Source organism: Bradyrhizobium barranii subsp. apii, from assembly GCF_011516635.5.
Lineage (GTDB): Bacteria > Pseudomonadota > Alphaproteobacteria > Rhizobiales > Xanthobacteraceae > Bradyrhizobium > Bradyrhizobium barranii.
Genome location: NZ_CP096255.1, coordinates 4633466 through 4864151 on the forward strand (window position 1 = coordinate 4633466; position 230686 = coordinate 4864151).

Consider the following 230686-nt stretch of genomic DNA (forward strand, 5'->3'; position numbering starts at 1 on the left):
ATTTCCCGGGAACGAAATCCGCCTGGCTGAATTGGCCCTCGCAGGGTTCCACAACGGGGACAGCCAAAAATGTTGATCAAGGGATTCGCCGTGTCGGCGGCGTTGCTTGCGTTCGCGCCTGACGCCGTGGCTGGCGAGCCGCAACCGGGTGTCTTTCGCCGGGCATCCTGCACCGTGATCCGGTATTACGTGGCGAAATATTCCGCTGCGGCCGCAGAGAGTTGGGCGCGGTCCAAGGGGGCAACGGAGGCCGAAATCGAGGTCGCCCGGCGTTGCCTGACGAATGCGCCGGTCACCGCGCAAGCCAAGACCCAGCAGCCAGTGACCGCCGGCTGGGCAGGGCAATAGCCGCCCACAGGGAACCAATCGATCCTTGCCCGATTCGCTTCCACGGTTTAACCGGGCGGCATGGGAAAACGATTGATTCCGCCGGAGGAACCGGCCGAAATTCACGAGGTGCCGCTGCGTGAGGCGCTGGAAGAGCGCTATCTCGCCTATGCGCTCTCCACCATCATGCACCGCGCGCTGCCGGATGCGCGCGACGGCCTGAAGCCGGTGCACCGGCGCATTCTCTACGGCATGCGCCTGCTCAGGCTCGACCCCGGCACGGCGTTCAAGAAATCCGCCAAGATCGTCGGCGACGTGATGGGCTCGTTCCATCCGCATGGCGACCAGGCGATCTACGACGCCATGGTGCGCCTCGCGCAGGACTTTTCCTCGCGCTACCCGCTGGTCGACGGCCAGGGCAATTTTGGCAATATCGACGGCGATAACCCGGCTGCCTACCGCTACACCGAAGCGCGCATGACCGACGTCGCGCGGCTTCTGCTCGAGGGCATCGACGAGGACGGCGTCGAGTTCCGGCCCAATTACGACGGCCAGTCGAAAGAGCCGGTCGTGCTGCCCGGCGGCTTTCCGAACCTGCTTGCCAACGGCGCGCAAGGCATCGCGGTCGGCATGGCGACCTCGATCCCGCCGCACAACGCGGCCGAGCTCTGCGACGCCGCGCTGCACCTGATCGAGAAGCCCGACGCGAAATCAAAGGCGCTGCTGAAGTGGGTGAAGGGACCGGATTTCCCGACCGGCGGCATCTGCGTCGATTCCAAGCAGGCGATCGCTGAAGCCTATACGACGGGTCGCGGCTCGTTCCGTGTTCGCGCTCGATGGGAGCAGGAAGAGGGTACGCGCGGCACCTGGGTCGTTGTCGTCACCGAGATCCCCTTCCTGGTGCAGAAGTCGCGCCTGATCGAGAAGGTCGCCGAGCTGCTGGACCAGAAGAAGCTGCCGCTGGTCGGCGACATCAGGGACGAGTCGGCCGAAGACGTTCGCATCGTGATCGAGCCGAAGTCGAAGAACGTCGATCCCGCCCTGATGATGGAATCGTTGTTCCGGCTGACCGAGCTCGAAAACAAGATTCCGCTGAACCTCAACGTGCTGATCAAGGGCCGCATCCCCAAGGTCGTGGGGCTCGCGGAGTGCCTGCGCGAATGGCTCGACCATCTGCGCGACGTGCTGATCCGCCGCAGCAATTACCGCAAGGCGCAGATCGAGCACCGGCTGGAAGTCCTCGGCGGCCTGCTGATCGCCTATCTGAACATCGACGAGGTGATCAGGATCATCCGCACCCAGGATGAGCCGAAGCCGGCGTTGATGAAAGCGTTCAAGCTCACCGAGGTGCAGGCCGAAGCCATCCTCAACATGCGCCTGCGCTCCTTGCGCAAGCTCGAGGAAATGGAGATCCGCACCGAGGACAAGAACCTCCGCGCCGAGCTCAAGGGCATCAACGCGGTGCTCGCGTCCGAGCCCGAGCAGTGGAAGAAAGTCGGCGAGCAGGTCGGCAAGGTCCGCGACATGTTCGGACCGAAGACGCCGCTCGGCAAGCGCCGCACCACCTTTGCGGATGCGCCCGAGCACGACCTCGCCGCGATGGAAGAAGCCCTCGTCGAGCGCGAGCCGGTGACGGTCGTGGTCTCCGACAAGGGCTGGATCCGCACCATGAAGGGCCATGTCGAGGATCTCTCGGGGCTCGCCTTCAAGCAAGACGACAAGCTCGGTTTTGCCTTCTTCGCGGAGACGACCTCGAAGCTCTTGCTGTTCGCCACCAACGGCAAATTCTACTCGCTCGATGTTGCGAAGCTTCCGGGCGGTCGCGGCCATGGCGAGCCGATCCGTCTGTTCATCGACCTCGAGCAGGAGGCCGCTCCCGTCGCGCTGTTCGTCAACAAGGGCGGGCGCAAATTCCTGGTCGCGAGCCACGAGGGCCAGGGCTTCGTCGTCAACGAGGACGATTGCGTCGGCACGACCAAGAAGGGCAAGCAGGTCCTCAACGTCGACATGCCGAACGAGGCGCGCACGGTCACCGAGGTGATCGGCGACACCGTCGCGGTCATCGGCGAGAACCGCAAGATGCTGATCTTCCCGCTCGACCAGGTGCCGGAGATGGCCCGCGGTCGCGGCGTGCGGCTGCAGAAGTACAAGGACGGCGGCCTGTCCGACGTCGCCGTGTTCGAGGCCAAGGCGGGCCTGACCTGGAAGGACTCCGCCGGCCGCGAATTCTCCGCGACCATGAAGGAGCTCGCCGAGTGGCAAGGCACCCGTGCGGATGCCGGCCGCATGCCGCCGAAGGGTTTCCCGAAGTCGAACAAGTTCGGCAAGGTGATCGGGTAAGCAGGCTCGTGTCCCGGATGCGCTGCAGCGTGAAACGCTGCTGCGCAGAGCCGGGACGCCACAACACAGGTGTCATGCCCCGGCTTGACCGGGGCATCCAGTACGCCGCGGCTTCTCGGTTTCATCACGTCCCTCTCCGGAATACTGGATCGCCCGCCTCTGTGCGCAATTGCGCACTAGAGCATTTTCCGACCGGAAAGAATCGGGTGGGGATTCCCAAAACGGCGCGAGTCAGATTCAAGCTGCATGCTGGCGAGGGAGGCCAGCATGTATGGCCAGGGCGCTTTCGGTTGATCTTCGCCAAAGGGTGGTAGCCGCGATTGACGGTGGCATGTCCTGTCGACAGGCTGCTGAGCGCTTTGGTGTCAGCGCGGCCAGTGCGATCCGCTGGCGCGCTCGCCTCAAGAAAGTTGGCGACATCGTTCCTAAACGCCAGGGCGGTGACCGCAAATCGCAGCGCATCGAAGCGCATTCGCAATTGATTCTGGAGGCGGTGACAGCGAGGCCGGATATCACGCTTGCCGAGTTGCGAGAACTGTTGAAACGTCATGGAATATCGACTGGCATCGCGTCGCTCTGGCGTTTTTTCCAGCGCAGAAAGATCACACTTAAAAAAAGACAGCGCACGCCGCCGAGCAACGGCGCGGCGATATAAATGCCGCACGTGAGGAGTGGTTCGAAGGGCAAATCGACCTTGACCCTGAGCGTCTCGTCTTCATCGACGAAACCAGCGCCAACACCAAAATGGCGCGGCGTTACGGGCGCTCGCCACGCGGCGAGCGATGTCGTGCAGCTATCCCACACGGACATTGGAAGACGACGACGTTCACCGCTGGATTGCGCTCCGACGGTCTGATCGCGCCGCTTGTTCTGGACGGTCCAATGGATGGCGACGCTTTCCTGGCCTACGTCGAGCAATTGCTCGCCCCATCGCTGCGGCCGGGCGATACCGTTATCATGGACAACTTGCCCGCTCACAAGGTCCATGGCGTTCGAGAGGCCATCCAGGCGGTCGGAGCTAGCCTGCTCTATCTTCCGCCCTACAGTCCAGACTTCAACCCGATTGAAATGGCCTTCTCCAAACTGAAAGCGCTGTTGCGGACCGCCGCAGCCCGCACCATGCCCGATCTCTGGCAAGCAATCGCCAACGCTCTCAAACGCTTCTCACCCGAGGAATGTCAAAATTATCTCGTCGCGGCTGGTTACGACGCAACGTGATCGGAAAACGCTCTAGGCGGGCGATGACAGCGAGTGTGGCGCAAACGCTTGGCAGATAGGCGTGAGCGCATAAGTGCCTGCGTCGATCGGGCACGAACATTGCTTTTTCTTTGCCTGCAAATGAACTCTCAAGAAGAAGCAAAAGGCACAATGTTCAAACTGAAGGCTTTTATTCCGGCGCTGTTCGGCCTCGCGCTGGTCGCGGCGCCCGTGCATGCGGCGGGCAATCTCGTTGCAGTGCTCGAGGCGGAGATCGTCACGCTCGATCCGCATTTTTCCACGGCCTACATTTCGCGCACGTTTGGCTACATGGTGTTCGACACGCTCTTTGCGAAAGACTCCAAGGGCGACATCAAGCCGCAGATGGTACAGGACTGGAAAGTCTCATCCGACGGATTGACCTATACGTTCACGCTGCGCGACGGCCTGAAATGGCATGACGGCCAGCCGGTCACGGCGGCCGATTGCGTGGCGTCGCTGCGCCGCTGGGGCACCCGCAGCGCGCTCGGCCGTCGCATCTTCGCGATCACGGCCTCGCTCGAGCCGACGGATGCGAAAACCTTCGTGCTGACGCTGAAGGAGCCGTCCGGCCTCGTGATCGATGCGCTCGGCAATCCCGTCAGCCCGGTCGCTTTCATGATGCCCGAGCGCATCGCGAAAACACCCGGCGACCAGCGCATCACGGAGATCATCGGTTCCGGCCCGTTCGTCTACAGCAAGGCCGATCACCGCACCGGCGATCGCATGATCCTGAAGAAATTCGCCGACTATGTGCCGCGCCCCGAGCCCGCCGATTTCCTCGCCGGCGGCAAGCGCGTCGGCATCGACACGCTCGAGATCCGCGTTATCCCTGATGGTGCGACCGCCGCGTCCGCGCTGCAGGCCGGGGAGGTCGACTTCATGCAATATGCGCCGTTCGATCTGTTGCCGCAGCTGGAAAAGAATTCCCGCGTCAAGCTGGTCAATTTCACCGGCGGCAACATGTTCGCCGGCGCCTATCGTCTCAACGCCGCATCGAAGCCGTTTGATGATCCGGAAATTCGCCGCGTGCTGTGGAAGCTGGTCGACCAGCGCGAGGTGCTGGATGCGCTCGGGCTCGATGCCAAATACGCGGCTCCCTGCGCGACGTTCTTCACCTGCGGCACCACCTATGAGAGCAAGGCGGGCACGGAAGCCGCCGCGAAGACGTCGATTGAAGCCGCGAAAGCTGCGCTGAAGGCGACCAAATATGCCGGCGAGCCCGTGGTCGTCATGGAAGCCAACGACCTCGAAGCCCCGCGTGTCTCGGCGCAGGTGCTGGCCGAGCGGCTGAAGCAGGCCGGGTTCAACGTCGATCTCCAGGTGATGGACTGGGCGAGTGTGCTGGCGCGCCGCGCCAAGAAGGAGGGCTGGAGCGTCTATGGCGTCCACGCCGGCGGTTTTGACCTGGGCTCGCCGCTGACCAACGTCATGGTCGCCTTCAACTGCGCCGACTTCACCGGCTGGCAATGCGATGCGCGCATCACGCCGCTGATGGAAGCCTTCGCCAAGGCACCTGCCGAGGAAGATCGCAAGAAAATCGCCGGCGAGATTCAGAGCGTCATGTACGATCAGGCGCCCGCGATCCCGTGGGGCCAGTTTGCGCAGCCGGCGGCCTATCGCGCCACCCTGCGTGGTCTGATACCGTCCGCGATCCCGGTGTTCTGGAACGTTGAGAAGTAACGCGATGTACGATGTCATTGTTGTCGGCGGCGGCTCCGCCGGCGCCGCTGTTGCGGCGCGGTTGTCCGAAGATCCCGCAAGGCGCGTCCTGTTGCTCGAAGCGGGGCTGGACTGGCGCGCGGACGAGGCGCCCTGGGAGGTGATGACGCCAAATCCGATCCCGATCATCCACAAGCGTGAGTACCAGGAGAAATGGCAATGGCCCGATCTCCTGACGCGCCGGGTGGCCGGGCAGGAGCCGCGCTTCTACTGGCGCGGCAAGGGGCTTGGCGGCTCATCGATGATGAACGGCCAGATCGCCATCCGCGGCGTCGCTGACGCGTTCGACGAATGGGCGGCCAATGGCTGCACCGGCTGGTCGGCCAAGGACGTGATGCCGCTGTTCTCGGTGATCGAGGATGATTTGGAATTTGGTGACGCCCCGGGCCATGGAAGCGGCGGACCGCTGCCGGTCTATCGCGCTCCGCCCGAGAAGTGGGGCCCGATCGATCGCGGCCTGCGCGATGCGGCGCTGGCGAGCGGCTATCCCTGGTGCGCCGACCTCAACGGTCCTGATGGCGAGGGCGTCGCCTGCTATCCCATCAACAGCCGGGACAGCCGCCGCATCACGACCAACGAGGGCTATCTCGAGCCGGCGCGCGGCCGTGCCAATCTCGAGATTCGCGGGCACGCGCTGGTCGATCGCGTGCTGATCAGCGACGGCCGGGCGACCGGCCTTCGTGTTCACATCGAAGGGCAGTGCACCCACGAGATCAGCGCGCGCCAGATCGTGCTCTGCGCCGGCGCCATCCACAGTCCGGCGATCCTGCTGCGTTCGGGCATCGGACCGGCGGATGAGCTGAAGGCGATGGGGATCGCGATCGAGCGCGATCTGCCGGTCGGCCGCCACTTCTTCGACCACCCGCTGTTTCGCGCCACGATCCAGCTCCACGAAAACCTGCGGCCGACCGATCCGGACACCCGCCACACCAATTGCTGCGTGACCTATTCCTCCGGCCTCGCCGATGGCGGCAAGCGCGACATGATCCTGATCGCGTTCAACCACCGCGGCATCGGCGTGCCCGGAGCGATCGGCGCCGGCCTGTTCAACGCCTATTCGCGCGGCACGCTCAAGCTGGCCTCGACCGATCCGGCGATCGATCCCATCGTCGAGGAGAACATGCTTGCCGATCCCCGCGACATGCTGCGCATGATGGACGCGGTGAAACGGCTGGCCGTGATCACCTCGCACCCGGCGCTTTCAGGCATTGCCGATTGGATCAGGCTGACCGACACCGATCTGACGCTGCCGCAAGCTGCGGCCTTGCCGGATCACGAGCTCGATGCGCTGCTGCGCCGCGAGACCGGAGACATCCAGCATGCCGCCGGCAGTTGCCGCATGAGCGGCGTTAACGACGCTGACGGCGTGGTCAACCCTGATGGCACGGTGAAAGGCATAAGCGGCCTGCGCGTGGCCGACGCCTCGATCATGCCGTCCGACTGCCGCGCCAACACCCACTTCACGACGGTGGTGATCGGCGAGGCGATTGCGCGGATGATGATGCGTTAGCGCTAGAAGTGATAGTTCACGCCTGCCGTCACGGCGTGAATGCGATCCTTCAGGCTGAAGATGTTGACGGTCGTGCCGGCCCCATTGCTGAGCAACGCGCTGTGGTCGCCGAAGTCGTAATAGTCGTACTCGAAAACCGCGGACCAATGCGGCGCGAACGCCCAGTCGACGCCGGTGCCGGCGGTCCAGCCGGTTCGGGTGCTGGCTCCGCTGGGATTGACGGGGACGCCACCAGCGGGCGTGAAGGCATCGTCAAGCTTTTCACGCGTCCAGGCGCCGCCGCCCCGGACGAACACCAGCCAGCGATCAGCGAACGCGTAGCCGAGCCGCGCGGTGGCCGAGGCCAGGAAGTCGTTGCTCATCGTGAACTGGCTGGGGACGACGACGCCGGTCACGAGGTTTCTGACGGTGCCGGCGTGCGAGTTGCGGAGGCTGCTCCAGGCCGCACGGCCTTCGGCACCCACGACCCATCTGGTCGCAAATTGATAGTCGCAGCCGACCTGTCCGCCCCCAACGAAGCCTGTTGAACTGAAGGAGACAGAGTTTCCAAGCGAGTTGGTGGTCCGGTCGTCGCTGACGACACCGCCGACGTGTGCGCCGACATAGCAACCGGTCCAGGTGAAGGGGATAGGCGCGAGGGGAGGTGCCTTCACCGCCAGATCAGCCGCCAAGGCCGCGCTGGAAAATCCCACTGTCAAAAGCATACCGGCGCAAAGATTGATGCAACGCGTCATTTCTGAAATGTCCCCACATGCCCAAAACGTGCATGCATCTTTGCCAGATATGGTGGGCGTGGCGGAAGGTCGCATCGATGCGATCCATACAAGTTTTGGTAGAGCGTGGCGCAAATGTCACGCAATGAGGTTGCGGCCTGAGGATGACAGCTCGATGAAGCTGCTGCTCAGATCACCCCCACCAGCCGGAGTGCCACGCCCGCGGCGCAGCTGCCGGCGAGCACGGTGAGCATGCCGAGCTTGAAGCGGAAGATCGCGGTTGCGGCCGCGATTGACAGCAGCAGCGCCGGGATGTCGATGCTGGTCAGCACCGGCCTGTCGAATGCGAACGGGAAAGCGTGCACCGGAACGGTCTCGCGAAACAGCGTGTGCAGCGCGAACCAGATCGAGAGGTTGAGGATCACGCCGACGACAGCGGCGGTGATCGCGCTGAGTGCGCCGGCGAGGCCCGTGTTGCCGCGCAGGCGCTCGATGTAGGGGGCTCCGACGAAGATCCAGAGGAAGCAGGGGGTGAACGTGACCCAGGTCGCAAGCAGTCCGCCGAGCGTCGCTGCAAGCATCGGCGACAGGCCGCCTGGATCGCGATAGGCGGCCATGAAGCCAACGAACTGAAGCACCATGATCAGCGGACCCGGCGTGGTCTCGGCCATGCCGAGACCGTCGAGCATCTCGTGCGGCTTCAGCCAGTGATAATGCTCGACCGCCTGCTGCGCAACATACGCCAGCACCGCATAAGCGCCGCCGAACGTGACCAGCGCCATCTTGGAGAAGAACAGCGCGATCTGGCTGAACACGCTGGCTTGACCAAGAATCAAAAGCAGCGCGATCACCGGCACCAGCCAGAGCGCGAGCCATAGCGCACCGACGCGGATCGCGCGCGCGGTGTTGGGGCGCACATGTTCGGGAACGGCTTCGCCGAGCATGCTGTCGATCACGGCGGTGCTGCCGCCGGGGCCGTGGGCCGCCGGGGCAAACTCCGGACGGCCGGTTCGCGCGCCGACATATCCGATCACGCCGGCGGCGACGATGATGATCGGGAAGGGGACCGCGAAGAAGAAGATCGCGACGAAGGCGATTGCGGCGAGTGCAATCATGATGCGGTTCTTCAGCGCGCGCTTGCCGACGCGCACCACGGCTTCGAGGACGATGGTCAGCACGGCCGCCTTCAGCCCGAAGAACAGCGCCTCGACGAAGCTGACATTGCCGAAAGCCGCGTAGATGTAGCTGAGGCCCATGATGGCGATGATGCCGGGCAGGATGAAGAGCCCGCCCGCCATCAGCCCGCCGGCGGTGCGATGCATCAGCCAGCCGACATAGGTAGCCAGCTGCTGCGCCTCCGGTCCGGGCAGGAGCATGCAGTAGTTCAGCGCATGCAGGAATCGGCCTTCGGAGATCCAGTTCTTCTCCTCGACCAGGATGCGATGCATCACCGCGATCTGGCCCGCGGGGCCGCCAAAGCTCAGGCAGGCGACGCGGAGCCAGACGCGGAAGGCTTCACCGAAGCTGATGCCGTGACCGGCATCAGCCCCCGTTTGATTGGCGCGGATGTCCATCACGCCTTCACCTTGTTGGTCGGCCAGTTGTGGGTCTCGGCCGAAGCGTCGCGGCACCAGCGGTAGAAGGCGTCGTAGAGCGTCATGCCGGCTTCGAGCTGCTCGAGATCGTCGTCGTACATCCGCGACAGCCCGAGCGAGGCCGCGAGCAGGCCGGGGGCTTCCGGCGCGAGGTCGGGCCGCGCGGTGTCGGCGCCACGGACTAGCGTGGCAAGCCGCAGCAGCGGGGGCGTGGCAATCCCGAATTCCTCGATCATCACGTCGAAGGTGCAGAGCTCGCCGCGGTGGCTCCAGAACACGTTCTCGATGTCGAACGGCGCCGCGTTGAAACGCTCGCCCACGGCGACCACTTCAGAGGGCGCGACGAACAGGAACACCGCGTTGGGATCGACGAAGCGGCGGATCAACCAGGGGCAGGCGATGCGGTCGACCTTCGGCCGGGCCCGCGTCACCCAGACGGTGCGTCCCTTGGCGTCGCGCGGCGGCAGTTTTGCAGCATCGACCAGCGGCAGCTTTGCGTTCTTCCAGCCCTCGAAACCGCCTTCCAGCGTCTCGGCCTGCACGCCGAGCTGGCGCAGCCAGGCGGCCGTGCCCTGTGCGAGCTTTTCGCCGCGGAGGCAGGCGACGATGGCGGAACGGCCGGAGAATTCGCCGCCCCAATCCGGAACGTTGTCGTGGCTGAGCTTGATCGAGCCGGGAATCAGTCGCCGGTCGGCGGCAAAATCCTCGTCCGTGCGCACGTCGATCAGGACAGGTGCGTTCGCCGTGCCAATCAGCCGTGCCAATTTGTCAGATGATATCGTTGTGTAGGAAGACATGATGCGCCCTCGTAGAAACAAGCGGGACGCGATACTTGGGCTTGTCGCCTCGTGGGGAGATCGCTCAGTCCCCATGAGCGTCATTACAACGAAACCGCCCCGGGCTGTCAATCGGCTCGTTGACTTGATTTTGCCCGGACATTCCGCAGGTCTATATTGCGGGTCAACGGACCGGACCTTTCGGAGACTTTTCGATGCATTCCCATTCGATCGAACAATGGACCCATGACCACGCCTTCCTCGGCGAGAAGCACGACGAGAACGAGCGGCGCACCTGGCTCGTGGTCGTCCTGACCCTGGTCATGATGGTCGGCGAGATCGTTGCCGGCTCGCTGTTCGGCTCGATGGCGCTTTTGGCCGACGGCTGGCACATGGGCACGCATGCGGCGGCGCTTGGCATTGCCGCTTTCGCCTACCGTTTCGCGCGCCGGCACTTGGGGAATGCGCATTTCACCTTCGGCACGGGCAAGTTCGGCGATCTCGCCGCCTTCTCCAGCGCGATCATCCTGGGCCTGATCGCGGTCGAGATCGCCTATGAGAGCGTGCTGCGGCTGTTCACGCCGGTGCCGATCGTCTATGGCGAGGCCATCGCGGTCGCCGCCCTCGGCCTCTGCGTCAACCTCGTTAGCGCGTGGCTGCTGCGCGACAGCCATGATCACCATCATCACGGCCATGACTACGGCCTTGGGCATGCGCATGATGATCACGACGATCACGGTCATCACCACCATCATCACGACAACAATCTTCGTGCGGCCTACGTCCACGTCATGGCCGATGCGGCGACCTCGGTGCTGGCGATCGCAGCGCTGGTGGTCGCGATGTATTCGGGATGGGTCTGGGCCGATCCGGCCGTCGGCCTGATCGGTAGCGCCGTGATCGCGAGCTGGGCGTTCGGCCTGGTCAAGTCATCAGGCGCGGTGCTGCTCGACGTGCGCGCCGACGAGAAGCTCGAACGCACCATCCGCGCGCGGATGGAAGTCGGCGAGGACCGCGTCACCGACCTGCATCTCTGGCAGGTCGGGCCCGGCCATTGCGCCGTGCTGGTCTCCGTGGTGTCGGACAAGCCGAAGCAGCCGGCCGTCTACAAGAAGCGGGTCGCTGGGCTGAAGGGCCTGAGCCACGTCACGGTCGAGGTCGAGACCTGCCCGCATTGATGTGATCTGCCGAAACGGAATTCGGCGGCGCGGCCGGGGTTGATCCTCGGTCGCAGCCATACACGGCTCTGCAAGAGGGACCAAGGATGATGCCCAGGATCAAGTTTGCTCTCGCCGTCGCCGCGCTGGCTCTGTCCGGCCACGCGGCCGTTGCGCAGTCCGAGAAATCGGGCGTCGAAAAGCTCTACGTCCTCAATTGCGGGGAGGGCACCGCGGGCGATATCTCGCGCTGGACGCCCGGCCTGAACGAGGGCAAGGCGATGGATTTCGTCGACAGCTGCTATCTCATCAAGCACAGCAGCAAGGGCTGGTTCCTGTGGGACACCGGCATCGCCGATGCCGTCGCCGCCATGCCGAATGGCCTTGTCCCCGCCGATCCCAAGGCCGTCACCTGGCGCCGGCCGAAGACGTTGGCCGCCCAGCTCGAACAGCTCGGCCTTAAGCCGGATGACGTCAAGGCGATGGCGGTGTCGCACACGCACCCTGATCACACCGGCAATGTCGAGCTGTTCCCGCAGGCCACGCTCTACGTGCAGAAGGCCGAATATGACTGGCCCGGCGCCAACAACGAACCGCGCTTCAAGCCCGCGCATCCGGTCGAGTTGCTCGCGGGTGACAAGGACGTATTCGGCGACGGCAGCGTGACCATCCTGTCGACGCCCGGCCACACGCCGGGACACCAGTCTTTGCTGGTGAAACTGCCGAAAACCGGCGCGGTGGTGCTGTCGGGCGACGCCGTCCACTTCAAGGACAATTGGGACAACCGCCGCGTCCCCAGCATGAACGCCAACAAGGACCAGAGCGCGGCGTCAATGCAGAAGATCGCCGACACGCTCGGTAAGGAGAAGGCGCAGCTCTGGATCAACCACGACAAGGCCCAGCGCGACAGCCAGAAGATGGCACCTGAGTTTTACGACTAACGTTTGCGCCGAGGCTGCTGCCATGACGCTGGCAGCAGCAGCGTGTTACGGCCCCAGAGAGCTCCGCGACAGGAGATGATCGTGGGAGAGTGGGCCGGGGTTGCGATCGCGCTGGCGTCGAGCAGCCTCGGCGGCACCGCCGCGGCGATCACCCGCTATCTCGTCGGCGGCGCGGATCCGGTTCTGCTGGCGATCCTGCGCTGGGGGATCGGCTTTCTCTGCCTCCTGCCGTGTGCGCTCCTGCTTCGCGTGCGCTGGCCGCAGCGGCCCGACTGGCCGGCGGTGGCGCTGCTCGGCATCTGCTTCTTCGGCCTGTTCATCATCCTCTACAATATCGCGGTGTCCTACACGACCGCCGCGCGCGCCAGTCTCGCGCTGGCGACGCTGCCGCTCCACACCATGGTGGTCGGTGCGATCCTCGGCGTCGAGCGGCTGACGGCGCGCAAGATGATTGGCGTTGGCATCGCCGTGCTCGGCGTGGCGGCGGCGCTGGGCCCGCCGGGCGCCTGGCGCGGCGAGTTGATCATGACCTGCGCCGTGTTCTGCATGGCGTTCTACAACGTGCTGTCGCGCCCGCTGATGCAGCGCTCCAGCGCATTGGGTTTTCTCACCGTCGGCATGGGCGCGGGCGCAGCCGTGCTGGTGCTGGCGGGGTTCGTGAAGGGCAGATTTGCGGCGCTCGATCATTTCACGACGGCGCAGTGGATCGCCGGCATCTATCTCGGCATCGGCGGCGGCGCGCTCGCCTTCATCCTCTGGGTGATGGCGCTGGCGCGGCGACGCCGACCCGCGTTGCCAATACCATGACGGTCAATCCGATTGCTGCGACCTTGCTTGCGGCGCTGCTCATGGGCGAGCCGATCACGGCAAACCTTCTGATCGGGCTGGTTGCTGTGTTCGCCGGCATCTGGATCGCGACCAGCCAGGCGAAGCCGGCCTAGCTGCGCGGTGCCGTGACCGGGGGCGGGCTGGCGTCTGGTGTCTTCTTCGGCTTAAGCGTGCCGGCGTAGAACGAGAGCAGCCAGACCAGGATGATGGCGAGGAGATAGACGCCCCAGGCTTGCGGCGGCGTGGTTGCCCAGCGCAGCAGGCCTTTGAAGGTGCGGGGCGGGCTGTTGTCTTCGCTCATGGCCCGCTTGTGCGCGAAAGCCTTGGCCCGGTCAATCCGGCCGCCGCTCGGCGCGGATCAGGAACAGCGCCGCCAGCGCCGAGAGGCTGAGTGCGGAGGAGACCATCAGCACCTTGGCGCCCATGACGTCGATGAGCAGGCCGAAGGCCAGCGGCGCCACGGCCTGCGCCATCCGTGCCGGCGCGCCGATGATGCCGAGGCGGTAGCCGAAATCTTTCGGGCCGAAGATTGACAGCGGCAGCGTGCCGCGCGCGATCGTGAGAATGCCGTTGCCCGAGCCGTGGAGCAGCGCAAACGCGGTTGCGGCGGGCGCGCCGAAGATGGCGACGACGGCGGCGCCGAGCGGGTGGGTGACGCAGGCAAGGCGCGTCGACCACAGCGGATGGAAGCGGCTCAGGAAGCCCGCTTCGAGAATGCGCGCGGCCACCTGTGCCGGGCCGATCAGCGCGCCGGCCGCGATGGCCTCGACATGCGTCGCACCTGTGGCCTCCAGCAGGCGCGGGAAATGGACGGCCATTGCGCCGGTGACGGTCCAGACCGCCGCGAACACGAAGGCGAGCAGTACCATGGTGCGGTCGAGCGGCAGATGCGGCTTCTCGGCCGTCGCCGCGGCCTGCCTGGCGCCCTTGATGGCCGGCAGCATGAAGAAGTTCAGGGGCAGGCCGATCAGGAGATTGGCGGCCGCCCAGGCAAAACAGGTCTCGCGCCAGCCGATATGGGACAGGCCCCAGGCGGTGAGGGGCCAGCCGACGGTGGAGGCGAAGCCTGCCATCAGCGTGATGCCGGTGATTGGCCTGCGCGCCTCGGTGCCGTAGATGCGGCTCAGCGCGGCGAAGGCGGCGTCATAGAGCCCCATCGCCATGCCGATGCCGAGCACGAGCCAGGCGAACGCCATCACCGCCAATGAGTGCGAGAGGCCGAGCAGGACGAGACCCGCGGCCATCGTCAGGTTCGAGACCGACAGCACCTGCCGGCCCCCGAACAGATCGATCTGCCGCCCGATGCGCGGGCCGAGCATCGCCGAGATCACCAGTGAGGCCGAGAACGCGCCAAAGATCCAGTTGGAGGAGACGCCGAGGTCGCGCGCCATGGGATCGGCGAGAAGCGCCGGCAGATAGTAGCTGGAAGCCCAGGCCAGGGTCTGCGTGGTGCCGAGCGCCAGGATGATCGGAAGCTGGCGCTGGCTCATCTCGGTGCGATTCTGGTCTCGGTTTGCGGCGGTGCCATCGGCTGCATTTGCGGCCCGTGGCGAGAGCGCGTCAACAGCGTCCGCGGCATATTCGATCTGCTGCGGACGGGAGCCTTGGTTGCGCACGGTTCGCGCGTGGCCTTTCGCTCGTCACGAATGCACGCCATAATGGCGCATGCAATGGACCTCGCGCCTCGCGCTGATGAACTGGCTGACGGGCCAAGGGCTGACGGGCCTGCCCGAAAACGAGCTGCTCCGCGGCTTCTGCGAGCGCTGCCGCGCCGAAGGGCTGGAACTCTCGCGCGGGCTCGTCGTGATCGACACGCTGCATCCGATCTATGAGGGCCGCGGCTTCCGGTGGAGCGACCGGCAGAGCAACGAGAGCGATGTGTTCGAATATGGTTCGACCGCCGAAGGCGATGCCGCCAAGAGCTGGCGCCGCTCGGTGTTCTTCCACATGCTCGAGCACGGCGAGGACGAGAGGGTGATCGACCTTGCCGACGCGCCGTCGATGGATTTCTCACAGATCGGCGAGCTCGCGGAAAAAGGCCACAAGCACTATCTCGCCTTCGTGCATCGCTTCGGCGAGAACGGCGCGCTCGGCCTGATGGATTGCCTCTATTCCTGCTGGACCACGCGCCGCGACAGCGGCTTCTCCGAACCCGAGCTCGAAGCTCTGCGCGATCTCGTGCCGGTGCTGGGGCTCGCGATCAAGTCGGCGCAGCAGGTCGACATCGCGCGAACCCTCGGCCGCGTCTATCTCGGCCGCGATGCCTCCGCTCAGGTGCTGGGCGGGCGCATCACACGCGGCGTCACCGAGCGCATCAATGCCGTGCTGTGGTATTCGGATTTGCGCGGCTCGACCGGGATCAGCGAGAGCATCGGCCCCGACGAGATCATCCCGTTCCTCAACGACTATGCCCAGGCCGTGATCGACACGATCCACGATGCCGGCGGCGACGTCCTGAAGCTGATCGGCGATGGCGTGCTCGCGATGTTCTGGGGGGAAGACATGTCGGACGCGCGGCGCGCTGCGCTACGCGCCGAGCATCTGTTCCGCAAGAACGTCGCTGCGCTGAACAAGCGGCGGGAGGCCGATGGCCGTCCCACGACGTCGGCCTATATCGGCCTGCATGTCGGCGAGGTCTTTTACGGCAATATCGGCAGCGCGGACCGGCTCGACTTCACCGTCGTCGGCCCCACCGTCAACGAGGTTAGTCGCATCGCCTCGATGAGCCGCTCGGTCGACCGCGAGCTGCTGGCCTCGGCCGAGTTCTACAAGGGCCTGGACGCCACCGGCCGTCGCTACCTCGTCTCCACCGGGCGCTACGCGCTGCGCGGCATCGGCCGCGCGCAGGACCTCTACACGCTCGATCCTGAGGTCGATACGAGCGAGCCGGTGACCGGGAGCTACGAGCGATATCTGGCGAATTAGCGGCGGATCGCAGGGGCCGAGACATTGGGCGTTTTCGTTCGATCCTTGGCGGGCCATTGTTCGGAAAGCGGCGGCATCGAAGTCTCCTTGCCGGTCATGCGCTCAATGGCGACGGCGTAGACGGTGATGATGTCGAGCCGCGGGAAGAACCCCTTCGGTCGCGTCGTATCCGGCTTGCCGTATTTGGCCATCAACGTTTCGCAGAACCGCTGCTTGATGCCCGTGTCGCCCACGACCCTGATGCGGCCGAACAGGCATATGCTTCGATAGGCGAGACCGGAATCGCATTCGAACCGGCCATAGTCGAAGACACCTTCGTGCTCATCGATCTCGATGCAGACGCGGGGATCTCGCTCGATGTTTGCGCGCAGATGTCCCCGGGCGGCTGTCGTGTGCAGATACACCTCACCGTCGAGCCAGAGATAGAGGAGCGGGATACAGTAGGGAAAGCCGTCCTCGCTGACTGTCGCAAGATGGCCAGCATATCCGCGTGCCAGCATCTCCAGGATCCGCTCCTGCGACATGGCGCGGTCCTCGCGACGGATTTGCGGTGAACTCATGGTGCAAGACGCTCCGCGCCGCCATCCGAATGAGCGGACATTTCAGGTTTCCTTGTTATCCGAAACAGGATAGAAAAATAGTGGTCTTGAGCAAAGGTCCACTTGGCCCTATTGCAGCATACCACTTCCCGACGTGCGCTCACCTGTCGGACGAGGACCCGTGAAGAGCAGGCAGAGCTGGGCAGAACTCTATTCCTTCAGCGTCGACCGCACGGCGGAGGCGCCGGTATTCCGCCAAATCTACCTCGAGCTACGATCGGCAATTCTGTCCGGAGCGCTTCGTCCGGCGGCCAAGTTGCCCTCGACGCGCGACCTTGCGGCGCAGCTCGGCGTCTCGCGTACCGCAGTTGTTTCGGCTTTCGAGCAGCTGCTGGCCGAAGGTTATGCCTTCGGCAGGAAGGGGGCGGGGACTTATGTTGCGTCCGATCTGCCTGAACCGTTTGCCGCGCCTCATGGCCGCAAGACGCGGGCGGCACCGGCCGCGGCAGGCGCGGCCTCCTTTCACGGCCTCGGCGATTTCGTCGATGTGACGACGCAGAATGACGAGCGTCCCTTCAACCTGGGTCGCACGCTGTTGGATGCACGTAGCGCCGAATTGTGGCGCAAACTCACGGCGCGCACGCTGCGATCGTTTGAGCGACATCATCTCGGCTACGGCGATCCGCGTGGCTTGCTGGAGCTGCGCAAGTCGGTTTGCGACTATCTTCGGGCCGCACGCGGCGTGCGCTGCGAGGTCGATCAGATCGTGATCACCGCCGGCACGCAGCAAGCCGTGGACATCGCCGCACGTGTCATGCCCGGGCCGGACAAGGAGGTCTGGATCGAAGACCCCGGCTATACCCTGACCCGTCTTACGCTCGCTGCGTCAGGCGCGAAGGTTTGCGCCATCCCGGTTGACCAGCACGGCGTCAACGTCACGGAAGGGATCCGCCGCGCCCCGAAGGCGCGCGCAGTTTTCATAACGGCCTCGCACCAGTTTCCGACAGGCGTTCCCCTGTCGATGGCGCGCCGCCTCGAACTTCTCGCCTGGGCCCGCGAGTCCGGCGCCTGGATCATCGAGGACGATTACGCCAGCGAATTCCGCTACGGCGGCCGTCCCCTCGCTTCGCTTCAGGGCCTGGATGAGGCCGGCCGTGTCATTTACGTCGGAACTCTCAACAAGGCGCTCTTCCCCGGACTGCGGCTTGGCTACGCCGTGCTGCCACACCCGCTGGTGCGGAATTTCGTTGCCGCGCGCTATCTGATCGACCGTCAACCGTCGAGCCTCTGCCAGTCCGTTGCTGCGGCCTTCATGGAGGAGGGGCATTTCGCAGCCCACATCCGCAGAATGCGGGAAGTGTATCGCCGCCAGCGCGATACCCTCGTTGCGGCACTGAGGCGGCGCCTGGGCGACCATTTGTCGGTCGAGCCGCCGGACCAGGGCATGCACCTGGTTGCCTACACGCGACGGGGACTGTCCGACGTGAAGATCGAACGGGCCGCTCGCGACCACGGCGTCACCGTTCGCGCGATGAGCCGCCACTATATCGAGGCCCCGGCGCAGTCGGCGCTGATGCTGGGCTTCAGCGGCTACCCGCAGCAGACCATTGCGCCGGCGGTTGCCCGACTGGCGCGGGCCATCGCCACTGATTGCGTACCGGACTAGCACCGCGCCGGCACTTCGTCCCCCACCATGGCGGGCTGCCGATCCAGCGCCACGGCGGGAGAGAGCCAGATTACCAGCGCCTGCACGCCGAACACGGCGGCTGCGAGATACAGGCAGGCTTCCGCGCTCCAGAGGCCGCCGACGATCGCGCCCAGCGCCGAGCCGAGCGGGCGGGCGCCGTAGCTCATGATGTTGATGGCGGAGACGCGTCCGAGCAGGCGCGGCGGCGTCACGGACTGCCGCAGGGTCGTGGTCGAAATCACCCACAGGATCGGCCCGACCCCGAGCAGGAAGAAGCTCAAGGCTGCGAGCCAGGGGGAGGGGACCAGCACCGTCAGCGCCATCACCACCGCAGCGACGAAACCTGTGACCGGGCCAAGGCCGACCACCGTGCCGAAGGCGATGCGCTTCATCACGCGCGTGGCGAACAGCGCGCCGATCACCATGCCGACGCCGTACATCGTCAGCACGGTGCCGACGCCTGCGGCGGTCAGGCCGAGATGGCGTACCGCATAGGGCACGAACACGGCGATCTGGAGGAACCAGCCGGTGTTGAAGATGAACTGGGTGATGAACACCGGCCGCAGCAGCGGATGGTGGAACACGAAGGCCGCGCCCTCCCGGATGTCCTGGAACGGATGGCGCCGCGGCGAGGGCGTCCGGGTGGGCTCGTAGATGCCGGAGAGCAGCACGACGGCGATGGCCGAAAGCGCTGCGGCGAAGCCGAAGGCCGGGCTCGCGCCCCACCAGCCGACCAGTGCGCCGCCGAGCGCAGGCCCGCTTGCAAAGGCGATGGTGCGGGCGAGCTCGATGCGGGCATTTGCCGACGGCAACAGCTCCGCGCTCACCAGCGAGGGCACCAGGGCCGGCGCCGCCACGCTGTAGACGACCGTGCCGCATACGGCGGCAAAGCCGAGCAGAGCGAGCAGCGGCAAATTGAGCGCGCCAAGTGTGAGCAGCAGCACGATGGCCGCCAGCGCGACCGCGCGCAGCGCTTCGGCACCCGCCATCAGCGAGCGGCGGGAGATGCGGTCGGCGAGTAGGCCGGCCGGAATGGCGAACAGGACAAAGGGCAGGGTGAGGGCGGTCTGGAGCAGGCCGGTCTGGCCTTCCGCAACACCCAGCGTGAGCACGGCGACGATGGGGGCCGCGGCCAGCGCGATCTGCTCGGCCGATTGCGCCGCCAGGTTGGACCAGGCGAGGCGGTTGAAGGTGTCTGGGAGGCGAAGCGGGTTTGACATGGCGCATTTCCTGCAAAGTCGTGTTGCCGCCAGTATCCGCCCCCGAGGACGGCCAAACCCACCCGCTTCCCGACAGGGCGGCCAATAACCGCCGCGCCGGGAACTCATGCGGCTAGATGCAGTTGCAAATGAGTTGCAATAAGCTTCGACTTCGGTATTCTGCTGATATGGATGCCCGCTCCCCCGATTTGACCCAAGATGCCGCCGGCTGGCGCACTGATGCGCCTGCTACCAAGAGCCTCGCCGAGGTGAACGCCACGATTGCCATCCCCACGGCGGGGGTGTGGTGGCGGCGATTCCTCGCCTTTGTCGGCCCCGGCTATCTGGTCTCGGTCGGCTACATGGACCCCGGCAACTGGGCGACCGACCTCGCCGGAGGGTCGAAGTTCGGCTACACGCTGCTTTCGGTCATCCTGCTCTCGAATTTGATGGCGATCCTGCTCCAGTCGCTGGCGGCGCGGCTCGGCATCGTCACCGACCGCGACCTCGCGCAGGCCTGCCGCGCGACCTATTCGCCGGCGGTGAACTTCCTGCTCTGGCTCGCCTGCGAGGCGGCGATCATCGCCTGCGATCTCGCCGAGGTCATCGGCACAGCGATCGCGCTCAAACTGCTGTTCGGCATTCCCCTGATCGGCGGCGCGCTGCTTGCCGCGCTCGATGCGTTCCTGCTGCTGCTCCTGATGAACCGCGGCTTTCGCTTCCTCGAAGCGTTCGTCATCGCGATGCTTGTCGTGATCGCGGTCTGCTTCGTGGTCCAGATCGTGGCCGCGGCGCCGCCGATGGCGGAAGTCCTGCACGGCTTCATGCCGAAGACCGAGATCTTCACCAATCCGGAAATGCTCTACATCGCGATCGGCATCATCGGCGCGACCGTGATGCCGCATAATCTCTATCTGCACTCCTCGATCGTGCAGACGCGCGCCTATGAGCGCAACGACACCGGCCGGCGCGAGGCGATCAAATGGGCGACGACGGACTCGACCATCGCCCTGATGCTGGCACTGTTCATCAATGCAGCGATCCTTGTCGTGGCAGCCGCGACCTTCCACAAGAGCGGCCATTCCGACGTCGCCGAGATCGGCCAGGCCTTCGAGCTGTTGTCGCCGCTGCTCGGCCTCGGTATCGCCTCGACGCTGTTCGCCATTGCGCTGCTCGCCTCGGGCCTGAACTCGACGGTGACGGCGACGCTCGCCGGCCAGATCGTGATGGAGGGCTTTCTCGACCTGCGCCTGCCGAGCTGGGCGCGGCGATTGCTGACGCGCGGCATCGCTATCGTGCCGGTGATCGTCGTCACCGCGATCTATGGCGAGCGCGGCACGGCGGATCTCCTGGTGTTCAGCCAGGTCGTGCTGTCGATGCAGTTGCCCTTCGCCGTGATCCCGCTGGTCCGCTTCGTATCGGATCGGCGCAAGATGGGCAAGTTCGCGATACCGCCATACGTCGCCGCGATCGCGTGGATCGTCGCGGGCATCATCGTGATTTTGAACGTGAAGTTGCTGGTGGATACGCTGTTCGGGTGAGTGCGCTTGCGGTTATGGCCGCTAGCAGAGTCCACTCATATGCTTGAACTTCCAGAGCGAGGGCAGTCCTTGCGGGCTGGTCTTCGGGACGTAACCCCGCAGCATCTTCGGTCCCTTCTGCTTGAACTCCTCGATCCCGCATGATGTCGGGCCTTCGTACACGCTCACTGTCACGACATAGAAGTCGGGAAGAACGTCCTCGATCCGGGCTTCGGATTCGACGTTGGCGTTCGGGCGCCGCCACGTGTGAATGATTTTGCGGCCAGGCTCGGGCTTGTCGAACAAGGGAAGGTCTGGCGCGAAGAGATCAGCGACCTCGCCAGCCTTGCCGATCGGCTGGCCGTAGTCCTTGAGGAACGCGCGAAGCTTCGGGGGCAGAGGTGTCACCGCGATACAGCGGCCAAAATAGTCCTTGTGGCCGGCGTCACAGGCATGGGCGTCGATGCTCGACGGGATGATCAACGACAGTGCGAACAGGACGGAAATTGCAGACCGCAAGCACGGGCCTATTCTCGCCGCGGGACGTCGAACCACCGCTCCCTTAATCCTGCGGCTCTGACGTCGCGTCACCTTGCGCATCGATGCGCAGCCAGCCTGACGGCGCGAGGCGCTGCTGCGGCAGGAAGCGGGCCTTGTAGTCCATCTTCTTGGAGCCTTCGATCCAGTAGCCGAGGTAGACGTAGGGCAGGCCCTGACGTCGCGCCCGTGCGATATGGTCGAGGATCATGAAGGTGCCCATCGACCGGCTGACCTGGCTCGGCTCGAAGAACGAATAGACCATCGACAGGCCGTCGCTGAGCACATCGGTCAGCGCCACCGCGATCAGCTCCTCACCGCGGCCGGTGATGCCGCTGTCGGGGCCGCGCTTGCGGTACTCGATGATGCGGGTCTCGACATGGCTGTCCTCGACCATCATGGCGTAGTCGAGCACGGTCATGTCGGCCATGCCGCCATGGCGGTGGCGGGAGTCGAGATAGGCGCGGAACACCGAATATTGCTCGGAGGTCGGCACCGCACTGCGCTGCTCGCCGATGATGTCGGCGTTGCGCGCGATCACCTTGCGGAAGTTCCGGGAGGGGCGGAATTCGTTGGCGACCACCCGGACGGAGACGCAGGCGCGGCACTGGTCACAGGCCGGCCGGTAGGCGATCGACTGGCTGCGGCGGAACCCGCCATGGGTCAGGAGGTCGTTGAGGTCACCTGCGCGCTCCCCCACGAGGTGCGTAAACACCTTGCGCTCATGCCGGCCCGGCAGATACGGGCAGGGAGAGGGCGCCGTGAGGTAAAATTGGGGGGTGTCGCGCGAGTGCTGGGTCAAGGGACGTCGTGGGCCTCCAAAGTGGGCATTAACATCGCGCTACGAAGGCCCCCGGTCAATCGGTCTACTCGGCAGGTCAGATCAGTCAGTTTAGTCGGTCCTGGTTGATAGGTTCTTGATCATCAGGCTCTCAGTAGGTCCTTGCCGCCTGCGGCACGGGCGCGCGGACGGAATTGTTGATCACGACCGTTCCCAGCACGACATCATGCAGCAGGCGCCGGCGGCCGTTGAACAGCCCAACCAGCACCACGAAAGGTGTCAGGAACGAGACCGTCACCCAGAACAGCACGGCATGGGTGGCGCCGAGCACGAAATAGCCGGGCGCGCCGTACCAGGTGCGCAACTCCAGATCCATCAGGCGCATGCCGATCGTCGCGGACGACGGACCGCCGATGCAGGCACCGTAATAGACGATCGCCCAAACAACGGAGGCCGGCCAGGCCAGCCAGAACAGCGCCCAGCCGATGCCGAGCGTGACGATGCCGAACAGCGCGATGAAGATGTAGCCGAGGATCACGGGAACGGAGATCACGACCATGTCGATCAGGAACGCGAACGCCCGCCGCGTTGCCACGCCACGGAACAATTCCGGGTGCAGATAGGGATCGAAGGCGTGCGGTTGCATGGCGCCGTCATTGCGCCAGGCATTGCGCGAGTCCGAATACGACATAGTCCGTTCTCCCAAGGGAAACTCCCGTGGCAGGACATGGGAGCAAGTCATCCCCGTGCCAAGGGCGTGCGGGCGTCAACAAGCCGAAATATTCCGGCAATTCGGGGGCGGGGCTGTTACCGCTGTCGTTCAGGGAAGGCGTCGTAGGGTGGGCAAAGGCGCGTTAGCGCCGTGCCCACCATCGTTCCGCGATCGCTAGCTGGCATGGTGGGCACGCTTCCGCCTTCGCTCTTCGAGCTACGGCGGACAAGCCGCTTGGCCCACCCCGCGATACCTTACGTTTGGCTCCGCAGCTTCTCCGCCACCTTCGGCGCAAAATAGCTGAGCACGCCGTCGGCGCCGGCACGCTTGAACGCCAACAGGCTCTCCATCATTGCGCGCTCGCCGTCGAGCCAGCCATTGTTGGCGGCGGCTGCGATCATCGCGTATTCGCCGGAGACCTGGTAGGCGAAGGTCGGCATCGCAAAGGTGTCCTTCACGCGCCGGACCACGTCGAGATAGGGCATGCCGGGCTTCACCATCACCATGTCGGCGCCCTCGGAGATGTCGAGATCGACCTCGCGCAGCGCCTCGTCGGTGTTGGCGCTGTCCATCTGGTAGGTGCGCTTGTCGCCGGTCAGCGTCTTGGCCGAACCGATGGCGTCGCGGAACGGGCCGTAGAAGGCGGAGGCGTATTTGGCCGCATAGGCCATGATCTGCACGTCGAGCAGGCCAGAGCGGTCCAGCCCCTCGCGGATCGCGGCGACGCGGCCGTCCATCATGTCGGAGGGCGCGATGATGTCGCAGCCGGCTTCGGCCTGGACCAGCGCCTGACGCACCAGCACCGCGACCGTCTCGTCGTTCAAAATCTTGCCGTCGGAGATCAGGCCGTCATGGCCGTGGCTGGTGAAGGGATCGAGCGCGACGTCGCAGAGGATGCCGATGTCAGGAAACTCCTTCTTGATCGCGCGCACCGCCTGGCAGACCAGGTTGTTCGGATTGGTCGCCTCGGAGCCTTCCTCGTCGCGCAGGGACGGGTCGGTGTAGGGAAACAGCGCGAGGCAGGGGATGGTGAGCTTCATGGCGCGCTCGGCCTCGCGCACGGCCTGGTCGACGCTGAGGCGGTCGACGCCCGGCATCGAGGCGATCTGCTCGCGCTTGTTGTTGCCGTCGATCAGGAACAGCGGCCAGATCAGATCGTCGGTGGTCAGCACGTTCTCGCGCACCATGCGCCGGGCCCATTCGGCCTTGCGGTTGCGGCGCGGGCGGACGGCCAGATCGAGGGCAGGGGAGGCACTGGCGCCATCCCGGCGCGAAACCTCGCGCAATTCGATCGGGCGTCCGTATTTGATCGCCATCATTCTTCCTCCGGCTGGAATTATTCTTATACCAGCTCGCATGGTTCCCGTCACCGCGGCTTGACCTGCCGCAAGGCAAAATTGAGGTCAATCGGGCAGCCGATTGATTTTGCGGGGCGAAGCAGCCAGAAGGGGACCATGTCCGAAATCTCCACCCGCGATGCGGCCCGCGACGGCGCCAGTGCCAGGGACGCCGCCAGAGACAACGCCAGAGACAACGCGATGTCGGTGGCGGCGATCTCGTCGGAGCGCCCCGAGTCCGACGACAATGTCTGGACGCGCCGGCTCGTGCTGTTCCTGCGCGTGATGGCGCTGCTGTCGATTCTGAAGGGCCTCTATCACTGGGCCCAGGTCACCGGCTTCGTCGGCGGTGAGGACGAGGCGTTCGAGAACCAGTCGATGGCCTGGCAGGCCGCCACGGTCTATTTCGCCGTGATCGAGCTCGTTGCCGCGGTCGGCCTCTGGCTTGCGACGCCCTGGGGCGCGGTGGTGTGGCTGACGACCGTGGTGTCGATGGCGGTGATCGAACTGATGTTCCCGGGCATCTACGGCGGCAGCCTGATCGTCGTCGGTGTCGAAGCCTTCATGCTCGCCGCCTATCTCGCGCTCGCCTGGATGGCCGCGCGCGAGCGGCCGCCGTAGCGCGCTTGCGATTTCAACGCACACTCACACTCTCTCGTGCCCCGGACGCAGCGCAGCACGCAGTGATGCGCTGCTGAGCCGGGGCCCAGCTCTCCACGATCTCGTTTGCGGCTTCTGGGTCCCGGCTCTGCGCTCCGCTTCGCTGCGCTTGTCCGGGACACGAGAGCGGCATTTCCGAAGTCGTGGCTTGGTTGACCGTTGGTTGCCTAAAATTCGAGGTAACTTTTCATTGACTCCGTGCGTTCCGCCACAGCTCTTACGCGCCCGTTTCGAAACGGGGCGGCCCTGTACTGGAATGCGACAGAGGTGGCGGACGGAGGGTGAACAGGACCTTGCGAGGGTCAACAGACGGTTGCGAAAAGCCCTTGTGACACAGGCTTAATCCGCAATTCACTGTCTTAAATTCATGATCTCTTTATTCTCTTATTTAAGCCGATCTTCAAACGCCCCCCTTAAGTTGCACCTATCAGACGGAGCAAAAGTTTCGTCGAATGAGTGTCGATAAAAACGACAACAGGGGAAGTGTCATGATGAAAGCCGTCGCAACTGCGGCAGATACCGCAGAGCGCGTCTCCGGCCAGCAGGGTTCGGTGCAGTCGCTCTATCTGGAAGCTTTGACTCTGGTGGAGCGGCTGCATCGCCGGCTCCTCGACGTCATCAAGGATGAATTCGATCGCCGCGGCCGTGCGGACATCAACTCGGTCCAGGCGCTCCTGCTCTACAACATCGGCGACAAGGAGCTGACCGCGGGCGAGCTGCGCACGCGCGGTTACTATCTCGGCTCCAACGTCTCCTACAATCTGAAGAAGCTCGTCGAGCTCGGCTTCCTCGATCATCAGCGCTCGCGCGTCGATCGCCGCTCGGTGCGCATCCGCCTGACCCCGCAGGGCCAGGAAGTCCGCCGCATCGTCGACTCCCTCTACCAGAAGCACGTCAAGACGGTGGAGCAGGTCGGCGGCATCTCGGGCGAGGAGTTCTCGACCCTCAACAAGTCGCTGCACCGCCTCGAGCGGTTCTGGACCGACCAGATCCTGTATCGTCTCTGAGTTCTTTGCGACGGGACTTGGCCAAGCCGGCCCATAACAAGACCGGCAAGCCTCCCGAACGTGCCTGACCTCCCCAAGCGCGCCGGCCCGGCTCTGCCCCGGACCGGTGCGTTTTGTCGTTTCGCGACTGCGAAATAATTGCCGGCCAGGCGGAACCAGTTCCCCGCACCGCAGTTGTTACTGCGGATCGGAGGATGCGATGCTGGTCGAGCGCGGGCTTCAGGCAATGAACGTCGAACTCGTGAGCGACGCCTATGCCATCGCAGCCAACTACCTCCGCCGCTCCGGCGCGATTCCCGACACGCTGGTCACCAACGAAAGCCTGCTCGAGATCATCATCAAGCTGCTCCAGCACGGCGAATTGAACAAGATCAGGCTCGCCAACAAGGCCATTGGCCGGTTCGAGGCCCAGTCCGGGGCCCGCGCGGTTGCCTGATCAAAACTCCCAAAATTCGACAGAACCAGAGGGTGATATGGAAGCTGCCATCGACCGGATCATGCAGACTTATGACCTGCTCGCGAACCGCACGTCCGCGGCGAGCGCGGAGGCACGGGCCAAGGTCACGAACTACCTCAATACGTTGATGGAAGCCGGCGAGAAGGACACCCACAGGTTGACGGTGTGCGGACTGACCTATCTGCGCCAGCTCGACGGCAGCGTCGATCCCGTGAAGGCGGGGTATACCGGGCTGTAGGGGCAGGTCCGGCCCGCATCGGCACGGATTTTAAGGTCCAAATCGGACCCTTCAGGACTGACCGGGGCGGACGGTTCAAGCAGCCGTCCTCTCGCCCGGATCCTTCAATCCCCACCATATCTGGCATAATTCTCGCTCTCGACCCGCAAATACTTGGCCGGGGGCGGGTGATGTGGTAGATCGCGCTCGCCGCTTCCGATCGCCACACCAGACCGCCCGTAGCCCGCCAAAAGGCTGCGGCGGTGGAGATATTCGCAAGATGACCTCAGCCAGAACCGCCTCCGCGCCCGACTCGTTTTTCACCGCCTCGCTCGACCAGGCCGACCCGGAAATCGCCGCCGCCATCAAGGGCGAGCTCGGCCGGCAGCGCCATGAGGTCGAGCTGATCGCCTCCGAGAACATCGTCAGCCGTGCCGTGCTGGAAGCGCAGGGTTCGGTGATGACCAACAAGTACGCAGAGGGTTATCCGGGCGCGCGCTACTATGGCGGTTGTGAGTGGGTCGACGTCGCCGAGAACCTCGCGATTGATCGCGCCAAGAAGCTGTTCGGCGCCAACTTCGCCAATGTGCAGCCGAACTCCGGCAGCCAGATGAACCAGGCGGTGTTTCTGGCGCTGCTGCAGCCCGGCGATACCTTCATGGGCCTCGACCTCGCGGCCGGTGGCCATCTCACACACGGCTCGCCCGTCAACATGAGCGGCAAGTGGTTCAAAGCGGCGCACTACACCGTGCGCCGCGAGGACCAGATCATCGACATGGACGCGGTCGCCAAGCAGGCCGAAGAGGTCAAGCCCAAGCTGATCGTCGCCGGCGGCTCGGCCTATTCGCGCGCCTGGGACTTCAAGCGTTTTCGCGAGATCGCGGACAGCGTCGGCGCGTACCTCCTGGTCGACATGGCGCACTTCGCCGGTCTCGTCGCCGGCGGCGTGCATGCCTCGCCCGTGCCGTATGCCCACGTCACCACCACCACCACGCACAAGTCGCTGCGCGGTCCGCGCGGCGGCCTGATCCTCTCGAACGACGAGGCGCTCGCCAAGAAGCTCAACTCGGCGATCTTCCCGGGCCTGCAGGGTGGCCCCCTGATGCATGTGATCGCGGCGAAGGCGGTCGCCTTCGGCGAGGCGCTGCGTCCGGACTTCAAGATCTATGCGAAGAACGTCGTCGAGAACGCCAAGGCGCTGGCCGAGGCGATGAAGAGCCACGGGTTCGATATTGTCTCCGGCGGCACCGATAACCATCTGATGCTGGTCGACCTCAGGCCGAAGGGCCTGAAGGGCAACGTCTCGGAGAAGGCGCTGGTCCGCGCCGCCATCACCTGCAACAAGAACGGCATTCCGTTCGACCCCGAAAAGCCCTTCGTCACCTCGGGCCTGCGTCTCGGCACCCCGGCGGCGACGACCCGTGGTTTCGGCGTCGCCGAGTTCCAGCAGGTCGGCGGCATGATCGCCGAGGTCCTCAACGCGATCGCGCAGTCCGACGACGGCAAGGCGCCGCTGGTCGAAGCCGCGATCAAGGAACGGGTCAAGGCGCTCACCGATCGGTTCCCGATCTATCAGTAAGGTCTAGGGTAAACGGATGCGCTGCCCGAACTGCAACAGTCTCGATACGCAGGTAAAGGACTCGCGTCCGACCGAGGATTCTTCCGTGATCCGCAGGCGGCGCGTGTGTGTCGCCTGCAATTTCCGCTTCACCACCTTCGAGCGCGTGCAGTTGCGCGAGCTCACGGTGATCAAGCGCAACGGCCGCCGCGTGCCGTTCGACCGCGACAAGCTGATGCGCTCGGTGTCGATCTCCTTGCGCAAGCGGCAGGTCGAGCCGGAGCGGGTCGAGAAGATGGTCTCCACCATCGTCCGCGAGCTCGAGACCGGCGGCGAGGCCGAGATCTCCTCCGAGGTGATCGGTGAGACCGTGATGGAGCATCTGCGCACGCTCGACGACGTCGCCTATGTGCGCTTTGCCTCGGTCTATCGCAATTTCCGCGAGGCCAAGGATTTCGCCGACGTGCTCGGCGAGCTCTCCGGTGAGGAGGAAGCGCGGCTCGCCGCGATCCGCAAATGATCTTCCGGATCCTGGAGGATCAGTTCGCGCAGAACGCCCGCGAGTCCAAGGACGCTGATCGTCGCTTCATGCAGCTGGCGCTGGCGCTCGGCAAGCGCGGGCAGGGGCGCACCTGGCCCAATCCTGCCGTGGGCGCTGTCATCGTGAAAGACGGGGTCATCATCGGCCGCGGCTGGACGCAGCCAGGCGGGCGACCGCATGGCGAGCCCGAAGCGCTGCTGCGGGCCGGCGAGGCCGCGCGAGGCGCCACCCTCTATGTCACGCTGGAGCCGTGCTCGCATTTCGGCAAGTCGCCGCCTTGCGCAGACGCGGTGATCGCCGCCGGCATCACGCGGGTGGTCGCGGCGATCGAGGATCCCAATCCGGAAGTCGCGGGCCAGGGTCATGCGCGCTTGCGCGCGGCCGGCATCGCGGTGGAGGTGGGTCTGTGCGCGGCAGAGGCCGCGTTCGACCACGCCGGGCATTTTCGCCGAATCCGTGACAAGCGCCCGCATGTGATCCTGAAGCTCGCGGTCTCGCCTGACGGCAAGATCGGTGCGGCTGGCGGCAAGCCGCTTGCGATCACGGGCGAGGCCGTGCGCAATCGCGTGCATCTGCTCCGCGCACAGAGCGACGCCATCCTGGTCGGCATCGGCACGGTGCTGGCGGATGATCCGCAGCTCAACTGTCGCCTGCCGGGCATGGAAGCGCGTTCTCCCATACGCGTCGTGCTCGACCAGAATCTGCGCATTTCGGCCGCGAGCCAGCTTGGTCGTTCCGCGCGGGAGACGCCGCTCTGGGTGATCGGCTCCGAGCTTGCGGAAGCCGCCGCCGCCACGCGGCTCGGAGCGGCCGGCGCTCAGATCATCCGCGTACCACCAGGAAACGCTTCCGGGTTTGATCTTTCGGCCGTGCTGCATGTGCTGGCGGAGAAAGGCATCACGCGGCTGATGGTCGAGGGCGGCAGCCGTGTCGCGGCGTCCTTCGTCGCGGCCGACCTCTCCGACGAGATCTGGCTGTTCCGCGGAGCGGAAGGGGTCGGCCCGGGCGGCGTCGATGCGCTCGATGCATTGCCCCTGTCGAAAATCACGCAGTCGCAGGCCTATAAGGTTCATGCTAGCGAGACATTCGGCAAGGATACTCTCACCATCTACGAGCGCGCGTAATGTTCACTGGCATTGTCACCGATATCGGCGAGATCGTCGGCTTTACGCCGACAGCGCAGGGCCAGTTGCACAGGCTGCGCATCGCTTGCCGCTACGATCAGACCACCATCGCCGACGGCGCCTCGATCGCCTGCAACGGCGTCTGCCTGACGGTGGTTGCTTCCGGCGTCGAAGGCGGCCGAACCTGGTTCGACGTCGATGCCGCCGCCGAGACGCTGGCGCTGACGACTGCAAAGCACTGGAAGGTCGGCACGAGGCTCAATCTCGAGCGCGCGCTCAAGATCGGCGACGAGCTCGGCGGCCATATCGTCGCCGGCCATGCCGACGGTGTCGCCACCCTCGTCAGTCGCGAGGACCTGCCTGATATGGCGCGGTTCGAGCTCTCGACCACGCGGGAGCTCGCGCGCTTCATCGCCACCAAGGGCTCGATCACGCTCGACGGCGTTTCGCTGACGGTCAATACGGTGAGAGACGTGACCTTTTCGGTGCTGATCATCCCGCATACGCTGACGGTCACGACGATCGGCGGCTGGAAAGCGGGCGCCGAGGTCAATATCGAGGTCGACCTGATGGCCCGCTATGCCGCGCGGCTGACGGAAATGAAGTGACGGCGGAGCCGTTATTCCGGGATGGTCCGAAGGACCAGACCACAGGTGCGCAATTGCGCACCGGGGAATCTCGAGATTCCGGGCTCGATGCTTTGCATCGCCCCGGAATGACAGTGTCTTTGAACTTGGCTTACATGCGTCCGGCGACTACATAGCGCCGACCTCTGTAGAACGGATTTAGACGATGGCAGACGCGCGACGCGCACCCCTGAAGGACCAGACCGACATTTCCGGCGCACGCGCGCTGATTGTCGAGGCGCGGTTCTATGACGATCTCCAGGATGCGCTTTTGGACGGCGCGGTGACCGAGCTGAAGGCAGCTGGTCTGACGCATGACGTCATCACGGTTCCCGGCGCACTGGAAATCCCGGCGGCGGTCGCCATCGCGGTCGATGCCGCGGCGGCGAACGGCAAGCCCTATGACGCGGTGATCGCGCTCGGCTGCGTGATCCGTGGTGACACCATCCATTTCGAGATCGTCTCGCAGGAATCCTCGCGCGCGCTGATGGATCTTGCGGTTTCGCGAAAGCTGCCGCTCGGCAACGGCATCCTCACCGTCAACACCGAGGCGCAGGCTTGGGCGCGGGCGCGCGCCAGCGAGCTCAACAAGGGCGGCGATGCCGCGCGCGCCGCGCTTGCGATGCTGCGCATCAAGCACCGGCTGGCGCGGGCTTGATCATGGCCGATCACAGCAAAAAGCCGCCGGCTGGCACCGAGAAGAAAGCGAACCGGCGCGGTGCGGCGCGGCTCGCGGCCGTCCAGGCCCTATATCAGATGGACATCGCCGGCGCCGGCATCAACGACATCTTTGCGGAGTTCGAGAGCCACTGGCTCGGCAACGAGGTCGAGGGCGATACCTATCTGCCGGCGGAAGCCGCCTTCTTTCGCGACGTGGTCTCCGGCGTCGTGCGCGACCAGAAGATGCTCGATCCCCTGATCGACGAGGCGCTGTCGAAGGGCTGGCCGCTGAAGCGGATCGAGGCCATCCTGCGCGCGGTGCTGCGGGCAGGGGCCTATGAGCTCCAGCATCGCAAGGACGTGCCGGGCCGCGTCGTCGTGTCAGAATATGTCGACGTTGCGAATGCATTCGTCGACCGCGAGGAGACCGGCATGGTCAACGCCGTGCTCGACCAGATCGGCCGCCAGTTCCGCGGCGACGAGTTCGGGCGGGGGTAGGATTAGTCGATGGCCCTCGCAGTAGCCGTCACCCTGAGGTGCCGTAGCGAAGCGGAGGCCTCGAAGGGCGGCGGCGTGCCGCTGAAGGTGCATCTCGGCCGTGCATCCTTCGAGGCTCGCAAGGGCTCGCACCTCAGGATGACGGGGCAGCTATCGTGAGTCAGGACAAGCACCAAGTCTCCGCCGAAGACTCCCTCATCGCGCGCTATTTCAAGCCGCTGGCGACCGATCCCGGCGCGTTCGGGCTGGTCGATGATGCCGCGGTCCTGTCCTCGTCCGGCGACGACATCGTCGTCACCACCGACGCCGTCGTCGAAGGCGTGCATTATCTCGCCACCGATCCGCCCGACACCATCGCGCGCAAGGCGCTGCGGGTGAACCTGTCGGATCTCGCCGCCAAGGGCGCGGCGCCCGCCGGCTTCGTGCTGACGCTGGCGCTGCGCAGCAAGGAGGATGGCTGGCTCAGGCCGTTCGCCGATGCACTCGGCGAGGACAGCAGGACTTTCGCGTGCCCGCTGCTTGGCGGCGACACGGTGTCGACTCCGGGGCCGCAGATGATCTCGATCACCGCCTTCGGCCGCGTGCCGAAGGGACGGATGGTCGGCCGTACCGGCGCGCGGCCGGGCGACCTCATCCTGGTAACGGGAACGATCGGCGACGCCGCGCTCGGCCTCGACGTGCTCACAGGCGGCGCCGCGGCCGGGGCGCTCGCGTCCGAACAGCAAGCGAAGGAGATGCTGGTCTCACGCTATCGCGTGCCGCAGCCGCGCAATGTGCTGGCGCAGGCCGTGCGCGACCACGCGACGGCCGCGATGGATGTCTCCGACGGGCTCGCCGGCGATCTGGCGAAACTCTGTGCAGCGTCGGGCGTCTCGGCCACGGTTGACGTCGCGAACGTGCCGCTCTCGGCTGCTGCGGCCGGCCTGATCGCGCGCAACGCTATTTGCGTTGAGACGCTGCTCGCCGGGGGCGACGATTACGAGGTGCTGTGTACGGTGCCGCCGGCGCAAACCGATGCGCTGATTGCTGCGGGGCAGGCGGCGGGTGTGGCCGTCACGGCGATCGGTACGATCGTCGCGGGCCATGAGCGGCCGCGCTTTTTGGACGGGCAAGGCCAGGAACTGACCTTGAGGCGCCTGTCTTACAGCCACTTCTGAATTCAAGTCCGCCCCGAACCCTGATCTGTCCTGGCTTTTCCCGGTCGCGGGTTGGCGCAACCCTGGCGACAGCAAGCGGCTGTATCAGCGCCATAGCTACCAAAGCAGCCAATGGACATGATTCGATGACGGCGGCCGTTTCGAGTTTGAGCGAGGCGCGGACTGTTTCCGGGAAGGAGTGCGGAAGCTGCACGCTCTGCTGCAAGGTTTACAACGTGGTCGAGCTCGGCAAGGCCGCCGGCAAGTGGTGCTCGCATTGCAAGCCCGGCCGAGGCTGCACGATCCACGACAAACTGCCGAGCGAGTGCGCGGCGTTCAATTGTCTCTGGAAAACCGAGCCGACGATGTCCATGCAATGGAAGCCCGATCAGTCGAAGATGGTGCTCACTTTGCACCCCGAGACCAACAACATCCAGGTCGTGGTCGATCCCGGCCTGCCATCGGCCTGGACGCGGCAGCCTTATCACGGCCAGTTGCGCTTGTTGTCGAAGAGCAACATGCCGAAAGGCCATCTCGTGGTGGTGTTCGTCAATGAGCTGGCGACGCTCATCCTGCCCGACCAGGATGTGCAGCTCGGCAGCCTCACACGCGAGCAGGTCGTTTCAGTGACGCACGAGGTCGGCCCGAATGGCGGCGTCTACGAGGTCAAGATCTTCAACCGGCGTACAACAGCCGACGGGCAGACCCTGGAAATGGCGTCAGCCTCTCGCCATCCCGTGAGGGCGATGGCCTAGGCGTGGCCCAGGCCAAGCCTCGCCCGGTTCTGAGGTCGCCTCCCGGTGCTGCGCCAGGCCGGCGGCCAAGCGCTCGGGATTAGGTCTAAATACTTGCCGAGATCGGCTTTTTCGACCTTATCCGGCGTTGCACCCTCAATTTGATTTTGGCAAGCTTGTGACCGACCAGGGCCACACCTTCGTGCGAGGGGCGGCCCTGTTCAACATAAGGGCGCCCACCGCATGACGGAAAAACAAAAGGCGCCGGGGGTACGTACATCAAGGATCTGAGGCAAAAATCACATGACAGCATTATGGTTGATAGTGCTCTGCGGAGTGCTTTCCATCGTCTACGCGATCTGGGCGACGTCTTCGGTGTTGAGTGCGGATGCGGGGTCACCGCGCATGCAGGAAATTGCAGGCGCAGTCGCTGAAGGCGCACAGGCGTATCTGCGGCGCCAGTATACGACGATCGGTATTGTCGGCGTCGTCATCTTCGTCCTGCTTGTCTATTTCCTTGGTCTCTACGTCGGCATCGGCTTCTTGATCGGCGCCGTCCTGTCGGGGGCGGCCGGCTTCATCGGCATGAACGTCTCGGTTCGCGCCAATGTGCGCACCGCCCAGGCAGCGACCACGTCGCTTGCCGGCGGCCTCGAGCTCGCCTTCAAGGCAGGCGCCATCACGGGCATGCTGGTGGCGGGTCTCGCGCTGCTCGGCGTGACCCTCTATTTCGGCTTCCTGGTGCACTCGCTGAAACTCGCGCCCGATAGCCGTCTCGTGGTCGACGCCCTGGTGGCGCTCGGCTTCGGTGCCTCGCTGATCTCGATCTTCGCCCGTCTCGGCGGCGGCATCTTCACCAAGGGTGCGGACGTCGGCGGCGACCTCGTCGGCAAGGTCGAGGCCGGCATCCCCGAGGACGATCCGCGCAACCCGGCCACCATTGCCGACAATGTCGGTGACAACGTGGGCGACTGCGCCGGCATGGCTGCCGACCTGTTCGAGACCTATGCGGTGACTGCGGTCGCCACCATGGTGCTCGCGGCGATCTTCTTCGCCAAGACGCCGATCCTCATGAACATGATGACGCTGCCGCTCGCCATCGGCGGCATCTGCATCATCACCTCGATCATCGGCACCTTCTTCGTGAAGCTCGGGCCGAGCCAGTCGATCATGGGCGCGCTCTACAAGGGCCTGATCGCAACCGGCATCCTGTCGCTGATCGGAATCGCTGGCGTGATCTACTATCTGATCGGCTTCGGCAAGCTCGACGGCGTCGACTACACCGGCATGTCGCTGTTCCAATGCGGCATCGTCGGCCTCGTCGTCACCGCGCTGATCATTTGGATCACCGAATACTACACCGGCACCGACTATCGGCCGGTGAAGTCGATCGCCCAGGCGTCGGTGACCGGTCACGGCACCAACGTGATCCAGGGTCTCGCCGTCTCGATGGAAGCGACCGCGCTGCCCGCGATCGTCATCATCGCCGGCATCCTGGTCACCTACAGCCTGGCCGGCCTGTTCGGCATCGCGATCGCGACGGCCACCATGCTGGCGCTGGCCGGCATGGTCGTCGCGCTCGACGCCTTCGGCCCGGTCACCGACAACGCCGGCGGCATCGCCGAGATGGCGGGCCTGCCGAAGGAGGTGCGCAAATCGACCGACGCGCTCGATGCGGTCGGCAACACCACCAAGGCGGTGACGAAGGGCTACGCGATCGGTTCCGCCGGTCTCGGTGCCCTCGTGCTGTTCGCGGCCTACAACCAGGACCTCAAGTTCTTCGTTGCGGACTCCGCGCACCATCCGTACTTCGCCGGCGTCAATCCGGACTTCTCGCTCAACAACCCCTACGTGGTTGTCGGCCTGCTGTTCGGCGGCCTCTTGCCGTATCTGTTCGGCGCGATGGGCATGACTGCGGTCGGTCGCGCGGCAAGCGCGATCGTCGAGGAGGTGCGCCGGCAGTTCCGCGAAAAGCCGGGCATCATGCAGGGCACCGACAAGCCGGATTACGGCAAGGCGGTCGACCTGCTGACCAAGGCGGCGATCAAGGAGATGATCATCCCCTCGCTGCTGCCGGTGCTGTCGCCGATCTTCGTCTACTTCGTGATCTATGCGATCGCGGGTGGCGGCCCGGCCGGCAAGTCGGCTGCGTTCTCCGCGGTGGGCGCGATGTTGCTCGGCGTGATCGTGACGGGCCTGTTCGTCGCGATCTCCATGACCTCGGGCGGCGGCGCCTGGGACAACGCCAAGAAGTACATCGAGGACGGTCACTTCGGCGGCAAGGGCAGTGATGCCCACAAGTCGGCCGTCACCGGCGACACCGTCGGCGATCCCTACAAGGATACGGCGGGACCGGCGGTGAACCCGATGATCAAGATCACGAACATCGTGGCCTTGCTGCTGCTGGCGATCCTCGCGCACTGAACGGCGCAAGCGACACACGACAAAACCCCGCGGCGCGAGCCGCGGGGTTTTTGTTTGATGGGCTGGAGGCTCTCACCACGTCATTGCGAGCGTAGCGAAGCAATCCAGAATCTTCCCGCGGCGAAAGTCTGGATTGCTTCGCTGCGCTCGCAATGACGGATGTGGTGCCTACTGCACGTCCATCTGCAGCCCTTCCTTCTGGATGATGCCGGCGAACTTCTTCGTCTCGGCGTCCACGAAGTCGGCGAACTGCTGCGGCGAGCCGTAATCGGCGCGGGCGCCCATGGCGGAGATGTTTTTCTTGATGTCGTCGCGCTCCAGCATCGCCTTGACCTGAAGATTGAGCGCTTCCAGCACGGCGGGCTGCACACCCTTCGGCAGGAACACCGAGAACCACGACGACACGTCGAAATTGGCCAGCTCCGGCGCGCTCTCGCGCATGGTCGGCAGGTTCGGCGCGAGGTCGCTGCGGTCGGTCGTGGTGACGCAGAGGCCGGTGAGGGTGCCGTTCTGCACCTGCGGAAGGCTCGGATAGAGATTGTCGAACAGGATCTGGATGTCGCCGGCCAGCGCGGCCTGGAGCGCGGGGCCCGCACCGCGGAACGGGATGTGCGTCATCTTCAGTCCGGTGAGCTGGAGAAACCAGGCGCCGGTGAGGTGAGGGCTCTGGCCGACGCCGGACGAGGCGTAGCTGAGTTTGTCCGGGTTGGTCTTCAGATACGCGATCAGCTCGGCGACCGACTTGATGCCGGTCTTCGGATGCGCCGAGACGATGTTCGGGATCCGGATCATGTTGGAGACCGGCTGGAGCTGGTCCGGCTTGTAGGTGAGGTTCTTGAAGATGCTGTAGGCGATCGCGTTCGGCCCGGGGTTGCCGATCAGGATGGTGTGGCCGTCAGGCTTGGCGCGGACGGCCTCGGCCGTGCCGATCGTACCACCGCCGCCGGAGCGGTTCTCCACGACCGCCGACTGGCCCCAGGCGGTCTGCAGATGCGCAGCCAGGAGCCGGCCCATGACGTCGGTCGAGCCGCCGGCCGCAGCCGGCACGATGATGCGGACGTTTTCGGTGGGCTTCCAGTCCGCCAGGCTCGATCGCGGCAGGATCGCTGCGGCCGAGAGGCCGGCAGCACCGGCGAGCACGCGACGGCGGGACAACAAAGTCTTGGGCACGAATCCACTCCCTGCTTCTTGTTTTGCAGGGAGCGTATGGAACCGGGCGCACAACGGCAAGCCGCACGCGACGGCAAGTGCCGCGCGGAGGGCGGCACGACGCCGCAGGCTGAAGACTCAGTTAAAGCTGAGCAGCTTGAACAGCGGCGTGAGGTAGTTCATCTCCTGACCCGACGTCGCCGTGGTCCGGCTGATGAAGTCGAAGATCTTGCCGTCCTGAAGGCCGTAATTCGCCAGCCGGCGCACGCGCCGATTCTTGTCGAAATAGACCGCGATGACGCGCTGGTCGACCACCTTCTGGTTCATGAAGGCGACCATCCGCTCCGAGCGCTGCGAGATGTAGTAAAACACCTCGCCGTCGAGGGTTGCGACCGTGGAGGGGGTGCCCATCACGATCAGCACCTGATCCTGGCTCGCGCCGATCGGAATCTGCTCCAGCGCGCCGGGCGGCAGGATGTAACCCTTCTGGAACTGCTCGCCGGTGCAGCCGGCAAGGGCGGCGCCGACCAGGGCGACGGCCGCAAGCATGCGCAAACCGCGCCAGCGTGCATGAAGGCCGCGCGGCTTGTTGGCGCGCAGGCTGGTCTGGTTCGTTATCGTCATCGTGGAACTGATTCCGTCCCCTTGCGTCGCGCGAGGCGCTGAAGTACCGGGCGGAGACTGCAATTGCAACACGCGCACGCCCGCTTGCGGAACCCACAATGGTTTGGCCGTTCAATCACTTCAGGAAACCCCGGCAAGCCCCGCGCGGCACCATTGAAGCCATCTATGGCATGATCGTGACGCAGGCGCGAGAACCCATATTTTACCGCGACTTGGGCGTGCCCGATACGGTTAACGGGCGTTTCGACCTGTTGCTGCTGCATCTCTGGCTGCTGCTGCGACGCCTGCGCACGGTCCAGAGCGTCAACCAAGGCGCCAACCAGGGCCAAGGCGCCACGGAGCTGTCGCAGGCGCTGTTCGACCGTTTCTGCGAGGACATGGACGACAATCTGCGCGAGATGGGGATAGGCGACCAGACCGTGCCGAAGCGGATGCGGGCCTTCGGCGAGGCGTTTTACGGCCGCGTCCAGGCCTATGACCAGGCCATCGAAGGCGGCGGCGAGGCGCTGGCAGCCGCCATCTGCAAGAATATCCTGAATGGGACCGGCATGGACCAGGCGCGGCGGCTCGCGGCCTACGCCCGGGCCACCGAAGCCGATCTCGGCCGGGCAGACGAGGCCACGTTGCAGTGCGCATCCTTCAAGTATCCCCCAGCGCTCACTGAGGACATCACGCGATGAGCCGACCGAACGCCGAATCCCGACCCGATCCCTGGCGGTCCCCCGTCATCGTCGCGCAGATCCCCGATACCGGCCTACACCGCAAGCTCGAGGCTTCAGTCGCCGAGCTGCAGGCCATCGCCGAGGTCGGCGGCTTGCGGGAGGTGCTCTCCGCCCAGGCTGCTTTCGAGGTCGTCCCCAAGAGCGGCGGCCGGATCCAGGTTACGGGGCACGTCCGCGCCCGGATCGGCCAGACCTGCGTCGTCACCCTCGATCCGATCGAGAGCGAGATCGAGGAAGCCGTCGACCTGGTGTTTGCCCCGGAAGCCGAGGTTCGGAAGATGGCCGACCTGATCGAGGAGGGGCAGGACGACGCGGAGCCCCCGGAGGTGATCGATCCGCCGGAGGCAATCGTGAACGGCATCATCGATCTCGGCCGGATTGCCACCGATGCCCTGTTCCTGGCGGTCGATCCCTATCCGCGCAAGCCGGGCGTCAAGTTCGAGGCCGAGGTCACCGCGCTGGACCCCGAGGACCATCCGTTCGCGGCGCTGAAGGCGCTCCAGGACAAGAAGAAAGGCAAATAGCTGGGCATTCCCGGTGGGGATCGCTTTGCGGGGTGCGTGAGATGCCTGTCCGGATGCTTTGAAAGGAGCTTATATCTGTTTGATTTCAATGCGCTTATTGTGAATTTTCGCCGCCGCCCGCGGGTCGCCCCGAATGCAAAAGGCTGGGGGCAAGAGGTTGTTTCGGGATAACAAAACGCTATTGTCGCGCCCCGGTCCGGGCGCCGCGTGGCGCCTGACCGGTCGCCATGTCCATGGCGGACCCATTTTGCGGCACCGCTCGTTCAAGACCGCACCAGACCAGGTTTCCAGGACTTTTATGCCAAGCAAGGTTCGCATCGCGCTTGACGCCATGGGGGGCGACGTCGGCGCCGCCGTGGTCATTCCAGGCGCCGCCATCTCGCTTCACAGGCATCGCGAGATCGAATTCCTGCTGGTCGGGGACCGCGCCAAGATCGAGCCCGAGCTCGAGAAGCATCCCGCCCTCAAGGCCGCTTCGAAGATCATCCATACCGACGTCGCCGTCGCCATGCATGATAAGCCGAGCCAGGCGCTGCGGCGCGGCCGCAAGACCTCCTCGATGTGGCTCGCCATCGACGCGGTGAAGAAGGGCGAGGCGGATGTCGTGATCTCCGCCGGGAATACCGGGGCGCTGATGGCGATGTCGCGCTTCCACCTGCGCACGCTGCCGGGCATCGACCGCCCGGCGATTGCCGGGGTATGGCCGACCAAGCGCGGCGAATCGGTCGTGCTCGACCTCGGTGCCGCCATCGGTGGCGACGCACACCATCTGGTGTCGCTCGCCGTCATGGGCGCCGCGATGGCGAGCGTCCTGTTCGACAAGCCACGGCCCACGGTCGGCCTGCTCAATATCGGGACCGAGGAGATCAAGGGGCACGAGGAGATCCGCGAGGCCGGGGACAGGCTGCGTGCGGTGAACCTGCCGGAGCTCGATTATCTCGGCTTCGTCGAGGGGGATGGTATCGGCAAGGGACTGGCCGACGTCATCGTCACCGAAGGCTTCAGCGGCAATATCGCGCTCAAGGCCGCCGAGGGAACCGCACGGCAGATGGCGGAATTACTCCGCAACGAGATGCAGCGGAGCTGGCTGTCCAAGCTCGGCTACCTCTTGGCGCGCAGCGCCTTCAAGGCCCTGCGGGACAAGATGGACCCGAACAAGTCCAACGGCGGCGTGTTCCTTGGATTGAACGGGATCGTGGTCAAGAGCCATGGTGGAATCAGCTCCGAAGGCTTTGCCTATGCGATCGATGTTGGCTATGAGATGGCTCACTACGATCTCCTGAACAAGATCAATCAGATGCTCAACCGCGAGGGTGGTGCACTTAGTTCCGTGCAGACCGCGCAGGAGGCTGTTTCGTGACTCAAATTCGTTCGGTCGTGCTGGGCTGCGGCTCTTATTTGCCGGAGCAGGTGGTGACCAACGCCCAGCTGGCGGCGCGCATCGACACGTCCGACGAATGGATCGTGCAGCGTACCGGCATTCGCGAGCGGCATATCGCGGCCGAGGGCGAGTTCACCTCGCATCTGGCGATCAAGGCGGCGCAGGCTGCGCTCAGCGACGCCGGCGTGGACGCGCAGTCGATCGAGCTGATCGTGCTGGCGACCTCGACGCCTGACAACACCTTCCCCGCAACCGCGGTCGCGGTGCAGCACGCGCTCGGCATCAACCATGGCGCGGCGTTCGATCTCCAGGCGGTGTGCTCGGGCTTCGTGTTCGCGCTCGCTACCGCCGACAATTTCCTGCGCACCGGCGCCTTCAAGCGCGCGCTGGTGATCGGCGCCGAGACCTTCTCGCGCATCCTCGACTGGAACGACCGCGGCACCTGCGTGCTGTTCGGCGACGGTGCCGGCGCGGTGGTGCTGGAGGCACAGGAGCAGCCGGGCAAGGCCGCGACCGACCGGGGCGTCGTGACCACTCACCTGCGCTCCGACGGCCGCCACAAGGCAAAGCTGTTCGTCGACGGCGGTCCGTCCTCGACCCAGACCGTCGGCCATCTGCGCATGGAGGGCCGCGAGGTCTTCAAGCACGCGGTCGGCATGATCACCGACGTGATCGTCGACGCCTTCCAGACCACCGGGCTCAATGCCGACAGCATCGACTGGTTCGTGCCGCACCAGGCCAACAAGCGAATCATCGACGCCTCCGCCCACAAGCTCCACATCGCGCCGGAGAAGGTGGTGCTGACGGTGGACCGCCACGGCAACACCTCGGCGGCCTCGATCCCGCTGGCGCTGTCGGTGGCGCGCAAGGACGGCCGCATCAAGCGCGGCGACATGGTTTTGCTGGAGGCGATGGGCGGCGGCTTCACCTGGGGCTCCGCGCTGGTGCGCTGGTAGGGCCACAATCGATAAAATTTTGCCGGAATTAGCCGCGATTATCGATGCGCCTGCATTGATGAGCGCTGTTGACCGGCGTATCGTAACCTCATAATTTCAGACAACAATTGTTCGCCGTGATGTGGGGCAGGGCGATGACCGACCAAAGCAAAACCGTAACGCGTGTTGATCTCTGCGAGGCCGTCTACCAGAAGGTGGGCCTGTCGCGCACGGAATCGTCTGCGTTCGTGGAACTCGTCCTGAAGGAGATCACCGACTGCCTGGAGAAGGGCGAGACGGTGAAATTATCCTCTTTCGGCTCCTTCATGGTCCGCAAGAAGGGTCAGCGTATCGGCCGCAACCCGAAGACCGGCACCGAGGTGCCGATCTCGCCGCGCCGCGTCATGGTGTTCAAGCCGTCGGCGATCCTGAAGCAGCGGATCAACACCCAGCATCGCGGCAATGGCGACGCCAGCAAGGCTCAACCCGAGGCGTAACCGCCTGCGCGAAGGATTTGGCATTTGGACAAGGCGCCGGATGCGTTCCGAACCATCAGCGAAGTAGCGCAGGAACTCGACATTCCGCAGCACGTGCTGCGGTTCTGGGAGACCCGATTCTCCCAGATCAAGCCGATGAAGCGCAGCGGCGGCCGCCGCTATTACCGCCCCGACGACGTCGATCTGCTCAAGGGTATCCGCCGCCTGCTCTACGGGGAGGGCTACACCATCCGCGGGGTGCAGCGGATCCTCAAGGAGCACGGCGTCAAGTCGGTGCAAGGCCTCGCCGACGGCGCGGCCGCGGTCTCGTTCGGGGCCATTGAGGATGCCATCGGCGCCAGCCTGATGGAGCCCGACGACGACGACGAGGCGCCCATCAAGGGTGTCACGGATGCCGACGAAGACGACTACCAGGGCGACGAGGAGGAAGGCATCGACTTCCGCTTCACGGAGGTCGACGACGAGGACATCCTCACCACCTTCCGCAAGGGCGGCACTCCCGCCGCACCTGCCGGGCCCAGCGCCATCGACCGGGAGCGGCTCGGACGGGTGCTCGCTGACCTTGTCGCGTGCCGGGAAATGCTGGATCAAGCGCTGAAGGACGGCTAGGGGCGCTTTTCGCGAGCTTGGCCGGCAGTTCCGGGGCTGTGGGCACGGACGCCAAAATCTCGCCTTGCGCAAAGCGGCGATCCTAGCTAATGGAACGACGTTCGGAGCGTGGCGCAGCCCGGTTAGCGCACTAGTCTGGGAGACTAGGGGTCGGAGGTTCAAATCCTCTCGCTCCGACCATTAACTTCCTGAAATAGAACAAGAAAAATGTAGGGGGTTATTTCAAATTTTCTGATAGTTCATGGGGTGGGTTCACGGTGGGTCCAAACTTAAGCCGGTGGCTTTCCTGTTGGTCCAAACCCAAATAACGATTCACCTCCGAGCGCGCACCGATTCCAACGCGGCAGCGCTATCGATTTTCCGAATATTTGCCTTGCACGTTATTTACTGAGCAGCGTCCCGGTCGGTTCGGCCCGTGGCGATTTCATGTTCAGGGGATATATCCGTAAGTCCCACGCCACCTCGCTTCCCCATGTCCGAAATTTCCTCTACCGTTGATTGTACAAGCTTTTTTCGACTTGCACATCTCGGCTGGTCCGCAAATCGGACTAGCAAAAAGATCCCACCGCGGTTCCGCAATGAGACTTGAAGATCTGGTATCTGGGCAAAGTCTCTCAGGCATAGAGCCTGCCGAGATTGTATCGGTGGTAGCCCTAGTGCCGCTCGCCGAGGGCTCCGTGCAGCTCATTTATCGCACGCCTGATGGCGCGATGAAGGAGAGGTTACTCGGTCGAGCGGATGAAGTCTCCATCGCGATTGCGAGCACGGAGCGCCCGTTTTCGTTTGATGGTGATGGCGGTGCTTTTCAGCTCGCGTGCGAAGCCAAACGCATCGATCTCGCATTCCTTTTCGATCCAATGATGGCGGTGCACAGCTCGGCCGTCGAACCGTTGCCGCATCAGATCACCGCCGTTTACGAGTCCCTGTTGCCGCGCCAGCCGCTGCGATACGTGCTCGCGGACGACCCTGGTGCCGGCAAGACCATCATGGCCGGCCTTTATATCCGCGAGCTGATCATGCGCGCGGACTCGCGCCGCGTTCTCATCGTCGCGCCGGGCAGCCTTGTCGAGCAGTGGCGCGACGAACTGTTCGAGAAGTTCGGGTTGGAGTTTCACGTCTATTCCTCGCTGCTTGAGCAAACCTCCCCTAGCGGCAATCCGTTCGACGATTATCCGCGCCTGATCGTCCGGTTGGACCAGCTTTCCCGTAACGAAGAGCTGCAGGACAAGCTGTGCGCGCCCGGCTGGGACCTGGCCGTGTTTGACGAAGCACACAAGCTCTCGGCCCACTATTTCGGTTCCAAGTTGGAGAAGACCGGACGCTTCCGCTTCGCCGAGAAGCTGGGTACGCATGTCCGCCATCTGTTGTTGATGACTGCAACGCCGCACAACGGGAAAGAAGAGGACTTCCAGCTTTTCTTGTCGTTGCTTGACTCCGATCGCTTTTACGGAAAGTTCCGCGACGGGGTGCACAAGGTCGATCCCTCGGATCTCATGCGCCGCATGGTGAAAGAGGAGTTGGTCAAATTTGACGGCACGCCGCTCTTTCCCGAGCGCAAGGCGTACACCGTCAATTACGAGCTGTCGCAGATTGAAGCGGCGCTTTACGAGGCCGTCACCAACTATGTCCAGACCGAAATGGGCAAGGCGGACCAGCTAGAGGGTGCGCGCAAGGGATCGGTTGGCTTCGCTCTTACCGCCTTGCAACGGCGGCTTGCCTCAAGCCCCGAAGCAATCTTCCAGTCGCTCAAGCGCCGCCGCGAGCGGCTGGAGAACCGGCTACGTGAGGAAAAGCTGGGGATCAAGGGACGCCAGCCACTCAACGAAACTTATCCCGGCGTTCCCGAGGACGACGACGACCTTAGCGCCGAAGAGCAGGAAACGCTTGAAGAGGATTTGATCGACGATGCGACCGCCGCCAAGACCGTTGCCGAGGTTGAGGTGGAGATCGTCATCCTCAAGGGACTGGAAGCGCAGGCCAAATCCGTTGTCGCGTCGGGCCAGGATCGCAAATGGGATGAGCTGTCCAAGATTTTGCAGAATAATCCTGAAATGCACGATGCCGCCGGCCGGCAGCGCAAGATCATCATCTTCTCCGAGCATCGCGACACGCTGAACTATCTTCATGTGAAGATTGCCGGCGTGCTTGGCAATCCCGATGCGATCGTGACGATTCACGGCGGCACGCATCGTGACGAGCGCCGCCGTGCTCAGGCGCTCTTCCGCTCCGATCCCGACGTTCGCGTGCTGATCGCAACTGACGCCGCCGGAGAAGGCGTGAACCTTCAGAACGCGAGCCTCATGGTCAATTATGATCTGCCGTGGAATCCGAATCGGCTGGAACAGCGTTTTGGGCGCATTCACAGAATCGGGCAAACCGAGGTCTGCCACTTGTGGAATCTGGTCGCCAAGGAAACGCGCGAGGGCGACGTCTACCATCGCCTTCTGAAAAAGCTCGAAGTCGAGAGCGACGCTCTTAAGGGGCGTGTCTTCGACATTCTCGGCGAGGTGTTCGAGGAAACCAGCCTCAAGGATCTTTTGATCCAGGCCATCCGCTATGGCGACCGACCTGATGTGCGCGCGCGCCTGACTCAAAAGATCGACCGGGTGCTTGACCGCGACCACCTGAAATCCCTACTGGATCGCAACGCGCTTGCTCAAGAAACTATGAGTCCAGAGCGGCTATTTTCCGTCAAGGAAGAAATGGAGAAAGCCGAGGCGAGACGGCTTCAGCCCTTCTTCGTGCGTGCCTTTTTCACTAAGGCGCTCGATGCGCTTGGCGGCACCGCGCATCCGCGCGAGGCCGGACGCTACGAGATCACTCATATCCCCGCTGCGATCCGCGAACGCGACCGTCGCCTAACCGGGCGAAACCGCCGTGAGAACGAGCCGGTATTGCGGCGCTATAGCCGTATTTGTTTCGAGCGCGAGGCCGTCCAGCCACTCGACAAGCCGGGGCTGGAGCGCGCGGTGCTGATGCACCCCGGCCATCCGCTCATGCTCTCCATGTCGGACATGATTTTGGAACAGCACGCCAACCTGCTCCGGGAGGGCGCCGTTCTCTTGGATCCGGCGGATGAAGGACTTGATCCGGCGCTGCTGTTCCTGCTCACTCATGAAATCAAGTCGGGCGACGGCACGGTGCTGTCCAAGCGTCTGCAATTCGTCCGCGTCGGACCGGATGGCAAACCCGAGTTTGCCGGGTGGGCGCCGCATCTCGATCTTGAGCCTTTGCGCGAAAGCGAACGTGCCCTGCTCAAAGAGACGCTCAAAGCGCCGTGGCTCGCGTCGGGCCAGGAGTCGCGGGCATTGTCGCTCGCCGCGACGACGCTTGTGCCCGAGCACTATGGCGAAGTCGCGCAGCGGCGTATTGCTCACGTGGAAAAAACGCTGAATGCCGTCCACGAGCGGCTGAGCAAGGAAATCGCCTTCTGGCAGGATCGCTGGCTCAAGCTCAAGGCAGATGCCGAGGCCGGCAAAGATGTCCGCCTCAACCTTCAGAATGTCGAACGCACGCTTGCCGATCTTCAAAGCCGCCTGGAGAACCGCAAGAAAGTGCTTCAAGCGATGCGCCATGTCGTCAACGGCACGCCCGTTGTACTCGGCGTGGCACTGATTGTTCCAGCAGGGCTCATGAAAATGCTGCGCAGCGATAAATCGGTCGACCCGGCAGCCGCAATCTTTACCGCCGACTCAGCGGCTCGCTCGCGCATCGAGCGGCTTGCCATGCAAGCTGTGCAGAAGGCCGAGGAAGCACGCGGCTGCCGCGTGGTGGATGTGTCCGCCGCCAAGTGCGGGTGGGATCTGAGTTCATATCCGCCTGCGGTTCACGGCAAGCAGGCCGATCCTCGCCATATCGAGGTGAAGGGTCGCGTGAAAGGCGCAAGCACCGTCACTATCACCCGCAACGAAATGCTCTACGCCTTTAATCAGGGCGACAAATTCGTACTCGCCATCGCTCTGGTCGGCGAGGATAACGACATCGACGGCCCGCACTACATCCGCAATCCGTTCGACCGCGAACCCGGTTGGGGTGTCGCGTCGATCAACTTTAGCTTGGGCGATCTGCTCGCGAAGGCAAAGGTCGAATGACCGTACTTCAGCTCGACAAGCTTTCGCTGACAAACTTTCGTTGTTTCGCCGACTGCGACGTAAGCTTCCATCCTAAACTAACGGTTCTCGTTGCAGAAAACGGCAGCGGCAAGACTGCGCTGCTCGATGCAGCTGCTGCCGCCCTCTCAGTTGTTGTTAACGTTCTCTATCCTCCAGAGTGGATTAGACGGATACAGAGCAGCGACGTTCGCCTCAGCCCCGATAGTTCATTCAAAATGGTGCCACAGCTTCCTACCGCATATCAGGCGCAGGGCATCGTTGATAATACGTCGGTAGTCTGGGGAAGCACGGCCAGGACCTATAGTTCTAAATTGAGGCCAAGCCGTAACTTCAAACAGATATGGGCGATCGCAAAGGAATTCCGTTCAAGCACAGCGATCCTGCCGTTGGTAGCCTATTACGGAACGGCACGTCTTTGGCGCGAATCCCGTCTGACCGAAAGCCGGCGCTCGTCCCTTAGGAACATAGATGAGAGGGTGGCTGCTTACGCTGATTGCTTGACGTCCTCTTCTTCATTCAGAGGAGTGTCTGCCTGGTATGAATCCCGCGTCAGTCAGACAGCTTCTCCGATTTATCGAGAAAGTTTGGCAACGAACCTCGCAATGATTCAGGGGGTGAAGCAAGCGACCGACACGATTCTCGCGCCCACGGGGTGGTCAGACCTCCATTGGGATTCCGACCTTCACGCCCTGACCGCCCAGCACGCGGTGAAAGGACGCCTGCCGTTGTTGATGTTAAGCGACGGCGTTCGCACCATGCTCGCGCTCGTTGCCGACGTGGCTCGGCGATGTGTAAGCCTCAATCCACATCTCAGCGATCAGGCGCCTGTCGCGACCCCTGGTGTCCTTATCGTCGATGAAGTAGATATGCACTTGCATCCTCGCTGGCAGCAGCAGGTTCTCGGACTGTTGCAAAGCGCATTCCCTGCGCTTCAGATTATCGTCAGCACGCACAGCCCGCACGTGCTCTCCACTGTCGACAGAGAGTCCATTCGGGTTGTCCACCTACGAAACGGGCAAGTTGAGATAGAAACGCCGGGTCTCCAAACGCGCGGCGTAGAGAGCGCCGACGTTTTGGCTTCCGTTATGGGCGTTGATCCCATCCCCCAGGTCAAGGAGGCGATGGATCTAAGCGATTATAAGGCAATGATCGAGGACGGCAAAGCAGACACACAGCCGGCGCAGGAATTGCGCGCCAAACTTATTGCGCATTTCGGTTCGAGCCATCCCGTGCTGGTTGACTGCGACCGTTTGATCCGCTTTCAGCAATTTAGGCTCCGGCGTGAAAAGCCCGAGGGAGCCTGACATGCGCAATCTTGACCGCAAAGCGACGCCGACTCCCGCTTGCCTGGATTCCTACAATCACGGTGCAAACACTTGGGATGACGTAACACACGACCACAAGGAACAGATTCGCGCTTGCCTTGAGCAAATGCAGGGGCGGCGTTGCGCATATTGTGAAGGTGGCATTGATGCGCTCGGAGAGCACATCGAGCACTTCCGGCGAAAGTCACAGTTTCATACCCTGACCTTTGAATGGAGCAATCTCTATTGGTCATGCAACGAGAAAGACTCGTGCGGCCATTATAAAGATCATGGGGCCGGGAAATACGATGTCACCGATCTCATCGACCCCTGTGCGGAAAACCCTGACACGTTCTTTCGTTTTCGAGCAGACGGCACAATTACAATCCGCACCGGCTTGACGGTACAAGAGCAGCACCGTGCGGCTGAAACCCTTCGCGTGTTCGGCCTCAACGAGAAATGGGGACGCCTTCGTAACATGCGAAAGGGTGCAGTTGCGGGGTACATTAGAGACGTCGAGGAGGCTATTAAGGAAGGGTTTGGGCCTGAGGATTTGGAAGAGTATTTTAAGGAGGCTCTGACGGCCGTCGTAGCCGAGCCATTTCCAACCGTTATCAGGCATGTCCTGACGGAGGGGCCATAAGAACATGTATCACCAGGTGAAGGCCCCCAAGAGGCTGATAGAAGTCGCGCTGCCGCTCGATGCGATCAACAAGGCGGCCGCCCGCGAGAAGTCGATCCGGCACGGTCATCCGAGCACGCTGCATCTCTGGTGGGCGCGGCGTCCGCTCGCGGTGGCACGCGCCGTCATCTTCGCGCAAATGGTCAACGACCCGTCATGGAAGTGGGAGCTCGATCATCCCGGCGAGATTCCGCCGAATAATATCAAGGCGAGCTGGGCGGCGAGCCGCAGTCGGCTCTTTGCCATCATCAAAGACCTGGTGAAGTGGGAGAACACCAACAACGATGCTGTGCTGGAAAAGGCCCGAGCGGAAATTCGCAAGTCGTGGCGTGAAACTTGCGAGCTCAACAAGGATCATCCGCGTGCAGCGGAGTTATTCAATCCCAACAAACTTCCCGCATTCCACGACCCGTTTGCCGGCGGCGGAGCGCTGCCGCTCGAAGCGCAACGGCTCGGGCTTGAAGCTTATGCGTCTGACCTTAATCCGGTCGCCGTTTTGATCAATAAAGCAATGATTGAGTTTCCGCCTAAATTTGCGGGGCGCCCGCCGGTGAATCCGGAATCCCGCAGCAGCCATGACTCATGGAGCAAGCAATGGAGCGGCGCGCAGGGCCTTGCCGAGGACGTGCGCCAGTACGGCCAATGGATGCGCGAAGAGGCCCAAAAGCGCATCGGTCGTCTCTATCCGCCTGTCGAGATCACTGCCGACATGGCGGAGGAGAGGCCTGATCTGAAACCGCTCGTCAGTCAAAGGCTCACGGTCATAGCGTGGATATGGGCGCGGACGGTCAAGAGCCCAAACCCTGCTTTCCGACATGTTGATGTGCCGCTTGCTTCAACATTCGTACTTTCCAGCAAGGAGGGCAAGCAAGCCTACGTGGAGCCGATCGTCGACCGTGACAGCTACCGATTCATTGTGAAGATTGGAAAGCCTCCGGCGCGAGCAAAGGAGGGGACTAAGCTCGGGCGCGGCAGCTTTCAGTGCGTCCTCTCGCAAGCACCTATCAGCGGAGATTACATCAAGATCGAGGCGAAGGCTGGCCGTATTGGTACCCGCCTTATGGCGGTGGTTGCAGAGGGGGATCGGCGTCGCATCTATGTACCAGCTTCACAGGAGCAGGAGGCTATTGCGACCACAGCCAAACCAGATTGGCGTCCCGACCTTCCGTTCGCGCACAATTCGAGGCATCTGACACCCTGGGCATATGGCCTAGATAACTTTGGCGATCTCTTCACTCCGCGCCAGCTTGTCGCGCTCACTACCTTCAGTGATCTCATCGCCGAAGTCAGGAAGAAGATTAGTCGGGACGCCGTCGCGTCAAATTTGGACGATAACGATGTTGGACTTAGCGCTGGTGGTGTCGGCGCACGGGCCTATTCCGAGGCGGTAGCGGTCTATCTAGCTTTCGCACTCGACAAAGTAGCAGACAGAGGCTCGACTCTTGGGCGTTGGGATCCAACGCCGACTCAAAGTGGAATCATCAACACCTTTAGCCGTCCGGCGTTGCCCATGACGTGGGACTTCGCCGAGTCAAATCCCCTTGGGGACGCCTCGGGCAATTTCCTAGGCGGAATTGACTTAGTTGCCAAGGCCATGCTGGTGAGCAAAACGGACGCTGCTGGTCTTGCTTGTCAAGATGATGCTGCCCGTCAGACGCTGGGCACGGATAAGATAATTTCTACCGACCCACCCTATTACGACAACGTCCCGTATGCCGACCTTTCAGACTTCTTCTATGTTTGGCTTCGCAAGAGTATGCGCTCAATTGAGCCTGAACTCTTCGCAACCATTGCTGTGCCGAAGGGCGAGGAACTCGTAGCTGATCCCCTTCGTCATGAAGGGAAGATCGCCGCTGAAAACTTCTTCCTCGACGGCATGACGAACGCAATGCACCGTCTCTGCGAGCAGGCGCATCCTTCGTCACCGGTCACCATCTATTATGCCTTCAAGCAATCCGAAACCGAGACTACCGAAGGCACTTCCAGTACGGGTTGGGAAACATTTCTTGGTGCCGTGGTCCGCTCCGGGTTTGCTCTAACCGGCACCTGGCCAATGCGCACCGAGCTAGGAAGTCGCATGCGCGGACAGGAGTCCAATGCCCTTGCTTCCAGCATCGTTCTTGTCTGCCGCCCACGTCCAGCGACTGCGGAATCAATCTCCCGCCGCGAGTTCCTGCGCGAATTAAATCAGGTTCTGCCCGAGGCGCTTGACGAAATGACACGCGGCTCGGGCGATGATCGTTCGCCGGTCGCACCCGTCGATCTTTCGCAAGCGATGATTGGCCCCGGCATTGCGGTGTTCTCAAAATACGCCGCCGTGCTTGAGGCGGACGGTACACCAATGAGCGTTCAAACCGCCTTGCGGCTTATCAATCGCTTCCTAGCCGAGGATGATTTCGACCACGATACGCAGTTCTGCCTGCATTGGTTCGAGCAGTACGGATGGAAGGAAGGCCGGTTCGGCGAGGCCGATACGCTCGCACGCGCCAAGGGCACAAGCGTTGACGGCGTGAAGCAAGCGGGTGTGCTCTTTGCTTCGGGCGGCATCGTCCGCCTCTTCAAGTGGGGCGAGTACTCGGCAGATTGGAGTCCAGCCGAAGACGAACGGCTTCCTGTGTGGGAGGCCCTGCATCAGCTGATCCGCATCTTCAGGACGGACGGCGAGAGCGAAGCGGGCAAGGCGCTTGCCGCCGTCGCGGCAAAGGTCGAGCCAACGCGGCAGCTTGCGTATCGACTCTATACGTTGTGCGAGCGCGCGGGTTGGGCTGAGGATGCTCGCGCCTACAACGAAATCATCACGAGCTGGAGCGCCATCGAGTCCGCCGCCGCGGCGGCACCAAAGGCGCAACAGACTGATTTGTTCCGCTGAGGGCGTCAATATGAAACCTTGGAGAGAATTGGCTGTTCCCCATCAGGACGTTCTTGAGGGAACGTTCCAGCAGTCCGAGTTCGCAGCCGACATAACGGCGGTCAACACCGGCAAGGCGAGCAGCGAATATCAGGACGCCGTTGCCTTCTTCGACCGGACCTTCATTACAGAGGGCATGGCGCTTCTGTTGACGCAGGTGGCGCAACGTCTCGCCGGCAAGGGAGGCGAGCCGGTCGTTCAGCTTCAGACCGCATTCGGCGGCGGCAAGACCCACACCATGCTTGCCGTGTATCATCTCGCCACCCGGAAATGCACCTTGTCGGAGCTTGCTGGCGTTTCGGCGTTAGTCGATAAGGCCGGATTGATGGCTGTGCCACAGGCACGTGTTGCGGTGCTCGACGGCACGGCGCACGCGCCGGGGCAGTCGTGGAAACGCGGCGGCCAGACCATAAAGACGATCTGGGGCGAGCTTGCCTGGCAGCTTGGCGGCACCGAAGCCTTCACGCTTGTCGCCGAAGCCGATGCCACCGGCACATCGCCTGGCAAAGATGTGCTGCGCGCGCTCTTGGAGAAATATGCGCCCTGCGTCGTGCTCATCGACGAGCTGGTCGCCTATGTCCGGCAGTTCCCAGAATCGCAGGCTATAAGCGGCGGCAGCTATGACAGCAATCTTTCGTTCGTGCAGGCCCTCACCGAAGCAGTGAAGCTGGTGCCGCGCGCCATCGTGCTTGCATCGCTGCCCGAGTCTGATCTCGAAGCCGGCAGCCAGCGAGGCGTGGCCACGCTGCGCGCTCTCGAAAAAACCTTCGGCCGGGTGCAAGCGCTTTGGAAGCCGGTCGCCACCGAGGAGGCCTTCGAGATCGTGCGCCGCCGTCTGTTCGAGCCGGTACGTGACGAAAGGACTCGCGAGAATGTGTGCCGCGCCTTCGCCAACATCTACCTCGTCGAGGGCGTGAAGCTCCCTGCCGAAACCCAGGAGCGACGCTACTACGACCGACTGTTGCAGGCCTATCCCATCCACCCGGAAGTGTTCGACCGACTGTATGAGGATTGGACGACCATCGACGGGTTTCAGCGAACACGTGGGGTCCTTAAACTCATGGCGAAGGTCATCTATCGCCTGTGGAAGGACGACAATAAGGACCTGTTGATTATGCCCGGCAGCTTGCCGTTGCATGATGGCAGCAGCCGCAACGAACTCACTTACTATCTGCCTGCCGGATGGGACGCGGTGATCGAACGCGACATCGACGGCGAGCGGGCCGAAACCACCGCATTGGAAAGCCGGGAGCCGCGGTTCGGCCAGGTGGGCGCGGCGCGGCGCATCTCACGAACGATCTTTCTTGGCAGCGCGCCGTCTTCCGTGGTGTCCAAGGCCGCCGTGCGCGGACTTGACCGCGCGCACATTATTCTTGGCTGCTTGCAGCCGGGGCAAACCTCATCGATCTATACAGATGCGCTCAGTCGTCTTGCCGACCGACTGCATTACCTCAACGCTTCCGGCGACAAGAGCCAGGATGCAACGCGTTTTTGGTTCGACACCCGTGCCAATCTGCGGCGGGAAATGGAAGATCGCAAACGCCGATTCGACGACAAGACGGAAGTGCGCGGCAGGATCGCTGACGCGGTCAAAAAGGTTCTTGGCGGCGCGTCGTTCTTCGAAGGCATGCACATCTTCACGCCTCATGCCGACGTGCCGGATGACAGCGCCCTGCGGCTTGTCGTCCTGCCGCCGGAGGCTTGGTACACCAAGGACGAAACCCGCCCCGCCTTCGATGCCGTGCTCGACACGATCGCCAAGAACGGCACCAAGCCGCGCTATCGCAGCAATCGGCTGATCTTCCTTGCCGCCGATCACAGCGCGCTTTCGCGCCTCGCCGACGTGGCCCGCATCGTTTTGGCGTGGGCATCGATTGTCGATGACGTAAAAGAAGGTCGGCTCAACATCGACCTTTTGCAGAAGAATCAGGCCGAAAAAGAACTAAAGAGCGCTGAGGAGGTTCTGCCGCGCGCCGTGCGCGAATGTTATAAATGGCTGCTTTGCCCGATGCAGGATGCGCCGACCGATCCCAAGCTCGGCGTCGAAGCGTTCGCCCTGAACGTAGCTGGTAGCGCGGTCGGCGCTGAGATTGAGCGCGTATGTACATACAATGAGCTGGTTATTGTGACCTGGTCGCCCATCCATCTGCGGGCAAAGCTTAGGGAATTTTACTGGAAGGGCGGGCTAAGTGTTGCCAACGCCGCCGCCTTCTTCGAGGACACGCTACGTTATCTCTATATGCCGCGCCTGAAATCACGCGAGGTTCTGGCACAGGCGATCCATACCGGTGCCACCAGCAAGGATTTTTTTGGCACGGCCTACGGTCAGACTGACGACAAGTTCGAGGGTTTCGCGCTCGGCAGCGGTAGCGTAGTCTTTGACGACACGCTGCTTTTGATCGAACCGGAAGCGGCGGGCGCCTATCAGAAAGCGAATCACCCCAGGTCGGGCGAGGCCGGTGCCGACCAACGCGCGACAACGCGCCCCGGGGAACGGTCCGACTATCCCATTCCTGGCAATACGCCCGTGGGGGGAGCGTCGGAGCCTATCGGCAAACTGGTCACTGCGGCGCCTGCGAAGGCCAAATCCTTCTTTGGAGCGGCAGATATTCCAACCGCTACGGCAAAGATGCGGCTCGTGCAGCTTGCTGACGAAATCGTCTCTGTCCTCGCTTCCGATCCCAACGCAAACATCCGCTTAACCGTGGAAATCTCGGCAGACTTTCCTGATGGGGTAAGTGATGGGGTGAAGCGTGCAGTTTCTGAGAATGCGCGCAGTCTCGGACTGAAGACGGCGGATTGGGAGTGACGGTATATCCTTGCTAATGTACAATAAAGCGCTGTCTGGCCAACGTTATTTCTAGGTACGCGAGGAGGGATCTTGGCATGTTCGATGAAGTCTGCACATCGAAGGCGACCTGCGGAGTCGTTTGAAACCGGACAGCTACGGGGGGCTGGGTGGAAAGTGGCGCATCGAGCAAGATAACATGGCGCGTCCGGACCTACTTGAAATTGGAATCTACAGTATCCCGGAAGCGGCAGAACTTGTCGGCGCGCCGCTAGCGTCCGTGCGTGTATGGGTAGAGGGGCATACAGGCAAACAAGCCCCCGTTATCGTCAACCAGCTTGGTCGAGTTGGTGACAAGACCGCTGTCAGCTTCGCAAACTTGATGGAGTTACGCTTCATCGCACGATTTGTTAAAGCTGGCGTACATTTGCGCGAAGTTAGACGCATCATGGCGGAGGCGAGGGAAACGCTAAGTCACCCGCATCCGTTCGCAACCAAGACTGTGTTCAAAACGGATGGGCGCAAGATCGTTGCCGAAATCGCGCGGCGAAATGGGTTGATGCTTGTTTATGATCTACGATCCAAAAACTATGAGATTCCTTCTGTCGTGATGAAATCTCTCCGCGAGGACGTAGTCTTTGATCCGCAGGGCGAGGCAATTGAATGGAGACCTAGACCCAAGATCGCGCCAAATGTAATTGTTCATCCACGCATCGAGTTTGGTCACCCCGTACTGAAGCGCATCAATATTCCGACGGATACGATTGCGAAGGCAGTCAAGGTCGAGGGAAGCGCCCAGTTCGTTGCCGATATTTTTGAGATTTCAGTCCGGCACGTTCGCGAGGCTGTCAAATTCGAGGAGAGCCTTGTGATAGCTGCTTGAAGGTCGCGTTTGACCAGAACGTTCCGATTGGACTGGTGAGGGTCTTGCAGAACTTCGCCAGCGAGCACCAATTTCGCAAAATATCTGGAAGCTTTTCGATAAAGTCGGCGGCCGATTATACGCCAAAGCCAGGAGATGATGATTACCAGCCTAAGAACGATGTGCCTTGGCTGAAGCGGTTTGCTGATGACGGAGGAAAGGTCGTCATATCCGGCGACGTTCGGATGAAAAGTAGACCGCATGAACGGTTAGCGCTGATCGAGCATGGTTTCATAGTCATCTTTTTTGAGGCGCAGTGGTCGGATTGGAAATTTTGGCGCAAGTGCGCGCTTTTGATTCATTGGTGGCCAGTTATTGCCGCCAAGATTAAAAGAACAAGAGGGGCTTCATTTTATCATGTGCCCTGCAACTGGGTTGAGAATGGCAAGCTTCGTTGGGTTTCGAACAAGGACCCGAAGCTTCTGAAAATTGAACAACGAACCCGGGCTGCCAAACGGCAAAAAAAGAAGACGAAGGACATGCCTACAAAGCCGAGCGACGGGCCCTTGTTTGACTATGCGGAGGCAGACGCCGGAAAGGGTCGGTGAATAGATCACCTGGGGAAACCGGATTGGGCAGATAAGGAAAATTCGACGATAGTGAGTACCTAGACCGAATATTTGCGGCTGTCCAAAATGGACCATCACAATGTAATTCTCGAAATCTGTCAGTACGAGGTGTGGGAGAGGCGGAGTATGACGACGAAGGGAAAATGATCTTGCCCTCCGACATCAACCCCAACCATGTTGCCAGCGTCGAGGATGGCGTGATCGTCGGCGGCATTCTCATGTGCACCGATCATTCGTTCGAGTTTTCACGCGAATTGTGATCTACGCGGTTGCGGCGTTCAACAAGTGTCGGTGTTGGTCAATATGCCTGGCCATCATTCAGCGCGAAAGCATGCTTTCTTGTCGAATTTTTCCTCCCCCGGTCCTTGGCCGAGATTCCCATCGAAGTCCTGCGTCTGACGGAGGGGCCGCTGTGGCGAGATGCGCGAAGGGCGCGTCCGTCCAGTACCTCGGTAACGAGAGGTAACGTCCACGGCCTTCAGGCCCGCCAGAAACTTTTGAAGCGGGTTGGAGACAGCTCAGTGTAGCGTACTGTGTGCTGGATGTTCTTGTGGCCGAGATACGCTTGGAGGGCTCGCGTGTCGTGCCCCTTGGAGGCCAGCGCGAAACCACAGGCATGTCGGAGCATGTGGGCGTGCGCTTTGAAGCTGAGCTTCGCCTCCGCGCCCGCCCGCTCGACCATGCGTGCAAACCCTGCGGTGGTGAACGGTGCGCCGCGCTCCGACGTGAACACGAATGGCGACTTGGGATCCTGCTCGCGCTGTAGTCGTCTGAGCCACCGCAATTCGTCTCCAAGGATCGGATGTGTGCTCGGGCTGCCCTGCTTGACCCTGCGGACGTGCAAGGTGGCCGTGGCGAAATCGATCTGGTCCCAGCGCAGGTCCGTTAGTTCGCTCGCCCTTAGGCCGTGCCGGTAGGCCACAAGGATCATCGCGGCGTTGCGGTGCCCCCATCGGTTGCCTTTGGTCGCCTTGAGCAGTCGTCCTATCTCGGCTTCCGTCAGGTATTCGCGTGTGCGTAGGTCCGCATTAGGGGGCGCTTCGGTGGGACTGTTCGATTTACGGTGCCCGGTGCCACTAGCCTGAGATGTGATTTCGCCATGTGTTTTTGCCCCTGCGATGAGATACTGTTCGTATAATGGTCGTTCTTCGAATAGTCGTAACGAACTGGACCGAACTGATTCCTACCGGCGCCGACGGGCTCCTCAAGGGCAAGACTTCGCCGGCCCCGTCGGGATGCTTGCGCAAGCATTTCGGCATTGAAAGCCCAGTACATTTGCCGCAACCTCTATGGGCATCGCGACGTTCTGGGCTTTGATCTGGAGGGCATGATGGCCGAGTATCCAAGAATCCTTGGGTCCCGAGAGCAATCATCCATGGTTAGCACTTGGACCGAATACTTGCGGCTAAGCAAGCCGGACACTGACAGCGCACTACTTGAAATTTGTCAGTATGAAGCTTTGGGTGAGCGCACGTGGGACGGGGAAGGAGAGCCAGTTGATGCTCCCGATGAAATTGATGGAAAAAATGTGGTCGGAGTTGAGGACGGAATGGTAATAGGTGGTGAACTCCAGTGCGGGAATGGCTCGTTTCATTTCACCAAGCAGACTTTGCCAGATGCGATTGAGTGGTTGGGCGACAACTGGAACATCAGCGATGATGTGTGCCATGAGCTGGCTGAAGCCGTCGGAGCAACGACTGGCAGTACAACTACCGAGTCTTTGCCTAAATCGTGACATTTAATTGCGCCGAATTTTGGCGCTTACTCGCCAAAACACAGCGATGCGTAGGATCTCGTGTGTGGTTATAAATCCGCCGTGACCGAGCCACATGATTATCGAGGGACGCGACTGCGGTGCCTCTCTAACGGGTGACTGGAAAATCCCTCGGATCGAGGAAATGATGAAATGGCTAGCCCATATCTTTTGCTAGAGATGTCCGATGAGGCCGATTGTTGCTTCGTTGCGGCGTGGCTATTTCGAACCGACCAAGCGCAGCGACTCTGGTTGCAGGCCTTAGACGAGCCTGAGTTTGCGGATCATGTAATGCTGCTCCATGCTGATGGCATTCCGGACATTGCGGCGGTCGCGCTTGAGATCTTCGGGGAACTTGAGCGCCAGCACCATTTCGCGGTCATGAATTTGCACGAGGACAGTTTTCTCGGCAGGGAGTTCGGCCTGATGGAGCGGCTAGGATTCTTTGTTCATGGTCGAGAGAGCTATCGGATGACCTTGCCCAAAGCAATCACGCTCGCCGCGGTAAGGCCGGGCGGCCTTGGAGGTGGTGTCAACGACAGAGCTCGAGGACGGCCTTGAGATAATCCACCCCGAGACGCTGCTGCAGACATTGCCGAAAGGCGATGCGGAGGCAACCCGAGCCAGACTGATCGCGCTGCGGCGCTTCAATGCTATGACTCCAAGCCAAGCTGGATCATGCAGGATGAAACATTGGTAGTCATCGAGGACGGCATGATCTAGTCGAGCCCGAGCGCCGGAAGCTGAAGCCTATTGATCAAGCTCTTCGCGCTGCGACCTTCGACTTCGATAATCACCGAGTTCGGCGACCGCAGTGACCTGATACAATACACCTGTAGTTTTGACGCCAGTTTCGGCCTAAAATCAGCCAGATACCGAAAAGGAAATTGGTCGGATTATCCTATGGGAAGGCCGCTTGGAAGTCTGAACCGCGAAAAGCCATTTAACGACGCGCTCCGGATTGCGCTGCGCAACCGTCCGTTGGCGCTTCGCAGGGTCGCGGACCAACTGCTCGACAAGGCAGAGCAGGGCAATCTCGCCTACATTCACGAGCTTATTGATCGGCTGGACGGCAAGCCTGCCCAGGTCATTGATCGGCAGGACGTTCCGCTCGAACAGCTCAGCGATGAGGAGCTTTATCGCATTGCGGCTGGTGGGCGGCCGAGAGAAGAGCACCAGTTGCTCCTGCTCTCGCCTGCGAGAGGCAGGTCAGACGATCCGGAATAGGGTGCTTCCCTAGACGATTCAGTAATCTGATCACTTGGGTCGCCTGCCAAGTACCGCCTCGGGCTGTGAGGATCTTCTGGTTATTCAGGATCGCCGAGATGCGCTTAGCGGGAAGGCCGCGAAGGGGTGCAATGATCGAGCGGAATTGCTCGGCGGTTACATCCGCTTCCTCTTGTCGCGCTCTCCCGATCTCTGAGTTGCCGAGCTTTCGACCGCGCGCCTTGGCAGCTGCGAGGGCTTCCCTGGTTCGCTGGGCGATCCTCTCGCGCTCTTTCTCGGCCACCGCCGCGTGAATATGGAGCATGAATGGGTCCACGTCAGGCCCGAGCTCGGTAACGATGAATGGAATCCGCTGCACCATAAGGCCGCTGATGAAGTGAACGTCACGGCTCAGTCTGTCCAGCTTGGCGATGATGATCGGAGCCGCGCCTGACTTGCCGCCTCGGCCAAGCTTACGGGCGAGCTTCATGGCGGCTGCGAGCTCGGGCCTACGCTCCAACGCATCCGCGCCTTTCCCTGTCTCGATCTCGCGATACTCGCCTTGGATGCTGTAGCCGTGCTGCGCGCAGAACGATCTGATGGCGGCTTGCTGAGCTTCCAGGCCCAAGCCGCTACGGCCTTGCTTGGGTTTTGAAACGCGGATGTAGGAAACGGCTGCGCGCATAGAATATTTGTCCCCCCGGAAGTTACACGTGATCGACCGTTCATATGTAAATGCTTGCGATGGGTCGCAGCGAGAAAGTTACGATTATCTTTTGTAGGGGTATGCAGCGGAATAGTAGCCAGCTGTGTTCTCGCAGACAACTAAATCGGCGTTCTCCTGCGAGACGATCAAGCTGATGAAAGGTCGCCCACCCACCCGGGGAGGGAAAAATTCGCCGAAAGCATGCTTAGTTTTTGTGATTAGGCTTCCACAAAGGAGCACGTCGGCGGCGAGAGCAAGCGTCTGGAGACAGCCAAAAGTCTGGAGACTGCATGACCGTCAATCAGTTCAACCGGGCGCTGGATCAACTGGGCTTCACGCAGGTTGGCTTCGCTCGCAAACTCGAACCGGGCGAGCGCAGCGTGCGGCGCTGGGGCATCCGGCCAGTGGCCGGTACCGACGCCGGTCGCGATGCTGTTGAACCTGATGATCAAGACCGGCTCGACCGTGAATGATTTGAAGGCGTGATCCGTTTTACTAGAGCCCTCGCATCGCGGGAGGGGGTGGAGGTTCTCGGGGGCGGATATGTCGGGATTCGAAACGGTAGGTACTGGTACCGGTGATTCCCGGTGAATTTCCCGACGCCTTAGCCAGCATGAGACATTCACTGACAACTCGACGATAGTCCGTCAGATCTGAGACCAGATTCCAAGAAGAGAAAAAGATCATAATTGCAAGCGAGAATTGCGGCGAACAACTTCTTCGCAGATCCTCTCCGATCGCCTATGGAGAATTTACTCGTCCGTTAGAAACATCCACGCTCGAATTTGCCGGCACCGCACTCGAAGGCGAGTTGTTGCTACCGTCGGCAGTAACCGCGATTTCAGCCACTAGATTAGAAGCATCTCTTACGCAGAAGCCATCGATTTGCTTGGCGTCGGATGCGGCGAAATGGCCGCTGAACATGCTCTTGCTGCAGACATTGTCAGTGATCTGCAGGTTTTGTATTTCGCCGCCCGAGTTCGTGAAGAATAACGTTATTGTAGTTTCGGCCCACGCCGCCGATATCGAAACTGCAAAACTTGCTAAGACAACGATGGCTTTGAGCATCTCACTCCCCTAGCTTGCGTTCCGTCATTCGACAACCATAAGGAGATCATGTCAAGGGGATGAGTGGAGTGACTAAGAGCGTTCGCAACCTAATCGCCCCTCGACGGTTCAGGTCGCGGGCTTATAAGCTCTCTGCCCGCAAGGCTCAATTTGGCCGGGCACTTTTTGGGTAGTCTGTCTCGCAATCTAGGAAGTCGGCTGAATTTCGCCCGCAAACAAAACCGAAATAAGTCAACCCGACCCTTTGTCGGCTTGGCTAATGCGGGGGACATCGCTACAAGTCGATCCGCACCGCAAATCGGGGGCCGGAGTCGCGCCAGTAATCCAGATCATCCCGGTCCGTGGGAGGGGGCTCCTGCTTGACTGGCTCCTGATCGAAGGTTGCGCGCCGCATGCGGTAGCATTCCTCTATGAAGATCGCGTAGCTCACCGTATCGTTGCTGTCGTCCTTGCTTGGAAGATCGAACGCACCCTGCCAGATAAGTTCGTCGCTCGGTGCATTGGCATAACTCACCTGCTCAATCGGTTCTCCGAGCTTACCATCGATGACGGTTCGCGCCGGCCATTCGTAGGCGACGCCATATTCGCTCACCCGTCGCTCTATCAACGAGGCGCGGACGATCGTCAGCGGCGCCTCCGACGTGTTTTTGGCGAGCACGGGTCCCTTGACCGCCACAGTCACGGTCTCGTCGTCGCGTTCAAGCGTCACGTCGCGGCAGTAGCCGACCACCTGGATCCATTCCGAAACCGGATAGGAAACCTGTATGCGACGGTTGGCATGAGGTTGGTAACGCACCAGACCCAGGCGCAGGAAGGGATCCGGCGCGGTGCCGGGATCGATCTCGACGTCAACGTACCACGTTTCGCTCTCGACATCGAACCGCGGCGCGTAAGTCAACAGCGACACAAGCATGAAGTCGGGTTCTTTGAGATTTTCGTCCTTTTGACCGTTACCTGTCTCGGTGTTCGACTTGCTTGGGTCGTCGCCCGGAATAGGCATAAGGACATTTTCGACTAGCCGCGGCGTATACCGCTTCTCCTCCGGCCACAATATGCCACTGTCATTGCTTTCCTCCGCGATCGAATCGAGCGCTGTTTCGGTCCAGTCAAGCACGTCGCGGAACGCACGAGGGTGTATGAGCCAAGTCATCTCGCCGGCGTCGTGAATCGGATCGGCGCCCCAGCGGCTGATATACGCGCCGCCCGGTCCGAGGTCCTCGTCGCTGAAATACCCGGGCCGCCAGTCAGCCGTCCCCTGGCCCTGCGGCGCAGTCTCCCCCAAGGCTTGCAGGTCAAGCAGTTTGTTCTGCGGCTCGCCAGTTTCCAATGGCTCGGCTCGACGAATCTTGCCGAGGGTAAGGTCGGTTTCGGTCCATATCGGCAGTGAACCGTTCGTCGTTCCGGGTTTGGTTGAGGCGCCGAGGATGTTGGGCGGCCACACCACAATTCCGATGCGTTCGTCTTCACCCGAGGTCATGGCGGGCCGGTCGAATGGAATGCGGATGCGGGTGCGACGACTTATCGATCGCGCGCCAGTGGCGGTGTCCGACCGATTTGTCCAGACAAACGCGGGCAGGATGTGTTTGGGTGGAATTGCCAGCGGCCGGACGATGGATCGGATGATCGTCGACATCATCACCGGTTTGCCTTGAGCATCTTGCTCATATGCGAATAGCCGCTCCTTGTCGCGCTTCTGTTGCTCTGCGTCAGGGTAGGTCGAGCGTTCGGGAATCAGGCGGGCGGTGCGCGATGTCGCGGCAAAATAGGCCTTCACCCGCCGTGCCGTTCCATCGGAAAAATAACGCTGAGCGGACCGTCTGCCGTGGCCGGCATTTTTTTGCGCCGTTTGGCCGTCGGCCGGCGCCGGGTTCGCTGGAGCTGCGCACTGCTGCTGTGACGCCGGCGGCGAAGGCTGTTCACTTTCAGTGGTGAGCTCCAAGAGGCTGATGGTTTCCTGCGCCAAGTGGCAGTTTGGCTGCAACGACCATGTGTTGAAGACAATATCCTCAGGGGAGAAGGTGACGCGACCTTGCTCGTCCACGTCGAAGCCGTAGAGCAGGCGGGTAAAGGAGTTGTTCCGACGCGGAAAGCTGCTGCCGTCCGGCTTCTGAGGCCACACGGGCTTCGAAGGCCATATCCCGCGCGAACGATCCTCGGGCGTCCGACCGAGCAGAGGATTGTCGATGGGGCGCCCGTTCGGTGCCACGGCTCGCACCCGCAGTTCGATACTCTCGTGGACCGCCCGGTCGATGGAAAGATCACCGCCCGCCAACACATCGGTGGCTGACGGAGAATCAGCCGTGCGCTGCCAAGTGTGCCAGTCTTGTGCGGGCGGTCCCACAATCTCGCTACGTGTCGCCTCGTCCACGCGCCGAAAGCGGATTTCAGGAACCTGGGCACCCACCAGTTTTGGTACGGCGGGCGGTTGCTCGACGGCATGAACCGCCCGCAGGCTGCGTACCGCCGACAATTCGGGAATCGGCTTGAGACACAGCGCCGTGTGTAACCTGGCAGCCGCGCGGGCCACCGCTTCCGAACTCACTACTGCATCGTTGCGGCGGATTGTTTGCGGGGGCGAAGGATAGGCTTTCTCCGGAATCTTGCCGGGCACCGCATCAGGCATCGCAACGGACAGTTTCTGCCTCTCGCTCGCTGGGTCGGGCACTTCATCGAATTCCGCTGCGGCGCAGTAAAACGCCACCGATTCAGGGGCATCGAACCATTGGGCCAAGTGATTGACGTCGGGTAATGCCCAGATGTCGACGCAAAAATCCTCGGCCGGCGCGAGCCTGATAATCACTTCGATTGCGGCGTTTGGGCCGGTTGGCGGTTTGCTCTTGTCGATGGGCACGAGCCTGATTAATTTACCGCCAGTCCGCTTTTCCAGTTGTTGATACTTCGTCAGCCGCCCATCCGCTCCCGACGGCACTGCTTCTACAGTGATTAGCAGAGGCATAGCGTCCGGGTATTCGCGCCTGGGGAAGCTAGAACTGCCGCCGCCGTAGAGGGGGACGACGATAGGAGCTCCGACGAGATATGTGTCGGTCGTCCAAGGATATCGTAAACCTATCACCATCGAGCGAGCTGCGGGATCTGGGTAATACAGCTCTTCGGCGCGGGGCGGTTTCGCAGTTTTTTGCCTACGCGCGCGAAAGATTGCGATGCCGCTTGCAGCCGGCTGATTGGCGCCAGTCTGCATAAAGGCGATCGAATTTTCCTCGATGGCGGCCTGGGGTGAAATCGAGGGAAAACCGCCACGGCTCGGGTCATAGTCAACACCCGCCAACCCGAATTTTTTAGTCGGATCTGCGTCGTTGTCGAAGACGCCGTGCAAATGAGCGAAGGTGAAATCGACGCCGGGCGCACACACGGCGCGTTGCGATGTCAGGGGCTTGAATCGCCAATGATCATCAGGCTCTTCGGCAGAAGAGTGGGGGGTGGGCTTGGGCAGGCGGACGACCATTGTTTCACCGTCGAGCCCGCGGCAGAACTCTTCCGCCGGCTTTGCCGCGACGCGTTCCGCCTGCTTTCCCGCGATCAGTTTCGTTGGCTTCTCCGCGACGAGTTTTGCAGAATTCTCCGCGACAGATCTCGTTGCGCCCCCCAACTCGGAGACGATGTCGGCCCAAGGCACCGCGACCATCGGTGGATCGATCCATTCATGGCGGAGAAAACGCCGCAACTGGTCGCGGCGCGGCAGCAGCATGCCGTCGCATAAGCCGGCCTCGTAGAGTTTTTGAGCAGTAAGCCGCGACGGCTTCTTGTCACGCAGGGGCAGGCACACGCCGCCAAGGAATACGGTACGTGCACCGAGCCAATAGGGGACGCCGAAACGCAGCTTAGGCGGACGTTCGTCGTTGCTTCCGGAGAGCAAGTCGAAATCCACATTGAGAGCTAAGCCGCCCGGACAGACCCCCACTCGCTGCTCATGCGCTTCCAAGCCCAGCGGATCGCCTTGCCAGGCCGCCAGCACGGATTCCGCAAAGCCGGTCTTGTTGCCGGCGGCGTTCTGCAGAAGTCGGGTGGGCATCGCCAGCACGCTACCGTCAAGTTCGACCCGCCGCTTGCCGACATCGACATCGGGGGCCGAGAGCATAGCATCGACAGCCTTATCGAGTGCGTGCGCGCCGTCTGGCAAAGCATACTTGACCCTCCGGTTGGTCAAGCAAGCCCAGGTCAACCCGCTCGCCGCACTGGTGCGGAAACCGACGTCGAGGCGGTAGCCGACGGCAAGATCGTCTGCATCCAGAATCAGCGTTTCGTCACTCTCTGCAGCAGCCGACAGCGAGCGGCTGAACTGCTTGACAACCACGCTGCCCCGCCATTGATCGAGCAATTGCAGGCCGGCAGTCCTCAGCTTGCGCTCCACCGCAGCTGCCGCCGTCACTTCGGGAATGGGGGGCAAGCTGGTCCCGTCGGTCGATCTGAGGTCCCCGGCGTTCGCCAAGGCCATATCGCGCCGCATGTCCGATTCGGTGGCGGCATGGATGTCTACTGTTTCGACCGAGAAACGCAGGGAGCGATCATCACCGCTGACGGCGGCAGCCTCCAGGTCGATGACGCCGTCGAACTGATCGATCGTGCCGCGCTCGCGCAGGTTTCGGGCGGACGTCGGCGCATTGCCGTCGCTGAAACATTCCAGCAGTTCTTCGAGCGTCGCCGGCATGAAACAATCGACTTCCTCCGACAAGGACCGCGGCGCCTTGGCCAAGGTCCAGTGCCCGGAGAAAATGATGTTCTTAAGGGCCGGTTCGTTGCCGGCTACACGCAATCGGATCAGCAAGAAGGACGCTGCTTCTTTGTTTCGGACGAAATCCGGCGTCGTCGCAGCAGCGCCAACGAGGTCCTTGAATTGGGTGCCTGAAAACAGGAATTCAATATCGACGCTCAGGAGAAACAGGTGTTGCAAGGCCGGAAAGCCCAGCAGGGCAAACCAGCGGCGCCGGGCATCATCAGCCCTCCGACTTTGCACATCCTGACTTTCATTCGCCGTATGGCTATTTGAGTCTGGTACCTTGCCATAGTCTTCCAACGTGGCTGCATCGTGTAGCCGTAACAACTCGCTAGCTACGTTCCCGTTGTTGTCGCTGACGTCGCTGATCGCCTGTTGCAGCGTCTTGTGCTGGGCCCGCTGGTCGCGGATGGTCTGCAGAGATTTGCCGGGGTCGGATCCTGATAGACCGCCCTCGGCCTTATGGACATCGCCGGCCGATTTCTGATGCTTTGCCAGCGTGCCCTTGTAACAGAGATCTTTGTCTTGACGTTGTTTGACCAGGATCTCCCTGATCTGCGACCACTGCTTCTCGTCGGGCTTTGAAATGCTCGGGTCGTCGGGGTGCTGTCTTTTGTAGTCCTCCCAGTAGCGATGCGGGTCAAACGGGAGTTGTGCAGGCGGCGCAGGCGGCGGCGCGTCTGCAGCGAACACGACTGGAGTACCCTCCGACGTGAATCCGGCAACGTCCCGGGCCCTCGGCTCAAAGATGACGCTGTCGAGCGCGTGGCGTTCGGTGGCCGTCGCCGCACGGGCCCACGGGCGCTCGAAATAGGCGCCTTCGCCGAGGAAGGCCTGGCGGGAGGGTGTGCGCCCGTTCACACGGGCAATCAGTGCCTGGGCCCGCGCCATAGTGATCTGTTGGGCAAGCTCGGTGCGCGGCATGCCGACGATATTGGGAGCATCTTTGCTCGGAGCATCGGGGCCTTGCTGGACATCCTTATACGGATGATTGGGGTCGGCCGTCGTATCTTTCAGGGCAGTTCGAAGGCCTGTAAGAGTGTGGTCATCATCCTGCAGGAATTGACGCCAGATTTTGGTGATGTCCTTAAATTTGAGCCCCCCGAACCCCGAGTCCATACTGATGTCAGGGTAAGTCGTCAGCGTGGTTGAGAGGACCGGTTTGATCTCATGCCCGTCCTTTGTCGACGTTGATTTACCCGCTGAGTCCGTGATGCCTAGTTCTGCCGAGACGGCCCCATGCGCGGCAAACAGACCATGGATAACGGTCGGCCAAGTTTCGAACAGCTGAGGGCTATTCGACTCCTTCTGATCTTTGATCGTCACCGGTGGATCGTTGATCGTTCCCGGCCGAAGCACCAGGGTCGCCGCTACCTTGACGTGCTCGCCCTGTTTGGAAATGGTGCGTGGAATCACCGTAGCGATCAATTTATCCATCATGACACTAACGCAGCTTCCGGGTGACCGGGACGCATGGCACGAATGCCTTGCGAGGGCGAGGCGAGGAGACGTCTGTTTTTGGCCACGCAATCGGAAATGATGACGTCTCTCATCGGTTCATGCTCCGTGCGGAGTTGTGGAGTCAGCGACCGCCTCAGAAGAACGATGGCTGCCAGGGTTGGTGCTGATCGAAATAGCTTTGGTATTGCTTGTAATCTTCGCCTTTGCACACCGCGTGGTAATGCAAATGGGCGATCGGTTTGTCGCATTGCTTTTTTTTGTCTTCGCCGTCGCAATCCATCTTGCTTGCTGACACAGGTATCGAGTGAGGGCCGCCCCCGACGTCCGAAGCGACGGGGTAGGGGGGCACATTGCCTGCCAGCTGGATTAACTTGCGCGAGGGATCGATGATGTCACCAGCGTCGCCGATTTGTGGATTCGACGAGTAGCCCTTGCCCATGTTCTTGCGCGCGGTGACGCGGAACTCGATGTCCTTAATACCCATAGAGAACGAGAAGGTGAAAATCGCGGTCCCGACCATTTCGCCGTTGGGCTGCTGGCCGACCCGCACCTGCAGCATGGCGGAGAAGCGGAAGATCGAGATGCTGGCCGAGCCGGCAACGGTCGTGTAGCCCTCGATCGTCGAGAGCGTGCTATCACCGCTTCTAAAGCTGCGCAGGAATATGCCAACCGTGATCCTGGCATTTCCGGTCAACGGGCCGATCGCGAAGGCCACGACCGCGCCGAATTCGAAACTGGATTCGAAGCCGATGATGCCTTGTGAGGTCGAATAGAGAGCAAGATGTCCACCGCCGCCGTACACGGCGACATTGATCAAGAAGGGGGACTCCGGGCGCGACAGCCCGACCTTGAACAGCGCCGGCGACCCGTCGAACGGCAAGATGGCGGCGGCATTGAGCGAGATGTTGCTGATGCCGAGCACCCCGAGGGCAAAGCCGCACGGCGGCATGCGATAGCCGGCCTCAATTCCCGGCGGGTCGAATAGCGCGGACAGATAAAACCCGTTGGCGCCGAACGAGAAGAATGAGCTCACAGCCTGCAGGAAACTGACGGCTTCGCCGAGCTGCACGTCGATCACGTTGGCCTTGAGCTTGCCGCCGGTTTCGCTGCCGAACTTAGCGCCGTCGAACGAAAGCGTGACGATGTCGAGAAAGCCGCCCAGGATGTTGACGCTGAACGGCCCCAGCTCGCCGGACGCAGTGACTTGAGGCGATCCGCCGTTGAGCACATCGATGACCGTGCGAGCCTTGAGCGTCAGGCGCGAGCCGTCTTCCGGCAGGAAAATTCCGCCCACGTCCTGTAGTTCGGTGTCGAAATCGTAAGCCAGCGTGACCTTGCTGGGGATCAGCTCGCGCAGCCGCCGTTCGACGTCGGCCTTGATTGCGGCGAAATCGATGATCTTGCCGAGATCGCCCTTCAGGACGTCGCGCAACAAGCCTGCGACGACGTTTTTCGCTTGGTCGGCGATGAAAAGGACGGAGTTTGGGCCTCGTACGGGCGCTTTCGGTGGCTGCACAATTTCATAAGCGCTTGTGTTCCAGCTTCCGATGAGGCCGAAGAGCTTGACGACCGCCCCGATTTTGTCGCCGCCGGCCGTCTTGAGTGCGCCGTCAATCGAAGCGATCGCGTCGTTCTGCCCCCACAACGCATCGTTGCCGATGGTCAGGTTACGATCGCCAGGCGCCAGCAGCGCACTGGCGACTTGCGTCGTTACCGGCCCGACGCTCGTTCCCATGGTAAGCACGTAGTTGTAGAAGCTGTCTCGTGTATCGCGAGCCTCTAGGAAGAACTTCTGGAGATTTCCCGAGATATCCGGATCCTGGGCGATGAACTGCACGATCGCGTCGGTCGCGGCCTGTACCTTGTCCTGGAACTGCCCGGTGATGCGATCGAAGAGCATCGACAGAAGCAATTGAGCCGGAGGATTTGTGGTCAGGTCGAACAAGTCCGTGCCGAAGCTGGGCTGCAGCGCGTCTCCTACGGCCATCGCGACGATATCCGCGGCGCGCGCGGCGACTTTGCCGTTTGCCGAAACAACTGCGTCGATCGCGATCCTGAGGTTTTGGTTAATCACGGCATTGTTGTCGTCCAAACGGTTGATGACGACCGTGCCTGCATCTTCTAGCTCCTTGACAGATGCGGCGACCTTTTGGGCAAGGCTTTGGTCATAATCGCCCTGGACGTTGCTATAGACCTTTCGAACACCGTCGATGACGGGCGCTAAATCGGTATTAGCGAAGGTTGTGTTGACGACCGCAAATAGGCGACCGAAAGCCTGCACGCGTGCGATGTCGTCGGCCGAAAGTCCTGGTGCAGACGGTGAGGGAATGCCGGCGAGCGAGAGAGCCTGTAGCGCGTTGCTTGACGCCTGAATGACGGGAATGACTTTGGCCAGGAAGTGCTGGCGAAGAAGGTCGATGACGGAGCAGGCAGCATTCCGCTCCCCCAGTTGGATCGTCCACGTTGTCGGATCGGGGCTTGACTGCGGTACAAACGTGTAGCTCGGAACAGTGAGTGCGTTCACCTGCTGCAGGACATCGCGAAGGCCGGTAACAATCGACTTTGCATCGCCGATGCAGCGCGCCGCCTGCGTCGAAAGCTGACGTACGTAATTCAAGAGACGTTGCAGTTGCCAAGGCAAAGGAAGGGTGCAGCTTACCTGCTGGAAGTTGCTCGCTTCATTGCCGATTGCCGAAGGAGACGATCAGAAGCTGAAGGCTGGTCAGATCCCCGGAAAGGTCGGCGCAGGGCGCCCTCACATTTTTGACGGCCTGGTCGAGCTGTTTCTTCAGATCGTCAAGGACGGGCCGCAGGTCATCAGGGAATAGTTGACCAAGTTGGCCTGCCTTGACGGTGAGAACGTTCAGATCGTCTGCGAGGCGGCTGAACGTTTGCGGATCCGGAATGGCCGTCGGCTGTCGCGGTATTGACGCGACAATCAGGTCCGTAAGGGACGTGGCCGCGGCGTCGCACCTGTTCTGAAACTTGGCGCCGATATCTGCGATGGGCCTGAGCCGCCGTATTGCATCCGAAACCGGTACGCCCAGTTGAAAAAAATCCCGCAACTTCGCGATGTCGGTTATCTTCAGCCCGGTCAGGCCTTGCGTGTATTTGCCAATGCCGCTTTCGGCAAGGAAAACGCGAGCCTCCGAAACCAGAAGGTCATTGGCAGCGGTCTTCGCGTCCGGGAACTGTTCCAGTGCCTTGGCCTGCAGGTCGGCCAGTTGCGAGCTTATCTTGCCTGATGCATTGAAGCGAACGCGATCGGCGACGTGTCTCGCAAATGCGTTGGTATCGAAGAAGGTGTCTCCCTGGTTCCAGACGTCGTCATAGGCCAGGGCCTCGTCGATCGACGTATTGAGCACATCGGTGAGAGCAGCCAGGATTGTCGGGGTAAGCGACCCGGCATTTGCGGGCGGAGGTATCGTGAGGACCGCGGATTTTAGCGGTTTGAGGATCTTGTCGACGATATAGTTGCGCAAACGGACGCGCACTGAATCGGTAAAATCGTCGACTATTGCCTGCAACTTCTTGACGGCGTCGTCGAACTTGCCCTTCGCCTCGTCGATCTTGCCATTGAGCCAATTCTTCGCTGCCTCGCGCAGCGGAGTGATGGGATCGCGGAGCGCTCGCTCGATGGCGTTCACGAAGCTCCGGCCGGCGGTGTATACGGCGGTATAGGTGCTGATCGTGTCGCCGGGATCGTCCGAAGGCGGCGGCGCGTCGATGGCGGCCTGGACGCTCTGGCTCAATGCGTTGTAGGCACGGACCACGTCAGGATAGACGCTAGCGACTTTAACCGGCTCCCCACCGAGATCAATTGGATTGTTCATCGGCTGGTTAAGTGAACTGAGCGCCTGCTGCAGCGGCTCGAGTACGCGCTCCCTGATGAATGCGTCCGCATCGCCCGCAAGCCCGCCGCCGTAGTCGACCAGCTCCTTGAGGACCGGGACACGGCCGCCGGCCAGTGTGATGATCGCCTCGATCAGGTCGGCGAGCTTGATCAGCCCAAGCAACGTCGCGTTGTCACCGAAGAACGATTTGGCGAGATCCTTCTTGTTCTTGATGCTGTTCAGTTGGGCGGTGATCGCGGCAGGCTGATCGGGATTGGGATCCCCTGGCGCGACCGCTGCGGCGGGAGCCTGGCCTCTATCTTGCGGGATAGCACTGATCGGTCCGGCCTGGCGCGACAGGGCGTAGACGGTCATTTCCGGGCGGGAAACCCCGCCGCCCTTGTCTCCGCCTTGTCCGAATGTCAGTTCGCGCTTATCGATCAGGGAGAGGAAAATTTCTTTCGGATTGGCGGCGTCTGCATTCTTTGCTGGCGCAGTAGGAATGGCGCCCGCGTCAGCGGGCGATTCATTGTCTTTTTCCGGAAAGCCGTAAAGAGCATAGCTCGGATCGTAGGCAATGCGAGTTGGCGGTAGCGGATGGCCGACGAGCCGCTCGATCTGACCGATCTTGACCGTAGCGAAACGCATTGCAGGGTAAAATGGAGGCTGATCGGCACCCTGCATAAATGGGTTGCTGACAAAGTTTGCGTTGGCAACGCTCGCGGCTTGAAACGGCTGATACTTCGATGCATCAGGCTTAGGCCCGTCCGCGGCGCGGCCTTCTGCACCGAACACCAGCGACTGGGTTTCGAATTGCGTGTCGCCCGCCTTGCTCTCGGGTGCATAGGTCAGCTTGGCGCCCGCGAACCCGGCCTGGGTCAGGGCCGGGAGGAAGGTGGCGCTCGCCCCCAACCTGTTGTAGTGCTGGCACACCTGCCGGACCGCATCCTCGTTATTCGCTGCGGCGTTGTCGACGAAGATCAGCGGCAGGCGCGTCGGGATATTGCCGTCGACCAGAAGATCGAACTTAACCTCGCCGCCAAGGCGTTTGCTGGTGCGGGGCCAGAAGGCCGTGCCGCGTGCGCCACTCCCAAGATCAATGCGGCCATTTGAATAAATTCCGTTATCGTCAGTTCCACTCGTGACGTCGTAAGGATCGACGATATCGGGAGTTTGCGTGGTGACGACCGTGAGCGCCTGGAATGGCACGCGGCGGCCCTCGTCGGGTTGCTGGAAGGCCGGAAAATTCTTCGTCGGGTTGCCAATCCGAAGGAACATACGCTGGCGAAGAACCGCCACTGGGCCATTGCGGCCGTCAACTTTCTGGAAGCGTCTTTCGGTGATCTTGATCAGCGTGCAATGCAAGCCGATCGGGAAGAGGTATCCCTTGTAAACCACTTCGGCGCTGATATCGCGGCCGAGCACGATATTGTGGCGCCAGCGCTCGATCGACAGCGCATTATAATAGTCCTCTCCCTTGCCGGTGAGAATCGAAGCCGGCGGGTCGAAGCTGGCGTTGAGCCGCAGGTAACCGCCAAGGGAGGTGAGCGCGAGTTCGAGTCCCTTCGGATCGAGCACCTTGGGAAGATAGACGTCATTGAGACTCGGCAGCAGTTTTCTTTTTTCTTCGACGACCCCTTCCCAGTTCGGCGTCGAGACCTGAAATCCTTCGGGCGGTTCGGCCTGATCCTTGCCGAGTCGAACGACGTTGTTCTGCGTATCCGTGCCCACCTTGCCGATCACCGGCAATCCGTGCAAGGACGATAGTGTTACCAGTTCGTGTCGATCGAACGCATCGAGAGAAGTGCGGAAGCGCGGCGCCTCGACGATATCGGGCGGAATGGGGTTGTCGGACGTTTCCCGGCCCATCGCCCACGGCGCGTAAGGTCCGCGCATGGGTGGCCGGTTGGCCCGGCTCGGACAGGGGAGAACAAGGCAGCCGTGGCCCTGGCCGACTGTACCTGGCACGAAGGCCTCGGGACGGAAGTCCGGCGACCAGATGGCGCGCAAAGCCGAATTGGGTTGGACGTCGAAGGCCGCCCGCCAGAGTGGCTCTACGACCGTCGTGGATTTGCCGGCGTCCTTGCTGTTGGACAAAAGCCACGACGGAACCTCGCGCCGAGTACGGAAACGCCCATCCTGAGCTGGCGACAGGAAAAGGCGGAACGGCATTTCGATCGCCGTCTCAAACGGGCCGGGCGGAGCCGCGGCGGATGCCGCCACCTCCGCGAGCCGCTGCTCGGCAGTGACGGTTGCCTGCGACCAGTTGCGCGGGCTGATACTCCCGTTCTTGCTTTTGCTACGGTCTGCCCAGCCGCCACGGCTAAATCCCATATGCACGAGCTGTGTCGCCAGGTCGTGATCTTCTTGAATGTCCCATCGCGGCCGGCGCGAGCCGTCCGCATAGGCCTTGAGGAGCTTCTGCGCTCGGCGGATCACCACCAGTTCGTGTCGCGACCAGTTGGTCAATTCGCTGACGGTAAACTCGATCCGTCCGCCCTGATCTCCGGTCTCGAAGTCGTCCGTGTTGATGCGGAACGCCAGCCGCGAGGGCCCCGACAGCCGGGCGCGCGACGTCGGGGTCGGATCTTCATCCCCGCTCAGGCCCATGTCATCCTGGATTTGGTCTATGAGCTTCTTGACGAACGCCTTGAACTTCGTGAGAGACTCCGTCTTGGCAGCGACCGTCGCATCGGGAGGGTTCTGGTTCGCACCAGCCTCGATCTTTTTCCGAAATTTCTCGACTGCATCGCGCAACGGCGTGCGGCCGGAGAAGCTCTCGAGCAATTTGTCGACCTCTGGGTCACCGAGCTTGGGTACTCCCCCCTGTTGAAGCTTGTCGGAATATGCCTTCTGCAGCGCGACGAAGAAGGGATCTCGGGTCTGCTGCAGGTTGCTTACGATCTTGGCGACCTGAGCGTCGTTCTGCTTCTGCTTCTTCGGGTCATTCTGGCTGGGGTTCAGTTCCTCTTGATGCTGTGATGCAGCCAGGCGCTCCGGCGCGCTGACCGGATCGTCGGGCAAGCTGTCGAACAACTCGGCTTTCGCGGTGATTAGTGCGTCGGCAGCAATCTCTGCCACGCGGCGCGCCTCGGGGTCGAGAAATTCGTCCCCGACATATGACTGCTGCTCGCGTGGGAGGCTTTTTTTGACCTTTTCGAACTCGGTCCGAAACCGCTTGAAATCGTCAACATCCTTTCCGGACCCATGCTCAATCGCCTCAAGCAACTCCTTGCGCAACCCGATGCGCTTCTTTGCTTTGGCATCTAACTTCACGCTGTCAGGTATCGGCTTCGCGCGCGGGTTCTGCGACAGATAGAGCGAACGCAGCTTGTCGAATTTCTTGGCCAGCGTCGGATCGTTCTGAAGGAGCGAAGCGGGATAGCGCGGCGGCGCCGGTCTCTCGATGCGCTGCTCGAAGAACGCCTCTTCGGCCACGTGCTGAGAAGGGAACTCCACGACCATCATGGGGCGCGGATCAAATGGCGCAGCGCTCATGTCCGGATCGGCTAGATTGCCGCTGACGTCGCGCGGAGAAGTGTCGAACGACGTCTGCCGGGCAAGGCCTCGTGGGACGAGATACGCCTTGCCGCCGCCGTCCTGGACAAGATCGAGACCGGCAAAGGTATACTTCAGGCACACGAGGTCACGCCAACGGCGCAACTGCAAAGCGCCGTTGTCGAGCGGCAGCACATAAGGGCCTGCATAAGTGTCCGTTGCCGGCAGCGCATTGAGCGAGGTTCCCAGGGATACTCGACCGATGCCCTGACGGGTATTCGCGCTGTCATTGAGTCCGAAAAGCCGGAATAGCACCTCGCATCCTTGCGGGAATCCGAGATCTACACGGTATGCGTGATCGTTGTCCGGCAGTTTGGGAGGCTTGCTCAGGGCGACCCCCACGCTATTCACACGGGCGGTGGCCTCGAAGGCTTTGATGACACGGTCGGTCACGGTCAGCCGTACCGGTTGTCGTTTTTCGTATTGTGAACTCTTCGCCTCGTCGTTTTCCTGCTCGGAGAGCTCGCTCGCGTTCCTCCGGCGTACGCGCTTGTCTTCCGGTCGCTCGACTTCGAAGGGCCCGAACGCCGTCAAAAGCGAAACGTTGTGGCTGCTGAGTTGAAAATCGGCGTCTAGACAAAGGGATTCATCGGGGGCGCCCGAGAAAGTCATTGTGCCCAAGTCGAGGCGGAAAGGTCCTTCCTGGCGCGCTGCCTTTTTGGCGCGACTGGTGTGGACCGAGAGCTCACCGCCTCCGACTGGCAGGGTCGTTTCGATCGCGACCGGCAGGAAAGTATTGTCGGGAGATTTGATGCCGCGTGGATACCCGGAACGATCCCGCCGAACCAGCTGAACGAGCCTCTTGTTATCGACTTCGAGACGCCGAAGGACGAGGCTGCTGGCCTCCCCATTGGTCAACTTCTTTTCGCCCAACACCACAGAGGATCCGTTGGGCCGGAAGGCCGTCAATTGCGCGACCGTTCTCGGTGGCGTTGGCTTTGGCGAATTGCTTGTTGTCGTTATAGGCGCTGGCGTTTTGTCAGGCGTCAGCGGTGAGTTGTTGTTCGCCGCGGGCTGGTTCGCGGTTGTGGCCGCGGCCGCGCCTTGCGCTTGATTGCCTGTGTCCTTCTCGAGCGCCGAATGGGCCCGCCACATATCGACCCACATGGATGAGCCCACGACTGCTCGTCCAAACTCGCTGTCGCCGAGCTTGGCAGCTTGATCGGCCACCACCGCAAAAGCGCTCGTATGTGTTGTCGTGGGGCTGACGGCGCGAAACCGCCATATAAAACGACGATCCTGTTCGGTCGGCCGCACCAGCAAGAGGTTGATCTTTCCGCTGCGCGGCAGTCGCAGGCGTGTTGAAAATACCGTGTTGAGCAATGCGGGCGCTAGCTGGGCATCGATATCGATTGGCGCGGCGGAACGCCATTGTTTCAACTTGATCTGTGCTAGCGGCCGCTCTCCCGGCGACAGTAAATCGCGCGCCACAATAGCCACGCGGGGATCTGCCTTGTCTTCGGTATGGATGAACCTGAAAATCAGACTGAAATATTTGGGAAGCTTCGTATCAGGACGCGCGATCTCAAGCCCGGAAAAGACGACCTGCAGGTCGTAAGCATCTGTCCCATGAATCTTCGATGGCAAAGGCTGGATGGCTGCCTTGGCATTTTCACTGAAGGAGACTTCGGGAAGGAAACACCAGCGCAGATCCGACTCTTCCGGATCCCTGTCATCGAAAGAAACGGCAACGATGCTTCGCCCATCCACGCGCGGATCGGGCGCGCGGTAAATCAACCATCGATAGGTTGGCTTGGTCGCGGCGAAGGCTCCCGTCGCATAGGCTCCCGCGACTGAGCCGGCGCCGACCAGGAAGCTGCGTCGCGTGAGCGACGCCATATCTTGCTCGACAAGACCGGACTGCGCGGATCCCTTGGTCTCTGGCAACGAGTCTCGATCGGACCTTCCGTCCTCCATTCTCGCCCCCTCTGCTCGCTCGGCAAGCTTACATGAGGGCGAGGCGCCAACCGTTGGTTGATCGTTCGGCCGCAAAGTTATCCACAATTTTGAGTTGATCAACCTGTGGCTTTGGTCGATCAACTCTTCCCGACCGCACGTTTCGTTCTAAGATAACTGTTATTTGGCTTCGCTGCCCGGGCCTATCTCGTTCAGGTCGCGCCATTGAACAGGTGTTCCCCGGCACTAATGCGCACGGCCGATCGGACCGGAGCGCGAAAGGCTGGAAGGTCCATGCTCCGCCAGATCCGCAGTTTCTCGGGAAGCACAAAGGCATCACCCAATGTCGCTCGCGCGCTGCGACTCGTTGCTGCGAATGCTGCCGCCCTCGCGCTGCTGGCCAGTTCCGCGTTGGCAGGTGACAATTACAAACTGCTTGATTGGAATTGGAAATTTCAAAAGTACCCGATGGCGTCTTCATTTGAGTACTGCAGCATAAACGCACCGCGCGATCCGACTGACGCAGCGAAGCCGTGGTCGAAAGTGTTGGACACCATCCGCACCGCAGCGGACAAATGGAGGTACTCGAAGAAAGACGCGAAGAAAGAATCTACGATATTTCAGTTCAGGTTTACCAGCGAGGATTGCCCACAATGCCCGGGTCTGAACTACATCGAGTTTGGGACTCTCAACGACCCTAAAAAGCCGGCCGAAACATCGTATCCAAACGTATCCGGGACCGCCAAGATGAAGAAATGTGCGGTCCGCTTCAACAGCGCGATGTCATGGCACGTGACCAACGATGAGCCCAAGCCAACTGAATACGATCTGCTGAGTGTCGCTCTTCATGAATTTGGCCACTGCGTGGGTCTCGATGATTTGCCCGATGGTTTTGCGGTCATGAGTGTCGGTTTGAAGCCTGGTGAGAAGCGTCGCGATTTGCAGTCGGGTGATATTGCGGGGCGAAACAAGATATACGGCGACCCGTAATTTGATGATTGCTTTGCTGTAAGACAGTATCAGACAACCGATCAACGGCGAATCGAGAGAGCCGATTCAAATAGGCTTTGAGATAATAGATAGAACAGGAGAAAGTTCGCGGAAAGAGTTCGATTAAGCGCTTTGCGCGCTCCGATTTCGATCGACTGGCGAAGCGAGAGAAGCCAAATGCGATATCGAAGTTCGAAGTGATGCGAGCGTTATTGCAATGCTCCCTTCTTGGGGAGGACATAAATCTGCGGGAGCTGACGCTCCTTGTTGTCTTAGATAATAGTTGTTCAATCCACGTGTGCACGATCGGTGGGGAGGATGGCACGCAACGTGTTGACGGAACGTAATTCGTTTAACTGCAGTGGGAAAAATCGAATGACAAAGTTTGGATCTGTTTTGCTCACGATGCTAATTGCATGTGGTGCTATGTTCATTTCATTTCGTGAAGCCCGAAGTGAATTAAGCTGCGCATTTTCTGACAAGCAATCGACTGCGACTATCAAGAACAACAATAATTTTCAGAAGACTTGTGCTTTCGAGTGTGACTTCACGACGGAAGGGGACGAACACCTAAATAAAGGTGCGGCGGGCCTAAATCCCGGTGAGAGCTTTTCCCAAAAAGCTACTTCAAAGGCAAAGATCACTTCTGTAAAATCGAAAACAACTGATTGCGAGAAGTAACTAAAATAAGGTCCGAACTCTAATGTGCGGCTCGGTGGGGTAGGCCAGGCACAGTCGCCTTGCCTGACCCCGGCACCGGGCCCTTTCTGCAAAGCGAAAATCGACCGGCCGACTCAGGTGGTCTAGCGAAAATCCGCAATGCCGCCGAGCGTCTCAAAACGCGGCTGGTATACTTGCCAGACGACACTGGTACGTCCCTCACTGCGAACGAACGTACGAATGTGTGGACAAACGTGCGTTCGTTCGCGTGGAATGCGAATTTTGCGAATTTTTCTAACAAAAAGTCGCGTTCGCACCTTCAGGCACCGGTCCGCTTAAGCCAGTCAAGCTCGGTTTCCTCGACCAACCAGAGATAGTCCACGCCTTCGATCTCGCGTGAGCAAATCAACAGCCGCTCCCGCGCATCCCTCATGGCGCGGTTGAAGGCGCTGCGCTTGACGGCATCTCTGGCCCGCTGATCTTCATTATCGGCCGGATAGCTGGCGATGAACTCAGTCCGTACTTGTTCGAGGGTTACAGCGTGGACTTTCGGTCCGTCGTTGCCGTATGGGAAAAGGTCCCGGCAGCGCTCGATGACCACAGTTTCCATGGCGCTGCGGAAAATCCGCAAGGTCTTGGTCCAGCTCCCCTTACCGCTGGTGTTCTTGCCGGTGTCGTCGCGCTCTGGCTTCCATTCGATGGCACAGGTGGTTTCGCCGTCGCCGAGATCGACCTCAACTAGGTTGAACGGAAATTCGACACCAGACTTGCCGTTGCGCAATTTCCTGACTTTCATCCTCGTGTTGCTGATGCTACCGCCGACGTCACGGTCAGCCAGCATCGCCAGCACCAGGTCACTGGCGTCTTCCTTGTTGCTGGAGCCCTTGGTACCAACTTCGATATTCTTGCCGAAGTGATCGACGACCAGCACGAACGCGCCGGTCTTCTGGCTGAGACCTCGCAGCCCGTTCATGACCTGCTGGGTTTCGGCGGCGCTGTTGGCATCCTGGAAATCGACCGAGGCCATCATGGTATCAATGATGATGCAAACCAACGGTACGCCGAATTTCTCAAGCATTTGATTGTGAACGGTCCGCGCGATGGTAAGCAGCTGTTCAGATCCGGCCTTGGTATTGAACCGGACCGACTCCTCGATCCATACCAGCGGCAGATGGTTGAGGTCGGCCTCGATCGGGTTGCCCGCAGCTGATGCAACAAACGCAGCGGCGCGAATCTTGTGCTCGACGCCTTTGAGCCGGGTGCGAACTTCGTCGCCACCTTCAGCTGCGACAAATAGCACGCCACCGGGGCGGGCAATCTCGCGGCCGGCGAACGGCATGCCCGATGCAATCGATGCGCTGAGATCGAAGGCAGCGAACGTTTTGCAAGCGCCCCATTGACCGGACATCAGGCCGATTCCCTTTCCCGGGATCAGTTTCTCGGCTAGCCAGGAATGTGGCGGTCGGGTGTCAGGGTCGCCGTGCCAGAAGAGATCGACAGTCGGCGCCGGAGTGTTCGAAGGAACAGGTGCTGTCTCGTCAGTGAGATCTGGGTGGGGCTTCAGTTGCCCGCCGCCTAGGCCGGACACCAACGTGGCACGCGTGGCAGCTTCGCCGTCGTCGGCAACCAGCCGGCACGCGACGGCCGCCGCAAACAGCCGGCTTTCAACGTCGTCTCGGTTGATCCAACCGCGCGCGCACATCGTGCCAAGCCGGAACGCCACGGCATTGAGCTTATCATTGCGGCCGGAATCCGGTGCCATGGCAGATAGCTCGGCGGTGCAGCCTTGCAGCGCAGCCAGTGCATATTTGCGTTGGCTGTTGCCATAGATCGAGTCGAATTCGTCGACGTTACCACCACCATGGTATGCATCGTCGCCATTAGTTTTGCGAGCAACGTCCTCGATCCAACCCTGCGCCCGCATGATCGCAGCGGCCTTCGCGACCACGTCTCGCGCTACCGCTTCGGTGAGCTCCGGTAGATCGGCACGGGCTACATCGCCGGGTTCGCCGCCATGCCAGGAATAGGGCTTGCCAGTGCCTGGATGGGTGCCCAACACCACAATTTGCTGGCCGCTACATAGGACCTCGACGCGATGCCGCTGCTTTATCGGCGAGGTGAAGACCGGCGTTGAAATCTTTCCGAACGGGATTTCGGTCCGAAATAGCGCGGCACGTTTCGGCGCCTCTCCGAAGCGTACCAAGCCGCGAGCGCCCATCATATCCCACAGCATCGTCTCAATCGCTTGTGCTACGTCGGGATCATATACGTCGATATCCACCGCCGGCGTGGTGCGCGTTAAAACCCCGGTATTAAAGGCCGCTGGATGTTGATGAAACCAGCCATCGATATCGTCTTCTTGCACGACAAGATTTTGCCAACCTCCAATCACCGGCTTCTTGCCCTCAGTTGGGATCGGCAAGTAGCCAGCACGTAGCAGACGCTTGCGTTGCGTCGTGGCGGCGTCCAGAATCTGCCAGCCTGCAAGCTGCATAGAATTCTCGAAGGGAATGGAGGGTCGTGTCGTCAGCACGACCCTGCCGGGTTCTAGAGATTGATCGAGTCATTCAGATCAGAAACGTTGGCCGGCTTAAGCGGGCGCACCCGCACGCCTTCTTTGCCAAGCCCAGTCATTTCGGCGTAGAGCTCGACATCCATGCCAATCCACTTGGAGTAGTCTTTGCCGAACGCTGCCGCCAGTTTTTGCGCGTTGGTCTTGTTCAAGACGAGCGGCTTTTCGACGCCGTCGAAGTAGGCGAGGTATTCGCGTTTGGTGCCGCCGTCCTTCTCCTTCAACTCTGCCAGAGCGACCTTGCCGATCCGGTGGTGCGGCGTTTCGCCGTGCAGGTCGGAGGCAGAGTAGTATTTGCTCCCGTATAGATCGTCGAAGTCGGATTCGTTTGACATGTTCAGTTACCTCTATGTCGGGTTCAGGGGGCTGACATTGCGACCACGCAGTGTACTCAATGGCGCGGTCGTATTCGCTTGCGCGAATTTCGGATTGCGGATCGTGATGGGTTCGGGTGGCCAATCGAACTGGCTGATCGTCCCCGCCAGAAAATCGGCGAACGTTTTCGGCAGCCATCCGCATGGCGGTCGCAGCCTGCGCAAAGTAGGCTTGCGACATGCGAGCCAGCGCCTTTCCTGACCGCGACAACCGTTTGGCCGCACGCGCAAACGGAACGTATGTGGTCCGTTCGTACGCGTAAGCCTATAAGCAGCGGTGCGTTGGTCATAAGTCACCTCGAAGCGGACGCCTAACTTCGGCTCGCGTTTCCTGTCGTTCCAGTGGCGTCTCAAATTGTGCGGTCGCGCAGGCCGGGCCGGCGTCCAGTGTTGGCGTCCACGAAATGCGGTCCCAGATGGACGGGCCCGCATGATGGCGATCCCACACGAACCAGGCGAAGGCCGTCGGGTTGCTAACCCTCGGACCGTCCCAATCGGCGCGGTGCATCATGGGCAATCTATTTCTGAAAACGTGAACGCGTGCGAGTTGGCCACCATCCAGAATCGAGTTGCGCCGCTTGCTTTCGTAAAACGTGAGGCGCAGCAACATGATCAAGCGCGGGCAGAGCTTCATCGCGTGTTCGACAAATTCGCCAGCTAGTTTGAAGGGCGGGTTGGTGACGATCGCTTCGACCGCGTTGCCGTCAGCCAGCTTGGGCAGCTCGCGCTCAAGCAGGAAATCCCTGCCACCATGATCCTGATCAAGTGAATCGTGGTATATCAAGTCAGTAGCGAGCACCTGATGGCCGGCTTCGCGCAGTACCCGGACGATCGCGCCGGGACCACAGGCCGGCTCCCACAAAATCTGCGGCAATTTCTCGGCTTTCAGCAGCGCGTGGGTGGCTACTGCCGGTGTCTCGTAAAGATCGTGGCCGCGCTCGTTCAGCGAATGCGCGATTTTCATGACGCGCTCCCGTAATTACTCGCGTCGATCTCCGCGATCTGGTCTAGCGCGGCGCCCAACGGGCTGGCCGCGGCGCCGCGGCCGTCTCGAAGAAGCGCTCCGCGCACGGTCGCGACCTCGGCGCCGTATTGCAGTGCGATGCTCGCGATGACGCCGCCGTCTCGCGCAATGGCGTCACTGTCCGTGTTGATCTTGCCGCCGCTCAGGAAAATTTCCGCTAGCCTGCCGTCTGGAAATCGGCTGGTCGTCGCGGTGTAGTTCATGTCCCGCCAACGAAACCCGAAGGTTTCGGAGGGGCGTCTGTTGAGCAACCGCCGCCGCTGGGTCATGGAGGCGACCTCCGTAGAGTAGAGGCCGGGTTGCGCAATCAGAAACCGCAGGTTATTTGGAGGGAGTTCGATTTCCTACCAAATGCTCGGCCGGTACCTGCTCACGCGGGACCGGCCGGTTTCATTTTTCAATTGCGAGTTGATGTTCTGTATTGCGCTCCGACAATTCCGCTTTCGCACGGAGTTCAGCTTGCCAACGGGCAATGACGCTTTCGAACCAGCCGATAGTTCCGGGCGTGGGCTCTACTGGTGCCGGAAATGTACCGGCCTTGACGCCACGCCAGCGCGTTGTGCGTGACAGCCCGGTGACGCGTTTAACTTCGGGCTCGCGCAGAATCCGGTCGAGGGGTTTTGTACTCATGAGGTCGCCTCAGGATGAAATTGAGTGCGACCCCCTGAATAAACCTGAAACAGATACGATCAAGAAACAAATAAAGCCGAAAATGTTGCGCGACACTTATGGCGTTTCATTGCTTAATTGAATCGGAGGGGATTCCGGTTTTTGGCGGATTGTGATTCAAGATGCTGACTGGATTGGAGGCCAGCATCGCTGACCCGACGCCAGGCTCTGGTACCTGCCGCCATACTGGCCCGATCTCAACCCGATCGAACAGGCCTTCTCCAAGATCAAACACTGGATGCGGCAAGCTCAGAAGCCGCACCATCGAGGACACTTGGCGCCACATCTGTCACCTCGTCCAGGACATCAAGCCTTGCGAATGCGCCAACTACTTCGCAAGCGCCGGCTATGCTTCAGTCAAACTGTGAAGCGCTCTAGCGCGCCTTTCGAGCTACTTTTTTCCCGTAACGAAGATGAGCCTGCCGCACAGCCGGAACTGTCCTTCCGGACGCGTCCGCCACTCTATGCCGTGCCTCACCCAGCGGCCACCCGAGCTCCACGCTTTGATCGATCAACGCAGCTACCTCCTTGGGCGTTAAACGGTCTGCAAATGGCACCACCTGCAGAGACCGCTCCAGCACGCGATACATCTCATAATCATAGCGTCCTTCAATCCAGTGTGGATTACTCGTCAACATAATGCACATTGCGCGCAGCCTTTGATCGCTGAGCTGCGGCCGGTCTCCGTGCAGAGCCCGCCACCGGTCGGCGGCCTCATTCCGCTGAGGGTTTTGGTCGATCACCAACTCCCACGGTGTCCCAGGCGGCACACCGAATAACATTACACCTCGCTTGGCCATCATCCTCTCCGTAGTGGTACTATTCGGCCGCCGATATGTGTGGCTGATCCGCTATCACTTTGCGCAGGTGTCGCTCCCACCCTTCAAGCGCGGTTCGCTTCTGCGGTAGCCGCTCGTACTGGTCATAGATTTCGTGGACGTCGCCGTAGGAATGGGCCAGCACGGCAAGCCGATCGTCACGGGGAATCCCAAGGCGTGCCAATCCGGTCGCGAGCGTGCGCCTGAGATCATGCGGCGTCGGCCGATCAGCCTTGAGGTTAGCTACCGTTTCGGCGTCGGCGCCGGCATCGTCGTCGAGCTCTTCAATGATGCGGCCCAGCGCCTGCGACAAACTGTGCCGCGCCAGTCGGGTGCGCTCAGCGAATTTGGAGGCGAAAACAAATTCTGGTTTGGCATCGGGGGCCGCGTCGCGCTGCCGCTCGAGCTCGGCCGCCACAATCTCGCGCGCGAGCGGGGGCAGGGGCACGACGTGGGCCCTGCGCGCCTTCATGCGGCCCGGGGGTAACTCCCAATGTGCGTTGCGGTCATTGGTGAGGTGGTCGAGTTCGCTTACGGCCATGCCGGCCACTTCGCCCGGACGCTGGCCGAGCAGCAGCAGGCACTTGAGCGCGGCGAGGATTCCCGGCGCGGCCTCCGCCTTTTCCAGCGCATGCCAGAGCACCCTGATCTCCTGGTCGCTCAGGGTCCGGGTTTTGCCCCTGCCTTCACGGTGGGGCTTCTTAACCCCCAACATCGGGTTATCGGCGAGCAGGGCGCTTTCGCAGGCCCAACCGAACAGCTTCACCAGTACCGAGCGCAACCGGTTGGCCGAGATCGGCGCAACGGCAACAACGTCGAACAGAAGGCGCGCCGCGTCCTGACTGGTGATCGAGGCGGCCTCGCGTTGGCCCCATATAGGGCGTGCGTTGGCGCGGAGATAGCCCTGGTCATTCTTCCACGACGCTTTCTGTCGCTTGGCGTAACGCTCGATGTAGAGATCGGCGAGCGCATCGAAGGTCAGCTTCTCCGGCGCGGCGCGCAGCGCCTCGCGTTCGGTGCGCTTCTCTTGCTGCGGATCCGCCCCCGTGCTGACCCGGTCCCGGACGCGCTCGGCGGCGGCGCGTGCCTCGACCAGGGAGAGGGCGGGATAGCGGCCCAGGGTAACGCGGCGGAAGGCGGTGCCACTATGGGGCCGGTAGCGGAACGTCCAGGACCGGACGCCGGACTTCATCACTCGAAAGCAGAGCCCTGAGGTCTTGCCGTCCCACAGCTCAAGGATGCCTTTCTTGGGTGGGGCGGCGCTACGGACGCGGGCGTCGGTGAGGGTCTCGACCGGCAAGTTTCGCTCCGTGGCTTCGGCTGGCTTAGTGCACTAGTCCGCCCAACTAGGGGTCGAGCCATCGGAGACTAGGAGCCCAGCGTGGGTTCATTGTGGGTTCAAATTTGTTGAACTGCCTGCAAATCCTTGAACCCACGGGAAACAACGCTAATTGATAAGTACTGGTTTTTCAAGGGCTTTGAAACGGAGGGAGACTAGCTGAAACCGGCTCGGGACTGTCTGGGAGACTAGGGGTCGGAGGTTCAAATCCTCTCGCTCCGACCATTTTTCTCAACTCATCTGTCGGGTGGATTAACCGTTGGCGTGGAGCCTGCTCCCGCGGCGTGACGCATGCGCGACGACCGGTAGCGGGCGGCTGCTTCTGGGGGCGGAAAATTAAAATGTCGAAAACAACCCCATGCACAGTAGCGAACCCATTGGCGAATTATGTTTTTCCGAATCGATTTGACGCGTCGGGCAAAACAGGAGCATGATGTCACCATGCCAGCCTGTGGGACGGGGGAATATTCACGACAGCTGCTTCAATGCATTGCGTCGCAGGGACTTGGGAGGCGCGACGTCCGGAGCGGAGTTGTCTTCTCCCCGCGCTATGATGTGTAACCTGTCCTGGCGGCAAGCAAGTAGCGTCCGCGCCGCGCGAGTTTCACGGTAGTCAACCTCCCGGTTGCGAAGGCGCTCGGCCTGGTGCTTCCAACGTCCGTTCTGAGCCGCGCAGACGAGGTGATTGAATGACATCTTGCTGATGAAGTTCACCAGACCTCATGTCTTGCGTCGGGGGGTGCTAGGATGGGTAGGTAGTCCGCTGCCCTTGGCGAGGTCGCGGACAGGTTTAAACGGTTTGGTAAGAATGGAGTCTTGATACTGGGACGGGCTTGGGGACTCACGGGGTCCCTTAGATGGAGCGTTCAGCGCGATCCAAACGAAAAGTAAGTCGAAAGCGCTGGGTTGTTTGTTACGGTAATTTTTCTATTGAATGTCGAGACGAAGATGGCGCGAAGAATTTGGCAGCCAAGCTCCGTAAGCGCCGATACCGTGTCACAGCCCGGACAGCCGATGGCGTCTCGCCTTCGTGGCGAGTAGAGCCAGACGAAATCGACGAGTGGATATCTTCACCCACGCGCCCTAGTCGTTCGCCGCGGGTTCGGCCTACGAAGAAACGATGATTTGCGAAACACTCGAGTTGGATCGCGGCTTCAGCACGTTGGTTTCGCCCGCGTCTAGTTCAACTTCGGACACACTCTAGCCCCGATTTGGCTGCTGGAATGCTGGCTCTCGCGACTCATCTGGAGTTGCAGCCAACTTGGGTCGAGATTGGTTCCGCAGGAGGAACGAGCGCTCCTGTAGCTATCCTGCGATCGGTCTTGCGTGTGATCCATCGCAAGGCCTGTGAAGGCCCCGGTCTTCCCCATTGGCTGGGGCCTTCCTTTTGCGCCAGATCACAAAAATATTGGCATCGCGGCGTCTGAGGAACGACTCTCCAAGGGAGAGATTGAAAAATCGGTCTGTGGCGAATCTGGACCTCCTCAAGGTCTCGCCATCCACCCGGAACGGCCCCACCGTCCGACGCGCGTTTGGCGATGGGCCGGTTTTCGTAGGTATTCACTCAACTCCCGCCGGCTCACAAAGTCGGCGGGGTTTTTGAGCTAGCCGTCTTGGCATCGGACTCCGAAGTTGTCGCAGGTGCGAGCGAAGGCATCTGTAGCATTTGCGTCTTCAAAGCAAAAAAGTGTGCCGACGTCGGCACGATCGATCCACCAGTCGACCTTGTTCGCCTTCGCAATGCGGGAAGCCTCTCCGCGCAGTAGGTCGAGCTGTCTTCCGGCGGCATGGACTATCAGGCAATTTTTCTTGGGCATATGTTTTGTCCTCAATAGGAAAGCTGAATTGATCGCCATCAAAAATGGAAAACTCATGGCCATGGGCTCGGCTCAATGCAGCCCGCAGATAAATCAACTGCTTAGCAGGATGCCCGCTCTCCCGCGTAGAGCGGGCATGAGGCGACGTTTTCGCAAACTACCTCAAATATCCCACCACCATCCGCGTTGTCTCGTCCACCAGCGTCCGCACCATCTTCTCCGAGAGCATCTCGGCCTGGTTCAGCACCGTGTTGTGCGCGACCGCCTCGATCGCACTGACGCAGATGAAGGTCGCCAGTCCCGGGTCGATCTTGCGCATCTCCTTGCGGCGGCTTTCGAGATAGGCGCGCACGAGGGTGTGGACCTCGCGGTTGAAGGCTTCGACGTCCTTGAGCTGGCCGGTGCGCGGGATCTGCTCGGCAAGCACCCGATGTAGTTTGGGATCGATACGGTGGGCTTCGATCGCGACGGTGACGAGGCGGCGCACGGCTTTGTCGATCGGCAGGTCGGCGACCTCGGTGAGGGCGGCACGGACGATGCCCATGATCTCCTCGTTGTGACGGTCGATCACGGCGGCGACGAGCGCCTCCTTGCTGGGAAAATACTGATAGAGCGAGCCGACGCTGACGCCGGCGATTTCGGCGATCCGGTTGGTGCTGGCTTTCTCAAAGCCTTCGCGGACCAGAATGCGAGCGGTTGCCTCGACCAGCGCGTCGACGGTGGCGCGCGATCGCGCTTGCAAGGCATTTTTCCGGGGTTTTGTCGGCGGTTTGCGCGCCATGGGCCTGCGATCCGAATGCGAGTAGGAAAAGCGAGCGAATGCTCGCATTATATCCGCATGTGGCGGCGGTCGACACAAGCCTTTTCGTCGCCCATACAGAGAGCCCGGTCTGGAGGAGACCTGACATGAGCGTTGCAAAGATCGCATCGGCCTTCCAGTTCTGTCCGGGCGGCCGGCTGTTGAGGATGCGGCCATCCGGCGATCCCGCGCCGAGCCTGCAGAGTCGTTGCTTCAACGCGCTGTTGCGGCAGCTTCCGTTCAAGAAGCACCTTGCCTCGGCCGAGGCCGTGCAGGCGCATGTGCAGAAACTCGCATTGCAGCCGGCCTCCTACGAGCCGACGGGTCTGGGCCGCGGCGTCGAGGTGACGTTGACCAAGATGGGCGGATGGCCGGTCTATTACACGGCGCCATCATCGGGCCATGAGGGCTGCAACCACGTCATGTTCCTGCGCGGCGGTGGCTTCATCAACGAGATCGTGCCGGCGCATTGGCGCTTCGTCGGCCAGATGACGCGCAAGGCGCGCGTCGTCTGCGTCGTGCCGATCTATCCGCTTGCGCCGCATGCCACCGCCAAGGATCTCGTGCCGGCGACGGCCGAACTGTTGCGGATGCTGCTGGAGGATGCCGGGCCCGCAAAGGTCACGGTGGTCGGCAATTCCGCCGGCGCGGGACTGGCGCTCGCTGCCTGCCAGTGGCTGCGCGACCGCGGGCATCGGCAGCCGGGCCGGCTGATGCTGATCTCGCCGGCGGCCGATGCATCGGTCAGCCGTCCGGAGCAGGTCGAGATCGCAGGCCGCGATCCGATCCAGGACATTCCGGGGATCATTGAGGCGGGGCGGCTCTATGCCGGCGAGCTCGATGTCGGCCATCCCTTCGTCAGCCCGCTCAACGGCGTCTTCCGTTCGCTCGCGCCGATGACAATCTTCTCGGGCACGCGCGATCTGCTCTATCCCGATAGCGTCGATCTCGCGGAGCGCGCGAGGGCGGCGGGCGTGCCGGTCGAGCTGCATCTGCTCCGTGACCAGCCGCACAATTTCGCGCTGATGCCGACGCCGGAAGGGCGACAGGCGCGTGCGATCATTCTGCGTGCAGTGGCTTAAAGGGAAGGCGTGATCGTCGTCACAGGGGCGCGCCGCCGCAATGGGGTCTGGCGCTAGCGGTGCCCGCGCGGAGAGACCAGGCTACCTCCGGGGCGTTTCCTCATCCGTAGTCTTGCGGGGCCTTAGAGTCTGTCCGGAAAGATTACCTTGGATTGCATAGCTTTCGCAGCATGAGTCGGATGGAGGCCAGCTTGAGAAAGGCGAGCGCCCTGTGATTGAAGCATTCCCAATCTTTGGACAGTCTTCGGCATCGCCCGAGCCAGGCAAAGGTACGCTCGACGATCCAGCGTTTGGGCAAGACGACGAAACGGTGAGCCTGATCGGAGCGTTTGACGATTTCGAGGTTCACGCGCTTCAGAGCGCTACGCAGCCCCTTCTGGAAATGTGGCCCTTGATATCCGCCGTCGGCGTAGAGCTTCAGAAGAAAGGGATAGAGGCCGAACAACGTTGCCATCAGGAGCACGCCGCCGTCGCGATCCTGGATGTCCGCCGCATGCACGATGGCGTGCATCAAGAGGCCTTGCGTGTCGACGAGAATGTGCCGCTTCTTGCCCTTGATCTTCTTGCCCGCGTCGTAGCCATGGAGATCATGAGGCCCCCTTTTTCAGCGCTTTTCACGCTCTGGCTATCGATGATGGCGGCGGTGGGAGAAGCCTCGCGCTCGGCCCTTTCGCGACATTCGACATAGAGGGCGTGATGAATTTTATCGAGCGTGCCGTTCCAGCTCCACAGATCGAAGTAGCCATACAGCGTCGAGCGCGGCGGCAGGTCCTTGGGGATCGCGCGCCACTGGCAACCTGTGCTCAGGATGTACATCAGCCCGTTGGCAATCTCGCGCAGGTCCACCGTACGCTTGTTGCCGCCGCGCTTGGCCGGCGGGATGCGAGGCGCGATCAGCGCCCACTCCTCGTCGGTCAAGTCGCTCGGATAGCGCAGGCGGCTGCGGTCGTAGCGTGCACGGTTCTCGGTAGTCCACATTGGCGGCGCGTCCCCATCGAATCAGGCCGCTCACCTTGAATCACAACCGATTCATTCGACTCAACATGTTTTGGAACAGACACTTAGGCGTGGCCCTTGATCTCGTAGTGACCCGGCACGCATTTGTAGCGCTCGAGGCGCCAATTGGCGTGATAGATCGGATGCTCGCCCATCCATTTGGCAAGCGGGGCCTGTGCGCCGATCGCGCACTGCATCATCGACATCTCGGGCGTCATGTTGCTGTCGGTCACGATTTCCTCGATGCAACTGCCTGAGCTGGCTGCGCTCAGCCGGCAGAGCACGGCAACCACGGTCACGAACATTCCTGTCACCTCATCGGTAGTTTCAGACCACGAAGAGGATGCAAGCGGAGTGCCAGAGCCTGTGACACAAACAACACGCTGACCTGGCCGACTCGACCCAGCGTCCACCTCCATTTGGTGATTCGGATTGTAAAAAAATGCCCCTAAACCGAAGCCGGGCAAATACGGGGAATCCCCAAGGAAAAGGGCGAGGAAGGATCGCAGGAATGAGCGATTGTGGGGGCAGCGCCGCGTGAACCGCCCCTTCACAAGGCCTGCGCAGCCGATAGGCTCGAAAGCGGACGGATACTCGTCAAGAGAGCGGGACCGCCACAGGACCAAAGGAAACGCGAGGGCAGACCATGAAGGCACGACCGACCGGCGTGATCCCGCCGATGACGACGCCGTTCCGGAAGGACGGCGAGATCGACCTTGGGCTCGTGGCGGCCCAGGTCGACTGGATGATCGGCGCCGGCGCGCATGGCGTCGCGGCCGGCGGCTCGACCGGCGAGGGCCACACGCTGGATCACGAGGAATATCGCGACCTGATGGCCGCGACGGTCGAGGCGGTGAAGGGACGCATTCCCGTGATCGCCGGCATCATCGTGGACTCCACGCGCGATGCGATCCGCCGCGGCAAGCTCGTGCGCGACATGAATGTCGCAGCGCTCCAGGTCACGCCGGTGCATTATCTGTTCAAGCCCGATGACGAGGCGATGGTCGCGCACTTCCGCGCCATGGCTGACGAGACCGGCATGCCCATCATCATCTACAACGTGGTGCCGTGGTCCTATCTGTCGCCGGCACTGCTGGTGCGGATCATGACCGAGGTGCCGCTGGTGGTCGGCGTCAAGCAGAGCGCGGGCGATCTCAAGCTGTTCGCGGATCTCATGATGATGGCGCCGGACAAGCTGATCTACAGCGCGGTCGATGCCCTCATGTATTCGTCCTACACGCTCGGCGCCCATGGCTCGATCGCCGCGATCCTGACCGCGGCGCCGCATGCCTCCGTCGCGCTGTGGGATGCGGTGAAGGCGGGCGACCATCCGCGCGCGCTCGATCTGCACAAGAAGCTGTTGACGCTGTGGAACGCCGTTATCGCCGACAATCTGCCGGCCTGCACGCGTTACGCCCAGACGCTCCAGGGCTTGCCCAGGACCTATCCGCGCGCACCGATGCCGGAGGCCTCGCCGGCGCAGCAGGCCGCCACCCGCAAGGCGCTGGAGGCACTCGGCGCGTTGAACGGGGTGCGTGTCGAAGCGGCCGAATAGTCCGCCGGCCGAAATTATCGATGTCGAATGGCAGCGCCGATCCGCTTTTACCTGCGGATGCGGCGCTGCTACATTTTGCGCGCGCCGCGATGCGCGGCGCCAGCTGTGAAGAAACATACCGACAAGGGGAGGGACCGAAGTCCGATGAAGGATTTTGCAGGAAAGATCGCCGTCATCACCGGCGGCGGCACGGGGATGGGACGCGAGCTCGCACGGCAGCTCGTCGCGGAGGGCTGCAATGTCGCGATGTGCGACGTCTCCGAAGCCGCGATGGCCGAGACCAAACGGCTTTGCGAGGTCGAGAAGCTGCCGCAGGGCCTGCGGGTCACGACCCACGTCGCCGACGTCTCGATCGAGGACCATCTCAAGCGGTTTCGCGATGAGCTCGCCGAGCAGCAGAAGACCGACCGGATCCATCTCCTGTTCAACAATGCCGGCATCGGTGGCGGCGGCAGCCTGTTCACCAACACGCGCGAGCAGTGGGAGCGTACCTTCAACATCTGCTGGGGCGGCGTCTATCTCGGCGTGCGCACCTTCCTGCCGATGCTGGTGGCGGCGGACGAGGCCCACATCGTCAACACGGCGAGCGTCAACGGCTTCTGGGCCTCGATTGGCATGGGGCAGGCGCACACCGCCTACAGCTCGGCGAAGTTCGCGGTGAAAGGATTTACCGAAGCGCTGATCAACGACCTCCGTCTGCACGCGCCGCATGTCAAATGCTCGGTGGTGATGCCCGGCCATATCGGCACCTCGATCGTCTCCAATTCGCGCAAGGTGCAGAGCGCCGACGGGTCGGAGCGGCTCAATGCCGACGAGGTCGCGCTGACCCGCAAGCGCATGGTCGCGGCTGGCGTGCCGGATGCTGACAAGATGTCGGACGAGGACATCCAGGCTGCGTTCGCCGAACGCGCCCGCAGCTTCCTCGAGGACGCGCCGACGACGGCTGCGCAGGCCGCGAAGATCATCCTCGACGGGGTCAAGGCGGAGCGGTGGCGCATTCTTGTGGGCGAAGACGCAAAGCGCCTTGACGAACGCGTGCGCGCTACGCCGGAGCAGGCCTATGACCGCGCCTTCTATGAAAGCTTTACGCAGGAAGTTGGCTGGCGGCTCGGTTGATTCGGTTTGGCTGAGACTATCAACGAACGTCCGCGTATCTAGGTATGACGACCATCATGGCAAGAGGCGCGGACGTATTATTACACAGGTAATTTACATGTTACGCAGGTAACTTTACGTGCCACCTCTTGCCACTTTCCGACGCCTTATGACGATTTGGAATGTCACGCATGCGACATGCTCCATCGTTCAAGCAATGTTCAAGCGATGGTGATGTGAAACGGGTCTCATTCGGCGCACGGCAGCTTGGTTGGTGAACCAAAATAGTTTAGTCCATCAGGGGTAACGCCATCATAAAGCGTAGCTCCGATGATACCCGCATGCCTCTCCGACGACTGGATCCTCTGCCCGGAGAGAGAGGATATTTCCGCTGAATTCACGCGGCTCCTCACCGCGGCGCAGGAGGGTGGCGCCACCATCGCAGAATGCCTGATGATCGCGCGGCAGCTCAAGCAGGGCGGCGAGCAGTCCTGGCATCGCGAGTGGAAGCGGTTGGCGCAAGCCAACCGGCAGCGTGCCGAGGCGGCGTTCGCGGAAGGCCACATGGCGACCGCGCAGCGCAACTGGCTGCGCGCGATGAACTACTACGGCGCGGCCGCGATGCCGCTCGACCAGGCCGACGAGCGCCGCTGGGTCGCGGTGCTCGCCATGCAGGAATGTGCGCGCCGCTTCCTCACTGCGCGCGGTCCGGCTGGCGAAGTCGTCACGATTCCCTGGGCCGACGACGGACACGTTTTGCAAGGCTATTTCCTGCCTGCGTCCCCGGGCAGCAAGCGGGCTCCGACCGTGATCTGCATCGGCGAGCCCGGACACCGCAAGGAAGAATTCCTGTTCAAGCTCGCGCCGCATGCGCGCGAACGCGGATTGTCGATGCTCGCGCTGGACCTGCTCGGCGACCAGCGTGACGACTATACCGACACGCTCCTGCAGCGCCGCGACCTCGAGAGCTCGATTGCCAGCGTCATGGATTATCTGGAGACGCGCCGCGACGTCGATTTCGATCGCGTCGCCATCGTGGCCGACGGGTGGGGCTCTTCCTTCGTCGCGCGCGCGGTGTTGCAGGAGCCGAGGCTCGCCGCGGCCGTCTGCGACGGCGGTCTGTGGGACCTGCACGAACGATCCTTCTTCGCCAGCCGCTTTGCGATGAGCGACCTCAGCATCGTCCCGGTGCCGTCGGCGCCGTTGATGGCCTCGAGCGTCGACTGTCCGGTGCTGATCACACTCGGCGAGGACGGCTGGCTCAAGGCCGACCGGGCGCGCCAGATCGTGCAGAAGTCGCGACTCGGCAGCTCCGACATCGTGCTGAAGGTGTTCACCGCGCAGGAGACCGGCGCGGCGCAGGCCCACGCGGACAATCCCAGCCTTGCCAACGAATACATCTTCGACTGGCTCGAATCGCAACTGGGCGCCACGGGGCGGCGGATCTGAACGCCGCCTGCTGTCTTAAAGCGCGATGAGATTGGGATGAATCGTCATCGCGCTTTAGGTTGTTGCTTGGGCATGATCTCTTCGGAAAACCGCTTCGCACTTTTCCGGATCATGCTTTAGTAGTCGAGGGATATCCTGACGCAGGCCTTTTCGAGCCGGGTCTTCAGCGTCGCGAGCTTGCCGGTGAATTCGGTCAGTTCGTTCTCGTCGAATTCCTGGAAGACGAATTCGCGGATCGTTTTGTACTGCTCGTTGAGGCTTGCGATGTGCTTCTGCGTCTTCTCGACCAGCGACAGCCGCACCACGCGGGCGTCGGTCGGCGAGGGCCGCCGCCGCAGCAGGCCCTTCTTCTCCAGCAGCTTGGACTGGGTGGTGACGAAGGACGGATCGACGTGGAGCAGCTTGGAGACCACGTTGACGGGCACGCCGTCGTCCTTGTCGAGGTCGGAGATCGCCATCAGGATCAGCCATTGCGGACCGCTGATGCCCAGCGTTCTCGCCCAGAACTGACGCAACTCCTCCAGATACATGTTGATCGACGAAATTTCCCAGGTGAAACGCCTGATGATATCGAGATTGCCGATGGAGCGGAGGCGCGCCCCTTCCTTCCTGGTCGCTGACACAGCGTCACTCCCGTGATCTGATTCTTTTCCGGCCGGTGTCTTGCACGGCCATAGTCCACGCAAGTCTGCCCTGACGCAAGTGCAGAGCAGGGTAATTTTGTCACTAAAACTACAAAGATGATCAGCTCAGCATATTCCCTCACTCGCGGTGTTGCGCGCGGGGCACAGGTTTAGCGAAACAACAAAGCTGACTAAATAAACTATTTTGATTAGCGGAACGGCGCAGGCATATTGGCCCGTGACGGTGGGGGGTACTCAATCGTCCCGTTGCAGGTGGTTCGCTCACGTCCCTCGCGTCGATGCGGGTGTGTCCAAAAGCGCGAAGCGGCCGAGCGGATTTGAAAAGACGGGGATCTGGGGGGCCTCACGGTCCGGTCTCCGTAAAATGAGCAACTTGGAGATTTTATATGAAAGTGGTGAAGAGCCTTTTGCTCGGCACTGCGGCGGGTCTGATCGCCGTCGGCGGAGCACAAGCGGCCGATCTTCCGGTCAAGGCCAAGGCGGTCGAGTACGTCAAGATCTGCTCGCTCTACGGCGCGGGCTTCTACTACATCCCGGGCACCGACACCTGCATCAAGCTCGGCGGCTATCTGCGTGCTGAAGTCGCGCTCAATGCCGGCGGCAACTACAGCGCCGCCTACAACGGTGTTTCCGGCGCGAACAACCGCCTGTCGAACTACTATTTGGCGCGCGCTCGCGAGGACCTCAACATCGATACCCGTACCGCGACTGAGTACGGGGTGGTTCGCACTTACTTTGACGCGGTGTTCACCTGGACGACCGATAACTATACGGGAAGCGGCTCGGCAACAGGCGCGACCGTTTACTCGCAACTCGGAAGCACGGGCGTGTCTGCGCCGAACAACGCAAACTCGGGCACGATCTCGGGTGGTACGCTCGGCGTCTACTATGCGTTCATCCAGTTCGCCGGCTTCACCATGGGTAAGTCCGTGTCGCAGTTCGACGCGCCCTGGACCAACTATCCCGGCAACAACTTCGACCAGCTCGTCGGTGGCAGCGGCTCCGTGAACGGCGTCGCCCAGTTCACCTACACGGCCGATTTCGGCCAGGGCGTGACCGCGACCGTTTCGGCGCAGGACCAGACCCAGTTCTTCACGACCAACATCTGGAACACCGCCGGCATGTCCACCAGCGGCGTCCTCGGCGGTGCTTACGGCTCGAACGATATCGGCGGCACTAGGTCGCCCGACATCGTCGGCATGGTTCGTGTCGACCAGGCCTGGGGCCTGTTCCAGGCGTCGGTGGCTGCGCACGACAACCACGTCGCCTACTACGGCGCGTCCGAAGTCACCGGTCATCCGGAAGACAAGTGGGGCTGGGCCGTTCAGCTAGCTCTGCAGATCAAGAACATCCCGACCGGTGCTGGCGACGTGATCAACATCTCGGGCGTCTATACCGACGGCGCGAGCCGCTACAACTTCCAGTCGCTGGCGGCGACCAGCTACTCGATGTTCGGCGGTTCGGGCAGCGCGTATCAGAGCATCGGCTTTGCCGGCGTGTCTGACGCGGTGTTCGGTCCCAACGGCCAGCTCGAGCTGACCAAGACCTACGGTTTCCGTGGTGCCTACACCCACAACTGGACCCCGTACTGGAATACGGCGCTCTACGGCGCGTGGGCTGCGGTCAACTACAGCGGCACGGCGAAGGGCCTGATCTGCGGCAGCGCTGCGTTCGCCTCGCTGACCGGCACCTGCAACCCGGACTTCAACATCGGCCAGATCGGCGTCATCACCCGCTGGACGCCGGTCAAGAACCTGACCTTCTCGGCTGACTTCGTCTACAGCCACCTCGACCAGAAGTACTCGGGCGTGATCACCACCCCGGCGCTGGCGTCGGTTGCCAAGCCTGCGGCAACCTACGAGCTGAAGGACCAGGACACCTACAGCCTGCTGCTGCGCGCCCAGCGCAACTGGTAAGCTGAAGACCGTTCCGATCTGATAGAGCCCCGGCGGGAAACCGCCGGGGCTTTTTCATGAAAGCGGCCTTCGGAAAATCCGGCAACACGTTGCAAACGACGAAGACGAGCTATGCGAATCGATCGCCCTCAAACTTATTTACTTACCTGAGTTGATCAGCTATCTTGTTTTCAGCCGATTACGAAAGTCACGGCTCTTAGCTTCATGCTAAGCCTCCAGAAACCTCCGGTGATGCCCCGCCGGAGGTTTTTCGTTTTGGGATTTTCCTTCAGCCGCGCATCACACGGGCGCGCGAGTTCGGCCGGTAGGCGAGGCGGCTGTGGCCGACGCAGTAGGACTGGCCGTCGGGCGCGGTATTGCCGCAGAAGCAGAAGTCGTCTGCGCCCGGCGTCGAGATCGGCCAGCGGCAGCGATTCTCGGCGAGCTCCAGCAGCGAGCAGCGGTTGGCATCGTCGATCGGACCCGCGACCACAGGTGTGTCGGTGTCGCCGTAGATCGTGGCGAGCATCTCATATTGCAGCCGCGGTACGGCTCTCGTCCCGCGCCGCGGCGCGAGGCTCCGCTCGAGCTTGCGCTCGTCGCTCGTCCTGCCGCGCGTGAGATTGAGCCGGGACAGCTTGCCGATCACCGCGTTGCGGCTGACGCCGATGTCGGCAGCGATCTCGCTGCAGGTGAGGCCGGCCTCGAAGTGCTGCTTCAGAAGCTCAATTCGTTCGTTGGTCCAGGTCGGTGAAGAAGCAGTCGGTGAAGAAGTTGGTGAGAGAACAGGCATTGTAACGGTCCCAGGTTGCAGATGTCGGCCATCCTCCTCTCGAGATCCGTCCGCCTCACGTCCGGCGCGCCCTCACGTTCTGCCGTTGTCGCGAATCGACAGAAGCCCGTCCTTGATGGCGAGACGGATGCCTTCCTCGATCAGTGTGCGTGCGACGCCGGGAACGCTGGTGCCGTGGGTGCCCTGTCTCACCAGTTTTTCCAAATAGGTGATGGTCGAGAGCGCCAAGGTTACGGGAATGCGGTCAGTCTCGGCTTTTTCGGTGGCCATGGCCCGAACGCTAGCCTCTTACTCGGGTACATAAAAGTAACGATTAAGACTCTATTTAGGTTCAGGGGTGGGAGTCAAATCCGGGCAAGACCGGTGTTTCAGCTCATTGGAATCGCTCGGGAAATCAGGCGCAGCGCCGCGCGCCGCGCGGGATGCCGAGCGGCGGCGGCGTGGAGACGGGGCCGGGCAGGCGGGTGGGGCTAGCCGTGCACGATCGCCTTTTCGATCATGCAATGGATGCCTTTGCAGCCGTTGACGGTCTGCGTCACCCGCAGGTCGGCGGCCAGGCTGCACAGCGTGTAGGCGTCCTCGCGCGACAGGTTTCGCGTCTCGCCGAGCAGCACGATCATGTCGCGCAGCGCGCGCACCACGCACTGGTCGAGGTCGGGATCCATGGCCATGGTCATGTAATGCGTTGCCGTCTCGGCGCGCGGATAGTCGAACCTGAGATCCTTGCGCAACGTCAGGCGGAAGCGGCCCTGGAGCGCGGTCTCGATCGCAGTGACGCAGACCTCGCCGTCGCCCTGCACACCATGGCCGTCGCCGCAGGAGAACATCGCGCCCGGGACGAACACCGGCAAATAGAGCGTCGCACCGGCCCCGAGCTCCTTGTTGTCGAGATTGCCGCCCATCGCGCGCGGCACAAGCGAGGAGATGCGGCCCCAGGCCGGCGGCGGCGAGACGCCCATCACGCCGAAGAACGGCTTGAGCGGCAGATCGAGGCCCCAGGGCATGCGGCCGACCATCCGCGACCGGTCGAGCGGGATGTTCAGGATGCGCGTTTCGTGGAAATCGTCGGGCAGGGTGCCGGACAGCGGCTTGATCATGTTCCAGCCCCAATCCTGCCGGAGCTGGACGTCGAGGATCTCGACCGCGAGCACGTCGCCGGGCTCGGCGCCCTCGACCGCGATCGGGCCGGTGAGGATGTGGCCGGGCAGCATGCGCTCGTTCTTGGCGTGAACCTCGAACATCTCCGGCGGAATGTGAAATTTGGTGCGGTCGGGCAGCATGTCGGGCCCGCCGCTGATGGTGTCGACCGTCACCTCATCGCCGCTTTTGACGGCGAGGACGGGTTTGAGCGCGGCTTCAAAGAAGCCCCAATGGCAGGTCTCGGGGCTTGAATGCAGGTGGTGATGGGTCATTAGCCGCGTCCAATCGGTTTCATCAGAACTCGTCATGAGAACCTGTTATGCCCGGGCTTGACCGGGCGATCGATCCTCTTTCAAGAAGATTTCTGAAGATGGACGGGCCGGTCAAGCCCGGCACGATCATTCCAGCGAGGCTCCCCTGTATTTCGTTCTTTCCAAGACCCTCGGCACCGCTCTGCTGCCGATCAATCTCCTGATCGAGCTCGGAATCCTGTCGCTGCTGCTGATGGCGACGCGGTTTGCTGCGGTCGGCCGCAAGCTTGCCGTGACTACGCTGGTGCTGCTGGCGCTGATCGCGTTCTCGCCGATCGGCAATCTTCTGCTCTATCCGCTGGAGTCGCGTTTCCCGGCGTGGGACACGTCGCGGGGCGCCCCCGACGGCATCATCGTGCTCGGCGGCTCGATCGACACCGATCTGTCGGCGGCGCATCGCACGCCGGTGGTTGCGCACGCGGCCGATCGCATGCTGGCGCCGGCCGACCTCGCGCGGCGCTATCCGAACGCGCGTATCGTCTTCACCGGCGGCTCGGCGAACCTGGTCGCGACGGAGGCGAGGGAGGCCGACTACACCGCGCCCATACTGGAAAGCCTGGGCATGCCGAAGGAGCGCCTGATCCTCGAGCGCGACTCCCGTAACACCTGGGAGAACGCCATCTTCACGAAGCAGCTGGTGATGCCGAAGCCGGGCGAACGCTGGCTCCTGGTCACGTCGGCTTTCCACATGCCGCGCGCGATGGGGATTTTCCGCAAAGCCGGGTTCGATGTCGAAGCCTATCCGGTGGATTGGCGGATGGGCGGGCGCGACGGGCTCTTCGCCTTCACCCGCAATGGGGCCGACGGGCTCGGCAAGACCGATGTCGCCGTGCGCGAATGGATCGGCCTTTTGGCGTATCGCATCATGGGGCGGACCGGCGAGTTGCTTCCGGGACCGGGCAAGGACTAAAACGGGAGCCGCAAAACAAGAACAGAGTACCGGCGCGCGATCGCCGGTCGGGAGGACGCCATGCAACAGCAGAGCGCAGACAGGATCGATCTTGCCGGCCTCGTCGCCGACCTCAACAGCCTGCTGCGGCTGAAGACGACGGTGATCGGCATGAAGCTGTTCGCGAGCGCCGCCGACATGGAGGCGATCCCGAAAATCCGGCGGCCGAACGCGGTCCACACCACCGACCAGATCGTCAGCATGGCTGCACGTCTGGGCTGGACGGTCGGCATCACCGCCGACGATCTTGTCGGTGCGCAGTGTCGCGCCGTGATCGGGCTTGCGCCGCAGGACGAAAAATGGCTCGCCGGCGAAAACTATGTCGGGGTCTGGCACGGCACCGCCGAGGACGCGCGCAAGCGCCAGGAGGCGCTGGACGTGGTTCCGTTCGGGCAGTATCAGGCGCTTGCGGTCAGTCCGCTCGCGAGCGGGCGGCTCGATCCGCCCGACATCGGCCTGGTCTATGCAACGCCGGGGCAGATGATCATCCTGATCAACGGGCTGCAATATACCGGCTACAAGAAGTTCGAATGGGGCGTCGTCGGTGAGACCGCCTGCGCGGATTCCTGGGGGCGGGCGCTGAAAACCGGCGAGCCCAGCCTGTCCTTGCCATGCTATGCCGAACGGCGCTATGGCGGCGTGCCGGACGAGGAGATGCTGATGGCCTTGAAGCCCTCGCATCTCGCCAAGGCGATCGAGGGCATGAAGGCGCTGGCCAAGAACGGCTTGCGCTATCCGATTCCGCCTTATGGGATTCAAAGCGACGTCCGCGCCGGCATGGGCGTGAGTTACGCGAAGAAATAAAGGTCGACCATGAGCTCAGCGAAATTCGACATCGTCGTCTACGGTGCGACCGGTTTCACCGGCCAGCTCGTCGCCGAATATCTGACTCAGCATTACAAGGGCGACCACGCGCTCAAATGGGCGATGGCAGGCCGTAGCCTCGGCAAGCTCAAGTCGGTACGCGATGCGATCGGCGCGCCCGGGAATACGCCGCTGATTGTCGCGGATGCGTCGGACGCGGCCTCGCTGAAGGCGATGGCGGAGCAAACGATGTCGGTGATCACCACCGTCGGCCCGTATCAGCTCTATGGCGAGGAACTGCTCGCGGCCTGCGTCGCCACCGGCACCGATTATTTCGATCTCTGCGGCGAGCCGATCTGGATGCGGCAGATGATCGACAAATACGAGGCGGCAGCGAAAGAGAGCGGTGCGCGTATCGTGTTTTCCTGCGGCTTCGATTCCGTGCCGTTCGAGCTCGGCGCGTTTGTCGTGCAGGAAGAGGCCAAACGCGTGTTCGGCGCTCCGGCCTCGCGTGTGAAAGGCCGCGTGCGCGACATGCGCGGCACGCTGTCGGGCGGCACCGCGGCGAGCGCGAAGGCGACCTTCGATGCGGTCGCCAAGGACATCAGCCTGATCGCGATCCTGAACGATCCGTTCGCGTTGACGCCGGGCTTCACCGGCCCGAAGCAGCCGAAGGGCAACAGGTCGCTGCTCGAGGATGACCTGCAATCCTGGGCCGCGCCGTTCATGATGGCACTGATCAACACGCGCAACGTCCATCGGTCCAACATGCTGATGGGCTTTCCCTACGGTCAGGACTTCGTCTACGACGAGATGGTTCTGACGGGTCCCGGCGAGAAGGGCGAAGCCAACGCGCAGCGCGTGGTGGCCGCCAACGCCGAGAAGACCGGTCCGAACGCGCCGAAGCCGGGCGAGGGGCCGTCGAAGGAAGAGCGGGAGAACGGTCGCTTCGACCTGCTCTATGTCGCGATCGCGCCCGACGGCCGCATGGTTCGCGCCGGCGTCACCGGCGACCGCGATCCCGGCTACGGCTCGACCTCGAAGATGATCTCCGAATGCGCGATGTGCCTGTTGCGCGATGTGACAGACGTCCCGGCCGGATTCTGGACGCCGGGCGCGGCGATGCAGCACAAGCTGATCAAGCGCCTGCGGGACAATGCTGGGTTGACGTTCGAGGTGGAAGCGTAAGGTCAGTGTCCGCGAAGTTCGACATCGTCGTTTACGGCGCGACCGGATACACCGGCCAGCTCGTCGCCGAATATCTCGCTGCAAGCTACGCCGGTGACGGCGCGCCGACATGGGCGATGGCCGGGCGCAGCAGGGACAAGCTCGCCTCCGTTCGCGATGCGATCGGCGCACCCGCTGACACGCCGCTCATCGTGGCGGACGCGGCCGATCCTGCGTCGTTGCGCGCGATGGTCGATCAGGCGAAGCTGGTGGTGACAACGGTCGGTCCCTACCAGCTCTACGGCTCCGATCTGCTTGCGGCCTGCGTCGCGTCGGGCACCGACTACATGGATCTCTGCGGCGAGCCGATCTGGCTGAAGCAGATGATCGACAGGCATGACGCGGCGGCGAAGGCGAGCGGCGCGCGCATCATGTTCTCCTGCGGCTTCGATTCCATCCCGTTCGAGCTCGGTGCGTTCTTCGTGCAGGAGGAAGCCCGTCGCGTGTTCGGAGCGCCGGCTCCGCGCGTCAAGGGGCGCGTCCGCGACCTCAGCTGGAAGTTCTCCGGCGGCACCTCGGCGAGCGCGAGGGTTACCTTCGAAGCAGTCGCGCAGGATCTCAGCCTGGTGTCGATCCTCAAGGACCCCTTCGCATTCACGCCCGGCTTCGAGGGGCCGAAACAGCCGCGCGGCAACAAGCCCGTTTTCGAGCAAGACCTGCAATCCTGGTCCGCCCCGTTTGCTATGGCGACGCTGAACACGCGCAACGTCCATCGCTCCAACATGCTGATGGGATTCCCGTATGGCCGGGATTTCGTCTACGACGAGATGGTGCTGACGGGGACGGGGGACGAAGGGCAGGCCAACGCGAAGCTCGTCATGGCCGCCAATACCCAAAAGACCGGCCCCAAAGCGCTCAAGCCCGGCGAGGGGCCGTCGAAGGAAGAGCGCGACAGCGGTCATTACGACGTGCTCTATGTCGCGATCGCGCCCGACGGACGTCAGGTTCGCGCGGCGGTGAAGGGCGATCTCGATCCCGGCTATGCCTCAACGGCGAAGATGGTTTCCGAATGCGCGATCTGCCTGTTGCGCGACACGCCTGATGTCCCGGCCGGTCTCTGGACGCCGGGCGCGGCGATGCAGCACAAGCTGATCAGGCGGCTGGTCGATCACGCCGGGCTGACATTTGAGGTGGAGAGTTAAGCGCATTTGCGCGCCCAAATGACGGTGTCGTCGCCCGGCTTGACCGGGCGACCCAGTATTCCAGAGACAGCAGTGATTGAGCCGAGAGGCCGCGGCGTACTGGATGCCCCGGTCAAGCCGGAGCATGACAGTGTTGTCGATCGCTACGCCGCCCGCGCATCATACGCGTACATGAACTCCATGCTCTTCGATCCCAGCGGCAACAGCCATTTCATCATCTGATTGCGGAGCCATGCGCCGGTGGCGCTGAACTCGCGCTTGCTGTTGCCGTTGCGGCGCGCCATCGCGACGATCTTTTCGGTGCGAGGGCGCCGCTCGGCCTCGAAGGCCTGGAAGGTGGCGCCGAGCTCCTGGCCCTCTTGCATCAGCCGCGCGAGCCGCATCGCATCCTCGAGCGCGAGCGAAGCGCCCTGGCCCGCGTGGGGGCTGGGCGCATGCGCGGCATCGCCGATCAGCAGCGAGCGCTTGCGCGACCAGGTCGGCAAGGTCGCGACGTCGAGCGTGTCGGTGACCACGATGTTCTCGGCCGCGTCGATGATGTCGGGGATCGGATCGTGCCAGCCGTGATGGAAGCCGCGCAGATGCTGCTTGAGCGTCGCGTGGTCGAGCGCGCGGAACATCGCCGCGTCCATGCCGTGCGCGGGCTGCGTGCTCCACCACATCACGCCGTCGTTCGGATCCGGGCTGCAATAGCCATAGCCGAAGAAGCCGCTCTTGCCGAACGTGGTCTCGACGTGCCGGCCGATCGGCCTGCCATCGAGGACGGCGTGCGGCACGAAGCCGCCGAACCCGATCAGCCCGGTGTCGAACGGTTGCGGACCGTCCGGCACGACCTGGCGGCGCACGACCGAGTGCACGCCGTCGGCGCCGATCAGGAAGTCGCCTTCGGCCGTGGTGCCGTCGGAGAAGTAGGCGATGATCGGCTGGTCGCCGCGGTCCTCGATCTTGATCAGGCGCTTCTCGAAATAGAGCGAGACGCAGGCGCACCAGGCCTTGTCGATCAGGATTTCGTTCAGCGTGGCGCGGCAGACATTGACGGCCGGCTGGCCGAAGCGCCGCGCCATGTCGCGGTTGATCGAACCGAGCCGTTCGCCGCTCTGCGAATAGAAATCGAAGGATTCGGCGATCGAGCCGCGGCTGATCAGCTCGTTCGCGAGCCCGATCTCGTCCATGACATGCATGCCGTTCGGTGCGATCTGGAGGCCGCCGCCGATGCCTTTCGAATAGGGCCAGGCCTCGTAGATCGCGGATTCGATGCCGGCGCGGCGCAACAGGATTGCGGCGACAGGGCCGGCGATACCGGCGCCGATGATCAGGGCCTTGCGGGGACGGTTGGACATGGCTTGCTCCCGACGTTTCCGTGGTGCTAGGAGAAATTACGGCTGCTAAATCTCTTAGTAGCTAAGATATATATCGACTAAGATATGAGGTCGGCCTTGTCAAGGACGAAGGCGCGCGCGGCGCTGTTGCAGGAACTCGAGGAGGCGATGCGGCGGTCGTCCGCGCAGGGCGTGCTCTATGGCCAAACGGTTGCGAACGTTGCCGGAATTGCCAATTCCGACCTCGAATGCATGGACATCCTCTATCTGGAGGGCCGCGTCACCGCGGGCCGGCTCGCCGAGGTCACGGGGCTGACGACGGGCGCCATCACCGGCGTCGTGGACCGACTCGAGAAGGCCGGGCTGGTGCGCCGCGAGCGGGACGAGCAAGACCGCCGCAAGGTCTTCATTTCCGTCGTGCCCGAGACGGCGATGAAGATCGGCCAGCTCTACGTGCCGATGCAGCAGGCGATGGAGAAGGTGTTTGGCGCCTATTCCGACGAGGAGCTGCGCCTGCTGCTGCGCTTCGCGACCGAGGGCTACAAGGGTGTGCTCGCGGCAACCGAGGCGCTGAAGGGCCTGCTCGATACGCCGCCGGAAAAGCGGCCCGATCTCAAACTGAAGAAGCTTCGTCGCGAGACTTGATCTTGTAAGCCTGCGCAGCCGCGATCATGCCCCACATCGCGCCCAGCATCATCCAGAAGTGCCGCCAGTGGTCGGTGTCGATCACGAAGCTCTCGCCGACGGTGCCGACGAAGGCGGAGAAGATCGCGAGATAAGCGCGCTGCCAGGGCACACGGACGAAGATGTGCCTGATACCCATGATCACGGTGGTGAAGACCAGCGCGGGGTAGCACACGCCGGAGAGCCAGCCGCCGGACATGAAGGCGTTGAGGTAGGAGTTGTGGGTGTCCTCGGGGAAGTAGCGGTGGAATTGCAGGGGGCCGATGCCGAATGGCAGGTCGAGCGCCATCTCCGCGCCGAGGATGTGCCGGCCGAACCGGCCGAAGCGGCCTTCGTCATAGCTCTGGTCGAAGCTTGCGCGCTGCTTGAACATCTCGGCGGTGGAATCGAATGACAGCAGCACCGCGATCAGCGCGAGGCCCAGCACCGCGGCAACGATCGCCATGACGACGATGCGCGAGCGCTGCGCGTTGGTGCGGCTGGTCAGCACCATCAGCGCCAGCATGAAGGCGGAGGTCAGCACCAGTCCGCCCCAGGCGGCCCGGGAGAACGCGAGCAGGATCGCCAGCGACATGATGCCGAAAGCGATGACGTTGCGGAACGCCTTGGCAAACTTATCGGAGACCACGCTCTGGAGCGCGAACAGCGCCGGCAGGATCAGGAAGGCGCCGAGCACGTTCGGGTCCTTGAACGTGCCGCGTGCGCGCCCGTAGAGGGTGAGGAGATCGTCTCCGCCGGGAACCAGATGGAAGTAGCCGGCGACCGCCGACAGCGAGGCGACCATCGCGCCGACCACGAGGCCGCGGCGGAGCATGTCGAGCCGGGCCGCGGTGTCCTCCGAAGTGACCATCGCGAAGAACACGACGGTGACCGCCATGTACCAGGAGGTCGCAATCCAGCTCGCCACCTCGGACTGTTCGAACAGCGGGACCGCGCTGATCGTGTAGCCGACATTGAGCAGGACCAGCATCAGGATCAGCGGCATCAGCACGAGCCGCAGGCGCAGGCCGGTCGCGAAGAAGGTGACCGCGGCCAGCAGCGTCACGATCTCGTAGGGGCTCGGCTCGATGAAGACGATGGCTCCGGAGGCGCCGGCCAGCCACACCAGCGCGCGCTGGATGGCCAGCACGCCGGGCGCAGCCGGTGCGGCTAATTTCACTCCACCGGCTGTCGCCGCATACGCCATCACATGCTCACGCTACTCGTACACGCACACAACTTCCGACGTCATGCCCCGCGAAAGCGGGGCATCCAGTACTCCGAGCCGTTCGTGGCAGTTTCTACTGCCGGCGATTACTGGATCGCCCGGTCAAGCCGGGCGATGACAGTGAGGCTCGGGTACGACAAAACTCAATACGCGTTCTCGTTCTTGGTCAGCAGCGAGACCGGCGTCTTCAGGAGAATGACGAGGTCGAACAGCACCGACCAGTTCTCGATGTAGTAGAGGTCGAATTCGACGCGCTTCTGGATCTTCTCTTCATTGTCGATCTCGCCGCGCCAGCCGTTGATCTGGGCCCAGCCGGTGATGCCGGGCTTGACGCGGTGACGAGCGAAATAGCCGTCGACGGCTTCGTCGAACAGGCGGCTCTGGAGCTTGCCCTGCACCGCGTGCGGACGCGGGCCGACCAGGGACAGATTGCCCGAGAACACCACGTTGAAGAGCTGCGGCAGCTCGTCGAGGCTGGTCTTGCGGATGAAGCGGCCGACGCGGGTGACGCGCGGATCGTTCTTGGTCACGACCTTGGAGGCGGTCGGGTCGGCCTGATGGTGGTACATCGAGCGGAATTTGTAGACGTCGATGCGCTCGTTGTTGAAGCCGAAGCGCTTCTGGCGGAACAGCGCCGGGCCGGGGCTGTCGAGCTTCACCGCCAGCGCCACCAGTCCCATCACCGGCAGGGCTGCGAGCAGCGCGAGGCCGCCGACGATGCGGTCGAACAGCCACTTCATCACCAGGTCCCAGTCGGTGATCGGCGCCTCGAACACGTCGAGCGTCGGCACCTCGCCGAGATAGGAATAGGAGCGGGGACGGAAACGCAGCTTGTTGGTGTGCGCGGAGAGCCGGATGTCGACCGGCAGCACCCAGAGCTTCTTCAGCATCTCCAGGATGCGGGTCTCCGCCGAGATCGGCAGCGCGAACAGCACGAGATCGACGCGGGTGCGGCGGGCGAATTCGACGATGTCGTCGACCTTGCCGAGCTTGCGCGCGCCGGCGCAGGTGTCGAGAGCGCGACTGTCGTTGCGGTCGTCGAACACGCCGAGCACGTGGATGTCGGAATCCTCCTGAGCGTTCAGCGCCTCGACCAGTTGCTCGCCGTTGCTGTCGGAGCCGACGACGATGGTGCGGCGGTCGAGCCGGCCCTGGCGTGCCCAGGCGCGCACCAGCGAGCGCAGCACCAGGCGTTGGGAGATGAGCGCGGCGAGCCCAAGGAAGTAGAAGGCGGCAAGCCACAGCCGCGACATTTCGCTGCCGAACTTGGCGAAGAAGGATACGCCGATGAACAGCAGGAAGACGAACGACCAGGAGGAGATCATCCGCGTCATCTGCCGAAGCTGACCGCGGAACAGTTGCACCTGATAGATGTCGGCGGCCTGGAAGCAGACCACGGCGGCGACCGCGACGGCGATGATCTGCGCGGGATAAACCCAGCTGAAGGAGCCGGCGAGCGGCATGACATAGCCGACATAGAGCGCGATGCCGACGAGGCTCAGCAGGGCGAAATCGGCCAAGCGGACGAAGCCGGTGATCACGATCGGCGAATAGGCGCGGGCGACCTTCTGGTTGACGACGTCGAGCGCGGCGGGCGAGAGCCGGCGACGGCGCTCCACAAAGGGTTGGTCAGCCGGCTTCGCCGCGGCGCTGGTCGCGGCGTCGAGCATCGAGCGTGCGTTGAGCGGTTCCACGGGCGTCCACGTCCATTCCAAAAAACCCGCGGGTCGCAGCGTTGCGCCCCGGGCGAGCATCCCCTGGCACGTCGATTATCGGACAAATCGGAAGATTCTCTAAAGCGGTCTTAAGGATGGTTAATGATTGGCAAATGCGTCGCGATAACCCGCGAGCACGCCGTCAACCATCGCCTGCTGGGAGAAATGCGCGGAGATGCGCTCGCGCAAGGCGACCGCACGCTGCGCGGTTCCTTGCGGATCGTCGAGTGCGGCCGCGATCGCTTCGGCCATGGCCTCGGCGTTGCTCGGCGCAAACAGCGCCGGGCTGTCATGCCCAAAAATCTCGGGGATGCCGCCGACGCGGGCCGCGATCATGGGAATGCCGGCAGCTCCAGCCTCGATAACGACGTACGGCATTGAATCGCCGCGCGAGGGCACGACCAGCAGCCGCCCCTTGGAGAAGCCGTAGCGCGCCTTGACGTGACCGATGAAGCGGATGGCGCTGGAGAGACCGAGCTTGTCGACCTGCGCCTTCAGCGCCGCCGTCTCCTCGCCGTCGCCGCCGAGCGTGAGCGTGACCTTCTTGCCGCCCTCGTGCAGGCGCGCCACCGCATCGACCAGCAAATCCGCGCCCTTGATGTGCCTGAACTCGCCGACATAGGCGAGATCGGTGGCATCGTCGGCGATGCTAACAGGTTCGAATTCTTCCGGCGTCACGCCATTGAAGACGCAATGCACCACGCCCTTGGGTGTGCCGACGATGCGCTGATAGGTGTCGCGCGCAAACGCGCTCTCGAACAGAAACAAGTCTGTCGCGTCCATCAGCGTGCGTTCCAGCCGCGCGTAAAACTCGCCCTTGAAGGTGTTGAGTGGATAGTGCAGCGAGCCGCCATGCGGGGTGTAGATGCGGATGGCGTCGTTGGATCGCCGCCGCATGCGGACGAAGGCGCCGGCCTTGGCTCCGTGGCCGTGCGTGACGTCGGGCTTGAGCGCGGCGATCAGGCGCCGCATCCGCAGCCACACCAGAAAATCGTCAGGCGACGGTTCGCGGCGGATCGCCAGCCGGTGCACGCCGAGCTTCAGCCGTGGCGCGAGCTCGGCCAGCGCCTTGTCCGCGCGCTCACCGCCGGTGAGGCTATCGGCAAGAATCCCGACGTGATGGCCGCGATCGACCTGACCGTTGGCGAGATCGAGGATGTGGCGGAAGATGCCGCCCACGGGAGCGCGCACGGCGTGCAGGATGCGGAGCGGCCGGTCGGGAGAGGGGGGCATGATCAGAACCAGCGCTCGACGGCGAATGCTCGAACAATTCTCGAAATATCGAGATGGATTAAGAGCCCTCGTGGTTAACAAACGGTGTCGGCGCGGTGCGCGCCGGTCGCGGCAGGGCGCGATTAACCCAGCAGCAACCTTAATGGAGTGTAATCGCCCCGGTTGAGGTAGAGTCGCAGCGTTGCCCTGCGGGAGTGTTCGATGCGTTTAGCGTTCTGGCGTGCCGGCAAGGACAAGGCGGTGGTCGAGCGGGCTATTTCGAAGCCCAAGGCCGAAGCCAAATCGACCGAAGCCGCGCCCAAGATTGAAGCAGAGCCTGCGCCGGTTGCTGCGAAGCAGGCACAAGCCGAATCCGGCGACATCGATCTCCATGCGCTCGGCGCGGTGCTCGCCCGCAAGCGCGGCTGGATCATCGTGCCGACGGTGCTCGCGCTCGTCGCGTCGATCGCCGCCGTCAATCTCGTCACCCCGCGTTACAAGTCGGAATCCCGCATCTTGATCGACGGCCGCGAGAACGTGTTCCTGCGGCCGAGCAGCGACCGCAGCACCGAAGAGCGGCAGTCGCTCGATCCCGAGGCGGTGACCAGCCAGGTGCAGCTCGTGCTGTCGCGCGATCTCGCGCGCGAGATCATCAGGAAGAACAAGCTCGCGGAACGCCCCGAATTCGATCCGGTGCTGCAAGGCATTTCGCCGCTGAAGTCGCTCGCGGCGCTGATCGGCATCGGCCGCGATCCGTTCTCGATGACGCCGGAAGAGCGGGTGCTGGATGCCTATTACGAGCGGCTCCAGGCCTACGCCGTCGACAAGTCGCGCGTGATCGTGGTCGAATTCCAGTCCGCCGATCCGGACCTTGCCGCGCGCGTCGCCAATTCGATCGCCGACGGCTATCTCGTGCTCCAGCAGAATGCACGCCAGGACCAGGCCCGCAGCGCCAGCCAGTGGCTTTCGGGCGAAATCGAAAATCTGCGCAAGAAAGTCTCCGACGCCGAAGCCAAGGTCGAGGACTTCCGTTCCAAGTCGTCGCTGTTCGTCGGCACCAACAACACCACGCTCTCGAACCAGCAGATGGGCGAGGTCAATACCCAGCTCAACAATGCGCGCTCGATGAAGGCGGATGCTGAATCCAGGGCGCGGCTGATCAAAGAGATGCTCCAGAGCGGCAAGCCGATCGAAGCGTCCGAGGTGGTGAACTCCGAACTGATGCGGCGGCTGTCTGAGCAGCGGGTGACGCTGCGGGCGCAGCTTGCCGAACAGTCATCCACGCTGCTCGGCAATCACCCGCGGATCAAGGAGCTGAAGGCGCAGCTTGGCGACCTCGACAACCAAATTCGCGACGAAGCGGCCAAGATCTCGCGCTCGCTCGAAAGCGATGCGCGGATCGCCAGTGGCCGGGTCGACGGCCTGACGGCGAGCCTCGATCAGCTCAAGAAGCAGGCGACCTCGACCAACGGTCAGGACGTCCAGCTCCGCGCGCTGGAGCGCGAAGCCAAGGCCCAGCGCGACCTGCTCGAGACGTATCTTGGGAAGTATCGCGAGGCCAGCACCCGCGAGAGCATCGATACGGCGCCGGCGGAGGGCCGCATCATCTCGCGCGCCATCGTCTCGAATACGCCGGCCTATCCGAAGAAGCTGCCGATCGTGCTGATCGCGACGATCGCAACGCTGCTGCTCTCGTCCGGCGTCGTCGTCACCGGCGAGCTGTTGCGCCAGACCGCGCCGCGCGCGGTGGCCGTGTTCACGCCGGCGCAAACGCAGGCGCCGGTGCGCCAAGAGCCGGTGGTCCACCAGCCGCTGGTCCAGCCGGTGGCTGAACCGATGCTCGATCCGGTTGTGGAGGACCTTACGCCGCTTCAGCCCGAGATGACGGCCGATGCCGACGTCACTGAATTCACCGAGATCGAGCATCTGGCCGACAACCTGCGCGCTGCGGGACCGGCGGCGAAGAAGGTCACGGTGCTCGGCACCGCGGCCGGCGAAGCCATCACGCTGTCGACGCTGACGCTGGCCCGGCACCTGGCGCGCGATGCGCGCGTCGTTGTGGTCGATCTCGCCGCATCCTCGCCGACCATCGCCGCGGTGTCCGTGGATGCTTCGGCTCCCGGCCTCGCCGAGCTGATGCAGGGCGAGGCCTCGTTCGCGCAAATCATCACCCGCGACAAGCTCTCGCGGCTGCACCTGGTCATGGCCGGCCGTCCCGGCTTCGACCGCAGCCTGCTGCAATCGCCGCGGGTGACGCTCGCGATCGATGCACTGCTCCGCGCCTACGACCACGTGCTGGTGGACGCCGGCAGTGCCTCGGACCTCCCGGCGGAACTCTTGACGGCGCATGCCCGCGCCGTCGTGGTGCCCGATGTCTCGATGGCGCCGGATGCCCGCACGCTGATGTGCGAGCAGCTGAAGGCGGTCGGCTTCAGCGAGGTGACGATGCTGAGCAAGCCGGTGCAGCCGTCGAACGCAGTGGACGCGCCGCGCGTGGTCGCGGCGTAATTCTCGCCCTCTGCCGCTGCGGGAGAGGGTGGCTTCGCGAAAGCGAAGCCGGGTGAGGGGTCTTTCTCCACGAGCTCGGAATCGTAGGGTGGGCAAAGGCGCATTTGCGCCGTGCCCACCACCTTTCAACGATTGCGGGAGACGTGGTGGGCACGCTTCGCTTTGCCCACCCTACGAGACCAGAGGCTGTGACGCCTACCCGAACGCCTGCCGCAGCCGCCGCGCCAGATCGAACAACATCTGGTTCTGCTTCACCAGCCGTTTGCCGTGGTTCAGCGAGGACATCGCCATCGCCGCGAGTTTTCCGCGCGCGGTCAGGGGTACGAAGCTGTCGAAAATGTCGTCGTCGTCCTTGCAGAACATGCGCTTGTAATCGTCCGAGCCGATGCCGAGATCGAGCGAGCGGTAGCCGCGTTCGGCGTAGCGGTCGATGATGTAGCGCATCAGGATCAGCCCGGGGCTGTAGCGGGCGTGCTCGGACATCGTGTAGGTGTTGAACATCATCGAGAAGCGCTGGCCGTCGGCGACGCCGGCGAAGATCGCGATCACCTCGTCGTCGCATTCGAGCGCATGGATGTCGATGACGCGGCCTTCGCCGCGCGGCGACAGGCATGCGCTGCGGATGAACGCTTCGACGCCGGGCTCGGCAAAGACGTTGGGCAGTTTCTGTTCGGCCATCCGCGCCGGCTTGACGCGGAAGAACCAGTCGAGCAGGCGGGTTACGTCTGCGTCCGTGGTGGCGAGGTGATAACGATAGCCGGCAAGCGCCTGGAGCTTCTTTTCCTTGCTTTTGAGGCGGCGGCGAAAGGAGTTGCTGATCCGCGATGCGGGCGGCCCGCCCGGCTCCATCGCCAGGAGAGGGCAGCCGTTGATCGCACTCTGCCGCGGCAGTTGCGCGAACGGGTTGTGCTGGTCGTGCCAGCGCAGCGGCTGCTGCGTCAGCGCGAGCACGTCGGCATGCTCGCGCATCGGCGCAAGCAGCGCGTCGAGATCGGCGATGGCGACCTCGGCTGCGAACTCGGCGTTCCACAGGCCCATGTTGAAGGTGGTGTGCTTGCCGCCCATGAAGCAGGCCGTGCGCACGCCGTGGCCTTGCCGCAGCGAGAGCGGCAGCAGCAGGAGCGGCTGGCGCTCGGCGTCGCGGGCTATGACGATGAAGGGACTGGCGCCTTCGTGGCTGCCGACCAGCCGTTGCCATGGGCTGAGCAGGTCGAAGCGCTGGTAGGGCGTGAAGAGGTGACCGCTCTCCTCGAACGCGCGCCAGACCGTCTCGGCCTCGGCCAGATCGGTGACGATATCGACATGCGCGATACGGCTCGCTTTCGACCGCGCTGGCGATTCTGCCGTCCGGCTTTGCATCGCCGCAGCCATGGTCATTCACGAAACCTGTCGAGAAACGAAAAATTTGCGTATTTCGGCCTGTGGCCGACCTTTGCAAAGAAATGTCAACAAAGGGTAATGACAATCAGGCGAACGCGAAGGTGGGATATTGGCATCCGACGACAGATGGCTGGAGCGGTTGCGGCTTGAACTGGCCTGGTTCACCGGTCAGGCCGTGCTGCGCAGCCGCGGCGCCGGCGCGATCCTGCGCTTTCAACACGTGCGGCCGCGGCGGCGCGGCGCGTTTCAGCCGCTGCGTGAAAGCGAAATCAGTCCGCAATTCCTCGATCGCGCCATTCATGCGCTGAAGCGGTGGGGGTATGACTTCCTCGGCATGGACGATGTCTGCCGCCGCGCGGTGACGCTGCCGCAGAATCGGCGCTTCGTGGCGCTGACCTTCGACGGCGCCAACAAGGACCTCATCAGCTTCGCCTATCCGGTGCTGGCGCGCCATGCCGTGCCGTTCACGATCTATGTGCCCACCGCGTTTCCCGATGGAGTCGGAGAGGCCTGGTGGCTCGGGCTCGAGCGGATGATCGCGCGCGAGAGCCGCATCAACCTGATGATGGGCGAGAAAGAGCAGCGTTTCACCGTCACAGGCAACGCCGAGAAGCAGGCGCTGTTTTCGTTCGTCGAGAGCTGGCTGCGTTCGTTGCCGCCGGCGGATGTGTCGACTGCGATCGCCGATCTCTGCACGCGCTACCGGGTCGACCTCGCTGCGCTCTCGCGCGAAGCGTCGATGGATTGGGAGGATCTGGCAAGGCTTGCGGCGGATCCGCTGGTCACGGTCGGCAGCGCGACGGTGAACTATCCCATTCTCGCCAACATGAAGGACGCCGCCGCGTTGCGCGAGATGACGATGGGCAAGGCGGTCGCGGAAGCGGCCTTCGACCGCGAGATCAGGCATCTGGCCTTTCCGTTCGGCGATCGCTCGTCTTTCCGGCGCAGCCACGTCGTCATGGCGGAGGAGGCCGGCTTTGCCAGCGCCGTCTCGACCATCCCGGGCATCGTGGATGCGGAGGGGCGCACCAATCTGCACGCACTGCCGCGGATTTCCTGGGACGGCCGGATACAATCACTGCGCATGCTGCGCGTGCTGGTGTCCGGTGTTGCCTTCGCGCCGGTGAAACCGACCGGCAGCGTTACGAATTAAGATTTGACGCGATCCGGCCGCTGCATCCAGCTCACGATCGGCATCGCCGGCAGCACCCAGCCCATGCCGACCACCACGTAGTAGATCGCCTGCCGCCAGCCGGACTCGGCGATCCACGGCATCTGCGCCAGCGCCATGCCGAGCAGGGCCCAGACGGTGGCCAGCACCAGGAGCAGGATGGCGCCGAGGAACTTGCGGGTGCGGATCGTCATGGCGGAATGCTGCGGCCTTCGCGTAACTTGCGCTGCGGGAGCGGGGGACTATAAGGGGCACGCAGTCCGGTTCAAGTCTCTTTGCAACAAGGCTTGGTTTTGCCCCTGAAATGACGACGATTTTCGCTCCGACCAACCCGCACCGCGCCTTGCGCTGGTGGCTGATTTCCGTGGCCGCGCTGATCGCGGTGATGGTGCTGGTCGGCGGTGCCACGCGTCTGACGGAGTCCGGCCTCTCGATCGTCGAATGGAAGCCGGTCACGGGCAGTGTTCCGCCGCTGACAGAAGCGGCGTGGAACGAGGCGTTCGAGGCCTACAAGAAGATCCCGCAATATCGCGAGCTCAATGCGGGCATGAGCCTGTCCGAGTTCAAGGAGATCTATTGGTGGGAATGGAGCCACCGCTTTCTCGGCCGCTTCATCGGCGTTGCCTATCTCTTGCCGTTCCTGTTCTTCCTGTGGCGCGGCGGCCTGTCGGGTGAGTTGAAACGGCGGCTGTGGCTGCTGTTCGCGCTTGGCGGACTCCAGGGTGCGGTTGGCTGGTGGATGGTGGCCTCGGGCCTGACGGAACGTGTCGAGGTCTCGCAATATCGACTGGCGACGCATCTGGTGCTCGCGCTCCTGATCTTCGCCGGCATCGTCTGGACGGTGCGGCGGCTCGCCGAGCGGCCGCAGATCATTGCGCCCGCGCGGCTGAGATTCACGAGCGTGCTGCTGCTCATCGTGACCTTCGTCCAGATCTATTTCGGCGCGCTGGTCGCGGGTCTGCGCGCCGGGCGCGCCTACAACACCTGGCCGCAGATCGACGGCGCGTTCATTCCCGCAGGCGAGCGGCTCTGGTTCGAGACGCCGTGGTGGCGCAACATGTTCGACAACGTGCTGACGGTGCAGTTCGAGCACCGCATGACGGCCTATGCGCTGTTCGTGCTGGCGGCGCTGCATGGGCTCGATGCGGTGCGCTCGCGCACGGCGGCCGGCGGTGCGCTCTGGCTGTTCGCTGCGGTCAGCCTGCAGGCTGTGCTCGGGATCCTCACGCTGCTCAACCAGGTGCCGATCGATCTCGCGCTTTCGCACCAAGCGATTGCGATCGTGGTGCTCACGCTTGCAGTGATGCAGGTGGAGCGGCTGGCCTCGCGACAATCTGCACAGGCGCAGCCGCGCGCGGTTCCGGTCGGTCAGGCCGGCTGATCAGGTCAGCAATAGCCGTAGACGCCGCAGGCGTAGGGCAGGCGCCAGAAATAGTCGACCTGCTTCCCGCCGTAGTAAGGGCCCTGATAATCGTAGCTCCAGGGCCGGCCATAATAGCCCGGCAAGGTGCTGGAGCCGGGCAGGAGCGGCGTGCCCGGCAGGTTGCGGATGTAGCTGCCGATGCCGTAGGCCGGCGAGATCAGCGCATCCGGATCGGTCTCGACATAGACCTGTGGCGGGTCCTGCGGCGGCACGGCAGCGCGCCGTCTTGCTGTGGCCGGCAGATCGGCGGCAACGGCAGCTGAGACCGTCAGCATGGCGGCAAGGGCAGGCACCATCCAGCGCAGCATCGTCGGCTCCGAATCAAAGGGGCGATCCAAGGACGATGTATGCGGCAGATATGGTTAATGACTGTTAACTGACGGCGGCCAAAACGGCCGCCGTCATTCCGGGGCGCGCGGAAGCGCGAACCCGGAATCCAGAGATGAGCAAATGACGTCGAGATTCCGGGTTCGGTGCTTCGCACTGCCCCGGAACGACGCGGAAAACTACCCGGCCAGCGCCTGCTCCAGGTCCGCGATCAGGTCTTCCTTGTCCTCGATGCCGATCGAGAGCCGCACCACGTCGGGGCCGGCGCCGGACTTCACCTTGGCGGCGTCGTCGAGCTGGCTGTGCGTCGTCGAGGCCGGGTGGATGACCAGCGAGCGGGTGTCGCCGACATTGGCCAAGTGCGAGAACAGCTGCAGCTTCGACACCAGGCTGACGCCGGCGTCATAGCCGCCCTTCAGGCTGAACGTGAACACGGCGCCTGCGCCCTTCGGCGCGTATTTGCGTGCAAGCTGGTTGTACTTGTCGCTTGCCAAGCCCGCATAGCTCACCGAGGCCACCGCCGGATGGCCGGCGAGGAATTCGGCGACGGCCTTGGCGTTGTCGCAGTGCTTCTGCATGCGCAGCGGCAGCGTCTCGATGCCGGTCAGGATCATGAAGGCGTTGAACGGCGACAGCGCGGGTCCGAGATCGCGCAGGCCCAGCACGCGGCAGGCGATCGCGAAAGCGAAATTGCCAAAGGTCTCCTGGAGGCGGATGCCGTGATATTCGGGCCGCGGCTCCGACAGCATCGGATATTTGCCGCCCGTGGACCAGTCGAACGTGCCGGCGTCGACGATGATGCCGCCGAGCGAATTGCCGTGGCCGCCCAGGAATTTCGTCAGCGAGTGCACGACGATGTCGGCGCCATGATCGATCGGGCGGATCAGATAGGGCGAGGCCAGCGTGTTGTCGACGATCAGCGGCACGCCCGCCTTGCGCGCCACCGTCGAGATCGCCTCGATGTCGGTGATGCTGCCGCCGGGATTGGCAATGGACTCGATGAAGATGGCCTTCGTGCGCGGCGTCACCGCGCGCTCGAAGCTTGCGATGTCGTCGGAATCGGCCCACACCACGTTCCAGCCGAAGCTCTTGAACGCATGCGAGAACTGGTTGATCGAGCCGCCATAGAGCTTTCGCGCGGCGATGAATTCGTCGCCGGGCTGGAGCAATTGCTGCAGCACCACGACCTGTGCGGCGTGGCCCGAGGCGACCGCAAGCGCGGCGGTGCCGCCTTCGAGTGCGGTAACACGCTCTTCCAGCACCGCGTTGGTGGGATTGCCGATGCGGGTATAGATGTTGCCGAATGCCTGCAGGCCGAACAGCGAGGCGGCGTGGTCGGCGTCGTTGAAGACGAAAGAGGTGGTTTGATAAATCGGGGTCGCGCGCGCACCGGTGGTGGGATCGGGTTGTGCCCCGGCATGCACGGCGAGGGTCGAAAATCCCGGAAGGCGATCGCTCATTGAGGGCGTCCTGTTCTTGTGATCTGAAATCGCGCGGCATGCTGATCGGCGACGCGCCCGCCGTCAAGGCGCCGCTTCACATCACGGCGCTACGATTGTCACGTTCGCGCAACGGAAGTTTATTGCGTCAGCTCTGCTCGGTCTTGTTCTTTGCTGCGCGATCGGAAGCCGCGGTGTCACCGCCGCTGACACTCATCCGATTGAGGGATAGCCGCATGCCTTGCGTCGGAGCCGGCGGCCGTTTGGAGCTCAGCGTGCGTGAATTGACGCCCATCCAGGAGATCTCCGACGACAAGCGGCCATATTCGATCTTCGGGCAGCGGTTCATCACGACCTTGATACCGACCGATTCCGCTTTCGCCGCTGCCGCGTCGTCGCGCGCGCCAAGCTGCATCCAGATCACCTTCGGCAGCGGATCGAGCGTGAGCGCTTCTTCGACCACCGGCATGATGTGGCTGGAGTTGCGAAAGATGTCGATCATGTCGACGGGGCGGCCGATGTCGGAGAGCGAGGCAATAAACGGCTTTCCGAGCAGATCCTTGCCGACATGGCCGGGATTGACCGGGATCATGTCATAGCCGCGCTGCGCCAGATATTTGAACGCAAAATAGCTCGGCCGCACATTGACGGGCGAGGCGCCGACCATCGCGATCGACTTCACGCTGTTGAGGATGCCGCGGATGTAATTGTCGGGATAGGCGTCGTGGTTCATCTTTTTCTTTCTCTGACCCTCATGGTGAGGAGCGCGGCATGCGCGTCTCGAACCATGAGGCCACAGTCGGGCCTCCATCCTTCGAGACGCCGCGTTCCGCGGCTCCTCAGGACGAGGTGTTGACTACTCATCCCGCCATGTCGGCGTGCGCTTCTCGATGAAGGCGCCGATGCCTTCCTCGGCGTCGCGCGCCATCATGTTCTCGGTCATCACCTCTGCCGCATAGCGATAGGCGTCCGCAAGGCTCATCTCGGCCTGGCGGTAGAACGCCTCCTTGCCGAGCTTGACGGTGTAGGCCGACTTCAGCGCGACCTGTTCGGCGAGGGCAATTGCGGCCTCGCGCTCGGTGCCGGCCGCGACCACGCGGTTGATGAGCCCGATCTCGCGGGCGCGCGTGGCCGGGATCGGCTCGCCGGTCAGCAGCATTTCCATCGCCTGCTTGCGCGGCACGTTCCGTGACAACGCCACCATCGGCGTGGAGCAGAACAGCCCGATATCGACGCCCGGCGTGGCAAAGCTCGCCGCTTCCGAGGCGATCGCGAGATCGCAGCTTGCCACGAGCTGGCAGCCGGCCGCGGTCGCGATGCCCTGGACGGCAGCGACCACGGGCTTCGGCAAGTGCACGACCGCCTGCATCATCGCGCTGCAGGCGGTCATCATCTCGGCAAAGAAGGCGCGGCCGCGATCCGGGTCAGTGCGGCGCGCGGTCAGTTCCTTCATATCGTGGCCGGCGGAGAAGGCGGGGCCGTTGGCTGTGATCACCACGCCGCGGATCGCCTTGTCGTCGCGGATCTCGTTGAGCTCGGCATGCAGGCTTGCGATCATCGCCTGCGACAGGCTGTTGCGCGCGGCCGGGCGGTTCAGCGTCAGGACCGCGATGGGCCCTATGGTCTCGCGCAGCAGGCTCGACGGTTGCGGGGAGGGGGCGCGGGCGGCCTGGGCGGACATCGAAGCGTTCCCGGTTGGATTCTTGCAATTGGATGACGCAGATAACTTAATGTAACAGGGGATGCGAAGCGAGGGTGAGGCGAAGCATGGCGTTAGCGAAAATGAGCGTGGCGGAGGTCGAGCAGTTTCTCCGTGACGAGTTTCCCCAGGCCTTCAGCGGCGATGACATCACGATCGAGAGCGCCGACGGCCAGACCTGCCTTTTGCGCCAGCGCTACAGCGAAAGGATGCTGCGGCCGGGTGGAACCGTGTCCGGCCCGACGCTGATGGCACTGGCGGATTTCGCGATGTACGTGGTGCTGCTGTCCGCGATCGGGCCGATCGGGCTTGCGGTCACCACCAATCTCAACATCAACTTCCTGCGCAAGGGCCAGCCCGGCCAGGATGTGCTGGCGGAGGCGCGGCTGCTCAAGCTCGGCAAACGCCTGGCGGTCGGCGAGGTGAAGCTGCTGTCCGGCACGTCGCCCGATCCGATCGCTCATGTCACCTCGACCTATTCCATTCCAAATGTTTGAGCTTTTCGCAGGTAATATAGCACCATAATTTTAAGATATTGATTTTGCTATTGTAATTCCTGCTCTGGGGCATTGACCGTTGCGCGTCTCTTCTCTAGAAAACCGCGCAGTCCGGCGCGGTGTTCGCGCCGATATCTCCCGTCCACGGAAACTCCGATATGAAAACCTTTTCGGCAAAGCCGGCTGAGGTGACGAAGAAGTGGGTACTGATCGACGCCAAGGGTCTGGTTGTCGGCCGTCTCGCCACCATCGTCGCCATGCGCCTGCGCGGCAAGCACCTCCCGACCTACACCCCGCACGTTGATTGCGGCGACAACGTCATCATCATCAACGCGCAGCATGCGGTCCTCACCGGTCGCAAGCGCGAGCAGAAGACCTACTACAAGCACACCGGTTACGTCGGCCACGTCAAGGAGCGCACCGCGCGCCAGATCCTCGAGGGCAAGCATCCCGAGCGCGTGCTCGAGAAGGCCGTCGAGCGCATGATCCCGCGTGGTCCGCTCGGTCGCGTCCAGATGGGCAACCTCCGCGTCTATGGCGGCGCCGATCATCCGCACGAGGCCCAGACGCCCGAGAAGATCGACATCGCCAAGTTGAACCGCAAGAACACGAGGGCCGCATAACATGGCCGAATCCATTCAGTCGCTCGACCAGCTCTCGCAGCTCAAGACCGCGGTCGCGCCCGACGCGCCCAAGCACGAGAAGAAGGTCGACAAGTTCAACCGCGCCTATGCCACCGGCAAGCGCAAGGACGCGGTCGCCCGCGTCTGGATCAAGCCGGGCGCCGGCAAGGTCACGGTCAATTCGCGCGAGGTCGAGGTCTATTTCGCCCGTCCCGTGCTGCGCATGATGATCGAGCAGCCGTTCTCGGTGGCCGCGCGTTCCGGCCAGTACGACGTGATCTGCACCGTCGCCGGAGGCGGTCTGTCCGGCCAGGCCGGTGCCGTCCGTCACGGCATCTCCAAGGCGCTCACCTATTTCGAGCCGGAGCTGCGCACCGTGCTCAAGAAGGGCGGCTTCCTGACCCGCGACTCCCGCGTGGTCGAGCGCAAGAAGTACGGCAAGGCCAAGGCCCGCCGGTCCTTCCAGTTCTCGAAGCGTTAATCGCTTCGGTCACATTCGCCGCGAAAGCGGCTTCAATGAGATGCAAAAGGGCGCTGATTTCAGCGCCCTTTTTGTTGTTCGTTTGTATGCAAATTGATGACGTGTTTCCCGAAAACTTGGCCCCGCATGAAAACCTGAATGGAACTCGCGGGACATAGCGTCGCATCTGGAAGGGCGCGCAAGTCGGCTGGGCCGATCGCGTAACTTGCTATGTCTAGAAGGGGGCCGACATGATGTCGCTCGATAGCATCACGCTCTATTTGGTCGCCACCATGGTTGCCGCACTGCTCGGCGCCATGATGGTGTTTTTCGGCACGCAGGAGAACAGCCCCGCGCTGAAATGGTGGGGCACCGCGTATCTGCTCGGCGCAGCGTCCGTCGCGTTATGGACCGCGGCCGGCGAGAAGCTCGGCCCGCATCTTTACCTTGCGCTGAACGCGGTCGGCTTCGTCGCCTGCGGCATGGTGTGGAATGCGGCGCGCGTCTTCCACGGCCGCAAGCCGAACTGGCCGGGGCTCCTCGTCGGCGCGCTGGCCTGGGCCGCCGCCGTGACGCTGCTTGATCCCGCCGCGTCAATGCTGCGTATGATCGTCGGCGCCGGCATCGTCTCGGTCTATGCGGCGCTGACCGCGAGCGAGCTCTGGGTTGAGCGGCGCAAGAGCCTGCAACGGCGCTGGCCGGCCTTCGTGGTGCCGGTGATGCACGGCTGCGTGCTGATGCTGCCGATCGTGCTCGGCAGCTTCCTGCGTCCGAACGATGCCGGCTTCTCCGGCAGCATCTGGGTCACTGTGTTTGCGGTCGAGCTCATCCTCTATGCCGTCGGCACCGTGTTCGTGATCTTCATGCTGGTGTCGGAGCGCACGGTGACGGCGCACCGGACCGCCGCGTCTACCGATCCCCTGACCGGCATGCTCAACCGCCGCGGCTTCTCGGAAGCCTGCGGGCGCGTGATCGAGCGCGAGGCCAAGGCCGGTCGTCCCGTGACCGTGATGATCTTCGACATCGACCACTTCAAGTCGATCAACGACCGCTTCGGCCATCCTGCCGGCGACGAGATGCTGAAACTGTTCTCGACCGTCGTCGTCAGCAACCTGCGCATGACCGACATGTCGGGCCGTATCGGCGGCGAGGAGTTCGCGGCGCTGCTGCCGTGTTCACTGGAGGAGGGCGTGCTGGTTGCCGAGCGCGTGCGCGAGGCGTTCGAGACCTCCGGCGTCGTGGTCGACGAAGGCCCGGTCGACACCACCGTCAGCATCGGCGTCGCCGGCGGTCCGGCCGGCACCGAGCTCGAGGTGCTGCTGGCCTCGGCCGACACCGCGCTCTATCAGGCCAAGCGCGGTGGCCGTAACCGGGTCGAGGCGGCGGAGGAGCTGCCGCTGTCGCTGGAGAACTGGCGCCGCCAGAGCGCGGCGCGGGTCGGTGCGCCGCAGGCGCGTCCGGCCACCGCCTGAAGCCAAGAGGCGCCTTCGGTAATCCGCTGTTTACCATTCGATCCCTACCATTGCGGTCATGGAATCGATCCGTCGACAGAACCCGCAGGCTGCCCTGATGTCGCTTGAAGCCGCTGCGGCCTCGGCACGCGGCGGCTTCGCCTGCGTGTTCTCCACCGCGGATGAATACGAGCGCGCGCTGATCACCGAGCGCCGCGCCCAGGGGCGCTACACGCAAAGCCGTAGCTACTGGCCGCTCGCGCTGTTCATCGGTTGCGCGCTCATCGTGGCAGGCACCGCTCTGCTGTTGGCCTGAGAGCACGCATTTTTGACCGGTCAGGGGGCCGATTCGGTGCCTTTTTCTTCGTTGCGGTCTACGGTAGACACACCCATCAAACAAACAGGGTGGAAACCGATGATCACCGAGATCGCGCAAATCGACGTCAAGCCGGGCAGCGAGAAGGACTTTGAGGCGGCTGTCGCCAAGGCCAAGGCAGCCTTCGGCGGTTCCAAGGGCTTTCACGGCTTCGAGCTGCACAAGTCGATCGAGAAGCCGCAGCGCTACCGGCTGATGGTGAAGTGGGCGACGCTGGAGAACCACACCGTCGATTTCCGCGGCTCGGAGAATTTCACCGAATGGCGCGGCCTCGTCGGCCAGTACTTTGCTTCGCCCCCGGAGGTCGAGCACACCGAGACCGTGCTGACGACCTGAGCGACTTCACGACGCCTTACGCCGCCTCGTCGCCTGAGCATGATCTTTTCGGAAAACCGCTGCGCACTTTTCCGGATCATGCTGCCAGGGGCGGCGCCTCATACGTCTTGAAATGGTCGATCATGACCTTGGCGATGGCGACCAGTGGCAGCGCCAGCGCCAGGCCCCAGATGCCGAACACGACGCCGAGCAGGATCTGGAACGCGAACAGCGTGGCCGGCGGGATGTCGAGCGCCTGCCGCTGCAGGATCGGCGTCAGCACATAGCTCTCCATCGCGTGCACGCCCATGAAGAGAAGGAAGGCCGACAGCGCCGGAATCCAGCCCGAGGCGAGGCTCGCGAGCACCACGACGACGCCGGCAATGATGGCGCCGACGGTCGGAATGAAGGCGAGCAGGCCCGCCTGGATCCCCAGGATGAACGAGCCGGGGATGCCGATGATGGCAAGCCCGATCCAGGTCACGATGCCAACCGCAATCATCACGACGATCTGCGCGATCAGCCAGCGTTCCAGCGTCTCGCTGATGCCGTCGATGATCAGGGTGACGCGGGTGCGATGCCTCGCCGGCGCCAGGAACAAAAGGCCGTCGTGATAGACGCCGGGCTGGGCGGCGAAGGACAGCCCCAGGAACAGCACGATGAAGATGTTTCCCACGCCGTGGATGGTGCCGAGCAGGAGCTTGAAGGTCTGGCTCACGATCGCGCCGCCGCTGGAGGCCAGCGCGCCGGCGCCGGGCAAGGAACCGCGCGGGGGGGCTGCTGGCGAGGGTGTCGAGTCCGATGGTGGATTGGCCGAAGTGTCGGACGCAGCGTTGCCGAGATCGAAGAAGCTGGTGTCGATCCCGTGGCTGTCCAGGAAGGTCTTCACGTTGCCGATCTGCGACTTGATGGTCTTGCTCAGCAGCGAGGCCTGCTCGGCGATGGTGGCGCCGCCGAGATAGGCGACGCCTGCGAGCAGCACCGCAAGCACGACGCAGACGATCGCGAGCCGGACCGGATGCGGCAGGTGCACGCGGCGGCCGAGCGCGTTGGTCAGCGCGTTGAGGCCGACGCCGAGCAGCATGCCGGTGAAGATCAGCAGCAGCGTGGTTGCAAAATACCAGGTGAAGACCAGCATCGCCGTGAACAGCACGACACCGATGCCGCCGATCGAAATTGCCCAAGCCAGATCGGTGCGGGTCGTGGGGCGTTGGTCTGCGAGGATGGTCACATCATGTCCTTTTCGGCGGCTGCGGGCGGGGCACTCTTTCGACAAACGCGCTTCCGATCAAGACCGCGTCAACGCGCTGGTTTGACGCTGTCGCGCGAACGGTGCAGAGCGATGAGGAGAAAACAGGTGGGGGGCGCTTGAGTTTCATCAGCAAATGGGCCGGTCTGCTCGGGCTTCTGGCCGTGATCGTGATCGGCGACCAGATCCGGATCAACCGGCCCGGCCACAAATACCGCCTCACGGTCGAGGTGACGACGCCTGACGGGATCAAGACGGGATCCGGCGTTCTCGCTGTCGTGCCCGACGGCAACTATAACCGTGGCGGCCGCACCACGATGCGCGGGGAGGCTGTGTTCGTCGATCTCGGCCAAGACGCCGGCAAAGGCAAGAACCTGGTGGCATTGCTGGCGCATCAGCAGGGCGGCAAGCTCGACCTCGACGACATCAACTATGTCGCGCTCCGTGCCTATGGCGCCGCGCGCGGCAACCGCGTCTCGTTCAACGATATCAGCCGGCAGGCCGGCATGGTCCCGGTGCAGGGGGAGCTGATCCCCGTGCTCGTGAGCTTTGGCGATCCCAAAGACCCCAAGACCGCGCGTCTTGTCGCCCGCGACCATGCGGATACGGTTCTGGGCGATGGCTACGCCGTCCGTGCCCTCACCGCCGAGGTGGTGCCCAACGGGTTTTGGCCGATCGATTTCGGCGGGGTGCTCGGGGAGCCCGTGACGCGCGGAATCGAGGCGAAACTGCCCTGGCTGGCCACGCCGGACGATCCGGCGGCAACCGCGCTGAAGGCCGCCGGCCTGCCCGTCGTGGGGACAACCGAGGCCCGGGAGGCATTTGCGCGAAAATAGCATTGCCGTCCCGCGATCCCTTCTGTTGAATTTGTTCCATCCCAAGGGCATGTTTGGAGAATCTTCTTACGCGGGAGGTCGGAACGGGAGATGAGAAAGCCGGTCGTCGGCGTGATCGGGAACGCCCATCGCGTCGAAAATCGATTTCAGGTCCAGATGGTCGGCGAGCGCAATTTGCGCGCTGTGGCCGAGGTTTCCGGCGGCCTGCCGATGATGTTTGCGGGAGCACCCGACATCACCGATATCGGCGCGCTGCTCGATGTGGTCGACGGGATCGTGCTCACCGGCGCCCGCGCCAACGTCCATCCGACCCGTTTCAATGTCGATCCGTGCGAGCGGCACGAGCCCTACGACATCCACCGCGACGAGGTGGCACTGGCGCTCTCGGTCGCTTGCGTGTCCCGCGGCATTCCGCTGTTCGGCATCTGCCGGGGCCTGCAGGAGATGAACGTCGCCTTCGGCGGCTCGCTGCATCCGGAGATCCGCGAAATCCCCGGCCGCATGAACCACCGCATGCCCAGGCTCGAGAACGGCGAGATTCATCCCGATCCGACCGTGGTCTTCGCCGACCGTCACGACGTCGACCTCACGCCCGGAGGCGCCTTCGCGCGGCTGCTCGGCTGCGAGAAGATCAGGGTCAATTCGCTGCATGGCCAGGGCATTCTCGATCCCGGCAAGCGCGTGCTGATCGAGGGCGTAGCCGAGGACGGCACCATCGAGGCGATCCGCATCGCGGAAGCCCCGACCTTCGCGCTCGGCGTACAATGGCACGCCGAATACGACCCGCAGCGCAATCCGATCAACCGCAAGCTGTTCGAGGCGTTCGGCGAGGCGATGGTCGTACGCCAGCGTGCGGCGGCGTAACAAGAGGCTCGCTCGCAGCCATCGACTGAACAGCGCCTTGGTTTCGCAGCTTACGCCGTCCGCTCCATCCGTCGCGCGCGATAGGCCTGCGGCGACATCAAGGTCAGCTTGCGGAACGCCTTGCGAAAGCTGCTCTCGTCCTCATAGCCGGCCGTGCGTGCGATGGTCTTGATCGGCTGCGCCGTCGTCTCCAGCAGCGTGCGCGCGTGCTCGACGCGGCGGCGCATGATGAAGGCTTGCGGCGGCTCGCGCGTGAGCTCCTGGAACTTCCGGTTCAGCGTGCGCTCGCTGAGGCCGAGCGCATCGGCGAGGCGCTTGACCGTCATCGGGCTCTTGCCGGTGCGGCGAACCAGCAGGTCGGCCCTGGTCAGCAGCGGGTCCTGCGAGAGCAAATAGCCGACAGGCATGAAGATCGATTGGGAGCGTTGCGCGGTGTCGATGACGACGTAGTCCGCACAGAGCTTTGCAATCGCCTTGCCGTCGACCATCTCGATCAGCCTGAGCAGGAGGTCGACCCATGACATCGGTCCGGCCGCGCAGACGATGCGGTCCGCTACGGTGATGACGGCGTCGGCGGCGAGGTCGATGGTAGGGTGGCGCTGCCGCAGCTCGCCTTGCAGCCACCAGGTGATGGTGGCGCGGCGGTGGTCGAGCAGGCCGCTGCCTGCAAGCAGGAACACGCCGCTGCAGAATGCGCCGATCAGCCGGCCGCTCGCATGCTGCTGCCGAAGCCAGGCGCCGGCGCGGGCATATTGCGGTTGCAGGCGTTCCGCCGTGACGTGATCGACGAGGTTGCCGGGGACGAGGATCGCGTCGAAGCGACCGCGTTTGCCGACCGCGCCATCGACGGCGACCATCTGGCCGCCGCCGGCGCGCACCGGCTTGCCGTCGAGCGAAAGCACCTCCCAGGCGAAGCGCGTTTTCGCACCGCTCTGCTGCATCACGTGATTGGCGAGCGACAGGATGTCGGCGACCCCGGCGATCGCCGAATGCATGCAGCCTTCCAGCGCCAGAATTGCGAGCTTCATGAGACCTCCAGGACAGGCGCGGCGATCCTAGCCGATCGGCGCAGGGCTGTGTGGCGGAAATTGCCCGATCTCTGTCTTATCCGCCACTGCCTTGCCGGCGCTGTCAGGTCCAGTCTCGTGCCGTCGTCACACGACATCATTGGAGAGAGACATGCCTTACGTCACCATTTCCACCGTCCGCGGCATCCTGGATGCCGGGCAAAAGAAGACCCTGCTCGAGCGCGTCACCGATCTCCTGGTCGAGGTCGAAGGGCAGGGCAACCCGGATTTCCGCCGCAACGTCTGGGTCAGGATCGAGGAGCAGGAGCCGGCGCACTGGTCGCTCGGCGGCATGCAGCCGACGCCTGAGATCATCGCCGGCATGTTCGGCACGATCGGCGCGGATGGCGTGCGGGTCCGACGGCCGTAGCAGCGCAGCGTGCGCGGGCGGACCAGCCCAAGGCATGGTTCGCCACCGCCCTGTGCTCAATCGATCTGCGGGACGTTTTTCCATTGCATCGCACAATCACGACCATGGCCTGCACGCGGCCGCATTGAGGTTCGCAAGATGCGCACCATATGTTCTGCAAGGGAGCCCTGCCGTGCAGACCATGAAGGCGGCCCTCGTTGCGGCGATTGGCGTCGTGGCTTTGATCTGCTGCCTCCTTCCCAGCTCAGCGGAGGAGAACGGCCGTCTTGCATTGATCGTTTCGATCGACGGAGCCATCGGCCCTGCGTCGGCCAGCTACGTCAAGGAGGCTTTGGCCAAGGCAAGCGAACGGCGTGCCGAGGTCGTGCTTCTGAGACTGAACACGCCCGGCGGCCTCAATTCCAGCATGCGCGAGATCATCGCGGATGTGCTGGCCTCGCCGATCCCTGTCGTCGGTTACGTCGCTCCCTCCGGCGCCCACGCGGCGAGTGCGGGGACCTATATCCTTTATGCAACCCACATCGCGGCGATGGCGCCGGGCACCAATATTGGCGCCGCGACGCCGGTGCAGATCGGCGGGCCGCTGCCGGGTCTTCCGAGCGGACCGGCGGACAAGGGCGGCAAGGACAAGAAGGACGGTGACCAGCAGAGCGAGTCCAAGGATCAGCCCAAGGATGCCATGACGGCAAAGGCGACCAATGATGCGGTTGCCTTCATCCGCAGCCTTGCGGAACTGCGCAACCGCAATGTGGACTGGGCGGAGAAGGCGGTCCGTGAGGCTGCCACGCTCTCTGCGAACGCCGCGCTGGAGGCTCATGCCATCGATCTCGTCGCGCGCGATCAAGCTGAATTGCTGAGGCAGATCGATGGTCGCGTGGTCGAGGTTGCGGGCGGCAAGACGCAACGCCTGGTGACGAAGGATGCGGTCGTTGAAGCCATCGATCCCGGAGCGATATCCCGCTTCCTGGCGGTCATCACCGATCCGAACGTGGCGTTCATTCTCCTGATGGTCGGCATCTACGGCTTGATCTTCGAGTTCATGTCTCCTGGAGCCGTCGCCCCCGGAGTCGTCGGCGCGATCTGCCTGCTGATCGGCCTCTATGCGCTCAATCTGCTGCCGATCAATTATGCCGGCCTCGCCCTGATGTTGGTTGGACTCGTGCTTCTCACCATCGAAGCCTTCAACCCGACCGTGGTAATCGGGCTCGGAGGGATCATCGCGTTCGTGCTGGGAGCGCTGATGCTTTTCAGGGGCGAGGCGCCGGGCTACTACCTGTCGTGGTGGGTGATCGGCATCACCGCAGCAGTGTTCGCCGGCTTTGCGCTCGTCGTGCTCGGTTCGCTTCGGCGCGTCGGCAGGGCTCCTGCACTGGTCGGCGCGCAGGCCATGCGAGGCTTGCCCGCCGAGGTTCTCGACTGGAATGGAAACGAAGGTCATGTCTTCGCCCATGGTGAGCGCTGGCAGGCGCGCGGCGCCGAAACGTTCAAGCCCGGAGAGACGGTCGAAGTCGCCAACATCGTCGACCTGACGCTGCTGATACGGCGCGCACCAACAGGCGAGGGAGGTACGTCATGATGCTGGAATATCTGACCTATGCGGCGCTCGCGTTGCTTGTCATCATGTTCCTGTCCCAGGCTATTCGAATCCTGCGCGAATACGAGCGTGGCGTCATCTTCACGCTCGGCCGCTTTACCGGCGTGAAGGGTCCGGGCCTCATCATCCTCATTCCGATCGTGCAGCAACTGGTGAAGGTGGATCTGCGGGTGATGGTGCAGGTCGTGCCGCCGCAGGACGTGATTTCGCGGGACAACGTCTCCGTCAAGGTCAACGCCGTTCTGTACTTCCGCATCGTCGACCCCGAACGGGCCATCATCAAGGTCGGCGACTACATGGCCGCCACCAGCCAGCTCGCCCAGACCACCTTGCGCTCGGTGCTCGGCAAGCACGAGCTCGACGAGATGCTCGCCGAGCGCGACAGGTTGAACGCGGACATCCAGGAGATCCTCGACAAGCAGACCGACGTCTGGGGCATCAAGGTCACCGGCATCGAGATCAAGGACGTCGATCTCAATGAAACCATGGTGCGCGCGATTGCCAAACAGGCCGAGGCGGAGCGCTTGCGGCGGGCCAAGGTGATCAATGCGATGGGCGAGCAGCAGGCCGCCGAAAAGCTCGTCGAAGCCGGCCGGATTCTCGCGCAGGAGCCTCAGGCGATGCAGCTACGTTATTTCGCGGCCCTGCACGACATCGCGGGCGAACGGTCGTCGACCATCGTCTTTCCGCTGCCGACGGGCCTGCTCGACCATTTTGTGCCGCGGCGCGACAACCCGTAGCCATCAGCGGCAGGATGACCCATCTTCGGCCCAAATGGAGGTGTCGAATATTGCTCCCAACTTAAACGGGAGGAAAATTCGATGACGAAGCACGCCGCCAGACCAGCAAGCCGCCGCCGAAATCGGACATTGATGCTCACCGTCCCGCTGGTCGCCCTCGCACTTTGGTCGTGGGGGATCGATGCGGCGCAGGCCGCAGAGCCGGGCAAGGACGCGACGGCGGCCAGCCTGCCGCGCATTCTCGTGCTTGCGACGGGAGGCACCATCGCAGGCCAGGCCGACGCGCGCGCGACCGGCGCGTACAAATCAGGCCAGATCACCGGCGAGCAGTTGATGCAGTCGGTGCCGGGCCTGGACAAGCTCGCAAAGCTGAACGCCGAGCAGATTTCGTCGATCGGATCCCAGGACATGAACGACAAGGTCTGGTTTGCCCTGGCCCGCCGCATCCAGGACGCCTTCGACAAGAATGAAGCCGATGGAATCCTCATCACCCACGGCACGGATACGCTGGAGGAGACCGCGTTCTTTCTCGACAATGTCGTGCGCAGCGACAAGCCGGTGGTGATCGTCGGTTCGATGCGTCCGGCCACGGCGGTGAGTGCGGACGGCCCCGGCAATCTGTACGAAGCGGTGCAGGTGGCGGCCGATCCGCGCTCTCGCGGCCGCGGCGTGATGGCCGTGCTGAACGACAAGATCCAAAGCGCCCGCTCGATCACCAAGACCAACACCACGAGCATCGAGACGTTCAGCTCCCCCAATGACGGCCCGATCGGCTATGTCGACACCGCCGGCGGCATCCGTTTCATGACCCAGGCCGCCGGCTTCAAGCGCACGACCTATCCGCTCCCGGCAGGCGAGCAATTGCCGCGCGTCGAGATCGTCTACTCGCATGCCAACATGGACGCCGTTCCGATCGAGGACGCCATTTCCCACGGCGCCAAGGGCATCGTGCTGGCCGGCGTCGGCGACGGCAATACGTCGAAGCAGGCCCTCGATGCGCTCGAAGCGGCGGCGAAGAAGGGCATCATCGTCGTCCGCTCGACGCGGGTTCGATCCGGCTTCGTCACCCGGAATGTCGAGGTTGACGACGACAAGAACGGGTTCGTCGTGTCCGAGGACCTCAATCCGCAGAAGGCCCGTGTTCTCACTCAATTGCTGATCGCGGGCGGCGTGACGGGTCCGGCCGAGCTCCAGCGCGCCTTCACTGCAACGTGGTGATTGGGCAAGTCGCATCCTGCGGGGTGGGTTAGCGTAACCCAGCCTACGCTCCCGAAACGAAAAGGCGCTCCTCGCGGAGCGCCTTTTGCTTGTCGCAGAGAGTCCGGGCCGCTCAGCCCGAATAGTACATGTCGAACTCGACCGGGTGCGGGGTCATTTCGAAGCGCTCGACCTCGGTCATCTTCAGCTCGATGTAGCTGTCGATGAAGTCGTCGTCGAACACGCCGCCGTTCTTGAGGAAGCCGCGGTCCTTGTCGAGGTTTTCGAGCGCCTCGCGGAGCGAGCCGCACACCGTCGGGATCTGCTTCAGCTCTTCCTTCGGCAGGTCGTAGAGGTCCTTGTCCATCGCCGGACCCGGATCGATCTTGTTCTTGATGCCGTCGAGGCCGGCCATCAGCATCGCGGCGAAGCCGAGATAGGGATTGGCGAGCGGATCGGGGAAGCGCACCTCGACACGCTTGGCCTTCGGCGAAGCGGTGTAGGGGATGCGGCAGGAGGCCGAGCGGTTGCGCGCGGAGTAGGCGAGCAGCACGGGGGCCTCATAGCCCGGGACCAGGCGCTTGTAGGAGTTGGTCGACGGGTTGGTGAAGGCGTTGATCGCCTTGGCGTGCTTGATGATGCCGCCGATGTAGTGAAGGCAGGTCTCCGACAGGTCAGCATACTTGTTGCCGGCGAACACCGGCTTGCCGTCCTTCCAGATCGACTGGTGCACGTGCATGCCCGAGCCGTTGTCGCCATAGACCGGCTTCGGCATGAAGGTGGCGGTCTTGCCGTAGATGTGCGCGACCTGGTGGATGCAGTACTTGTAGATCTGCATGTGGTCGGCCATCAGCGTCAGCGTGTCGAACTTCATGCCGAGCTCGTGCTGGGCGGACGCGACTTCGTGGTGATGCTTCTCGACCTTGACGCCCATCTTGGCCATGGCGCCGAGCATTTCGGAGCGCATGTCCTGCACGGAGTCCTGCGGCGGCACCGGGAAGTAGCCGCCCTTGGTGCGGACGCGGTGGCCGAGATTGCCGCCTTCATATTCGGTGTCGGAGTTGGTCGGCAGCTCCGAGGAGTCGAGACGGAAGCCGGTGTTGTAGGGGTTGGCGGAGAAGCGCACGTCGTCGAACACGAAGAACTCGGCTTCGGGGCCGACGAACACGCTGTCGCCCACGCCCATCGACTTCACCATGGCCTCGGCCTTCTTGGCGATGCCGCGGGGGTCGCGGTTGTAGGGCTCGCCGGTGGTCGGCTCGAGCACGTCGCAGGTGATGACCATGGTGGTCTCGGCGAAGAACGGGTCGATCGTCGCGGTCACCGGATCCGGCATCAGGCACATGTCGGACTCGTTGATCGCCTTCCAGCCGGCGATCGAGGAGCCGTCGAACATCGTCCCTTCGGCGAAAATGTCCTCATCGATCATGCTGATGTCGAACGTCACGTGCTGCCACTTGCCGCGCGGATCGGTGAAGCGCAGGTCGACGTATTTGACGTCGTTGTCCTTGATCGATTTCAGGACGTCTTTGGCGGTCTTCATGCATACCCCTTTTGGCTCTGCGGGTCGGTTTCCAGGTGAGCAAGATTGTTCTCGCTTTTGGCGAGTTCGCGCGCGAGCGCACAAACAAAATCAGGCCGCCGAAGCAGCCTTTTTCTTGTCGGAGTGTCGCAAAATGCGGGATAGCACCCGGCTCAGATAGCGTCCAGCCCGGATTCGCCGGTCCGGATGCGGATCGCCTCTTCGATATTGGAGACGAAAATCTTGCCGTCGCCGATGCGCCCGGTCTGCGCGGCGCGGCGGATCGCGTCGATGGCGCGCTCGACCAGATCGTCGCCGATCACGATCTCGATCTTCACCTTGGGGAGGAAATCGACGATGTATTCTGCGCCGCGGTAAAGCTCGGCGTGGCCCTTCTGCCGGCCAAAGCCCTTGGCCTCGGTCACGGTGATGCCTTGCAGGCCGACTTCCTGAAGCGCTTCCTTCACCTCGTCGAGCTTGAATGGCTTGATGATGGCTTCGATTTTCTTCACTGCGCGCCTCCCGGCCTTTCGATCAAATAGCAACGTCTTCGTCAGGATGCGCTTTTCTTAACGCACGATCTTGTCTTCGCTATGCCGGGATGCCTGACCAGCCCGGCAACAACGGCCGGCCACACCCTGATAGATTGCCAGTGAGCACGACGAACCGAAGCGGCTTCCTCGAAAGCAGGGTCTATGCCAAGTTGCAAATGCCCTGATTATTGGAGCGTTATCAGCCTTTTAACGCGCATCTCTGATAGGTGGAGCCGACTGGCTCAAAATACCGCAGACTACGAAATAGGCAATCGGTTCAATATCTGTGCAAATCGTTGTTCTGCCGGGTGGGCCTGTACGGAACGTGCCTGTTGAAAAGGCGTTTGGACCAGGGAAGTGGCATGGAAGTTCTGACCAACGCTGAAATGCAGCGTGCCGACCAGCTCAGTATTGCGGCAGGCACGCCCGGCTTCAAGCTGATGCTCAGCGCGGGGCAGGCGGTCGCGGAGGCCGCCAACGCGCTGGTGGAGGAGGGGCCGATCCTGATCGTGGCCGGTCCCGGCAACAATGGCGGCGACGGTTTTGTCGCAGCCGCTGAGCTCGCCGCGCAAGGGCGCGACGTCTCGGTGATCCTGATGTGCGAGCGCGACCAGCTCCAGGGTGACGCGGCCTCCGCGGCGCGCGGCTGGAAGCACCCGGTGCTGCCGTTCAATCCGCAGGCGATCGGCAAGCCCGCGCTGATCATCGATGCGCTGTTCGGCGCGGGCCTCAGTCGCCCGGTCGACGGCGAGGCGCATGCGATGATCGAAGCGATCAACGCCAACGGCGCCCCGGTGCTCGCGGTCGACCTGCCGAGCGGCATCAACGGCACCAGCGCAGCTGTGATGGGTGCGGCGGTGAACGCCACCGAGACCGTCACCTTCTTCCGCAAGAAGCCGGCGCATTTGCTGCTGCCCGGCCGGATGCATTGCGGCCACGTGCGCGTCGCCGACATCGGCATCGACGCACAGGTGCTGGACGAGATCGCGCCGCGGACCTTCGAGAACGATCCGGATTTCTGGGGCACCGCCTTTCCGGTGCCGCGCATCGACGGCCATAAATACGCACGGGGCCACGTGCTGGCGGTCTCGGGCGATGCCGCCGCGACCGGCGCGGCGCGGCTCGCCGCCCGTGGCGCTTTGCGGGCCGGAGCGGGCCTTGTGACATTGGCAACGCCGCGCGATGCGCTCGCGATCAATGCCAGCGCGCTGACTGCAGTGATGGTTCGCGCCTGCGACACTGCGATCGAGTTCGGCGCGTTGCTCGGCGACAAACGCTACAATACCTGCCTGATCGGCCCCGGCGCGGGCGTTGGCGATCGCACCTGCGATCTGGTCCACACGGCGCTTCACGCGCAGCGGCATCTGGTGCTGGACGCGGATGCGCTGACGAGCTTTGCCGCAAACCCCGAGCGGCTGTTTGAATCGATCAAGTCCTCTGAGGACAGTGCAGTGGTGCTGACGCCGCACGAGGGTGAATTTCCGCGCCTGTTCTCCGACCTCAGCAACAAACATCCGGGCCGCTCGAAGCTGGAGCGAGTCCGCGCCGCCGCCGAGCGCTGTGGTGCGGTCGTGCTGCTGAAGGGGCCGGATACCACCATCGCCGCGCCCGACGGGCGCGCCACCATCGCCGCCAACGCGCCGCCCTGGCTCGCCACCGCCGGCGCCGGCGACGTGCTCGCCGGCATCATCGCAGGACTTCTGGCGCAAGGCGTGCCGGCCTTCGAAGCCGCCAGCATCGGCGTCTGGATGCATGGCGAGGCGGGAAGCGAGGCGGGCCCGGGCCTGATCGCGGAGGATCTGACCGAGACGCTGCCGGCCGTGCACCGGCGGATCTATAATGCGCTTGGGGTGGAGTACTAGTGCTCAGGCAGCTCGCACTCACCGATATGGGCGCGGCCGCGCAGGTCCATCGGATTGCGTTCGACCAGGCGATGCCGTGGCTCGTTGGGCTGCACACGCCCGATGAGGACCGCTGGTTCTACCGCGAGCGCGTATTCACGACGTGCCGTGTGTGGGGGCGGTTCGATGATGACGTCCTGAGCGGGATCATCGCCTTCCACGAAGGTTGGTTGAGCAGCTCTATGTACTGCCCGTCGCACGGGGGCGCGGCGTCGGCACAGAACTCCTTGATGTCGCCAAGCGGGCCAGCGACCGGCTGGAGCTCTGGACCTTCCAGCGCAACGCGCCGGCGCGGCGCTTCTATGAGACGCGCGGGTTCGCACTGGTTGAACAAACCGACGGGGCGCGGAACGAGGAGCGGGAGCCTGACGCTCGCTACCTCTGGACGCGGCGGTAGTCGCTCACTCCACCCCATACCAGCGCACCAGCCGTGGCGCGGCCCAGTCGGTCACGACGGATTCGATCAGCCAGGGTCCGGGTGAGGTCGCCGCGAACGCGACGCGCTGGGTTTGGCCGGGCTCGATTGCGAGCGTGTCGAGCCAGTAGGGCTTCCAGCCGTCGTCGAGCTTGTCGAGCAGGCGGAAATGATGGCCGTGCAGGTGAAACACGGTCGTGGCCGGTCCGGGGTTCTTGAGGGCCAGCACGACGGTGCGGCCGGCCCTGGCGCGGAAGACGGGATTGGAGGAGACGGAGAAGCTTGCAGGCCGTGCCCAGCCGGCGTCGGGCGCGCCGAGCGCGACATCGAACCGCAGGGCGCCTTTGAGGTCGAGCTTCTCGGGGAGGTCGTTCAGGGGGAGCGGCTGTGGCGGCAACAGCGGCGCGCGCCGCTCGAGCTTGCCTGATATCGTAAGGCTCCCGACCTGACGCGCCTCCTTGCCGTCATGTAACAGGAATGGGGCCGATGTGGCCGCATCCACGAAGGCGTCTGCGCGTGCGCCGGGGGCGAGCACCAGGGCGCCGTTGCGCGCCGGGAATGGCTCGGCCGGCTGTCCGTCCAGGGCCATCACCTGGACCTCGTGGCCCTCCAATTTGATCGCCAGAACAGAACGTTGCGAGCCGTTGATAAAGCGCAGCCGCAGCCGCTCGCCGGCCGTGGCTGAGAGTTCGAATGAAGTCCGTCCATTGAGGGTAAAGAGCGGTGTCGTGCCCTCAGGTGCGCGGCCGGGCGGAAGCGCGGTCCCATCCGGCCGCAGACGCCATTCCTCGATCAACAGGACCTCGTCGCGGTCGACGGCGACGCGATTTGTCTCGCCGGCGATGATCGGAAGCGGACGCGCGGGCAGCTTCAGACCGTCTTCGAAGAGGCGGAAGTCGGCTGCCAGAGTTCCTGCATTTGGTATTGAAACAATTGAGGTTTCAGTCACATCCGGCGCAGTCGGCGTACGCCCTCGCAACGGGTCGGCCCCGGCCGGGCCATTCAGGCCGTACCAGACTGGCGCAAGCGGGACAGGCAGGTCGTTCCGGAAGACCACCTCGCAGCGGTCGCCTCGCTTGAGACGGACGTTCCCGATATGGCTTACGGCGGCCAGCTCCCAGATCGGTGTAGCCGGCTGACCCGGCCTGAGCGCCAGGGTTGCCGGCCTTGCCTGCAGGGCGAGCTGGGCGGTGACAGCGGGGGCCGCGCCGCCGGCGATCAACCCGGCTGCGGGGGCTGCAAGTCCAGCTCCAAGTCCGGCCAAAACCTCACGCCGGGTCGGGTCAGAGATCCGCGTTTTCATGGCTCGATGCGGACCATGAAGCGCTGGATAAGTCCAGCCGTCGCGCCTACTTAAAGCCTGTCTCTATCGGGCCATTTTTTTGCTGCGAACAGTCAGGCACATGCTATAAGCCCGGCCGCCCGCGGCATCGCGGCCGGTCTTGATGCAAATTCACGCGGGCGTGGCGGAACTGGTAGACGCGCTGGATTTAGGTTCCAGTGACGAAAGTTGTGGGGGTTCGAGTCCCTCCGCCCGCACCAAGCGCTTTCAGCGTTTGCACGGATTACCGAAGGGCTGCTTCCTCACGGAGTGTTTCCGGCGGAAGTGGTCCGATGAACCACCGGCGTTGAGGCGTCTTGCCTCGCGCCGGTTCGATTAATGACAGCGTCCCGACGCATGCGTGCCGGGGCCGAGCGAGAAGAAGATTGGACGCCATGCAGGCCACAGAAACCCTCTCGGAAGGTTTGAAGCACGAGTTCAAGATCAGCGTTCCGGCGTCTGATCTCGACGCCAAGGCTGGTGCCAAACTCGTCGATCTCAAGGACAAGGTCCGCATCAACGGCTTCCGCCCCGGCAAGGTGCCGGTCGCTCACCTGAAGAAGGTCTATGGCCGTTCGGTGATGGCCGAGACCATCGACCAGACCATCCGCGACACCAACACGCAGCTGTTCTCCGACCGCGGTTTCCGCCTCGCGACCGAGCCGAAGATCACCATGCCGACCGAGCAGGCCGAGGTCGAGGAGCTGCTCAACGGCAAAACCGATCTGACCTACACGGTCGCGATCGAAGTGGTGCCCGCGATTGCGCTCGCCGATTTCAAGAGCTTCCAGGTCGAGAAGCCTGTCGCTGACGTGTCCGACACCGATGTCGACGAAGCCATCAAGCGCATCGCCGACAGCAACCGCGGCTATGCGGCCAAGGCCGAGGGCGCCAAGGCCGAGTCGGGCGACCGCGTCACCATCAACTTCAAGGGCACCATCAACGGCGAAGTCTTCGAGGGCGGCACCGGCGAGGGCATCCAGGTCGCGATCGGTTCCAATACCTTCATCCCCGGCTTCGAGGAGCAGCTCACCGGCATCGGCGCGGGCGAGACGCGCACGCTGAAAGTGTCGTTCCCCAAGAACTACATGAACGACAAGCTCGCCGGCCAGCCGGCCGAGTTCGAGACCACCGCGACCTCGATCGAGGCGCCGCAGGACGTCGCGATCGACGACGAGTTCGCCAAGACGCTTGGCCTCGAATCGCTGGACAAGCTGAAGGAAGCCGCGCGCGAGCGTCTGGCTGCCGAGTTCGCTGGCGCGACGCGCCAGCGCGTCAAGCGTGCGCTGCTCGACCGCCTCGACGAGGCGCATCGCTTCGAAGCGCCGCCGTCGCTCGTCGACGAGGAGTTCAATCTGATGTGGAACTCGGTCAAGGCCGAGATGGATTCGGCCGGCAAGACCTTCGCGGACGAGGATACCACCGAAGACAAGGCCAAGGACGAGTACCGCAAGATCGCCGACCGCCGCGTCCGGCTCGGCCTCGTGCTGTCCGAGATCGGCGAGAAGAACAAGATCACCGTGACCGACGACGAGGTCGGCCGCGCCGTGATCGAGCGCGCTCGCTCGATGCCGGGCCGCGAGAAGGAAGTCTGGGACTATTACCGCAGCAACGCCCAGGCGCTGGCCCAGCTTCGTGCACCGATCTACGAGGACAAGGTCGTCGACTTCATCCTCGAGCTCGCCAACGTGACCGAGAAGAAGGTCTCGCGCGAGGACCTGTACAAGGACGAGGACGCGGAAAAGACCGCAGCCTGAAGGCTCTAGAGCGTTTTCGAGCGAAGTGGATACCGGTTCGCGTAAAGAAAACGCGTCAAACTTAGAATCTAGAGCCCCGTTCCGATTCCATCGGAACGGGGCTCTAGGAAAGCCTTCCATTAAGGATGATCAGCAAAGGGGCCCGGCTAGCCAACTGGCTGGCTGGGCCTGTTTGCGAGAATCAGCTTCAAGTGCCCCGTGGATTAAGCCTTAATTCGCTCCGCACTTGTCTGGCGCGAATTGGGCTATATCTGTCGGTACGCCCTGTACCCAAGTCTTATACCAAGCGTTCTACCTCTACCCACTTCCTGCATCACTGGCGTCCATCGGCCTTCCGGCAAATCCAGCTAAACTGGCAGCCAAGACTGGCAATGTCCGCCTCCTAAAACCCTAGGTGACTCATGCGCGATCCGGTTGAAACCTACATGAACCTCGTGCCCATGGTGGTCGAGCAGACCAACCGTGGCGAGCGCGCCTACGACATCTTCTCGCGCCTGTTGAAAGAGCGCATCATTTTCCTGACCGGGCCGGTCGAGGACGGCATGTCGACGCTGGTGGTCGCGCAGCTCCTGTTCCTTGAAGCGGAAAATCCGAAGAAGGAAATCTCGATGTACATCAACTCGCCGGGCGGCGTGGTGACGTCGGGCCTCGCGATCTACGACACCATGCAGTTCATCCGCCCGCCGGTCTCGACGCTGTGCACGGGCCAGGCCGCCTCGATGGGCTCGCTGCTGCTCTGCGCTGGCGAGAAGGACATGCGCTTCTCGCTGCCGAACGCGCGCATCATGGTGCATCAGCCCTCCGGCGGCTTCCAGGGCCAGGCCACCGACATCATGCTGCACGCGCAGGAAATCCTGAACCTGAAGAAGCGGCTCAACGAGATCTACGTGAAGCACACCGGTCAGACCTACAAGACGATCGAGGACGCGCTGGAACGCGACAAGTTCCTCACCGCGAACGACGCCAAGGAGTTCGGCCTGGTCGACAGGGTCATCGACAAGCGCGCCGAAGAGCCGGCGGCGAAACCGCAGTAACGCGAACGGGGCTGCAACATCGATCCCTGGAATACCTATGGGGATTTCCCGGGATCGTCAGGGCGACGTTCACGTTAACAGCGCACTACGCGGCGGCGCAAAAAACAGTCTTGCGCCCCGCGACAGGCAGAAAGTTCCGCTTTCGTGCTTGTTTTTCGTGGCAATCCAGCAACTCCGGGGCGATTTCGATCACTTCGTCCGTGCCAAGACGTGAAATAACGGTATTGTCACGGGTAGCCAGCGCCCCCTCGATTAGCGAATTCTTGATAGTCGGGTGACAGCATGGTTGGCTACGATTGATCGGCTATTCTCGCGGAGAATCGAGTGACCGTGATTCGCACGGGATGTAACGCGTAGGGTCTTTTTTGGTACGGAATTTGCTCTATTTGAACTTCATACGGCATGCGTGCCGGAATGGAGCGATCGAGCGGAGCGGGATCGAACCGCGGACGGAGACATGAATGAGTAAGGTCGGCACGAGCGACTCCAAGAACACACTGTATTGCTCGTTCTGCGGCAAGAGCCAGCACGAAGTCCGCAAACTGATCGCGGGTCCCACGGTCTTCATCTGCGACGAGTGCGTTGAGCTCTGCATGGACATCATCCGCGAGGAGAACAAATCCTCGCTCGTGAAGTCGCGCGACGGCATTCCGACGCCGAAGGAAATCTGCAAGGTCCTGGACGATTACGTCATCGGCCAGAGCCATGCGAAGAAGGTCCTGTCGGTCGCGGTGCACAATCACTACAAGCGCCTCAACCACCAGACCAAGCACAACGACGTCGAGCTCGCGAAGTCGAACATCCTGCTGATCGGTCCGACCGGTTCGGGCAAGACGCTGCTCGCGCAGACGCTCGCCCGCATCCTGGACGTGCCGTTCACGATGGCCGATGCCACGACGCTGACCGAAGCCGGCTATGTCGGCGAGGACGTCGAGAACATCATCCTGAAGCTGCTCCAGGCCGCCGACTACAATGTCGAGCGCGCCCAGCGCGGCATCGTCTACATCGACGAAATCGACAAGATCAGCCGCAAGTCCGACAATCCCTCGATCACGCGCGACGTGTCGGGTGAGGGCGTGCAGCAGGCGCTGCTGAAGATCATGGAAGGCACGGTGGCTTCGGTCCCGCCGCAGGGCGGCCGCAAGCATCCGCAGCAGGAGTTCCTGCAGGTGGATACCACCAACATCCTGTTCATCTGCGGCGGTGCGTTCGCCGGCCTCGAGAAGATCATCTCGGCGCGCGGGCGGTCGACCTCGATCGGCTTCGCCGCCCAGGTGCTCGCGCCGGAGGATCGCCGTACCGGCGAGATCTTCCGCCACGTCGAGCCTGAGGACCTCCTGAAGTACGGTCTCATCCCCGAATTCGTCGGCCGTCTGCCGGTCGTGGCGACGCTCGAGGATCTGGACGAGACTTCGCTGAAGAAGATCCTCACCGAGCCGAAGAACGCGCTGGTGAAACAGTACCAGCGGCTGTTCGAGATGGAGAACATCGAGCTGACCTTCGCCGACGAGGCGCTTGGCGCGGTCGCCCGCAAGGCGATCGAGCGCAAGACCGGCGCGCGTGGTCTGCGTTCGATCCTCGAGGCGATCCTGCTCGAGACCATGTTCGACCTGCCGGGCCTGGAAGGTGTGGAAGAAGTCGTGATTTCGCGCGAAGTCGTGGAAGGTACGGCCCGTCCGCTCTACATCTACGCCGATCGGTCCGATCGCGCCGTCGAGAACGCCAGCGCCTGATTTGCGGCGCTGGGACGCTCCAATCGTCTTTGATAGTAGCGGCTGCGGAATGGTTCTCCGCAGCCGATGTTGCGTCGCTTATACGCGTGCGTAAGCGCCTGATGGCGCGCGTCTTTCAATGACTTGACACCCCCCCGGTCGATAGCCACCTAATGTCGACGGCGAGCGAAAATTCTCTTCAAGATTCGCCTCAGTTCCGATCCGGCAAGCCCGGTCCAACCTTAGAATGGTAGGCCGGTTTTGTGGATCACCTCGGCACCTTGTGGCGGTTGCGCATGAGCATGGCGGGCTGCGTGCAAGGGGGCAAAGCAAAAGGAAAAGGCCATGACTAATCCAAAACCCCGGCCAACCATCGTCCATGGCGAAACGCACGCCTATCCCGTGCTGCCGCTGCGCGACATCGTCGTCTTCCCGCACATGATCGTTCCGCTCTTCGTCGGTCGCGAGAAGTCGATCCGCGCGCTCGAAGAGGTGATGAAGAACGACGCGCTGATCATGCTCGCGACGCAGAAAAACGCGTCCGACGATGATCCGGCGCCCGACGCCATTTACGAGACCGGTACGCTCGCCAGCGTGCTTCAACTCTTGAAGCTTCCCGACGGCACCGTGAAGGTGCTGGTCGAAGGGCTCGAGCGTGCGCGCGTGCAGAAATACACCGATCGCAGCGAGTACTACGAAGCGACCGCGATTGCGCTCGCCGACACCGATGCGAAGTCGGTCGAGGCGGAGGCACTGTCGCGCTCGGTCGTGTCCGACTTCGAGAGCTATGTGAAGCTCAACAAGAAGATCTCGGCCGAGGTCGTCGGGGTCGTGCAGGCGATCACCGATTTCGCCAAGCTCGCCGACACCGTTGCCTCGCATCTCGCCGTCAAGATTGCGGATCGCCAGCAAATCCTGGAGACGCTGTCGGTCACCACGCGCCTCGAGAAGGTGCTGGGCCTGATGGAGAGCGAGATCTCGGTGCTGCAGGTCGAGAAGCGCATCCGCTCGCGCGTCAAGCGCCAGATGGAGAAGACCCAGCGCGAGTATTATCTCAACGAGCAGATGAAGGCGATCCAGAAGGAGCTCGGCGACGACGACGGTCGCGACGAGCTCGCCGATCTCGAAGAGAAGATCTCCAAGACCAAGCTCTCCAAGGAAGCTCGCGAGAAGGCGCAGCATGAATTGAAGAAGCTGCGCCAGATGTCGCCGATGTCCGCGGAAGCGACCGTCGTGCGCAACTATCTGGATTGGCTGCTGTCGATCCCGTGGAACAAGAAGTCCAAGGTGAAGAAGGATCTGGAATCGGCGCAGGCGGTTCTGGATGCCGATCACTACGGGCTGGAGAAGGTCAAGGACCGTATCGTCGAGTATCTCGCGGTGCAGTCGCGCGCCAACAAGCTGACGGGCCCGATCCTGTGCCTCGTCGGACCGCCCGGCGTCGGCAAGACCTCGCTCGGCAAGTCGATCGCGAAGGCGACCGGACGTGAGTTCGTGCGCGTCTCGCTCGGCGGCGTGCGCGACGAGGCCGAGATCCGCGGTCACCGCCGCACCTATATCGGTTCGATGCCCGGCAAGATCATCCAGTCGATGCGGAAGGCGAAGTCGTCCAATCCGCTGTTCCTGCTCGACGAGATCGACAAGATGGGCGCCGATTTCCGCGGCGATCCGTCTTCGGCGCTGCTCGAGGTCCTGGACCCCGAGCAGAACGGGACCTTCAACGACCACTACCTCGAGGTCGACTACGATCTGTCCAACGTGATGTTCATCACGACCGCGAATACGCTCAATATTCCGGGACCGCTGATGGACCGCATGGAGATCATCCGGATCGCGGGCTACACCGAGAACGAGAAGGTCGAGATCGCGCGCAAGCATCTGATCCCGAACGCGGTGTCCAAGCACGGCCTGGACTCCAAGGAGTTCTCGATCGACGACGACGCGCTGCTGCTGTTGATCCGCCGTTACACCCGCGAAGCGGGCGTGCGTAATCTGGAGCGTGAGCTCTCCACACTCGCCCGCAAGGCGGTGAAGGAGCTGATGATCTCCAAGAAGAAGTCGGTCAAGGTCACCGAGAAGACTCTGGAAGAGCTTCTGGGCGTGCCGAAGTACCGCTACGGCGAGATCGAGAGCGAGCCGCAGGTTGGCATCGTCACGGGCCTTGCATGGACCGATGTCGGCGGTGAGCTCTTGACCATCGAAGGTGTCATGATGCCCGGCAAGGGCAAGATGACGGTCACGGGCAATCTGCGCGACGTGATGAAGGAATCGATCTCGGCGGCGGCGTCCTACGTGCGCTCGCGTGCGATCGTCTACGGCATCGAGCCGCCGCTGTTCGACCGGCGCGACATCCACGTGCACGTGCCGGAAGGCGCGACGCCGAAGGACGGTCCGTCGGCGGGCGTGGCAATGGCCACCGCGATCATCTCGGTCATGACCGGCATTCCGGTCCGCCACGATGTCGCGATGACCGGCGAGATCACGCTGCGCGGCCGTGTGCTGCCGATCGGCGGCCTGAAGGAGAAGCTGCTGGCCGCTGCCCGCGGCGGCATCAAGATGGTGCTGATCCCCGAGGACAACGCCAAGGATCTCACGGAGATTTCCGATGCGATCAAGGGCGGCATGGAGATCATCCCGGTGTCGCGACTGGACGACGTCGTCGCCAAGGCGCTGGTGAAGAAGCCGGTGCCGATCGTCTGGGAAGAGGACACCAAGGTGACGGTGAAGCCGGACGGGGACGAGGCCGCCGGCGGATTGACCGCTCACTAAGGTTCAGCGAAAGATGATAAAACGGCGCCTTCGGGCGCCGTTTTTGTTTTGGGGCAGGGGATCAGGGCGATGCAGATCGACGGGCAGTGCCATTGCGGGCAGATCACCTTTGAGGCCGAGATCGACCCCGAGACGGTGTCGGTCTGCCATTGCCGCGACTGCCAGACCCTGACGGGATCGCCGTTCCGGGTGACCGCGATCTGCACCAAGGCCGACGTGCGCGTGACCAGCGGCACGCCAAAAGTCTACGGCAAGCGCGGCGACAACGGCCGGATGCGTTTCCAGCACTTCTGCGCCGACTGCGGTTCCCCGCTGTTCACCAGCGGCGAGGGTGATCAGGCCGACGATTGGGGCATCCGCTGGGGCTCAATCCGCCAGCGCGATAAATTGCGGCCCGTCAGGCAGATCTGGTGCCAGTCGGCGGCGGTGTGGATCGACGCGGTGCCGCTGCTGGGGAGGCCGGGGGATTAGGCTGGCTTGCCAAGCCGAAGCTCGCCGCAAAAAGCCCGCCTTCGCTCGTTGGGATTCGGCGTGGCAGCCTGCGTCGCTGCGCGAGCGCAGGCTGGTGGGCGGTCACGGATTCGAACCGCGGACCCTCTCGGTGTAAACGAGATGCTCTAACCAGCTGAGCTAACCGCCCCAAGGCGCCTCTTTAGCCCTCCCGCGGGTGTTCGAGCAAGGCCCGAACGCATCGCAAACAGGGCTCGAGCAAGACCGCCTTTGTGATGATTGTCACAGGCGTCCGCCCGCGAGTCGGCCCGGGCGTGTTTGCGCGAAGCGCGACGCATGAGCCGCCGCGGCTCGATCATTCCAATTTAGTAGTTCCGGCTGACGGCGCGCCGATTTGGCCGCTGGCGGTTGTCCTGCCTCGTTGCGCCTGGCATCGGACGCCCAAGAGTCGCCCTCCAAGGGTCCAAAATTGCCCTTTTTCGGTCATCTTTTTGATCGCCATCCGAACCACCGTTACGGCTCCCTGTGGCAGCGTGGAGTATCGCCGTGATGAGTGATCTTCGCATCAAGCTGGAAAGGTACGAGTCGAAAGCCGCCCACTGCATGAAAGCGGCTCAAGAAGCTCCTGATGAGGCCGGTCGGGCCTTCTACGAGGAGCTTGCCAACTATTACGACGAGCTGGCAGCCGACTTTCGCCGCGTCCTCGCCAAGCGAACCGGAGTTTCGCTCGCGGCCGAATGATCCGGCGTAGCGCAGGTCGGCAGTTGAAGACCTCGGCGGTCCGTCAACCTCTGACGCCGTGTCGTGCGGCGTGAACGCAAGAACGTCTCGCTGACAGGTGGACCGAACAGGCCGCCTCAGTTGACGGCGTCCTTGCTTTTCGGCATCGGGGTCTTTCGACCAAGCTGCCGGAGGGGATCCATGGAACAGCCAAGCGGACACGCAGAGAATGCCGACCAGATCGCCTATTGGAACGGTCCGAGCGGGCAGCGCTGGGCCGATCGGCACGCTGCCCAGGAAAGCTTGCTTGGACCCATCGCCGACGTGCTGATTGATCGCGCCAGGCCGAAGCCGGGCGAGCGCGTGCTCGATGTCGGCTGCGGCTCCGGTGCGACGACGTTCGCGTTCGCGAAGGCTGTCGCGCCCGATGGCTTCGCGCTCGGCCTCGACGTCTCCGACCCGATGCTGGCGCAGGCGCGCGCGTTTGCGCCAAAAGGCCTGCCGCTCGATTTCGTGCTGGCGGATGCGACGGTCCATCCGTTCGAGCCGGCGAGCTTTGACCTGTTGGCGTCGCGCTTCGGCGTGATGTTCTTCGCCGATCCCATTGCGTCCTTCACCAACCTCCGCCGCGCGCTGAAGCCGACCGGACGGCTCGCCTTCGCCTGCTGGCGCGAGCCGAAGGAAAATCCGTGGATGATGGCGCCGCTGATGGCGGTCTACAAACATGTCCCGAAGATGCCGCCGGTCGGGCCGGAAGAACCGGGCCCGTTCGCCTTCGCCTCGGAGGAGCGCGTGACGCGCATCCTCAAGGGCGCGGGATTCGTGGACGTGGCGATGGAGCCGCACAATCTCGCGATGGATGTCGCCATCGGCGGCGGGCTCGATGCCGCTGTCGAGGGCTCGCTCCAGATCGGCCCCGCCAGCCGCGCGCTGCAGGGCCATCCGCCGGAGACCTATGCGGCCGCAAAAGCCTCGATCCGCGAGATGCTGGCGCCGTTCATGAAGGGACAAAGCGTAGCGCTGCAGGGCGCGATCTGGATCGTGACGGCGAAGGCGGCGTAAGGCGCCGCTCTCTCCACACCGTCATTGCGAGCGCAGCGAAGCAATCCAGACTACCTCCGCGGAGACAGTCTGGATTGCTTCGTCGCTTCGTTCCTCGCAATGACGGCGGGGACGGGCCTGTGAGTCCTAAACCACATCATCCGGCGCCAGCGCGCAGCCGTTGTCGGGATGCGTCTCGATCTGGAGCGTGGTGTGGCCGATGCGGAACGACGACCTCAGCATCTGCGCCGTCTCCATCAGGAATGCATCGCCGGCGCCGGTGGGCATGACGAGATGGCAGGTCAGCGCCGTCTCGGTGGTCGAGATCGGCCAGACGTGGAGGTCGTGGATTCCCGAGACGCCGGGCCGCTCCAGCAGAAAAACCTTGATTGCGGCGATGTCGGTGCCCTTCGGCGCGGCCGCCATCGACATGTCGATGGAGCCGCGCAGCAGGCTGGTGGTGCTCCAGAGGATGGTGGCGCAGATGACGAGGCTGGTGACGGGATCGAGCCAGAGCCAGCCGGTCCAGATGATCAGCGCCGCCGAGACCACGACGCCGAGCGAGACCGCGGCGTCGGCCGCCATGTGCAGATAGGCGCCTTCGATGTTGATGTCGTCCTTGCGTCCGCGCGCGAACAGCATGGCGGTAAAACCGTTGATGAGGATGCCGATACCGGCGACCACCATCACCGTGACGCCCGCGACCGGCTCCGGCTCGCGCAGCCGCAAAATCGCTTCCCAGCCGATTGCGCCGGTCGCGACCAGCAGGAACACCGCGTTCGCCAGCGCCGCCAGGATGGTGGAGGCGCGAAAGCCATAGGTGAAGCGGCCGCTCGGCGCGCGCCTTGCCGCGATCGACGCGCACCAGGCCACGACCAGGCCGAGCACGTCGCTGAGGTTATGGCCGGCATCGGCGAGGAGGGCGGTGGAGTTGCCGATATAGCCGTAGATCGCCTCGGCCACGACCAGCGCGGTGTTGAGCGAAATGCCGATCGCGAACGCCGTGCCGAAATCGGCGGGCGCATGGACATGCGCGTGGCCAGGACCGTGGTTATGCCCGTGGCCGGCATGATCATGGTGGTGATGACCGTGATGGTCGTGGCTGCCCAAATCTAGCGCTCCCCGGACGCCGCCAAATCAGGCGCCATTGTAGGCGTTTCGGTTGCCGCGTCACGCCGGAACAGCGCATAGAGCGCCGGCAGCACCAGCAGCGTCAGCACGGTCGAGGAGATGATGCCGCCGATCACCACGGTCGCCAGCGGACGCTGCACCTCGGCGCCGGCGCCGGTGGCGAGCGCCATCGGCACGAAGCCGAGGGAGGCGACCAGGGCGGTCATGAGCACCGGGCGCAGCCGCGTCAGCGCACCCTCACGCACCGCGTCGGCCACGGGGCGCCCCTCGCTACGCAGCCGCTCGATGAAGGCGATGATGACGAGGCCGTTGAGAACAGCCACGCCCGACAATGCGATGAAGCCGACACCGGCGCTGATCGACAGCGGGATGTCGCGCAGCAGAAGCGCGGCGACGCCGCCCGTCAACGCCAGCGGCACGCCGGAGAACACCAGCGCCGCATCCGCCGCCGATCCCATGCCCATGAACAACAGCAGGAACACCAGCAGGAGCGCCACCGGCACGACGATCGTCAGCCGCTTGGTGGCGGAGACCAGCTGCTCGAACTGTCCGCCCCAGCCGATCCAGTAGCCGGGCGGCAGCTTGACCTTCTCGGCCACCGCCTCTTGGGCCTCGGCGACGAAGGAGCGCAGGTCGCGCCCGCGAACGTTGGCCATCACCACCACGCGGCGCTTGCCGTTCTCGCGGCTGATCTGGTTGGGGCCGGGCGCGATCTCGATCGTCGCAACCGAGGACAGGGGCACGTAGCGGAGCGTCGAGCCCGATGCACCCGGCCAGGCGGTCTTGGTGACGGCGGGGACATCGTCCCCCGGCGGCAGCGGGATCGGCAGCGATTTGATCGTATCGGGGTTGGCCCGCAGGTTTTCCGGCAGCCGCACCACGATGTCGAAGCGGCGATCGCCCTCGAACAGCTTTCCGACCGGCTTGCCGCCGATCGCGATCTCGACCAGATTCTGCACCTCGCTGAGACTGAGTCCGTAACGCGACAACGCTTGGCGGTCGAGCTTGACGGTGAGGATCGGCAGGCCTGCGACCTGCTCGGTCTTCACGTCCGCGGCACCCTCGATGCCGCGGACCACGCCGTTGACCTGCTGGGCGATGCCGGCCAGCACGTCGAGATCGTCGCCGAAGATCTTGACGCCGACATCGCTGCGGATACCGGCGATCAGCTCGTTGAAGCGCATCTGGATCGGTTGGGTCATCGCATAGGCCGTGCCGGGCAGGGTGTTGGCGGTGCGCTCGATGTCCTCGATCACCTCGTTCTTCGGTTTGGCGGGATCGGGCCATTCCTCACGCGGCTTCAGCGTCACGAAGGTGTCGGCGACATTCGGCGGCATCGGATCGTTGGCGATTTCGGCGGTGCCCATCTTGGAGAAGACCGTCGCCACCTCTGGAACCTGCTTGACCGCCTTCTCCAGCCGAATCTGCATGTCGGCGCTCTGGGTCAGGCTGGTGCCGGGAATTCGGATGGTCTCGATGGTAATGTCGCCTTCGTCCAGGCTCGGGATGAACTCGCCGCCCATGCGCGTCGCGGCGAAGATGCTGCCGGCGACGATCAGGACGGCACCGAACGCGACGCTGCCGCGGTAGCGGATGGCACGCTCGAGCAGCGGCAAATAGAACCGTTTTGCCGCCCGCATGAAGATGTTTTCCTTCTCCGAGACCTTGCCGGTGACGAAGATCGCCACCGCAGCCGGGACGAACGTGACCGACAGCAGCGCCGCGCCCGCGAGCGCCATCAGCACGGTCAGCGCCATCGGCGTGAACATCTTGCCCTCGGTGCCCGTCAGGGTGAGGACCGGGAGATAGACGACCGCGATGATCAGCGTGCCGAACAGGCTCGGCTTGATGACCTCGCGCGCGCCCGCGTGAATCGTCTCCAGCCGCTCCTCCAGCGACAGCAGCCGTCCGCGCCGGCTCTGCTCGACGGCGAGCAGCCGCAAACAGTTTTCGACGATGATGACTGCGCCGTCGACGATGATGCCGAAATCGATCGCGCCCAGGCTCATCAAATTGGCGCTGACCTTGCTTTCGACCATGCCTGATATCGTAAACAGCATCGAGAGGGGAATGACGCAGGTGGTGATCAGGGCGGCGCGGATGTTGCCGAGGATCAGGAACAGCACTGCAATCACCAGCGCCGCGCCCTCGACGAGGTTCTTCTCGACGGTCTCGATGGTGGCTTCCACCAGATGCGTGCGGTCGTAAACCGCGTGCGCGATCACGCCCTCAGGCAGCGATTTTGCGATCTCGTCGAGTCGAGCCGCCACGCGCTGGGCCACGGTGCGGCTGTTCTCGCCGATCAGCAGCATGGTGGTGCCGAGCACGGTCTCCTTGCCGTTGGCTGACGCCGCGCCCATGCGGAGCTCGTGCCCTTCCTGCACGTCGGCGACGTCACGGATACGTACCGGCACCCCGCCACGCGAGCCGATCACGATGTCCTTGATGTCGTCGATATTGGCGACCTGGCCGGGCGCTCGGACGAGATATTGCTCGCCGTTGCGCTCGATATAGCCGGCGCCGACATTGGCGTTGTTGGCGGTCAGCGCCGTCATGATGTCGCGGAAACCGAGCTTGTAGGCCATCAGACGGGCGGGGATCGGCAGCACGTGGAATTGCCGCTCGTAGCCGCCGATCGAGTTGACCTCGATCACGCCGGGGATGGTGCGCAATTGCGGCTTGATGATCCAGTCCTGGATGGTACGCAATTCCGTCGGTGTGAATTCGAGGCCGGTCGGAGATTTCGCGCCCGGCTTGGCTTCCACCGAGTAGACGTAGATCTCGCCGAGACCGGTCGAGATCGGCCCCATCGCAACTTCGACGCCGGCCGGCAACTGGTCGCGTGCCTGCTGGATGCGCTCGTTGACGAGCTGGCGTGCGAAATAGATATCGGTGCCGTCCTGGAACACGACGGTGACCTGGCTGAGACCGTAGCGCGAGATCGACCGGGTATATTCGAGCTTGGGCAGGCCACCCATCGCGGTCTCGATCGGAAAGGTGATCCGCTGCTCGGATCCGAGCGGCGATAGGCCGGGCGCACGGGTGTTGATCTGGACCTGGACGTTCGTGACATCAGGCACGGCATCGATCGGCAGACGCGTGAAGTTCCAGGCGCCGAAGGCGCCGACCGCGAGTGTGATGAGGATGACCATCCAGCGCTGGCGGATGGCGAGGGCGAGGAGGGCGTCAATCATGGTCGGCCTCTCCCTTGCCCATCTCCGCCTTCACCACGAAGCTGTTCTCGGCGACGTAGCGTTCGCCGGCCGAGAGGCCTGCACGGATCTCCACGAACTTCGCATCGGAATCGCCTGTTTCCACGGGGCGGGCCTCGATCTTGTCGTCGTCTTCGCGGACGAACACGACCGTCTTATTCTCCAGCATCTGGATCGCCCCTGTGCGTACCGCCACGGCGACGTGACGTTTTGCGAGCACAAGCCGCGCCGTGACGAACAGGCCGGGACGCAAGCGCCCGTCCGGATTTGGCAGCACCACGCGGGCGAGCGCGGTCTGGGTCTCGCTACTGCCGATCGGCGCCATGTAGGAGATCGTGCCCTTGATCTCGCCGCGGCCGTCGTCGGGATCGATCAGCACCTCGTCATTGAGACGGACGCGCCGGAGGTCCTGCCGGTAGATCGACAGGTCGACCCAGATCGTCGAGAGGTCTGCGACCACGAAGGCCGGCTTCTGCTCGGAGACGTATTCGCCGAGCGAGATCTGCCGCTCGATGATGGTGCCGGCGATCGGCGCCTTGAGCTCGTAGGCGGTGAGGCTCTGGTTGCTCTCGATCGCGGCGAGCAGATCGTCCTTGCCGACCCTGTCGCCGATGCGCTTCTGGATCGATTTGGCGACCCCCGGAAAGCGCGGTGTCACCTGCACAACGGCTTCCTGGTTGGCGCGCAAGATGCCGTTGAAGGACAGCGTATCGGTCAGCGTCGCACTCCCGGCCTCCGCCAGCGTGACACCGGCAGCTGCCAGCTTGACGTCGGAGATGCGGATGCGGTCGGCGCCGTGTTCGTCCTGCTCGACATGGTCGTTCGGCTTCTCCGGCTTCTTGTCCGCGGCATGCTCGGTGTGCGTGACCCCAGCAGGGGCGAGCAGGGAATAGCCGTAGGCGCCGAGTGCTGCGGCAACGATGGCAACGACGATGGTGGAGGATGTCTTCATCGCGCGCTCTCCCGGGCCAGCGCAAAAGGATTGCCGACGAGGCCTTCGATGGTCGCAACGCCGGCATGGAAGTTCTGCAGCGCCTCCTGCTCGCGCAGCCGCGCTTGGGTGACGCTCGCCTGGGCGTCGAGCACTTCGAGCAGCGAGAAGCGGCCCTGGCCGTAGCCCTGCGCGATCGCTTCGGAGGCTTCCGTGGCTTTCGGAATCGCGGTCTCGCGCAGCACCGCGAGCTCGCGCAGCGAGCCCTGGAGCGAGTCGTAGGCGCGGCCGGCGACAACGATCAGCGTGTTGCGGTTGGCCTCGCGCTCGGCCCTGGTCTTGGTGAGGCTTTCCTGCGCCGAGAGGATGTTGCCCTGGTTCTGGTCGAACACGGGGATCGGCACCGAGACGGTGAGGCGCACCGCGTCGTCATTGGTCTCGTTGAAATGGCGCCATCCCGCCGCGATCCGCACGTCGGGATAGGGCCTTAAGCGCGCCATCAACAGCTCGGCGTTGCGCTGGGCATACACCGCCGTCCAGCGCACCAGCTGCGGATTGGCATCGATGGCGGCCACGACCGACTGGAACGTCGGCGTCTTTCCCGTGGTATCGAGCCGGCCGGAGACCTCGCCGAACTTTGCCGCGGGATCCCCCATCAGCACCGCAAGCTCGCGCCGGGCGCTCGCCAGCGTTGCCTTGAAGCGTTCGCGGTCGGCCTTCACCAGGGCGGACGCGACCTCGGCGCGGCCGGTCTCGGCCGGCGAGGAGGCGCCGGCCTCGACGCGGCGGCGCAGCAGCGGCGTCAGCCGGTCGATCGCGGCGATCTGCTCGTCGAGGATCTGGATGCGCCGCTGCGCGCCGAGCACGCTGAGGAAGGCGATCGCAGTCTCCGACAACACCTCCAGCCTGACGGCCTTGCGCTGGATCGCGGCCACCTCGATGCCGGCGGCGCCCGCGGCGATCCGCGCATCACGCTTGCCGAACAGCTCGAAGGCCTGGCTGATCTGGAGCGTGGTCTCGGCCGATCTCGTGCCGCGATAGATGCCGGAGCCGAACGAATTGTCCTGTTCATAGGACAGTTCCGGATTGAGCAGTGCGCCGGCCTGGATGCGCTGCCCCGTGGCGATGCCGACGTCGCGCTCCGCCGCGGTGAGCCGCGGGCTCGCGGCCAGCGCGCGCGACAGCGCGCTCCGCATCGTAAGCGTCTGGGCGTGCGTGTGCTGCGTCAGCCAGGGGCTGACGAAAATCGCTATCGCGCACGCCAAGCGCGCGGCAGTCCGTCTGCAAGGCATGAAGGTGACCTGTGAACAATAGCATCGTAGGCGCACGGGCGCCCGGCTGATCAGTTCAGGTCAGATGTTTGGGGGGCGGAGAGTCGGTGTCAGGCACGACGCCTGCAAGCACAGTCAGGTGAGGCGGATTTGACGCGGCCACCAACTCCGACATTGCGTCAGGCAGCAGCAGTTGCGCGAAGACCACCGAGAAACAGCCATGACAGTGATGGGCTGCCAGCGTCTTGCTATCCGTATCTCCGGAATCGGGTTCCGGCGACGCAGCGATTTCCAGCTGGCCGAACGGATTGGTCACGTCCAGGCATTGGCACGTATGCAACACGCCCGACAGCAGATAGCTGATTGCGAGACACGCAGCCAACAGCCCGCGCCAGTTGCGCAGGCGAAACAATCTGATCGGGCGGCGGATCGCAGTCACGAAGTCACTCTGGTTACGTCCGGGTTCGTAGCATGGCGACCGGAACAGTGTCGACCCGCAATAATGTTACGTGTGCGGAACTGAACGTCGCACCCGCATGTATCCATGCGATTGCAAGCAGCGACGTCCGTTCATCGCCATCGTTGCGGTCCCATGGTAAGATAGAAACGACGAGAGGGAGCTCGGAATGCCGGAAGAGTCTTGCTGCTCGCACGATGCGTGCTGTGGGGAAGCCGCCAAACCCCGTGTGGAGGAAGTCGCCGCGTCAGGCTGCACCGACTGCTGCTCGGCGGGCGTTCCGGTCTTCGACGGGCTCGATCCGCGATACAAGCGCGTGCTGTGGACCGTCATCGCCATCAACGCGGCGATGTTCGTGAGTGAAATGGCGGCGGGCTATTTGGCCGGCTCCCAGGCGCTCAAGGCCGACGCTCTCGACTTCCTCGCCGACACGGTCACCTACGGCCTGAGCCTTTCGGTGATCGGCGCGAGCATCAAGACGCGTGCCACCGCCGCGTTGTTCAAGGGGTTGTCGCTCAGTGCCATGGCCGCCTGGGTGTTCGGGTCAACGCTCTATCAGACCCTGGTCCTGGGGCTCCCGCGTGCGGAGCTGATGGGAGCGATGAGCCTGGCCGCGCTGGCGGCGAACCTGACCTCGGTTCTCCTGCTCGCGCGCTACAAGGACGGCGACGCCAACGTGCGCTCGGTTTGGCTCTGCTCGCGCAATGACGCGATCGGCAACGTCATCGTGATGGTCGCTGCCATCGGCGTATTCGGAACCGCGACGGCATGGCCCGATCTGGCTGTCGCTGCGGTAATGGCTGGAATCTTCCTGACCTCGTCGCTGCAAATCTTGCGGCAAGCATGGGCGGAGTATCGCGGCGGGCAAGCTGCCGCGACTGCCTGAGGGTGGCGCGATCCAAACGCGGAAAGGCCCCAGCCCGGGGCTGACCGGCTGAGGCCTTATGTGCTCACATTCTCATCCTTGGGACTTGAGGCGCTAACGCGCCCCGCACTGGATCGTTCCGCAGGGCTCGGAATTATTTTGCCCTGCTGCCGGGAGGTGCGGCGTTCCTACGCCTTCTCCTCCCAGATCATCGCGAGATGCACGATCGTCTGCACCGCCTTTTCCATGTCCTGCCGGCTGACCCATTCGAGCCGCGAATGAAACGCGTGCTCGCCGGCAAAGATGTTGGGGCAGGGCAGGCCCATGAAGGACAGGCGCGAGCCGTCGGTGCCGCCGCGGATCGCGGTGCGCATCGGGCGCAGGCCGGCACGGCGGATCGCCTCGATGGCATATTCGAGGATCTGCGGGTGACGGTCGATCACCTGCTTCATGTTGCGGTACTGCTCCCTGACCTCGAACTTGTAGGTCGAGCGCGGATAGTCCTTCATCACGTCCTTGACGATGTTCTCGAGCAGGACTTCCTTCTCCTTCAGCCCTTCCTCGGTGAAGTCGCGCACGATGAAGGAGAGCGTCGCCTGCTCCAGCGCACCGTCGATGCCGATCGGATGCAGGAAGCCCTGCTTGCCTGACGTCGTCTCGGGCGAGCAGCCTTCCTTCGGCAGCCGCTCGACGATGGCGGCTGCGATCTTGATCGCGTGCTCCATCTTGCCCTTGGCGTAGCCTGGATGGGCGCTGACGCCGTTGATGGTGATGGTGGCGCCGTCGGCCGAGAAGGTCTCGTCCTCGACGCTGCCGGCGCTCTCGCCGTCCATGGTGTAGCCGAAATCGGCGCCGAGCTTCTTCAGGTCGACATTGTCGACGCCGCGGCCGATCTCCTCGTCCGGCGTGAACAGGATCTTGATGGTGCCGTGCTTCACATCGGGGTTGTTGATGAAGAAATGCGCGGCATCCATGATCTCGGCGACGCCGGCCTTGTTGTCGGCGCCCAAGAGCGTGGTGCCGTCGGTGGTGATGATGTCGTTGCCGATCTGGTTCTTCAGCGCGGGATGTTCAGTGAAGCGGATCACCTGGCTGGTATCGCCCGGCAGGGTGATATCGCCGCCGCGATAGTCCTTCACCAGCTGCGGCTTGACGTCCTTGCCGGTCACGTCGGGCGAGGTGTCCATGTGCGAGCAGAAGCAGATCACCGGCACCTTCTTGGTCGTATTGGCCGGGATCGTTCCGTAGACGTAGCCGAAGTCGTCGAGATGCGCGTCGGCGACGCCCATGGCCTTCAGCTCGGCGGCGAGCACGCGGCCGAGATCTTTCTGTTTCTCGGTCGAGGGCGAGGCCGGGGATTCCGGATCGGACTGGGTGTCGATGGTGACGTAGCGCAGGAAGCGTTCGGTCACGGTGTGCGAAAAGGAGAGGGAGGACATTTCTGGTCAAACCGCCGGGTCTTGGGGAAGCAAGGCTTGGGGGAAGCAGGCGGTATATCAGAAAAGCGGGCCGTGATGCGGCCGGAACGAAGCGGATCAGGCTTAACGAAACGTAGCTGCTAGATCGCTTCCTTGAGCTCCTTGACCGGGCGGAAGGCCACCTTCTTGCTGGCCTTGATGTGGATCGCCTCGCCGGTGGTGGGGTTGCGGCCGGTGCGGGCGGCGCGCTTGCGGACCTGGAGGATGCCGAGCCCGACGATGCGGACGCGGTCGCCCTTCTTGAGGTGCTTGGCGATCAGATCGACCATGTCGGTCAGGACGGCCTCGGCGTGCTTTTTCGAGAGGTCCTGGCTCTCCGCGATGTCAGCTGCGAGGTGTTTGAGCGTGATTGTGGCGGGAGCGGCTGCCTTCTTCGCCGAATCCTTCTTGGCCGAATCCTTCTTAGAGTCTGTCCGGAAAGATTACCTTGGATTGCATAGCTTTCGCAGCATGAGTCGGATGGAGGCCAGCTTGAGAAAGGCGAGCGCCCTGTGATTGAAGCATTCCCAATCTTTGGACAGTCTTCGGCATCGCCCGAGCCAGGCAAAGGTACGCTCGACGATCCAGCGTTTGGGCAAGACGACGAAACGGTGAGCCTGATCGGAGCGTTTGACGATTTCGAGGTTCACGCGCTTCAGAGCGCTACGCAGCCCCTTCTGGAAATGTGGCCCTTGATATCCGCCGTCGGCGTAGAGCTTCAGAAGAAAGGGATAGAGGCCGAACAACGTTGCCATCAGGAGCACGCCGCCGTCGCGATCCTGGATGTCCGCCGCATGCACGATGGCGTGCATCAAGAGGCCTTGCGTGTCGACGAGAATGTGCCGCTTCTTGCCCTTGATCTTCTTGCCCGCGTCGTAGCCATGGAGATCATGAGGCCCCCTTTTTCAGCGCTTTTCACGCTCTGGCTATCGATGATGGCGGCGGTGGGAGAAGCCTCGCGCTCGGCCCTTTCGCGACATTCGACATAGAGGGCGTGATGAATTTTATCGAGCGTGCCGTTCCAGCTCCACAGATCGAAGTAGCCATACAGCGTCGAGCGCGGCGGCAGGTCCTTGGGGATCGCGCGCCACTGGCAACCTGTGCTCAGGATGTACATCAGCCCGTTGGCAATCTCGCGCAGGTCCACCGTACGCTTGTTGCCGCCGCGCTTGGCCGGCGGGATGCGAGGCGCGATCAGCGCCCACTCCTCGTCGGTCAAGTCGCTCGGATAGCGCAGGCGGCTGCGGTCGTAGCGTGCACGGTTCTCGGTAGTCCACATTGGCGGCGCGTCCCCATCGAATCAGGCCGCTCACCTTGAATCACAACCGATTCATTCGACTCAACATGTTTTGGAACAGACACTTAGCCATGTCTGGCCTCCTCAATGACAGGGAAGCCCGGAAAAGCCGGTCAAGCGCGGGGATCCCTCCAAGTCCTGGAAGGCGTAGACGATTCGGGCGCGGGCTGACTATGCCACGAGTTCCCGGCAGACGCCGGCAATCGCCCAGACTACCGCGAAAGGCTTCGAGAAGTTCGGGCTAAGACTATGAAGGGATTGCCAAAATGGCGCGAGAGACGGGGCTCGAACCCGCGACCTCCGGCGTGACAGGCCGGCGCTCTAACCAACTGAGCTACTCCCGCGTGGTTCGCTGAAAGCGCGCGGAACGAGGGGGACTTAAAGGCGGGGCTTGGTGAAGTCAAGGACGTTGCGCTTTGTCAGGACGCATCGGCTAAGCATTGCTCTGGAAAACGAAAAAGGCCGCCAGGCGGCGGCCTCGGTCAGCCCGAAACAGGGCGTGTCAGCGAATCTCCGACGTGCCTGCGCTGGTCACGGCCACCGGCTTGCCGGCCTTGATCACGTGAGCGGATTGGGCGGTCTGGCTGTAATCGACGTTGGTGCGGGCTGCGATGCCGAAGCCGGCGACCAGAATACCGGCAACCAGCGCCACCACCACGATCTTCAGGTGGGTGCCACGATCAGCCGAGTGAATAGAGTGGTTCATATGAGCCTCCCGACGGGCTTAGCCGCCGTCTATGGGCTCATGTCTTAAGGACCATCTGTTTCCGGATGGTTTCGCGGGTTCCGCAAAATGGTTTCATTAATGCGCCCGCTTGGTTTCGCCGGGCTGGCGGCCGGAACAGGTCTCAGGCGGCCGCCCGGCCGATATCGCCCCGGATCGTGCGGGCCGCCCAGACGAACAGCAGGGCGCCCAGTGTGGTCGTGACCGCCGCCGAGAGCAGGGAATAGCGCACGGCGTCCGCGCCATAAGTGCCCTTGAGGGCGTCGTTGACCATGCCGACGGCAAGCGGGCCGACGCCCTGGCCGAAGCAGGTGGCGGTGAGCGCGATCAGGGCGGAGGCGAGCGCCCGCATGCTCGGCTTGGCGACCGTCTGCGCGATCGCGAAGATCGGTCCGAGATGGAAGCCGACCAGGAACGAGGTCAGCGCCAGCATCGCGACCATCGTCGAGAAATCCTGTGTCAGCATGCACAGCGCGAACACCGGGCCGGCCAGCCCTGAGGTGATCGCCGGCGCCCACAGCTTCCAGCGGTCGTCGCGGCGGCTGATCTGCGCCACCACGAAGCCGCCGAGCAGGGTGCCGGCCATGCCGGCGAGCCCCTTGAAGGTGCCGGCATAGGTGCCGATCTCGGCGCTCGACAGATGGTGCACGCGCGCCAGGAACGGCGGGATCCACGCCGCCGTTGCGTAGTTCGTATAGGTGGTGAGGCAGAAGCCGATCAGCACGATGATGAAGCTCTGCTGCGAGGCCAGGAAGCGCAGTGTCGGCCCGAGCGGCTCCGGCACGAAACTCTCCTGCATGGCGCCGCGCTTCGGCTCGGAGATCGTCAGCCACAGAATCAATGCGAGCAGGATGCCGGGCAGGCCGGCGACGTAGAACGCCATCCGCCAGCCATAGTGCTGGTTGACGTAGCCGCCGATGAAATAGCCGAGGAAGACGCCGAGATAGGTGCCGATGGCGTAGATGCCGAGCGTGAGCGGGCGCTCGTTCTTGGTGAAGAGATCGGCGACGATCGATTGCGAGGCGGGCGAGCCCGCGGATTCGCCGATGCCGACGCCGATGCGCGCCAGCGCCAGCGAGGTCACGCTCGAGGCTGCCCCGCACAGCGCCGTCATCGCACTCCAGAACGCAAGGGCCACCGCGACGATGTTGCGCCGGTTGAGCCGGTCGGCGACGCGCGCGATGGGAATGCCGAGCAGGGAATAGAACAGCGCGAAGCCGAAGCCTGCGAGCAGGCCCATCATGGTGTCGCTGAGCTGAAACTCCTTCTTGATCGGCTCGATCAGGACGTTGAAGATCGTGCGGTCGAGGAAGTTCAGCGCGTAGATGATGGTGAGCAGGCCCAGCACGTAATAGCGCCGCGCCGGGGGCTTTGCCGCCGCAGTCGTCTGCACCGACATCTGTGACGTCACATCGACCATCGCATCCCCCCAATTTGTCTTTGTTATCGTTGCCGGTCCAGCCCTTCGTGAGGCTGGTCGAGAGCGTCTTCGAGCGAAGTGGATACCGGTTCGCGTGAAGAAAACACGCCAAACAAAAACTCAGCCTTCGCGGATGTAATTCCCCGCTTCGAATTCGACCGGCGCAGCACTTGTATCGAACGACACGCCGATCGGATCGCGGTCTGCCTCCATCGCCTCCAGTTGCTCGCTCAGCATGCGCCGGATCATCAGGATGCCGCGGTCGCTCTGGCCGAAATGCTCCTCGGAGTGGATGGTCTGCGGGCCCTGGCCGACCTGGGCCTCGTAATCGCCGGGGAATTGCTGGTGCTCGGCTTCCGTCATGTCCCACCAGAATTTGCAGTTGAACTTCGAGCGCATGCGGCCGATGTCGCCGGAAGTCTTGACGCGGCCGGCAACGTAGATGCGGAACGAGGTGTCGTCGATCGGCAGCGTCCAGCCGATCGACTCGACGCGGGCGAATTGCGCCACGCGCGGGTTCGGCACGACGCGCAAGGTGGGGAGGGCGGCTTCGGTGACGCGATAAAACACCTTGCCGTCGTCCTGCTTGCGGATCGAGCGCACGGCGATGCCGCGCGGCGTCTTGTCGAACTTCACCTCCGGCATCGAGGCCATCATGTTGGTGAATTGGGGTCCCGAGAACGAGCCGTGCAGCACCGGCACGTGATAGGGATCGACCACGTTCTCGAAATGCTGGAGCCAGTTGCAGGGGATGATCGCGGGGCCGCCGCCGCCGATCGAGGAATCGTCGGCCTCAACGAACTCGCCGTCGTCCATGTTTTCCAGGCATTCGTAGGCCGGCAGCACCGGGCGTTTCTCGGCCGGTCCCATATAGGCGAAGATCAGCCCGTAGCGCTCCTCGACCGGGTACCAGGGCTGGCGCACCTTGTCCTTGAACTGGCCGCCGTCGGGCTCGCAGGGCTGCTCGAGACAGTGGCCTTCGGCGTCGAACTTCCAGCCGTGATAGCAGCAGCGGATGCCGTCTTCCTCGACCTTGCCATAGTAGAGCGTGGTGCCGCGATGGCAGCAGCGCGCGTGCAAGAGCCCGGCGCGGCCATGCTTGTCGCGGAACAAGATCAGGTCTTCGCCTAGCGCGCGGACCTTTTTCGGCGTGTCGGTGGCATCGCTGACCAGCCCGACCGGATGCCAGTAGCGGCGGAGCAGCTCGCCCATCGGCGTGCCGCGCGCGACCGAGGTGAGTTCGGTGCGCGTGTGCGCCGGCTTCATCGCATAGGCGGTGCCGAGATCGCGATCCCGCTGGGTCATCGTCATGCTGTTCCTCCCGCCGCTGGCCTTGGGTGGCCGGGTCGTTTTGATGCGGTGACCCAGTGAAAAATAATTCGATGACAATGTCAACGATATTCCAGAATGCCTCTTAATCGCATTTGGAATCAGGTTGGGGAGGTTGCGCTACCAGCGCTTGGCACGCCCCGGCTTTCTTGGCAGAGGTGGATCATGAGCCAGACATCGAGCAGGGACGGGCACGCATCGCCCGATGCGGACGAAAGCCACTCGCCGGCGCCGATCACCGTGATGCTGTCGTCACGGCTGATGGTGCTCGCCAATTTGCTCAAGCGTGGCGCGATCCTGCGCTACAAGCGCCTCGCCGGATTGTCCTCGGTCGAGTTCGGTCTGGTCGCCTCGCTCGGTCGCCGTCCGCCGATGAGCGTGGCGCGGCTCGCCGAAGCCGTCGGCCAGGACAAGGGCCAGATCAGCCGCGCGCTCGCGGAGCTCGTCTCGCGCAAGCTGATCGCGAAGTCGGCGAACCCGAAGGACAGCCGCGAGGTGCTGGTCGCGCTGACCGCGGCAGGGCTCGCCGCGCACGATGCGATCGTCGAAGGCGCGCAGGAGCGCAATCGGCAATTGCTGGAGCAGTTGAGCAAGGACGAGTTCGAGACGCTGCTGGCGCAGATCGACCGTCTCACGGCGACAGCCGAGAAGATGCTCGAGGCCGAGAAAGTTTCACGCTGATCTCTCGGAAATCTCCGGGAATGTTGGATCATTTCTAAGAACCCTTCTAAGAGGTTTTCAATTAGGGAATTCGCGCGCGCTCACCTAAGCGTCACTGCAAGCGCCTGCCGTTGGGGGAACGACGGCATGACGCAAGCAAACAGACATGTTGGGGTGCGCGTTGAACAGTCTTCGTATGCTGCGGTCGGTCGTCTTGGCGACCGCGTCTGCTTTCGCAGTGGTACCGCAGGCATCGCTTGCGCAGTCCTCGGCGCAAGGCGGTGCGCAAAACCTGCCGTCGGTCACCGTCAACGCGCCGGAAGCACGACGCCGCGCACCTGCTGCGGCCGCCCGCCGCGTGGCGCGGCCGTCGGTAGAGACCGCCGCCAGCCGCAGACCGCTTCAGCAGCGCAATGTCGGCTTCGTCGAGACGCCGCGCGGTCCGGTGAACGGCTACGTCGCCAACCGCAGCTCGTCGGGCACTAAGACCAACACGCCGATCATGGAGACGCCGCAATCGGTGTCGGTGATCGGCGCGGACCAGATCCGCGACCAGAAGGCGACCAAGCTTGACGAGGTTCTGCGCTACACCGCCGGCGTGCGGGCTGGCACCTTCGGTGCGGACACGCGCAACGATTGGTGGCTGATCCGCGGCTTCAAGTCCGACGACATCGGACTGTTTCTCGACGGCACGCAGCTGTTCTACACGGCCTATGCGAGCTGGCGGCTTCCGCCGTCCAATATGGAGCGAGTCGAGGTGTTACGCGGCCCGTCGGCGGTGCTCTATGGTGGATCGAGCCCGAGCGGCATCGTCAACGTCATCAGCAAGATGCCGCCGACCGAGCCGATCCGCTACATCGAGACCGGCGTCAACAATTTCGGCAACGCCTATGTCGGCTTCGATGTCGGCGGTCCCATCGCAACGCAGCCCCAGGATGGCAAACAGGACGGCAAGCTGTTCTACCGCGTCGTCGGCGAGATCAGGAACGGCGACACGCAGGTCAACTTCACGCCGGACAACAACTACTTCATTGCGCCGTCCTTCACCTGGAAGCCGGATGCCGATACGACTTTCACGGTTCTGGCGTCGGCATCGAAGACCGACACCCGCGGCATCAACTTCCTGCCTTACCAGGGCACGGTGACCAACGCGCCGTTCGGCAAGATCCCGACCAGCTTCTTCGTCGGCGATCCCAGCGTCGACAAGTTCACGCGCGAGCAGGAGATGCTCGGCTATCAGTTCGAGCGCAATGTCACCGACGATCTAACGTTCCGGCAGAATGCGCGATTTGCGCATATCGACCTGACCTATCGCGGTTACATCGGCAACGGCTGGGACAATATCAATGCGGCCTCTCTCGGTCGCTACAATTGGTATGCGAAGGATACCGCCAACCAGGCCGATCTCGACAACCAGCTGGAATATCGCTTCAACACCGGTCCTGTCAGGCACACGATGCTGTTCGGTGTCGATCTGAAGGGCTATCAGATCGACGACTATCAGGCCTTCAACTTCGGCACCGTTCCTCCGATCAATGTGCTCAATCCGGTCTACGGCAGTAACATCCCGCTCACAGGCCCGCCGTTCCGTAACTTCCTGATCACGCAGAAGCAGGCCGGCACCTATCTGCAGGACCAGATGAAGCTCGGCAACTTCACGCTGGTGCTGAGCGGCCGCAACGACTGGGTCGAGACGACGCAGGCCGCCCGTGACACTGGGGCGACGCTCGCCAGCAACAATGACAGCCAGTTCAGCGGTCGCGCAGGCTTGATCTACAATTTCGACAACGGCATCGCGCCCTACATCTCCTACGCGACGAGTTTCAACCCGATTATCGGGCTCAACGCGCAAAATCAGCTGTTCCAGCCGGAGACCGGCCAGCAGGCCGAAATCGGCGTCAAGGTCGCCCCCAAGGGATTTGATGGCTACTTCACTGCCTCGGTGTTCAACCTGAAGCGCCAGAATGTACCCACTACCGATCCGATCATCACCACGCTGCAGAACCAAACCGGCGAGGTGACCTCGCGCGGCATCGAGCTCGAAGCGGTCGCAAATGCTACGAAGGAGTTAAAGTTCATCGGCGCCTTCACGGCCTATCATCTCTTCACCAGCAGGGACCTGAACCCGGCGCTGGTCGGCAAGACGCCGACCAACACGCCTGAGCTCCTGGTCTCGGGCTGGGCCGACTACACATTCAAGGACGGACCGCTTGCGGGATTCGGCTTCGGCGGCGGCGTGCGCTATGTCGGCGCCTCCTGGGCGGACGCCGCCAACACCCTCGAGGTTCCCGCGGTCGTGCTCGGCGACCTCGCGGTCCACTACGAGTGGCAGAACTGGCGCACGGCAATCAACGTGATCAACCTGACCGACAAGATCTACGTCGCAAGCTGCGCGGCGGCCTCGTCATGCTTCTACGGCGACCGCCGGCGCGTCACCGCCAGCGTCTCCTACAAGTGGTAGGCGCCGGCGAGGGGAGGGCCTCGTGAAGGCGCGCACGGTCAGGCTCTGGTCCGTGGTCCACACCTGGATCAGCCTGATCTCGACCGTCTTCCTGCTGCTACTCTGCCTGACCGGCCTGCCGCTGATCTTCCATCACGAGATCGATGAGCTCCTGGGCTATGCCCCCCAGCCCGAAGCTCATGCGGGCGCGGCGCGTGCGACGACGCAAGCCGTCGCCGACGCCGCGCTCGCCGCCGATCCCGGCCGGGTGCTGCAATATATCGCCTGGGACAAGGACGAGCCCGGGATCGTGACCGCGTTCACCAACAGCGCCGTCAACGGGCTGCCCGACAACACGACCGTGCGCGCGTTCGATGCGATGTCGACCAAGCTGCTCGGACCGGTCGGCATCGGGCCGATGCTGATCATGCTCAAGCTGCATACCGACATGTTTGCCGGCCAGCCCGGAAAACTGTTCCTCGGCGGGATGGGCCTGCTGTTCGCAATCGCCATCATCTCCGGCGTGGTGCTGTACTGGCCGTTCACCCGCCGGCTGCGCTTTGCCACCATTCGCGGCCACGCCTCGCGCCGCGTGCGCTGGCTCGACTGGCACAATCTGATCGGCGTCGTGACGGTGGCCTGGGCACTGGTGGTAGGCCTCACCGGCGTCGTCAACACCTGGGCCGAGCTGATGCTCAACCAGTGGAAGGCCACCGAGCTTGCCAGCATGGTCGCGCCCTATGCCGGCAAGCCGCCGCCGTCGCATCTGGCTTCGCTCGACGACGTCGTGGCGCGCGCGAGGCAGACGGCGCCCGGGATGGAGGTTGCCTTCATCGCGTTTCCGGGAACGCCGTTCACGTCGTCGCACCACTTTGCTGCCTTCATGCGCGGCGACACGGCGCTGACGGCGCGGCTGCTCAAGCCGGTCCTGCTCGACGGCGAAACAGGGGAGGTCGCCGACAGCCGGGCGCTGCCGGTCTATCTCCAGGCGCTCCTGATCTCGCAGCCGCTGCATTTCGGCGATTATGGCGGGTTGCCGCTCAAGGTGATCTGGGCCGTGCTCGACATTCTCACGATCGTTGTGATCGGCAGTGGCCTCTATCTCTGGCTGGCACGGCGGCGCAAGCGCGCGCCCGCCCGGACCGACGCATTCGCCAGACGAACCCCGGTCCCGTCGTGATGCATGGCTCCTCTGACCGCTCGGGCCTGTGGATACGTGTCTTTGCTGCACCCATCCTGCTCGCGGCCGCGACCATCACCGGCCTGCTGGCTGCGCTACTCTGGGGAACGGTCGGCCAGTATGTCGCCTGGGTGACGGTGGGGGCCCCGGTGCTGGTCATTGCCTGGGTTTGGGTGCGCTGCCGCACCCAGAAAACCGGGCAATTATCGCGGACGACACGCGGCAAATAGCTGCCTCGGCCCGTGTGCCTCAATCCTCGAACGGCTGCCCTGCAAAACTGTGGCCGCCCTTGCTGGGATTGGCGATCTGCTCCATACCAGCCGCGGGGCGATTCCGGGATTTCTATCGTTCTGGGGGCGGCAAAGGGCCTAAAAAGAGCGTGTCTTGCGCCCATTGGTGCACTGCGCTAAGGCTCAGAACAATTCCAAACTGGACGAATCCGTGGCTGTCCCGAGGCTGCGGGAAAAAGGGCTCGTCAATGAGCGGCATTCTGCAGAACTATCTTCCACTCGTCGTCTTTATAGGGGTAGCGGGCCTCATCGGCCTCGTGCTGCTGATCGCGCCCTTCATCGTGGCGTTCCAGCAGCCGGACCCGGAAAAGCTGTCGGCATATGAGTGCGGCTTCAACGCCTTCGACGACGCTCGCATGAAGTTCGACGTCCGCTTCTATCTGGTCGCCATCCTCTTCATCATCTTCGACCTCGAGGTGGCGTTCCTGTTTCCCTGGGCGGTGGCGTTCGGCAAGCTTGGCGCGACCGGCTTCTGGTCCATGGTGGTGTTCCTCGGCGTGCTCACGGTCGGGTTCGCCTATGAATGGAAGAAAGGAGCACTGGAATGGGATTGAACCCTGCATCGTCCACAGGTCCGGTCGTCGCGCCGGCCCCCAAGGGCATCCTTGATCCGTCGACCGGCAGGCCGGTCGGCGCCAACGATCCGTTTTTCCTCGAGGTCAACTCCGAGCTGTCCGACAAGGGCTTCTTCGTGGCCGCGACCGACGACCTCATCACCTGGGCCCGTACCGGCTCGCTGATGTGGATGACCTTCGGTCTCGCCTGCTGCGCGGTCGAGATGATGCAGGTCTCGATGCCGCGCTACGACGTCGAGCGCTTCGGCTTCGCGCCGCGTGCCTCGCCGCGCCAGTCCGACGTGATGATCGTCGCCGGCACGCTGACCAACAAGATGGCGCCTGCGCTGCGCAAGGTCTACGACCAGATGCCGGAGCCGCGCTACGTCATCTCGATGGGCTCCTGCGCCAATGGCGGCGGCTACTACCACTATTCCTACTCGGTCGTGCGCGGCTGCGACCGCATCGTGCCGATCGACATCTACGTGCCGGGCTGCCCGCCCACGGCGGAAGCGCTGCTCTACGGCGTGCTGCTGCTGCAGAAGAAGATCCGCCGCACCGGCACCATCGAACGCTAAGGTTTTACGTCATGGACGACGCTAAGCTCGACGCCCTGGGGCAGACGATCGTTAGCGCGCTTCCGGGCGCTGCCATCGGTCATTCGGTTGCCTTCAACCAGCTCGCGGTGGATGTCGAGGTCAGCAAGATCGTCGAGGTGGTCAAGTACCTCCGCGACGATCCGAAATGCCGGTTCATCAACTTCACCGACATCACGGCCGCGGACTATCCGTCGCGCGAAAAACGCTTCGACGTGATCTATCACTTCCTGTCTCCGACCTTGAACGCGCGGATCCGGCTCAAGGCCCAGGCCGACGAGACCACGCAGGTGCCGTCGCTGATCGACGTGTTCCCCGGCGCGGACTGGTTCGAGCGCGAGGCCTACGACCTCTATGGCGTGTTCTTCGTCGGGCACCCCGACATGCGCCGCCTGCTGACCGATTACGGTTTCGAGGGCCATCCGCTGCGCAAGGATTTCCCGACCACCGGTTTCGTCGAGGTTCGCTACGACGACCAGGAGAAGCGGGTGGTGTACGAGCCCGTCCGGCTCAACCAGGAATTCCGCAAGTTCGATTTCCTCTCGCCGTGGGAAGGGGCGGACTATCCGCTTCCCGGTGACGAGAAGGCGGGACCGAAGGTCTGATCATGAACGAGCAACCCGAACAGCTTCGCAATTTCACCATCAACTTCGGGCCCCAGCATCCGGCTGCGCACGGCGTGCTGCGTCTGGTCCTGGAGCTTGACGGCGAAATCGTCGCCCGTGTCGATCCCCATATCGGCCTGCTTCACCGCGGCACCGAGAAGCTGATCGAGCAGAAGACCTATCTGCAGGCGATCCCGTATTTCGACCGGCTCGACTACGTCGCGCCGATGAACCAGGAGCACGCCTTCTGCATGGCGGCTGAGAAGCTGCTCGGCATCGAGGTGCCGCGCCGCGGCCAGTTGATCCGCGTGCTCTATTGCGAGATCGGCCGCATCCTCTCGCACCTCCTCAACGTCACCACGCAGGCGATGGACGTCGGCGCGCTGACCCCGCCGCTGTGGGGCTTCGAAGAGCGCGAGAAGCTGATGGTGTTCTACGAGCGCGCCTCCGGCAGCCGTATGCACGCAGCCTTCTTCCGCGTCGGCGGCGTGCATCAGGACCTGCCGCAGAAGCTGGTCGACGACATCGAGGCCTGGTGCGATCCGTTCCTGAAGGTCGTGGACGACCTCGATCGTCTCCTCACCGCCAACCGCATCTTCAAGCAGCGCAACGTCGACATCGGCGTGGTGCCGCTCAAGGAAGCCTGGGAGTGGGGTTTTTCGGGCGTCATGGTGCGCGGCTCGGGCGCGGCCTGGGACCTGCGCAAGTCGCAGCCCTATGAATGCTACGCCGAGATGGATTTCGACATCCCGATCGGCAAGAACGGCGACTGCTACGATCGTTACCTGATCCGCATGGAAGAGATGCGCCAGTCCGTGCGCATCATGAAGCAGTGCATCCAGAAGCTGAACGCAGCCGACGGGAAGGGGCCTGTCGTCGTCGAAGACAACAAGGTCGCGCCGCCGCGCCGCGGCGAGATGAAGCGCTCGATGGAAGCGCTGATCCATCACTTCAAGCTCTACACCGAAGGCGTCCACGTGCCGGCCGGCGAGGTCTACACCGCGGTCGAGGCGCCGAAGGGCGAGTTCGGCGTCTATCTGATCTCCGACGGCACCAACAAGCCCTACAAGTGCAAGATCCGCGCGCCGGGCTTTGCGCATCTTCAGGCGATGGACCACATCTGCCGCGGCCATCTGCTCGCCGACGTCTCGGCGATCCTCGGCTCGCTCGACATCGTGTTCGGAGAGGTCGATCGGTGATGGCGCAGGCGCCAATCCAGTTTGACCGTGCCTCGGGGGCCCTTGAAGGGGCCAACCTGTGGGAGCGGACGGCTGCCTTGGCGCTGGTGACGGGATCGAAGATCTCCTCGCATTTCTCGCACATGGGCTACATCGCCTGCGCAAACCTGCTGCGGAAGACGCTGCCCGAGCGCAACATCGCGATCAGGCTCAATCCCGATGCCGTGTTCGAATTCCCCTACGGCGACGGCTATTGGAGCAAGCTGCTCAACCGCTCCTACAATTACGAGGACGAGCTGGAGGTCCTGTTCGCCGACTCCATCGACGTCGACTACACGCTGCTCGATTGCGGCGCCAATTACGGCTACTGGTCGGTGCTGGTGTCGAGCAAGCCGTTCGGATCGCACAAGGCGATCGCGATCGAGCCGTCGGGGCAGAACTATCCGAAGCTTGCCAACAACGCTCGCGTCAACGGCAACCGCTTCGAGACGCTGAAATGCGCGATCGGCGCGGCGCGCGGTACCGCGCGGCTGTCAGGCACCAAGCATGAGGCCTTCAGCATCGCTGGCGCACCGTCGGCGGGCGGTGAGGACGTGCCGGTTCTCGCGCTCGACAATCTCATCGACGACGGCAAGGTGGCGGCCCACGGCAAGTACCTGATCAAGCTCGACGTCGAGGGCGTCGAGATCGAGGCGATCAAGGGCGGCGCACGGCTGCTTGAGACCGACAGCGTCATCATGTGCGAGGAGCACGGCAGCGATCGCAGCCACGCGGTGTCGCGCTTTATCCTCGAACAGACGCCGCTGAAGCTGATCGTGTTCGATCCGCGCAGCAACCGGATGGAGACCGTGACCGAGCTGTCGATCCTCGACCGCATCAAGGTCTCGACCCACGTCGGCTACAACGTTTTCGGCACCGCAAGCGCATTCTGGCAGGACAGGATCGATGCCCTGAATGCGAAAACCGCGCGCCGTATGCAGTGAGAGATAAGAGATGTCCGTTCGCCGATTAGCACCGAAGGAAGTCCAGCCCGCGAGCTTTGCGTTCACGGAGGAGAACCTCGCGTTCGCCAAGCAGCAGATCGCGAAATATCCGGCCGGCCGGCAAGCCTCCGCTGTCATCGCCATCCTCTGGCGCGTCCAGGAACAGCACGACGGCTGGGTGTCGGAAGCCGCGATCCGCGCCGTCGCCGATCTGCTCGACATGCCCTATATCCGCGTGCTCGAAGTCGCGACCTTCTACACGATGTTCCAGCTCGCCCCCGTCGGCAAGAAGGCCCACGTCCAGGTCTGCGGCACAACGCCGTGCCGCCTGCGCGGCGCCGAGGATCTCATCCACGTCTGCGAGCACCGCATCCACCACGAGCCGTTCCATCTCTCCAAGGACGGCAATTTCAGCTGGGAAGAGGTGGAATGTCTCGGTGCCTGCGTGAATGCGCCGATGGTGCTGATCGGCAAGGACACCTATGAGGATTTGACCAAGGAAACCTTTGGCAAGGTGCTCGACGGCTTCGCCTCGGGCAATCCGCCGAAGCCCGGTCCGCAGAACGGCCGCCAGTTCTCGGCGCCGACGGGTGGGCCGACCACGCTGAAGGAGATCACCTGATGCGTGATCTCCCCGCAATTGGAGGGAACGAGGCCGTGAACAAGTGGGGCTTCGTCGTCATGCACGCCGCGGTCGCGGCCGCCTTCATGTTCCTGCTGCAGCGCTTCGTGATGAACGCGACGCAGGAGAGCAGCCTACTCTGGGCGCTGACTTTCGCCGTCTGCGCCGCCGGACTTGCCTACAAGCAGTCCAATCGTTGATCGGAAAGCACTGAAATGCTCGAGGACAAGGACCGCATCTTCAAGAACCTCTACGGCCTCCACGACTGGGGGCTCGAGGGCGCGCGGCGCCGCGGCGCCTGGGATGGTACGAAGAATATCATCGACAAGGGCCGTGACTGGATCATCAACGAGATGAAGGCGTCGGGCCTGCGCGGGCGCGGTGGCGCCGGCTTCCCGACCGGCCTGAAATGGTCGTTCATGCCGAAGGAATCGACCGACGGACGGCCGAGCTATCTCGTCGTCAACGCCGACGAATCCGAGCCCGGTACCTGCAAGGATCGCGAGATCATGCGGCACGATCCGCATCTCCTGATCGAAGGCTGCCTGATCGCGAGCTGCGCGATGAACGCGCATGCCTGCTACATCTATGTCCGCGGCGAGTTCATCCGCGAGCGCGAGCATCTCCAGGCCGCGATCGACCAGGCCTATGAGGCGAAGCTCGTCGGCAAGGACAATGTCAACGGCTGGCCGTTCGACATCTACGTCGCGCATGGCGCCGGCGCCTATATCTGCGGCGAGGAGACCGCGCTGCTCGAAAGCCTCGAAGGCAAGAAGGGCCAGCCGCGCCTGAAGCCGCCGTTCCCGGCCAATGTCGGCCTGTTCGGCTGCCCGACCACCGTCAACAACGTCGAGTCGATCGCGGTTGCGCCCGACATCCTGCGCCGCGGCGCGGCCTGGTTCGCCGGCATCGGCCGTCCGAACAATGTCGGCACCAAGCTCTTCTGCATCTCCGGCCATGTCGAGCGGCCCTGCAACGTCGAAGAGGCCATGGGCATTCCGTTCCGTGAGCTGATCGAGAAGCATTGCGGCGGCATCCGCGGCGGCTGGGACAACCTCAAGGCCGTGATCCCCGGCGGCTCGTCGGTGCGCATGGTGCCGGCCGAGCAGATCATCGATACGCCGATGGATTTCGACTCCCTGAGCAAGCTGCGCTCGGGCCTCGGCACCGCGGCCGTGATCGTGATGGACAAGTCGACCGACCTGATCCGCTCCATCGCCCGCATCTCCTATTTCTACAAGCACGAGAGTTGTGGTCAGTGCACGCCGTGCCGCGAGGGCACCGGCTGGATGTGGCGCGTCTTGACCCGCATGGCCGACGGTCGCGCCCACAAGCGCGAGATCGACATGCTGCTCGAAGTCACGAAGCAGGTCGAAGGCCACACCATCTGCGCGCTCGGCGACGCAGCCGCCTGGCCGATCCAGGGCCTGATCGCGCATTTCCGTCACGAGATCGAAGCGCGCATCGACCAGTATTCGCACAAGGCTGACATCGACGATATCGGCGTCCGCGATCCCGTGAACATGGTCGCGGCGGAGTAGAGAGAATGACCAAGCTCATCATCGACGGAAAAGAGATCGATGTCCCCGCCGAGTACACGCTGCTCCAGGCGTGCGAAGCTGCGGGCGCCGAGATTCCGCGCTTCTGCTATCACGAGCGGCTGTCGATCGCCGGCAATTGCCGGATGTGCCTCGTCGAAGTGAAGGGCGGCCCGAAGCCGGTCGCAAGCTGCGCCTGGGGCGTGCGCGATTGCCGTCCGGGCCCCAAGGGCGAGCCGCCGGAAATCTCCACGCGGTCGCCGATGGTGAAGAAGGCGCGCGAAGGCGTGATGGAATTCCTTCTCATCAACCATCCGTTGGACTGCCCGATCTGCGACCAGGGCGGCGAGTGCGACCTTCAGGACCAGGCGATGGGCTATGGTGTCGACACCAGCCGCTTCGCCGAGAACAAGCGCGCCGTCGAGGACAAGTACCTCGGCGCGCTGGTCAAGACCTCGATGAACCGCTGCATCCAGTGCACGCGATGCGTCCGCTTCTCGGCGGAAGTCGCCGGCGCGCCCGAGATGGGCGCCACCGGCCGCGGCGAGGACATGGAGATCACGACCTATCTCGAGCACGCGCTGACGTCGGAATTGCAGGGCAATCTCGTCGACATCTGCCCGGTCGGCGCGCTGACCTCGAAGCCCTATGCCTTCGCGGCGCGCCCGTGGGAGCTCGGCAAGACCCAGTCGATCGACGTCATGGACGGCATCGGCTCGGCGATCCGCGTCGACACCCGCGGCCGTGAAGTCATGCGCGTGCTGCCGCGCATCAACGAGGCCGTGAACGAGGAGTGGATCTCCGACAAGACCCGTCACGTCGTCGACGGCCTGCGCACCCAGCGCCTCGACCGGCCCTATATCCGCGAAGCCGGCAAGCTGCGCGCGGCGAGCTGGCCGGAAGCCTTCGCCGCGATCGCTGCGAAAGCGGCGCGCACCGACGGCAAGCGCATCGGCGCGATCGCCGGCGACCTCGCCGGCGTCGAAGAGATGTTCGCGCTGAAGGACCTGCTCGCCAAGTACGGCTCGGGCAATCTGGCGGTGCAGGGCGGCGACGCCTTCGATCCCGCGCTCGGCCGCGGCTCCTACATCTTCAATCCGACGCTGGTCGGCGTCGAGCAGGCCGATGCGCTGCTCATCATCGGCGCCAATCCGCGCAAGGAAGCGGCCGTGTTCAACGCTCGCATCCGCAAGCGCTGGCGCGCCGGCGGCTTCAAGGTCGGTGTGATCGGCGCTAAGGTCGACCTGACCTACGATTATGATCATCTGGGTGCAGGCACCGAGACGCTCGGCGAGCTCGCGGCCGGCAAGCACTCCTTCATGGACGTGCTGAAGAACGCCAAGCACCCGATCATCCTGGTCGGCGCAGGCGCGGCCTCGCGTCACGACGGCGCCGCCATTCTCGCCGCCGCCGCCAAGCTCGCGCTCGATGTCGGCGCGGTGAAGGATGGCTGGAACGGCTTTGGCGTGCTGCACGAGACCGCCTCGCGCGTCGGTGCGCTCGATATCGGCTTCTCCGCCACGGCGGGTGGCTTGAACGCGGCGCAGATGACGACCTTCGGCACGCTGGACGTGCTGTTCCTGCTCGGCGCCGACGAGATCAAGCCGTCGGACGGCACCTTCGTCGTCTATATCGGCACCCATGGCGACCGCGGCGCGCATCGCGCCGACGTCATCCTGCCTGCCGCCGCCTACACCGAGAAGTCTGCGATCTACGTCAACACCGAAGGCCGCGTGCAGATGACCGGCCGCGCTGCGTTCCCGCCGGGCGAAGCCCGCGAGGACTGGGCGATCGTGCGTGCCCTGTCGGAGGCGCTCGGCAAGAAGCTCGGCTATGACTCGCTGTCGGCGCTCCGCCAGGCGATCTTCAAGGCCGCGCCGCACCTGATCCGTCTCGACCAGGTCGAAGCCGGCGCCGCCGACCAGATCAAGAAGCTGGCGGGGAAGGGCGGCTCGCCGGAGAAGGCGCCGTTCAAGCCGGCGATCGAGGACTTCTATTTGACCAACCCAATCGCGCGTGCGTCCGCCGTGATGGCGGAATGCTCGCGGCTTGCCTCCGGGCAGATGCTGACCGCCGCGGAGTGAGCCGATGGAATTCTTCGAAAGCGCATTCTGGACCGGTTTCCTCTGGCCGCTGATCATCATGGTCGCGGAGAGCGTCCTGGTGCTCGTCGTCCTGCTGGTCGCGATCGCCTACATCCTGCTCGCCGACCGCAAGATCTGGGCGGCGGTGCAGATCCGTCGTGGCCCGAACGTGGTCGGCCCCTGGGGCCTGCTGCAGTCCTTCGCCGACCTGCTCAAGTTCGTGCTGAAGGAGCCGATCATCCCGTCCGGTGCCAACAAGGGCGTGTTTCTCCTTGCTCCCTTGGTCTCATGCGTGCTCGCGCTCGCGGCCTGGGCGGTGATCCCGACCAATCTCGGCTGGGTGATCTCCGACATCAATGTCGGCGTGCTCTTCATCTTCGCGATCTCGTCGCTGTCGATCTACGGCATCATCATGGCCGGCTGGTCGTCGAACTCGAAATACCCGTTCCTGGCCGCGCTGCGCTCGGCGGCGCAGATGGTGTCCTACGAGGTCTCGATCGGCTTCGTCATCATCACGGTGCTGCTCTGCGCCGGCACGCTGAACCTGTCGGCCGTGGTCGAGGCCCAGCATGCCCGTGGCCTCGCCAGCCTGATCGGGTTGCCGCAGCTCACCATCCTGAACTGGTATGTGTGGCCGCTGTTCCCGATGTTCGTCATCTTCTACGTCTCGGCGTTGGCGGAAACCAACCGTCCGCCGTTCGACCTCGTCGAAGCTGAATCAGAGCTCGTCGCCGGCTTCATGGTCGAGTACGGCTCGACGCCGTATCTGCTGTTCATGCTCGGCGAATATGTCGCGATCGTCACGATGTGCGCGCTGGCGACGATCCTGTTCCTCGGAGGCTGGCTGCCGCCGGTGGATCTGCCGCCCTTCAACTGGGTGCCGGGGATCATCTGGTTCTCGCTCAAAGTGTTCTTCATGTTCTTCCTGTTCGCGATGGCAAAGGCGATCGTGCCGCGCTACCGCTACGACCAATTGATGCGCCTCGGCTGGAAGGTTTTCCTGCCGCTGTCGCTGGCGATGGTGGTAGTGGTGGCCGGTGTGCTGCATTTCGCCGGCATCGCGCCGAAGTGAGGGCCGTCATGGGTATCAATGTCAACGCCACTGCACGCTCGCTCCTGCTGTCGGAATTCGTCTCGGCGTTCTTCCTCGCCATGCGCTATTTCTTCCAGCCGAAGCCGACGCTGAACTATCCCTTCGAGAAGGGCCCGATCTCGCCGCGCTTCCGCGGCGAGCATGCGCTGCGCCGCTATCCGAACGGCGAAGAGCGCTGCATCGCCTGCAAGCTGTGCGAAGCCATTTGCCCGGCGCAGGCCATCACCATCGAGGCCGGCCCGCGCCGCAACGACGGCACCCGCCGCACCGTGCGCTACGACATCGACATGGTGAAGTGCATCTATTGCGGCCTCTGCCAGGAGGCCTGTCCGGTCGACGCCATCGTCGAAGGTCCGAACTTCGAGTTCGCGACCGAGACCCGCGAGGAACTATTCTATGACAAGGCCAAGCTGCTCGCCAATGGCGACCGCTGGGAACGCGAGATCGCGAAAGCGATCGAGCTCGACGCGCCGTACCGGTGAGATGAGAGCATGATCCTTCCCGCGCTGTTCTTCTATCTCTTCGCCGGCGTTTGCGTCGCCTCGGCGGTGATGGTGATTGTCTCGCGCAATCCCGTGCACTCCGTGCTGTACCTGATCCTGGCCTTCGTCAACGCCTCCGGCCTGTTCGTGCTGATGGGCGCCGAATTCCTCGCGATGATCCTGATCGTCGTCTATGTCGGCGCCGTCGCGGTGCTGTTCCTGTTCGTGATCATGATGCTCGACGTCGACTTCCTCGAGCTGCGCGAGGGCTTCATCGAGTACCTGCCGGTGGGCCTCGTGATCGGCGGCATCTTCCTGTTCGAACTGCTGCTCACCGTCGGCTTCTGGGTCATCAACCCCGGCGTCTCCAAGACGATCACGGCGGCGATCCCGACCAATGTCAGCAACACCGAGGCGCTCGGGCTCGTGCTCTATACGAAGTACATCCACTACTTCCAGCTCGCGGGCATGGTGCTGCTGGTCGCCATGATCGGCGCCATCGTGCTGACGCTGCGCCACAAGGCGAACGTGAAGCGGCAGGACATCAACGTTCAGAATGCACGCACGCCCGAGATGGCGATGGCGATGCGCAAGGTGGCGTCGGGGCAGGGGCTCCAGGACAGCGACGCGGCGGAGTGGGTGAAATGACGATCGGGCTCGGACATTATCTGGCGGTCGGCGCGATCCTGTTCACGCTCGGGATCCTCGGCATCTTCCTGAACCGCAAGAACATCATCGTCATCCTGATGTCGATCGAGCTGATCCTGCTCTCGGTCAACATCAACCTCGTGGCATTCTCGACCTTCCTCGGCGACATCGTCGGCCAGGTCTTCGCATTGCTGGTGCTGACGGTTGCGGCTGCGGAAGCCGCGATCGGTCTCGCCATCCTGGTGGTCTATTTCCGCAACCGCGGCTCGATCGCGGTTGAGGACGTCAATCTGATGAAGGGCTGAGCTCAGTCATGGTTCAGGCGATTGTCTTTCTGCCTCTGCTGGGCGCCATCCTTGCTGGCCTGATCGCGCTGTTCGGCGCGCATGCCCGCAACCCCTCGGGCGACGAGGTCGAGCATCACGGCGATCATGGCCACGGCGACGCGCATGCGTCGGCGGCCCATGACGACCATGGTCACGACGATCACGCTCACGATGACCACGACCATGGCCCGGTCGAGCCGCCGGCCGCGGGCTCGCGGGGCGCCGAGCTGATCACGACCGCGCTGCTGTTCGTCTCGGCGGCGCTGTCCTGGATGACGCTGGTCGATGTCGGCTTCATGCACCACGACATGCGCATTCCGCTGTTGCCCTGGATCATGTCGGGCGACCTCCAGGTCTACTGGACGCTGCGGGTCGACACGCTCACCGCCGTGATGCTGGTGGTGGTGACGACCGTGTCCTCGCTCGTGCACCTCTATTCCATCGGCTACATGGACGAGGATCCGTATCGGCCGCGCTTCTTCGGCTATCTCTCGCTGTTCACCTTCGCCATGCTGATGCTGGTGACGGCCGACAACCTCGTGCAGCTGTTCTTCGGCTGGGAAGGCGTGGGTCTCGCGAGCTATCTCCTGATCGGCTTCTGGTACCAGAAGCCGTCGGCGAACGCGGCGGCGATCAAGGCCTTCGTGGTCAACCGCGTCGGCGATTTCGGCTTCGCGCTCGGCATTTTCGCGATCTTCATGCTGACGAGCTCGACCGATTTCGAGACCATCTTCCATGCAGCTCCGAGCCTGACCGGCAAGACCATCGACTTCCTCGGCTGGCACGCCGACGCGCTGACCCTGACCTGCCTCCTGCTGTTCATGGGCGCGATGGGCAAGTCGGCGCAGTTCCTGCTGCACACCTGGTTGCCGGACGCGATGGAAGGCCCGACCCCGGTCTCCGCGCTGATCCACGCCGCGACCATGGTCACCGCCGGCGTGTTCATGGTGGCGCGCCTGTCGCCGCTGTTCGAGCTCGCCCCGAACGCGCAGGCCGTCGTGATGTTCTTCGGCGCGACCACGGCGTTCTTCGCCGCGACAATCGGCCTCGTCCAGAACGACATCAAGCGTATCGTCGCGTACTCGACCTGTTCGCAGCTCGGCTACATGTTCGTGGCGATGGGAGCAGGGGCCTATTCGGTCGGCATGTTCCACCTGTTCACGCACGCCTTCTTCAAGGCGCTGCTGTTCTTAGGTTCCGGCTCGGTGATCTACGCGATGCACCACGAGCAGGACATCCGCAACATGGGCGGCCTCTGGCGCAAGATCCCCTACACCTATGCGGTGATGGTGATCGGCACGCTGGCGCTCACGGGCTTCCCACTCACGGCGGGCTATTTCTCCAAGGACGCCATCATCGAGTCCGCTTACGCCTCGCATAATCCGTTCGCGATGTACGGCTTCCTGATGACGGTCGTCGCCGCCAGCCTGACCTCGTTCTACTCCTGGCGCCTGATCTTCAAGACCTTCCACGGCGAGCCCCATGACGAGCATCACTACGAGGCCGCGCATGAGGCTCCGCTCTGGATACTGATCCCGATCGGCGTTCTCGCGGTCGGCTCGATCGTCGCGGGCTTCCCGTTCAAGGAGCTGTTCGCCGGTCACGGCGTCGAGGAGTTCTTCCGCGAGTCCGTGAAGATGAACCCGCACATCATCGAGGAGATGCACCACATCCCCGAGACCATCGCCATCCTGCCGACGGTGATGATGGTGCTGGGCTTCCTGGTGTCGTATCTGTTCTACATCCGCCGGCCGTATCTGCCGGTCGAGCTCGCGAACACGCAGCCGATGCTGTACCAGTTCCTGCTCAACAAATGGTACTTCGACGAGCTCTACGATCTCATCTTCGTCCGTCCGGCGAAGTGGATCGGCTATCAGCTCTGGAAGAAGGGCGATGGCTTCATCATCGACGGTCTCGGTCCCGACGGTATCTCGGCCCGCGTGCTGGACGTCACCCGCAACGTGGTGAAGATCCAGACCGGCTATCTCTATCACTACGCGTTCGCCATGCTGATCGGCGCCGCCGGCCTGATCACCTGGTTCATGTTCGGCTTTGGAGGCCAGTAAATGACAACCTGGCCAATCCTTTCGGTCACGACGTTCCTGCCGCTGGTTGGCGCGCTGATCGTCTATCTCAGCCGAGGCGATGACGAGGCGGCCCGGCGCAATGCGCGCTGGATCGCGCTGTGGACCACGCTGATCACCTTCGCGGTGTCGGTGATCCTGGTGATGCGCTTCGATCCGTCGAGCGCTGACTTCCAGTTCGTCGAGAAGGCGAACTGGCTCGCCACCGGCATCACCTACCACATGGGCGTCGACGGCATCTCGCTGCCGCTGGTGATCCTGACCACCGCCATCATGCCGTTCTGCATCATCGCGAGCTGGAAGGCGATCACCAACCGCGTCCGCGAATACATGATGGCGTTCCTGATCCTGGAAACGCTGATGATCGGCACCTTCTCGGCGCTCGATCTCGTGCTGTTCTACCTGTTCTTCGAGGGCGGCCTGATCCCGATGTTCCTGATCATCGGCGTCTGGGGCGGTCCGCGCCGGGTCTATGCGTCGTTCAAGTTCTTCCTCTACACGCTGCTCGGCTCGGTGCTGATGCTGCTCGCCATCATGGCGCTGTACTGGAACGGCGGCACCACCGACATCCCGACCCTGATGCACACCGCCGTGCCGCGATCCCTGCAGACCTGGGCGTGGCTCGCCTTCTTCGCGTCGTTCGCGGTGAAGATGCCGATGTGGCCGGTGCACACCTGGCTCCCCGACGCCCACGTCGAGGCGCCGACCGCGGGCTCGGTGGTTCTGGCCGCGATCCTGCTGAAGATGGGCGGCTATGGCTTCCTGCGCTTCTCGCTGCCGATGTTCCCCCTGGCCTCGCACGACTTCGCGCCGCTGATCTTCACGCTCTCCGCGATTGCGATCATCTACACCTCGCTGGTGGCGCTGATGCAGGAGGACATGAAGAAGCTGATCGCGTACTCGTCAGTGGCGCATATGGGCTTCGTCACCATGGGCATCTTCGCCGGCACCATGCAGGGCGTCGCCGGCGGCGTGTTCCAGATGATCTCGCACGGCATCGTCTCCGGCGCGCTGTTCCTCTGCGTCGGCATCGTCTACGACCGCATGCACACCCGCGAGATCGCGGCCTATGGCGGCCTCGTCAACCGGATGCCGCTCTACGCGCTGACCTTCATGATCTTCACCATGGCCAATGTCGGTCTGCCCGGCACCTCCGGCTTCGTCGGCGAGTTCATGACGCTGCTCGGCACCTTCAAGGTCTCGATCCCGACCGCGTTCTTCGCGACCTTCGGCGTGATCCTGTCGGCCTGCTACGCGCTGTGGCTGTACCGCAAGGTCGTGTTCGGGGCGCTGGTCAAGCCGTCGCTGGCGAGCATGAAGGATCTCACTTTCCGCGAGTGCGTGACGCTGTTCCCGCTGATCGCGCTGACGATCCTGTTCGGCGTCTATCCGAAGCCGGTGCTCGACATGTCGGCCGTCTCGGTCCAGCAACTCGTCAATAATTACAACACCGCTGTGACGGCCGTGAAGGCCGCCGCACTGCTCCAGTGATCGGGCAGGTCAGGATATCGCCATGAGCTTTGAGACTGCAGGTTATCAACTGGCGCCGGTGCTGCCCGAGATTGTGCTCGCGGTCGGCGCCATGGCACTCTTGATGCTGGGGGCCTATCGCGGGCAGGAGACCACCAAGACCGTCACGACGCTTTCGGTCCTGCTGCTGGTCGTGGTCGGCGTGCTCGTCTACGCACAGCCTGCGGGCAAGCACGTCACCTTCGGCGGCAGCTTCATCGTCGACGATTTTGCCCGCTTCATGAAGATCCTGGCCTTGATCGGCTCGGCGGTGACGCTGGTGCTGTCGACCGAGTTCCTGTCGGACCCGTCGCGCCGGATCTTCGAATACGCGATCCTGGTGCTGCTCTCGACGCTCGGCATGATGGTGCTGATCTCGGCCGGCGACTTGATCTCGCTCTATCTCGGCCTCGAGCTGATGTCGCTCGCGCTCTATGTCGTGGCGGCCTCGAACCGCGACAACGCCAAGTCGACCGAAGCCGGCCTGAAGTACTTCGTGCTCGGCGCGCTGTCCTCGGGCATGCTGCTGTACGGCTCCTCGCTTATCTACGGCTTCACCGGCACGGTCAGCTTCACCGGCATCGCGGCGGCCGCGACGGTCTCGAATATCGGCCTGGTGTTCGGCCTGGTCTTCCTGCTCGCCGGCCTCTGCTTCAAGGTCTCGGCCGTGCCGTTCCACATGTGGACGCCTGACGTCTACGAGGGCGCGCCGACGCCGGTCACCGCCTTCTTCGCCTCGGCGCCGAAGGTGGCCGCGCTCGCCGTTTTCACGCGCGTCACGCTGACCGCGTTCCCCAGCATCGTCTCGCAGTGGCAGCAGATCCTGGTGTTCGTGGCGATCGCCTCGATGGCGCTCGGCTCTTTCGCCGCGATCGGCCAGTCCAACATCAAGCGCCTGATGGCTTATTCCTCGATTGGCCACATGGGCTTTGCCCTGGTCGGCCTCGCCTCCGGCACGGTCGAGGGCGCGCAGGGCGTCTTGATGTACATCGTGATCTATGTGGCGATGACGCTCGGCTCGTTCTCGGTCATTCTGGCGATGAAGCGCAACGGCCAGGCCGTCGAGAAGATCAGCGATTTCGCCGGTCTGTCGCGGACCAATCCGCTGCTCGCCTTCATGTTCGCGATGCTGCTGTTTTCGCTCGCCGGAATCCCGCCGCTCGCCGGCTTCTTCGCCAAATGGTACGTCTTCGTCGCCGCCATCAAGGCGAACCTGTTCACGCTCGCCGTCATCGGCGTGTTGACCAGCGTCGTGGGCGCCTACTACTACCTGACCATCGTCAAGACGATGTACTTCGACGAGCCGGCCGGTCAGGTCGATCCGGTGCGCGTCGAGGTGAAGACTGTGCTGGCTGTCTTTGGCCTGTTCAACATCCTCTTCGCGCTGTTCGCGGGCCCGGTGGTGAGCGTCGCCTCCGCCGCGGCAAAGTCGCTGTTTTAGGATGGGGTTCGCGCTCGGTCCTCGCGCACTCTCGGCGGGCTACAAGCTCGCAGCTTTCGAACGGACCGGCTCGACCAACACCGACGCCATCGAGCACGCGCGGGCCGGCGAACGCGGCCCGATGTGGTTCGTCACCTCCGACCAGACCGCCGGCCGCGGCCGCCGCCAGCGCGCCTGGATCGCGCCAAAGGGCAACCTCGCCGCCAGCGTCCTCGAGGTCCTGGATATTGCGCCTGCAGTTGCCGCCACCATCGGGTTCGCGGCGGGGCTTGCGGAAGAGGCGGCGCTGGAGAAGGTCAGCCTCGAGGCCGCGTTGCGGCTTGGTCCTGAGCGGCCCAGATACGCCCTGAAATGGCCGAATGACGTCCTCGCGGGCGGCAAGAAGCTGGTCGGCATTGGCCTCGAAGCCGAGGCTATCGGCGATCGTCTCGCCGTCGTCGTCGGCATCGGTACCAACGTCGTGGCGGCGCCGGAGGGCACGCCGACGCCGGCCGTGTCGCTGGCCGCACTCGGCGTCCAGATCAGCGCGGAAGAGCTGTTCTCGGCGCTGTCCGACGCCTGGGTCGAGTTCCTCGGCATCTGGGACAATGGCCGCGGCTTTGCCGAGATCCGCAAGCTGTGGCTGGAGCGCGCCTGCGGCCTCGGCGAACGGGTCGCGATCAACACGGGAACGATGACGCTGGAAGGCATTTTCGACACCATCGACGACACAGGCTGCCTGATCGTCCGCACCGTTGACGGCCGACGCCTCCCGGTGGCGGCCGGCGAGGTGTTCTTCGGCTCGGCCGCCTCCGTGGGAGCTGTGTGATGGCGAAGCCTGACGAACTGGTATTTGCGCCGCTCGGCGGCGTCGGCGAGATCGGCATGAATTTGTCGATCTACGGCCTCGGCAACCGCCAGCAGCGCGCCTGGCTGGCGGTCGATCTCGGCGTCTCCTTCGGCGACGAGGAGCATCTGCCGGGCATCGACCTGATCATGCCCGACATCAGCTTCCTAAAGAAGGAACGCAAGAACCTGATGGGTCTCGTGCTGACCCACGCCCATGAGGACCATTTCGGCGCCATCATCGACCTCTGGCCGAAGCTGAAATGCCCGATCTATGCCACGCAGTTCAGCGCGGCGCTGTTCGAGGCCAAATGCGCCGCCGAGCGCAATGCGCCGAAAATCCCCGTGACGGTGGTGCCGTCGGGCGGCCGCGTCGATATCGGCCCGTTCAACGTCGAGTTCATTCCCGTCGCGCATTCGATCCCGGAAGCGCACGCGCTGGCGATCCACACTGACGCCGGCACGGTGCTGCACACCGGCGACTGGAAGATCGACCCGACGCCGACGCTCGGCAGCCCGACCGACGAGAAGCGGCTGCGTGAACTGGGCGAGGAGGGCGTGCTCGCCCTGATCGGCGATTCCACCAACGCCGTGCGTGACGGCCGCTCGCCCTCGGAAGCCGAGGTCGCGCGAACCATCATCGACCTGGTCAAGGGCGCCAAGGGCCGCGTCGCGGTGACGACCTTCGCCTCCAACGTCGCGCGCATCAAGGCCGTCGCTGCCGCGGCCAGGGCTGCCGATCGCGAGGTCGTCGTGGTCGGCCGCGCCATGGAGCGCGTGGTGCAGGTCGCGCGCGAGACCGGTTATCTCGACGGCGTGCAGAATTTCCGCTCGCCCGAGGTCTACGGCCATCTTCCGCAGGACAAGGTGCTGGCGCTGTGCACCGGCAGCCAGGGCGAGCCGCGCGCGGCACTGGCGCGCATCGCCAATGACGACCATCCCGAGATCACGCTCAACCGCGGCGACAGCGTGATCTTCTCCTCGCGCACCATCCCGGGCAACGAGAAGGCCGTCGGCTCCATCATCAACAATCTGGTGCTGCAGGGCGTCGAGGTCCTTACCGACCGCGACCATCTGGTCCACGTCTCCGGCCATCCCCGCCGCGACGAATTGCGCGACATGATCGCCTGGACCAAGCCGCAGCTCCTGATCCCCGTCCATGGCGAGGCGCTGCACCTGAACGAGCATGCCAAGCTCGCGCGCGCCGCCGGCGTGCCGCGCGTCCTGGTCGTTCGCAACGGCGACCTGATCAAGCTCGGCCCGGGCGATCCCGGCATCATCGGCGAGGTGCCCTCCGGCCGGATCTACAAGGACGGCACGATCTTGGAGGACTCCAAGTCCCGCGCCGTGGTCGAGCGTCGCCGCATGGCTTTCTCCGGCTGCGCCTTCGTCGCGGTCGCGATGACGGAGCAGGGCGAGCTTGCCGACGATCCCGAGGTCGATCTCGTCGGCATTCCCGAGAAGAACCGGGACGGCGAGCCCTTCGACGACCTCGTCTTCGATGCCGTGGTCTCCACCATCGAGGGCCTGCCGAAGGCCCGCCGCCGCGATGCGGATGCCCTGGCTGAGTCGGTGCGACGCGCTGTCCGGGCCGTCATCAACGAACATTGGGGCAAAAAGCCCCCCTGTCTGGTACACGTCCTGACGGTGTAGTTGAGCATGGTCTTCGGATCATGCGCTGAGGGAGAAGAAACATGCTGGGTCGCCTCAACCACGTCGCGATCGCGACCAAGGACGCCGTCAAGTCCGCCAAGATCTATGGCGCGGCGTTCGGGGCGCAGATCTCGGAGGCGGTCGCGCTGCCCGAGCATGGCGTCACCACCGTGTTCGCGACGCTGCCCAATACCAAGATCGAGTTCATCGAGCCGCTCGGCGAGGCCTCGCCGATCGCGAAGTTCCTCGAGCGCAATGCCGACGGCGGCATCCATCACATCTGCTACGAGGTCGTCGACATCATCGCCTCGCGCGACACGCTGGTTAAGGAGGGCGCGCGGGTGCTCGGCGACGGCGTGCCGAAGATCGGCGCCCACGGCAAGCCGGTGCTGTTCCTGCACCCGAAGGATTTTTCCGGGGCGCTGGTCGAAATCGAGCAGGCGTAGGGCGCCGGATCATGGCCATCCAGATATCGACCGCGCTTGCGATCTACTTCGTCATCTGGTGGATCGCGCTGTTTCTGACGCTGCCGTTCGGCGTGCGCAGCCAGCACGAGGACGGCGTCGGCGCGCCTGGCACCGACCCCGGCGCACCGGTTCTGACGCGGATGAGAGGCAAGCTGATCTGGACCACGATCATCTCGGCGATCATCTACGGGATCGGCATCGCGGCCTATCATGCCGGCTATCTTTCGATTGAGCGCTTGTCCAAATTGATGGGAATGCCGTTCTAGACGTTTTTGCCGGCAATATTGTTTTGGGGGGAAACGAATGACTTTTCAGCGGATCGTCATCGCGCTTCTGGTGTTGATCGTCGCCGGCCTTGGCGCCATCGGCTATTTCGAGTGGAAGATGGCCGTGCAGGTCCGAACGCTGAAGGCGTTCGTCGAGGGCTCTGTCTTCAACGAAGCCGTGATGGCCTGCGAGCAGGCCAAGAGCTCGACGCCGTTCAAGTGGAACGGGGGCAAGAGCACCTCGGTGATCGGCCTGAACTCGGTCAAGCTGGACAAATACACCGTCAGCGCCAGCTACACGCTGGTGGCGGACAGCGTCTATTGTGATTACGATCCCATCAAAAGAAAGGCCGAGATCGGCTCGAGCTTCCTGGAGCGGGAGTAACGATCCGGCCATGCCAAGAGCATGATCCGGAAAAGTGCGAAGCGGTTTTCCGATAAGATCATGCTCAAATACCATGGGGTGGGATCGTCATGGCCGACGCGGGGGACTACCGGATTCTGCATGAGGCGGCCTTGCGGGACCATCTCGCGGGCATATCCGACCTGAGGGCACTCATCGGCGGCGAGCCGGCCGCCTGGGGGATCACCGAGGTCGGCGACGGCAATCTCAATCTCGTCTTCATCGTCAAGGGAGCGCGCGGCGGCGTCGCCGTGAAGCAGGCGCTGCCCTACGTCCGCCTCGTCGGCGAGAGCTGGCCGCTGCCGCTGTCGCGGGCCCATTACGAATATCTCGCCTTGTCGAAGCAGGCCCAACTCGCGCCCGGCCTCGTGCCGGCCCTGCTGCACCACAGCGAGACACTGGCGCTGACGGTGATGGAGCTGCTCGAGCCCCACATCATCATGCGCAAGGGGATGGTCGCCGCAACGCAATATCCCGGTTTCGTGGACGACATCACCACCTTCATGGCGTGCACCCTGTTCTTCACCTCCGACCTCGCCCTGTCGGCGGCCGAGAAGAAACAGGGCATCGCCGCTTTTGCCGGCAACCACGCGCTCTGCAAGATCACCGAGGATCTGATCTTCACCGATCCCTACCGCACTGCCGAGCAGAACCGGTGGACTGCGCCTTATCTCGACGGCCTGGCCGCAGAGCTGCGCGATGACATGGAGCTGCATGTCGCGATCTCCCGGCTGAAGCTGAGGTTCATGGCAAGCCCCGAGGCACTGCTCCACGGCGATCTCCACACCGGCTCGATCATGGTGACGGAGAGCCAGACGCGGGTGATTGATCCCGAATTCGCGTTCTACGGCCCGATGGGATTCGACGTCGGCGCCGTGCTCGCGAACCTCCTGATGGCCTATTTTGCCTCGGCTGGTCACGAGCGTACGCCGGGTGAGCGGCAGGCGTTCGAAAGCTGGGTGCTGGAGACGGTCGAGAAGGTCTGGAGCGAGTTCGCCCGCAAGTTCCTCGATCTCTGGCGCGCTGGCGCCACCGGCGACGCCTATCCGGCCTCGCTCTTCGCCGGCGAGAAGGGCGCCGCATGCCTGGAAGCCGAGCGGCAGGCTTACATGCAGCGGCTGTTCGCCGACACCGTCGGCTTCGCCGCCGCCAAAACCCTCCGCCGTATCTTCGGCTTGGCGCACAACATCGACTTCGAGCTGATCGAGGACCCGCGGAGGCGGGCGATCAGCGAGGCGCGCGCGGTGCGGCTGGCGAGGGCGATGATGGTGGAGGCGGGGGCATTTCCGAACATCTCGGACGTCACCGGCGCAGCGCGAAAACTGCGCGATTGGCAGCCGGAGTTTGCGAACGGCTAGAGGCCGATGCGCTTCAATATAGCCGCATCGGCAGCAGGACGCCGTCTGTGCCGGCCAGCAGACCCCAGGTCTCGTTGGCCGCGACCTCGACCTCCCGGATCTGGACCGTGCCGCCCTCGACCTTGAGGGTGACCTTGTACTTGCCGGGCGGCAGATCGATCTTTTGGCTGTCCGGTATTTCGGCTGCGGCGGAGTCGGAGTGCGCCAGTTTCTCGCCGGCGTGCGCCGCCAGCTTGATGGTCTGGTCGGCGACGGTGATGACCGCCGCCTCGTCCGACTTGTTGCCGAGCATCAGCTTTGCCTGCCTCGGCCTCGGCAGGAGGCCGGCATTCGCGATACCCGGCTTGCGCAGCGAAAGTTCGGCGATTGTCCTGTCGTCCTGACGGGAAAGCCGGACCAGGACCGGTCCACGGGCCGTCGTGAAGGTGATCACGGCCCGGTCCGGTTCGACCACCGTCTCGATCCAGCCACGCTTGCCGAGCTCGGCGCGATAGAAGCCGAGCACAGCCGTGAGATCGCGCGGGGTCTCGGCGTAGACTGACGCGATGAACGGCGAATTCTTCGCCGTTGCGATGCTCCAGCTCTCGGGCAGTGGCAGACCGGTGCCCTGGGAAACCCTGGCTTCGAAACCCGCACCTGCGCCCCGTGCGACCGCTCTGACGGGGATGCTCAGCAGTCGTTCGACGAAATTATCCGGAGTGTCATGGTCCCGGACCGCCCACCACGTTTCGTCAAGATAGTCGTTCACGCCGGTGGTGCGACTCCAGCTGAACCGGATGCTGTCCGCCTCGCTGTACCGGCCGAGGCTGGCCGCGACCGGGTGCATATTTCAGTGATCGTGAGCAGCGATTTCGCGCGATCATGAGCGCCGAATTCAGACGATCGTGAGCAGCCTCGCTCCGGCCGAGGCGGTGATAGGGTCAGCGTTCTGGCTGCTCGTCAAGGGTGATGGTTTTGGCGTTGCGTTTTCGCATGCTTTCGCCAGCAAGCTGGAGGCGGTGAGCGTTGTGGACGAGGCGATCCAGAATCGCGTCGCCTAGCGTGGGATCTCCGATAACTTCGTGCCATGTGTCCACAGGGAGTTGGCTGGTTACGATGGTGGAGGAGCGGCCATGGCGATCGTCAAGGATTTCCAGTAGATCGCGCCGCTCGGCAGCGGTGAGCACCGACAATCCCCAATCATCCAAAATCAGAACCTGGGCGCGGCCAAGGGTTTTGAGCAAGCGGGCATAACGTCCATCGCCCCGCGCGAGCCCCAACGCTTCGAACAATCTTGGGACGCGGTGATAGAGGACCGAGCGATTATCTCGGCAGGCCTTGTGGCCGAGGGCACAGGCTAACCAACTTTTGCCCAATCCGGTCGCCCCGGTTATGAGCAAATTCTCGTGGCGATCGATCCAGTCGCCGCTGGCGAGCTTGGCGAAGACGGCCCGGTCGATACCCCGCGGCGTGCGCAAATCGACGTCCTCCACGCAGGCATTCTGGCGGAGCGAGGCCAGCTTGAGGCGCGTGGTGAGCCGCCTGGTGTCGCGTTCCGCCGCTTCCCGGTCGACCAGCAGGCCGATGCGATCTTCGAACGGCAAGGCTTCGAGATCAGGCGATCGTCGCTGCTCCTCGAAGGCCTTGGCCATGCCGCTCAAGCCGAGCTCGATCAGGCGTTCGTGGGTGGGATGGTTGAGCATACAGGTCTCCTTGGCTTCAGTGAAAATAATCGCGGCCGCGGATGTTGCCGTGGCGCAGGGGTTGGTGTTCGGAGGGCTCGTCGAGAAAGGTACGATCCAGACCGTTCTGGAGGATGGAGCGGATCGAGGCGACGGATCGCGCCTTGATCAGAATGCCGCGCCGGCAGGCCGCTTCGACGCGCTCCGCGCTGTAGCTTTTGACCAGTGACAGAATGCCGAGGCAGGTGCGAAAGCCTTGCTCGGGATGCGGCCGGGCCGCGATCACGGCCTGGAAGAAGGCGGCGGTCGACGGACCGATCCGCTCGCCGGCGACGATCACTCCGGCGGGCGTCCATTGACCGTAGCGCCGATGGGCGCTGGGCATATGGTCGGCGATGGTGGTGTGGCCCCGCCGGTTGGGCGCGCGGGCGTGGCTGGCGATCCTGCGGCCGTTGTGGAAGATCTCGACCGTTCTGTCATCGATGCGTGCGTCGACAAGCTCACGGATGAGCCGATACGGCGCGGAATACCAGTGTCCATCGATCTCGATATGATAGTCGGGGCCGATCCGGCATCGCTTCCAGCGTGCGAAAGCGTAAGCCTGGTCCGGCAGCTTTGTAAGCTTGGGCTTGTCGAGCTCGGCGAACAGTTCGGCGCGACTGGCGCCAAAGTCGCGCATCTGCCTTGCATTGAGTTCGACGACGAGTGTTTTGATGGCTGCGTTCAGCTCCGCCAACGAAAAGAAGCGTTGGTTGCGCAGCCGCGCCAGAATCCATCGCTGGGCGACTTGCACCGCAACTTCGACCTTTGCCTTATCTTTTGGGCGCCGCGGCCGGGCTGCGAGAATGGCCGTGCCGTAATGGCTCGCCATCTCGGCATAGGTTCGGTTGAGGCCGGGATCGTGGCGGTCGGGATTGGTGACGGCGGCCTTGAGATTGTCGCAGACTACGAATGTCGGCACGCCGCCGAGGAAGGCGAAAAGATTGATGTGGACCCGGATCCAGTCGGCGAGCCCCTCGCTTGGACAGGCCTCGGCATAGGTATAGTTGGAGGCGCCCATCGCCGCGACGAACAGCTTCATCGACTGCACTTCCCCGTTTGAGGGATCGATGACGTCGATGGTGTCGCCGGCGAAATCCACGAAAACCTTCTCGCCGCCCAGATGCGTCTGCCGCATCGAAGGCCGGGCTCGCCCCTTCCAGGCCTCGTACGTCGTGCAGAACCAGGTGTAGCCGAAGCCATCGGGATGGGTGGCGCGATACTCGTCCCACAGCAGCCGACGGGTCACGTTGCGTCGGCGCAGCTCCTTGTCGACATAGCCCCAGTCGGGAACGGCCCGCTGGGGGCTCTGCGACGCAGGCCTCGGCGCCGGGAAAAGCAGCAGCTCCAGGTCCTCGTCGCTCATTCCGGCCGGCAACGGCCACTTCAGCCCGGCAGCCCCGGCTCGGCGTAGATAGCTGTGCACGGCGCCGTTGCTGATGCCCAAGGTGCGCGCGATGGCTCGCTCCGGCAAGCCTTGAACATGTTTTAAGCGGAGAACCTCTTTGATCCGGCGCATCGACAATCTCTGGGTGGGCATCGGCCTTCCTCGTTCACTGACGAGGCAGTTCCTAAGCCGGTTGAGTTGTCGGCCGAAGCGGGCTGAGTTGCTGAAAAGCTGCTCACGATCCCGCGAAATCCGTGCTCACGATCGTCTGAAATCTCTGCTCACGATCCCCTGAAATCCGTGCTCACGATCCCGCGAAACATGCAACCGGGCTTGCCAGCACGGCCGTGGCGGCGAGCAGTCCGCCCGCGAGCAAGATACCTAGCGTTCGGCGATTCATTTTTTCCGCAATCCCTGGGGCTCAGATAACGATCCTGAGCTTGGTCGCGTTGATCACGAAAAATGTTCACTGCTGTTGGTCGCTCATGATGCACCGCAATCGGCGGCTTGCACCGCTTGGGACGCAAGCTGGCCTCCGAGGGTCTCGCGAGCGCCGCGTTCCGGAACCCGCCGCCATCAAAACGAAGCTTGCGTTCGACGGCCTACGAATGATCAAATCCCTGATCGGAATGCCTGCGTTGTTGGGGGACACATGATGTTCAGGATGATCGCGATCGTCGCTGGTTTGGGGCTGGCGCTCGCCACCTCGGCGGAGGCCCAGGCGCCGCGCAAGGGCGGAACCATCCGCATGACGGCGCCCTACGGTTCGAGTTTCACGAGCCTGGACATTCACACCACACAGCGCGCCCAGGACGAGATCTACGCCAAGGCGCTGCACCGGTCGCTCTACATCTGGAATTCCGCGGAGGGCAAGCCGGTTCTGGAGCTCGCCAAGGAGGACGTGGTCTCGGGCGGCGGTCTCGTTCACACCTTCAAGCTGCGCGACGACGCCTATTTCCACAACGGCCGCAAGATGACGGCCGACGACGTCATCTGGTCCTACAACCGCATCATGGACGGCACCAAGGCCTATCCCGGCGCGCGCTTTGTCCGCGTCATCGAGGGCGCGGACGCGGTCGAGAAGGGCCAGGCCAAGGAGATCTCCGGCCTGAAGAAGATCGACGACTTCACCCTCGAGATGAAGCTGACCGAGAAAGTCGATCCGGGATTCTACTTCTTCACGGCGCTGACCTCGATCTATCCCGCCGACGAGGCCGCCAAGGAGAGCTTCATCCAGAAGCCGATCGGTCTCGGTCCCTTCAAATTCGTCGAGCACGTGCCGGGATCGCGCATCGTTCTGGAGCGGTGGGACCGGTTCTACAAGCCCGGCAAGCCCTACGCCGACAAGGTCATCGTGTCGATCATGGGCGAGGCCGCGGCGCGCGATGTCGCCTTCCGCAACAAGGAGATCGACACCTCGGTGCTGGGACCTGCGCAATATGTCGCCTATCAGTCCGACGCCGACCTCAAGGGCACCATCGTCGAAGTCGCCGAGGTCTTCACGCGCTATATGGGCATGAACCCCTCGTTCAAGCCGTTCACGGACAAGCGCGTCCGGCAGGCGATCAACTACGCGATCGATACTGACCTGATCATCAACAAGCTGGTCAAGGGCAAAGCCTATCGCGCCACCAGCTGGCTGCCGTTGACATCTCCAGCCTACGACAAGGCGATGAAGCCGTACCCCTACGATCCCGCCAAGGCCAAGCAGCTGCTCGCGGAGGCCGGCTATCCCCAGGGCTTCGAATTCGAATGGACCACCAGCCAGAATGAAAGCTGGGGCCTGCCGATCGTCTCGGCCGTGATCCCGATGCTGGACAAGGTCGGCATCAAGGCGAAGGTCAAGCAGGTCGAGACCGCGGTGCTGGCCGAGGTGGTGCGCAGCGGCGACTATCAGGCCTTCATCTATTCCCAGGCGACCGGCCCGGATCCCCAGGCCGCGCTCAAATGCTTCCACTCCTCGACGCCGCAGCCGGCCTGCAACTACATGAACTACAAGAATGCCGACTTCGACAAGCTGATCGATGCGGCAGGGCAGGCCGACGATCCCGCAAAGCGCACCGAGCTGCTGCAAAAGGCCAATGCGCTGCTCTATGAGGAAGCGCCGGTCTGGTTCTTCAACTACAACAAGGCGGTCATGGCGGTGCAGCCGTGGCTCAAGGGCGTTCAGCTCAATGCGACCGAGCTGACCCATCAGAACGTCGAAGACCTCTGGGTCGACGAGACCTCGCCCGCGAAGTGACACGCGCTCTCGCGCTCCCTCCATCGCGACGAGCGGTGGGGGGAGAGAGGAAAAGTCTGGATGCTCTCGTTCCTGCTCCGCCGTCTTCTGCAAACCATTCCGACCGTGCTCGCTGTCGTGCTGCTGGTCTTCGTGCTGTTCAGCGTCGTTCCCGGCAGCATTGTCTCGAGCATGAGCGACGACAGCGATCCCCAGGTCGAGCTGCGCATGAAGAAGCAGCTCGGCCTCGACGATCCCCTCTATTGGCGTTTCGGCGCCTACATCGCCAAGCTCGCGACCGGTGACTTCGGCACCTCGTTCCGGACCCGCGAGCCTGTCACGACCATGATCGCCAAACGGGCCTGGCCGACGCTGCAGCTCATCTTCACGGCCATGACGTTTGCGATTTTGATCGGTGTTCCCCTTGGTTTCATCGCAGCGCTGAAACCCGGGGGCATCGTCGATACGCTCGCCATGGCGCTGGCGGTGTCGGGCCTTTCCATTGCCAAATTCTGGCTCGGATTGGTGCTGATGTATCTGTTTGCGTTGAAGCTCGGCTGGCTGCCGAGCTTCGGCTATGGCGATGGAGGGCTGAAATATCTGCTTCTGCCGGCGGTGACGCTCGGCGTCTCGCCGATGGCGCTGTTTGCCCGCACGACGCGCGCCGCGGTCCTCGAGATCATGACCGCTGATTTCGTCCGCACCGCGCGCTCGAAGGGCATGAGCGAGACGCGTGTCGTGAAGTGGCATGTGATGCGCAATGCGCTCGTCATCATTCTCACCACCGTCGGCCTTCAGTTCGGCGGGTTGATGGGGCAGGCGGTCGTGGTCGAGAAACTGTTCTCCTGGCCGGGCATCGGTTCGCTGCTGGTCGACAGTGTGCTCCAGCGCGACATTCCCGCCGTTCAAGGCTCCATTCTCGTGGTGGTGCTGGCCTTTCTCGCGATCAATCTGCTGATCGACGTGCTCTACGGCGTGATCGATCCCAGGATCAGATACGCATGAAGCTCCGCGCCAATCTCATCATCGGTGGCGCGCTGTTCGCGCTCGCGATCCTGGTCGGCCTGCTCGCGCCCTGGCTGGCGCACACCGATCCCGTCCTGGACGCCAACCTCATGAACGCGGAGGAGCCTCCGAGCTGGACCTGGTGGTTCGGCACCGACGACCAGGGCCGCGACATCTATTCCCGCGTCGTCTACGGCGCCCGCGTCTCGCTGACCGTCGGCATCGTCTCGCAGCTCATCAACAGCGTCATCGGCGTCGCGCTGGGCTTGAGCGCGGGCTATTGGGGCGGCTGGTGGGACGATTTCGTCAACGGCCTGACCAATCTGATGCTCGCGATCCCCTCGCTGATCTTCGCGCTCGCCATCATGGCGGTGCTTGGCCCCGGCCTCACGAGCCTGCTGATCGCGCTCGGCCTGACCAACTGGTCCTTTACCTGCCGGATCGCACGGGCCTCGGCGCTGTCGCTGAGGAGCCAGGGCTATGTGCAGGCGGCGACCGTGCTCGGCTACGGCGATCTGCGGATCATGGTCACGCAGCTGCTGCCGAACATGCTAGGGCCGATCGTCGTCATCGGCACGCTCGGCATGGGTAGCGCGGTGCTGTCCGAAGCCGCCTTGTCGTTCCTCGGCCTAGGCGTCCGTCCGCCGTTTCCGAGCTGGGGCAGCATGTTGTCGGACGCCCGCGACCAGATCACGACGGCGCCGTGGCTCTCGGTGTTTCCGGGCCTTGCCATCTTCCTGACGGTGCTTGGCCTCAACCTGCTCGGCGATGGCCTGCGCGACATTCTCGATCCACAATCGCGGAGCCGGCGGACATGACCGGCGCGCCGCTGATCGAAGTCGAGGATCTGCGCATCGATCTCGACGATGGATCGAGGCGCGTTGCGGCGGCCGAGGGCATTTCATTTCGCATCGATCGAGGCGAGACGTTCGGCCTTGTCGGCGAATCCGGCTGCGGCAAGAGCATCACGGCGCTCGCCCTGATCGGCCTGTTGCGGCAACCTTTGTCGATCGGTGGCGGCATCATCCGGTTTGAGGGGCGGGAGATCCAGCACCTTTCCGCGGCCGGGCAGCGGGAGCTGCGCGGCAATCGCATCGCCATGATCTTCCAGGAGCCGATGACGGCGCTGAACCCGGTCTCGCCGGTGGGCCGGCAGATCGCCGAGATGTTCGTGCTGCACAAGGGCAAGAGCTGGCGGGAAGCCAACCAGCTCGCGGTCGAGGCGCTGGCGAGCGTCCGCGTCCCCGCACCGGAGCGGCGCGTCAACGATTACCCGCACCAGCTGTCCGGCGGCATGCGCCAGCGCGTCATGATCGCCATCGCCCTCGCATGCGGTCCGGACCTCCTGATCGCCGACGAACCGACCACCGCGCTCGACGTGACCGTGCAGGCCGAAATCATCGAGCTGATGCGCAATCTGTGCGCCGAGAGGGGGACGGCGATCCTGATGATCAGCCACGATCTCGGCCTCGTCGCCAATGTCTGCCGCCGTGTCGCCGTCATGTATGCCGGCCGCATCGTCGAGGAGCGCGGCTCTGCCGATATTTTCCGGGCGCCCTCGCATCCCTATACGCAGGGCCTGGTCGCCTCGCTGCCGCGGCTGGGCAGTCGGGCCGCGCTTGGCCGCACCAGGCTCAAGGAGATCGCGGGCGTGGTTCCAGCGATCACGAATTTCCCGGATGGCTGCCGGTTCAATCCGCGCTGTACGCAGGCCACCGAGATTTGCCGCACGGTTGCGCCGCAGACGGATTTGCTGGAGGCCGGCGGTTTCGTCCGGTGTTACCACCATGCATGAGCCGCAAGCCATGCAGGGGGAGGCGAGGCCGGACGACGACCTCATTCTCAGCGTCGAGGATCTCGCGGTTCATTTTCCGATGGGGGGCGGCCTGCTGGGCCGCAACCGGCGGGTGCTCCGTGCCGTCGACGGCGTCGATCTCAGGCTGAGACGAGGCGAATGCCTCGGCCTTGTCGGCGAGTCCGGCTCGGGCAAGTCGACCGTCGCATTGTCGATCCTGGGTCTGTTGACGCCGACGCGCGGCCGCATCGTGCTGGACGGGCAGGTGGTGACGAACAGGCAATCCGGCGACCGAAAGTCGCTGGCCCGCACCGTGCAGATCGTCTTTCAGGATCCCTACGCCTCGCTCAATCCCCGCCAGACCGTGCGCCGCACGCTGGAAGATCCCCTGCGTGTGCATGGCGTGACCGCAAAAAGCGAGATCGAGGACCGCGTGGCGACGATGCTGCGGCATGTCGGCCTGCGGCCGGAACAGGCCGATCGCTATCCGCATGAGTTCTCCGGCGGCCAGCGCCAGCGCATCGGGATTGCGCGGGCCCTGATCCTCAATCCCAGGATCGTCATCTGCGACGAGCCCGTGTCGGCGCTCGACGTCTCGATCCGCGCCCAGATCATCAACCTGCTGCTGGAATTGAAGGACACGCTCGGTCTTTCCTACATCATGATCAGCCACGACCTCGGCGTCGTCGAGCACATGAGCGACCGCGTCGCCGTCATGTATCTCGGCCGCATCGTCGAGAACGGCCACTGGCGCGAAATCTTCGAGCGGCCGGCGCACCCCTACACGCAAGCCCTGATCGCGGCCATCCCCGATCCGCTGCACCATGCACCGTTGGCGACGACAGGGGGCGACCTTCCCAACCCGCTCAATCCGCCGAACGGATGCGCCTTCAGCCCGCGTTGCCGGTACGCGGAGGCCGTGTGTCGCCACGAGCCCGGTCCGGTGCTGGAAACGCGCGCCGATGGACATGAGGTGAGGTGCTGGCGGGCTGACGAGATTGCTGGGCAGACGCAATTGGCTTCGACCGAGGGCGGGCATCCCTTAAGGATGGAAGGCGCGTCCGTCGCGGTCAAAAGCGTCGCTCCAGCGGCCCGCTAGAGCGTTTTCCGATCACGTTGCGTCGTAACCAGCCGCGACGAGATAATTTTGACATTCCTCGGGTGAGAAGCGTTTGAGAGCGTTGGCGATTGCTTGCCAGAGATCGGGCATGGTGCGGGCTGCGGCGGCCCGCAACAGCGCTTTCAGTTTGGAGAAGGCCATTTCAATCGGGTTGAAGTCTGGACTGTAGGGCGGAAGATAGAGCAGGCTAGCTCCGACCGCCTGGATGGCCTCTCGAACGCCATGGACCTTGTGAGCGGGCAAGTTGTCCATGATAACGGTATCGCCCGGCCGCAGCGATGGGGCGAGCAATTGCTCGACGTAGGCCAGGAAAGCGTCGCCATCCATTGGACCGTCCAGAACAAGCGGCGCGATCAGACCGTCGGAGCGCAATCCAGCGGTGAACGTCGTCGTCTTCCAATGTCCGTGTGGGATAGCTGCACGACATCGCTCGCCGCGTGGCGAGCGCCCGTAACGCCGCGCCATTTTGGTGTTGGCGCTGGTTTCGTCGATGAAGACGAGACGCTCAGGGTCAAGGTCGATTTGCCCTTCGAACCACTCCTCACGTGCGGCATTTATATCGCCGCGCCGTTGCTCGGCGGCGTGCGCTGTCTTTTTTTAAGTGTGATCTTTCTGCGCTGGAAAAAACGCCAGAGCGACGCGATGCCAGTCGATATTCCATGACGTTTCAACAGTTCTCGCAACTCGGCAAGCGTGATATCCGGCCTCGCTGTCACCGCCTCCAGAATCAATTGCGAATGCGCTTCGATGCGCTGCGATTTGCGGTCACCGCCCTGGCGTTTAGGAACGATGTCGCCAACTTTCTTGAGGCGAGCGCGCCAGCGGATCGCACTGGCCGCGCTGACACCAAAGCGCTCAGCAGCCTGTCGACAGGACATGCCACCGTCAATCGCGGCTACCACCCTTTGGCGAAGATCAACCGAAAGCGCCCTGGCCATACATGCTGGCCTCCCTCGCCAGCATGCAGCTTGAATCTGACTCGCGCCGTTTTGGGAATCCCCACCCGATTCTTTCCGGTCGGAAAATGCTCTAGTCACGTCCGGTCTGCCCTGACAGGCGGACGATTTTGGGGCCCGCCCATGAGCCATCGCGTGGGGTTGATCCTTGGTGCGGTTCAATCGCGTACCGCCCTATTTTCATGTGTGCTACATGGTTCGGTAGCAAAATGTAGCAGGAAAGGCAGATCATGACTGACGATCAGGTCAATCTCGTCGTTCAGCACCTTTGCGAGCAATTGCACTTGGCGCTCCAGTTGAAGGGCAGCGAAGCACATCCACCAAACGCCAAAGATATTGGATTCGATCCGGCCTCTGTGAGAACCGTATTGCTGACCGGCTTGCGTTTGGCGGGTGTCACGACCCACCACGAGGCGGTCGGGAAGAGCGAAGAGCCGCCGTGGTCCTAAACACAAAACGCGGGACAGAAGCCCCGCGCCGATGTCTCAGCTGGGTCAGCAGCAGACAAATCCACGACAGCGTCCATAGGTCCGTTAAGGGCCAACAACCGACGTTCGATATATCGTCCGTTCGCATCTCGGAACCGCGTCGCGGACGCCGTAGTTAACTGCTCGATTGTATTCGGACAAACGGCGGTCTCCGCTGACCATCGAGGATGTTGCTCCCGCCCAGTAGACGCGGATGTAAAGCGAGAACTGGCCACTCGCAGGCAGCCGGGGATGTCCCGGGTTCTGTTGAATTTCTGAAGAGGTCGGCGTTGCCCACCTTGAGCCGGTAGGCTCGGGGTGCTGATTCCACAAAGGAGAGCAACGCCATGACGAGAGATATCACACCGGCTGGTTGGCCGGCGACCGGGGCTGTGGAGAAATCATTTGCGGAAGTGCGAGCGAGCTTCGATCGGTTCTGCCTTGCGGCAGGAATCGAGGCGCTCGGCACGATGATGGAGGCGGATGTGACAGCGGCCTGCGGGCCGCGCCACGGTCGTGATGCGGCGCGGCGGGCGCACCGTTGGGGCCGAACGCGGGGGCGGATCGGTTTCCACGGCGGCAAGATCGAGGTCGATCGCCCGCGGGTCCGGGGCATGGACGGCCGCGAGGTCACGATCCCGAGCTGGGAAACGGCGGCGCAGGAGGACTGGCTCGGTCGCTGGGCGATGAACCTGATGCTGATCAATGTGTCGACGCGCCGGTTCGGCCGCGCCGTCCGGCTGCCCGAGGGTGACGTGCCGGCACCGCCCGGATCGGGGATTTCGAAGTCGGCGGCCTCGCGGAGGTTCGTGGCTCTGTCGGCGGCGCGGCTGGCCGACTTCATGGCTGCCGATCTGTCCGCGCTCGACCTTCTGGTGGTCCAAATCGACGGGCTGCATCTCGACGACGATCTCGTGCTGGTGGCCGCGATCGGGGTTGACGGCGAAGGCAACAAGCATCCGCTGGCGCTGGTGGAAGGGGCGACCGAGAATGCAGCAACGGTTCAGGCCCTGCTGGACAACCTGGTCTCGCGCGGGCTCGACCCGACGGTGCCAAGACTGTTCATCGCCGACGGCGCGAAGGCGTTGTCGAAGGCGATCCGCCGCACCTTCGGTTCGGCCGCTGCGATCCAGCGCTGCCAGATCCACAAGGCGCGCAACATCATGGAACGCCTGCCGAAAGAGCATCATGCGGCCACCCGCCGGGTGCTGCGCCAGGCCTGGGAGCTCGATGACGCCGACAAGGCTGAAAAATTGATCCGCAATCTCGCGCGTCGACTCGACCAGCAATGGCCCGGCGTTGCGGCCAGTATCCTCGAAGGCCTCGACGAAATCCTGACTGTCGTCCGGTTGAAGTTGCCGAAGGAGCTTCGCCGATCGCTCGCCTGTACCAATATCGCCGAGAACATGATGGGCACCATTCGCCGCGTCACGCGCAACGTTAAACGCTGGCGGGATGCCGGTATGGCCTTGCGATGGGTCGCGGCCGGTATGATCGAGGCCAACAAGGGCTTCCGACGATTGAAGGCGCATAAGCAATTGTCGGTTCTGCGTGCGGCCCTTCAAGCTCACCACGATCGCATGACAATCAAGTCCGTTGCCCACGTCACGAGGGCTGCGTAATATTCATTCCGGCAACGTCGACCCGACGTAGTTCAACAGCGATCGGGACATCCCCCAGGCAGCCAGTTGCTCTCTTTGTCTACTTGTCTACGCTCGGTGATTTTGGCACCAGCGCGCAGCGTCAACGAACCGTCCCGACATTGAACGTTCGCTTCGCAGGGAACGTTGGCGGCATCTTGCCGCTCGCCTCAGCGCCAGGTTGCCGGTTCGCAGGGAGGCTTATTGAACGGCCCTCCGGCAAAACTGCCAACGTCTGGCGCCCGGATGCAGTGAACGACGCGGGACGGATGGACGGCTGCGCCGTTTTGGTCGTACCACGCGGCCATGGCCGGATTAGCGAACATGGCCGCGGCGATCAGTCCTACCGAAGCAAGCTTCCTCATTTGCGCGTCTCCTTATGTGTCAATGATTGAACGACTGACTATCCTTTGCGGCTCATTCCTACCGAAGAGACTGCAAGCAACATTTGGCGGTATCGACTATGCACATCATCAAGGTTGATCTATATCAACTTCGCCCGAATACGGCGGCTGATGACCGCTCTGGGTCAAACTACGAAAAACTCAACCTGAGCAAATTCAGTCCGCTATGCCCTATTGATCGGACCTCAATGAGGCGTGCCGTCACTTCGCTGACGGGCCCAATTGCAGACAAGCTTTGTTGAGGAGCCTTCGAGAAGCTCATCAAAAATCAGCGCCGAGGTCATGCGCTACGGCAGCTACCGACCGCCTCGCCACGCAGTTAGCCCGCCCTATTCGTGAGAGCGCGGTATTTTGGTCCGACTGGTGCATCCGCACACCTCCGCTGACGAGGCGCACAGGATTGCCTTCGGCTTTTCACCGCCTGACGACCGGTACTTTGCAACGCGCTTGAGGGATGGGTTGGGTGAACGCGGGCGGACGCCCCACCGGTCAAGGACCGAGCGGCAGCAGCGCGCCGGGCAAGCTGCGGATCAGGTCGGCTTCGGGACATGCCGCGGCGAACGCAAGGCGAATGCGGCTCTTGGTCTCGACAACCCGGGCGGCGATTTTCAAGAGCCGAAGACGCAGCGTCGCGAACTCGGCAGTGGCCAATTCCCGGACTTTGGGAATGGCGTCGCGCACGGTCAGCATCAGCCAATAAGCGGCGGTATGGAGAACGAGGCGGACTTGATTGGCGAGCGCCGAACGGCAACTGGTGCGATCGGAGGCGAGCTGCGTCTTATGCAGCTTGATCAGATTCTCGGCTTGGCCGCGCGCGCAATACAGGCTGTCGTAGATCCACTCGGCCGAGCCGACATCGAGGCTGGTGACGACGAAGCGGATGTCGAGGCCGAGCATCGTCGCCTCAATACGGGCGACGGTGCGTCGTTCGCGATCCCAGGACTTTGCCTTGTGGCGCGTCTCGGTATAGCCGCGCAGAACCGGCAGGTTCTCGATGGCGCGTCGCGTGCGGATGTCGTCGGCGACCGCGTCGACTTTTCTGGCGAGCGGCTTGGTGCCGGACAGACCGAAGATGTAGTCGATGCCGTTGGTCTCGCACCACGCCATTGCCTCCGGCCGGGCATAGTGCCCGTCGCCACGGAACGTAATTCGCGTGTTGTGCCACCGCGTCCGGATATGCCGTACCAGGCGGCGCAGATGGGCACGCACCTCGACGCCGCCCGGCGTCTTGCCGGGCCGCAGCACGACCGCCACGGGCCGGCTCTTCTCCGTGTCGTAGACGTGGATCGGCAGGAAGCAGCGTTCGTCATAATGAGCGTTGAACAGCGAGAGCTGCTGATGGCCGTGGACGACATCGCAGGTATCATCGATGTCGAGCGTGACGGATGCCGGCTCGCGCGGGTAGCTATCCATCCATGCGTCGACCAAAGTGTAGGTCAGTCGGATCACGTCGCGCAGGCGCGGAGCATTCTCCAGGCGCGACAGCGTCGGTTGGGAACACAGATCGCGACCCGTGTCCGGCAGCCGTCCGCAGGCCAGCTTGAATGCGGGATCGGACCGCAGATGATCGAGGTCGTCGGCGTCCTCGTAGCCGCAGCAGATCGCGAACATGCGCGCGCGGAACATATCGACCAGGCTGTGCACGACCCGCGTCGGATCGCGCCGATCCGGGAACACCCGGGCCAAATTGTCGGCCAAGCCGAGACGCCGCTCGGCCATCGCCAGAAGCATCACGCCCCCGTTCGAGGTCAGCCGACCGCCATCGAAGGCAGCTGTGACTTTCTTGGCGTGAACGGCTGGAAACGAGAAGGGCAGAATCGTATCGTCGGTCATGGCGGGCGTGGTGTTCGCGGCTGAAGGTGATGGGGTTGGCTTTGCAACCGAATCCTACGCCGCATCAGCGCTTTACACCACGCTCGCCAGCCTCTCAGGCGCCCTCTGACGAATAAGACGGGTTAGGCGCGGGATCCAACGCGGCACATTGATGCAGAACGCTTCGTATTCCGCGCCGAATGACCTTTTTAGCGTCGGCTCTTCGTAGCCCACGACAAAAAGGTGGAAGGCGAGCCAGACGACTGCGCCGTAGGCGAACAGCCCCCAATCGCCGAACAGGAGCGCCTGGCCGAAAATGACGGCGGCGACCGCCACGTAGATTGGATTGCGCACATAGCGATAGAGGCCGGTAACGACGAGATGTTGGGTCGGGGCGATCGGCGCCGGCGTGCCGAGCCCCTGCAGTGCGAAACGCGCGAATGAATCCACGAGCCCGGCTAAGCCGGCAAGAATTAGCGCGGCGCCGACGAAGCGCGTGAGCTCGACGCCGAGAAACGGCAACCTGAACTCCCAGCGTGAAATCCACCATGGGACCACCCCAGCCACCACGCAGGGCGCGAACAGGAAGAAGATGGCGGTGCCGATGACGGCAGCAGTTCTTGGCATAGACACGATCCGTTCCCTGCTATTTTAACACACCGCACCGGGAGCGCGTCAGGTCCGCCTTGGGTCATGAACGACAAAGCTTGAACTGAGCGCAATAGGTCTGCTTTCGGGCAAATTGCCACCAACCCGCGCTCGTTGTCCTGACCATGAATGCAGCTAGCGCGCTACGGCGCGGAAGGCCCGGCGCGGACAACACCGGTGTTTCTGCTATAGTGCGACGTTCGAACTTGCGGGGCGGCTGCTTCAAGGGTTGAAATCATGCACAGAGCATCTGGATCATTACTACTTGCCTTCGTTTTTATTCTATTTGCTCCGCAAGTGCGGGCGCAGCAGATTCCGGCCGAAACCGTTCAGGGAATGCTTGCGGCCCAGATACGCACGCAAGGCTTCACTTGCGAAAAGCCACTCGGCGCAAAGAAGAACACGAAGGCGTCTCGACCTGATCGCGACGTTTGGGTTCTTAGATGCAGCAACGCCATGTACAGGATCACGCGCGTTCCCGATATGGCGGCGAAGGTCGAACCGCTGCCGTGAGCTCGGTGGTCTTTACGGGACCAGCGCCATGATGGACTTGTGCCGGTGTTTTGCCTGACGTCTCAAACGTCCTGGCGGCGAGGGCTCAAGCCAAGCCTCACGGCCGCCTTAACTTCCGCTGATGCCGACCAGACGAGGGCGGCGGTTTGCGAGAGGATTTTCGGCCGGCAGGGCGCGCAGCCACGCGCGAAAACCGACGATTTCGGGGCAATCCGCGGTGCCTTCAGGCGCGATCAGCCAATCACCGAGGCCTGATCCCTCATTGACCCGGTCGCAGCGATAGCCCGGATGGTGGCCGAGACCGCGGGCGATCAAGAGGTCGACCTTGCCCTCGATCAATTCGTGCAGGCCGGCCGGCTGCAGCACCCGCAAACCGATCTCCGCATGCGCGCTGCGAAACTCCGCCAATTCGAGCCGGCGCAGGTCGAAGCTGCCATGGACCCCCAACTGCAGCAGCACCGCGCCCGCCGGCTTCAATTGCGAGGTCGCCTCCGCAATGTGACGAAAACCTTCGGAGACCCCGGGCAGATAGGCCTGACCGGCCGCGGTGAGAATGAGCTGCTTATGCAGCCGCTCGAACAGCTGCACGCCGAGGCGTGCCTCCAGCGCCTTCACCTGCTGTCCCACGGCGGCAGGTGTCACGTGCAGCTCGTGCGCGGCCAGCTTGAAGCTGAGATGCCGGGCGGCGGCCTCAAAAGCGCGGAGCGCGTTGAGCGGGGGAAGGGCGTAGGTCATCGCACCGCAGTTTGACACCGATGGGCCTTGGCCTTGCAATAGATTTTCTTGCGCGGAACCGCAGCAACAATGCTTTGATCGGCGCCGTCATCGCCGAATACGGTCGGCCCGCAATCCGGAGACCCCCCATGCCCCGTCGTTTAGATCATCTCGTCATTTGCGTCCGCGATCTGGAACAGGCCGCGCTGGATTGGCAGCGGCTCGGCTTCAACCTCACGCCGACCGGTGTGCATCCGTTCGGAACCAGCAACCGCCTGGCGCAGTTCGCCGACAATTTTCTGGAGTTGCTGGCCGTCACCGACAATGCGTTGGTGCCGCCAGCCACGCCGGGCCATTTCAGCTTCGCGGCCCACAACCGCGATTTTCTTGCGACCGCCGAGGGAATGTCGATGCTGGTCTTGCACAGCACCGAAGCCCATGTCGATGCCGTGCGTTTCAGGGCCGACCGCATCGGCGATTATGCGCCGTTCGATTTCGGCCGCGACGCGGTGCTCCCGGGCGGAGGCACGGCGCGCGTCGCGTTTTCGCTGGCATTTGCCACCGATCCCGCCATGCCCGGGCTCGCGTTCTTCACCTGCCAGCAGCGTCACCCGCCGGAACTGTTCTGGAAGGCGCAGTATCAGTGTCATCCCAACGGCGCCCTCCGCGTGGTGGAGGTGGTGATGTCGGCGGCGGAGCCAGCGGCGCATCGCGATTTCCTCGAGCGCCTCACGGAAGGCACGGCCGAGCTTGCGCCGGGGCGGCTGACGATTGGTGAGCGCGGCAATCATATCACCTTGCTTGACCCGTCCGAACTGGCGCGCCGGCTACCGGGCCTCGCGAACAGCGCTTCGCCGCGCTTTTGCGCGGCGCGTCTGGCGGTCGCTGATCTGGATGCGACAGGGCGAACACTGAGACACAACGGCGTCGGCTTCGCGATGACCGGTGCCGTGCTGTTGGTGCCACCCGCCACCGCGCATGGTCTGGCGCTCGAATTCGTCGAACAGGAGGCAAACTGACATGGCTCACATCGTCAACCACAATCCCGCAACGGTCCATCCTCCCGCCGGCGGTTACAGCATGGGACTTGAATTGACGCAGCACCGCCGTCTGTTGTTCATCAGTGGTCAGGTGCCCGAGAAAACCGACGGCACCGTGCCCGAAGGTTTCGAGGCGCAATGCGCGCAGGCCTGGCGCAACGTGATCGAGGTGCTCGCCGCCGCGGGGCTTGGCGTCGAGCATCTGGTCAAGGTCACCACGTTCCTGACTGACCGGACTCAAGTCGTGACCAACCGCACCATTCGCAGCAAGGTGCTCGGCGAACATCGGCCCGCGCTGACGGTCGTGGTCGTCGAGACCGTTGACAGCAAATGGCTACTCGAGATCGAGGCGATTGCCGCGGAATGAAGCCAGCTTCGCCAACCCTGCAATGAGCCCTCAGGTGTCCAATGGCTGAGAACATCCATCCCTTCTACGAGACGCATCGGAGCGCCATGGAGACCGCCATGCGCGATCGGCTCGACCTTGCCGAAGCGATGTTGCGCGAGCGCACGCATGTCACCGACATCGACGGGATCCGGCGGGAGGTGATGGACGAATTCGAGATCGTGCTCACCCAAATGCCCTATGTCGGCGGCGCGGCAAGCCGCATGAGCGATTTCTTCATGCGCCTGATGGGGTTCGTGGCCATCAGCCGGGTGCTGCGACGACACGGCTGCCTGTGATTGGCGAGATCGAGCGAGACACCTACAAGGCGCAATTGCTGACCGTATCAGAAGCGAAGCGTCTCGCCTCGGGGCGGCAATTCGTGTCGCCGGAGAACCTGGCCTTGCTGCGCGAGCAGGCGGCAAGGAGCGTTACAAAAGCTCATCAGGAAGAGTTTCCGGAAGACTTCGTCTACGATTTCGTCGAGCCGGGTCCGCAAGACAGCTTCGAATTCGGCATCAACTACAAGGCCTGCGGCTTCTGCAAGCTCGCAGCGCGTCACGGGGACAAGGACATCCTGCCGAATATCTGCGGCCTCGATTTCGTCGCCTACGCAGCGCGCGGCATCCGCCTGGAGCGGACACAAACATTGGCGGGCGGCGCGAGCCACTGCAATTTCCGCTTCTCGCGGCTCCCGCCGGATGAGGCCGCGAACCCATAAATCGGCCGCGCTGACGGCTCGCGAAACTCCGCTACGCCCCGGTAGCGATCAAATTGCGCATCGCATGCTTTGAGCCAGATCAAGGTAGAACTCCAGGCCGGCCATATCCTCAATGCTTGCCGACGTGGCGATGCAAAATAGCTGCAAAAGAGTGCCCGTCCTTGCGCTGGATCACGACATTGCAAGGAGATCGCCGATGATGGAGCCGCGCAATCGAGTTGTTCAAGTCAGCCTCTTCGGTGATCCCGAGAGGCTGGAGGTGGTCGACGCTCCCTTGCCGACCGCCAGCCGGGGCGAGCTGCGGGTCCGTGTACTTGCGTCGAGCCTCAACTACACCGAGGTGTTGATCAGGCGCCATCTATACCCGCAAACGATGGGCCTCCGGCCGCCGTTCGTAATGGGCTACGACGTGGTCGGGGCAATCGATCAGCTCGGTGAAGGCGTGCATGACTTTCAGATTGGCGACCGCGTGGCCGACATGACGGTGGTCGGGTCAAACGCTGACTACCGCACGCTTCGGGCGAACGACGTGGCCCGCGTGCCGGAGGGCGTAGACGCGGCGGAGGCGGCCACACTGATCTTGAGCTGGACGACCGCGTACCAGCTTCTGCACCGCGCGGCCCGGGTCCAGCGAGGCCAGCGCGTGCTCGTGCACGGCGCCGCCGGCGCCGTCGGCCAGGCGCTGCTCATGCTCGGGAGATTGGCCGGCATCGAGCTGTGGGGCACCGCGCGCGGCGAGCACATGGCGCTCGTCCGAGAGCTAGGGGCAACGCCGATCGACTACAAGCATGATGACTTCACGCGGGTCCTGCCGGGCGGGTTCGACGTTATCGTCGACGGCGTTGGCGAAGACGGCTATCGCCGCTCATACGCGGCGCTCAAGCCAGGCGGCCTGCTCTGTGCCATCGGTTTCTCGGCGAGCGTGCAAGCACAGCGTCGCATGCTCCCTATCGTGATGGAGATCGCGCGCCTTTACCTGTGGAGATTGTTGCCCGGCGGCAAGCGGGCCCGGTTTTACTCGGTAAATGCCATGCGGGCGCGACATCCCACCTGGTTCAAGGAGGACTTGGAGCGTCTGTTCGGGCTTTTGGCAACTGGTGCCATCCGGCCGCGCATCGCCGAGCGGATCTCCTTCGACGAGGTCGCCGATGCTCACCGTCGCCTCGAGACTGGTGGCCTCGAGGGCAAGCTCGTGCTGTGCCCGGATCTCTCGTCGCGACACAACCAGCGCGCCGCCTGAAACGGCGCTCCAGACATGTATCCGCGGATAGATTCCTGGATTGCTTCGCTGCGCTCGCAATGACGGAGTTTGGGTCGCGGTCCTGAGCCCATCGGCCTTAAAGGCACGGCGCCATGATGACGTTGTGCTCCTGTTTTGCCCGACGTGTCAAACGTCGTTGCGGCGGGGGCTCAAGCCACCTCGCGCCAAATTCTTCAATGATTTGTACTGTGCATGGGGTTGTTTTCGCGTTTTTTGTTTTGAGGGCTGCCTACTCCGCTGCTTTTTCCCTGAGCCGTTGCGCGTAGACGTTGATGACCAGCGCCGCCAGCAGGATCAGGCCGCGGATCAGGATCTTCAGGAAGCTGTCGATGTTGACGTGGTCGAGGCCGTTATTCAGGACACCGAGAACGAACAGCCCGATGATGGTGTTGCCGATGCCGCCGCGGCCGCCGAACAGGCTGGTGCCGCCGACGACGACGGCGGCGATGGAGTCGAGCAAATAGGTGTCGAACTCGTTCTGCTGCGCGCTGCCGAAATGGGCGACGCCGAGCATGCCGCCGATGCCCGAGCAGACCGCCGAGATCACCATGACGGCGCCGAGGATGAGCTTGACGTTGAGGCCGGAATATTCGGCCGCCTCGCGGTTGCCGCCGACCATGTAGACGTAGCGGCCGAAGCGCGTGTAGGTCAGCACCAGATGGCCGCCGAGCAGCATGATGGCCGCGACGATGACGATCCAGGGGATGCCGCCGATCGAGCCCGAGCCGAGCGTGGTGATCAGGCCGGGCACCTTGTAGGCGATCTGGCCGCGCACCAGCAGCGCCGAGACGCCGGCCGCGATCTGCATCATGGCCAGCGTCATGATGAAGGAGGGGATGCCGATCACGGTCAGTCCGAGCGCGTTGACGAGGCCGAGCAGCGCGCAGAGCAGGATCGACAGGATGATCGCGACCGCGCCGGGCAGGGGAATGTTGGCGATGTTGACGTAGGATTCCTGCAGCGTGAAGTAGGCGACCGCGATGCCGGTGACGTTGGCGATGCTGGCGATCGAGAGGTCGATCTCCGCGCAGAGGATCACGAAGGTGAGGCCGACCGCGATGATGCCGGTCACCGACACCTGCGTCAGGATGTTGCCGAGGTTGTCCAGCGTCGCGAAGGAGGGGCTGGCAAGGGCGAAGAAGGCGGAGAGGAAGATCAGGGTGAGGAACGGCGCGATGTTGCGCATCTGCGAGCGCAGGAAGGGCGCAACGCCGCGCGGCCGCTGACCCGCCGCCAAAGCCGTCTCACTGCTCGCCATGGTGCTTCTCCGTCACGCCGCTTCCAGCAGGCGGTCCTTGCTGACCGGCTCGTTCTTGAATTCCCGCACCAATGCCCCGCGCTTGAGCACGAGGATGCGGTCGGCCAGCGACAGCACCGTTTCCGGCTCGGTCGACAGCACGATGACCGCGAGCCCCTTGGCGCGGAGATCGCGGACGATGTTGATGACGTCGTTCTTGGCGCCGACATCCATGCCCCGGGTCGGCTCGCACAGCACCAGCAGCTTCGGCGGATAGGTCAGCCATTTTGCCAGCGCGACCTTCTGCTGATTGCCGCCGGAGAGCATGCCGAGATCGAGACCGACCACCGGCGGCCTGATCTGCAGCTGCTCGACCTGGCGCCTGGCGATATCGCGCTCCTGCGCCGGCTTGAGCAGCAGCGATGAGATGCGGTCCAGAATGCTGATCGAGATGTTCTTGTAGACCGGCTCCTGGTGGAACAGCATGGCACGCCGGCTCTCCGGCACCAGCGCCACGCCGGCGCGCCGCGCCGCCGCCGTGCTGGCGAAGGTTTTTGGCTTGCCCTCGACGGCGAGCGTGCCGCCGTCCGGCTTCAGCTTGCCGAACAGGATGCGCGACAGCTCCTGCTGGCCGCAGCCCATGAACCCGTAGATGCCGAGCACCTCGCCGGCGCGCGCCTCGAAGGAGATATCCTTCAGGCTGCGGGCCAGTGACAATTGGTCGACCTTCAGGACCACGGAGCTGTCGCTCGACCGTGGCAGCATGAGGTCATCGGTGTAGCTGTGCTCGAGCGCTTCGCCGCCGCGGCCGATCATGGCCTCGATCAGCGCGCCCTTGCTGGTCGCAGCCGCCGCGGTCTCGGCGACCTTCCGCCCGTTGCGGAACACGGTCACCGTGTCGGACACAAGCAGGATGTCCTCGATGAAATGCGAGATGAAGACGATCGCAGTGCCTTCCTCGCGCAGCCGCCGCAGCGTCGCGAACAGCCGCTCGACCTCGGGCGGGGAGAGGGCGGAGGTCGGCTCGTCCAGGATGACGATGCGGGCGCCGGAGAACAGCACCCGGGCGATCTCGATCAGCTGCTGCAGCCCGATCGGGAGGTCGCCGAGCCTGGACATCGGATCGACGTCGATGCCGAAGCGGGCGAGCTGCTCGCCGGCCTCGCGCGCCATGCGCCGCCATTGCACGAGGCCGAACCGGTTGGTCGGCTGGTTGCCCAGGAACACGTTCTCGGCGACCGTGAGATCGGGCGCGACGCTCAGCTCCTGATGCACCATGGCGATACCGGCCGCGTGCGCATCGCGGGCGGAGCGGAAATGCGTCTCCTTCCCGTCGATCAGGAAGCGGCCGGAGAATTCGCTGTGCACGCCGGCGATGATCTTCATCAGCGTGCTTTTGCCGGCGCCATTCTCGCCGACGAGACCGTGGATCTCGCCGGGTGAGAGCGCGAAGTCGACACCACGAAGCGCCTCGACGCCGCCGAAGCTCTTCGTGATGCCTTGCAGTTCCAGGATGGGCGAACGAACCTCAGGCATGGAGGCTCAGATCAGGAAGTGATCCTGCATCCACTGCATCCCGGCGGCGTTGGCCTTGGTCACGACCGGGCCGTCGGTGACGACGTTCTTGGGGATTCCCTGTCCGCTCTTCTCGCCGCCGACCACGGCGGAAACGCCTGCGATGATGGCGCCGCCATGGATGTGGCAGGAGGGATTGCGCACGGTCGCGAACATGCGGCCTTCGCTCACCGCCTGGATCGCCGGCGGCATGGCATCGACGCCGCCGATCAGGATGTTGGTGCGATTGCGCGCCTTCATGATGTTGGCGGCGGCGAGCGCCATGTCGTCATTGTGGAAGAACGCCGCGTCGATCTGCGGATATTTGGTCAGGTAGGTTTCCCAGAGGCGCGCTGTTTTCGACACGTCCCAGTCGGCAGGCTGGGTGTCGAGCACCTCGATGTTCGGGAACTGCTTGACGACGGTGTTGAAGCCCTTCGCCCGGCCTTGCGCGCCGGTATGGCCGAGCGCGCCCTGCGTCATGATGATCTTGCCTTTGCCGCCCATGGCGTTGCACAGCGCCTGCGTCACGGAGGCGCCCATGAACTCGTTGTCGGGGGCAAGGAAAGAGTGGACGTTGATCTGGTCGAGCGGGGCAATCAGCGTGTCCATGTCGATCACCGGCGTGCCGGCATCGATCATCTTCTGCACGGGCTGGGTGAGGGTGCCGATACCGAAGGCCTGGATCGCGACGAAGTCCCACTTTTGCGAGGCCATGTTGTCGATCGCCGCGCGCTGCTTCACCGCATCGAGCTGGCCATCGAACCAGGTCACCTCGACATTGAACAGCTTGCCCCAGAATTCCGCCGCCTGCTTGCCCTGGGCGCACCAGGTGGCCTGGAGGCCCGCATTGGAGAAGGCCGCCTTCAGCGGCTTCTCGGATCGTCCGACCTCGGCTGCAAGGGCGGGGTTTATGCCCATGCTGCCGAGAAGGGCAGTCGCGGCGCCGGCGGTCGCCGCCGCCTGAAGAAGATCGCGCCTCGTCGTCGAGAAATCTTTCGTCCCGGACATCGCTCGCTCCCATAAAATTTTCGTCGGCGCGTCATTGATTGCGCGACCGATGTCCGAAAGTCTCTCACAAGAGTTCCTGCCACTCAATCTGCAATCGATCGCGAGATCGCCGCAGCTCGTGTTGGTGCAGCGCAAAGCGTCAGGCCGGAATAGTGGCGAAGGCGTCGATCTCGACGAGCAGCTGGTCCCAGGCCTGCGCGATTTCCGGCGACCACTCGTCGCCGAGCAGGTCGCGCAGCGCATCCCTGATGACGGCGAAGAACGCGATGAACAGGTCGCGCGGGGTGCCGTAGCCATCGTGCGAGGCGACCTCGCAAGCGATTAGCCTGAAATGGCCCCGACGCTCACCGGCGAAGTCGAGGATTGCCTCGATCGTCAGCGCAAGCATCGATCCCATCACCAGCTCGCTGCCCTGCGAGCGGAACATGGTCTGCGTTTCGGGATGCTGTTCGAACAGCCGTTGGTAGACGAGTGGCGTGAGATCCGCGCAACGCGAGGCCGCGAGTTCGAAGCTGTTTTCGATTGGATTAGAGGGAGCGCTCATCGGCATCGAAGCCATGCGGGCAAAAGAGCCTTGCGGGCAAAAAAAGAGCGGGGCCCTGGCCCCGCTCGAAAATTGTGTCGACCCTATTATCCCCGATTCTAAGATTTGCTCTGGATTGACGGGGCGACGCTGCGTTTTGCGCGCCAGGGGCTCCTCCCGAGACTTGGACCACCAGACTTCGACCTCGCGGCCAGCCTGAGCAAGAGGGATGCTAGATCAACTTTTCTCACTTGTCATCATTTTCGGCAACGATTGTTCAAAATTAGAGCAGCTGACGAAATGATCGGGCTGTTCACCCCGTAACTGTATGACAAATATAAGAAATCTGTGGACGGGGCGGGTTGCCGGACTGCCTCAAATGCCGGACGTCCCATCCCGTGGGGCGGCAGGAGCACAGTTTTCGAGAAATTTGCGCTGCGCCAAGAAGCCGGCGGAACTGACCTCGACTCAGGTCTCGGCGAGGTGTTTAGTTCGTAGGCGAACGAATGGCTCGGCGGATGCGCGCACGGCTGCAAAAATTCCTACCCCTGGTCCTGCTCGCTTTGGCGATGCAGGTGCTGGCGCCGATTGCCGCCTGTCTGGCGGCCGGCCAGGCCGTGGCCGATCCGTTGTCTGCCGGCGTCATCTGCCACAGCGCCAGCGAGCAGGGCGGTCTGGACGACCAGACCGGCGCGCCGACCGCACATGGCGCCGCGTGCGCGCTGTGCTGCCTGGCGCAGGCAGGCGCATCGCTCGATTCGCCGCCGCACGTTGCGCTCGCCATTCCCTTCCGCCACGCCGCGCGCGTGGTGTGGCATGCGGCGGATGTATCCGCCGTCGCGATCCATAAGGGCACAAGCGCCCAGGCGCGCGCACCACCTCAATTTTCCTGACGACCCCCGTGATTGCCGCGGTCCGTCCGCTGGCGATCGATGCTGTCGAAGGGCCGGAGAGAAAGCCGGCGTCAGGAATGCCCCATGTTACGTTGTCATGCCCGCCGTGGCGTGAGCGTCGTCGCGGTCCAGGCCGCGCTGCTTGCGTCGTCGAGCGGAGTCTTTGCCCAAAGCACCAACTCGGAGCTGCCGGCGGTTACCGTTGAGGCGCCGCAGACTGGCCGTGCCAAACCAGTCACCCGGCCTTCGCGGCCGCGATCCGCTTCGGCCGGCCGCGCAGCGAGGCCCGTTACGCCGAGTGCGAGCGTCGGCGCGTCGGCCCCAAACCGGGCCGTGACGGCCAGCGCTGCGCGAGCCGGTCTCAATCAGGCGCCAACCGGCCAGACCGAGACGACCATCTATCGCAGCCAGTTCGACAACCGGCCGGCGGTTACCGTGGCCGACGTGCTGCGCGAGAGCCCCGGCATATCGGTGAAGCAGGGCAACGGACCCCGCGATATCGGCATCTCGATCCGCGGCTCCAACGCCCGCAATGGCTTCGGCATCCGCAATCTCGTGATCTTCGACGACGGTTTTCCGGTGACGCAGCCGGACGGCCTGTCGCGCAGTGACCTGATCGATCCGCGGGCCTACAGTGCGATCGATGTGATCCGCGGCCCGTCGTCGGCGCTCTACGGCAACTATGCCACCGGCGGCGCGCTCAATTTCCGCACCCGCCCGGGCGGCTCGATCGATGGCGCCGAATATGGCGTCGATGGCGGCAGCTACGGCTATCTCAACAATTATCTCGCGGCCGGCAAAAAGGTCGGGAACTTCGAGGGCTCGCTGTTCGCAAGCGACACGCGAGGCGACGGCTATATCGGCAATAGCTGGTTCAATACGCAGACCGTCAACTTCCTCGGCACACTCAAGGCGACGCCGGACGATCGTTTCACGGTCAAGATCATCAACAACGACCTCAGCGCGCGGCTGCCGATCCGGCAGTCGCTGAACCAGTACTATCAAAATCCCTTCCAGCAGGGCTGCGCGACCGGCGTCGCGGCCGCGCCCGGATGCGGCACGGTCACACTGTTCAACAACGGCTTCAATGCAACCGCCGGAACCGACAAGGAGACGGCCGTGCAGGCGGGGCTCGGCCGCAATGACCGCCGCACCATCGTCGGCGGCCGCTGGGAGCACGATTTCGACAACACCACGACCTGGCGCAACCAGTTCGTATTCGACGACAGGAACATCAATCAGCCGACCGGCACGACCAGCGCGATCGGAGATTTTCCCTCGTACAATTTCATGAGCGACGTCACCAAGCGGGGCGAGATTCTCGGCCTGGAATCGACCACGTTCTTCGGTGCCTTCTACAACACCCTGACGGCCTCGAGCGACACGCGGAACGTCATGCCGGGGGGCAATGCCACACTCGGCAGTCTGTCGAGCAATCTTTATAGCCAGACGACCGATTACGGCGTTCGCGCGCGGGAAGAGCTCAAGCTGACGACATCCTTGACGGCTGTCGCAGGCATCGGCTGGGAAACTACCGTTCTCAAGGGGATCAACACTGCATATGCGTACGCTGGCCCCACTGGCATTACCACGACGACGCTGACGACTGCGGACAGGCAATTCCAGAACACTGCGCCTGAACTAGCGTTGCTCTATACGGTGAACAACGAGTGGGTGCTCAGGGGGCGGGTTGCTACGGGGTACGGCACTCCGCAGGTTTCGAACCTGTTTGTCCTGCCGAGTGGGCTGTCGGGCAACAATACCCAGCTCCAGGCTCAGAAAAATCTGGGCTACGACCTCGGTTTCGACTGGACACCGAACAACACGCTCAAAGTCAGCGCGACGGGCTTCTACGAGTTCTTTCGCGACGAACTTGTATCGCAGGCAACACCTGTCAATTCACCTAACACGAGCTACACGTTCAATGCGCCGCGCTCGGAGCATCGCGGCATCGAGCTTGCGGCCGACTGGAAGTTCTATCCGGGCTGGCGGTTTATGGCGGCGTACACCTACCTCGACGAGGTCTATACCGAGTATGTCGAGAACATCACCAATGGCGCAGTGTTCAGCTTCAACCGGGCCGGCAACAAGATCCCCGGCATTTCGCCCAACGAGCTGACAGCCCGCGTTGGCTACGACGAGTTTGCGGGGCCACTGGCAGGTCTCGGTGGCTTTGTTGAGGTCCAGTGGAAGGACTCCTTCTACATGGACAATGCAAATCTGTTGAAGGCGCTGGGTTACGAGCTGGTCAATCTGAACGTCCACTACAAGACCGATCTGGTGTCCGACACTTTCAGATCCCTGAACCTGTTCCTCGAAGTCAGGAATGTTTTCGACCGCACCTACGTCGCGTCGGCAAACAACATCGCCAATACGGTGACGGCGGCCGGCCTTCAAAATCCTGCGAGCGTGCTCGCAAACACGACGGGATCGATCTACGCGGGCTCGCCGCGCCTGTTCGTTGCGGGTATGAAGGTGGCATTCAGATGATCCGGGCTCTCGAAGGGAATAGGGCCATGGTCCGAAGTGGCTTGCTTGGGATAGTCACTCTTGCATTCCTGCAAGGTGCGGCGCTCGCGCAGATGCACGGTCAGCATGCCTCGGAAGCGGCGTGCGAGGAGCCGACGCTGCGCTGCGCAACCAAGGTGACGCCCGCATTCGGACCGGACGGAACGCTGTGGCTGGCCTGGATGGCGGGCGGGCAGGTGTCGGTTGCGAGTTCGCCGGATGCGGGGCGCGGTTTCTCGGCGCCCACCCAGGTCACGACGAAGCGGCTGAACCTTGATTGGGGACCGGATGCGCGGCCTAAGAGCCTGACTCAAAATTGCATTGCTGTTTTTATGGCTGCGATGCGCCTTGTCATGAGTTGGACGGAGGCGAGGAAGAGCCAGGCAGTTGCGCTTTCGATGGTTCGCTCGAAGTCCTTGGCCAATCTGCGGTTGCGGCCGAGCCAGGCGAAGGTTCGTTCGACCACCCAGCGCCGCGGAAGCACCTCGAAGCCCTGTGCGGCATCGGAGCGCTTGATGATCTCGACAGTCCACCGGCCGATCTTTTCCAGCACCGCCTTGAGCTTTTCGCCGGCATAGCCGCCATCGGCGAAGATATGGCGCAGCCAGGGGAAGCGGTAGCGAATGCTGCACAGGACATCTGGCGCGCCATCGCGATCCTGGACGTCGGCAGCGTGAACGATCGCGCCGACCAGGAGCCCTTGGGTGTCGGTGACGATGTGGCGCTTTCGACCCTTGATCTTCTTTCCCGCGTCGTAGCCGCGAGGGCCGCCGCCTTCCGTGGTCTTGACCGATTGGCTGTCGATCACGCCAGCCGTCGGCGAGGCTTCCCGGCCGATCGCCTCGCGCGCCAGCATCAGAAGTGCGTGGTTGATCGATTGCCACAATCCGCTGTCGCGCCATTGGTAGAAATAGTACTGCACCGTGGTCATTGGTGGAAACAGAGTGGGCGGCAGCATGCGCCACGGCAACCCGCCGCGCAGCAGATAGAGCACCGCCTCGACGATGTCGCGATAGCTCCATTTCGGACGCCGTCCACGCTTGGCCCGCACAGGAAGCAACTCCTCCAGCACGACCCATTCCGCATCCGTCAAGTCGCTTGGCAAACGCAGCTCCTCTCGGGCAAACTGTGCCCGGGTGATATCAGTCCACATTCCTCGATCCCTTTGATGCTTCGCAACACCAATGGAATCAGAACTCGCTGATATCACTCAACTTATTTTTCGGTCGGACACTAAGATCGTGGTCGACCGCAAGGGCGGCATCGCGCTCGCATTCTCGATCTTCAGGGATGAGGCCTTCAACGGACAGGTGCTCTACACGCGATCCAGCGACGGCGGGAAGAGCTTTGCGGAGCTGAGGCCCATCACCGCCAACAATGAGAGCCAGCGCTTTGAGGCGCTGGCGCTCGATCAGGACGGAACGGTCTTTGCGGCATGGCTGGACAAGCGCAATCGCGTTCCCGCGAAGGAGGCGGGACGGAAGTACGAGGGAGCGGGGCTGTTCTTCGCCTCGTCGCGCGATGGCGGCGCCACCTACGCGGAGGCGAAGCTTGCGCGTGACAACACCTGCGAATGCTGCCGGTTGGGGCTGGCATTCGCGGCGCCCGGGCGTCCGGCCGTGATCTTCAGAAATATCTTCGAGGGCGGCGTGCGCGATCACGCGGTCATGACCTTCGCCGACGTCTCGACGCCGGGGGAAATCCATCGGGTCAGCAATGACGACTGGCAGATCAACGCCTGCCCGCATCACGGACCGAGCCTCACCGTTGCGCCGAACGGGACCTATCACGTCGCCTGGTACACGAACGGCAAGGCGCGCAAGGGACTGTTCTACGCCCACTCGCGCGACGAAGGCCGCACCTTCTCTGCGCCCATGGCGCTGGGGCAGCCGGGCCGCAATCCGACGCGTCCTTACGTGCTCGCAAGTGCTGTGGGAACGGTGATGGTCTGGAAGGAGTTCGACGGCGAGAAGACCTCGGTCCAGATGATGATTTCCCGCGACGATGGCGAGAGCTGGTCGCCGCCGAAGACGATATCGAGCACGACCGACACATCCGATCATCCCTTGCTCGTTTCCAATGGCCAACAGGTCTATTTGTCATGGATGACGAAAGCGGACGGCTATCGGCTCACAGCAATCGAGGACCAGCCATGAGACGTCGATTTGCAGGCATTCTGGGTCTGGGTATCCTGGTCGCGTCAACGGCTACGCTGGGAGCAGCGCCGGCCCTGAAACCGTTCGAGCGCGGCACCTGGCAAGGCGTCCTCAGGGGGCATGCGGGCCGCCCGACGCTCGTGCATTTCTGGGGCGTGACCTGCGGGCCCTGCAAGGTCGAGCTGCCGCTGCTCGGGCAGTTTGCGAAGGACCATCCCGGGATCGACGTGGTCACGATCAGCGCCGATCTCGTGCCGAACTTGCCGACGGCAACGCAGTCGATGCTTGACAAGGCGGGGCTGTCGTCGACCGAGAACTTCATCTTCAACGACGGTTTTGTCGAGCGTTTGAGGTTCGAGATCGACCCCGCCTGGCAGGGCGACATTCCCCGGACCATGCTCATCTCCCGGGACGGGACAATCACGACGATCGAAGGCTCGGCCGAGATGGCCGATCTCGAAAAATGGTCGGGCCAACAGCTCGCCACACACTGAAATTCAATCTGCAAACGGGAATACTGATATGAAGACCATGTTGAAAGATGTGCTGCTCGCAGCGTTCGCTCTCGCGCTCTGCGCAGCACCAGCGGCGGCCGAGGACGTCAAGGCCGGCGATCTCGTCATCTCGCAGGCCTGGAGCCGGGCGACGCCGGGCGGCGCCAAGGTCGCCGGCGGCTATCTCACCATCGAGAACAAGGGGACAACGGCGGACAGGCTGGTCAGCGTTTCCGCCGACATCGCGGGGAAGACCGAGGTCCATGAGATGGCGATGGACAACGGTGTGATGAAGATGCGTCTGCTCGACAAGGGGCTCGTGATCGATGCCGGCAAGACGGTGAAGCTCGCGCCCGGCGGCAATCATCTGATGCTCCAGGAGCTGAAGGGGCCGTTCAAGCAGGGTGACAAGGTACCGGTGACGCTGGAGTTCGAGAAGGCCGGCAAGGTCGCCGTCTCCCTCGACGTCCAGGGCGTCGGTGCGCAGGCGCCCGGCGACGGCGGGCACATGATGAAGAAAATGCCGGATCATTCGGGAATGAAGATGTGATGAAACAGATCAAGTCTCCGATGACCTCGCCTCGAAATTTCGCGGGCCTTGCGCTCGCGATGGCTGCCTTGCTGTCGGTTGCCGCGACACCGCTTGCGGCGGCGACGGACGACGACAGCTTCTTCACCCACCTGCACACCGAGAAGGCGATGGCCAATGTCACGATCTCGCCGGGCCGCGCCGGGCCGGTCGAGATCGCCATCCAACTCGAAACCACGGACGAGACGCCGCTCACGGCCAAAGCCGTGTCGGTGACGCTCGTTGACACGCAGTCCGGCAGGAAGCTCGCGCCGGTCGAGGCCTCGCGCGACGGCGAGGACAGCTGGCACGTGAAGGTCGCGCAATTGACGCCCGGACGCTGGATGCTGGGTCTCGGAATTTCGATCTCCGAGGCCGATCATGTCAGTGTGGAATCGCCGATCCTGATCAAGTGACGATGTCGAAGGGACCAAACATGTCGAAGAGATCCTGCCTGTTCCTGATCGCCGCGCTGGCCGCGTCGCCTGCATCGGCGCATATCACGCTCGAGACCAAGCAGGCCACGGTTGCTTCCTATTACAAGGCCGTCTTCGCCGTGCCGCACGGCTGCGCGGGTTCGCCTACCGTGAAGATCAGGGTGCAGATTCCGGAAGGTGTGATCGCGGTGAAGCCGATGCCAAAGGCGGGCTGGAGCGTCGATGTCGTCGAAGGCAAGTACGCCAACGAATACGACTATCACGGCAACAAGCTTTCCTCCGGCGTCAGGGAGGTCGCCTGGTCCGGCGGCAAGCTGCCGGACCACAATTACGACGAGTTCGTCATCAGCAGTTTTCTGACCGACAGCCTGAAGCCGAACACGACGCTGTATTTCCCTGTCGTCCAGGAGTGCGAGACCGGCGTCAGCCGCTGGATCGAGATTCCGGTGGACGGGGCAGGGCATTCGCATGAGGGCAAATCGCCGGCACCGGGCGTGAAGCTCTTGCCAAAGCCCTGATGCGCCTGCTCGCCGCGCTCGCGACGCTCCTCTGCGTTGTCGGCTTCACGACCGGCGCGTCCGCACATGCGGCGCTCGTCGCGGTCGAGCCGGCGAGCGGCAGCATGCTTGCGAGCGCGCCGAAGACGGTGGAGCTGCGCTTCAACGAGGCGGTGACGCCCGGCGCAATCCAATTGATCGACGGTGCCGGCAGGGCGCGGGACGACGCGCGCGTCAGCGCGTTGGGCGAAACGATCTCGGTCGCGATGCCGCCCGACCTGCCGCAAGGCACTGCTGTCGTCAGCTATCGCGTGATCTCGCAGGACGGCCACCCCGTCGCGGGATCGGTGATCTTTTCGATCGGCATGCCGACGGGGACGCAACCTCCCGCCAATGCGGATCGCGGGTTGAATGTGCTGATCTGGCTGGCGCGGGTCGGTCTTTATCTCGGGCTGTTCGTCGGTGTCGGAGGCGCGTTCTTTGCGCGCTGGGTTGCGTGGTCAACGACGGGGATGACCGTTCCGCGCGTAGCGCTCGCCATCGGCATTCCGAGCGCCGCAGCGTCCGTTGGCGCGTTGGGCCTCGATCTCCTCGGGCTGCCGCCGGCGGCTCTCGCGACGGCCGCCCCGTGGAAGGTCGCGTTCGCGACCAGCGCCCGCCCCGCGCTGCTGGTTGCGATTGCCGCGATGCTGCTCGCGTTGATGGCGCTACGCAGCGCATGGTATGCGCGCGCTCTTGCGATCATCGCGCTGGTCGGCGTCGGTCTGTCGCTTGCCATGACCGGGCACGCCGCAACGGCGCCGCCGGAGGCGTTGACCCGGCCGGCGATCTTTCTCCACGGCCTCGGCGTCACCATCTGGATCGGTGCTCTCGCGCCGCTGGTCGCGCTGGTGTCGAAGCCGACGACTGCGACGCTCCCCGTCGTGAACCGCTTTTCCCGCATCGCTGCGCTGGCGGTCGGCGTGCTGGCCTTGACCGGCCTCGCACTCGCGATCGTTCAGCTCGAAAAGCCGGTCGCGCTGGTCGAGACCCGCTACGGACTCATCCTCTCGATCAAACTTGCATTGGTCACGGGATTGCTGGCGCTCGCCGCGCTCAATCGGTTCAGGCTGACACCGGCCCTGGCCCGGGACGGGAATGGGACGCCCGCGCTCAAGCGCTCGATCCTGCTGGAAGGTGCGATTGCACTCGCTATCCTTGCCGTCGTCGCCGGCTGGCGCTTCACGCCGCCGCCGCGAACGATCATTCCCGAGACGCCGCTAGCGATCCACATCCACAGCGACAAGGCGATGTTCCAGGTGCTGGTGTCTCCTGGGAAACCCGGCGTCGACGATTTCGTGCTCCAGCTCATGACCAGCGAGGCGACACTGCTCACGGCCAAGGAGGTGACGCTGACCCTGAGCCTGCCGGAGCGCGGCATCGAGCCGATGGAGCGGGGCGCCTCGCTCGGGCCGGACGGCTACTGGCATGTGCGCAAGGTCGAGCTCCCCTTCGCCGGCCGCTGGCATGTGCGGATCGACGCGCTGGTGACCGATTTCGAGAAGGTCACGCTGGAGGACGAGCTCGATCTGGGGCTGCCTTAAAGCGCGCCGGTGCGGTTCATGCTGAACCTGAAGGCAACGGAAAAATGACAGGAATTCCGCCGCCTTAGCGGCTTTTCCTCATTCCCGGTCTTGTGTTTTCGCTCCCAATCCGCTTTCACTGCAGGCGATCACTGATTCCCAGAGTATTGCCATGCGGTTGTCGCGATTCTTTCTGCCCATCCTGAAGGAAAATCCGAAAGAGGCGGAGATCGTCTCGCATCGGCTGATGCTGCGCGCCGGCATGATCAGGCAGGAGGCGGCCGGCATCTATGCCTGGCTGCCGCTCGGCTTCCGCGTGCTGAAGAAGATCGAGCAGATCGTGCGCGAGGAGCAGGACCGCTCCGGCGCGCTGGAACTCTTGATGCCGACGCTCCAGCTGGCCGACCTCTGGCGCGAGAGCGGCCGTTACGACGCCTATGGCCCGGAAATGCTGCGCATCGCCGACCGCCACAAGCGCGAGCTGCTGTATGGGCCGACCAACGAGGAAATGATCACCGAGATCTTCCGCGCCTACGTCAAGTCCTACAAGAACCTGCCGCTCAACCTCTATCATATCCAATGGAAATTCCGCGACGAGCAGCGTCCGCGTTTCGGCGTGATGCGTGGCCGCGAGTTCCTGATGAAGGACGCCTATTCCTTCGACCTCAACGAGGCGGCTGCGCGGATCTCCTACAACAAGATGTTCGTCGCCTATCTGCGCACCTTCGCGCGGATGGGGCTGAAGGCGATCCCGATGCGCGCCGAGACCGGCCCGATCGGCGGCGATCTCAGCCACGAGTTCATCGTGCTTGCGGAGACTGGCGAATCCGGCGTTTTCATCAATCGCGACGTGCTGGACCTGCCGGTGCCGGGCGAGGACGTCGACTATGACAGCGACCTGACGCCGATCATCAAGCAATGGACCTCGGTCTATGCGGCGACGGAAGACGTGCACGACGCCGCGCGCTTCGAGCAGGAAGTGCCTGCGGACAAGCGGGTGAACACCCGCGGCATCGAGGTCGGGCAGATCTTCTATTTCGGCACGAAGTATTCCGATGCGATGAAGGCACTAGTTGCGGGCCCCGACGGTGTCGATGTGCCGATCCATGGCGGCTCCTACGGCGTCGGCGTCTCGCGCCTGCTGGGCGCCATCATCGAGGCCTGCCATGACGATGCCGGCATCAAATGGCCGGAGGCGGTGGCCCCGTTCCGCGCGTCGATTCTCAACCTCAAGCAGGGCGATGCCGCGGTCGATGCGGCCTGCGAGAAGCTCTACGCCGAGCTCACCGCCAAGGGTGTCGACGTGCTCTACGACGACACCGATCAGCGGGCCGGCGCCAAATTCGCCGCCGCCGACCTGATCGGCATCCCCTGGCAGATCATGATCGGGCCGAAGGGCCTCGCCGAGGGCAAGGTCGAGATCAAGAAGCGCAGTGACGGCTCTCGCGAGACGATGTCGCCTGCGGACGCGGTCGCCCGGCTGGTCGGCTGAATATTGTTCATCGCGCGATATCGCGGCCGCCAATCCGGCCACAATTGACCCCGAATCATGGGATTATCGAGCGATGGATGAGACCATGACCGAGACCAAGCAAACCGCGCCTTTTGCGCCATTCGAGTGGATGCTGTCGGCGCGCTATCTGCGGGCGCGCCGCAAGGAGGGATTCATCTCGGTCATCGCCGGGTTCTCCTTCCTCGGCATCATGCTCGGCGTGGCGACGCTGATCATCGTCATGGCTGTCATGAACGGCTTCCGCAAAGAGCTGCTCGACAAGATTTTGGGCCTCAACGGCCACATCCTGGTGCAGCCGCTGGAATCGCCGCTGACCGACTGGAAGGACGTCGCCGACCGCCTCAGCCAGGTCCAGGGCATCCGGCTCGCAGCGCCCGTGGTCGACGGCCAGGCGCTGGCGTCCTCGCCGTGGAACGCCTCGGGCGTCCTGGTGCGCGGCATCCGCTCCGATGACCTCAACAACCTCACGTCGATCGCCAAGAACATCAAGCAGGGCTCGCTCGAGGGCTTTGACGACGGGCAGGGGGTCGCGATCGGCCGCCGCCTCGCCGACCAGCTGTCGTTGCATGCCGGTGACAGCGTGACGCTGGTGGCGCCGAAGGGCGCGGTCACCCCGATGGGCACAACGCCGCGCATAAAGCCCTACAAGATCGTCGCGGTGTTCGAGATCGGCATGTCCGAATACGATCTCGGCTTCGTGTTCATGCCACTGGCTGAAGCTCAGGCCTATTTCAACCGCAGCAACGACGTCACCTCGATCGAGGTGTTCACCACCAACCCCGACAAGATCGACGCCTTCCGCAAGGCGGTGACGGAGGCCGCGGGCCGGCCGGTGTTCCTGGTCGACTGGCGGCAGCGCAACTCGACCTTCTTCAATGCGCTCCAGGTCGAGCGCAACGTGATGTTCCTGATCCTGACCATGATCGTGCTGGTCGCCGCGCTCAACATCGTCTCCGGCCTGATCATGCTGGTGAAGGACAAGGGCAGCGACATCGCGATCCTGCGCACGATGGGCGCTTCGCAAGGCTCGATCATGCGCGTCTTCCTGATCACGGGCGCCTCGATCGGCGTGGTCGGGACGCTGGTCGGCTTCTTCGTCGGCCTCGTGATCTGCCTCAACATCGAGTCCATCCGGCAATTCCTGTCCTGGCTGACCAGCACCGAGCTGTTCTCGCCGGAGCTCTACTTCCTGTCGAAACTGCCCGCCGAGATCGACGTCGGCGAGACCACGGCGGTCGTCATCATGGCGCTGACGCTGTCGTTTCTTGCGACGCTGTACCCGTCGTGGCGCGCCGCGCGCCTCGATCCCGTCGAAGCGCTGCGGTACGAGTGAGGGGCTGATGGAGAGCCAGCAGGGGGCGGAAGATGTACCGGTCATTTATCTCCACGAGATAAAGCGGCAGTACTTGCAGGGCGAGGTGCCGCTGACGATCCTCGACAACGCCAAGCTCGCGCTGTGGGCCGGGCAATCGGTGGCGCTGGTCGCACCGTCGGGCTCGGGCAAATCGACGTTGCTGCACATCGCAGGGCTGCTTGAAGCGCCCGATTCCGGCGAGGTCTACGTCAACGGCGCGCCGACCTCGCAGCTGCCCGACATCGAGCGTACCCAGCTCCGCCGCACCGATATCGGCTTCGTCTACCAGTCGCACCGGCTGCTGCCGGAGTTCTCGGCGCTCGAGAACGTCATGATGCCGCAGATGATCCGCGGCCTGAAGAAGTCGGAGAGCGTCAAGCGCGCCAAGGAGATCCTTGGCTATCTCGGCCTCGGCGACCGCATCACCCATCGGCCCGCGGAACTGTCGGGCGGCGAGCAGCAGCGCGTCGCGATTGCGCGCGCGGTCGCCAACGCGCCGCGCGTGCTGTTCGCGGACGAGCCGACCGGCAACCTCGATCCGCACACGGCCGATCACGTCTTCCAGGCCCTGATGCAGCTGGTCAAGGCGACCAAGGTCTCCATGCTGATCGCGACCCACAACATGGAGCTGGCCGGCCGCATGGACCGGCGCGTGTCGCTGTCGAACGGCCAGGTCATCGAGCTCGAATAATAAAAACTGCGAAAACAACCCCATGCACAGTAGCCGGCCCTGGCCGGCTACGATCGGGGTGACGCCTTCCAGCCATTTGACATGTCGGGCCTATCGGCTGCGACGGCGCATCGCCGCAGCGGAGGGGCCATTATGGCCTGATCACAGTCAATTTGAACGGTCCGCCATTCGCCGCGGCGTGTTCCACCGCCTCGTTGACGTGGTCGAGGTCGAAGGCCGTCGCCTCGTACTCGTCCAGCCGTAACAATCCCGCGCGCACCAGGGCGATCAGGCGGCTCGCCGCATCCGGCGGATACATCCAGACGCCGTGGATGCTGATGCAGTTGCGCATGATCCAAGGGTAGGGCAGATCGAGGCCCGCGCCGCCCGCCATGCCGACGCCGCCCATCAGCACGACGCGGCCGTAAGCGCGCACCGTCATGATCGCCGCGCGTACGACGGTCGTGCAGACCGAGGGCGGCATGATGTCGAATACGCAGTCGATCGGCCCCGGCGCGGCGCGCTTCATGCTTTCGCAGTCGTCGCTCTCGTTGCCGGTGAGCTTCACCGGCTTCACCCGATCGCCGAAGCGGCGGACGAGGTCGGCCAGAATCCTGTCGTTGCGACCGGGCGCGACCACGCAGGCCGCGCCCATCGCGAGCGCGACGGAGACGGCCGCGCTGCCGAAATTGCCGGTGGCGCCGCTCACCAGCACGGTCTCGCCGGGCTGAAGGTTGGCGGCGAGGAAGCCGCCATAGGGCACCAGCAGCGTGCCCAGCGCGCACCATTGCGTGGCTTCCGCGGACGTGATCGCGCCAAGCCGCTTCACATTCTCGGTCGGCACGCGCATCCGCTCGGCATAGGAGCCGTGGCGAAAATGCCGTTGCAGGCGCATACCGCCGGGGCCGGCGGCCGTGAGCCCTTGCAGGGCGATATCGGGCGCCACGATGTCATCGCGCGAACGCACCGTCGGGTCGCAGAACACCCAGTCGCCAACGGCGAGCTTGGTCGCGTCGGGGCCGGTCGCGCGCACCCGGCCGATGCCGCCGGGACCCGGGATGATCGGCAGGTCGAGCGCGTAGTTTCGTTCGCCGCTGAAGACCTCGTTCATGTAGGACAGGACGCGCGTGGCGACGACGTCGACGATGACCTCGCCGGTGCCGAGCACCGGCTCCGGCACATTCTCGATCACCAGCGGCGATCCGAAGGATTTGAGTACGGCAGCTTTCATGATGTTCACCTCAAAGTCGGGTGAAAGGGCATATGCGCCGCCTTGGAAAGGCGAGGAAGGCCTGGTATTATCCTAGTATTACGAAGGCCCTCCATCGGAGCGCAACATCATGGCCGACCCGCGCCGCATCGAATTCGGCGACTTCCTGCGGTCCCGCCGCGAAAAGCTGACGCCGAAGACGGTCGGTCTTCCCGCGGGCAGCCGCCGGCGCACCGCGGGCCTGCGCCGCGAGGAGGTCGCCCAGCTCGCCGGCATCGGTGTCGACTGGTACATCCGTCTCGAGCAGGGCCGCACCGTCAGCCCGTCGGTCACCACCGTCGAAGCGCCCGCCCGTGCGCTGCGGCTGAGCAAGACCGAGCATGCGCATCTCAAGGCGCTGGCGCGCGACGGCGACAAGCGGGCCTTCACGCGCGAGATCGTGCCGCCGCCGATCCTGCGGCTGATCGAGAGCCTGCCGCATCCGGCCTATATCACCGGGCGGCGCTGGGACGTGCTGGCCTGGAACGAAGCCGCCGAGCAGGTTTTTGCGTTCGGCCGGTTGCCGGAGGAGGATCGCAACACGATGCTCCTGATGATGACCAACAAACAGACGCGTAAGGCTTACGGCGCGGGCTGGGCGGAGGTCGCCAAGCGCATGGTCGCGATGTTTCGCGCCACCCACGACGTCTGGGCCGGGGATCCCGCGTTCGCGGAGTTGCTGACGCGGCTGCGACAGGGCAGCCCGGAATTCGTCAAATGGTGGGAAGCCCACGAGATCCGCAGCACCGCCTCGGGCCTCAAGACGATGTCTCATCCAACTCTGGGCGTGCTGCATTTCGAGCACACGAGTTTTCAGGCCAACGACGATCCCGCGCTGAAGCTCGTGATCTATACGCCGGTCGGGGCGTAAAACGCCGTCACCAGATCGGGAAGGCCACCGGCATATGTCCGGCGGCCTCCGCGCTTATTGTGGTTTGCGGGGCGGCGCCCCGACTAGAGATCGATGCTGACGGCGATATTACGGCCCTGCAGTTCGGCAATCTTCATTCCATCAGCCTGCAGCTGCGCGAACTCCGGGTCCTTTGCCACGGCCTCCTGCACCTTGCCGTAGACTTCCCAATTGGAGTAGCGCGTCGTAACCAGCAACTCTCCTGCCCAGTGACCGGTGTGGAAACGGGAGAGCCGAAGAAACTCGGCACCGTGTTTTTCAAAGATTTTCTTCGCCTGCCGGATGATCTGGACCGTTTCCTCGACCTTGTCGGTTTTGAAGCGAGTAAATTGAACGATCGGCATGGGCTACCTCCTTAGCTTTGTAAACTGTCCAAGAGGCATGTATCGAGCGACGTTTGAGGAGCGAACCTCCCGTTCGATCTCGATGAAGGTTCGTCTTCGGCGGCGTCATCCTGGTTCAGGTTTCGCAAGCGGAATCATCTCTGCCCTTTCTTGGGCGCTTTAAATTCGCCGCGCGTGCCTTGCCCGGCCGGGCTCCCTTGGCATTGTCATTGCTGCCGGCCAACGGTTTCACTATCGACCCGCTTGATGGCGGGTGGATTCCACACGCCGGTCAATGCCTCCGACTTTGGCGCATAAAGACGCATGGTGAGGTTGAACGGGCTTTTGGGCGCGGGCAGCCAGTTGGCTTCGCGATCGCCGCCCGGATTGTCATTCTGGACGTAGAGCGTGAGCGATCCGTCGGCGTCGCGCTTGAACGGCATCCAGCTGCTCACCGCAAAGCGATTGAGTGGATTGGCAACCTGGAAGCCTTCATCGTCATACAGGGTGATTGACCAGAATGCCTCGACCGGCGGGACCGCGTCCTTGGCAAAGCGGACGATGTATTTGTTTGCGCCGTCGAGCGGCTTGCCGTTTTCATCGCCAACACTGTTAGGGTAGATCGCGTCCTCCGGCAGATTAGCGCCGAGTCCGAGCTGCGCGACGATCGCGCGCTTCAAGTAGTAGTTCCCGTAAACGCCCATCGTGTCTGTGTTCATGGACCAGTGATTTGCGACGCGCGCCAGCGTTGGGATTTTCCATGCCATCAGTTTTTGCGCCTGAGCCGGCGCATCCTCGATAGCTTTCCGTACCGTGGCATCGGCTTTGGTCATATCGAAGTTCTTGCCCGGTTCGAGCCCTATCCGCGCCATGCGCGCGATGATCGGCTCATCTGTGATGTGTGGCGGGTGGACCTTGGATAGCTCCGCCGCATAGGCAAAAAACTTATCGCCTGCCATCGTGTCGACTTGCAGCTTCGGCGGCGTCTTGACGTCAACGTTGGGATCGATGGTCTGTGTCACGGCGACCGGGGGCTTACCCCATCCAGATAGCGGTGTGATCTTGTACCCCTTCTGTACCTCGTGAACCGCAGCATAGTCGGCAGGACCATCGGTCTTGGTGCGGCCGATGATCCAGACATAAGGCGTCGGCGCGTCGATACGCGCGAAGCCCGCCGGCACGTTTCCGTTCCAGCCCGGCGGCACGACCAGGAAATTCGCTGCCTTGGTGCCTGTCGTACGCCATCCCGGCGACGCGAACACATCGGTCCACATGTCGAGCATCGGCAGCAGGTAGTAGCGGCCACCGGTATCAGGAACCGAAACGACCATGGGTTCGCGGGTCAGGTCGAGCCAGGCGCTCGAATACAGCGTGTCGAAATTGGGCCGCACCACCGCCTTCATGTCTGCGGTCGGGTAGGCCTGGATATTGTCGAACGTGTTGGGAGGGCCGCCTATTGCCGCAGTTTTGGGATCGGAATTGATGAGCTGCTTGCGCGTCAGGTCCATCGTCACAAGCGGATAGAAGTAAACATACGCCTCTGCAGCGATCGCTTGTGCCTCTTCCGCAGAAATCGATTGAGCGGCGCTCGGGGTCGATGTCGATACGATGAGACTCAAACCCGACAGGATCGCAGCAAGCGACAACAGATGCTTTTGCATAAGGGTACTCCTGAAATTCGCTGCATTGGCCGAGTGGGGCGATGTAGTGCCCCACTGCGGGTGTTTTCCTATCCCCTTCCAACTCAGGCAAAGGAGGATGAGCCAGCTAAGCGGCGAAGCCCCGCGTTCTGGTTGATCTAGATCAAGGGACGTCCGCCGACGGGTCACGAGCGGCGTTGCTCTGACGGATCGCTGCGCTCCGCTTGGCCCTCAAAAGCGGACGCCAGGCGATCTTGAGCCGACGCCCGAGACCGGCGTCTAGATGACGAGCTTCAGCGCCGGATCGTCATTGGATTGCAACCTCGTGTGCTCGAAATGGAGCAGCCCTTCATCCGATGATTCATCGTCTTGAGGTCGGACGCTGACGATGTGAGCCCATCTGCCGAGAATAGCTCGATGAATACTCCGGCGTCTGCGCGCGGTCGATTGTGATAGGCACAGGGATCGTCACGTTGCCCGGTGAAATACGGAGTGGCGATGCGGGCGAGGGCGCGGCCGACGGACGCGCGATGGCGCGATCGCGCGATTGTCGCCGATGAGCTTGCGGCGAACAGTCGCGGCTTGTGACCTATGACAAACGACTGCGGCCTCAGAGTGGTGTTCGCGGCGAAGCGCGATCGAGTGATCGCAATGCACGCTGCTGGGCGGAGTTGCTGATTGTACCGAGGGACTCGTGGTGCTACGTTTGAGCACGTCATTCCGTTTCGGTTTGATGCGGCGGGCGATCGGGCTTACGGACCGCCGCCCGTTTATTTGAAGTTGGAATAGTTGAGCCAATCGTGTCCCGCCTCCGGCCCCCCTTTTGAGTGCGGTCGGACGATGTTTTTCATTGGCCTCCGTTCTTCCCATTGACTCGGAGGCGGGTTTTTTTAGTTGAACTTTGCAGTAAGTCGATCTTCGACATGTGCATACTGACAAGCCACGCGGATCGTGCCGCACCACATCACCATCTGAACGCGAGGTGGGGCAGCCATTGCTTGATGGTTGCATTGCTCTGTGCCGCTTCCTTGTTTCAGTTCGCGCCCAGGGCGTGGGGACAATGCTCGGCGCGCGACGTGTTACAGAATCAACTGAAACTCGGCAAAGTTCGTGCAGTTGATTTGCCGCAAAAACTCATCGGGTCCGCCCGCGACGTTCCGACTTGGAAGACGATTGCGGTCGGCACTTTTGGCAACTCCTTCGCGTTGCGCAATGCATTGGATGCCGTGGGTTGCAATATCGGCGGGTTGGCCGCGGAAGTTCTCGCTCGACCGGCATTTACCGTCAGTTCTAACAAGATGAACGTGGAGCTTTTGGCGGTATCCGCGGTCCAGCTCGGCTTCAAAACCGATAGCGTGGCTCTGGCCGTCATTTACGCGCGGGCCCGACAACTCGGCTTTGAACTTGCTGCAGCGGAGGTCGGTCCGCAATTGCGCCTTCAATATCTTGATCAGCCCATGGGCGAATTCCTCATCGTGGGAATGCAGCCGATCAAGACGTGGAGCGGAGAGCCCGTGGTTCTCGACGTGGCAAATGGCGGAGCCGGATTGATCCTGATCGGCCAGGACGGCCGAGATGACGCTGAAATACCGGCGACCTCCCGTTTTCTTTTCGTGCGGCCGCCTGACCTTAGCGGCGGAATCGCGGCCGCTCTGCTGCCACCATGAAGACGAACAACCAAGTTTCGAGCAGCGCTGACTGCGGAGAAAATTCCTCGCGTCAGATCAAGGGAGACTTCCTGTCCATGGAGAACAACGAGGCTGCCGGCTCAAATGCAGCGGCGTCGGGAGTTCACGGGGATGGAGGCAAGCCTCGTCTCAAGTCTCGTCTGGAGCGGCGTCAACAGTAGGGAGTGACATCATGCGCGGATTCGGAGCTGTATGCATCTCACTGTTACTATCGGCAATTCCTGCGACTGCGTCAGATCAAAATCTCAAGGAAGAACTTGGAAAGATAGGTTCAGCATACGAGCAGTACTTCAGCAACAAGGACGCTGCCGGGATTACTTCGCTTTACACCAAGAACTATATGCGTGTGACGGAAGACGGCGTCGTGGACAATGCCAGATACTATGAGAACGCTTTCAAGGCGGGAGTTAGTCGCCTCGAGGTCAAGACGATCGAGGTTCAGTCATTGTCAGAAAGCATGGCTCTGGTCACCGGCGAATCTCGCGTTACCGGCAACAGCGAGACAGGCGCTCCCATAGACTTCACCGTTGTTTGGACCGCTCTCGACGTTCGTGAGGACGGGCAATGGAAGATTCGCATGCTCACGTCGGTCCCCAAACCGCCGCCGCCCCAGCCGCAGCAGGCCGCAAAATAACGCAAGGCATTGGCTTCTCTGCCCGCAATCGTTCTCTGCGCCACCTCAAAGGGAGTCAACGATGGCCATTTTGCACGCAAGCGTCGCATTGCTTTCAGTCGCATCAGTTCTGGCAACGACGAGTGTCCAGGCTCAGAGCATGCCGCCGGAGGGCCCCGTCTCGGTCATATTCACCGCCACGCCGATTCCTGCTCTCAAGCCGATGGCGATCGGCGGCGGCAGAGAGTTTGTTCTCATGAACCAGGCCATGGCAGCCTCAAACGAAGCGGGAAATCCTGTACTCAACAACATGGGCGGACGTTGTCAGCTCAGCCGCCTGACGGATCCTTCGGCGAAGACCGCCGAGCTTCACGGATTCTGTACTTACGTCGACAAGGACGGCGACCAGTTGCTCGAGCAATGCGACTGGTTGCCCGCATCCCCCAACAATTGCAACATAACGGGTGGGACCGGAAAATTCGAAGGTCTCCAGGCCGCGCTCGTCGTCACCATCGACCCTCTCAAGAGCAACTTCGATGGCATCAGTCAGGTCATTGGCCACAAGAAGGGGACGTACAAGTTCGTCAAGACGAACTAGGCTCGCCCGCCGAATTCCAGCAGGCGTGCACGGCCTTGATTGCTGCAGTTCGGAATGCCAAGGCAGCAACGTCTTCTGAACGGTTTGCCCCGGCGCTCATGTCCGCTACCACGCCCTAGCGACGTGGTTCCGTCGTCTGCTGAACGGTCGGCCGGCGTCCCGGTGAAGTACGAGGCACGCCGCTCGCCAGCATGTTCGGTGACGGGCGGCGTTGCGAGTTCTTTGGGTGTGAATGGGTTCACAACGACGTGGCGAGGCAAATGCTATGTTCCAGCCATTCAATTGCCGACTGATGTTTCGAAGAGTTTCTTTTTCGGACAGCCTCTGAGGAGAGGGTCATGTTCAAGCAATTCCTCTTGGTCGCGGCGATAGCCTCCCTAACGTTAGCCACATCCTCTAAAGCCGATTGCGAATATGCTTTGGAGCGCAGCGCGTCCGCCGAGTCGCGTTCGGTTTCGTTGCATTCTGATGCGGCTCAACTTGCGGAAGCCCTGTTGGATGACATTGTGACTTGGCTCTCATCGAATTTCGACCTGCCTGCCATCAAACAGCGTCCCGTCGTTGAATTTGCGTCGAAGATGGAGCTTGCGAGGTTGCGTGCAAGGGACCGTACTTCTTCGCAAGGCTTCATGGAAAGCGATGGACAACTAGCTCAGCGCGAGGTTGTCGCACTTTACGACAACGAGACGAGAACGATCCTGCTTCCTGATGATTGGGGTGGCACTTCGCCGACTGATCAATCGGTCCTGGTACACGAAATGGTCCATCACCTTCAGAATGTTGGAGGGCTCAAATTTGTTTGCCCACAGGCGCGAGAGAAGTTGGCCTACCTGGCTCAGGATAAATGGCTGGAGCGGTTCGGACTTAGCTTGGAGAACGAGTTCGACGTCGACATGTTCACGGTGCTGATTACTTCAGCATGCATGTATTGAGTGTGACCGGTCGATCCAAGTCGCTGTCGAACGATTGCCTTTCCAAAGGAGCGCAGAGCCAAGATCATCTCGTACGTACCAGCAAGATCTTCAGCGGATTTGATTGATGGCCAGACTCTTGGCGGTCCTCGCAATTGCATTGGCAATCCTGGCGATGGCTCCGGGGCAGCAGAATCAGTTTGTACCGCTGCCAACAGGACCAATGCCAGCGGTGCTTGTTCCCTGAGTTCTGCTGAGGTGACGGGTTCATCCATTCAGCCGATGGCGCACAGATCCGCTCGTGGCCCACGGCGATCTGCAAGGCGGACGGGCGCCGGCATCCGCACTCTATTCAGGCGTCAGCCCCAATGCCTTCACGGCAGCCACCAAGGGAGGCGTTTCGCTGTCGTACAGCTTTCTGAACGCGATATGTCCTTGAGCGGACTCATCGATGCCGTACGCGTCGAGCAGCTTCTGTATCTTGTCGGTCTTGCCGGCTTCTACCATCAGGCCGGAAACACGCTCCACGATGTCCTGCGGTATGCCGATGGGACCGGCAAGAAAGACGTAACCGGTCATAGCAAAGAGCTCGGACTCGGCACCCTGCTCGAAAAATGTGGGAACGTCGGGAAGCTTTCTGCTCCGCGTCCTCGTCTGCACGGCGATTGCCCTCCCAACTCCGGATTCCAGCGCGTTGACGGCATTGGCGTAGCTCCCCATCGCCGCCTGGAGCACGCCGGCCGCGAGGTCCTGCCACATCGGCGCTTCGCCGCGGTAGTGCACGGCTTTCATCTGCAGCCCGTACTGCTTGTTGAGCTCTGCAACGACGATATGAGGGTAGGAGCCTGCGCCGAAGGTCCCGACGTTGGTCACGTTCCTGCGGGCGTATTCGACGAACTCCTTTAAATTGGTGGCATTGGTCGCCTTATAGGCGACCAATGGCAGATATCCTGCCGACATGCTGGAAATGAGCGCGAAGTCCCTGTCGGCGTCGTATGGCAAAGTCTTAAATAGCACGCGGCTTTGCACCAGAGTTGCGGTGATGGCGAGGAGTAACGTGTAACCGTCCGGTGGCGATTGCTTCACGGCTGCTGCAGCGATCGAACCGCTGGCACCCGCCTTATTCTCAACTATCACCGGCTGGCCGAGCTTCTGGGAGAGGTATTCGCCGTAGACGCGCGCGAGGGTGTCCGCAAGTCCGCCGGCGGGATAGGCGCAAACAATCTTGATCGGCCTGGAGGGCCAGGTCTGCGTCCACCCGCTATCATGATACGACAAAGCGATGGTGGCTGCGCCGGTTGCGATGAAGGCGCGGCGCGTGATCTTCAATGCCATCACGGTCTCCATCATGTTTGTATTCCGAGGACGCGCGTCGTGGCGTTGCTGCCAGTCCTTCAAGCGGACGGCCCTACGTTGAATCCTGAGCCGCTGCTCGGGGCACTGCTGCGCGGTACGGCAAGCCGTTGGTCGTGCTCATGGATTGCTTCCTGAGCAAATTGTGCCGTCCCGAGGATGGTAGCAGGCCATGGGCGGGCGCTCTTGACATTCTGCTTACATTCTCTTCACCGCCGGCTTATTCTTGCGCTGCAACCGGCGCGAGAGAC

Annotated in this window: 203 protein-coding genes, 4 tRNA genes and 8 pseudogenes; 137 read left to right on the forward strand and 78 right to left on the reverse strand. The window is 63.1% G+C overall.

The genetic code is table 11. The annotated features are described in order from the left end of the window. Window positions 1-69: 69 nt before the first annotated feature. The 5 genes from HAP41_RS22025 (at window position 70) to HAP41_RS22045 (ending at window position 7135) form a co-directional block, all read left to right on the forward strand. Window positions 70-348, forward strand: a complete 279-nt coding sequence (locus HAP41_RS22025) for a hypothetical protein (RefSeq protein WP_071913189.1) — start codon at window positions 70-72, stop codon at window positions 346-348. Between the two features lie 60 nt (window positions 349-408). Continuing rightward, window positions 409-2667 carry a DNA topoisomerase IV subunit A gene (gene parC / locus HAP41_RS22030; RefSeq protein WP_166097078.1) on the forward strand — a complete coding sequence of 753 codons (2259 nt, stop codon included), beginning with the start codon at window positions 409-411 and terminating at the stop codon, window positions 2665-2667. Window positions 2668-2938: 271 nt separating this feature from the next. Then, window positions 2939-3885 (forward strand): IS630 family transposase gene (locus HAP41_RS22035; protein WP_166063189.1). Its coding sequence is split into 2 segments (ribosomal slippage): window positions 2939-3278 and window positions 3278-3885, totalling 948 coding nucleotides; the frame shifts between segments, so codons are not numbered across the junction. 150 nt (window positions 3886-4035) lie between these two features. Beyond that, a complete protein-coding gene (locus HAP41_RS22040; protein ID WP_166097077.1) occupies window positions 4036-5586 on the forward strand; it encodes an ABC transporter substrate-binding protein in 1551 nt (516 codons plus the stop codon). Window positions 5587-5590: 4 nt separating this feature from the next. Next, window positions 5591-7135 carry a GMC family oxidoreductase gene (locus HAP41_RS22045; RefSeq protein WP_166097076.1) on the forward strand — a complete coding sequence of 515 codons (1545 nt, stop codon included), beginning with the start codon at window positions 5591-5593 and terminating at the stop codon, window positions 7133-7135. Between the two features lie 2 nt (window positions 7136-7137). On the opposite strand, the gene HAP41_RS22050 is transcribed toward HAP41_RS22045, so the two are convergent. The 4 genes from HAP41_RS22050 to HAP41_RS22065 form a co-directional block, all read right to left on the reverse strand. Next, window positions 7138-7788, reverse strand: a complete 651-nt coding sequence (locus HAP41_RS22050) for an outer membrane protein (protein ID WP_248577222.1) — start codon at window positions 7786-7788, stop codon at window positions 7138-7140. A 7-nt stretch (window positions 7789-7795) separates the two neighbouring features. Continuing rightward, a complete protein-coding gene (locus HAP41_RS22055; protein WP_166050174.1) occupies window positions 7796-7957 on the reverse strand; it encodes a hypothetical protein in 162 nt (53 codons plus the stop codon). 79 nt (window positions 7958-8036) lie between these two features. After that, window positions 8037-9422: a chromate efflux transporter gene (gene chrA / locus HAP41_RS22060; RefSeq protein WP_166105853.1), complete on the reverse strand. Its 1386-nt coding sequence runs from the start codon at window positions 9420-9422 to the stop codon at window positions 8037-8039. After that, on the reverse strand, window positions 9422-10240 hold the full coding sequence (locus HAP41_RS22065; protein ID WP_166097075.1) for a chromate resistance protein ChrB domain-containing protein: 819 nt from the start codon (window positions 10238-10240) through the stop codon (window positions 9422-9424). The genes chrA and HAP41_RS22065 overlap by 1 nt, the downstream gene beginning before the upstream one ends. 194 nt (window positions 10241-10434) lie before the next feature. Between HAP41_RS22065 and dmeF the strand changes: the two genes are divergently transcribed. From dmeF to HAP41_RS22080, 3 genes and pseudogenes are all read left to right on the forward strand, one after another. Continuing rightward, window positions 10435-11397, forward strand: coding sequence for a CDF family Co(II)/Ni(II) efflux transporter DmeF (gene dmeF, locus HAP41_RS22070; protein ID WP_166097074.1), 963 nt, complete (start codon window positions 10435-10437; stop codon window positions 11395-11397). An 86-nt stretch (window positions 11398-11483) separates the two neighbouring features. After that, complete coding sequence (locus tag HAP41_RS22075) at window positions 11484-12317, forward strand: N-acyl homoserine lactonase family protein (RefSeq protein WP_166097073.1); 834 nt, start codon at window positions 11484-11486, stop codon at window positions 12315-12317. An 81-nt stretch (window positions 12318-12398) separates the two neighbouring features. Continuing rightward, a pseudogene (locus HAP41_RS22080) lies at window positions 12399-13258 on the forward strand (DMT family transporter). On the opposite strand, the gene HAP41_RS22085 reads toward HAP41_RS22080, so the two are convergent. Together HAP41_RS22085 and HAP41_RS22090 are read right to left on the reverse strand one after the other, a co-directional pair. Next, the gene (locus HAP41_RS22085; protein ID WP_014494760.1) at window positions 13255-13446 is read right to left on the reverse strand and encodes a hypothetical protein; all 192 of its coding nucleotides are present in this window, start codon (window positions 13444-13446) and stop codon (window positions 13255-13257) included. The pseudogene HAP41_RS22080 and the gene HAP41_RS22085 overlap by 4 nt on opposite strands. A 31-nt stretch (window positions 13447-13477) precedes the next feature. Next, window positions 13478-14635 carry an MFS transporter gene (locus tag HAP41_RS22090; RefSeq protein WP_166097072.1) on the reverse strand — a complete coding sequence of 386 codons (1158 nt, stop codon included), beginning with the start codon at window positions 14633-14635 and terminating at the stop codon, window positions 13478-13480. Window positions 14636-14810: 175 nt separating this feature from the next. Between HAP41_RS22090 and HAP41_RS22095 the strand changes: the two genes are divergently transcribed. Next, window positions 14811-16070: an adenylate/guanylate cyclase domain-containing protein gene (locus HAP41_RS22095; protein ID WP_166097071.1), complete on the forward strand. Its 1260-nt coding sequence runs from the start codon at window positions 14811-14813 to the stop codon at window positions 16068-16070. On the opposite strand, the gene HAP41_RS22100 is transcribed toward HAP41_RS22095, so the two are convergent. Beyond that, the gene (locus tag HAP41_RS22100; protein ID WP_063982847.1) at window positions 16067-16630 is read right to left on the reverse strand and encodes a pyridoxamine 5'-phosphate oxidase family protein; all 564 of its coding nucleotides are present in this window, start codon (window positions 16628-16630) and stop codon (window positions 16067-16069) included. The genes HAP41_RS22095 and HAP41_RS22100 overlap by 4 nt on opposite strands. Before the next feature lie 160 nt (window positions 16631-16790). On the opposite strand from HAP41_RS22100, the gene pdxR reads away from it, so the two are divergent. Then, window positions 16791-18275: a MocR-like pyridoxine biosynthesis transcription factor PdxR gene (gene pdxR / locus HAP41_RS22105; protein ID WP_166097070.1), complete on the forward strand. Its 1485-nt coding sequence runs from the start codon at window positions 16791-16793 to the stop codon at window positions 18273-18275. On the opposite strand, the gene HAP41_RS22110 is transcribed toward pdxR, so the two are convergent. Beyond that, window positions 18272-19516: an MFS transporter gene (locus HAP41_RS22110; RefSeq protein ID WP_135215699.1), complete on the reverse strand. Its 1245-nt coding sequence runs from the start codon at window positions 19514-19516 to the stop codon at window positions 18272-18274. The two genes, pdxR and HAP41_RS22110, sit on opposite strands and share 4 nt — an antisense overlap. 167 nt (window positions 19517-19683) lie before the next feature. Between HAP41_RS22110 and HAP41_RS22115 the strand changes: the two genes are divergently transcribed. Then, window positions 19684-21036, forward strand: coding sequence for an Nramp family divalent metal transporter (locus HAP41_RS22115; protein WP_063982850.1), 1353 nt, complete (start codon window positions 19684-19686; stop codon window positions 21034-21036). Window positions 21037-21057: 21 nt separating this feature from the next. On the opposite strand, the gene HAP41_RS22120 is transcribed toward HAP41_RS22115, so the two are convergent. The 4 genes from HAP41_RS22120 to hemB form a co-directional block, all read right to left on the reverse strand. Then, window positions 21058-21534 (reverse strand): hypothetical protein, encoded by a 477-nt coding sequence (locus tag HAP41_RS22120; RefSeq protein WP_166097069.1) that lies wholly within the window; start codon window positions 21532-21534, stop codon window positions 21058-21060. Window positions 21535-21577: 43 nt separating this feature from the next. Beyond that, on the reverse strand, window positions 21578-22354 hold the full coding sequence (locus HAP41_RS22125; protein ID WP_014494765.1) for an arginyltransferase: 777 nt from the start codon (window positions 22352-22354) through the stop codon (window positions 21578-21580). 130 nt (window positions 22355-22484) lie between these two features. Beyond that, window positions 22485-23024 (reverse strand): RDD family protein, encoded by a 540-nt coding sequence (locus HAP41_RS22130; RefSeq protein WP_135215696.1) that lies wholly within the window; start codon window positions 23022-23024, stop codon window positions 22485-22487. 275 nt (window positions 23025-23299) lie between these two features. Further along, the gene (hemB, locus tag HAP41_RS22135) at window positions 23300-24361 is read right to left on the reverse strand and encodes a porphobilinogen synthase (RefSeq protein WP_063986325.1); all 1062 of its coding nucleotides are present in this window, start codon (window positions 24359-24361) and stop codon (window positions 23300-23302) included. 138 nt (window positions 24362-24499) lie between these two features. On the opposite strand from hemB, the gene HAP41_RS22140 reads away from it, so the two are divergent. The 14 genes from HAP41_RS22140 to HAP41_RS22205 all read left to right on the forward strand — a co-directional run bounded on the left by HAP41_RS22140 (window position 24500) and on the right by HAP41_RS22205 (window position 36024). Beyond that, complete coding sequence (locus tag HAP41_RS22140) at window positions 24500-25003, forward strand: DUF6163 family protein (protein ID WP_028155097.1); 504 nt, start codon at window positions 24500-24502, stop codon at window positions 25001-25003. A 527-nt stretch (window positions 25004-25530) separates the two neighbouring features. Then, entirely contained in the window at window positions 25531-26049 is a 519-nt protein-coding gene (gene ldtR / locus HAP41_RS22145) for a transcriptional regulator LdtR (protein ID WP_011087797.1), read from the forward strand. Window positions 26050-26248: 199 nt separating this feature from the next. After that, complete coding sequence (locus HAP41_RS22150) at window positions 26249-26485, forward strand: hypothetical protein (protein ID WP_028152498.1); 237 nt, start codon at window positions 26249-26251, stop codon at window positions 26483-26485. A 37-nt stretch (window positions 26486-26522) separates the two neighbouring features. Further along, complete coding sequence (locus tag HAP41_RS22155) at window positions 26523-26744, forward strand: hypothetical protein (RefSeq protein WP_008131709.1); 222 nt, start codon at window positions 26523-26525, stop codon at window positions 26742-26744. 259 nt (window positions 26745-27003) lie between these two features. Continuing rightward, window positions 27004-28302: a serine hydroxymethyltransferase gene (gene glyA / locus HAP41_RS22160; protein ID WP_028152497.1), complete on the forward strand. Its 1299-nt coding sequence runs from the start codon at window positions 27004-27006 to the stop codon at window positions 28300-28302. 16 nt (window positions 28303-28318) lie between these two features. Then, window positions 28319-28801 (forward strand): transcriptional regulator NrdR, encoded by a 483-nt coding sequence (nrdR, locus tag HAP41_RS22165; RefSeq protein ID WP_007603426.1) that lies wholly within the window; start codon window positions 28319-28321, stop codon window positions 28799-28801. After that, window positions 28798-29946 (forward strand): bifunctional diaminohydroxyphosphoribosylaminopyrimidine deaminase/5-amino-6-(5-phosphoribosylamino)uracil reductase RibD, encoded by a 1149-nt coding sequence (ribD, locus tag HAP41_RS22170; protein WP_166097068.1) that lies wholly within the window; start codon window positions 28798-28800, stop codon window positions 29944-29946. Before nrdR ends, ribD begins: the two co-directional genes overlap by 4 nt. Continuing rightward, a complete protein-coding gene (locus HAP41_RS22175) occupies window positions 29946-30554 on the forward strand; it encodes a riboflavin synthase (RefSeq protein WP_085399860.1) in 609 nt (202 codons plus the stop codon). Before ribD ends, HAP41_RS22175 begins: the two co-directional genes overlap by 1 nt. 184 nt (window positions 30555-30738) lie before the next feature. Continuing rightward, on the forward strand, window positions 30739-31230 hold the full coding sequence (gene ribH, locus HAP41_RS22180; RefSeq protein ID WP_166097067.1) for a 6,7-dimethyl-8-ribityllumazine synthase: 492 nt from the start codon (window positions 30739-30741) through the stop codon (window positions 31228-31230). A gap of 2 nt (window positions 31231-31232) precedes the next feature. Next, on the forward strand, window positions 31233-31730 hold the full coding sequence (gene nusB / locus HAP41_RS22185; RefSeq protein WP_063982855.1) for a transcription antitermination factor NusB: 498 nt from the start codon (window positions 31233-31235) through the stop codon (window positions 31728-31730). 9 nt (window positions 31731-31739) lie between these two features. Continuing rightward, window positions 31740-31889 (forward strand): hypothetical protein, encoded by a 150-nt coding sequence (locus tag HAP41_RS22190; RefSeq protein ID WP_166097066.1) that lies wholly within the window; start codon window positions 31740-31742, stop codon window positions 31887-31889. Further along, window positions 31886-32887, forward strand: coding sequence for a thiamine-phosphate kinase (gene thiL / locus HAP41_RS22195; RefSeq protein ID WP_166097065.1), 1002 nt, complete (start codon window positions 31886-31888; stop codon window positions 32885-32887). The genes HAP41_RS22190 and thiL overlap by 4 nt, the downstream gene beginning before the upstream one ends. A 344-nt stretch (window positions 32888-33231) precedes the next feature. Continuing rightward, entirely contained in the window at window positions 33232-33621 is a 390-nt protein-coding gene (locus HAP41_RS22200) for a hypothetical protein (protein WP_224580773.1), read from the forward strand. A gap of 282 nt (window positions 33622-33903) precedes the next feature. Then, window positions 33904-36024: a sodium-translocating pyrophosphatase gene (locus tag HAP41_RS22205; RefSeq protein ID WP_071913231.1), complete on the forward strand. Its 2121-nt coding sequence runs from the start codon at window positions 33904-33906 to the stop codon at window positions 36022-36024. Window positions 36025-36192: 168 nt separating this feature from the next. Here the strand turns inward: HAP41_RS22205 and HAP41_RS22210 are convergent, their stop codons facing one another. Together HAP41_RS22210 and HAP41_RS22215 are read right to left on the reverse strand one after the other, a co-directional pair. Next, window positions 36193-37194, reverse strand: a complete 1002-nt coding sequence (locus tag HAP41_RS22210; RefSeq protein WP_166097063.1) for a Bug family tripartite tricarboxylate transporter substrate binding protein — start codon at window positions 37192-37194, stop codon at window positions 36193-36195. Window positions 37195-37311: 117 nt separating this feature from the next. Further along, window positions 37312-37797, reverse strand: coding sequence for an outer membrane protein assembly factor BamE (locus HAP41_RS22215; protein ID WP_028152489.1), 486 nt, complete (start codon window positions 37795-37797; stop codon window positions 37312-37314). A gap of 98 nt (window positions 37798-37895) precedes the next feature. Between HAP41_RS22215 and HAP41_RS22220 the strand changes: the two genes are divergently transcribed. From HAP41_RS22220 to HAP41_RS22285, 14 genes are all read left to right on the forward strand, one after another. Continuing rightward, entirely contained in the window at window positions 37896-38477 is a 582-nt protein-coding gene (locus HAP41_RS22220) for a ubiquinol-cytochrome C chaperone family protein (RefSeq protein WP_166097062.1), read from the forward strand. Further along, window positions 38474-39043: a YceD family protein gene (locus HAP41_RS22225; RefSeq protein ID WP_166097061.1), complete on the forward strand. Its 570-nt coding sequence runs from the start codon at window positions 38474-38476 to the stop codon at window positions 39041-39043. Before HAP41_RS22220 ends, HAP41_RS22225 begins: the two co-directional genes overlap by 4 nt. A 298-nt stretch (window positions 39044-39341) precedes the next feature. After that, window positions 39342-40403, forward strand: a complete 1062-nt coding sequence (gene plsX / locus HAP41_RS22230) for a phosphate acyltransferase PlsX (protein WP_063982863.1) — start codon at window positions 39342-39344, stop codon at window positions 40401-40403. After that, a complete protein-coding gene (locus HAP41_RS22235) occupies window positions 40400-41380 on the forward strand; it encodes a beta-ketoacyl-ACP synthase III (RefSeq protein WP_063982864.1) in 981 nt (326 codons plus the stop codon). Before plsX ends, HAP41_RS22235 begins: the two co-directional genes overlap by 4 nt. 134 nt (window positions 41381-41514) lie before the next feature. Continuing rightward, window positions 41515-41856, forward strand: a complete 342-nt coding sequence (locus HAP41_RS22240) for an integration host factor subunit alpha (RefSeq protein WP_028152484.1) — start codon at window positions 41515-41517, stop codon at window positions 41854-41856. A gap of 24 nt (window positions 41857-41880) precedes the next feature. Next, window positions 41881-42465, forward strand: coding sequence for a MerR family transcriptional regulator (locus HAP41_RS22245; protein WP_071913245.1), 585 nt, complete (start codon window positions 41881-41883; stop codon window positions 42463-42465). A 102-nt stretch (window positions 42466-42567) separates the two neighbouring features. Continuing rightward, a tRNA-Pro gene (locus HAP41_RS22250) sits at window positions 42568-42645 on the forward strand. Between the two features lie 497 nt (window positions 42646-43142). Then, on the forward strand, window positions 43143-46556 hold the full coding sequence (locus HAP41_RS22255) for a helicase-related protein (protein ID WP_479686368.1): 3414 nt from the start codon (window positions 43143-43145) through the stop codon (window positions 46554-46556). After that, window positions 46553-47881, forward strand: a complete 1329-nt coding sequence (locus tag HAP41_RS22260; protein ID WP_166097059.1) for an AAA family ATPase — start codon at window positions 46553-46555, stop codon at window positions 47879-47881. The genes HAP41_RS22255 and HAP41_RS22260 overlap by 4 nt, the downstream gene beginning before the upstream one ends. Window position 47882: 1 nt before the next feature. Then, window positions 47883-48524: a retron Ec78 anti-phage system effector HNH endonuclease PtuB gene (gene ptuB, locus HAP41_RS22265; protein ID WP_166097058.1), complete on the forward strand. Its 642-nt coding sequence runs from the start codon at window positions 47883-47885 to the stop codon at window positions 48522-48524. Between the two features lie 4 nt (window positions 48525-48528). Then, window positions 48529-51432, forward strand: coding sequence for a DUF1156 domain-containing protein (locus tag HAP41_RS22270; RefSeq protein WP_166097057.1), 2904 nt, complete (start codon window positions 48529-48531; stop codon window positions 51430-51432). Window positions 51433-51442: 10 nt separating this feature from the next. Continuing rightward, on the forward strand, window positions 51443-54280 hold the full coding sequence (locus HAP41_RS22275) for an ATP-binding protein (protein ID WP_166097056.1): 2838 nt from the start codon (window positions 51443-51445) through the stop codon (window positions 54278-54280). Between the two features lie 178 nt (window positions 54281-54458). Next, window positions 54459-55142 (forward strand): hypothetical protein, encoded by a 684-nt coding sequence (locus HAP41_RS22280; protein WP_166097055.1) that lies wholly within the window; start codon window positions 54459-54461, stop codon window positions 55140-55142. Beyond that, the gene (locus HAP41_RS22285) at window positions 55139-55729 is read left to right on the forward strand and encodes a PIN-like domain-containing protein (protein WP_166097054.1); all 591 of its coding nucleotides are present in this window, start codon (window positions 55139-55141) and stop codon (window positions 55727-55729) included. Before HAP41_RS22280 ends, HAP41_RS22285 begins: the two co-directional genes overlap by 4 nt. A 499-nt stretch (window positions 55730-56228) precedes the next feature. Here the strand turns inward: HAP41_RS22285 and HAP41_RS22290 are convergent, their stop codons facing one another. Beyond that, a complete protein-coding gene (locus HAP41_RS22290) occupies window positions 56229-56870 on the reverse strand; it encodes a tyrosine-type recombinase/integrase (RefSeq protein WP_208012684.1) in 642 nt (213 codons plus the stop codon). Between the two features lie 138 nt (window positions 56871-57008). Here HAP41_RS22290 and HAP41_RS22295 point away from each other — a divergent pair, with 138 nt between their 5' ends. Next, window positions 57009-57485: a hypothetical protein gene (locus HAP41_RS22295; protein WP_166097053.1), complete on the forward strand. Its 477-nt coding sequence runs from the start codon at window positions 57009-57011 to the stop codon at window positions 57483-57485. 171 nt (window positions 57486-57656) lie between these two features. Continuing rightward, entirely contained in the window at window positions 57657-58064 is a 408-nt protein-coding gene (locus HAP41_RS22300; RefSeq protein WP_166097052.1) for a hypothetical protein, read from the forward strand. A gap of 559 nt (window positions 58065-58623) precedes the next feature. On the opposite strand, the gene HAP41_RS22305 is transcribed toward HAP41_RS22300, so the two are convergent. Continuing rightward, entirely contained in the window at window positions 58624-59394 is a 771-nt protein-coding gene (locus tag HAP41_RS22305; RefSeq protein ID WP_166097051.1) for a recombinase family protein, read from the reverse strand. Window positions 59395-59705: 311 nt separating this feature from the next. Here HAP41_RS22305 and HAP41_RS22310 point away from each other — a divergent pair, with 311 nt between their 5' ends. Beyond that, entirely contained in the window at window positions 59706-59888 is a 183-nt protein-coding gene (locus HAP41_RS22310; protein ID WP_166097050.1) for a hypothetical protein, read from the forward strand. Window positions 59889-60156: 268 nt separating this feature from the next. Here the strand turns inward: HAP41_RS22310 and HAP41_RS22315 are convergent, their stop codons facing one another. The 4 genes from HAP41_RS22315 to HAP41_RS22330 all read right to left on the reverse strand — a co-directional run bounded on the left by HAP41_RS22315 (window position 60157) and on the right by HAP41_RS22330 (window position 75954). Continuing rightward, window positions 60157-60483, reverse strand: coding sequence for a hypothetical protein (locus HAP41_RS22315; RefSeq protein WP_166097049.1), 327 nt, complete (start codon window positions 60481-60483; stop codon window positions 60157-60159). 274 nt (window positions 60484-60757) lie between these two features. Continuing rightward, entirely contained in the window at window positions 60758-66655 is a 5898-nt protein-coding gene (locus HAP41_RS22320; RefSeq protein ID WP_166097048.1) for a hypothetical protein, read from the reverse strand. Window positions 66656-66809: 154 nt separating this feature from the next. After that, entirely contained in the window at window positions 66810-69293 is a 2484-nt protein-coding gene (locus HAP41_RS22325) for a hypothetical protein (protein WP_248577223.1), read from the reverse strand. Window positions 69294-69354: 61 nt separating this feature from the next. Next, window positions 69355-75954 carry an ester cyclase gene (locus HAP41_RS22330; RefSeq protein WP_248577224.1) on the reverse strand — a complete coding sequence of 2200 codons (6600 nt, stop codon included), beginning with the start codon at window positions 75952-75954 and terminating at the stop codon, window positions 69355-69357. A 303-nt stretch (window positions 75955-76257) separates the two neighbouring features. Here HAP41_RS22330 and HAP41_RS22335 point away from each other — a divergent pair, with 303 nt between their 5' ends. Together HAP41_RS22335 and HAP41_RS22340 are read left to right on the forward strand one after the other, a co-directional pair. Then, the gene (locus tag HAP41_RS22335; protein ID WP_166097046.1) at window positions 76258-76953 is read left to right on the forward strand and encodes a matrixin family metalloprotease; all 696 of its coding nucleotides are present in this window, start codon (window positions 76258-76260) and stop codon (window positions 76951-76953) included. A 375-nt stretch (window positions 76954-77328) separates the two neighbouring features. Continuing rightward, window positions 77329-77634 (forward strand): hypothetical protein, encoded by a 306-nt coding sequence (locus HAP41_RS22340; protein ID WP_166097045.1) that lies wholly within the window; start codon window positions 77329-77331, stop codon window positions 77632-77634. A 298-nt stretch (window positions 77635-77932) separates the two neighbouring features. On the opposite strand, the gene HAP41_RS22345 is transcribed toward HAP41_RS22340, so the two are convergent. Both HAP41_RS22345 and HAP41_RS22350 read right to left on the reverse strand, forming a co-directional pair. Then, window positions 77933-80107, reverse strand: a complete 2175-nt coding sequence (locus tag HAP41_RS22345; protein WP_166097044.1) for an AAA family ATPase — start codon at window positions 80105-80107, stop codon at window positions 77933-77935. A gap of 53 nt (window positions 80108-80160) precedes the next feature. Beyond that, window positions 80161-80520 (reverse strand): hypothetical protein, encoded by a 360-nt coding sequence (locus tag HAP41_RS22350; protein ID WP_166097043.1) that lies wholly within the window; start codon window positions 80518-80520, stop codon window positions 80161-80163. On the opposite strand from HAP41_RS22350, the gene HAP41_RS22355 reads away from it, so the two are divergent. Continuing rightward, window positions 80519-80761 carry a hypothetical protein gene (locus tag HAP41_RS22355; protein ID WP_166097042.1) on the forward strand — a complete coding sequence of 81 codons (243 nt, stop codon included), beginning with the start codon at window positions 80519-80521 and terminating at the stop codon, window positions 80759-80761. The genes HAP41_RS22350 and HAP41_RS22355 overlap by 2 nt on opposite strands. Window positions 80762-80845: 84 nt before the next feature. Here the strand turns inward: HAP41_RS22355 and HAP41_RS22360 are convergent, their stop codons facing one another. From HAP41_RS22360 to HAP41_RS22370, 3 genes are all read right to left on the reverse strand, one after another. Beyond that, complete coding sequence (locus tag HAP41_RS22360) at window positions 80846-81523, reverse strand: malonyl-ACP O-methyltransferase BioC (protein WP_175618093.1); 678 nt, start codon at window positions 81521-81523, stop codon at window positions 80846-80848. Beyond that, window positions 81520-81852, reverse strand: a complete 333-nt coding sequence (locus tag HAP41_RS22365; RefSeq protein WP_166097041.1) for a hypothetical protein — start codon at window positions 81850-81852, stop codon at window positions 81520-81522. Before HAP41_RS22365 ends, HAP41_RS22360 begins: the two co-directional genes overlap by 4 nt. Window positions 81853-81973: 121 nt before the next feature. Next, complete coding sequence (locus HAP41_RS22370; protein WP_166097040.1) at window positions 81974-82213, reverse strand: helix-turn-helix transcriptional regulator; 240 nt, start codon at window positions 82211-82213, stop codon at window positions 81974-81976. Between the two features lie 199 nt (window positions 82214-82412). Between HAP41_RS22370 and HAP41_RS22375 the strand changes: the two are divergent. After that, window positions 82413-82620: pseudogene (locus HAP41_RS22375) on the forward strand (transposase); the annotation flags it as partial. Window positions 82621-83071: 451 nt separating this feature from the next. On the opposite strand, the gene HAP41_RS22380 reads toward HAP41_RS22375, so the two are convergent. The 3 genes from HAP41_RS22380 to HAP41_RS22390 form a co-directional block, all read right to left on the reverse strand. After that, window positions 83072-84370 carry a tyrosine-type recombinase/integrase gene (locus HAP41_RS22380; protein ID WP_166097039.1) on the reverse strand — a complete coding sequence of 433 codons (1299 nt, stop codon included), beginning with the start codon at window positions 84368-84370 and terminating at the stop codon, window positions 83072-83074. A 1643-nt stretch (window positions 84371-86013) separates the two neighbouring features. Beyond that, a complete protein-coding gene (locus tag HAP41_RS22385; protein ID WP_224517288.1) occupies window positions 86014-86283 on the reverse strand; it encodes a hypothetical protein in 270 nt (89 codons plus the stop codon). Window positions 86284-86383: 100 nt separating this feature from the next. Further along, a complete protein-coding gene (locus HAP41_RS22390; protein WP_223154007.1) occupies window positions 86384-86968 on the reverse strand; it encodes a TetR/AcrR family transcriptional regulator in 585 nt (194 codons plus the stop codon). 164 nt (window positions 86969-87132) lie between these two features. Here HAP41_RS22390 and HAP41_RS22395 point away from each other — a divergent pair, with 164 nt between their 5' ends. Then, on the forward strand, window positions 87133-88107 hold the full coding sequence (locus HAP41_RS22395) for an alpha/beta hydrolase fold domain-containing protein (protein ID WP_166097038.1): 975 nt from the start codon (window positions 87133-87135) through the stop codon (window positions 88105-88107). A gap of 142 nt (window positions 88108-88249) precedes the next feature. Here the strand turns inward: HAP41_RS22395 and HAP41_RS22400 are convergent. After that, window positions 88250-89085 (reverse strand): annotated as a pseudogene (locus tag HAP41_RS22400) (IS5 family transposase). A gap of 83 nt (window positions 89086-89168) precedes the next feature. Beyond that, complete coding sequence (locus HAP41_RS22405) at window positions 89169-89408, reverse strand: hypothetical protein (RefSeq protein ID WP_028152628.1); 240 nt, start codon at window positions 89406-89408, stop codon at window positions 89169-89171. Window positions 89409-89749: 341 nt separating this feature from the next. Here HAP41_RS22405 and HAP41_RS22410 point away from each other — a divergent pair, with 341 nt between their 5' ends. The 3 genes from HAP41_RS22410 to HAP41_RS22420 all read left to right on the forward strand — a co-directional run bounded on the left by HAP41_RS22410 (window position 89750) and on the right by HAP41_RS22420 (window position 93202). Beyond that, a complete protein-coding gene (locus HAP41_RS22410) occupies window positions 89750-90658 on the forward strand; it encodes a dihydrodipicolinate synthase family protein (RefSeq protein ID WP_166097037.1) in 909 nt (302 codons plus the stop codon). 144 nt (window positions 90659-90802) lie between these two features. Then, a complete protein-coding gene (locus HAP41_RS22415; protein WP_028152626.1) occupies window positions 90803-91774 on the forward strand; it encodes an SDR family NAD(P)-dependent oxidoreductase in 972 nt (323 codons plus the stop codon). A 309-nt stretch (window positions 91775-92083) separates the two neighbouring features. Then, window positions 92084-93202, forward strand: coding sequence for an alpha/beta hydrolase family protein (locus tag HAP41_RS22420; protein ID WP_166097036.1), 1119 nt, complete (start codon window positions 92084-92086; stop codon window positions 93200-93202). 116 nt (window positions 93203-93318) lie between these two features. Here the strand turns inward: HAP41_RS22420 and HAP41_RS22425 are convergent, their stop codons facing one another. Next, window positions 93319-93825, reverse strand: coding sequence for a MarR family winged helix-turn-helix transcriptional regulator (locus HAP41_RS22425; RefSeq protein WP_028152624.1), 507 nt, complete (start codon window positions 93823-93825; stop codon window positions 93319-93321). A gap of 407 nt (window positions 93826-94232) precedes the next feature. Between HAP41_RS22425 and HAP41_RS22430 the strand changes: the two genes are divergently transcribed. Continuing rightward, window positions 94233-95762: a porin gene (locus HAP41_RS22430; RefSeq protein WP_166097035.1), complete on the forward strand. Its 1530-nt coding sequence runs from the start codon at window positions 94233-94235 to the stop codon at window positions 95760-95762. 268 nt (window positions 95763-96030) lie between these two features. On the opposite strand, the gene HAP41_RS22435 is transcribed toward HAP41_RS22430, so the two are convergent. From HAP41_RS22435 to HAP41_RS22445, 3 genes are all read right to left on the reverse strand, one after another. Next, the gene (locus HAP41_RS22435; RefSeq protein ID WP_063982926.1) at window positions 96031-96534 is read right to left on the reverse strand and encodes a GcrA family cell cycle regulator; all 504 of its coding nucleotides are present in this window, start codon (window positions 96532-96534) and stop codon (window positions 96031-96033) included. 72 nt (window positions 96535-96606) lie between these two features. Then, a complete protein-coding gene (locus HAP41_RS22440; protein WP_007603456.1) occupies window positions 96607-96804 on the reverse strand; it encodes a hypothetical protein in 198 nt (65 codons plus the stop codon). A 200-nt stretch (window positions 96805-97004) separates the two neighbouring features. Next, the gene (locus HAP41_RS22445) at window positions 97005-97946 is read right to left on the reverse strand and encodes an acetamidase/formamidase family protein (RefSeq protein WP_166097034.1); all 942 of its coding nucleotides are present in this window, start codon (window positions 97944-97946) and stop codon (window positions 97005-97007) included. A 232-nt stretch (window positions 97947-98178) separates the two neighbouring features. Between HAP41_RS22445 and HAP41_RS22450 the strand changes: the two genes are divergently transcribed. Genes HAP41_RS22450 through HAP41_RS22465 form a run of 4 tightly spaced genes read left to right on the forward strand, consistent with a single transcriptional unit; the run spans window position 98179 to window position 102107 of the window. Beyond that, window positions 98179-98895 (forward strand): YdcF family protein, encoded by a 717-nt coding sequence (locus HAP41_RS22450; protein WP_224580772.1) that lies wholly within the window; start codon window positions 98179-98181, stop codon window positions 98893-98895. Window positions 98896-98955: 60 nt separating this feature from the next. After that, on the forward strand, window positions 98956-99738 hold the full coding sequence (locus HAP41_RS22455; RefSeq protein ID WP_166097033.1) for a DUF169 domain-containing protein: 783 nt from the start codon (window positions 98956-98958) through the stop codon (window positions 99736-99738). A 9-nt stretch (window positions 99739-99747) separates the two neighbouring features. Next, entirely contained in the window at window positions 99748-100926 is a 1179-nt protein-coding gene (locus HAP41_RS22460; protein WP_166097032.1) for a saccharopine dehydrogenase family protein, read from the forward strand. 5 nt (window positions 100927-100931) lie between these two features. Further along, entirely contained in the window at window positions 100932-102107 is a 1176-nt protein-coding gene (locus tag HAP41_RS22465; RefSeq protein WP_166097031.1) for a saccharopine dehydrogenase family protein, read from the forward strand. Window positions 102108-102250: 143 nt separating this feature from the next. On the opposite strand, the gene HAP41_RS22470 is transcribed toward HAP41_RS22465, so the two are convergent. Next, on the reverse strand, window positions 102251-103447 hold the full coding sequence (locus tag HAP41_RS22470) for an FAD-dependent monooxygenase (protein ID WP_166097030.1): 1197 nt from the start codon (window positions 103445-103447) through the stop codon (window positions 102251-102253). Window positions 103448-103594: 147 nt separating this feature from the next. Between HAP41_RS22470 and HAP41_RS22475 the strand changes: the two genes are divergently transcribed. Beyond that, window positions 103595-104071 carry a MarR family winged helix-turn-helix transcriptional regulator gene (locus HAP41_RS22475; RefSeq protein ID WP_166105847.1) on the forward strand — a complete coding sequence of 159 codons (477 nt, stop codon included), beginning with the start codon at window positions 103595-103597 and terminating at the stop codon, window positions 104069-104071. Here the strand turns inward: HAP41_RS22475 and HAP41_RS22480 are convergent. The 3 genes from HAP41_RS22480 to HAP41_RS22490 form a co-directional block, all read right to left on the reverse strand. Further along, the gene (locus tag HAP41_RS22480) at window positions 104040-105296 is read right to left on the reverse strand and encodes an O-antigen ligase family protein (protein WP_166097029.1); all 1257 of its coding nucleotides are present in this window, start codon (window positions 105294-105296) and stop codon (window positions 104040-104042) included. The genes HAP41_RS22475 and HAP41_RS22480 overlap by 32 nt on opposite strands. Before the next feature lie 164 nt (window positions 105297-105460). Beyond that, window positions 105461-107011 carry an undecaprenyl-phosphate glucose phosphotransferase gene (locus tag HAP41_RS22485; protein WP_166097028.1) on the reverse strand — a complete coding sequence of 517 codons (1551 nt, stop codon included), beginning with the start codon at window positions 107009-107011 and terminating at the stop codon, window positions 105461-105463. A gap of 120 nt (window positions 107012-107131) precedes the next feature. Continuing rightward, window positions 107132-108265 carry a glycosyltransferase family 4 protein gene (locus HAP41_RS22490; protein ID WP_166097027.1) on the reverse strand — a complete coding sequence of 378 codons (1134 nt, stop codon included), beginning with the start codon at window positions 108263-108265 and terminating at the stop codon, window positions 107132-107134. A 201-nt stretch (window positions 108266-108466) separates the two neighbouring features. On the opposite strand from HAP41_RS22490, the gene HAP41_RS22495 reads away from it, so the two are divergent. Then, window positions 108467-110752 carry a GumC family protein gene (locus HAP41_RS22495; protein ID WP_166097026.1) on the forward strand — a complete coding sequence of 762 codons (2286 nt, stop codon included), beginning with the start codon at window positions 108467-108469 and terminating at the stop codon, window positions 110750-110752. Window positions 110753-110947: 195 nt separating this feature from the next. Here HAP41_RS22495 and HAP41_RS22500 read toward each other — a convergent pair whose 3' ends face one another. After that, window positions 110948-112129 (reverse strand): GNAT family N-acetyltransferase, encoded by a 1182-nt coding sequence (locus tag HAP41_RS22500; protein ID WP_166097025.1) that lies wholly within the window; start codon window positions 112127-112129, stop codon window positions 110948-110950. A 112-nt stretch (window positions 112130-112241) separates the two neighbouring features. Between HAP41_RS22500 and HAP41_RS22505 the strand changes: the two genes are divergently transcribed. Beyond that, window positions 112242-113285 (forward strand): polysaccharide deacetylase family protein, encoded by a 1044-nt coding sequence (locus HAP41_RS22505; RefSeq protein WP_166097024.1) that lies wholly within the window; start codon window positions 112242-112244, stop codon window positions 113283-113285. Here the strand turns inward: HAP41_RS22505 and HAP41_RS22510 are convergent. Beyond that, complete coding sequence (locus HAP41_RS22510) at window positions 113282-113497, reverse strand: DUF2842 domain-containing protein (RefSeq protein ID WP_014494810.1); 216 nt, start codon at window positions 113495-113497, stop codon at window positions 113282-113284. The genes HAP41_RS22505 and HAP41_RS22510 overlap by 4 nt on opposite strands. Before the next feature lie 110 nt (window positions 113498-113607). Between HAP41_RS22510 and HAP41_RS22515 the strand changes: the two genes are divergently transcribed. Continuing rightward, window positions 113608-114684, forward strand: coding sequence for a COX15/CtaA family protein (locus tag HAP41_RS22515; RefSeq protein ID WP_166097023.1), 1077 nt, complete (start codon window positions 113608-113610; stop codon window positions 114682-114684). A 5-nt stretch (window positions 114685-114689) separates the two neighbouring features. Here HAP41_RS22515 and HAP41_RS22520 read toward each other — a convergent pair whose 3' ends face one another. The 4 genes from HAP41_RS22520 to HAP41_RS22535 form a co-directional block, all read right to left on the reverse strand. Next, entirely contained in the window at window positions 114690-115034 is a 345-nt protein-coding gene (locus HAP41_RS22520) for a hypothetical protein (RefSeq protein ID WP_166097022.1), read from the reverse strand. Between the two features lie 198 nt (window positions 115035-115232). Next, on the reverse strand, window positions 115233-116513 hold the full coding sequence (locus HAP41_RS22525; RefSeq protein ID WP_166097021.1) for an O-acetylhomoserine aminocarboxypropyltransferase: 1281 nt from the start codon (window positions 116511-116513) through the stop codon (window positions 115233-115235). A gap of 127 nt (window positions 116514-116640) precedes the next feature. Further along, the gene (locus HAP41_RS22530) at window positions 116641-117225 is read right to left on the reverse strand and encodes a CoA-binding protein (protein WP_071913309.1); all 585 of its coding nucleotides are present in this window, start codon (window positions 117223-117225) and stop codon (window positions 116641-116643) included. A gap of 123 nt (window positions 117226-117348) precedes the next feature. Then, window positions 117349-118173, reverse strand: a complete 825-nt coding sequence (locus HAP41_RS22535) for an enoyl-CoA hydratase (RefSeq protein WP_166097020.1) — start codon at window positions 118171-118173, stop codon at window positions 117349-117351. Window positions 118174-118259: 86 nt separating this feature from the next. Between HAP41_RS22535 and HAP41_RS22540 the strand changes: the two genes are divergently transcribed. From HAP41_RS22540 to HAP41_RS22565, 6 genes are all read left to right on the forward strand, one after another. Beyond that, the gene (locus tag HAP41_RS22540) at window positions 118260-118688 is read left to right on the forward strand and encodes a PaaI family thioesterase (protein ID WP_039147848.1); all 429 of its coding nucleotides are present in this window, start codon (window positions 118260-118262) and stop codon (window positions 118686-118688) included. Between the two features lie 158 nt (window positions 118689-118846). Beyond that, window positions 118847-119311 (forward strand): 50S ribosomal protein L13, encoded by a 465-nt coding sequence (rplM, locus tag HAP41_RS22545; protein WP_008137961.1) that lies wholly within the window; start codon window positions 118847-118849, stop codon window positions 119309-119311. A 1-nt stretch (window position 119312) separates the two neighbouring features. Continuing rightward, window positions 119313-119792 (forward strand): 30S ribosomal protein S9, encoded by a 480-nt coding sequence (gene rpsI, locus HAP41_RS22550; protein ID WP_166097019.1) that lies wholly within the window; start codon window positions 119313-119315, stop codon window positions 119790-119792. A gap of 230 nt (window positions 119793-120022) precedes the next feature. Continuing rightward, window positions 120023-121243 carry a GGDEF domain-containing protein gene (locus HAP41_RS22555; protein WP_166097018.1) on the forward strand — a complete coding sequence of 407 codons (1221 nt, stop codon included), beginning with the start codon at window positions 120023-120025 and terminating at the stop codon, window positions 121241-121243. Between the two features lie 58 nt (window positions 121244-121301). Then, the gene (locus HAP41_RS22560) at window positions 121302-121538 is read left to right on the forward strand and encodes a hypothetical protein (RefSeq protein ID WP_028149020.1); all 237 of its coding nucleotides are present in this window, start codon (window positions 121302-121304) and stop codon (window positions 121536-121538) included. A 99-nt stretch (window positions 121539-121637) separates the two neighbouring features. After that, on the forward strand, window positions 121638-121934 hold the full coding sequence (locus HAP41_RS22565; protein ID WP_028155908.1) for an antibiotic biosynthesis monooxygenase family protein: 297 nt from the start codon (window positions 121638-121640) through the stop codon (window positions 121932-121934). A 76-nt stretch (window positions 121935-122010) separates the two neighbouring features. Here HAP41_RS22565 and HAP41_RS22570 read toward each other — a convergent pair whose 3' ends face one another. Continuing rightward, a complete protein-coding gene (locus HAP41_RS22570) occupies window positions 122011-123144 on the reverse strand; it encodes an AI-2E family transporter (RefSeq protein WP_166097017.1) in 1134 nt (377 codons plus the stop codon). Window positions 123145-123281: 137 nt separating this feature from the next. On the opposite strand from HAP41_RS22570, the gene HAP41_RS22575 reads away from it, so the two are divergent. Further along, window positions 123282-123998: a hypothetical protein gene (locus HAP41_RS22575; protein ID WP_166097016.1), complete on the forward strand. Its 717-nt coding sequence runs from the start codon at window positions 123282-123284 to the stop codon at window positions 123996-123998. 90 nt (window positions 123999-124088) lie between these two features. Beyond that, window positions 124089-124862 (forward strand): gamma-glutamyl-gamma-aminobutyrate hydrolase family protein, encoded by a 774-nt coding sequence (locus tag HAP41_RS22580; RefSeq protein ID WP_166097015.1) that lies wholly within the window; start codon window positions 124089-124091, stop codon window positions 124860-124862. 50 nt (window positions 124863-124912) lie between these two features. On the opposite strand, the gene HAP41_RS22585 is transcribed toward HAP41_RS22580, so the two are convergent. After that, entirely contained in the window at window positions 124913-125890 is a 978-nt protein-coding gene (locus HAP41_RS22585; RefSeq protein ID WP_166097014.1) for a GlxA family transcriptional regulator, read from the reverse strand. Window positions 125891-126041: 151 nt separating this feature from the next. Between HAP41_RS22585 and HAP41_RS22590 the strand changes: the two genes are divergently transcribed. From HAP41_RS22590 to HAP41_RS22605, 4 genes are all read left to right on the forward strand, one after another. Further along, window positions 126042-126299, forward strand: coding sequence for a tautomerase family protein (locus tag HAP41_RS22590; RefSeq protein WP_071913326.1), 258 nt, complete (start codon window positions 126042-126044; stop codon window positions 126297-126299). 172 nt (window positions 126300-126471) lie between these two features. Next, complete coding sequence (locus HAP41_RS22595; RefSeq protein WP_166097013.1) at window positions 126472-127875, forward strand: NfeD family protein; 1404 nt, start codon at window positions 126472-126474, stop codon at window positions 127873-127875. Then, on the forward strand, window positions 127872-128633 hold the full coding sequence (locus HAP41_RS22600) for a slipin family protein (RefSeq protein ID WP_063982951.1): 762 nt from the start codon (window positions 127872-127874) through the stop codon (window positions 128631-128633). The genes HAP41_RS22595 and HAP41_RS22600 overlap by 4 nt, the downstream gene beginning before the upstream one ends. An 81-nt stretch (window positions 128634-128714) precedes the next feature. After that, the gene (locus tag HAP41_RS22605; protein ID WP_166097012.1) at window positions 128715-129851 is read left to right on the forward strand and encodes an asparaginase; all 1137 of its coding nucleotides are present in this window, start codon (window positions 128715-128717) and stop codon (window positions 129849-129851) included. Window positions 129852-129963: 112 nt separating this feature from the next. Here the strand turns inward: HAP41_RS22605 and glnA are convergent, their stop codons facing one another. Both glnA and HAP41_RS22615 read right to left on the reverse strand, forming a co-directional pair. Then, the gene (glnA, locus tag HAP41_RS22610; protein WP_063982953.1) at window positions 129964-131373 is read right to left on the reverse strand and encodes a type I glutamate--ammonia ligase; all 1410 of its coding nucleotides are present in this window, start codon (window positions 131371-131373) and stop codon (window positions 129964-129966) included. A 152-nt stretch (window positions 131374-131525) separates the two neighbouring features. Then, on the reverse strand, window positions 131526-131864 hold the full coding sequence (locus HAP41_RS22615) for a P-II family nitrogen regulator (RefSeq protein WP_007603495.1): 339 nt from the start codon (window positions 131862-131864) through the stop codon (window positions 131526-131528). A 383-nt stretch (window positions 131865-132247) separates the two neighbouring features. Here HAP41_RS22615 and HAP41_RS22620 point away from each other — a divergent pair, with 383 nt between their 5' ends. Together HAP41_RS22620 and HAP41_RS22625 are read left to right on the forward strand one after the other, a co-directional pair. Further along, window positions 132248-133747 carry an NAD(P)H-hydrate dehydratase gene (locus HAP41_RS22620; RefSeq protein ID WP_166097011.1) on the forward strand — a complete coding sequence of 500 codons (1500 nt, stop codon included), beginning with the start codon at window positions 132248-132250 and terminating at the stop codon, window positions 133745-133747. Beyond that, window positions 133747-134183, forward strand: a pseudogene (locus HAP41_RS22625) (GNAT family N-acetyltransferase). Before HAP41_RS22620 ends, HAP41_RS22625 begins: the two are co-directional and overlap by 1 nt. A 4-nt stretch (window positions 134184-134187) precedes the next feature. On the opposite strand, the gene HAP41_RS22630 reads toward HAP41_RS22625, so the two are convergent. Continuing rightward, window positions 134188-135504, reverse strand: coding sequence for a multicopper oxidase family protein (locus HAP41_RS22630; protein ID WP_166097010.1), 1317 nt, complete (start codon window positions 135502-135504; stop codon window positions 134188-134190). A gap of 154 nt (window positions 135505-135658) precedes the next feature. Here HAP41_RS22630 and HAP41_RS22635 point away from each other — a divergent pair. From HAP41_RS22635 to HAP41_RS22660, 6 genes are all read left to right on the forward strand, one after another. Further along, window positions 135659-135743, forward strand: a tRNA-Leu gene (locus tag HAP41_RS22635). A gap of 174 nt (window positions 135744-135917) precedes the next feature. Beyond that, window positions 135918-137279, forward strand: coding sequence for a trigger factor (gene tig, locus HAP41_RS22640; RefSeq protein WP_166097009.1), 1362 nt, complete (start codon window positions 135918-135920; stop codon window positions 137277-137279). A gap of 401 nt (window positions 137280-137680) precedes the next feature. After that, window positions 137681-138313 carry an ATP-dependent Clp protease proteolytic subunit gene (locus tag HAP41_RS22645; protein WP_063982958.1) on the forward strand — a complete coding sequence of 211 codons (633 nt, stop codon included), beginning with the start codon at window positions 137681-137683 and terminating at the stop codon, window positions 138311-138313. 461 nt (window positions 138314-138774) lie between these two features. Then, on the forward strand, window positions 138775-140046 hold the full coding sequence (clpX, locus tag HAP41_RS22650; protein ID WP_014494834.1) for an ATP-dependent Clp protease ATP-binding subunit ClpX: 1272 nt from the start codon (window positions 138775-138777) through the stop codon (window positions 140044-140046). 324 nt (window positions 140047-140370) lie between these two features. Further along, window positions 140371-142794, forward strand: coding sequence for an endopeptidase La (gene lon / locus HAP41_RS22655; protein WP_063982959.1), 2424 nt, complete (start codon window positions 140371-140373; stop codon window positions 142792-142794). Between the two features lie 69 nt (window positions 142795-142863). Beyond that, window positions 142864-143265: a GFA family protein gene (locus HAP41_RS22660; protein WP_166097008.1), complete on the forward strand. Its 402-nt coding sequence runs from the start codon at window positions 142864-142866 to the stop codon at window positions 143263-143265. A gap of 92 nt (window positions 143266-143357) precedes the next feature. On the opposite strand, the gene HAP41_RS22665 is transcribed toward HAP41_RS22660, so the two are convergent. Beyond that, window positions 143358-143434, reverse strand: a tRNA-Val gene (locus HAP41_RS22665). Window positions 143435-143793: 359 nt separating this feature from the next. Here HAP41_RS22665 and HAP41_RS22670 point away from each other — a divergent pair. Together HAP41_RS22670 and HAP41_RS22675 are read left to right on the forward strand one after the other, a co-directional pair. Further along, complete coding sequence (locus tag HAP41_RS22670; protein ID WP_014494837.1) at window positions 143794-143985, forward strand: hypothetical protein; 192 nt, start codon at window positions 143794-143796, stop codon at window positions 143983-143985. 180 nt (window positions 143986-144165) lie between these two features. Next, window positions 144166-145026, forward strand: coding sequence for a class I SAM-dependent methyltransferase (locus HAP41_RS22675; protein WP_166097007.1), 861 nt, complete (start codon window positions 144166-144168; stop codon window positions 145024-145026). Between the two features lie 126 nt (window positions 145027-145152). Here HAP41_RS22675 and HAP41_RS22680 read toward each other — a convergent pair whose 3' ends face one another. From HAP41_RS22680 to HAP41_RS22700, 5 genes are read right to left on the reverse strand one after another with little or no spacing between them, the layout of a single operon-like run. Next, window positions 145153-146115 (reverse strand): cation diffusion facilitator family transporter, encoded by a 963-nt coding sequence (locus tag HAP41_RS22680; RefSeq protein WP_166097006.1) that lies wholly within the window; start codon window positions 146113-146115, stop codon window positions 145153-145155. Between the two features lie 2 nt (window positions 146116-146117). Next, entirely contained in the window at window positions 146118-149330 is a 3213-nt protein-coding gene (locus HAP41_RS22685) for an efflux RND transporter permease subunit (RefSeq protein WP_166097005.1), read from the reverse strand. Then, on the reverse strand, window positions 149323-150300 hold the full coding sequence (gene ihpB / locus HAP41_RS22690; RefSeq protein ID WP_166097004.1) for a divalent metal ion exporter adaptor subunit IhpB: 978 nt from the start codon (window positions 150298-150300) through the stop codon (window positions 149323-149325). The genes HAP41_RS22685 and ihpB overlap by 8 nt, the downstream gene beginning before the upstream one ends. Continuing rightward, window positions 150297-151571, reverse strand: coding sequence for a divalent metal ion exporter subunit IhpA (gene ihpA, locus HAP41_RS22695; protein WP_166097003.1), 1275 nt, complete (start codon window positions 151569-151571; stop codon window positions 150297-150299). The genes ihpB and ihpA overlap by 4 nt, the downstream gene beginning before the upstream one ends. 55 nt (window positions 151572-151626) lie before the next feature. After that, a complete protein-coding gene (locus tag HAP41_RS22700; RefSeq protein ID WP_166097002.1) occupies window positions 151627-151989 on the reverse strand; it encodes a hypothetical protein in 363 nt (120 codons plus the stop codon). Window positions 151990-152176: 187 nt separating this feature from the next. Between HAP41_RS22700 and HAP41_RS22705 the strand changes: the two genes are divergently transcribed. Next, complete coding sequence (locus HAP41_RS22705) at window positions 152177-152893, forward strand: cation efflux transmembrane domain-containing protein (RefSeq protein WP_166097001.1); 717 nt, start codon at window positions 152177-152179, stop codon at window positions 152891-152893. 167 nt (window positions 152894-153060) lie between these two features. Here HAP41_RS22705 and pepT read toward each other — a convergent pair whose 3' ends face one another. The 7 genes and pseudogenes from pepT to HAP41_RS22740 all read right to left on the reverse strand — a co-directional run bounded on the left by pepT (window position 153061) and on the right by HAP41_RS22740 (window position 159081). After that, window positions 153061-154311, reverse strand: coding sequence for a peptidase T (pepT, locus tag HAP41_RS22710; protein WP_014494845.1), 1251 nt, complete (start codon window positions 154309-154311; stop codon window positions 153061-153063). A 119-nt stretch (window positions 154312-154430) separates the two neighbouring features. Then, complete coding sequence (locus HAP41_RS22715; protein ID WP_038943031.1) at window positions 154431-154700, reverse strand: HU family DNA-binding protein; 270 nt, start codon at window positions 154698-154700, stop codon at window positions 154431-154433. Between the two features lie 72 nt (window positions 154701-154772). Then, window positions 154773-155608 (reverse strand): annotated as a pseudogene (locus HAP41_RS22720) (IS5 family transposase). Window positions 155609-155893: 285 nt separating this feature from the next. Further along, window positions 155894-155970: transfer RNA gene (locus HAP41_RS22725), tRNA-Asp, on the reverse strand. A 158-nt stretch (window positions 155971-156128) separates the two neighbouring features. After that, on the reverse strand, window positions 156129-156332 hold the full coding sequence (locus HAP41_RS22730) for a hypothetical protein (protein WP_166097000.1): 204 nt from the start codon (window positions 156330-156332) through the stop codon (window positions 156129-156131). A 142-nt stretch (window positions 156333-156474) separates the two neighbouring features. After that, entirely contained in the window at window positions 156475-157770 is a 1296-nt protein-coding gene (locus tag HAP41_RS22735) for a spinster family MFS transporter (RefSeq protein ID WP_166096999.1), read from the reverse strand. A gap of 120 nt (window positions 157771-157890) precedes the next feature. Continuing rightward, complete coding sequence (locus tag HAP41_RS22740; RefSeq protein WP_166096998.1) at window positions 157891-159081, reverse strand: aromatic ring-hydroxylating dioxygenase subunit alpha; 1191 nt, start codon at window positions 159079-159081, stop codon at window positions 157891-157893. 183 nt (window positions 159082-159264) lie between these two features. Here HAP41_RS22740 and HAP41_RS22745 point away from each other — a divergent pair, with 183 nt between their 5' ends. The 26 genes from HAP41_RS22745 to mtnK all read left to right on the forward strand — a co-directional run bounded on the left by HAP41_RS22745 (window position 159265) and on the right by mtnK (window position 184384). Next, the gene (locus HAP41_RS22745; RefSeq protein WP_038943030.1) at window positions 159265-159780 is read left to right on the forward strand and encodes a MarR family winged helix-turn-helix transcriptional regulator; all 516 of its coding nucleotides are present in this window, start codon (window positions 159265-159267) and stop codon (window positions 159778-159780) included. Between the two features lie 175 nt (window positions 159781-159955). Continuing rightward, on the forward strand, window positions 159956-162220 hold the full coding sequence (locus HAP41_RS22750; RefSeq protein ID WP_166105845.1) for a TonB-dependent siderophore receptor: 2265 nt from the start codon (window positions 159956-159958) through the stop codon (window positions 162218-162220). A gap of 22 nt (window positions 162221-162242) precedes the next feature. Then, complete coding sequence (locus HAP41_RS22755; protein WP_166096997.1) at window positions 162243-163379, forward strand: PepSY-associated TM helix domain-containing protein; 1137 nt, start codon at window positions 162243-162245, stop codon at window positions 163377-163379. Continuing rightward, window positions 163379-163609, forward strand: a complete 231-nt coding sequence (locus HAP41_RS22760) for a hypothetical protein (RefSeq protein WP_063982974.1) — start codon at window positions 163379-163381, stop codon at window positions 163607-163609. The genes HAP41_RS22755 and HAP41_RS22760 overlap by 1 nt, the downstream gene beginning before the upstream one ends. Before the next feature lie 248 nt (window positions 163610-163857). After that, window positions 163858-164223 carry an NADH-quinone oxidoreductase subunit A gene (locus tag HAP41_RS22765; protein WP_007603535.1) on the forward strand — a complete coding sequence of 122 codons (366 nt, stop codon included), beginning with the start codon at window positions 163858-163860 and terminating at the stop codon, window positions 164221-164223. Further along, window positions 164214-164801 carry a NuoB/complex I 20 kDa subunit family protein gene (locus HAP41_RS22770; RefSeq protein WP_061847881.1) on the forward strand — a complete coding sequence of 196 codons (588 nt, stop codon included), beginning with the start codon at window positions 164214-164216 and terminating at the stop codon, window positions 164799-164801. The genes HAP41_RS22765 and HAP41_RS22770 overlap by 10 nt, the downstream gene beginning before the upstream one ends. Before the next feature lie 11 nt (window positions 164802-164812). Beyond that, window positions 164813-165424 carry an NADH-quinone oxidoreductase subunit C gene (locus HAP41_RS22775; protein ID WP_135216782.1) on the forward strand — a complete coding sequence of 204 codons (612 nt, stop codon included), beginning with the start codon at window positions 164813-164815 and terminating at the stop codon, window positions 165422-165424. A 2-nt stretch (window positions 165425-165426) separates the two neighbouring features. Next, window positions 165427-166623: an NADH-quinone oxidoreductase subunit D gene (locus tag HAP41_RS22780; protein WP_135216783.1), complete on the forward strand. Its 1197-nt coding sequence runs from the start codon at window positions 165427-165429 to the stop codon at window positions 166621-166623. Beyond that, the gene (locus HAP41_RS22785) at window positions 166623-167585 is read left to right on the forward strand and encodes an FkbM family methyltransferase (RefSeq protein WP_028149051.1); all 963 of its coding nucleotides are present in this window, start codon (window positions 166623-166625) and stop codon (window positions 167583-167585) included. Before HAP41_RS22780 ends, HAP41_RS22785 begins: the two co-directional genes overlap by 1 nt. Before the next feature lie 10 nt (window positions 167586-167595). After that, a complete protein-coding gene (gene nuoE / locus HAP41_RS22790) occupies window positions 167596-168207 on the forward strand; it encodes an NADH-quinone oxidoreductase subunit NuoE (RefSeq protein WP_028149052.1) in 612 nt (203 codons plus the stop codon). Then, window positions 168207-168407, forward strand: a complete 201-nt coding sequence (locus tag HAP41_RS22795) for a hypothetical protein (protein WP_166096996.1) — start codon at window positions 168207-168209, stop codon at window positions 168405-168407. The genes nuoE and HAP41_RS22795 overlap by 1 nt, the downstream gene beginning before the upstream one ends. A gap of 15 nt (window positions 168408-168422) precedes the next feature. Next, window positions 168423-169748, forward strand: coding sequence for an NADH-quinone oxidoreductase subunit NuoF (gene nuoF, locus HAP41_RS22800; RefSeq protein ID WP_014494861.1), 1326 nt, complete (start codon window positions 168423-168425; stop codon window positions 169746-169748). A gap of 5 nt (window positions 169749-169753) precedes the next feature. Further along, complete coding sequence (gene nuoG, locus HAP41_RS22805) at window positions 169754-171829, forward strand: NADH-quinone oxidoreductase subunit NuoG (protein WP_166096995.1); 2076 nt, start codon at window positions 169754-169756, stop codon at window positions 171827-171829. A gap of 4 nt (window positions 171830-171833) precedes the next feature. Continuing rightward, window positions 171834-172901, forward strand: a complete 1068-nt coding sequence (gene nuoH, locus HAP41_RS22810; protein WP_063982981.1) for an NADH-quinone oxidoreductase subunit NuoH — start codon at window positions 171834-171836, stop codon at window positions 172899-172901. Window positions 172902-172909: 8 nt separating this feature from the next. Then, window positions 172910-173404, forward strand: coding sequence for an NADH-quinone oxidoreductase subunit NuoI (gene nuoI, locus HAP41_RS22815; protein WP_014494864.1), 495 nt, complete (start codon window positions 172910-172912; stop codon window positions 173402-173404). A 9-nt stretch (window positions 173405-173413) separates the two neighbouring features. Then, entirely contained in the window at window positions 173414-174052 is a 639-nt protein-coding gene (locus HAP41_RS22820; RefSeq protein ID WP_028149057.1) for an NADH-quinone oxidoreductase subunit J, read from the forward strand. After that, window positions 174049-174357, forward strand: a complete 309-nt coding sequence (gene nuoK, locus HAP41_RS22825) for an NADH-quinone oxidoreductase subunit NuoK (RefSeq protein ID WP_008547737.1) — start codon at window positions 174049-174051, stop codon at window positions 174355-174357. The genes HAP41_RS22820 and nuoK overlap by 4 nt, the downstream gene beginning before the upstream one ends. A gap of 8 nt (window positions 174358-174365) precedes the next feature. Continuing rightward, window positions 174366-176444, forward strand: a complete 2079-nt coding sequence (gene nuoL, locus HAP41_RS22830; RefSeq protein WP_166096994.1) for an NADH-quinone oxidoreductase subunit L — start codon at window positions 174366-174368, stop codon at window positions 176442-176444. After that, a complete protein-coding gene (locus tag HAP41_RS22835) occupies window positions 176445-177953 on the forward strand; it encodes an NADH-quinone oxidoreductase subunit M (RefSeq protein ID WP_135216787.1) in 1509 nt (502 codons plus the stop codon). It begins immediately after the preceding gene. Window positions 177954-177975: 22 nt separating this feature from the next. Beyond that, window positions 177976-179412 (forward strand): NADH-quinone oxidoreductase subunit NuoN, encoded by a 1437-nt coding sequence (nuoN, locus tag HAP41_RS22840; RefSeq protein ID WP_166096993.1) that lies wholly within the window; start codon window positions 177976-177978, stop codon window positions 179410-179412. Between the two features lies 1 nt (window position 179413). Further along, window positions 179414-180220 (forward strand): biotin--[acetyl-CoA-carboxylase] ligase, encoded by an 807-nt coding sequence (locus HAP41_RS22845; protein WP_166096992.1) that lies wholly within the window; start codon window positions 179414-179416, stop codon window positions 180218-180220. Continuing rightward, window positions 180220-181890 carry a ribonuclease J gene (locus HAP41_RS22850; RefSeq protein ID WP_166096991.1) on the forward strand — a complete coding sequence of 557 codons (1671 nt, stop codon included), beginning with the start codon at window positions 180220-180222 and terminating at the stop codon, window positions 181888-181890. The genes HAP41_RS22845 and HAP41_RS22850 overlap by 1 nt, the downstream gene beginning before the upstream one ends. Window positions 181891-181931: 41 nt before the next feature. Then, a complete protein-coding gene (mce, locus tag HAP41_RS22855; protein WP_028149063.1) occupies window positions 181932-182336 on the forward strand; it encodes a methylmalonyl-CoA epimerase in 405 nt (134 codons plus the stop codon). Window positions 182337-182347: 11 nt separating this feature from the next. After that, complete coding sequence (locus tag HAP41_RS22860; protein WP_038943027.1) at window positions 182348-182623, forward strand: DUF1467 family protein; 276 nt, start codon at window positions 182348-182350, stop codon at window positions 182621-182623. Window positions 182624-182660: 37 nt separating this feature from the next. Further along, a complete protein-coding gene (locus HAP41_RS22865; protein WP_014494873.1) occupies window positions 182661-183008 on the forward strand; it encodes a hypothetical protein in 348 nt (115 codons plus the stop codon). 89 nt (window positions 183009-183097) lie between these two features. Beyond that, entirely contained in the window at window positions 183098-184384 is a 1287-nt protein-coding gene (mtnK, locus tag HAP41_RS22870) for an S-methyl-5-thioribose kinase (protein ID WP_166096990.1), read from the forward strand. 13 nt (window positions 184385-184397) lie between these two features. Here mtnK and HAP41_RS22875 read toward each other — a convergent pair whose 3' ends face one another. From HAP41_RS22875 to istA, 3 genes are all read right to left on the reverse strand, one after another. Further along, complete coding sequence (locus tag HAP41_RS22875) at window positions 184398-185210, reverse strand: hypothetical protein (RefSeq protein WP_166096989.1); 813 nt, start codon at window positions 185208-185210, stop codon at window positions 184398-184400. Between the two features lie 94 nt (window positions 185211-185304). Continuing rightward, complete coding sequence (gene istB / locus HAP41_RS22880; protein WP_166063422.1) at window positions 185305-186066, reverse strand: IS21-like element helper ATPase IstB; 762 nt, start codon at window positions 186064-186066, stop codon at window positions 185305-185307. A 16-nt stretch (window positions 186067-186082) separates the two neighbouring features. Then, window positions 186083-187624 (reverse strand): IS21 family transposase, encoded by a 1542-nt coding sequence (gene istA, locus HAP41_RS22885; protein WP_166063394.1) that lies wholly within the window; start codon window positions 187622-187624, stop codon window positions 186083-186085. A 499-nt stretch (window positions 187625-188123) separates the two neighbouring features. Here istA and HAP41_RS22890 point away from each other — a divergent pair, with 499 nt between their 5' ends. From HAP41_RS22890 to HAP41_RS22910, 5 genes are read left to right on the forward strand one after another with little or no spacing between them, the layout of a single operon-like run. After that, complete coding sequence (locus HAP41_RS22890) at window positions 188124-189713, forward strand: ABC transporter substrate-binding protein (RefSeq protein WP_175618089.1); 1590 nt, start codon at window positions 188124-188126, stop codon at window positions 189711-189713. Between the two features lie 60 nt (window positions 189714-189773). Next, window positions 189774-190697, forward strand: coding sequence for an ABC transporter permease (locus tag HAP41_RS22895; RefSeq protein WP_166096987.1), 924 nt, complete (start codon window positions 189774-189776; stop codon window positions 190695-190697). Next, window positions 190694-191515, forward strand: coding sequence for an ABC transporter permease (locus HAP41_RS22900; protein ID WP_085400342.1), 822 nt, complete (start codon window positions 190694-190696; stop codon window positions 191513-191515). Before HAP41_RS22895 ends, HAP41_RS22900 begins: the two co-directional genes overlap by 4 nt. Continuing rightward, window positions 191512-192492, forward strand: coding sequence for an ABC transporter ATP-binding protein (locus tag HAP41_RS22905; RefSeq protein ID WP_166096986.1), 981 nt, complete (start codon window positions 191512-191514; stop codon window positions 192490-192492). The genes HAP41_RS22900 and HAP41_RS22905 overlap by 4 nt, the downstream gene beginning before the upstream one ends. Further along, window positions 192485-193591 carry an ABC transporter ATP-binding protein gene (locus HAP41_RS22910; RefSeq protein WP_166096985.1) on the forward strand — a complete coding sequence of 369 codons (1107 nt, stop codon included), beginning with the start codon at window positions 192485-192487 and terminating at the stop codon, window positions 193589-193591. Before HAP41_RS22905 ends, HAP41_RS22910 begins: the two co-directional genes overlap by 8 nt. Window positions 193592-193603: 12 nt before the next feature. Here HAP41_RS22910 and HAP41_RS22915 read toward each other — a convergent pair. Beyond that, window positions 193604-194550 (reverse strand): IS630 family transposase gene (locus HAP41_RS22915; RefSeq protein WP_166055883.1). Its coding sequence is split into 2 segments (ribosomal slippage): window positions 193604-194211 and window positions 194211-194550, totalling 948 coding nucleotides; the frame shifts between segments, so codons are not numbered across the junction. Window positions 194551-194798: 248 nt separating this feature from the next. Here HAP41_RS22915 and HAP41_RS22920 point away from each other — a divergent pair. After that, a complete protein-coding gene (locus HAP41_RS22920) occupies window positions 194799-195017 on the forward strand; it encodes a hypothetical protein (RefSeq protein ID WP_166096984.1) in 219 nt (72 codons plus the stop codon). Between the two features lie 365 nt (window positions 195018-195382). Continuing rightward, on the forward strand, window positions 195383-196657 hold the full coding sequence (locus tag HAP41_RS22925; RefSeq protein ID WP_166064748.1) for an IS256 family transposase: 1275 nt from the start codon (window positions 195383-195385) through the stop codon (window positions 196655-196657). A gap of 911 nt (window positions 196658-197568) precedes the next feature. On the opposite strand, the gene HAP41_RS22930 is transcribed toward HAP41_RS22925, so the two are convergent. Continuing rightward, on the reverse strand, window positions 197569-198912 hold the full coding sequence (locus HAP41_RS22930; RefSeq protein ID WP_166053720.1) for an IS1380 family transposase: 1344 nt from the start codon (window positions 198910-198912) through the stop codon (window positions 197569-197571). A 72-nt stretch (window positions 198913-198984) separates the two neighbouring features. Next, the gene (locus HAP41_RS22935) at window positions 198985-199518 is read right to left on the reverse strand and encodes a methyltransferase family protein (protein ID WP_166096983.1); all 534 of its coding nucleotides are present in this window, start codon (window positions 199516-199518) and stop codon (window positions 198985-198987) included. Window positions 199519-199776: 258 nt separating this feature from the next. On the opposite strand from HAP41_RS22935, the gene HAP41_RS22940 reads away from it, so the two are divergent. Next, window positions 199777-200052: a hypothetical protein gene (locus HAP41_RS22940; RefSeq protein WP_166096982.1), complete on the forward strand. Its 276-nt coding sequence runs from the start codon at window positions 199777-199779 to the stop codon at window positions 200050-200052. A gap of 108 nt (window positions 200053-200160) precedes the next feature. Here HAP41_RS22940 and HAP41_RS22945 read toward each other — a convergent pair whose 3' ends face one another. Further along, entirely contained in the window at window positions 200161-200787 is a 627-nt protein-coding gene (locus HAP41_RS22945; RefSeq protein ID WP_166096981.1) for a LysR family transcriptional regulator, read from the reverse strand. A 20-nt stretch (window positions 200788-200807) separates the two neighbouring features. Here HAP41_RS22945 and HAP41_RS22950 point away from each other — a divergent pair, with 20 nt between their 5' ends. The 4 genes and pseudogenes from HAP41_RS22950 to HAP41_RS22965 all read left to right on the forward strand — a co-directional run bounded on the left by HAP41_RS22950 (window position 200808) and on the right by HAP41_RS22965 (window position 204152). Then, on the forward strand, window positions 200808-201785 hold the full coding sequence (locus tag HAP41_RS22950) for a VOC family protein (RefSeq protein ID WP_224580771.1): 978 nt from the start codon (window positions 200808-200810) through the stop codon (window positions 201783-201785). A gap of 1 nt (window position 201786) precedes the next feature. Then, entirely contained in the window at window positions 201787-202173 is a 387-nt protein-coding gene (locus tag HAP41_RS22955; RefSeq protein ID WP_166096980.1) for a RidA family protein, read from the forward strand. A 41-nt stretch (window positions 202174-202214) separates the two neighbouring features. Next, window positions 202215-202912, forward strand: a pseudogene (locus HAP41_RS22960) (L-2-amino-thiazoline-4-carboxylic acid hydrolase). A 196-nt stretch (window positions 202913-203108) separates the two neighbouring features. Continuing rightward, window positions 203109-204152, forward strand: a complete 1044-nt coding sequence (locus tag HAP41_RS22965; RefSeq protein ID WP_166096979.1) for a medium chain dehydrogenase/reductase family protein — start codon at window positions 203109-203111, stop codon at window positions 204150-204152. Window positions 204153-204402: 250 nt separating this feature from the next. Here HAP41_RS22965 and HAP41_RS22970 read toward each other — a convergent pair whose 3' ends face one another. The 4 genes from HAP41_RS22970 to HAP41_RS22985 all read right to left on the reverse strand — a co-directional run bounded on the left by HAP41_RS22970 (window position 204403) and on the right by HAP41_RS22985 (window position 208519). Further along, a complete protein-coding gene (locus HAP41_RS22970; RefSeq protein ID WP_166096978.1) occupies window positions 204403-205431 on the reverse strand; it encodes an ABC transporter permease in 1029 nt (342 codons plus the stop codon). 12 nt (window positions 205432-205443) lie between these two features. After that, on the reverse strand, window positions 205444-206946 hold the full coding sequence (locus HAP41_RS22975; protein WP_166096977.1) for a sugar ABC transporter ATP-binding protein: 1503 nt from the start codon (window positions 206944-206946) through the stop codon (window positions 205444-205446). A 6-nt stretch (window positions 206947-206952) separates the two neighbouring features. Then, window positions 206953-207975, reverse strand: coding sequence for a sugar ABC transporter substrate-binding protein (locus HAP41_RS22980; RefSeq protein WP_166096976.1), 1023 nt, complete (start codon window positions 207973-207975; stop codon window positions 206953-206955). A gap of 139 nt (window positions 207976-208114) precedes the next feature. After that, window positions 208115-208519, reverse strand: a complete 405-nt coding sequence (locus tag HAP41_RS22985) for a globin (RefSeq protein WP_166096975.1) — start codon at window positions 208517-208519, stop codon at window positions 208115-208117. Between the two features lie 497 nt (window positions 208520-209016). On the opposite strand from HAP41_RS22985, the gene HAP41_RS22990 reads away from it, so the two are divergent. From HAP41_RS22990 to HAP41_RS23000, 3 genes and pseudogenes are all read left to right on the forward strand, one after another. Beyond that, window positions 209017-209391, forward strand: a complete 375-nt coding sequence (locus tag HAP41_RS22990) for a DUF2946 domain-containing protein (RefSeq protein WP_175618088.1) — start codon at window positions 209017-209019, stop codon at window positions 209389-209391. Between the two features lie 84 nt (window positions 209392-209475). Then, a complete protein-coding gene (locus HAP41_RS22995) occupies window positions 209476-211881 on the forward strand; it encodes a TonB-dependent receptor family protein (RefSeq protein ID WP_166096974.1) in 2406 nt (801 codons plus the stop codon). A gap of 26 nt (window positions 211882-211907) precedes the next feature. After that, window positions 211908-212201 (forward strand): annotated as a pseudogene (locus HAP41_RS23000) (exo-alpha-sialidase); the annotation flags it as partial. Window positions 212202-212209: 8 nt separating this feature from the next. Here the strand turns inward: HAP41_RS23000 and HAP41_RS23005 are convergent. Beyond that, entirely contained in the window at window positions 212210-213052 is an 843-nt protein-coding gene (locus HAP41_RS23005) for an IS5 family transposase (protein ID WP_166096973.1), read from the reverse strand. An 82-nt stretch (window positions 213053-213134) separates the two neighbouring features. Between HAP41_RS23005 and HAP41_RS23010 the strand changes: the two are divergent. From HAP41_RS23010 to HAP41_RS23050, 9 genes and pseudogenes are all read left to right on the forward strand, one after another. After that, window positions 213135-214055: pseudogene (locus HAP41_RS23010) on the forward strand (sialidase family protein); the annotation flags it as partial. Continuing rightward, window positions 214052-214549: a TlpA family protein disulfide reductase gene (locus HAP41_RS23015; RefSeq protein WP_166096972.1), complete on the forward strand. Its 498-nt coding sequence runs from the start codon at window positions 214052-214054 to the stop codon at window positions 214547-214549. The pseudogene HAP41_RS23010 and the gene HAP41_RS23015, both read left to right, overlap by 4 nt. 28 nt (window positions 214550-214577) lie before the next feature. Further along, entirely contained in the window at window positions 214578-215099 is a 522-nt protein-coding gene (locus HAP41_RS23020; protein ID WP_166096971.1) for a copper chaperone PCu(A)C, read from the forward strand. Then, on the forward strand, window positions 215099-215533 hold the full coding sequence (locus tag HAP41_RS23025) for a hypothetical protein (protein WP_166096970.1): 435 nt from the start codon (window positions 215099-215101) through the stop codon (window positions 215531-215533). Before HAP41_RS23020 ends, HAP41_RS23025 begins: the two co-directional genes overlap by 1 nt. Before the next feature lie 20 nt (window positions 215534-215553). Next, window positions 215554-216072, forward strand: a complete 519-nt coding sequence (locus HAP41_RS23030) for a YcnI family copper-binding membrane protein (protein WP_166096969.1) — start codon at window positions 215554-215556, stop codon at window positions 216070-216072. After that, window positions 216072-217634 carry a copper resistance CopC/CopD family protein gene (locus HAP41_RS23035; protein WP_166096968.1) on the forward strand — a complete coding sequence of 521 codons (1563 nt, stop codon included), beginning with the start codon at window positions 216072-216074 and terminating at the stop codon, window positions 217632-217634. Before HAP41_RS23030 ends, HAP41_RS23035 begins: the two co-directional genes overlap by 1 nt. Before the next feature lie 151 nt (window positions 217635-217785). Further along, the gene (proS, locus tag HAP41_RS23040; RefSeq protein WP_071913420.1) at window positions 217786-219105 is read left to right on the forward strand and encodes a proline--tRNA ligase; all 1320 of its coding nucleotides are present in this window, start codon (window positions 217786-217788) and stop codon (window positions 219103-219105) included. Window positions 219106-219178: 73 nt separating this feature from the next. Then, complete coding sequence (locus HAP41_RS23045) at window positions 219179-220459, forward strand: lipoprotein-releasing ABC transporter permease subunit (protein WP_014494909.1); 1281 nt, start codon at window positions 219179-219181, stop codon at window positions 220457-220459. A gap of 7 nt (window positions 220460-220466) precedes the next feature. Next, on the forward strand, window positions 220467-221171 hold the full coding sequence (locus tag HAP41_RS23050; RefSeq protein ID WP_166096967.1) for an ABC transporter ATP-binding protein: 705 nt from the start codon (window positions 220467-220469) through the stop codon (window positions 221169-221171). A 130-nt stretch (window positions 221172-221301) separates the two neighbouring features. On the opposite strand, the gene HAP41_RS23055 is transcribed toward HAP41_RS23050, so the two are convergent. Beyond that, the gene (locus HAP41_RS23055) at window positions 221302-222381 is read right to left on the reverse strand and encodes an alcohol dehydrogenase catalytic domain-containing protein (protein WP_166096966.1); all 1080 of its coding nucleotides are present in this window, start codon (window positions 222379-222381) and stop codon (window positions 221302-221304) included. Window positions 222382-222490: 109 nt separating this feature from the next. Between HAP41_RS23055 and HAP41_RS23060 the strand changes: the two genes are divergently transcribed. Next, on the forward strand, window positions 222491-223270 hold the full coding sequence (locus tag HAP41_RS23060) for a helix-turn-helix transcriptional regulator (protein WP_166096965.1): 780 nt from the start codon (window positions 222491-222493) through the stop codon (window positions 223268-223270). 83 nt (window positions 223271-223353) lie between these two features. Here HAP41_RS23060 and HAP41_RS23065 read toward each other — a convergent pair whose 3' ends face one another. Beyond that, window positions 223354-223653, reverse strand: a complete 300-nt coding sequence (locus tag HAP41_RS23065) for a hypothetical protein (RefSeq protein WP_063983013.1) — start codon at window positions 223651-223653, stop codon at window positions 223354-223356. Between the two features lie 206 nt (window positions 223654-223859). Next, the gene (locus HAP41_RS23070; protein WP_166096964.1) at window positions 223860-225293 is read right to left on the reverse strand and encodes a DUF1254 domain-containing protein; all 1434 of its coding nucleotides are present in this window, start codon (window positions 225291-225293) and stop codon (window positions 223860-223862) included. 980 nt (window positions 225294-226273) lie between these two features. Between HAP41_RS23070 and HAP41_RS23075 the strand changes: the two genes are divergently transcribed. The 4 genes from HAP41_RS23075 to HAP41_RS23090 all read left to right on the forward strand — a co-directional run bounded on the left by HAP41_RS23075 (window position 226274) and on the right by HAP41_RS23090 (window position 229103). Then, window positions 226274-226939, forward strand: a complete 666-nt coding sequence (locus tag HAP41_RS23075) for a hypothetical protein (protein WP_224580770.1) — start codon at window positions 226274-226276, stop codon at window positions 226937-226939. Window positions 226940-227132: 193 nt separating this feature from the next. Next, the gene (locus HAP41_RS23080) at window positions 227133-227594 is read left to right on the forward strand and encodes a YybH family protein (RefSeq protein WP_063983016.1); all 462 of its coding nucleotides are present in this window, start codon (window positions 227133-227135) and stop codon (window positions 227592-227594) included. Window positions 227595-227655: 61 nt separating this feature from the next. Next, a complete protein-coding gene (locus HAP41_RS23085) occupies window positions 227656-228171 on the forward strand; it encodes a hypothetical protein (RefSeq protein ID WP_166096962.1) in 516 nt (171 codons plus the stop codon). A 338-nt stretch (window positions 228172-228509) separates the two neighbouring features. Then, window positions 228510-229103, forward strand: a complete 594-nt coding sequence (locus tag HAP41_RS23090; protein ID WP_166096961.1) for a DUF6647 family protein — start codon at window positions 228510-228512, stop codon at window positions 229101-229103. Window positions 229104-229430: 327 nt separating this feature from the next. Here HAP41_RS23090 and HAP41_RS23095 read toward each other — a convergent pair whose 3' ends face one another. Next, window positions 229431-230432, reverse strand: a complete 1002-nt coding sequence (locus tag HAP41_RS23095) for a Bug family tripartite tricarboxylate transporter substrate binding protein (protein WP_224580769.1) — start codon at window positions 230430-230432, stop codon at window positions 229431-229433. Window positions 230433-230686: the final 254 nt, after the last annotated feature.

Excerpts from the sequence above, each read along its gene's own strand:
- HAP41_RS23085 (WP_166096962.1), top strand. The coding sequence starts at position 227,656 with ATGGCCATTTTGCACGCAAGCGTCGCATTGCTTTCAGTCGCATCAGTT.
- nuoH (WP_063982981.1), top strand. The coding sequence starts at position 171,834 with ATGGAATTCTTCGAAAGCGCATTCTGGACCGGTTTCCTCTGGCCGCTG.
- HAP41_RS22075 (WP_166097073.1), top strand. The coding sequence starts at position 11,484 with ATGATGCCCAGGATCAAGTTTGCTCTCGCCGTCGCCGCGCTGGCTCTG.
- HAP41_RS22420 (WP_166097036.1), top strand. The coding sequence starts at position 92,084 with ATGATACCCGCATGCCTCTCCGACGACTGGATCCTCTGCCCGGAGAGA.
- HAP41_RS22850 (WP_166096991.1), top strand. The coding sequence starts at position 180,220 with ATGGCGAAGCCTGACGAACTGGTATTTGCGCCGCTCGGCGGCGTCGGC.
- HAP41_RS23060 (WP_166096965.1), top strand. The coding sequence starts at position 222,491 with ATGGCCGACCCGCGCCGCATCGAATTCGGCGACTTCCTGCGGTCCCGC.
- HAP41_RS22305 (WP_166097051.1), bottom strand. The coding sequence starts at position 59,394 with ATGCGCGCAGCCGTTTCCTACATCCGCGTTTCAAAACCCAAGCAAGGC.
- HAP41_RS22510 (WP_014494810.1), bottom strand. The coding sequence starts at position 113,497 with ATGACGATCCGCACCCGCAAGTTCCTCGGCGCCATCCTGCTCCTGGTG.
- HAP41_RS22205 (WP_071913231.1), top strand. The coding sequence starts at position 33,904 with ATGACAGCATTATGGTTGATAGTGCTCTGCGGAGTGCTTTCCATCGTC.
- HAP41_RS22645 (WP_063982958.1), top strand. The coding sequence starts at position 137,681 with ATGCGCGATCCGGTTGAAACCTACATGAACCTCGTGCCCATGGTGGTC.
- HAP41_RS23090 (WP_166096961.1), top strand. The coding sequence starts at position 228,510 with ATGTTCAAGCAATTCCTCTTGGTCGCGGCGATAGCCTCCCTAACGTTA.
- parC (WP_166097078.1), top strand. The coding sequence starts at position 409 with ATGGGAAAACGATTGATTCCGCCGGAGGAACCGGCCGAAATTCACGAG.
- HAP41_RS22175 (WP_085399860.1), top strand. The coding sequence starts at position 29,946 with ATGTTCACTGGCATTGTCACCGATATCGGCGAGATCGTCGGCTTTACG.
- HAP41_RS22835 (WP_135216787.1), top strand. The coding sequence starts at position 176,445 with ATGACAACCTGGCCAATCCTTTCGGTCACGACGTTCCTGCCGCTGGTT.
- HAP41_RS22845 (WP_166096992.1), top strand. The coding sequence starts at position 179,414 with ATGGGGTTCGCGCTCGGTCCTCGCGCACTCTCGGCGGGCTACAAGCTC.
- HAP41_RS22480 (WP_166097029.1), bottom strand. The coding sequence starts at position 105,296 with ATGGCGTATGCGGCGACAGCCGGTGGAGTGAAATTAGCCGCACCGGCT.
- HAP41_RS22055 (WP_166050174.1), bottom strand. The coding sequence starts at position 7,957 with ATGGATCGCATCGATGCGACCTTCCGCCACGCCCACCATATCTGGCAA.
- HAP41_RS22220 (WP_166097062.1), top strand. The coding sequence starts at position 37,896 with ATGGTTTGGCCGTTCAATCACTTCAGGAAACCCCGGCAAGCCCCGCGC.
- HAP41_RS22435 (WP_063982926.1), bottom strand. The coding sequence starts at position 96,534 with ATGCCTGTTCTCTCACCAACTTCTTCACCGACTGCTTCTTCACCGACC.
- HAP41_RS22760 (WP_063982974.1), top strand. The coding sequence starts at position 163,379 with ATGCATGGCTCCTCTGACCGCTCGGGCCTGTGGATACGTGTCTTTGCT.
- HAP41_RS22560 (WP_028149020.1), top strand. The coding sequence starts at position 121,302 with ATGGAATCGATCCGTCGACAGAACCCGCAGGCTGCCCTGATGTCGCTT.
- HAP41_RS22430 (WP_166097035.1), top strand. The coding sequence starts at position 94,233 with ATGAAAGTGGTGAAGAGCCTTTTGCTCGGCACTGCGGCGGGTCTGATC.
- ldtR (WP_011087797.1), top strand. The coding sequence starts at position 25,531 with ATGATGAAAGCCGTCGCAACTGCGGCAGATACCGCAGAGCGCGTCTCC.
- ihpA (WP_166097003.1), bottom strand. The coding sequence starts at position 151,571 with ATGCCTTGCAGACGGACTGCCGCGCGCTTGGCGTGCGCGATAGCGATT.
- clpX (WP_014494834.1), top strand. The coding sequence starts at position 138,775 with ATGAGTAAGGTCGGCACGAGCGACTCCAAGAACACACTGTATTGCTCG.
- HAP41_RS22225 (WP_166097061.1), top strand. The coding sequence starts at position 38,474 with ATGAGCCGACCGAACGCCGAATCCCGACCCGATCCCTGGCGGTCCCCC.
- HAP41_RS23050 (WP_166096967.1), top strand. The coding sequence starts at position 220,467 with ATGGAGAGCCAGCAGGGGGCGGAAGATGTACCGGTCATTTATCTCCAC.
- HAP41_RS22275 (WP_166097056.1), top strand. The coding sequence starts at position 51,443 with ATGAAACCTTGGAGAGAATTGGCTGTTCCCCATCAGGACGTTCTTGAG.
- HAP41_RS23095 (WP_224580769.1), bottom strand. The coding sequence starts at position 230,432 with ATGATGGAGACCGTGATGGCATTGAAGATCACGCGCCGCGCCTTCATC.
- nuoN (WP_166096993.1), top strand. The coding sequence starts at position 177,976 with ATGAGCTTTGAGACTGCAGGTTATCAACTGGCGCCGGTGCTGCCCGAG.
- HAP41_RS22310 (WP_166097050.1), top strand. The coding sequence starts at position 59,706 with ATGACCGTCAATCAGTTCAACCGGGCGCTGGATCAACTGGGCTTCACG.
- HAP41_RS22605 (WP_166097012.1), top strand. The coding sequence starts at position 128,715 with ATGACGAAGCACGCCGCCAGACCAGCAAGCCGCCGCCGAAATCGGACA.
- hemB (WP_063986325.1), bottom strand. The coding sequence starts at position 24,361 with ATGGCGATCAAATACGGACGCCCGATCGAATTGCGCGAGGTTTCGCGC.
- pepT (WP_014494845.1), bottom strand. The coding sequence starts at position 154,311 with ATGTCCTCCCTCTCCTTTTCGCACACCGTGACCGAACGCTTCCTGCGC.
- HAP41_RS22910 (WP_166096985.1), top strand. The coding sequence starts at position 192,485 with ATGCATGAGCCGCAAGCCATGCAGGGGGAGGCGAGGCCGGACGACGAC.
- HAP41_RS23035 (WP_166096968.1), top strand. The coding sequence starts at position 216,072 with ATGCGCCTGCTCGCCGCGCTCGCGACGCTCCTCTGCGTTGTCGGCTTC.
- HAP41_RS22470 (WP_166097030.1), bottom strand. The coding sequence starts at position 103,447 with ATGTCCAACCGTCCCCGCAAGGCCCTGATCATCGGCGCCGGTATCGCC.
- HAP41_RS22350 (WP_166097043.1), bottom strand. The coding sequence starts at position 80,520 with ATGTCAAACGAATCCGACTTCGACGATCTATACGGGAGCAAATACTAC.
- HAP41_RS22530 (WP_071913309.1), bottom strand. The coding sequence starts at position 117,225 with ATGAACCACGACGCCTATCCCGACAATTACATCCGCGGCATCCTCAAC.
- HAP41_RS22955 (WP_166096980.1), top strand. The coding sequence starts at position 201,787 with ATGGCTCACATCGTCAACCACAATCCCGCAACGGTCCATCCTCCCGCC.
- HAP41_RS22525 (WP_166097021.1), bottom strand. The coding sequence starts at position 116,513 with ATGAGCGATCGCCTTCCGGGATTTTCGACCCTCGCCGTGCATGCCGGG.
- HAP41_RS22315 (WP_166097049.1), bottom strand. The coding sequence starts at position 60,483 with ATGCTCAAAGCCATCGTTGTCTTAGCAAGTTTTGCAGTTTCGATATCG.
- HAP41_RS22780 (WP_135216783.1), top strand. The coding sequence starts at position 165,427 with ATGAACGAGCAACCCGAACAGCTTCGCAATTTCACCATCAACTTCGGG.
- HAP41_RS22415 (WP_028152626.1), top strand. The coding sequence starts at position 90,803 with ATGAAGGATTTTGCAGGAAAGATCGCCGTCATCACCGGCGGCGGCACG.
- nuoL (WP_166096994.1), top strand. The coding sequence starts at position 174,366 with ATGGTTCAGGCGATTGTCTTTCTGCCTCTGCTGGGCGCCATCCTTGCT.
- glnA (WP_063982953.1), bottom strand. The coding sequence starts at position 131,373 with ATGAAGACCGCCAAAGACGTCCTGAAATCGATCAAGGACAACGACGTC.
- ihpB (WP_166097004.1), bottom strand. The coding sequence starts at position 150,300 with ATGAAGACATCCTCCACCATCGTCGTTGCCATCGTTGCCGCAGCACTC.
- HAP41_RS22600 (WP_063982951.1), top strand. The coding sequence starts at position 127,872 with ATGATGCTGGAATATCTGACCTATGCGGCGCTCGCGTTGCTTGTCATC.
- HAP41_RS22950 (WP_224580771.1), top strand. The coding sequence starts at position 200,808 with ATGGGCCTTGGCCTTGCAATAGATTTTCTTGCGCGGAACCGCAGCAAC.
- istA (WP_166063394.1), bottom strand. The coding sequence starts at position 187,624 with ATGCCCACCCAGAGATTGTCGATGCGCCGGATCAAAGAGGTTCTCCGC.
- HAP41_RS22240 (WP_028152484.1), top strand. The coding sequence starts at position 41,515 with ATGACCGACCAAAGCAAAACCGTAACGCGTGTTGATCTCTGCGAGGCC.
- HAP41_RS22765 (WP_007603535.1), top strand. The coding sequence starts at position 163,858 with ATGAGCGGCATTCTGCAGAACTATCTTCCACTCGTCGTCTTTATAGGG.
- glyA (WP_028152497.1), top strand. The coding sequence starts at position 27,004 with ATGACCTCAGCCAGAACCGCCTCCGCGCCCGACTCGTTTTTCACCGCC.
- HAP41_RS22360 (WP_175618093.1), bottom strand. The coding sequence starts at position 81,523 with ATGAAAATCGCGCATTCGCTGAACGAGCGCGGCCACGATCTTTACGAG.
- HAP41_RS22130 (WP_135215696.1), bottom strand. The coding sequence starts at position 23,024 with ATGTCGTATTCGGACTCGCGCAATGCCTGGCGCAATGACGGCGCCATG.
- HAP41_RS22155 (WP_008131709.1), top strand. The coding sequence starts at position 26,523 with ATGGAAGCTGCCATCGACCGGATCATGCAGACTTATGACCTGCTCGCG.
- HAP41_RS22745 (WP_038943030.1), top strand. The coding sequence starts at position 159,265 with ATGAGCCAGACATCGAGCAGGGACGGGCACGCATCGCCCGATGCGGAC.
- HAP41_RS23065 (WP_063983013.1), bottom strand. The coding sequence starts at position 223,653 with ATGCCGATCGTTCAATTTACTCGCTTCAAAACCGACAAGGTCGAGGAA.
- HAP41_RS22735 (WP_166096999.1), bottom strand. The coding sequence starts at position 157,770 with ATGGTCGATGTGACGTCACAGATGTCGGTGCAGACGACTGCGGCGGCA.
- nuoF (WP_014494861.1), top strand. The coding sequence starts at position 168,423 with ATGCTCGAGGACAAGGACCGCATCTTCAAGAACCTCTACGGCCTCCAC.
- HAP41_RS22115 (WP_063982850.1), top strand. The coding sequence starts at position 19,684 with ATGGATGCCCGCTCCCCCGATTTGACCCAAGATGCCGCCGGCTGGCGC.
- HAP41_RS22355 (WP_166097042.1), top strand. The coding sequence starts at position 80,519 with ATGTTCAGTTACCTCTATGTCGGGTTCAGGGGGCTGACATTGCGACCA.
- HAP41_RS22860 (WP_038943027.1), top strand. The coding sequence starts at position 182,348 with ATGGCCATCCAGATATCGACCGCGCTTGCGATCTACTTCGTCATCTGG.
- HAP41_RS22895 (WP_166096987.1), top strand. The coding sequence starts at position 189,774 with ATGCTCTCGTTCCTGCTCCGCCGTCTTCTGCAAACCATTCCGACCGTG.
- HAP41_RS22490 (WP_166097027.1), bottom strand. The coding sequence starts at position 108,265 with ATGCCCCCCTCTCCCGACCGGCCGCTCCGCATCCTGCACGCCGTGCGC.
- HAP41_RS22540 (WP_039147848.1), top strand. The coding sequence starts at position 118,260 with ATGGCGTTAGCGAAAATGAGCGTGGCGGAGGTCGAGCAGTTTCTCCGT.
- HAP41_RS22705 (WP_166097001.1), top strand. The coding sequence starts at position 152,177 with ATGCCGGAAGAGTCTTGCTGCTCGCACGATGCGTGCTGTGGGGAAGCC.
- ribD (WP_166097068.1), top strand. The coding sequence starts at position 28,798 with ATGATCTTCCGGATCCTGGAGGATCAGTTCGCGCAGAACGCCCGCGAG.
- HAP41_RS22900 (WP_085400342.1), top strand. The coding sequence starts at position 190,694 with ATGAAGCTCCGCGCCAATCTCATCATCGGTGGCGCGCTGTTCGCGCTC.
- HAP41_RS22965 (WP_166096979.1), top strand. The coding sequence starts at position 203,109 with ATGATGGAGCCGCGCAATCGAGTTGTTCAAGTCAGCCTCTTCGGTGAT.
- HAP41_RS22445 (WP_166097034.1), bottom strand. The coding sequence starts at position 97,946 with ATGACCCATCACCACCTGCATTCAAGCCCCGAGACCTGCCATTGGGGC.
- HAP41_RS23005 (WP_166096973.1), bottom strand. The coding sequence starts at position 213,052 with ATGTGGACTGATATCACCCGGGCACAGTTTGCCCGAGAGGAGCTGCGT.
- HAP41_RS22675 (WP_166097007.1), top strand. The coding sequence starts at position 144,166 with ATGGAACAGCCAAGCGGACACGCAGAGAATGCCGACCAGATCGCCTAT.
- ptuB (WP_166097058.1), top strand. The coding sequence starts at position 47,883 with ATGCGCAATCTTGACCGCAAAGCGACGCCGACTCCCGCTTGCCTGGAT.
- lon (WP_063982959.1), top strand. The coding sequence starts at position 140,371 with ATGACTAATCCAAAACCCCGGCCAACCATCGTCCATGGCGAAACGCAC.
- HAP41_RS22345 (WP_166097044.1), bottom strand. The coding sequence starts at position 80,107 with ATGCAGCTTGCAGGCTGGCAGATTCTGGACGCCGCCACGACGCAACGC.
- HAP41_RS22535 (WP_166097020.1), bottom strand. The coding sequence starts at position 118,173 with ATGTCCGCCCAGGCCGCCCGCGCCCCCTCCCCGCAACCGTCGAGCCTG.
- HAP41_RS22980 (WP_166096976.1), bottom strand. The coding sequence starts at position 207,975 with ATGTCCGGGACGAAAGATTTCTCGACGACGAGGCGCGATCTTCTTCAG.
- HAP41_RS22150 (WP_028152498.1), top strand. The coding sequence starts at position 26,249 with ATGCTGGTCGAGCGCGGGCTTCAGGCAATGAACGTCGAACTCGTGAGC.
- HAP41_RS23045 (WP_014494909.1), top strand. The coding sequence starts at position 219,179 with ATGGATGAGACCATGACCGAGACCAAGCAAACCGCGCCTTTTGCGCCA.
- HAP41_RS23080 (WP_063983016.1), top strand. The coding sequence starts at position 227,133 with ATGCGCGGATTCGGAGCTGTATGCATCTCACTGTTACTATCGGCAATT.
- HAP41_RS22685 (WP_166097005.1), bottom strand. The coding sequence starts at position 149,330 with ATGATTGACGCCCTCCTCGCCCTCGCCATCCGCCAGCGCTGGATGGTC.
- mce (WP_028149063.1), top strand. The coding sequence starts at position 181,932 with ATGCTGGGTCGCCTCAACCACGTCGCGATCGCGACCAAGGACGCCGTC.
- nuoK (WP_008547737.1), top strand. The coding sequence starts at position 174,049 with ATGACGATCGGGCTCGGACATTATCTGGCGGTCGGCGCGATCCTGTTC.
- HAP41_RS22975 (WP_166096977.1), bottom strand. The coding sequence starts at position 206,946 with ATGCCTGAGGTTCGTTCGCCCATCCTGGAACTGCAAGGCATCACGAAG.
- nuoI (WP_014494864.1), top strand. The coding sequence starts at position 172,910 with ATGGGTATCAATGTCAACGCCACTGCACGCTCGCTCCTGCTGTCGGAA.
- HAP41_RS22500 (WP_166097025.1), bottom strand. The coding sequence starts at position 112,129 with ATGACCATGGCTGCGGCGATGCAAAGCCGGACGGCAGAATCGCCAGCG.
- HAP41_RS22515 (WP_166097023.1), top strand. The coding sequence starts at position 113,608 with ATGACGACGATTTTCGCTCCGACCAACCCGCACCGCGCCTTGCGCTGG.
- HAP41_RS23020 (WP_166096971.1), top strand. The coding sequence starts at position 214,578 with ATGAAGACCATGTTGAAAGATGTGCTGCTCGCAGCGTTCGCTCTCGCG.
- HAP41_RS22930 (WP_166053720.1), bottom strand. The coding sequence starts at position 198,912 with ATGACCGACGATACGATTCTGCCCTTCTCGTTTCCAGCCGTTCACGCC.
- HAP41_RS22340 (WP_166097045.1), top strand. The coding sequence starts at position 77,329 with ATGACAAAGTTTGGATCTGTTTTGCTCACGATGCTAATTGCATGTGGT.
- HAP41_RS22365 (WP_166097041.1), bottom strand. The coding sequence starts at position 81,852 with ATGACCCAGCGGCGGCGGTTGCTCAACAGACGCCCCTCCGAAACCTTC.
- HAP41_RS22630 (WP_166097010.1), bottom strand. The coding sequence starts at position 135,504 with ATGAAAACGCGGATCTCTGACCCGACCCGGCGTGAGGTTTTGGCCGGA.
- HAP41_RS23030 (WP_166096969.1), top strand. The coding sequence starts at position 215,554 with ATGTCGAAGAGATCCTGCCTGTTCCTGATCGCCGCGCTGGCCGCGTCG.
- HAP41_RS22410 (WP_166097037.1), top strand. The coding sequence starts at position 89,750 with ATGAAGGCACGACCGACCGGCGTGATCCCGCCGATGACGACGCCGTTC.
- HAP41_RS22110 (WP_135215699.1), bottom strand. The coding sequence starts at position 19,516 with ATGTCAAACCCGCTTCGCCTCCCAGACACCTTCAACCGCCTCGCCTGG.
- HAP41_RS22590 (WP_071913326.1), top strand. The coding sequence starts at position 126,042 with ATGCCTTACGTCACCATTTCCACCGTCCGCGGCATCCTGGATGCCGGG.
- HAP41_RS22300 (WP_166097052.1), top strand. The coding sequence starts at position 57,657 with ATGGCTAGCCCATATCTTTTGCTAGAGATGTCCGATGAGGCCGATTGT.
- nuoE (WP_028149052.1), top strand. The coding sequence starts at position 167,596 with ATGTCCGTTCGCCGATTAGCACCGAAGGAAGTCCAGCCCGCGAGCTTT.
- HAP41_RS22670 (WP_014494837.1), top strand. The coding sequence starts at position 143,794 with ATGAGTGATCTTCGCATCAAGCTGGAAAGGTACGAGTCGAAAGCCGCC.
- HAP41_RS22260 (WP_166097059.1), top strand. The coding sequence starts at position 46,553 with ATGACCGTACTTCAGCTCGACAAGCTTTCGCTGACAAACTTTCGTTGT.
- nusB (WP_063982855.1), top strand. The coding sequence starts at position 31,233 with ATGGCCGATCACAGCAAAAAGCCGCCGGCTGGCACCGAGAAGAAAGCG.
- tig (WP_166097009.1), top strand. The coding sequence starts at position 135,918 with ATGCAGGCCACAGAAACCCTCTCGGAAGGTTTGAAGCACGAGTTCAAG.
- HAP41_RS22475 (WP_166105847.1), top strand. The coding sequence starts at position 103,595 with ATGCGGCGGTCGTCCGCGCAGGGCGTGCTCTATGGCCAAACGGTTGCG.
- istB (WP_166063422.1), bottom strand. The coding sequence starts at position 186,066 with ATGCTCAACCATCCCACCCACGAACGCCTGATCGAGCTCGGCTTGAGC.
- chrA (WP_166105853.1), bottom strand. The coding sequence starts at position 9,422 with ATGGACATCCGCGCCAATCAAACGGGGGCTGATGCCGGTCACGGCATC.
- HAP41_RS22065 (WP_166097075.1), bottom strand. The coding sequence starts at position 10,240 with ATGTCTTCCTACACAACGATATCATCTGACAAATTGGCACGGCTGATT.
- HAP41_RS22820 (WP_028149057.1), top strand. The coding sequence starts at position 173,414 with ATGATCCTTCCCGCGCTGTTCTTCTATCTCTTCGCCGGCGTTTGCGTC.
- HAP41_RS22985 (WP_166096975.1), bottom strand. The coding sequence starts at position 208,519 with ATGAGCGCTCCCTCTAATCCAATCGAAAACAGCTTCGAACTCGCGGCC.
- HAP41_RS22770 (WP_061847881.1), top strand. The coding sequence starts at position 164,214 with ATGGGATTGAACCCTGCATCGTCCACAGGTCCGGTCGTCGCGCCGGCC.
- rpsI (WP_166097019.1), top strand. The coding sequence starts at position 119,313 with ATGGCCGAATCCATTCAGTCGCTCGACCAGCTCTCGCAGCTCAAGACC.
- HAP41_RS22085 (WP_014494760.1), bottom strand. The coding sequence starts at position 13,446 with ATGAGCGAAGACAACAGCCCGCCCCGCACCTTCAAAGGCCTGCTGCGC.
- HAP41_RS22875 (WP_166096989.1), bottom strand. The coding sequence starts at position 185,210 with ATGCACCCGGTCGCGGCCAGCCTCGGCCGGTACAGCGAGGCGGACAGC.
- plsX (WP_063982863.1), top strand. The coding sequence starts at position 39,342 with ATGCCAAGCAAGGTTCGCATCGCGCTTGACGCCATGGGGGGCGACGTC.
- HAP41_RS22620 (WP_166097011.1), top strand. The coding sequence starts at position 132,248 with ATGGAAGTTCTGACCAACGCTGAAATGCAGCGTGCCGACCAGCTCAGT.
- nrdR (WP_007603426.1), top strand. The coding sequence starts at position 28,319 with ATGCGCTGCCCGAACTGCAACAGTCTCGATACGCAGGTAAAGGACTCG.
- HAP41_RS22935 (WP_166096983.1), bottom strand. The coding sequence starts at position 199,518 with ATGCCAAGAACTGCTGCCGTCATCGGCACCGCCATCTTCTTCCTGTTC.
- HAP41_RS22100 (WP_063982847.1), bottom strand. The coding sequence starts at position 16,630 with ATGAGTTCACCGCAAATCCGTCGCGAGGACCGCGCCATGTCGCAGGAG.
- HAP41_RS22990 (WP_175618088.1), top strand. The coding sequence starts at position 209,017 with ATGCGCGCACGGCTGCAAAAATTCCTACCCCTGGTCCTGCTCGCTTTG.
- HAP41_RS22970 (WP_166096978.1), bottom strand. The coding sequence starts at position 205,431 with ATGGCGAGCAGTGAGACGGCTTTGGCGGCGGGTCAGCGGCCGCGCGGC.
- rplM (WP_008137961.1), top strand. The coding sequence starts at position 118,847 with ATGAAAACCTTTTCGGCAAAGCCGGCTGAGGTGACGAAGAAGTGGGTA.
- HAP41_RS22750 (WP_166105845.1), top strand. The coding sequence starts at position 159,956 with ATGCTGCGGTCGGTCGTCTTGGCGACCGCGTCTGCTTTCGCAGTGGTA.
- HAP41_RS22495 (WP_166097026.1), top strand. The coding sequence starts at position 108,467 with ATGCGTTTAGCGTTCTGGCGTGCCGGCAAGGACAAGGCGGTGGTCGAG.
- HAP41_RS22740 (WP_166096998.1), bottom strand. The coding sequence starts at position 159,081 with ATGACGATGACCCAGCGGGATCGCGATCTCGGCACCGCCTATGCGATG.
- HAP41_RS22945 (WP_166096981.1), bottom strand. The coding sequence starts at position 200,787 with ATGACCTACGCCCTTCCCCCGCTCAACGCGCTCCGCGCTTTTGAGGCC.
- HAP41_RS22995 (WP_166096974.1), top strand. The coding sequence starts at position 209,476 with ATGTTACGTTGTCATGCCCGCCGTGGCGTGAGCGTCGTCGCGGTCCAG.
- HAP41_RS22585 (WP_166097014.1), bottom strand. The coding sequence starts at position 125,890 with ATGAAGCTCGCAATTCTGGCGCTGGAAGGCTGCATGCATTCGGCGATC.
- HAP41_RS22795 (WP_166096996.1), top strand. The coding sequence starts at position 168,207 with ATGCGTGATCTCCCCGCAATTGGAGGGAACGAGGCCGTGAACAAGTGG.
- HAP41_RS22025 (WP_071913189.1), top strand. The coding sequence starts at position 70 with ATGTTGATCAAGGGATTCGCCGTGTCGGCGGCGTTGCTTGCGTTCGCG.
- HAP41_RS22940 (WP_166096982.1), top strand. The coding sequence starts at position 199,777 with ATGCACAGAGCATCTGGATCATTACTACTTGCCTTCGTTTTTATTCTA.
- HAP41_RS22405 (WP_028152628.1), bottom strand. The coding sequence starts at position 89,408 with ATGTTCGTGACCGTGGTTGCCGTGCTCTGCCGGCTGAGCGCAGCCAGC.
- HAP41_RS23055 (WP_166096966.1), bottom strand. The coding sequence starts at position 222,381 with ATGAAAGCTGCCGTACTCAAATCCTTCGGATCGCCGCTGGTGATCGAG.
- HAP41_RS22280 (WP_166097055.1), top strand. The coding sequence starts at position 54,459 with ATGGCGCGTCCGGACCTACTTGAAATTGGAATCTACAGTATCCCGGAA.
- HAP41_RS22905 (WP_166096986.1), top strand. The coding sequence starts at position 191,512 with ATGACCGGCGCGCCGCTGATCGAAGTCGAGGATCTGCGCATCGATCTC.
- HAP41_RS22395 (WP_166097038.1), top strand. The coding sequence starts at position 87,133 with ATGAGCGTTGCAAAGATCGCATCGGCCTTCCAGTTCTGTCCGGGCGGC.
- HAP41_RS22215 (WP_028152489.1), bottom strand. The coding sequence starts at position 37,797 with ATGACGATAACGAACCAGACCAGCCTGCGCGCCAACAAGCCGCGCGGC.
- HAP41_RS23025 (WP_166096970.1), top strand. The coding sequence starts at position 215,099 with ATGAAACAGATCAAGTCTCCGATGACCTCGCCTCGAAATTTCGCGGGC.
- HAP41_RS22440 (WP_007603456.1), bottom strand. The coding sequence starts at position 96,804 with ATGGCCACCGAAAAAGCCGAGACTGACCGCATTCCCGTAACCTTGGCG.
- HAP41_RS22920 (WP_166096984.1), top strand. The coding sequence starts at position 194,799 with ATGACTGACGATCAGGTCAATCTCGTCGTTCAGCACCTTTGCGAGCAA.
- HAP41_RS22775 (WP_135216782.1), top strand. The coding sequence starts at position 164,813 with ATGGACGACGCTAAGCTCGACGCCCTGGGGCAGACGATCGTTAGCGCG.
- HAP41_RS22785 (WP_028149051.1), top strand. The coding sequence starts at position 166,623 with ATGGCGCAGGCGCCAATCCAGTTTGACCGTGCCTCGGGGGCCCTTGAA.
- HAP41_RS22580 (WP_166097015.1), top strand. The coding sequence starts at position 124,089 with ATGAGAAAGCCGGTCGTCGGCGTGATCGGGAACGCCCATCGCGTCGAA.
- HAP41_RS22320 (WP_166097048.1), bottom strand. The coding sequence starts at position 66,655 with ATGATGGATAAATTGATCGCTACGGTGATTCCACGCACCATTTCCAAA.
- HAP41_RS23070 (WP_166096964.1), bottom strand. The coding sequence starts at position 225,293 with ATGCAAAAGCATCTGTTGTCGCTTGCTGCGATCCTGTCGGGTTTGAGT.
- dmeF (WP_166097074.1), top strand. The coding sequence starts at position 10,435 with ATGCATTCCCATTCGATCGAACAATGGACCCATGACCACGCCTTCCTC.
- HAP41_RS23015 (WP_166096972.1), top strand. The coding sequence starts at position 214,052 with ATGAGACGTCGATTTGCAGGCATTCTGGGTCTGGGTATCCTGGTCGCG.
- mtnK (WP_166096990.1), top strand. The coding sequence starts at position 183,098 with ATGGCCGACGCGGGGGACTACCGGATTCTGCATGAGGCGGCCTTGCGG.
- HAP41_RS22890 (WP_175618089.1), top strand. The coding sequence starts at position 188,124 with ATGATGTTCAGGATGATCGCGATCGTCGCTGGTTTGGGGCTGGCGCTC.
- HAP41_RS22140 (WP_028155097.1), top strand. The coding sequence starts at position 24,500 with ATGTCCGAAATCTCCACCCGCGATGCGGCCCGCGACGGCGCCAGTGCC.
- HAP41_RS23075 (WP_224580770.1), top strand. The coding sequence starts at position 226,274 with ATGGTTGCATTGCTCTGTGCCGCTTCCTTGTTTCAGTTCGCGCCCAGG.
- HAP41_RS22520 (WP_166097022.1), bottom strand. The coding sequence starts at position 115,034 with ATGCTGCGCTGGATGGTGCCTGCCCTTGCCGCCATGCTGACGGTCTCA.
- HAP41_RS22865 (WP_014494873.1), top strand. The coding sequence starts at position 182,661 with ATGACTTTTCAGCGGATCGTCATCGCGCTTCTGGTGTTGATCGTCGCC.
- HAP41_RS22450 (WP_224580772.1), top strand. The coding sequence starts at position 98,179 with ATGGCGACGCGGTTTGCTGCGGTCGGCCGCAAGCTTGCCGTGACTACG.
- HAP41_RS22385 (WP_224517288.1), bottom strand. The coding sequence starts at position 86,283 with ATGAGTTTTCCATTTTTGATGGCGATCAATTCAGCTTTCCTATTGAGG.
- HAP41_RS22095 (WP_166097071.1), top strand. The coding sequence starts at position 14,811 with ATGCAATGGACCTCGCGCCTCGCGCTGATGAACTGGCTGACGGGCCAA.
- HAP41_RS22045 (WP_166097076.1), top strand. The coding sequence starts at position 5,591 with ATGTACGATGTCATTGTTGTCGGCGGCGGCTCCGCCGGCGCCGCTGTT.
- HAP41_RS22730 (WP_166097000.1), bottom strand. The coding sequence starts at position 156,332 with ATGAACCACTCTATTCACTCGGCTGATCGTGGCACCCACCTGAAGATC.
- HAP41_RS22370 (WP_166097040.1), bottom strand. The coding sequence starts at position 82,213 with ATGAGTACAAAACCCCTCGACCGGATTCTGCGCGAGCCCGAAGTTAAA.
- HAP41_RS22925 (WP_166064748.1), top strand. The coding sequence starts at position 195,383 with ATGACGAGAGATATCACACCGGCTGGTTGGCCGGCGACCGGGGCTGTG.
- HAP41_RS22460 (WP_166097032.1), top strand. The coding sequence starts at position 99,748 with ATGAGCTCAGCGAAATTCGACATCGTCGTCTACGGTGCGACCGGTTTC.
- HAP41_RS22335 (WP_166097046.1), top strand. The coding sequence starts at position 76,258 with ATGCTCCGCCAGATCCGCAGTTTCTCGGGAAGCACAAAGGCATCACCC.
- HAP41_RS22455 (WP_166097033.1), top strand. The coding sequence starts at position 98,956 with ATGCAACAGCAGAGCGCAGACAGGATCGATCTTGCCGGCCTCGTCGCC.
- HAP41_RS22565 (WP_028155908.1), top strand. The coding sequence starts at position 121,638 with ATGATCACCGAGATCGCGCAAATCGACGTCAAGCCGGGCAGCGAGAAG.
- HAP41_RS22555 (WP_166097018.1), top strand. The coding sequence starts at position 120,023 with ATGATGTCGCTCGATAGCATCACGCTCTATTTGGTCGCCACCATGGTT.
- HAP41_RS22270 (WP_166097057.1), top strand. The coding sequence starts at position 48,529 with ATGTATCACCAGGTGAAGGCCCCCAAGAGGCTGATAGAAGTCGCGCTG.
- HAP41_RS22660 (WP_166097008.1), top strand. The coding sequence starts at position 142,864 with ATGCAGATCGACGGGCAGTGCCATTGCGGGCAGATCACCTTTGAGGCC.
- nuoG (WP_166096995.1), top strand. The coding sequence starts at position 169,754 with ATGACCAAGCTCATCATCGACGGAAAAGAGATCGATGTCCCCGCCGAG.
- HAP41_RS22200 (WP_224580773.1), top strand. The coding sequence starts at position 33,232 with ATGTCCATGCAATGGAAGCCCGATCAGTCGAAGATGGTGCTCACTTTG.
- HAP41_RS22090 (WP_166097072.1), bottom strand. The coding sequence starts at position 14,635 with ATGAGCCAGCGCCAGCTTCCGATCATCCTGGCGCTCGGCACCACGCAG.
- ribH (WP_166097067.1), top strand. The coding sequence starts at position 30,739 with ATGGCAGACGCGCGACGCGCACCCCTGAAGGACCAGACCGACATTTCC.
- proS (WP_071913420.1), top strand. The coding sequence starts at position 217,786 with ATGCGGTTGTCGCGATTCTTTCTGCCCATCCTGAAGGAAAATCCGAAA.
- HAP41_RS22040 (WP_166097077.1), top strand. The coding sequence starts at position 4,036 with ATGTTCAAACTGAAGGCTTTTATTCCGGCGCTGTTCGGCCTCGCGCTG.
- HAP41_RS22190 (WP_166097066.1), top strand. The coding sequence starts at position 31,740 with ATGGCCCTCGCAGTAGCCGTCACCCTGAGGTGCCGTAGCGAAGCGGAG.